The 227,602-nt window shown below is 64.8% G+C and carries 209 protein-coding genes, 9 tRNA genes, 1 other RNA gene and 1 pseudogene (2 of these 220 cut by a window edge); 80 read left to right on the forward strand and 140 right to left on the reverse strand.

Annotation, left to right across the window (positions count from 1 at the left end):
* The 4 genes from ArtHe_RS07390 to ArtHe_RS07410 all read right to left on the reverse strand — a co-directional run.
* Nucleotides 1–544, reverse strand: partial view of an SOS response-associated peptidase gene (locus tag ArtHe_RS07390; protein ID WP_248319423.1) — the 5' portion only. 164 nt of this gene lie to the left of the window's left edge; 544 of the gene's 708 nt are visible here — the first part of the coding sequence; its start codon is at nucleotides 542–544; its stop codon lies off the left edge, out of view.
* Between the two features lie 651 nt (nucleotides 545–1,195).
* Nucleotides 1,196–1,759: a TIGR00645 family protein gene (locus tag ArtHe_RS07400; protein WP_248319425.1), complete on the reverse strand. Its 564-nt coding sequence runs from the start codon at nucleotides 1,757–1,759 to the stop codon at nucleotides 1,196–1,198.
* A 284-nt stretch (nucleotides 1,760–2,043) separates the two neighbouring features.
* The gene (locus ArtHe_RS07405) at nucleotides 2,044–2,433 is read right to left on the reverse strand and encodes a VOC family protein (protein ID WP_248319426.1); all 390 of its coding nucleotides are present in this window, start codon (nucleotides 2,431–2,433) and stop codon (nucleotides 2,044–2,046) included.
* A 62-nt stretch (nucleotides 2,434–2,495) separates the two neighbouring features.
* Nucleotides 2,496–2,645, reverse strand: a complete 150-nt coding sequence (locus ArtHe_RS07410; RefSeq protein WP_157075240.1) for a hypothetical protein — start codon at nucleotides 2,643–2,645, stop codon at nucleotides 2,496–2,498.
* 172 nt (nucleotides 2,646–2,817) lie between these two features.
* On the opposite strand from ArtHe_RS07410, the gene umuD reads away from it, so the two are divergent.
* The 3 genes from umuD (at nucleotide 2,818) to ArtHe_RS07425 (ending at nucleotide 5,381) form a co-directional block, all read left to right on the forward strand.
* Nucleotides 2,818–3,240 carry a translesion error-prone DNA polymerase V autoproteolytic subunit gene (umuD, locus tag ArtHe_RS07415; protein ID WP_248319427.1) on the forward strand — a complete coding sequence of 141 codons (423 nt, stop codon included), beginning with the start codon at nucleotides 2,818–2,820 and terminating at the stop codon, nucleotides 3,238–3,240.
* Nucleotides 3,241–3,412: 172 nt separating this feature from the next.
* Entirely contained in the window at nucleotides 3,413–4,672 is a 1,260-nt protein-coding gene (locus ArtHe_RS07420; protein WP_248319428.1) for a Y-family DNA polymerase, read from the forward strand.
* Nucleotides 4,673–4,958: 286 nt separating this feature from the next.
* A complete protein-coding gene (locus ArtHe_RS07425) occupies nucleotides 4,959–5,381 on the forward strand; it encodes a cupin domain-containing protein (protein ID WP_248319429.1) in 423 nt (140 codons plus the stop codon).
* Between the two features lie 30 nt (nucleotides 5,382–5,411).
* Here the strand turns inward: ArtHe_RS07425 and ArtHe_RS07430 are convergent, their stop codons facing one another.
* The 8 genes from ArtHe_RS07430 to ArtHe_RS07465 all read right to left on the reverse strand — a co-directional run bounded on the left by ArtHe_RS07430 (nucleotide 5,412) and on the right by ArtHe_RS07465 (nucleotide 14,490).
* Nucleotides 5,412–7,001, reverse strand: a complete 1,590-nt coding sequence (locus tag ArtHe_RS07430) for a Na+/H+ antiporter (RefSeq protein ID WP_248319430.1) — start codon at nucleotides 6,999–7,001, stop codon at nucleotides 5,412–5,414.
* 172 nt (nucleotides 7,002–7,173) lie between these two features.
* A complete protein-coding gene (locus tag ArtHe_RS07435) occupies nucleotides 7,174–7,758 on the reverse strand; it encodes a GNAT family N-acetyltransferase (protein WP_248319431.1) in 585 nt (194 codons plus the stop codon).
* 198 nt (nucleotides 7,759–7,956) lie between these two features.
* Nucleotides 7,957–10,029, reverse strand: coding sequence for an HNH endonuclease signature motif containing protein (locus tag ArtHe_RS07440; protein WP_248319432.1), 2,073 nt, complete (start codon nucleotides 10,027–10,029; stop codon nucleotides 7,957–7,959).
* 368 nt (nucleotides 10,030–10,397) lie between these two features.
* Nucleotides 10,398–10,994 (reverse strand): DUF1992 domain-containing protein, encoded by a 597-nt coding sequence (locus ArtHe_RS07445; RefSeq protein WP_248319433.1) that lies wholly within the window; start codon nucleotides 10,992–10,994, stop codon nucleotides 10,398–10,400.
* Nucleotides 10,995–11,165: 171 nt separating this feature from the next.
* The gene (locus ArtHe_RS07450) at nucleotides 11,166–12,155 is read right to left on the reverse strand and encodes an aldo/keto reductase (RefSeq protein WP_248319434.1); all 990 of its coding nucleotides are present in this window, start codon (nucleotides 12,153–12,155) and stop codon (nucleotides 11,166–11,168) included.
* 243 nt (nucleotides 12,156–12,398) lie between these two features.
* Nucleotides 12,399–12,878 (reverse strand): YbaK/EbsC family protein, encoded by a 480-nt coding sequence (locus ArtHe_RS07455; protein WP_248319435.1) that lies wholly within the window; start codon nucleotides 12,876–12,878, stop codon nucleotides 12,399–12,401.
* Nucleotides 12,879–12,976: 98 nt separating this feature from the next.
* Nucleotides 12,977–13,846, reverse strand: coding sequence for an aldo/keto reductase (locus ArtHe_RS07460; RefSeq protein WP_248319436.1), 870 nt, complete (start codon nucleotides 13,844–13,846; stop codon nucleotides 12,977–12,979).
* 110 nt (nucleotides 13,847–13,956) lie between these two features.
* Nucleotides 13,957–14,490, reverse strand: coding sequence for a CGNR zinc finger domain-containing protein (locus ArtHe_RS07465; protein WP_248319437.1), 534 nt, complete (start codon nucleotides 14,488–14,490; stop codon nucleotides 13,957–13,959).
* A gap of 468 nt (nucleotides 14,491–14,958) precedes the next feature.
* On the opposite strand from ArtHe_RS07465, the gene ArtHe_RS07470 reads away from it, so the two are divergent.
* Nucleotides 14,959–15,792 carry an SDR family oxidoreductase gene (locus ArtHe_RS07470; RefSeq protein WP_248319438.1) on the forward strand — a complete coding sequence of 278 codons (834 nt, stop codon included), beginning with the start codon at nucleotides 14,959–14,961 and terminating at the stop codon, nucleotides 15,790–15,792.
* 26 nt (nucleotides 15,793–15,818) lie between these two features.
* Here ArtHe_RS07470 and ArtHe_RS07475 read toward each other — a convergent pair whose 3' ends face one another.
* From ArtHe_RS07475 to ArtHe_RS07500, 6 genes are all read right to left on the reverse strand, one after another.
* Nucleotides 15,819–16,574, reverse strand: a complete 756-nt coding sequence (locus tag ArtHe_RS07475; protein ID WP_248319439.1) for a M15 family metallopeptidase — start codon at nucleotides 16,572–16,574, stop codon at nucleotides 15,819–15,821.
* 86 nt (nucleotides 16,575–16,660) lie between these two features.
* Entirely contained in the window at nucleotides 16,661–17,662 is a 1,002-nt protein-coding gene (locus ArtHe_RS07480) for a hypothetical protein (RefSeq protein WP_248319440.1), read from the reverse strand.
* Nucleotides 17,663–17,728: 66 nt separating this feature from the next.
* The gene (locus ArtHe_RS07485) at nucleotides 17,729–18,802 is read right to left on the reverse strand and encodes a mandelate racemase/muconate lactonizing enzyme family protein (RefSeq protein WP_066297314.1); all 1,074 of its coding nucleotides are present in this window, start codon (nucleotides 18,800–18,802) and stop codon (nucleotides 17,729–17,731) included.
* Nucleotides 18,803–18,826: 24 nt separating this feature from the next.
* A complete protein-coding gene (locus ArtHe_RS07490; RefSeq protein ID WP_248319441.1) occupies nucleotides 18,827–20,545 on the reverse strand; it encodes an iron ABC transporter permease in 1,719 nt (572 codons plus the stop codon).
* Entirely contained in the window at nucleotides 20,542–21,600 is a 1,059-nt protein-coding gene (locus ArtHe_RS07495) for an extracellular solute-binding protein (RefSeq protein ID WP_248319442.1), read from the reverse strand. Before ArtHe_RS07495 ends, ArtHe_RS07490 begins: the two co-directional genes overlap by 4 nt.
* A gap of 25 nt (nucleotides 21,601–21,625) precedes the next feature.
* Nucleotides 21,626–22,765, reverse strand: coding sequence for an ABC transporter ATP-binding protein (locus ArtHe_RS07500; protein ID WP_248319443.1), 1,140 nt, complete (start codon nucleotides 22,763–22,765; stop codon nucleotides 21,626–21,628).
* Nucleotides 22,766–22,892: 127 nt separating this feature from the next.
* Here ArtHe_RS07500 and ArtHe_RS07505 point away from each other — a divergent pair, with 127 nt between their 5' ends.
* Both ArtHe_RS07505 and ArtHe_RS07510 read left to right on the forward strand, forming a co-directional pair.
* Nucleotides 22,893–23,627, forward strand: a complete 735-nt coding sequence (locus ArtHe_RS07505) for an IclR family transcriptional regulator (RefSeq protein ID WP_248319444.1) — start codon at nucleotides 22,893–22,895, stop codon at nucleotides 23,625–23,627.
* Complete coding sequence (locus ArtHe_RS07510) at nucleotides 23,617–24,384, forward strand: hypothetical protein (RefSeq protein WP_282568720.1); 768 nt, start codon at nucleotides 23,617–23,619, stop codon at nucleotides 24,382–24,384. Before ArtHe_RS07505 ends, ArtHe_RS07510 begins: the two co-directional genes overlap by 11 nt.
* Here ArtHe_RS07510 and ArtHe_RS07515 read toward each other — a convergent pair.
* Nucleotides 24,326–24,748 carry a VOC family protein gene (locus tag ArtHe_RS07515; protein ID WP_248319446.1) on the reverse strand — a complete coding sequence of 141 codons (423 nt, stop codon included), beginning with the start codon at nucleotides 24,746–24,748 and terminating at the stop codon, nucleotides 24,326–24,328. The two genes, ArtHe_RS07510 and ArtHe_RS07515, sit on opposite strands and share 59 nt — an antisense overlap.
* A 120-nt stretch (nucleotides 24,749–24,868) precedes the next feature.
* Between ArtHe_RS07515 and ArtHe_RS07520 the strand changes: the two genes are divergently transcribed.
* From ArtHe_RS07520 to arfB, 3 genes are all read left to right on the forward strand, one after another.
* Nucleotides 24,869–25,846, forward strand: a complete 978-nt coding sequence (locus ArtHe_RS07520; protein ID WP_248319447.1) for a WYL domain-containing protein — start codon at nucleotides 24,869–24,871, stop codon at nucleotides 25,844–25,846.
* 9 nt (nucleotides 25,847–25,855) lie between these two features.
* Nucleotides 25,856–26,233, forward strand: coding sequence for a serine/threonine protein phosphatase (locus ArtHe_RS07525; protein ID WP_248319448.1), 378 nt, complete (start codon nucleotides 25,856–25,858; stop codon nucleotides 26,231–26,233).
* 72 nt (nucleotides 26,234–26,305) lie between these two features.
* Entirely contained in the window at nucleotides 26,306–26,728 is a 423-nt protein-coding gene (gene arfB / locus ArtHe_RS07530) for an alternative ribosome rescue aminoacyl-tRNA hydrolase ArfB (protein WP_248319449.1), read from the forward strand.
* On the opposite strand, the gene ArtHe_RS07535 is transcribed toward arfB, so the two are convergent.
* The 5 genes from ArtHe_RS07535 to nrdH all read right to left on the reverse strand — a co-directional run bounded on the left by ArtHe_RS07535 (nucleotide 26,725) and on the right by nrdH (nucleotide 32,336).
* Nucleotides 26,725–28,107 carry an NAD(P)/FAD-dependent oxidoreductase gene (locus ArtHe_RS07535; RefSeq protein WP_248319450.1) on the reverse strand — a complete coding sequence of 461 codons (1,383 nt, stop codon included), beginning with the start codon at nucleotides 28,105–28,107 and terminating at the stop codon, nucleotides 26,725–26,727. The genes arfB and ArtHe_RS07535 overlap by 4 nt on opposite strands.
* 139 nt (nucleotides 28,108–28,246) lie before the next feature.
* On the reverse strand, nucleotides 28,247–29,221 hold the full coding sequence (gene nrdF, locus ArtHe_RS07540; RefSeq protein ID WP_248319451.1) for a class 1b ribonucleoside-diphosphate reductase subunit beta: 975 nt from the start codon (nucleotides 29,219–29,221) through the stop codon (nucleotides 28,247–28,249).
* Nucleotides 29,222–29,265: 44 nt separating this feature from the next.
* On the reverse strand, nucleotides 29,266–31,404 hold the full coding sequence (gene nrdE / locus ArtHe_RS07545) for a class 1b ribonucleoside-diphosphate reductase subunit alpha (RefSeq protein ID WP_248319452.1): 2,139 nt from the start codon (nucleotides 31,402–31,404) through the stop codon (nucleotides 29,266–29,268).
* Nucleotides 31,401–31,922, reverse strand: coding sequence for a class Ib ribonucleoside-diphosphate reductase assembly flavoprotein NrdI (gene nrdI, locus ArtHe_RS07550; RefSeq protein ID WP_248319453.1), 522 nt, complete (start codon nucleotides 31,920–31,922; stop codon nucleotides 31,401–31,403). Before nrdI ends, nrdE begins: the two co-directional genes overlap by 4 nt.
* A 168-nt stretch (nucleotides 31,923–32,090) precedes the next feature.
* Nucleotides 32,091–32,336 carry a glutaredoxin-like protein NrdH gene (gene nrdH, locus ArtHe_RS07555; RefSeq protein ID WP_066297287.1) on the reverse strand — a complete coding sequence of 82 codons (246 nt, stop codon included), beginning with the start codon at nucleotides 32,334–32,336 and terminating at the stop codon, nucleotides 32,091–32,093.
* 359 nt (nucleotides 32,337–32,695) lie between these two features.
* Between nrdH and ArtHe_RS07560 the strand changes: the two genes are divergently transcribed.
* Both ArtHe_RS07560 and ArtHe_RS07565 read left to right on the forward strand, forming a co-directional pair.
* Nucleotides 32,696–33,646, forward strand: a complete 951-nt coding sequence (locus ArtHe_RS07560) for a LysR family transcriptional regulator (protein ID WP_248319454.1) — start codon at nucleotides 32,696–32,698, stop codon at nucleotides 33,644–33,646.
* Between the two features lie 88 nt (nucleotides 33,647–33,734).
* Complete coding sequence (locus ArtHe_RS07565) at nucleotides 33,735–34,829, forward strand: aromatic acid exporter family protein (RefSeq protein ID WP_248319455.1); 1,095 nt, start codon at nucleotides 33,735–33,737, stop codon at nucleotides 34,827–34,829.
* 5 nt (nucleotides 34,830–34,834) lie between these two features.
* Here ArtHe_RS07565 and ArtHe_RS07570 read toward each other — a convergent pair whose 3' ends face one another.
* The 3 genes from ArtHe_RS07570 to ArtHe_RS07580 all read right to left on the reverse strand — a co-directional run bounded on the left by ArtHe_RS07570 (nucleotide 34,835) and on the right by ArtHe_RS07580 (nucleotide 37,656).
* Nucleotides 34,835–35,311 (reverse strand): DUF2975 domain-containing protein, encoded by a 477-nt coding sequence (locus tag ArtHe_RS07570; protein WP_248319456.1) that lies wholly within the window; start codon nucleotides 35,309–35,311, stop codon nucleotides 34,835–34,837.
* Between the two features lie 127 nt (nucleotides 35,312–35,438).
* Complete coding sequence (locus ArtHe_RS07575) at nucleotides 35,439–36,533, reverse strand: phosphatase domain-containing protein (protein ID WP_248319457.1); 1,095 nt, start codon at nucleotides 36,531–36,533, stop codon at nucleotides 35,439–35,441.
* Nucleotides 36,534–36,564: 31 nt separating this feature from the next.
* Nucleotides 36,565–37,656, reverse strand: coding sequence for an acyl-CoA desaturase (locus tag ArtHe_RS07580; protein ID WP_248319458.1), 1,092 nt, complete (start codon nucleotides 37,654–37,656; stop codon nucleotides 36,565–36,567).
* A gap of 289 nt (nucleotides 37,657–37,945) precedes the next feature.
* Between ArtHe_RS07580 and ArtHe_RS07585 the strand changes: the two genes are divergently transcribed.
* The 5 genes from ArtHe_RS07585 (at nucleotide 37,946) to ArtHe_RS07605 (ending at nucleotide 43,320) form a co-directional block, all read left to right on the forward strand.
* Nucleotides 37,946–38,938: a patatin-like phospholipase family protein gene (locus ArtHe_RS07585; protein WP_248319459.1), complete on the forward strand. Its 993-nt coding sequence runs from the start codon at nucleotides 37,946–37,948 to the stop codon at nucleotides 38,936–38,938.
* Nucleotides 38,939–39,024: 86 nt separating this feature from the next.
* The gene (locus ArtHe_RS07590; RefSeq protein WP_248319460.1) at nucleotides 39,025–39,801 is read left to right on the forward strand and encodes a MerR family transcriptional regulator; all 777 of its coding nucleotides are present in this window, start codon (nucleotides 39,025–39,027) and stop codon (nucleotides 39,799–39,801) included.
* 53 nt (nucleotides 39,802–39,854) lie between these two features.
* A complete protein-coding gene (locus tag ArtHe_RS07595; protein ID WP_248319461.1) occupies nucleotides 39,855–41,162 on the forward strand; it encodes an amino acid deaminase/aldolase in 1,308 nt (435 codons plus the stop codon).
* Complete coding sequence (locus ArtHe_RS07600) at nucleotides 41,159–42,493, forward strand: D-arabinono-1,4-lactone oxidase (RefSeq protein ID WP_248319462.1); 1,335 nt, start codon at nucleotides 41,159–41,161, stop codon at nucleotides 42,491–42,493. The genes ArtHe_RS07595 and ArtHe_RS07600 overlap by 4 nt, the downstream gene beginning before the upstream one ends.
* A gap of 119 nt (nucleotides 42,494–42,612) precedes the next feature.
* A complete protein-coding gene (locus ArtHe_RS07605) occupies nucleotides 42,613–43,320 on the forward strand; it encodes a lysoplasmalogenase (RefSeq protein WP_248319463.1) in 708 nt (235 codons plus the stop codon).
* Here the strand turns inward: ArtHe_RS07605 and ArtHe_RS07610 are convergent.
* The 13 genes from ArtHe_RS07610 to ArtHe_RS07670 form a co-directional block, all read right to left on the reverse strand.
* Complete coding sequence (locus ArtHe_RS07610; protein WP_248319464.1) at nucleotides 43,280–44,200, reverse strand: NUDIX hydrolase; 921 nt, start codon at nucleotides 44,198–44,200, stop codon at nucleotides 43,280–43,282. The two genes, ArtHe_RS07605 and ArtHe_RS07610, sit on opposite strands and share 41 nt — an antisense overlap.
* A 146-nt stretch (nucleotides 44,201–44,346) precedes the next feature.
* Nucleotides 44,347–44,422 (reverse strand) — tRNA-Ala (locus ArtHe_RS07615).
* A 69-nt stretch (nucleotides 44,423–44,491) separates the two neighbouring features.
* A tRNA-Ala gene (locus tag ArtHe_RS07620) sits at nucleotides 44,492–44,564 on the reverse strand.
* A 201-nt stretch (nucleotides 44,565–44,765) separates the two neighbouring features.
* Nucleotides 44,766–45,149 carry a ribosome silencing factor gene (gene rsfS / locus ArtHe_RS07625; protein ID WP_066297255.1) on the reverse strand — a complete coding sequence of 128 codons (384 nt, stop codon included), beginning with the start codon at nucleotides 45,147–45,149 and terminating at the stop codon, nucleotides 44,766–44,768.
* Nucleotides 45,150–45,168: 19 nt separating this feature from the next.
* On the reverse strand, nucleotides 45,169–46,719 hold the full coding sequence (locus ArtHe_RS07630; protein ID WP_248319465.1) for a hypothetical protein: 1,551 nt from the start codon (nucleotides 46,717–46,719) through the stop codon (nucleotides 45,169–45,171).
* A gap of 25 nt (nucleotides 46,720–46,744) precedes the next feature.
* The gene (nadD, locus tag ArtHe_RS07635) at nucleotides 46,745–47,410 is read right to left on the reverse strand and encodes a nicotinate-nucleotide adenylyltransferase (protein ID WP_083521434.1); all 666 of its coding nucleotides are present in this window, start codon (nucleotides 47,408–47,410) and stop codon (nucleotides 46,745–46,747) included.
* A gap of 36 nt (nucleotides 47,411–47,446) precedes the next feature.
* Nucleotides 47,447–47,683, reverse strand: a complete 237-nt coding sequence (locus ArtHe_RS07640; RefSeq protein ID WP_248319466.1) for a hypothetical protein — start codon at nucleotides 47,681–47,683, stop codon at nucleotides 47,447–47,449.
* Nucleotides 47,684–47,791: 108 nt separating this feature from the next.
* The gene (locus ArtHe_RS07645; protein ID WP_248319467.1) at nucleotides 47,792–49,129 is read right to left on the reverse strand and encodes a glutamate-5-semialdehyde dehydrogenase; all 1,338 of its coding nucleotides are present in this window, start codon (nucleotides 49,127–49,129) and stop codon (nucleotides 47,792–47,794) included.
* Nucleotides 49,126–50,370 carry a glutamate 5-kinase gene (gene proB / locus ArtHe_RS07650; protein ID WP_083521433.1) on the reverse strand — a complete coding sequence of 415 codons (1,245 nt, stop codon included), beginning with the start codon at nucleotides 50,368–50,370 and terminating at the stop codon, nucleotides 49,126–49,128. Before proB ends, ArtHe_RS07645 begins: the two co-directional genes overlap by 4 nt.
* A 52-nt stretch (nucleotides 50,371–50,422) precedes the next feature.
* The gene (obgE, locus tag ArtHe_RS07655) at nucleotides 50,423–51,994 is read right to left on the reverse strand and encodes a GTPase ObgE (protein ID WP_248319468.1); all 1,572 of its coding nucleotides are present in this window, start codon (nucleotides 51,992–51,994) and stop codon (nucleotides 50,423–50,425) included.
* A gap of 109 nt (nucleotides 51,995–52,103) precedes the next feature.
* Complete coding sequence (gene rpmA, locus ArtHe_RS07660) at nucleotides 52,104–52,361, reverse strand: 50S ribosomal protein L27 (RefSeq protein WP_066297244.1); 258 nt, start codon at nucleotides 52,359–52,361, stop codon at nucleotides 52,104–52,106.
* Nucleotides 52,362–52,455: 94 nt separating this feature from the next.
* Nucleotides 52,456–52,767 (reverse strand): 50S ribosomal protein L21, encoded by a 312-nt coding sequence (rplU, locus tag ArtHe_RS07665; RefSeq protein WP_066297243.1) that lies wholly within the window; start codon nucleotides 52,765–52,767, stop codon nucleotides 52,456–52,458.
* Nucleotides 52,768–53,155: 388 nt separating this feature from the next.
* Nucleotides 53,156–56,563: an Rne/Rng family ribonuclease gene (locus tag ArtHe_RS07670; RefSeq protein ID WP_248319469.1), complete on the reverse strand. Its 3,408-nt coding sequence runs from the start codon at nucleotides 56,561–56,563 to the stop codon at nucleotides 53,156–53,158.
* Nucleotides 56,564–57,053: 490 nt separating this feature from the next.
* Between ArtHe_RS07670 and ArtHe_RS07675 the strand changes: the two genes are divergently transcribed.
* Nucleotides 57,054–57,638 (forward strand): vitamin K epoxide reductase family protein, encoded by a 585-nt coding sequence (locus ArtHe_RS07675; RefSeq protein WP_248319715.1) that lies wholly within the window; start codon nucleotides 57,054–57,056, stop codon nucleotides 57,636–57,638.
* Between the two features lie 12 nt (nucleotides 57,639–57,650).
* Here ArtHe_RS07675 and ArtHe_RS07680 read toward each other — a convergent pair whose 3' ends face one another.
* The 8 genes from ArtHe_RS07680 to ArtHe_RS07715 all read right to left on the reverse strand — a co-directional run bounded on the left by ArtHe_RS07680 (nucleotide 57,651) and on the right by ArtHe_RS07715 (nucleotide 67,270).
* Nucleotides 57,651–58,286, reverse strand: coding sequence for a hypothetical protein (locus tag ArtHe_RS07680; protein ID WP_248319470.1), 636 nt, complete (start codon nucleotides 58,284–58,286; stop codon nucleotides 57,651–57,653).
* A gap of 93 nt (nucleotides 58,287–58,379) precedes the next feature.
* Nucleotides 58,380–58,799 carry a nucleoside-diphosphate kinase gene (gene ndk, locus ArtHe_RS07685; protein WP_066297233.1) on the reverse strand — a complete coding sequence of 140 codons (420 nt, stop codon included), beginning with the start codon at nucleotides 58,797–58,799 and terminating at the stop codon, nucleotides 58,380–58,382.
* 51 nt (nucleotides 58,800–58,850) lie between these two features.
* On the reverse strand, nucleotides 58,851–59,318 hold the full coding sequence (locus tag ArtHe_RS07690) for a DUF4233 domain-containing protein (protein WP_248319471.1): 468 nt from the start codon (nucleotides 59,316–59,318) through the stop codon (nucleotides 58,851–58,853).
* Nucleotides 59,319–59,322: 4 nt separating this feature from the next.
* Nucleotides 59,323–60,702, reverse strand: a complete 1,380-nt coding sequence (locus ArtHe_RS07695; protein WP_248319472.1) for a folylpolyglutamate synthase/dihydrofolate synthase family protein — start codon at nucleotides 60,700–60,702, stop codon at nucleotides 59,323–59,325.
* Nucleotides 60,702–64,010 (reverse strand): isoleucine--tRNA ligase, encoded by a 3,309-nt coding sequence (gene ileS / locus ArtHe_RS07700; protein WP_248319473.1) that lies wholly within the window; start codon nucleotides 64,008–64,010, stop codon nucleotides 60,702–60,704. Before ileS ends, ArtHe_RS07695 begins: the two co-directional genes overlap by 1 nt.
* Nucleotides 64,011–64,351: 341 nt before the next feature.
* Nucleotides 64,352–65,095: an SDR family oxidoreductase gene (locus ArtHe_RS07705; RefSeq protein ID WP_248319474.1), complete on the reverse strand. Its 744-nt coding sequence runs from the start codon at nucleotides 65,093–65,095 to the stop codon at nucleotides 64,352–64,354.
* Between the two features lie 797 nt (nucleotides 65,096–65,892).
* Entirely contained in the window at nucleotides 65,893–66,714 is an 822-nt protein-coding gene (locus ArtHe_RS07710) for a DUF559 domain-containing protein (protein WP_248319475.1), read from the reverse strand.
* Between the two features lie 190 nt (nucleotides 66,715–66,904).
* On the reverse strand, nucleotides 66,905–67,270 hold the full coding sequence (locus tag ArtHe_RS07715; RefSeq protein WP_248319476.1) for a DUF488 family protein: 366 nt from the start codon (nucleotides 67,268–67,270) through the stop codon (nucleotides 66,905–66,907).
* Between the two features lie 108 nt (nucleotides 67,271–67,378).
* On the opposite strand from ArtHe_RS07715, the gene valS reads away from it, so the two are divergent.
* From valS to ArtHe_RS07735, 4 genes are all read left to right on the forward strand, one after another.
* Nucleotides 67,379–69,997: a valine--tRNA ligase gene (gene valS / locus ArtHe_RS07720; protein ID WP_248319477.1), complete on the forward strand. Its 2,619-nt coding sequence runs from the start codon at nucleotides 67,379–67,381 to the stop codon at nucleotides 69,995–69,997.
* A gap of 430 nt (nucleotides 69,998–70,427) precedes the next feature.
* Nucleotides 70,428–71,375, forward strand: coding sequence for a nucleoside hydrolase (locus ArtHe_RS07725; RefSeq protein ID WP_248319478.1), 948 nt, complete (start codon nucleotides 70,428–70,430; stop codon nucleotides 71,373–71,375).
* A complete protein-coding gene (locus ArtHe_RS07730; RefSeq protein WP_248319479.1) occupies nucleotides 71,372–72,802 on the forward strand; it encodes an MFS transporter in 1,431 nt (476 codons plus the stop codon). The genes ArtHe_RS07725 and ArtHe_RS07730 overlap by 4 nt, the downstream gene beginning before the upstream one ends.
* Before the next feature lie 24 nt (nucleotides 72,803–72,826).
* Nucleotides 72,827–73,741: a ribokinase gene (locus tag ArtHe_RS07735; RefSeq protein WP_248319480.1), complete on the forward strand. Its 915-nt coding sequence runs from the start codon at nucleotides 72,827–72,829 to the stop codon at nucleotides 73,739–73,741.
* Between the two features lie 41 nt (nucleotides 73,742–73,782).
* On the opposite strand, the pseudogene ArtHe_RS07740 reads toward ArtHe_RS07735, so the two are convergent.
* From ArtHe_RS07740 to ArtHe_RS07770, 7 genes and pseudogenes are all read right to left on the reverse strand, one after another.
* Nucleotides 73,783–73,984 (reverse strand): annotated as a pseudogene (locus tag ArtHe_RS07740) (LuxR C-terminal-related transcriptional regulator); the annotation flags it as partial.
* Nucleotides 73,985–74,398: 414 nt separating this feature from the next.
* Nucleotides 74,399–75,010, reverse strand: coding sequence for a disulfide bond formation protein DsbA (locus ArtHe_RS07745; RefSeq protein ID WP_246168599.1), 612 nt, complete (start codon nucleotides 75,008–75,010; stop codon nucleotides 74,399–74,401).
* A 46-nt stretch (nucleotides 75,011–75,056) separates the two neighbouring features.
* Nucleotides 75,057–76,349, reverse strand: coding sequence for an ATP-dependent Clp protease ATP-binding subunit ClpX (gene clpX, locus ArtHe_RS07750; RefSeq protein ID WP_066297194.1), 1,293 nt, complete (start codon nucleotides 76,347–76,349; stop codon nucleotides 75,057–75,059).
* Nucleotides 76,350–76,582: 233 nt separating this feature from the next.
* Complete coding sequence (locus ArtHe_RS07755) at nucleotides 76,583–77,254, reverse strand: ATP-dependent Clp protease proteolytic subunit (protein WP_248319481.1); 672 nt, start codon at nucleotides 77,252–77,254, stop codon at nucleotides 76,583–76,585.
* 45 nt (nucleotides 77,255–77,299) lie between these two features.
* Nucleotides 77,300–77,914 (reverse strand): ATP-dependent Clp protease proteolytic subunit, encoded by a 615-nt coding sequence (locus tag ArtHe_RS07760; RefSeq protein ID WP_066297185.1) that lies wholly within the window; start codon nucleotides 77,912–77,914, stop codon nucleotides 77,300–77,302.
* Nucleotides 77,915–78,231: 317 nt separating this feature from the next.
* Nucleotides 78,232–79,590: a trigger factor gene (gene tig, locus ArtHe_RS07765; protein WP_248319482.1), complete on the reverse strand. Its 1,359-nt coding sequence runs from the start codon at nucleotides 79,588–79,590 to the stop codon at nucleotides 78,232–78,234.
* Nucleotides 79,591–79,645: 55 nt separating this feature from the next.
* A tRNA-Pro gene (locus tag ArtHe_RS07770) sits at nucleotides 79,646–79,719 on the reverse strand.
* Between the two features lie 150 nt (nucleotides 79,720–79,869).
* On the opposite strand from ArtHe_RS07770, the gene ArtHe_RS07775 reads away from it, so the two are divergent.
* Nucleotides 79,870–79,943 (forward strand) — tRNA-Gly (locus tag ArtHe_RS07775).
* A 101-nt stretch (nucleotides 79,944–80,044) separates the two neighbouring features.
* On the opposite strand, the gene ArtHe_RS07780 is transcribed toward ArtHe_RS07775, so the two are convergent.
* Together ArtHe_RS07780 and ArtHe_RS07785 are read right to left on the reverse strand one after the other, a co-directional pair.
* Nucleotides 80,045–80,935: a DNA-formamidopyrimidine glycosylase family protein gene (locus tag ArtHe_RS07780; protein ID WP_248319483.1), complete on the reverse strand. Its 891-nt coding sequence runs from the start codon at nucleotides 80,933–80,935 to the stop codon at nucleotides 80,045–80,047.
* Complete coding sequence (locus ArtHe_RS07785) at nucleotides 80,935–81,411, reverse strand: ribose-5-phosphate isomerase (protein ID WP_248319484.1); 477 nt, start codon at nucleotides 81,409–81,411, stop codon at nucleotides 80,935–80,937. The genes ArtHe_RS07780 and ArtHe_RS07785 overlap by 1 nt, the downstream gene beginning before the upstream one ends.
* 221 nt (nucleotides 81,412–81,632) lie before the next feature.
* Here ArtHe_RS07785 and ArtHe_RS07790 point away from each other — a divergent pair, with 221 nt between their 5' ends.
* From ArtHe_RS07790 to ArtHe_RS07810, 5 genes are all read left to right on the forward strand, one after another.
* Entirely contained in the window at nucleotides 81,633–84,563 is a 2,931-nt protein-coding gene (locus ArtHe_RS07790) for a zinc-dependent metalloprotease family protein (protein WP_248319485.1), read from the forward strand.
* Between the two features lie 144 nt (nucleotides 84,564–84,707).
* The gene (gene pepN, locus ArtHe_RS07795; protein WP_248319716.1) at nucleotides 84,708–87,260 is read left to right on the forward strand and encodes an aminopeptidase N; all 2,553 of its coding nucleotides are present in this window, start codon (nucleotides 84,708–84,710) and stop codon (nucleotides 87,258–87,260) included.
* A gap of 72 nt (nucleotides 87,261–87,332) precedes the next feature.
* Nucleotides 87,333–87,800: an OsmC family protein gene (locus ArtHe_RS07800; RefSeq protein ID WP_248319486.1), complete on the forward strand. Its 468-nt coding sequence runs from the start codon at nucleotides 87,333–87,335 to the stop codon at nucleotides 87,798–87,800.
* Between the two features lie 58 nt (nucleotides 87,801–87,858).
* Nucleotides 87,859–88,530, forward strand: coding sequence for a mechanosensitive ion channel domain-containing protein (locus ArtHe_RS07805; protein ID WP_248319487.1), 672 nt, complete (start codon nucleotides 87,859–87,861; stop codon nucleotides 88,528–88,530).
* Nucleotides 88,530–88,976 carry a globin gene (locus ArtHe_RS07810; protein WP_248319488.1) on the forward strand — a complete coding sequence of 149 codons (447 nt, stop codon included), beginning with the start codon at nucleotides 88,530–88,532 and terminating at the stop codon, nucleotides 88,974–88,976. The genes ArtHe_RS07805 and ArtHe_RS07810 overlap by 1 nt, the downstream gene beginning before the upstream one ends.
* 12 nt (nucleotides 88,977–88,988) lie before the next feature.
* Here the strand turns inward: ArtHe_RS07810 and ArtHe_RS07815 are convergent, their stop codons facing one another.
* Nucleotides 88,989–89,657, reverse strand: coding sequence for a hypothetical protein (locus tag ArtHe_RS07815; RefSeq protein WP_248319489.1), 669 nt, complete (start codon nucleotides 89,655–89,657; stop codon nucleotides 88,989–88,991).
* Nucleotides 89,657–90,148 carry a thioesterase family protein gene (locus ArtHe_RS07820; RefSeq protein ID WP_248319490.1) on the reverse strand — a complete coding sequence of 164 codons (492 nt, stop codon included), beginning with the start codon at nucleotides 90,146–90,148 and terminating at the stop codon, nucleotides 89,657–89,659. Before ArtHe_RS07820 ends, ArtHe_RS07815 begins: the two co-directional genes overlap by 1 nt.
* Nucleotides 90,149–90,336: 188 nt before the next feature.
* Between ArtHe_RS07820 and ArtHe_RS07825 the strand changes: the two genes are divergently transcribed.
* Nucleotides 90,337–91,233, forward strand: coding sequence for an acyl-CoA thioesterase II (locus ArtHe_RS07825; RefSeq protein ID WP_248319491.1), 897 nt, complete (start codon nucleotides 90,337–90,339; stop codon nucleotides 91,231–91,233).
* Between the two features lie 97 nt (nucleotides 91,234–91,330).
* Here ArtHe_RS07825 and ettA read toward each other — a convergent pair whose 3' ends face one another.
* From ettA to ArtHe_RS07845, 4 genes are all read right to left on the reverse strand, one after another.
* On the reverse strand, nucleotides 91,331–93,013 hold the full coding sequence (gene ettA / locus ArtHe_RS07830) for an energy-dependent translational throttle protein EttA (protein WP_066297162.1): 1,683 nt from the start codon (nucleotides 93,011–93,013) through the stop codon (nucleotides 91,331–91,333).
* A 221-nt stretch (nucleotides 93,014–93,234) separates the two neighbouring features.
* A complete protein-coding gene (locus ArtHe_RS07835; RefSeq protein ID WP_248319492.1) occupies nucleotides 93,235–93,795 on the reverse strand; it encodes a hypothetical protein in 561 nt (186 codons plus the stop codon).
* Between the two features lie 193 nt (nucleotides 93,796–93,988).
* Nucleotides 93,989–94,534 carry a single-stranded DNA-binding protein gene (ssb, locus tag ArtHe_RS07840; protein ID WP_248319493.1) on the reverse strand — a complete coding sequence of 182 codons (546 nt, stop codon included), beginning with the start codon at nucleotides 94,532–94,534 and terminating at the stop codon, nucleotides 93,989–93,991.
* Between the two features lie 254 nt (nucleotides 94,535–94,788).
* Nucleotides 94,789–94,861, reverse strand: a tRNA-Arg gene (locus ArtHe_RS07845).
* Nucleotides 94,862–95,153: 292 nt separating this feature from the next.
* Between ArtHe_RS07845 and ArtHe_RS07850 the strand changes: the two genes are divergently transcribed.
* The 5 genes from ArtHe_RS07850 (at nucleotide 95,154) to ArtHe_RS07870 (ending at nucleotide 99,045) form a co-directional block, all read left to right on the forward strand.
* Nucleotides 95,154–95,993, forward strand: coding sequence for a DUF4397 domain-containing protein (locus tag ArtHe_RS07850; RefSeq protein ID WP_248319494.1), 840 nt, complete (start codon nucleotides 95,154–95,156; stop codon nucleotides 95,991–95,993).
* Between the two features lie 199 nt (nucleotides 95,994–96,192).
* Nucleotides 96,193–96,900, forward strand: a complete 708-nt coding sequence (locus ArtHe_RS07855; protein WP_248319495.1) for a class F sortase — start codon at nucleotides 96,193–96,195, stop codon at nucleotides 96,898–96,900.
* 59 nt (nucleotides 96,901–96,959) lie between these two features.
* The gene (locus ArtHe_RS07860) at nucleotides 96,960–97,526 is read left to right on the forward strand and encodes a sigma-70 family RNA polymerase sigma factor (protein ID WP_248319496.1); all 567 of its coding nucleotides are present in this window, start codon (nucleotides 96,960–96,962) and stop codon (nucleotides 97,524–97,526) included.
* Entirely contained in the window at nucleotides 97,510–98,220 is a 711-nt protein-coding gene (locus tag ArtHe_RS07865; RefSeq protein WP_248319497.1) for an anti-sigma factor, read from the forward strand. Before ArtHe_RS07860 ends, ArtHe_RS07865 begins: the two co-directional genes overlap by 17 nt.
* A gap of 45 nt (nucleotides 98,221–98,265) precedes the next feature.
* A complete protein-coding gene (locus tag ArtHe_RS07870) occupies nucleotides 98,266–99,045 on the forward strand; it encodes a M50 family metallopeptidase (RefSeq protein ID WP_248319498.1) in 780 nt (259 codons plus the stop codon).
* Nucleotides 99,046–99,057: 12 nt separating this feature from the next.
* Here ArtHe_RS07870 and ArtHe_RS07875 read toward each other — a convergent pair whose 3' ends face one another.
* Nucleotides 99,058–99,546: a DUF3224 domain-containing protein gene (locus tag ArtHe_RS07875; protein WP_248319499.1), complete on the reverse strand. Its 489-nt coding sequence runs from the start codon at nucleotides 99,544–99,546 to the stop codon at nucleotides 99,058–99,060.
* Between the two features lie 120 nt (nucleotides 99,547–99,666).
* On the opposite strand from ArtHe_RS07875, the gene ArtHe_RS07880 reads away from it, so the two are divergent.
* Nucleotides 99,667–100,929 carry a glycosyltransferase 87 family protein gene (locus tag ArtHe_RS07880; protein ID WP_248319500.1) on the forward strand — a complete coding sequence of 421 codons (1,263 nt, stop codon included), beginning with the start codon at nucleotides 99,667–99,669 and terminating at the stop codon, nucleotides 100,927–100,929.
* On the opposite strand, the gene mptB is transcribed toward ArtHe_RS07880, so the two are convergent.
* Nucleotides 100,892–102,430: a polyprenol phosphomannose-dependent alpha 1,6 mannosyltransferase MptB gene (mptB, locus tag ArtHe_RS07885; protein ID WP_066297142.1), complete on the reverse strand. Its 1,539-nt coding sequence runs from the start codon at nucleotides 102,428–102,430 to the stop codon at nucleotides 100,892–100,894. The genes ArtHe_RS07880 and mptB overlap by 38 nt on opposite strands.
* Nucleotides 102,431–102,844: 414 nt before the next feature.
* Here mptB and ArtHe_RS07890 point away from each other — a divergent pair, with 414 nt between their 5' ends.
* The 5 genes from ArtHe_RS07890 (at nucleotide 102,845) to ArtHe_RS07910 (ending at nucleotide 106,133) form a co-directional block, all read left to right on the forward strand.
* Nucleotides 102,845–103,318, forward strand: coding sequence for a hypothetical protein (locus ArtHe_RS07890; RefSeq protein ID WP_248319501.1), 474 nt, complete (start codon nucleotides 102,845–102,847; stop codon nucleotides 103,316–103,318).
* 52 nt (nucleotides 103,319–103,370) lie between these two features.
* Nucleotides 103,371–103,979, forward strand: coding sequence for an oligoribonuclease (gene orn, locus ArtHe_RS07895; RefSeq protein ID WP_083521428.1), 609 nt, complete (start codon nucleotides 103,371–103,373; stop codon nucleotides 103,977–103,979).
* A 150-nt stretch (nucleotides 103,980–104,129) separates the two neighbouring features.
* Nucleotides 104,130–104,202, forward strand: a tRNA-His gene (locus ArtHe_RS07900).
* 151 nt (nucleotides 104,203–104,353) lie between these two features.
* Nucleotides 104,354–105,511: an acyl-CoA dehydrogenase family protein gene (locus ArtHe_RS07905; protein ID WP_248319502.1), complete on the forward strand. Its 1,158-nt coding sequence runs from the start codon at nucleotides 104,354–104,356 to the stop codon at nucleotides 105,509–105,511.
* Nucleotides 105,512–105,560: 49 nt separating this feature from the next.
* A complete protein-coding gene (locus tag ArtHe_RS07910) occupies nucleotides 105,561–106,133 on the forward strand; it encodes a peptide deformylase (RefSeq protein WP_248319503.1) in 573 nt (190 codons plus the stop codon).
* Nucleotides 106,134–106,211: 78 nt separating this feature from the next.
* Here the strand turns inward: ArtHe_RS07910 and ArtHe_RS07915 are convergent, their stop codons facing one another.
* From ArtHe_RS07915 to rnpB, 3 genes are all read right to left on the reverse strand, one after another.
* Nucleotides 106,212–107,678, reverse strand: a complete 1,467-nt coding sequence (locus ArtHe_RS07915; RefSeq protein ID WP_282568721.1) for a glyceraldehyde-3-phosphate dehydrogenase — start codon at nucleotides 107,676–107,678, stop codon at nucleotides 106,212–106,214.
* Between the two features lie 262 nt (nucleotides 107,679–107,940).
* Nucleotides 107,941–109,296, reverse strand: coding sequence for an MFS transporter (locus tag ArtHe_RS07920; protein ID WP_248319504.1), 1,356 nt, complete (start codon nucleotides 109,294–109,296; stop codon nucleotides 107,941–107,943).
* A gap of 207 nt (nucleotides 109,297–109,503) precedes the next feature.
* Nucleotides 109,504–109,884: RNase P RNA component class A (rnpB, locus tag ArtHe_RS07925), an RNA gene on the reverse strand.
* 44 nt (nucleotides 109,885–109,928) lie between these two features.
* On the opposite strand from rnpB, the gene ArtHe_RS07930 reads away from it, so the two are divergent.
* Nucleotides 109,929–110,696, forward strand: a complete 768-nt coding sequence (locus tag ArtHe_RS07930; RefSeq protein WP_248319505.1) for a peroxide stress protein YaaA — start codon at nucleotides 109,929–109,931, stop codon at nucleotides 110,694–110,696.
* On the opposite strand, the gene ArtHe_RS07935 is transcribed toward ArtHe_RS07930, so the two are convergent.
* From ArtHe_RS07935 to ArtHe_RS07945, 3 genes are all read right to left on the reverse strand, one after another.
* Nucleotides 110,693–111,676 (reverse strand): reverse transcriptase-like protein, encoded by a 984-nt coding sequence (locus ArtHe_RS07935; protein WP_248319506.1) that lies wholly within the window; start codon nucleotides 111,674–111,676, stop codon nucleotides 110,693–110,695. The two genes, ArtHe_RS07930 and ArtHe_RS07935, sit on opposite strands and share 4 nt — an antisense overlap.
* A 3-nt stretch (nucleotides 111,677–111,679) precedes the next feature.
* Nucleotides 111,680–112,420 carry a C4-type zinc ribbon domain-containing protein gene (locus tag ArtHe_RS07940; protein WP_066302984.1) on the reverse strand — a complete coding sequence of 247 codons (741 nt, stop codon included), beginning with the start codon at nucleotides 112,418–112,420 and terminating at the stop codon, nucleotides 111,680–111,682.
* A gap of 73 nt (nucleotides 112,421–112,493) precedes the next feature.
* Complete coding sequence (locus ArtHe_RS07945; RefSeq protein WP_083521834.1) at nucleotides 112,494–113,459, reverse strand: Nif3-like dinuclear metal center hexameric protein; 966 nt, start codon at nucleotides 113,457–113,459, stop codon at nucleotides 112,494–112,496.
* Between the two features lie 135 nt (nucleotides 113,460–113,594).
* Between ArtHe_RS07945 and msrA the strand changes: the two genes are divergently transcribed.
* The 3 genes from msrA (at nucleotide 113,595) to epsC (ending at nucleotide 115,765) form a co-directional block, all read left to right on the forward strand.
* Nucleotides 113,595–114,119 carry a peptide-methionine (S)-S-oxide reductase MsrA gene (gene msrA / locus ArtHe_RS07950; protein ID WP_066302986.1) on the forward strand — a complete coding sequence of 175 codons (525 nt, stop codon included), beginning with the start codon at nucleotides 113,595–113,597 and terminating at the stop codon, nucleotides 114,117–114,119.
* An 82-nt stretch (nucleotides 114,120–114,201) separates the two neighbouring features.
* On the forward strand, nucleotides 114,202–115,137 hold the full coding sequence (gene cysK, locus ArtHe_RS07955; protein WP_066302990.1) for a cysteine synthase A: 936 nt from the start codon (nucleotides 114,202–114,204) through the stop codon (nucleotides 115,135–115,137).
* Between the two features lie 43 nt (nucleotides 115,138–115,180).
* Nucleotides 115,181–115,765: a serine O-acetyltransferase EpsC gene (gene epsC, locus ArtHe_RS07960; protein ID WP_066302992.1), complete on the forward strand. Its 585-nt coding sequence runs from the start codon at nucleotides 115,181–115,183 to the stop codon at nucleotides 115,763–115,765.
* Nucleotides 115,766–115,845: 80 nt separating this feature from the next.
* Here epsC and gndA read toward each other — a convergent pair whose 3' ends face one another.
* Together gndA and ArtHe_RS07970 are read right to left on the reverse strand one after the other, a co-directional pair.
* Complete coding sequence (gndA, locus tag ArtHe_RS07965) at nucleotides 115,846–117,282, reverse strand: NADP-dependent phosphogluconate dehydrogenase (protein WP_066302994.1); 1,437 nt, start codon at nucleotides 117,280–117,282, stop codon at nucleotides 115,846–115,848.
* A gap of 175 nt (nucleotides 117,283–117,457) precedes the next feature.
* On the reverse strand, nucleotides 117,458–118,894 hold the full coding sequence (locus ArtHe_RS07970) for a DUF2252 domain-containing protein (RefSeq protein ID WP_248319507.1): 1,437 nt from the start codon (nucleotides 118,892–118,894) through the stop codon (nucleotides 117,458–117,460).
* A 246-nt stretch (nucleotides 118,895–119,140) separates the two neighbouring features.
* Between ArtHe_RS07970 and ArtHe_RS07975 the strand changes: the two genes are divergently transcribed.
* A complete protein-coding gene (locus ArtHe_RS07975; RefSeq protein WP_066302997.1) occupies nucleotides 119,141–120,343 on the forward strand; it encodes a cation:proton antiporter in 1,203 nt (400 codons plus the stop codon).
* A gap of 56 nt (nucleotides 120,344–120,399) precedes the next feature.
* Here the strand turns inward: ArtHe_RS07975 and ArtHe_RS07980 are convergent, their stop codons facing one another.
* The 5 genes from ArtHe_RS07980 to ArtHe_RS08000 form a co-directional block, all read right to left on the reverse strand.
* Nucleotides 120,400–121,266 (reverse strand): serine hydrolase, encoded by an 867-nt coding sequence (locus tag ArtHe_RS07980; RefSeq protein WP_066302998.1) that lies wholly within the window; start codon nucleotides 121,264–121,266, stop codon nucleotides 120,400–120,402.
* A 183-nt stretch (nucleotides 121,267–121,449) separates the two neighbouring features.
* Nucleotides 121,450–121,522: transfer RNA gene (locus ArtHe_RS07985), tRNA-Val, on the reverse strand.
* Nucleotides 121,523–121,606: 84 nt separating this feature from the next.
* The gene (locus ArtHe_RS07990) at nucleotides 121,607–122,569 is read right to left on the reverse strand and encodes an NAD-dependent protein deacetylase (protein ID WP_248319508.1); all 963 of its coding nucleotides are present in this window, start codon (nucleotides 122,567–122,569) and stop codon (nucleotides 121,607–121,609) included.
* On the reverse strand, nucleotides 122,562–123,062 hold the full coding sequence (locus tag ArtHe_RS07995; protein ID WP_248319509.1) for a peroxiredoxin: 501 nt from the start codon (nucleotides 123,060–123,062) through the stop codon (nucleotides 122,562–122,564). The genes ArtHe_RS07990 and ArtHe_RS07995 overlap by 8 nt, the downstream gene beginning before the upstream one ends.
* Before the next feature lie 6 nt (nucleotides 123,063–123,068).
* Nucleotides 123,069–123,488 (reverse strand): DUF3052 domain-containing protein, encoded by a 420-nt coding sequence (locus tag ArtHe_RS08000; protein ID WP_191806754.1) that lies wholly within the window; start codon nucleotides 123,486–123,488, stop codon nucleotides 123,069–123,071.
* Between the two features lie 332 nt (nucleotides 123,489–123,820).
* Between ArtHe_RS08000 and aceE the strand changes: the two genes are divergently transcribed.
* From aceE to fabF, 6 genes are all read left to right on the forward strand, one after another.
* Nucleotides 123,821–126,559 (forward strand): pyruvate dehydrogenase (acetyl-transferring), homodimeric type, encoded by a 2,739-nt coding sequence (aceE, locus tag ArtHe_RS08005; RefSeq protein ID WP_248319510.1) that lies wholly within the window; start codon nucleotides 123,821–123,823, stop codon nucleotides 126,557–126,559.
* 106 nt (nucleotides 126,560–126,665) lie between these two features.
* Nucleotides 126,666–127,898 carry a helix-turn-helix domain-containing protein gene (locus tag ArtHe_RS08010; RefSeq protein ID WP_066303013.1) on the forward strand — a complete coding sequence of 411 codons (1,233 nt, stop codon included), beginning with the start codon at nucleotides 126,666–126,668 and terminating at the stop codon, nucleotides 127,896–127,898.
* Between the two features lie 109 nt (nucleotides 127,899–128,007).
* Nucleotides 128,008–128,964, forward strand: a complete 957-nt coding sequence (locus ArtHe_RS08015; protein ID WP_248319511.1) for an ACP S-malonyltransferase — start codon at nucleotides 128,008–128,010, stop codon at nucleotides 128,962–128,964.
* Entirely contained in the window at nucleotides 128,961–130,022 is a 1,062-nt protein-coding gene (locus ArtHe_RS08020; protein WP_066303017.1) for a beta-ketoacyl-ACP synthase III, read from the forward strand. Before ArtHe_RS08015 ends, ArtHe_RS08020 begins: the two co-directional genes overlap by 4 nt.
* Nucleotides 130,023–130,099: 77 nt before the next feature.
* Entirely contained in the window at nucleotides 130,100–130,345 is a 246-nt protein-coding gene (locus tag ArtHe_RS08025; protein WP_055240832.1) for an acyl carrier protein, read from the forward strand.
* Nucleotides 130,346–130,445: 100 nt separating this feature from the next.
* Complete coding sequence (gene fabF / locus ArtHe_RS08030) at nucleotides 130,446–131,687, forward strand: beta-ketoacyl-ACP synthase II (protein WP_066303019.1); 1,242 nt, start codon at nucleotides 130,446–130,448, stop codon at nucleotides 131,685–131,687.
* A gap of 98 nt (nucleotides 131,688–131,785) precedes the next feature.
* On the opposite strand, the gene ArtHe_RS08035 is transcribed toward fabF, so the two are convergent.
* The 4 genes from ArtHe_RS08035 to ArtHe_RS08050 all read right to left on the reverse strand — a co-directional run bounded on the left by ArtHe_RS08035 (nucleotide 131,786) and on the right by ArtHe_RS08050 (nucleotide 134,329).
* The gene (locus ArtHe_RS08035; protein WP_066303021.1) at nucleotides 131,786–132,094 is read right to left on the reverse strand and encodes a transcriptional regulator; all 309 of its coding nucleotides are present in this window, start codon (nucleotides 132,092–132,094) and stop codon (nucleotides 131,786–131,788) included.
* The gene (locus tag ArtHe_RS08040; protein WP_248319512.1) at nucleotides 132,087–132,554 is read right to left on the reverse strand and encodes a hypothetical protein; all 468 of its coding nucleotides are present in this window, start codon (nucleotides 132,552–132,554) and stop codon (nucleotides 132,087–132,089) included. Before ArtHe_RS08040 ends, ArtHe_RS08035 begins: the two co-directional genes overlap by 8 nt.
* Nucleotides 132,555–132,701: 147 nt before the next feature.
* Complete coding sequence (locus ArtHe_RS08045) at nucleotides 132,702–133,205, reverse strand: DUF3145 domain-containing protein (protein ID WP_066303027.1); 504 nt, start codon at nucleotides 133,203–133,205, stop codon at nucleotides 132,702–132,704.
* Between the two features lie 236 nt (nucleotides 133,206–133,441).
* Nucleotides 133,442–134,329, reverse strand: a complete 888-nt coding sequence (locus tag ArtHe_RS08050; RefSeq protein WP_248319719.1) for a tyrosine recombinase XerC — start codon at nucleotides 134,327–134,329, stop codon at nucleotides 133,442–133,444.
* Nucleotides 134,330–134,791: 462 nt separating this feature from the next.
* Here ArtHe_RS08050 and ArtHe_RS08055 point away from each other — a divergent pair, with 462 nt between their 5' ends.
* From ArtHe_RS08055 to ArtHe_RS08100, 10 genes are all read left to right on the forward strand, one after another.
* Entirely contained in the window at nucleotides 134,792–135,484 is a 693-nt protein-coding gene (locus ArtHe_RS08055; RefSeq protein ID WP_248319513.1) for an FCD domain-containing protein, read from the forward strand.
* 40 nt (nucleotides 135,485–135,524) lie between these two features.
* Nucleotides 135,525–136,784 (forward strand): sugar ABC transporter substrate-binding protein, encoded by a 1,260-nt coding sequence (locus ArtHe_RS08060; protein ID WP_248319514.1) that lies wholly within the window; start codon nucleotides 135,525–135,527, stop codon nucleotides 136,782–136,784.
* Nucleotides 136,785–136,786: 2 nt separating this feature from the next.
* Nucleotides 136,787–137,716, forward strand: a complete 930-nt coding sequence (locus ArtHe_RS08065; protein WP_248319515.1) for a sugar ABC transporter permease — start codon at nucleotides 136,787–136,789, stop codon at nucleotides 137,714–137,716.
* Nucleotides 137,713–138,624, forward strand: a complete 912-nt coding sequence (locus ArtHe_RS08070; protein ID WP_248319516.1) for a carbohydrate ABC transporter permease — start codon at nucleotides 137,713–137,715, stop codon at nucleotides 138,622–138,624. The genes ArtHe_RS08065 and ArtHe_RS08070 overlap by 4 nt, the downstream gene beginning before the upstream one ends.
* 145 nt (nucleotides 138,625–138,769) lie before the next feature.
* Nucleotides 138,770–139,849: a mandelate racemase/muconate lactonizing enzyme family protein gene (locus ArtHe_RS08075; RefSeq protein WP_248319517.1), complete on the forward strand. Its 1,080-nt coding sequence runs from the start codon at nucleotides 138,770–138,772 to the stop codon at nucleotides 139,847–139,849.
* Between the two features lie 108 nt (nucleotides 139,850–139,957).
* Complete coding sequence (locus ArtHe_RS08080; protein WP_248319518.1) at nucleotides 139,958–140,785, forward strand: SDR family oxidoreductase; 828 nt, start codon at nucleotides 139,958–139,960, stop codon at nucleotides 140,783–140,785.
* The gene (locus ArtHe_RS08085) at nucleotides 140,779–141,687 is read left to right on the forward strand and encodes a dihydrodipicolinate synthase family protein (RefSeq protein WP_248319519.1); all 909 of its coding nucleotides are present in this window, start codon (nucleotides 140,779–140,781) and stop codon (nucleotides 141,685–141,687) included. The genes ArtHe_RS08080 and ArtHe_RS08085 overlap by 7 nt, the downstream gene beginning before the upstream one ends.
* On the forward strand, nucleotides 141,684–142,169 hold the full coding sequence (locus ArtHe_RS08090) for a heme-binding protein (RefSeq protein ID WP_248319520.1): 486 nt from the start codon (nucleotides 141,684–141,686) through the stop codon (nucleotides 142,167–142,169). The genes ArtHe_RS08085 and ArtHe_RS08090 overlap by 4 nt, the downstream gene beginning before the upstream one ends.
* Nucleotides 142,170–142,261: 92 nt before the next feature.
* The gene (locus tag ArtHe_RS08095) at nucleotides 142,262–143,899 is read left to right on the forward strand and encodes a fucose isomerase (RefSeq protein WP_248319521.1); all 1,638 of its coding nucleotides are present in this window, start codon (nucleotides 142,262–142,264) and stop codon (nucleotides 143,897–143,899) included.
* Complete coding sequence (locus ArtHe_RS08100) at nucleotides 143,896–145,377, forward strand: FGGY-family carbohydrate kinase (protein WP_248319522.1); 1,482 nt, start codon at nucleotides 143,896–143,898, stop codon at nucleotides 145,375–145,377. The genes ArtHe_RS08095 and ArtHe_RS08100 overlap by 4 nt, the downstream gene beginning before the upstream one ends.
* Before the next feature lie 96 nt (nucleotides 145,378–145,473).
* On the opposite strand, the gene ArtHe_RS08105 is transcribed toward ArtHe_RS08100, so the two are convergent.
* From ArtHe_RS08105 to ArtHe_RS08130, 6 genes are all read right to left on the reverse strand, one after another.
* Nucleotides 145,474–145,998: a methylated-DNA--[protein]-cysteine S-methyltransferase gene (locus ArtHe_RS08105; RefSeq protein WP_248319523.1), complete on the reverse strand. Its 525-nt coding sequence runs from the start codon at nucleotides 145,996–145,998 to the stop codon at nucleotides 145,474–145,476.
* Between the two features lie 42 nt (nucleotides 145,999–146,040).
* Nucleotides 146,041–147,327 (reverse strand): DNA-processing protein DprA, encoded by a 1,287-nt coding sequence (gene dprA, locus ArtHe_RS08110; protein ID WP_248319524.1) that lies wholly within the window; start codon nucleotides 147,325–147,327, stop codon nucleotides 146,041–146,043.
* Entirely contained in the window at nucleotides 147,324–148,871 is a 1,548-nt protein-coding gene (locus ArtHe_RS08115) for a YifB family Mg chelatase-like AAA ATPase (RefSeq protein ID WP_248319525.1), read from the reverse strand. The genes dprA and ArtHe_RS08115 overlap by 4 nt, the downstream gene beginning before the upstream one ends.
* Nucleotides 148,871–149,245 (reverse strand): YraN family protein, encoded by a 375-nt coding sequence (locus ArtHe_RS08120; RefSeq protein WP_248319526.1) that lies wholly within the window; start codon nucleotides 149,243–149,245, stop codon nucleotides 148,871–148,873. The genes ArtHe_RS08115 and ArtHe_RS08120 overlap by 1 nt, the downstream gene beginning before the upstream one ends.
* 207 nt (nucleotides 149,246–149,452) lie before the next feature.
* Complete coding sequence (locus ArtHe_RS08125) at nucleotides 149,453–150,808, reverse strand: SLC13 family permease (RefSeq protein ID WP_248319527.1); 1,356 nt, start codon at nucleotides 150,806–150,808, stop codon at nucleotides 149,453–149,455.
* 63 nt (nucleotides 150,809–150,871) lie between these two features.
* Nucleotides 150,872–152,242 (reverse strand): homoserine dehydrogenase, encoded by a 1,371-nt coding sequence (locus ArtHe_RS08130; RefSeq protein ID WP_248319528.1) that lies wholly within the window; start codon nucleotides 152,240–152,242, stop codon nucleotides 150,872–150,874.
* Between the two features lie 179 nt (nucleotides 152,243–152,421).
* Between ArtHe_RS08130 and otnK the strand changes: the two genes are divergently transcribed.
* The 3 genes from otnK to ArtHe_RS08145 are packed head-to-tail and all read left to right on the forward strand — an operon-like array spanning nucleotide 152,422 to nucleotide 155,116.
* Nucleotides 152,422–153,651 carry a 3-oxo-tetronate kinase gene (gene otnK, locus ArtHe_RS08135; protein ID WP_248319529.1) on the forward strand — a complete coding sequence of 410 codons (1,230 nt, stop codon included), beginning with the start codon at nucleotides 152,422–152,424 and terminating at the stop codon, nucleotides 153,649–153,651.
* A complete protein-coding gene (locus ArtHe_RS08140) occupies nucleotides 153,648–154,295 on the forward strand; it encodes a class II aldolase/adducin family protein (protein ID WP_248319530.1) in 648 nt (215 codons plus the stop codon). Before otnK ends, ArtHe_RS08140 begins: the two co-directional genes overlap by 4 nt.
* A 14-nt stretch (nucleotides 154,296–154,309) precedes the next feature.
* Entirely contained in the window at nucleotides 154,310–155,116 is an 807-nt protein-coding gene (locus ArtHe_RS08145) for a DeoR/GlpR family DNA-binding transcription regulator (RefSeq protein ID WP_248319531.1), read from the forward strand.
* Nucleotides 155,117–155,134: 18 nt separating this feature from the next.
* Here ArtHe_RS08145 and ArtHe_RS08150 read toward each other — a convergent pair whose 3' ends face one another.
* Complete coding sequence (locus tag ArtHe_RS08150; protein WP_248319532.1) at nucleotides 155,135–155,767, reverse strand: 2'-5' RNA ligase family protein; 633 nt, start codon at nucleotides 155,765–155,767, stop codon at nucleotides 155,135–155,137.
* 51 nt (nucleotides 155,768–155,818) lie between these two features.
* Between ArtHe_RS08150 and ArtHe_RS08155 the strand changes: the two genes are divergently transcribed.
* Nucleotides 155,819–156,433: a GNAT family N-acetyltransferase gene (locus tag ArtHe_RS08155; RefSeq protein WP_248319533.1), complete on the forward strand. Its 615-nt coding sequence runs from the start codon at nucleotides 155,819–155,821 to the stop codon at nucleotides 156,431–156,433.
* Here ArtHe_RS08155 and ArtHe_RS08160 read toward each other — a convergent pair.
* The 16 genes from ArtHe_RS08160 to ArtHe_RS08235 form a co-directional block, all read right to left on the reverse strand.
* The gene (locus ArtHe_RS08160; RefSeq protein WP_066303048.1) at nucleotides 156,430–156,753 is read right to left on the reverse strand and encodes a DUF2469 domain-containing protein; all 324 of its coding nucleotides are present in this window, start codon (nucleotides 156,751–156,753) and stop codon (nucleotides 156,430–156,432) included. The genes ArtHe_RS08155 and ArtHe_RS08160 overlap by 4 nt on opposite strands.
* Nucleotides 156,754–156,760: 7 nt before the next feature.
* Nucleotides 156,761–157,432, reverse strand: coding sequence for a ribonuclease HII (locus ArtHe_RS08165; protein WP_066303092.1), 672 nt, complete (start codon nucleotides 157,430–157,432; stop codon nucleotides 156,761–156,763).
* 137 nt (nucleotides 157,433–157,569) lie between these two features.
* On the reverse strand, nucleotides 157,570–158,355 hold the full coding sequence (lepB, locus tag ArtHe_RS08170; protein WP_248319534.1) for a signal peptidase I: 786 nt from the start codon (nucleotides 158,353–158,355) through the stop codon (nucleotides 157,570–157,572).
* 11 nt (nucleotides 158,356–158,366) lie between these two features.
* Complete coding sequence (lepB, locus tag ArtHe_RS08175; protein ID WP_248319720.1) at nucleotides 158,367–159,017, reverse strand: signal peptidase I; 651 nt, start codon at nucleotides 159,015–159,017, stop codon at nucleotides 158,367–158,369.
* Between the two features lie 62 nt (nucleotides 159,018–159,079).
* Entirely contained in the window at nucleotides 159,080–159,439 is a 360-nt protein-coding gene (rplS, locus tag ArtHe_RS08180) for a 50S ribosomal protein L19 (RefSeq protein WP_066303052.1), read from the reverse strand.
* 224 nt (nucleotides 159,440–159,663) lie between these two features.
* Entirely contained in the window at nucleotides 159,664–160,476 is an 813-nt protein-coding gene (trmD, locus tag ArtHe_RS08185) for a tRNA (guanosine(37)-N1)-methyltransferase TrmD (RefSeq protein ID WP_248319535.1), read from the reverse strand.
* Nucleotides 160,477–161,019 (reverse strand): ribosome maturation factor RimM, encoded by a 543-nt coding sequence (gene rimM / locus ArtHe_RS08190; protein WP_248319536.1) that lies wholly within the window; start codon nucleotides 161,017–161,019, stop codon nucleotides 160,477–160,479.
* 120 nt (nucleotides 161,020–161,139) lie between these two features.
* A complete protein-coding gene (locus tag ArtHe_RS08195; RefSeq protein ID WP_066303058.1) occupies nucleotides 161,140–161,382 on the reverse strand; it encodes an RNA-binding protein in 243 nt (80 codons plus the stop codon).
* Between the two features lies 1 nt (nucleotide 161,383).
* Complete coding sequence (gene rpsP, locus ArtHe_RS08200; protein WP_066303060.1) at nucleotides 161,384–161,791, reverse strand: 30S ribosomal protein S16; 408 nt, start codon at nucleotides 161,789–161,791, stop codon at nucleotides 161,384–161,386.
* Nucleotides 161,792–161,985: 194 nt separating this feature from the next.
* Complete coding sequence (locus ArtHe_RS08205) at nucleotides 161,986–162,873, reverse strand: VOC family protein (protein ID WP_248319537.1); 888 nt, start codon at nucleotides 162,871–162,873, stop codon at nucleotides 161,986–161,988.
* Nucleotides 162,874–162,929: 56 nt separating this feature from the next.
* The gene (locus ArtHe_RS08210) at nucleotides 162,930–163,427 is read right to left on the reverse strand and encodes a GNAT family N-acetyltransferase (protein WP_248319538.1); all 498 of its coding nucleotides are present in this window, start codon (nucleotides 163,425–163,427) and stop codon (nucleotides 162,930–162,932) included.
* Nucleotides 163,427–164,140 carry an alpha/beta hydrolase gene (locus ArtHe_RS08215; RefSeq protein ID WP_248319539.1) on the reverse strand — a complete coding sequence of 238 codons (714 nt, stop codon included), beginning with the start codon at nucleotides 164,138–164,140 and terminating at the stop codon, nucleotides 163,427–163,429. Before ArtHe_RS08215 ends, ArtHe_RS08210 begins: the two co-directional genes overlap by 1 nt.
* Before the next feature lie 33 nt (nucleotides 164,141–164,173).
* Nucleotides 164,174–164,722, reverse strand: coding sequence for an NUDIX hydrolase (locus ArtHe_RS08220; RefSeq protein WP_248319540.1), 549 nt, complete (start codon nucleotides 164,720–164,722; stop codon nucleotides 164,174–164,176).
* 97 nt (nucleotides 164,723–164,819) lie between these two features.
* Complete coding sequence (gene ffh / locus ArtHe_RS08225; protein ID WP_066303072.1) at nucleotides 164,820–166,403, reverse strand: signal recognition particle protein; 1,584 nt, start codon at nucleotides 166,401–166,403, stop codon at nucleotides 164,820–164,822.
* Nucleotides 166,404–166,639: 236 nt separating this feature from the next.
* Nucleotides 166,640–166,978 carry a P-II family nitrogen regulator gene (locus ArtHe_RS08230; protein ID WP_066303074.1) on the reverse strand — a complete coding sequence of 113 codons (339 nt, stop codon included), beginning with the start codon at nucleotides 166,976–166,978 and terminating at the stop codon, nucleotides 166,640–166,642.
* Entirely contained in the window at nucleotides 166,975–168,270 is a 1,296-nt protein-coding gene (locus tag ArtHe_RS08235; protein WP_066303075.1) for an ammonium transporter, read from the reverse strand. The genes ArtHe_RS08230 and ArtHe_RS08235 overlap by 4 nt, the downstream gene beginning before the upstream one ends.
* Before the next feature lie 249 nt (nucleotides 168,271–168,519).
* On the opposite strand from ArtHe_RS08235, the gene ArtHe_RS08240 reads away from it, so the two are divergent.
* Complete coding sequence (locus ArtHe_RS08240) at nucleotides 168,520–170,232, forward strand: hypothetical protein (protein ID WP_248319541.1); 1,713 nt, start codon at nucleotides 168,520–168,522, stop codon at nucleotides 170,230–170,232.
* 90 nt (nucleotides 170,233–170,322) lie between these two features.
* On the opposite strand, the gene ftsY is transcribed toward ArtHe_RS08240, so the two are convergent.
* The gene (ftsY, locus tag ArtHe_RS08245; RefSeq protein WP_248319542.1) at nucleotides 170,323–171,519 is read right to left on the reverse strand and encodes a signal recognition particle-docking protein FtsY; all 1,197 of its coding nucleotides are present in this window, start codon (nucleotides 171,517–171,519) and stop codon (nucleotides 170,323–170,325) included.
* A 111-nt stretch (nucleotides 171,520–171,630) separates the two neighbouring features.
* On the opposite strand from ftsY, the gene ArtHe_RS08250 reads away from it, so the two are divergent.
* Both ArtHe_RS08250 and ArtHe_RS08255 read left to right on the forward strand, forming a co-directional pair.
* The gene (locus tag ArtHe_RS08250) at nucleotides 171,631–172,869 is read left to right on the forward strand and encodes an MFS transporter (protein WP_248319543.1); all 1,239 of its coding nucleotides are present in this window, start codon (nucleotides 171,631–171,633) and stop codon (nucleotides 172,867–172,869) included.
* Nucleotides 172,866–173,597 (forward strand): glutamine amidotransferase, encoded by a 732-nt coding sequence (locus ArtHe_RS08255; RefSeq protein WP_248319544.1) that lies wholly within the window; start codon nucleotides 172,866–172,868, stop codon nucleotides 173,595–173,597. The genes ArtHe_RS08250 and ArtHe_RS08255 overlap by 4 nt, the downstream gene beginning before the upstream one ends.
* 46 nt (nucleotides 173,598–173,643) lie before the next feature.
* Here ArtHe_RS08255 and smc read toward each other — a convergent pair whose 3' ends face one another.
* Nucleotides 173,644–177,300: a chromosome segregation protein SMC gene (gene smc / locus ArtHe_RS08260; protein WP_248319545.1), complete on the reverse strand. Its 3,657-nt coding sequence runs from the start codon at nucleotides 177,298–177,300 to the stop codon at nucleotides 173,644–173,646.
* A 212-nt stretch (nucleotides 177,301–177,512) separates the two neighbouring features.
* Here smc and ArtHe_RS08265 point away from each other — a divergent pair, with 212 nt between their 5' ends.
* From ArtHe_RS08265 to ArtHe_RS08285, 5 genes are read left to right on the forward strand one after another with little or no spacing between them, the layout of a single operon-like run.
* Nucleotides 177,513–178,538, forward strand: a complete 1,026-nt coding sequence (locus tag ArtHe_RS08265; protein ID WP_248319546.1) for a 3-oxoacyl-ACP synthase III — start codon at nucleotides 177,513–177,515, stop codon at nucleotides 178,536–178,538.
* A complete protein-coding gene (locus ArtHe_RS08270) occupies nucleotides 178,532–181,183 on the forward strand; it encodes an alpha/beta fold hydrolase (protein WP_248319547.1) in 2,652 nt (883 codons plus the stop codon). Before ArtHe_RS08265 ends, ArtHe_RS08270 begins: the two co-directional genes overlap by 7 nt.
* Nucleotides 181,180–182,202, forward strand: a complete 1,023-nt coding sequence (locus tag ArtHe_RS08275) for an NAD-dependent epimerase/dehydratase family protein (RefSeq protein WP_248319548.1) — start codon at nucleotides 181,180–181,182, stop codon at nucleotides 182,200–182,202. The genes ArtHe_RS08270 and ArtHe_RS08275 overlap by 4 nt, the downstream gene beginning before the upstream one ends.
* Nucleotides 182,203–182,207: 5 nt before the next feature.
* On the forward strand, nucleotides 182,208–183,026 hold the full coding sequence (locus ArtHe_RS08280) for a serine hydrolase domain-containing protein (RefSeq protein WP_349238395.1): 819 nt from the start codon (nucleotides 182,208–182,210) through the stop codon (nucleotides 183,024–183,026).
* A 50-nt stretch (nucleotides 183,027–183,076) separates the two neighbouring features.
* Entirely contained in the window at nucleotides 183,077–183,568 is a 492-nt protein-coding gene (locus ArtHe_RS08285) for a hypothetical protein (protein WP_248319550.1), read from the forward strand.
* A 31-nt stretch (nucleotides 183,569–183,599) separates the two neighbouring features.
* On the opposite strand, the gene mutM is transcribed toward ArtHe_RS08285, so the two are convergent.
* The 4 genes from mutM to ArtHe_RS08305 all read right to left on the reverse strand — a co-directional run bounded on the left by mutM (nucleotide 183,600) and on the right by ArtHe_RS08305 (nucleotide 186,140).
* Nucleotides 183,600–184,565 (reverse strand): bifunctional DNA-formamidopyrimidine glycosylase/DNA-(apurinic or apyrimidinic site) lyase, encoded by a 966-nt coding sequence (gene mutM, locus ArtHe_RS08290; protein ID WP_248319551.1) that lies wholly within the window; start codon nucleotides 184,563–184,565, stop codon nucleotides 183,600–183,602.
* 12 nt (nucleotides 184,566–184,577) lie between these two features.
* Nucleotides 184,578–185,285 carry a ribonuclease III gene (gene rnc / locus ArtHe_RS08295; protein ID WP_066303332.1) on the reverse strand — a complete coding sequence of 236 codons (708 nt, stop codon included), beginning with the start codon at nucleotides 185,283–185,285 and terminating at the stop codon, nucleotides 184,578–184,580.
* Nucleotides 185,286–185,367: 82 nt separating this feature from the next.
* Nucleotides 185,368–185,571 (reverse strand): 50S ribosomal protein L32, encoded by a 204-nt coding sequence (gene rpmF / locus ArtHe_RS08300; protein ID WP_055240805.1) that lies wholly within the window; start codon nucleotides 185,569–185,571, stop codon nucleotides 185,368–185,370.
* A gap of 2 nt (nucleotides 185,572–185,573) precedes the next feature.
* On the reverse strand, nucleotides 185,574–186,140 hold the full coding sequence (locus ArtHe_RS08305; protein ID WP_083521858.1) for a DUF177 domain-containing protein: 567 nt from the start codon (nucleotides 186,138–186,140) through the stop codon (nucleotides 185,574–185,576).
* Nucleotides 186,141–186,365: 225 nt separating this feature from the next.
* Here ArtHe_RS08305 and ArtHe_RS08310 point away from each other — a divergent pair, with 225 nt between their 5' ends.
* Complete coding sequence (locus ArtHe_RS08310) at nucleotides 186,366–186,959, forward strand: YdcF family protein (RefSeq protein ID WP_248319552.1); 594 nt, start codon at nucleotides 186,366–186,368, stop codon at nucleotides 186,957–186,959.
* Nucleotides 186,960–186,989: 30 nt separating this feature from the next.
* Here ArtHe_RS08310 and coaD read toward each other — a convergent pair whose 3' ends face one another.
* A complete protein-coding gene (gene coaD / locus ArtHe_RS08315) occupies nucleotides 186,990–187,463 on the reverse strand; it encodes a pantetheine-phosphate adenylyltransferase (RefSeq protein ID WP_248319553.1) in 474 nt (157 codons plus the stop codon).
* 41 nt (nucleotides 187,464–187,504) lie between these two features.
* Between coaD and ArtHe_RS08320 the strand changes: the two genes are divergently transcribed.
* Complete coding sequence (locus ArtHe_RS08320; protein ID WP_248319554.1) at nucleotides 187,505–188,749, forward strand: aminotransferase class I/II-fold pyridoxal phosphate-dependent enzyme; 1,245 nt, start codon at nucleotides 187,505–187,507, stop codon at nucleotides 188,747–188,749.
* On the forward strand, nucleotides 188,749–189,543 hold the full coding sequence (locus ArtHe_RS08325) for a fused MFS/spermidine synthase (RefSeq protein ID WP_248319555.1): 795 nt from the start codon (nucleotides 188,749–188,751) through the stop codon (nucleotides 189,541–189,543). The genes ArtHe_RS08320 and ArtHe_RS08325 overlap by 1 nt, the downstream gene beginning before the upstream one ends.
* Before the next feature lie 4 nt (nucleotides 189,544–189,547).
* Here the strand turns inward: ArtHe_RS08325 and rsmD are convergent, their stop codons facing one another.
* Genes rsmD through ArtHe_RS08340 form a run of 3 tightly spaced genes read right to left on the reverse strand, consistent with a single transcriptional unit; the run spans nucleotide 189,548 to nucleotide 193,423 of the window.
* On the reverse strand, nucleotides 189,548–190,147 hold the full coding sequence (gene rsmD, locus ArtHe_RS08330) for a 16S rRNA (guanine(966)-N(2))-methyltransferase RsmD (RefSeq protein ID WP_248319556.1): 600 nt from the start codon (nucleotides 190,145–190,147) through the stop codon (nucleotides 189,548–189,550).
* 37 nt (nucleotides 190,148–190,184) lie between these two features.
* Entirely contained in the window at nucleotides 190,185–192,398 is a 2,214-nt protein-coding gene (gene recG, locus ArtHe_RS08335; protein ID WP_248319721.1) for an ATP-dependent DNA helicase RecG, read from the reverse strand.
* A gap of 26 nt (nucleotides 192,399–192,424) precedes the next feature.
* Entirely contained in the window at nucleotides 192,425–193,423 is a 999-nt protein-coding gene (locus ArtHe_RS08340; RefSeq protein ID WP_248319722.1) for a DAK2 domain-containing protein, read from the reverse strand.
* A 530-nt stretch (nucleotides 193,424–193,953) separates the two neighbouring features.
* On the opposite strand from ArtHe_RS08340, the gene wecB reads away from it, so the two are divergent.
* On the forward strand, nucleotides 193,954–195,093 hold the full coding sequence (gene wecB, locus ArtHe_RS08345; RefSeq protein WP_248319557.1) for a UDP-N-acetylglucosamine 2-epimerase (non-hydrolyzing): 1,140 nt from the start codon (nucleotides 193,954–193,956) through the stop codon (nucleotides 195,091–195,093).
* A 119-nt stretch (nucleotides 195,094–195,212) separates the two neighbouring features.
* Here the strand turns inward: wecB and ArtHe_RS08350 are convergent, their stop codons facing one another.
* The 10 genes from ArtHe_RS08350 to ArtHe_RS08395 form a co-directional block, all read right to left on the reverse strand.
* On the reverse strand, nucleotides 195,213–198,092 hold the full coding sequence (locus ArtHe_RS08350; protein ID WP_248319558.1) for a heparinase II/III family protein: 2,880 nt from the start codon (nucleotides 198,090–198,092) through the stop codon (nucleotides 195,213–195,215).
* An 11-nt stretch (nucleotides 198,093–198,103) separates the two neighbouring features.
* On the reverse strand, nucleotides 198,104–200,212 hold the full coding sequence (locus ArtHe_RS08355) for a glycosyltransferase (RefSeq protein WP_248319559.1): 2,109 nt from the start codon (nucleotides 200,210–200,212) through the stop codon (nucleotides 198,104–198,106).
* Nucleotides 200,209–201,459, reverse strand: a complete 1,251-nt coding sequence (gene wecC, locus ArtHe_RS08360; protein ID WP_248319560.1) for a UDP-N-acetyl-D-mannosamine dehydrogenase — start codon at nucleotides 201,457–201,459, stop codon at nucleotides 200,209–200,211. Before wecC ends, ArtHe_RS08355 begins: the two co-directional genes overlap by 4 nt.
* A gap of 11 nt (nucleotides 201,460–201,470) precedes the next feature.
* Nucleotides 201,471–203,375, reverse strand: a complete 1,905-nt coding sequence (locus ArtHe_RS08365; protein ID WP_248319561.1) for a glycosyltransferase — start codon at nucleotides 203,373–203,375, stop codon at nucleotides 201,471–201,473.
* Nucleotides 203,372–204,271, reverse strand: a complete 900-nt coding sequence (locus ArtHe_RS08370; protein ID WP_248319562.1) for an ABC transporter ATP-binding protein — start codon at nucleotides 204,269–204,271, stop codon at nucleotides 203,372–203,374. The genes ArtHe_RS08365 and ArtHe_RS08370 overlap by 4 nt, the downstream gene beginning before the upstream one ends.
* Nucleotides 204,255–205,145: an ABC transporter permease gene (locus ArtHe_RS08375; protein ID WP_248319563.1), complete on the reverse strand. Its 891-nt coding sequence runs from the start codon at nucleotides 205,143–205,145 to the stop codon at nucleotides 204,255–204,257. Before ArtHe_RS08375 ends, ArtHe_RS08370 begins: the two co-directional genes overlap by 17 nt.
* Nucleotides 205,142–206,713, reverse strand: a complete 1,572-nt coding sequence (locus ArtHe_RS08380) for a glycosyltransferase family 4 protein (protein ID WP_248319564.1) — start codon at nucleotides 206,711–206,713, stop codon at nucleotides 205,142–205,144. The genes ArtHe_RS08375 and ArtHe_RS08380 overlap by 4 nt, the downstream gene beginning before the upstream one ends.
* A gap of 170 nt (nucleotides 206,714–206,883) precedes the next feature.
* Complete coding sequence (locus ArtHe_RS08385) at nucleotides 206,884–208,101, reverse strand: glycosyltransferase family 4 protein (RefSeq protein ID WP_248319565.1); 1,218 nt, start codon at nucleotides 208,099–208,101, stop codon at nucleotides 206,884–206,886.
* A 60-nt stretch (nucleotides 208,102–208,161) separates the two neighbouring features.
* A complete protein-coding gene (locus ArtHe_RS08390) occupies nucleotides 208,162–208,635 on the reverse strand; it encodes a hypothetical protein (RefSeq protein WP_248319566.1) in 474 nt (157 codons plus the stop codon).
* Between the two features lie 256 nt (nucleotides 208,636–208,891).
* On the reverse strand, nucleotides 208,892–209,899 hold the full coding sequence (locus tag ArtHe_RS08395) for an LCP family protein (protein WP_248319567.1): 1,008 nt from the start codon (nucleotides 209,897–209,899) through the stop codon (nucleotides 208,892–208,894).
* Nucleotides 209,900–210,001: 102 nt separating this feature from the next.
* Here ArtHe_RS08395 and ArtHe_RS08400 point away from each other — a divergent pair, with 102 nt between their 5' ends.
* Complete coding sequence (locus ArtHe_RS08400; RefSeq protein ID WP_248319568.1) at nucleotides 210,002–210,475, forward strand: DUF3515 family protein; 474 nt, start codon at nucleotides 210,002–210,004, stop codon at nucleotides 210,473–210,475.
* A 98-nt stretch (nucleotides 210,476–210,573) separates the two neighbouring features.
* Here the strand turns inward: ArtHe_RS08400 and ArtHe_RS08405 are convergent, their stop codons facing one another.
* From ArtHe_RS08405 to leuC, 6 genes are all read right to left on the reverse strand, one after another.
* Entirely contained in the window at nucleotides 210,574–211,713 is a 1,140-nt protein-coding gene (locus ArtHe_RS08405; protein WP_248319723.1) for a D-alanine--D-alanine ligase family protein, read from the reverse strand.
* 2 nt (nucleotides 211,714–211,715) lie between these two features.
* Nucleotides 211,716–212,753 carry an NAD(P)H-dependent glycerol-3-phosphate dehydrogenase gene (locus ArtHe_RS08410; protein ID WP_066303383.1) on the reverse strand — a complete coding sequence of 346 codons (1,038 nt, stop codon included), beginning with the start codon at nucleotides 212,751–212,753 and terminating at the stop codon, nucleotides 211,716–211,718.
* Complete coding sequence (locus ArtHe_RS08415; RefSeq protein ID WP_248319569.1) at nucleotides 212,750–213,508, reverse strand: lysophospholipid acyltransferase family protein; 759 nt, start codon at nucleotides 213,506–213,508, stop codon at nucleotides 212,750–212,752. Before ArtHe_RS08415 ends, ArtHe_RS08410 begins: the two co-directional genes overlap by 4 nt.
* Before the next feature lie 10 nt (nucleotides 213,509–213,518).
* The gene (gene murA / locus ArtHe_RS08420; RefSeq protein WP_066303387.1) at nucleotides 213,519–214,844 is read right to left on the reverse strand and encodes a UDP-N-acetylglucosamine 1-carboxyvinyltransferase; all 1,326 of its coding nucleotides are present in this window, start codon (nucleotides 214,842–214,844) and stop codon (nucleotides 213,519–213,521) included.
* 224 nt (nucleotides 214,845–215,068) lie between these two features.
* Nucleotides 215,069–215,668, reverse strand: a complete 600-nt coding sequence (leuD, locus tag ArtHe_RS08425) for a 3-isopropylmalate dehydratase small subunit (protein ID WP_248319570.1) — start codon at nucleotides 215,666–215,668, stop codon at nucleotides 215,069–215,071.
* A gap of 9 nt (nucleotides 215,669–215,677) precedes the next feature.
* A complete protein-coding gene (leuC, locus tag ArtHe_RS08430; protein WP_248319571.1) occupies nucleotides 215,678–217,141 on the reverse strand; it encodes a 3-isopropylmalate dehydratase large subunit in 1,464 nt (487 codons plus the stop codon).
* Between the two features lie 142 nt (nucleotides 217,142–217,283).
* On the opposite strand from leuC, the gene ArtHe_RS08435 reads away from it, so the two are divergent.
* Nucleotides 217,284–218,003 carry an IclR family transcriptional regulator gene (locus tag ArtHe_RS08435; protein ID WP_248319572.1) on the forward strand — a complete coding sequence of 240 codons (720 nt, stop codon included), beginning with the start codon at nucleotides 217,284–217,286 and terminating at the stop codon, nucleotides 218,001–218,003.
* 61 nt (nucleotides 218,004–218,064) lie between these two features.
* Nucleotides 218,065–218,487, forward strand: a complete 423-nt coding sequence (locus tag ArtHe_RS08440) for a potassium channel family protein (protein ID WP_248319573.1) — start codon at nucleotides 218,065–218,067, stop codon at nucleotides 218,485–218,487.
* Between the two features lie 41 nt (nucleotides 218,488–218,528).
* On the opposite strand, the gene ArtHe_RS08445 is transcribed toward ArtHe_RS08440, so the two are convergent.
* Nucleotides 218,529–219,548: a thiamine-phosphate kinase gene (locus ArtHe_RS08445; RefSeq protein WP_248319574.1), complete on the reverse strand. Its 1,020-nt coding sequence runs from the start codon at nucleotides 219,546–219,548 to the stop codon at nucleotides 218,529–218,531.
* 122 nt (nucleotides 219,549–219,670) lie between these two features.
* On the opposite strand from ArtHe_RS08445, the gene ArtHe_RS08450 reads away from it, so the two are divergent.
* Nucleotides 219,671–220,222: a DUF1697 domain-containing protein gene (locus ArtHe_RS08450; protein WP_248319575.1), complete on the forward strand. Its 552-nt coding sequence runs from the start codon at nucleotides 219,671–219,673 to the stop codon at nucleotides 220,220–220,222.
* Here the strand turns inward: ArtHe_RS08450 and ArtHe_RS08455 are convergent.
* From ArtHe_RS08455 to ArtHe_RS08490, 8 genes are all read right to left on the reverse strand, one after another.
* Nucleotides 220,219–222,213: a glycosyltransferase gene (locus ArtHe_RS08455; protein ID WP_248319576.1), complete on the reverse strand. Its 1,995-nt coding sequence runs from the start codon at nucleotides 222,211–222,213 to the stop codon at nucleotides 220,219–220,221. The genes ArtHe_RS08450 and ArtHe_RS08455 overlap by 4 nt on opposite strands.
* A gap of 574 nt (nucleotides 222,214–222,787) precedes the next feature.
* A tRNA-Glu gene (locus tag ArtHe_RS08460) sits at nucleotides 222,788–222,860 on the reverse strand.
* Between the two features lie 124 nt (nucleotides 222,861–222,984).
* Nucleotides 222,985–223,056, reverse strand: a tRNA-Gln gene (locus ArtHe_RS08465).
* Nucleotides 223,057–223,184: 128 nt separating this feature from the next.
* Nucleotides 223,185–223,922, reverse strand: a complete 738-nt coding sequence (locus tag ArtHe_RS08470) for an HAD family hydrolase (RefSeq protein ID WP_248319577.1) — start codon at nucleotides 223,920–223,922, stop codon at nucleotides 223,185–223,187.
* Nucleotides 223,923–223,929: 7 nt separating this feature from the next.
* On the reverse strand, nucleotides 223,930–225,450 hold the full coding sequence (gene gltX, locus ArtHe_RS08475) for a glutamate--tRNA ligase (protein WP_248319578.1): 1,521 nt from the start codon (nucleotides 225,448–225,450) through the stop codon (nucleotides 223,930–223,932).
* Nucleotides 225,451–225,483: 33 nt separating this feature from the next.
* Nucleotides 225,484–226,107 (reverse strand): hypothetical protein, encoded by a 624-nt coding sequence (locus ArtHe_RS08480; protein WP_248319579.1) that lies wholly within the window; start codon nucleotides 226,105–226,107, stop codon nucleotides 225,484–225,486.
* A 24-nt stretch (nucleotides 226,108–226,131) separates the two neighbouring features.
* Nucleotides 226,132–226,905, reverse strand: a complete 774-nt coding sequence (locus ArtHe_RS08485) for a fumarylacetoacetate hydrolase family protein (protein ID WP_066303407.1) — start codon at nucleotides 226,903–226,905, stop codon at nucleotides 226,132–226,134.
* A gap of 87 nt (nucleotides 226,906–226,992) precedes the next feature.
* Nucleotides 226,993–227,602 carry the 3' end of a DUF5979 domain-containing protein gene (locus ArtHe_RS08490; protein WP_248319580.1) on the reverse strand. Its footprint extends 992 nt past the window's final position, so 610 of the gene's 1,602 nt are visible here — the last part of the coding sequence; the start codon falls outside the window, past its right edge — the gene reads right to left on this strand; its stop codon occupies nucleotides 226,993–226,995.

Raw genomic sequence — 227,602 nt, forward strand, 5'->3', positions numbered from 1 at the left:
TATCCGGCGGCACCACCAGCGGGGTCCGGTCATGGATGTGGCCGAGCTCGTCCGCCGCTTTCGTGGTGATGATCGTGACACTGAGCAGCCACTTATGTTCGTGGTCTTCGGGCAGGTTCGGATCAGGCCAGAATTCGTACAGCCCGGCGAACGCCAGCGGGTCCGGAACAGGGGGATGCAGATACGTCGGAACCTTGCCCTCTTCCGTCTTCTCCCATTCGTAGTAGCCGTCGGCGGGCACCAGTGCCCGGCGCTTTACTGCGGCCTTGCGGAACGCGGGTTTTTCCAGAATGGTCTCCCGCCGGGCGTTGATCAGCCGCGCCCCAATCTTCGGGTCCTTCGCCCAGACCGGCACCAGCCCCCACTTTGCAGTCGCCAGGCGCCGCACGGTCCCGTCCGGTCCGCGGCGTTCGGTGATAATCCGCACGTCATCGGTGGGCGCCACGTTCCATGAGGGATTGACGTCTTCCCCCACCACCTGGTCCGCTGCGAAGGCCGACACCAGATCCGACGTCGCCCTGGCCATCACGTATCGTCCGCACATGGCCAACATTGTGCCCCAAAACGCTGCCGGAACACAGCAGCAGAACCTGGCGCCGCCGTCGAACATTATTCGAACATATGTTCTACTAGAAGGATGGATCAGGAGGCTGCCGGACGGTTGGCGGCCCGCTACGCCCGGCGGGCCGAACCCATCGGACTGACGCCCGAAGAACTTGATTTTGACCACAACCCGGTCACCACATCCATGCCCGCAATTCCCGTCCGGGCGTGGATCAGATTCCCGGGCTGCGCAGAGCTGGTGGAAGGCGAAACCTGCACCTGGTCTGCAAAAGCGGTGCAGGTGCTGTGGGAGGACGCCGGTATCCGGCGCTCAACCTGGGTGTGGGCATCTGCAGTATCCCGGCGTCCTGCGGACGGCCGGCGGAGCACCCTTGGCGACCGGACCCCTGTACGGAAGAGTAAAAATTAAGGGGATAGGTATTTCCGGTTCCAGAAAGGCTCAGCGCCCGTGTTCGCACCGTGCACCTGTATCCGGTCTGCCGATCCCCTGTCCGGCCGGATCGGCGTCACCGTCTACGATCCCTTCTGCCTCCAGCGCATACACCGCGTCAAAGGCTCCACTCTCTGTGAGAGCAGTTACGACGCCAGGCGCTGACGCCCCCCTGACTGCATCCCTGGCGGTCCCCCGGTCTCAGCTGTGGCGTGCTGCCGCTGCGGCGTGGGAGGCAATGCTGAGCTTATCGATCCAGGCCAGCGCCATGGCCGAGAGGATAAAGGCAATGTGGATCACGGTCTGCCACAGCAGGACGTCTCCGGCGTGAGCACCGAGCTCCGGATCCTCAAAGTAGGTGCGCGCCTCAACGAAGGACTTCAACAGGTGCACCGAGGAGATCCCGATGATCGCCATTGCCAGTTTCACCTTGAGGATGTTGGCGTTGACTTGGGAGAGCCACTCGGGCTGGTCGGGGTGTCCATCCACGGACAAGCGTGAGACAAAGGTCTCGTAGCCGCCGATGGTGACCATGATGATCAGGTTGGCCACCATCACCACGTCCACCAGACCCAGGACCATCAGCATCATCTCCGCCTCGTTCAGGGTGGTGATGTGCGTGGCCAGGTGCCACAGCTCCCGTATGAAGGTCACAACGTAGAGCAGCTGGGCGACGATCAAGCCGAGATAGAGGGGTGCCTGGAGCCAGCGGCTGGCGAACATCACGGCACCCAGATAGCCGCGGGCGCGGTTGCCGGGGCTCATGCGGCCGGGCATTCCATGCGCTGCCTCGTGCCGGATCGTCTCATGCAGGACTGTCAACTAATACCCTCACTGTTCTCGCTTTTCTCCCCCGCAGGACTGTCGGCGAAAGCCGGTGTGTCGTCACCAACTGGCGCCGTGGGCTGAGTCACATCAGCCGGACACGCAGGGCAGGATTCAGCGACCCCCCGTGAGGGTGATCCCCGGTGGGGCAGTGACCCCCCGGTGGGGCGGTGGGTCCCGGTAAGAGAGCAGGATCCAGTGACCCCCGGCGAGGTGGTGCCCGGTCAGGACTCCATTGCCGCGATCTGCAGGAGGTTGCCGCAGGTATCGGAGAAGACCGCCGTGGTCACCGGGCCCATTTGGACCGGCGGCTGGGTGAATTCCACTCCGAGGCCCAGCAGCCGTTCATACTCCGCCTGGACGTCCTCAACAGTGAAGGAGTTGAACGGAATTCCGTCGCGCACCAGCGCTTCCTTGAACGGCGGCACCGCCGGGTGTCCGCTCGGTTCCAGCAGCAGTTCGACGCCGCCTTCCTCTCCGGGGTTCCCGACGGTGAGCCAACGGGCGCCGCCGGCGGGCTCATCGGCCCGCTTCTCGAAGCCGAGGACCCGGGTATAGAAGTCCAGAGCCTTGGCCTGGTCGTTCACAAAGATGCTTGCCAGAGTGATTTTCATGGCTGTTGCCTTTCTGCACCCCCGCGTCTTGCGGATGGCAGGACACTATCCCGGGACGACCATCAGGACTGCACGTGGTTGCGCCTGTGACGGTGCTCCAGAAGCAGCCTGGCCCCGTTGAGAATCAGCGTTTCCACGGGAACATCCTGTTCCGCGGCCAGTTCTTCCAGCTCCCGCCCAAGTTTCGGCGGAATGTGCACCTCGACATTCATAGGTTAAACGGTATCCCTGACGGAGACCCTCCGGTTACCACACCGCAGCGGGTACCGCAGGCCGGGCGCCTTCGGTTGAGCGCCCCGCACACCCTGGCGATGAGGCCCGGCTTTGGGGCTTCGCAGTGCTAATCTGAGAGGACTCGAAAGTATGTTCTAAGAAAGGCTGCGGATGCCAGTGTTTTCGGGGAATGTTCCCGGCTCCTCGCCGCGCAGCCAGGCGCTGTCCGACGCCGATGCCGCCTCGGGCTTTCCCAGCCCGTCCCGCGATTACTTCGATGGCCGGATCGACCTGAACCGGCACCTGATCCGCGACATCACCTCCACATACATCGTGCGGGTGTCCGGGGACTCCATGACCGGCACTGGAATCAGCGACGGCGACGAACTGATCGTTGACCGTTCCCTCACACCGCGGGACGGCGCCGTCGTCGTCGCCGTCCTCAACGGCGAGCTGGCGGTCCGCCGGCTCCGGCTGGCCGGCCGTGGCATAGTGCTGGCCGCGGAGAATCCCCACTATGAGGACATTCCGGTGCCGGACCCGGCGGAGCTTTCCATCTGGGGCGTTGTGACACGGTGCCTGCACCATGTCTGAGACTGACCTCTCGGACGCGGGCGGCTCCGAGGCAGTGGCGTCACGGCCCGGACTCCGTGCTGACGCCGTTATCAGCTCCGCCCTGCCCGGCCCAGCTCGTGTGCCAGGGCCGGGTCCAGGGCCGGGTCCAGCGCCCACTCCAGTAATACCGCGGCTGCACCGGATAGCCCTGGTGGACGTCAACAGTTTCTACGTCTCCTGCGAGCGCGCGTTCGATCCGGCGCTCGCAGGCATTCCGGTGGTGGTGCTCTCCAACAATGACGGCTGTGTGGTGGCCCGGTCGGACGAAGCCAAGGCGCTGGGCATCAAGACCGGAGAACCGTGGTTCAAGCTGGCCGACGCCGCACCGCGGCTTGGCCTGGTCCAGCGTTCAAGCAACTACGAGCTCTACGGCGATCTCAGCTCCCGGGTCATGGAGCTGCTCGGCCGGTACGCGCTCTGGCAGGAGGTCTACTCCATCGACGAATCGTTCCTGGGCCTGGCCGGCACGGCAGAAGAACTGGATACCCAGGGTGCGGACATCCGCACCGCCGTCGCCCGCCACACCGGCCTGCCGGTCTGCGTGGGCATCGGCACCACCAAAACGCTGGCGAAGTTTGCCAACCGCATCGCCAAGCAGAACAAGCATCTGGGCGGAGTCTGCAACCTGGACACCATGGATCCGGACGTGGTGGAGACCATTATGTCCCGCGTCCCGGTGACCGGGCTCTGGGGCGTGGGAACCAAGCTGGGCAAGCGTCTCCACGCGCTGGGCATCCGCAGCGTCGCGGACCTGAAGGCGGCAGATCCGGCACTGATCCGCAGCCGTTTCTCCGTTACGCTGCAGCGTACCGTCCTGGAACTGAACGGGACCTCCTGCCTGCCGTTGGAGGAAGAGCGCGCAGACCGGCAGCAGCTGATCTTTTCCCGCAGTTTTTCGGCACCGGTGACGACGGCGGCGGAGATGCGGCAGGTGATGAGCATTTACGCCCAGCAGGCAGCGGCCCGGCTGGAACGCGAGGGGCAGCAGGCCCGGGTGCTTACCGCTTATGCCGGAACCTCTCACTTCAGCCAGAAGGCGGCGTCGTTCCCCTCCGTCACGGTGCGGCTGCAAAGCCCCACGTCCGATCCTGTGGTGCTTACCCGGGCCGCTGTCGGCGCGCTGGAGGACTCCATCGTTGAGGGCGTCCCCTACACCAAGGCCGGTGTGATGCTGAGCGGCCTGTCCGACGCCGGTGCGCAACCGGTGTTCGACGAATTCGTCTCCGCCCATGAGCACCGGCATATTGGTGAGCTCCTGGGCAAGGTTGCGGACAAGTACGGTGCCGCCAGCATCGGTTTGGGCCTGGCCGGTCTCTCAAATGCGAAACCGGACTGGACCATGTCCCGGAAGTTCTCCTCCCCCCGATACACCACCGAGTGGGATGAGCTGCCGGTCGTGAAGGCCTGCTGAGCAGTGTGGAACCCGGCGGAGTAACCCTGCGGTGGAACCCTGCCGGGGAACCGGCCTTGGAACCCAGCGGCCCGGATATCGTTTGCCGGCTGGACTGGCGCTGCCCGGCCGCCGCTTGCAGGTCGATTCCGGTTGCTGCCCGGCTCGCGGGTATCAGCCTTTTCCCACTGACCTACCCAGCAGTGTTGTGCAGCCCGGATCCGGCGGCGTAGCGTCTGGAGGAAATCCCATCACCCGGCAGCGGGCCGCGCAGCAGGCGCGGAATCGGCCGTGCAGGAGGACAGTCGTGGAAATCCGACCAGCAAAACCGAGCGTCAAGGGCCCAGACACCATGTTCACCGGAGATGTCTGGTTCGACGTCTTGGCCGAGGGAAGTGAGCCGTCGCGGCTGCGCGTAAACGTGGTGCGTTTCGCCCCGGGGGCACGAACTGCCTGGCACAGCCATCTTTACGGCCAGACACTGCACATTACGGAGGGCCGCGGGCTGGTCCAGTCCCGAAGCGGCGATATTACTCATGTACGCGCCGGGGACACCATCTACACCCCTCCCGGTGAGTGGCATTGGCATGGTGCCGCGCCGGACAGCTTCATGACACATCTGGCCATGTGGGATGCTGCCGGCCCGGGCGACGGTCCGGAGGCTGAGTGGGGCGGCCATGTCACTGACACGGACTACCGGACCACCCCGCAGGCAGATATTCCGAACTGACAATCCCCGGCCGGGTTCTGCGTTTCCTCTCTACTCTTCAACGTCGGGCCTGGTCAGGCGCAGCTCCTCGACGTCGAGCCGCACCTCCAGGAGACGCAGCACCCTGTCGTCGATGACCTTGTCGTCCCGCAGCTGCAGAAGCACGATACGTTTGCGTCCGAGCAGCGCCAGCCGCAGTTCCGAGTCCTGCTGATATCTCCGGACCGCAGGAAGATCGTCCCGCGGGCCGGCTCCGGTTGCGCGCAGGACGTCGAGGTGGTGCCGCTGTTCCCGGGTGATCCGGTCCACGACGTCCCGTTCCGTGCCCAGCTGCGCGGCCAGCCGCGGAATGGCCAGGAGTCCGTCCTCGGTGGCCCGGACTTCGGCGAGCTGGCGCTCCTTCTCCATCGCGGTGTCCTGCGGCAGCCGGGCCCACCGGGCCACGAGAGGCAGCAGCGGGCCCTGAACCGTCAGGGTCACAACAATCACGCCCGCTGTCACAAAGATGATCATCCCGCGGTTTGGAAAAGGGGTTCCTGCAGCGGTGAGGACCGGAACGCCCAGGGCGGCCGCGAGGGAGACAGCACCTCGGAATCCGGCGATACCGCTGACTACCCAGGAGCGGTTGCTGACCTGCCGCAGCCTCTGGGTGGCGACCCTGTTCCGCAGAGGAATGCGGAAGCTGGTGAGGAACAGAAAGGCGAAACGAATCGCGAGGATCACCGCGGAGACGACGGCGACGCCGAGGAGTCCCAGCGCGATTTCTCCTCCGCTGAGGATCCGCACAACAGCGTGCAGTTCAATTCCAATGAGGGCGAACAGTGCCCCGTTAAGCAGGAACGTGGAAAATGACCAGAACGCCCGGGCCTGCCTCCGGGCCAGCGCAGAGTTAATCCGGGGTCCAGCCTGGCTCATCATCAGGCCGCAGACCACCACGGCCAGCACACCCGATCCGCCGAACTCTTCGGCGAGCAGGAAAGCGGAAAACGGCGTCAGGAAGCTGATGACGGTACTCAGCAGTGCGTCGTCGACCCGGCGGCGCAGCCAGATTCCCGCCCAGGCCACCAGGACTCCGGAGGCTATGCCCCCTGCGTAGGACAGGACGAGCAGCCCCGACACAACGAGGGGCGTGTAGTCCCGGTCTCCGGCGACTATTCCCACCGCCACGGCGTACACAACAAGCGCGGTTCCATCGTTAATCAGGCTCTCTGCGCGCAGCAGGGTAACGCTGCGGTGGGGCAGCATTCTCGCCAGGGCTGCGACGGCGGTGGCGTCGGTGGGTGCGACGGCGGCGCCCAGGACCCAGGCCGGCCCCCACGGCATTCCCAATGCGTGGGCGGCAGCGGCCACCCCTGCTGCGGTGAGGACTACCAGGACTGTACTCAACAGGATGATCCGCCGCTGGTGGGTCCGGATTTCCCGGAGCGACGTCGTCAGGCTTTCCCAGTACAGGAGGGCCGGGAGGAAGAGCAGCAGCACAACCTCGGAAGGCAGCTCGACGTTCCGGAAGGCCGGAACGAACCCCAGCAGGACGCCCCAGCCCAGCAGTAGCAGCGGGGCACCTATCCGAAGGTACGGAGCGGCAAGCGAACATACGAGGATTGCTATTCCCAGGCCGACGAGGAGTTCCAGACCGAGCACAGGCGACCTCCCGGTTATTTCATCCGGCCGGAACGGATTGTGTCTTCCGGCGCTTTTTCAGTCTGGCAACCAGGACCGGGTGCGTCGAGGTCTCCGGCCTGCTGCGGTGCTGTTCCCGGTTTACCGGGCCGATAAACCTGACTCCTACAGCTGACCTATGACTACAGCTGGCCTATGAAACGGCGACGGGAACAGGTTCCCGGAGCATGGACCAGACCATTGGGCCGCCGTCGGGCGTCTCCGTCACCGCCCAGACCACGAATCCGTGCCGGCTGTAAAAGGCGAGGTTCCGGTCGGAGGAAGTTTCAAGGGCGATGGAGCGCCCGTGCGCGTCCGCGTGCTGCAGCACCGTTTCCAAGAGTATGGAGCCGAGCCCGCTGCCCTGGATGCCGGGGGCGACGCCGATGGTAGCCAGCGTCCAGGCATCCGGGGGCGGCTGCGGCAGACGGACTTGCAGGCGATGCCCTGCTTCTCCGTGCAGGTCGGACAACTTGCGTTGGAGGCCCGAATCCAGCTCGACGGGTCCTGGCTGAACAAGAACGGCGGCGCAGTCAAACAGGTCGTCGGTCCACACCTCTCCTTGCGGGAGCCCCACATATTCCAGATAGAGGCGCTGGATGGCCGCGAGGCGGGCCTCGTGGCGCTCGCTGTCCACGGTCCAGCGGGTCCAGGGGTAGTTGCCGAAGGCCTCGGCCAGGGTTGCGGCGAGGGCGGTAATCTCGGCCGGAGATGCTTGCGCCAGCCGGCGGATTGCCATGCTGCTCCTTTGTTTGCGTTTGTTTGCGTTTGTTTGCGTTTGTTTGCGTTTGTTTGCGGGGTTCGGGAATGGTCTTCCCGGATCGGGGAAGACTGCTGAGGTTCTGACGGATTCTATACGGACTTCTTCGACGGACTTTTTTGCGGACTACATGGACTGCACGGACTGCATGGACTGCACGGACCACGCGGAGCATGCTCAGAATGGCGGCGGGTCCAGATCGTAAAGTGTCTCATTTATGGCGTGCGCGACGCCCCTCCCGTTAAGGCCATCCACACCGTGTGAGATAGAGCCGTCCACAACCTTCGTTCTGCGCATATCCCTGACGCCATCCACACCGTGTGAGCCAGAGCCGTTCACAACGTTGGCACCGCGCATAACGTTGGGGCCGTCAAAACCTTGTGAGCTGGCCATACCCTGGGCCCGGTCCGTACCGTTTGCCCCCTTCCCGCTCCTAAGCCGGGCATCAGAATCCAGTAAGGTCCAACGCTCACCCGGAGTTTCCCGGGTCCCATAGGCAAGCATGGGCGTGGTGCGGTAGCTGCGGTCCAAAGGCGAAGTCCATTCGATGGTGCCTGCCTTCGGCTGCCGGGCCTTCCAATGTCCGAGTGTCTTGAACCGGTGGTGCTTTGGGCACAGATGTTCCAGGTTTGAGTGCTCGGTGTTGCCGCCGTGAGCCCACGGCCGGGTGTGGTCGATCTGCGAACTCTGCACATTGACGCCGCAGCCGGGAAACCTGCAGGTGCCGTCTCTGGCCTGGAGCCAGCGCTTCAGCCCAGCGGGGATTCGCCGGCGGCGTCCGACTCCGAGAACCTCACCGGTCGCCGGGTCCTGTACCAACGGAGTCCAGCTCAGTGCCTGAGCGATCATTTGCCGGCCGGCTTCCGGGCTCAGCGGGCCGTAGCCGTTGAGCTCCGCCGGTGACTCGTCCAGTCCTGCGAGCGTATCGGCGTTAATCAGGACCATCACCTCCGTCCTCAAACCGTTTCTGCGTGCCCGTCGTGCCTTTGACTTCCGGGGAGTGCGGTCTTTTCGGGGCCTCCCCGCATCATCGGACCGCTGGTCAGCCGCTGCCGGCATCCCAGCAATACCCTGATCTTCGGGTGCCACGGGGGCAAATCCACCCCGAAACGCGTCATTCCCAGATGCGGCATCACGTCCCGGAGCGCCAGGCTCATTCGTCATCGCACCAGGCCCTGCAGTCACCGCTCCGTCCAGGTCTGCCACTCCCCCGGCCGACACCCGTTCTTCAGCCGGCCAGCTGATAGGAATACCCGCATCAAGCAGCAGGGACTGAAGGATGTCAGCCCGGAGCTGGTCCATGGAACGCTTGTCTCCGGCTGACTTCTCGCCGCGGGCCGCAGCAGAGAGGGCCGAGTGGATCGCCAGGCCTTTTTCTGCGGCGAGAAAAGCGGAGATACAGGACATTCCATCTGGCAGGGCCTCAAAACAGACTCGCCGCTTCGCGAAGGCGTCCTTGTGGCGCACGGGGATTGTGCCCGGGAACAGAGATTCCCTAAGCCTGCGGGCCTTCGCTGTGAACCGAGCGGCTGTGATCCCTTCAGCATGCGTGAGCAGATCCCGTTCAAACCGGGCACGCGTGCTGCAGACCGAGCCGGCATCCTGTAGGTCGAGCGGCTCCGCACCTGTGGGATCAGGCGCAGGTTCATCGGGAATCCCGTCAGGTATGCACTGCACCTCGTCCAGGACCACCCTGGCATGCTGGTAACTAATTCTGCCGTCCGAAAGCCTCTGCAGGGTCGCAGTGTGCCCGGTGCAGAGGCTGTTGGATTCGTTGACCAGGCGCATCGCGCTCATATGGGGCAGGTTCAGGATGGCACCAACCTCAGCCGCCGCCAGGCTCTGTGCCCACGCCGGATCCTCCCGGCCGGCGGCTAGGGAGATGTCGCGGGCGAACAGCTCCTCGATCCGGGCCACAACAAGTGCCTGCTGAGCCTGAGCCCAGGAAACCAGGGCACCCAGCCTGGCCAGGGTACTCCCGGCCTCCGCATCCGCCAGAAAACCGGGGTCTTTGAGGGACAACCTGCCGTCAAAACCGTCTGGCAATGCGTCACCGGCTGGGGCCGGGGCTTCACCGTCCGCGCAGAAGACCGAGAGCCCAATGCTGACATCCGAATGCGAACCCGAAGACCCCGGGGCATCAGCGTCGTCCCGGGCATCCCCGGCATCCGGAGTAACCGGAGTGGCCGGAGTAGCCGGCGTATCCGGGGCACCGGCGCTCGATGGCCTGGTCTCCGGAAAGCTGTTCATAGCTCAAGGCTTTCATCCGCCACCGACATTTCGAGCCCTAAAATGGGCGATTTTGGCGCGGCCGGATACGGGACATTTGCGATCAAATACTCGTTCTTTTTGGTGTCGGAAGGACCGGAATCGAGTGGTGTTTTCGGGCGGGATTGAGGCGAGAACCCACCCCTGCTGTCCAGCCAATCGGCGCATGCAACCAGGAGCGGCCGACGGCGTCACGTCGCCCCGTCACCAGCGAGCCCCGCGGCCCCGCATCCCCCGCGGCCCCGCATCCCCGGGCCCCACGCGCCGTCCACAGCGCATGTGCCCCTCCAGCGCACCTGCGCTCCCACGCCACACCCACCCAACCAACCGCCCCGCTTCCGGCCTGCCAGTCAGCTGCGATTCCTTCCGCTTCTCCGCCCCACACGCCGCCACCAAGGCCTCGGCGGTTCCGGCGCCGCTTCCGGAGGTCCTGCCGCAGCCCTGCGTTCCCGCCAGCGCCGGACCTCCGTTTCGACGTCGCGCATTTTAGTTATGACCGGAGGACCACCGAGCAGCTGCCGTCGGGCCTCGACGATGCGGGCATTGAAGTCCTCCACAGCCGCCCGGACCAGGGCTGCGGACGGTTTCGCATCGAGACGGCTGTCCAGTTCGGCGTCCTCAACCCGCAGCAGCAGGGCAGGAGGGCCCAGGCCGCTAAGGTTTTCGCGCTGGATGAGTCCCTTGATCCACCAGTCAGGATCGTGCCCCTCACCCGTTCCGGGCAGAGGCTTGCCCGCATATTGGAGGTTGTCGAACTCGCCTCGCTGCATGGCGTCCCGGATCAGGTAATCCGCCCTGTCCCCCGGGCCGATCATGGCCTTCCTGCGCCGCAGCTGCGCCTCTTCCGGGGTCTCCGCAGCCTCCTGCTGCTCCGGAACCCCGGACGCACGCAACCTTGCGGCCTGCTCCATCCGGCGGCGGTACGCGTCAGCTCCCCGGTTGCCCATCCTGCCCGTTCCTCCATTCCTGCCGCCGGGCTACGCACCTGAATCCGGTGTGCGCCCAACCCACCGGCGGCGGCATTCAAGGTGCGACGGCGCCACCTCACCGAACCGCTCCGGCCCGCCTCAGGCGCCACCTCACCAGCCCGGCAACCGCCGGGACCCGTGCCCCCGGCCTTACTTGTCGATCGTCTTTTCCAGTTCCTCGGGATAGCGCGCACCCTGGACCGGGATCCGCAGAACGGCGTTCTCGATTTCCTGAAGGTCGTGGTCGGAGAGCTCCACCGCTGTTGTCTCCAGGTTCTCTTCCAGCCGCTCCAGTTTCCGTGTCCCCGGAATCGGCACAATCCATGGTTTCTGCGCCAGCAGCCAGGCCAGTGCGATCTGCGCCGGAGCCGCATCCTTCGCCCCCGCGATCCTTTCCAGCTGCTCAACCACCGCCTGGTTCGCTTCCCGGGCGTCGGCCGCGAACCGCGGGAGACGGCCGCGCATGTCTCCGGCAGCGAACTCCGTGGACGGCGTGATCTTGCCGGTGAGGAATCCGCGGCCGAGCGGGCTGAACGGAACGAAGCCGATACCCAGTTCCTGGCAGGCCGGCAGCACACGCCGCTCTGGTTCCCGCCACCAAAGCGAATATTCGCTCTGCACGGCAGTCACCGGCTGCACGGCATTCGCTGCCCGGATGGTTGCCTCTGAAGCCTCGGACAGCCCGAAGTGCTTGACCTTCCCCTCGGTGATCAGGTCTTTCACAGTTCCGGCGACATCCTCAATCGGAACTCCGGGGTCCACCCGGTGCTGATACAGCAGATCGATGGCCTCCACCCCGAGCCGCCGGAGTGAGCCGTCGACGGCCTCACGAATGTGCTTGGGGCGGCTGTCCAGTCCGACCTGGCGCCCGTCGGCGTTGATCTTGAACCCGAACTTGGTGGCAATGGTGACCCGCCCCCGATAGGGCGCCAGCGCCTCGCCCACCAGCTCCTCGTTGCTGTATGGGCCGTAGACCTCCGCCGTGTCGAAGAAAGTCACTCCCCGGTCCACGGCAGTGCGGATGAGGGTGAGGGCAGCTTCGCGGCTGGCTGACGGACCGTAGCCCTGGCTGAAGCCCATGCACCCCAGTCCCAGCTCCGATACCCGCAGCCCAGCCATCCCTAGTTCACGCGCTTTCATCCGTTTCTCCCGTTCGTTGGGTTCCGGCTGTGGCAGGGTCGGGAACGACGGCGGCTGGCTGGCTGGCCGTGGTTCACCGTACCCGGTGGTTTCCTCCACCCTGCGCGCAGGGAGCGGGACCGTCAACCGTTGCCGCCGCACGCCGGTTCACCTGGCCCGCCCGGCTCACCCGTTCCCTGGTTCCCCCGGCTCACCCATTCCCCTGCTCACCCAATCCATCCGGCCCGGCCGGTTGATCCGTAGTCAGTCCACCTGCAGTGTCTGGCCGCCTGTGAGCAGGACCAGCTCGGCAAAGTCCGTCCGGAATACCGTATACGGCGTCCCGGCGGAGACCCAGACGTCCGCATATTGCGCCAGGTCGCGGTCGATCACGGTGAGGACCGGCTCCGGGTGCCCCAGCGGAGCCACCCCGCCAATGGCCTGGCCCGTGGCAGACCGAACCTGCTCGGGTGCGGCCCGTTTGATCTTTGCCCGGCCTAACCGGTCCGCGAGCGCTTCTGTGTCCACCCGGTGGGCGCCGCTGGTGATCACCAGGAGCGGCGCGCCGTCGGCCATAAACACGAGGCTGTTGCCGATGGCGCCCACCTCGCATCCCAGCGCATGGGCGGCTTCAGCGGCAGTCCGCGCCGAGGCATCGAGTTCAATGACGCGGGCAGCGGAGCCTTTGTCCGCGAGAGCCTGCTGCACCCGGGCAGCAGTTGGGGGCAGATGGGATGAGAGCATGCAGTGACCCTAGCAAAGCGGAACACCGCGGTTCGGGAAGCGCCACTCCCTGAAGCTCCGGCGGCCGCCGGCCAGCCTGAGGGACCTCACAAAACGCTTCAGGACCGGGTGATCTCCTGCGGATTGGGGCCTCCGCGGATTCCGGTGTCCAGCGAGGTGATGTCGGAAAGTTCCGGCGGGGTGAGGGAGAAATCGAAAATGTTAATGTTCTCCGCGATCCGCTTTGGGGTGACCGATTTCGGGATAGCGCAGATCCCCAGCTGGACATGCCAGCGCAGGATCACCTGCGCCGGGGTTTTATGATATTTGGCGGCCAGGGCCGTGATCACCGGATCCTGCAGCGGGTCCTTCACCTGCCCGGCATCGGACCAGTACCGGTTGACGCCCCCGATCGGTGACCATGCCTCCGTGAGGATCCCGTGTTCCAGGTTGAAGGCCCGGACTTCGGGCTGGCTGAAGTAGGGATGCACCTGGATCTGGTTTACGGCGGGAACGACGTCGGTGCGGGCCAGCAGTTCGGCCAGCTCCCCGGTATCAAAGTTGCAGACCCCGATCGCCCGCACCCTGCCCTGTTCGTAGAGGGTCTGGAGCGCCTGGTAAGCGGCTACCGTGGCATCGAAATCTGACGGCAGCGGCTGGTGCAGCAGGTACAGGTCCAAATAGTCGAGGCCCAGTCTCGCCAGGCTGGCGTCGAAGGCCCGCAGCGCCGAATCATAGCCGTAGTCATCCACCCACAGTTTGGTGGTGATGAACAGTCCGGCCCGGTCGACGCCGGACTGGCTCAGGGCCGAACCAACCTCCGCCTCATTCTGGTAGGCGGCCGCAGTGTCGATCAGCCGGTATCCGTTGGCCAGGGCGGTCTCCACGGACACGGTGGTCCGGGCGGGCGGGTTGCGGTACACCCCAAAACCCAAGGCGGGGACCTCGGCGTCGTTGTTCAAGGTCAGCATCGGCATTATTCCGGTCATGGCAGGTCTCCGATTCGGCCAGAGCTAGTCCCCCAGTGTCCCGCACGGTCCGCCCGGCTGCACAGGGTCCGGCTCCGACTTCCGCTGCAGGGAACGCAACGGCCGGGCCCCTACGGGTGCAGGGCCCGGTGCCGGCGCACGGCCGCGCGGTTGCCGCACCGCACTGAGCAGTACCGCTGCCGGCCGTTGCGGGTGACATCAACAACCACGTTCCGGCAGGAGTCTCCCGGCGTGAGTCCGGCTTCGCACCGGCGCAGGCGGGTCATTCCACGGGTGGTCAGGTGCAGGGCGGTGCCCACACTGATGACGGCCAGCAGCACCTCGGCCAGTGACTGTCCATCGTCCCGGTAATGCAGATGCCAGCCTTCGCCGTCGTGATCAGTGAGCCGGGGGTACGCTGCGGCGTCCTTCATCAACCCGTTCAGCAGGCTGGCACGTTGGTCCGCGCCGGACGCATCCACGATCTCGAGCCACCGGTCCACGACCGCCCTGACCTCCTGATGGTCCACCGGCGACTCCGAGAAGGCCATCGTCATGCCGAAACTGCGAGTCCTGTCCACAATGCCGCCGCGGGTCAGGGGCCAGTCATTGGCCAGCGACGCCGCCAGCAGCACGGCGTACTCCCCGTAAGGGTTGAGATGCATAACGCCATTACATCATGCTCGGGACATGGAAACGCAGAAACAGCCGGCCAGCCCCGGAATCAGCCAGGAGTGCGAACACGGATGGGCTACGGCATCCCGGCACCGATCATCCCTGGGGACAGTCGCCTACCGAAAATGCGTCCGCTGCGGCGTCTACCGCGTGGAACTCAGCGAGCCCGGTTCCTGGCTGCCTGCGTCCCCGCTCAGCCGTCCTGTGGGGGTGGCGGGGAAAGCCGGGAGCGCGGCGGGAGCCGGTGCGGGAGCCGCGGCTGCCGATGCAAGCGGGTCCGTGGAGGATGTGGCCGCTCGCCGTTGACCCCCCCCGGGCACCCGGCGTCCACTGTTGTGAAGCGCCGCTGCCCGCGCCAGACTGGGCAGATGGCCGGGACCTGGTACTCCGGCCGGCACCCCGTGGGATTCGCGGCGGAGGCTCAGCGCACCCCAACCGTGCAGAGGACTGGAGCGGACATGACAGCGGACGTATTGGCAGTAATCGGAGTAGGCGGCATGGGGCTGGCCGTGGTGCGCCGGTCCGGTGCGGGAAGGAAGGTACTCCTCGCGGACTTCAACGAAGCCCTCCTCGAGGATGCCGTCGATAAGGCACTTGGTGAGGGGTACGACGTCGCTTCCCAGGTTGTGGACGTTTCCTCGCGGGACTCCACAGCGGCGCTGGCAGCCACGGCCCGGGAACTGGGTACGGTTACCGGCGTCGTCCATACTGCCGGGCTCTCCCCCGTGCAGGCTCCGGTGGAAGCCATCTGGAGAGTCGACCTCTACGGCGTCGCCCTGGTGCTGGAGGAATTCGAGAAGGTGATCGCCCGCGGTGGTGCCGGCGTCGTCATCTCCAGCATGTCCGCGTACATGGCGGGTGGCCGGATTCCCCCGGACGCGCTCGCGGACCTCGCCGCGAAACCGGCTGATGACCTGCTCGGGCTGCCGTTCGTCACAGGCATCGACGATCCGGGGTACGCCTACAGTGTGGCCAAACGCGCCAACCAGGCCCGGGTCCAGGCGGAAAGCGTGCGGTGGGGCGGGCGCGGTGCGCGGCTGAACAGCATCAGCCCCGGAGTGATTTCCACTCCGATGGGCCAGCAGGAGCTCGCCGGAGGGTCGGGCGCGCAGATGCGGGCCATGGTCGAAGCCTCCGGAACGGGACGTCTCGGCACACCGGGTGACATCGCCAATGCCGCGGCCTTCCTGCTCAGCAGCGACGCCAGCTTCATCACCGGTATTGACCTGCTGGTCGACGGCGGTGTTGTGGCTGCGCTCGACGCCGGCCGGTGGGGGCGGGAGGCAGGGTAGCTGCGTGGGCTGCCAGGCAGTCGTGCTCAGTAGCCGGGGGCGGGCGGAAGGCCGGCGTGCTCTTCCAGGGTGATGCCGGCGTCGAACAGGTTCTGTGCCAGGCCCGTACCGACATAGCGCAGGTGCCACGGTTCGTAGGTAAACCCTGTGATGTGTTCCGCTCCCTCCGGATAGCGGATGATGAACCCGAACCGGTGGGCATTGGCGGCGGCCCAGGCACCGGCCGGGGTGGTGGCGAAGCAGGCTTTGAGCGAGCAGGCACCGTCGTTGTTGCCAATATCCACTGCCAGCCCGGTCTGGTGTTCGCTGAATCCAGCGCGTGCGGAAATTGCTTCGGCAGCGCTCACCCCATAGCTCTCGGTGTAGGAGTCGTGGAGCAGTCCCTGGGCATCTGCGGCCCGGAAGCCGCTGACGGCGGCTAGGCCGACACCTGCCGCTGCGGCGTCGGCGCTCATCTGGAGGTACGCGGAGGCTGCTTCGGCGCGCAGCGGCACCCCTGCGGTGTCGCCCAGGTCGGCGGGGATGTAGGCGGGGTCCGCCAGCGGGCGGTGTTTGTTCACCACCACGGTGATGCTGTGCGGTGAGTCGTAATCCGGGGCTGCGCTGGCCGTGGCCCCGGTTCCCGGGTCCGGTGCAGCCGCGCTGGACGTGGCGTCCGCGTCCGAGGCAGGGGCGCTGGCGTTGATATCCGGGTCCGGAGCAGACCAGGACAGGTACGCCAGCAGGCACAGGCATACACACGCGATGATGGCGATGTGTGTGTTGACGTGCTGGCGCGGCATGCTTTTCCTCCACCGCAACTTTCCCACAACCGCGCCGTGCGCGTCAGTACCGACGCGGAGGTGGGAAAGCCGGACGGAGCGTCTGCTCAGCTCACGGTGCCCTGGCCCCGCAAGCCCGTATCCGCCGCGGACCGCACGGAAACGGCAGCATCGAGGATTTCTTTTCGCTCTTCGGCGCTGCCTTCCCACGGCTGAACCGCAACCGTGCCGTTCAGGCAGCGAACGGGCAGTGCCACAAAAGTCTCAGGCATCCCTGACAAACCGCCGGTCCAGGCCGCAGCAGGGAAGAGGTCGCCACTGCCCATGGACCGAATGGTGCTCATCGTGCCGAACGACGTCGTCCATCCTGTGCTTCGGCCCGGTTCCAGGCCTGACCAGCGGGCAAACCACCCGTCGACATCCGAACGAATCCGCGTCTGCTGGAGTTCGGAGAGTTCCACCGGCTGCCCGTCGACCCTCAGCCGGCTGAACATCAATACCTGACCGCCGCCGTGTTCACCCAGCACCTGGGCTTCGACCTGTTCAGGCATCACCTGAAGCTCTCTCGCAACCGCGAGCTGAAATCGGACGGAATCGTTGAGGCTGTAGCCCAGGATTCGTTGGGGTTCGATGTCCGTCATCCGATGCAGGCAGTCAGCCATCACATCAACAGGGTTGGAAAGAACCAAGACCACGCCTGCAGACCCCACCAGTGCTTGCACCGCAGGTGCAAGCACACCGAGTAGCTGCAGGTTGGCCGCCAGGAACTCCCTGCGGTCACCGCCTGGGATCTCGGGAGCTGAGGCCGCGAGGATAACCAGGTCAACGGAGCCGACCTCGGATACTTCGGCCGCCGGAACAACGTGCAGCTCCGGACCGCTGACGCCGGCGAGCGCCTGAGCCTCAGCAATGTCGAGGGCATGGGCCCGTGAGAGATTTTCCTTTACATCAACCATGTGCACGATGCGGCTGATCCCCTCGAGGCCAAGCTGGTACACAACACTGGATCCGACCAGCCCCGCCGCACCGATGACCGCTATGGAGTCCGGCCATCGCACGCCTGCCTCCGTGTGCCCCGCTTCATCCGTCAGAACACTGCTGCTCCTCATATGTCCATCCTCTTGATTCGTGTGGCGATGGGCGCTGCGGCCTGGCCTTGCATTGCAGGGGCCCGGCTAGGCAATTTGGTACCGCTCAAAGGTTTCCGCAGTGAACTCAATACCGTGGCCCGGCGCAGTCGGTACCTCGGCCCGGCCCTTGGTCACATTCAGCCGGTTCGTTGTGTATGGCTCCAGGAAGGGAAAGTACTCAACATAGGTTGTGCTGGTGGTCGCGGCGGAGATGTGGACGTTCAGGTCACTCATCAGGTGGGGAGCGAAACCGAGCCCGTGAAGTTCGGCGAGCCGGGCAATCCGCATGATTTCCGTGATGCCTCCAACCATGCACACGTTCGGTTGCAGGATCCGGAATGCCTGGGACCGGACATACGGTACGAATTCCGCTGCGCTGCAATGATGCTCACCGCCGACGATGGGCATGGGGAGCTTCTGCGACAAGATCTCGTGGGCCTGGATGTCGGTGCTGAGAACTGGTTCCTCGAACCAGAAGATGTTCTGATCGGCGAGCTGCTCCCCCAGATACAGGGCAGTGGGCAGGTCCAGGCGCTCATTGGCATCGCACATGATACGGATGTCCGGCCCCACTGCGTCTCGCACCTGCTTCAGCCGGCTGGGGTCCGCTCCGACGTCCAGTCCCACACGGATCTTGACCGCATCGAATCCGTCTTCGACATATCCGACGGATAGCTCGACCAGCTCATCGGTGGAGAGCCGTGTCCCGGCTTTGCCGGACCCGTAGACGGGAACGGAGTCGCTGAGCTGCCCCAGCTCCACCGCCAGGGAGTTCCCGTGCGATTTTGATTTCACATCCCACATCGCAATGTCGATGGCAGCCATCGCGAAGCGGTTGATCCCGTTGCCCATCCGGTGGGTCAGCAGGAAGAACTCGTGCCAGATTTTCTCAACTTCCCTGGCATCACGTCCAATAACCCGGGGCAGCAGCAAGCTGTCCAGCAGCGCCTTGACCGCCACGCCCCCAGCCGTGTCCGTGATGAAGCTGTAGCCCATGCCGGAGTGGGACTCGGTTCGCAGCGTGACACCGATCAGTTCATGGTGAGCGCCTTCGAAATCTGCGCTTGTGCGAATAAATGGAACCCGGAGAATCCAGGAATCGGCACTAATGATCTTCATTTTGACTACCTTTGATTGCGGAAATTAGCCGGATATCTTGACGCCGAAGAGCCTGCGCGCAAGGAGGACCACTCCCAGATTGACCAGCAGCATGACAACAGCAAGCGCTCCCATTACCTGAAACTGGGACTGCGAGGCGAGGTTGTAGAGGATGACGGGAGCAACCTCATTGGCCCCGGTGTACAGGAAGATGGAAACATCGAGTTCCCGGAAGAGGATGACGAAATTGAGGACTCCGACTGACAGGAGCGGTCCCCGCAGAAGAGGGACTGTCACCCTTGTGATGGTCTCTCCCCAGGACGCTCCCAGGCTGCGCGCTGCTTCCTCCGTTTCAACATTGATTTGCTTGAATCCGGCCTGCACGTACGTGAAGGACTGCGGAACAACCCGGATCAGGTAAGCCAGGAACATGATCGTCAACGTCCCGCCCAGCCACCATGGCCCTCCGGAGAACGCGATGATCATCGCGATGCCCAAAATCGCTCCAGGGAAGGCCAGTGGCGCCAGCATCATCGGTTGAACCCCGAACCGCCCTGCCCAGCGTGTACGTTCCAGGAGCCAACCGGCCAGGAAGGCAATGAACAGGCTCAAGACAGTTGCGCCCACGGCGATCCACATGCTGTTGAAGAAGGAGCGGGCAATGCTGTCCTGCTCCAAAAGGGCGGCATAGTTGTCCCAAAGAACAAAGTTCTCCCACGTCAGCGGCAGCCCGATGGCTTTTCGGAACGAAGTGAGGACCAGAACACCAAAGGGGAGGATCACTGAGATTGTGAAAACCGCGAGACCGCCGGCAAAATACGCCCAGCGGGCACTCCCCAGGGTGATCTGCCGCCGCAGTCCGGGTTTACCGCCCACGGTGGTGTAACGCCGCCGTCCGTAGAGTTTCTTTTGCAGATAGACCAGCAGGGCCAGGACGACTATGACGGGCAGCCCGAGGACAGCCGCATATTCGATCCGTGGCGGGAAGCTCATGAGCTGGAACATCGCGGTTGGAATCGTCTGGAATCCGACCGGGCCGCCAAGCAGGGCAACCGGTCCAAATATGGTGAAGGCGCTGATGAACACCAGCAGACTGCCGGAGAAAATCGGTGGCAGGATAAGCGGCAGCGTAATGCGCCTCAGGGTCTGGAGCCGCGAGGCTCCGAGAGACTCCGCCGCCTCCTCCAACCGGGTGTCCATATTGTCCAGCGCGTCTGCGACGGGGAGGAAGATCAATGGATAGAGAAAAAACGCCAGGACAAACACGATTCCCTGGGGACTGAAGATGTTGAATGCCGGCAGGCCCAGTGGCGCGAAGAGGTACTGGTTGATCAAACCGCTCTGAGGTCCGAGGAGGAGGATCCACCCCATGGCTGCGATGAATCCGGGGGCGGCGAAGGTGAGGACTGCTACGGAGCGGAAAAACCCTCTGCCCGGAAGGTCCGTGCGGCTGACAAGGTATGCGAAGGGCACCGCGATGAGCAGTGCAGCCGCCGTTGATCCAAAGGCAATCACAAAAGAGTTGCGGATCGCTTCCCAGATATCACCTCGGGAGAGGACCTCAACATAGTTCTGGACTCCCCGCCCCCCGTCAGGAAGTGCCAGGCTTTGCCAGAAAAGCGCTGTTACCGGGATAACCACCAGGAAAACGACGATTGCGACCCATACCCAGGGGGCGATTTTCTCTGTTTGGACAGTACGCGGGGATACGCCTGGCTGAACCGGCAGCGGCTTCCCCTCGGTAAGCGTGTCAGAGCCATTCATCGAATCGCCTGTTTGAAGCTCTCGATAACGGCTTCACGGTTTTCGGCCAGGTCCTGCTGGTCCACGACGCTGATTCGGTCTTCGGAGATTTCCTCCGCAGTCTTCGGCGCCGGAATCCCCGCCAAGCTCGAGCGGGAGCCGATTTCAAGCTGCGCCGCCTGGAATTCCGGACTCATCGCGAACTGCACCAGCAAGCGGGCAGCCGCAGGGCTGGATGCGGACTCCAGACTGGCCATGTAGGAGGCCATCGCACCGATTTTGCCGCTGGGGTATCCCATTGTCAGAGGTTCACCGGCCAGCTGCGCGGAAGCAATGTCATGTTCAATGCCTGGAATGCCGAAGGACGCTTCACCGGTGGCCACCATTTGCCCCAAGGCGAGGGCCGAGTCGGATGTCAGCACATTGCTCTGCCCCAGTGCCTCAAAGAAGTCCTTGTCGACCTCAGCCATGATCGCGGCGAAAGTCAGCGCAGCGCCGGAGGAACCGGGGTCTGCCACGGCCTTGGTGCCCTCGGCAGCGGCCAGATCCGCCCACGTGCCGGGCGCCTTGGCCGGATCCAGCTTGGCGGAGTTGTACGAATACCCAAGTGCTGCCCAGGTGAACGGATAGTAACTCTCCCCTTCCGTGGACAGCGGACCAATGATGTCAGCTGCATTGGGCACAGCTGCATCGGCCACTGTGCCTTCCTCCGCCCACGCAGACAGCGTCGAGGAATCGTTGAGGCTGACGACGTCGAACGACACGTTGCCGCCTGAGAGCTGCGCCTCCAGCTTTTGCGCGATTTGGCCGGAGTTCTCCCGGATGAACTCCACTTCGATTCCGTATGCGGCCTCAAATTCCTTGGCCAGCAGCTGAGCCTGCGCCTGGGTGTGTCCCCCGGCGCCCAGGCGGACTTTCCCCTCTTCCTGTGCGAGTTGAATCAACTCTTCCTGGCTGGACGGCAAATCGGCGCTGCCGCTTGCTTCACTCGAAGGGGGATTACAGGCGGTTAGCATTCCCATGCTGAGGATGGCGGTTCCCAGCAGGATGCGGGTGGTGAGTTTGTTGTGCGACATGTCCTAAATCCTCTTCGTTGAGTTCTTAAGCGACTGCTCGTGCTGGGAGACCGGTAGTACCGCCGGCCGGTTCGTGTGCCAGGATGCTTAGCTTGTATTCGAGTGCCTCCACCCGGACCCGGGTGCCTGGTTCATGATTCGTCAATTCGCGGTCGAAAATCCTGCATACTTCCTCCACCCCGTCCACGGCGACAAGATAGTGGTTCTCATCCCCCAAAAAGGAACGATTGGTAACGACGCCGTTAGTCTCTCCGCCGTCCGCGCAAATGGAGAGATCGTGGGGCCGGATACACACCTGGACCTGCTCGCCGGCGGTCGGCACGGCGGCCCCGACCGGATGCCCTACCGTGACGCGCTGGCCGGTAATGAGTTCGAGCTCCGCTTCGGTGAAATCACTTCCCAGCACGGTCGCCGGCAGTACATTCGCCGGACCCAGGGACTGTGCCACAAACTTCGAAAGGGGCCGCTGGTACAGCTCCTCAGGCGGACCGATCTGCTGTGACCGGCCGGCACGAAGCGCCACGATTCGATCGGCGAGGCCCAGGGCTTCAGTCCGGTCATGCGTGATGTAGACCATGGTGATGCCTGATTCCTGCTGCAGCCTGCGGATCTCAAGGCGCATATCCTCCCGCAGCCGGGTGTCCAGGTTGGACAACGGCTCGTCCATCAGAAGAACATCTGGATTGATAACAAGCGCACGGGCCAGCGCCACCCGCTGCTGCTGCCCACCCGAGAGCTCGTGCGGATAACGCAGGCCGAGGCCATCGAGCTGGACCTGGGCCAGAGCATTGGCAGCAGACTCAGCCAGTGCTGCCTTGCCGTATTTCCTCGTTTTCCGGGCACCTCTGGTCGTGAGCCCAAAGCAGACATTCTCAGCAACCGTCATGTGAGGCCAGAGGGCGTAGCTCTGGAAAACCACTCCCACTTCCCGGCTGTCCGGCGGGACGGAGACACCAGGCCCGGCCACCAGCCGGTCGCCAATGCGGATGCTGCCCGAGGTCGGGGTCTCAAACCCTGCGATCATCCGCAGGGTGGTGGTCTTCCCGCAGCCGCTGGGGCCCAGTAAAACGACTGATTCTCCACTTTCCACCGTGAGAGACAGATCCTCCACTGCATTCGAGACGCCAAACGATTTGGTCAGGCCTTCAAGTACAAGCTGCGACATTCAAGTCCTCCTTGTGCCACCGTGTGCCATCTGGCGGCACGGTGTGCTACGTTACGGTATGAATGAAGAGTGACTCACAACACAAAGCCCTGTCAACCATCAGTTTTCACGTGGAAAGGAACAACCAATGCAGGTAGTTGCCACGGCGCTGCGCGTACTGGAAGAAGTGATCACGGGGCAGCCGTTGGGTGTCAGTGAACTCGCCCGGCGGACCCGGATGCCGAAAAGCACTGTGCAGCGCGCCCTGCTGACACTGGCCGACGAAGGTTGGATCCAGCCGGATCCAGAAGGGTCCAAAACCTGGATTCAAACACCGAAAATACTGGCATTGGCAAGCAGGGGGCGCGGTGCCGGAATACGTGACATTGCCATGCCGGTCATGAAAAAACTGTTGGAAGCAGTCAATGAAAATGTGCACCTGACAGTTCGACAGAATGATGACGTGGTCGTACTCGATAAAGTCGATTCATCCCATCCTGTACGCGTATTTGATCCTCTGGGAACGACAATTCCGCTCCATGCCAGCGCATCAGGCAAAGCCATTCTTGCCTGGTCAGGAGACGATTCCATCGAAGATTACCTAAATCATCGCCTAGCAACTCATTTTACGGCGGATACGATTACCGACCCTGATTCACTGCGGACCGAACTTGAGCGCATCCGCGAGAGCGGTTACTCCTACAACCGTGGTGAGTGGCGCTCTGAAATCAAGGGAATCGCTGCTCCCATCCATGAAAAGCACGGAACTCCACGGTTTGCTGTCAGCCTGTCTATCCCTGATCACCGCCTGCCGGAAACCAAGGTTCCGGAACTGGCCGCGCTGGTCACAGAAGCTGCAAGGAACATAGCTCATGCGCTCTGATCAACAATGTCCGGCAGGATTACGACGGTCCGTAGGCCTCATCGTGCCTCCAAGGGAAGATGCGGTACCACCGGAAGCATATGATCTTTATCCGGAAGGAATTGATTTTGTGGCCGCCGGCCTGGGACTGGAAGTCATGGGACCGGACGCTTTTGCGGCAGCCTTGGAACGGCTTCCCGATGCAATCGATTCCTTGATCTCGCAGGGCGCTGAAGCAATCTGCCTGATGGGAACTTCCATCAGCTTCTATCTGGGCCCCCAGAAGCATGCGGAGCTGCTGGCCCAGATGCGTTCCCTCGCCGGTGAGGTTCCGGTGTCCACCATGACGGACGCCGTCGTCCATGGACTCAGGAAACGGAACGTGCAAAACATCGTGGTCGCCAGCGCCTACACTCCCCCGGTGTCAACGGCCCTTGTGGAGTATCTGCGGGGCGAGGGCTTCCGGGTTCTGGCTGATAAACACCTGCAGATCAGTGAGATTGCAGACCTCGGTTCTGTGGATACCAAGGCACTGCAGGTACTGGGAGCAGAACTCTTCCGCTCCCAGCCCGGCAGCGACGGATTGCTGATTTCCTGCGGTGGCCTGCGGACGGCAGCTGCCACCTACGCGCTGGAGAGGCTGTTCCACAAGCCTGTCGTCTCCAGTGCAGTGGAGGGATGCCATCATGCAGTGGCCCTGCTGCCCCGCTTACGTCAGCTCAAGCGGCCCATTCCACCGCGACGTCGAGCACCCAGACCACTCCGAAGGGATCCCTGAGCATGCCGTACAGCGGGGCAAAGCCGGAGGGGCCGAGGTCTTCGACGATGGCCGATCCTGCGGAGAGCCTGCTCCACAGTTCGGTGATTTCGTCGGCTGAATCTCCACGCACGGAAACGTAGACGGATTTCTCTCCCTGGTCATAGGAGGTGCCCGCCGGCACGTCATAGGCCATGATCTGGAAGCCGTCCGCGCCGATGACCTGGCCGAACTTGATCTGCTGCGCCTCCTCGGGTGAGCCCACGGCGTGTGCGTCCTGGTTGGTGATGAGGACCAGCTGTCCGCCAAACACGGAGTGGTAAAACTCGAGCGCCTTGCCGGCGCTGCCGCGGAAGTTGAGATGCGGGGTGGTTGATACAGACATGACTGCTCCTTGGCTGAGGTGCACCTCTGAGGTGCGGTATACCCGGGTTTTCCGGGTAAGCACCACTCTCACAGGAGTAGAGGTCAGCTTTTGTCCTCTACTGGACCTACGATCAGAAACATGACCACAACCTCCCGGCTCCTTCATCTGCTTTCCCTGCTGCAGACACGGCGGGACTGGCCCGGCGAGGTTCTTGCAGGCCGGCTGGAGGTCAGCCACCGGACCATCCGCCGCGACGTCGACCGGCTGCGGGACATGGGCTACCGCATCCGCGCGGTCAAAGGACCGGACGGCGGCTACCGCCTGGAGGCAGGCTCTGAGCTGCCGCCCCTGCTGTTCGACGACGACCAGGCCCTCGCTCTCGCCGTTGCACTGCAGACCGCAGCCGTCAGCGGGGCGGGGATCGAAGAGGCAGCGCTGCGCGCCCTGACCACCGTGCGGCAGGTTCTTCCTGCGCGGCTGCGCCACCGCCTTGATGCCCTTGAGTTCACGGCGATTCCCGCAGGACGCACGGCGCCGGTGGCACCCGATGTGCTCCTAGCCCTGTCCGGCGCTGTCCGCGCGCGGGAAGTCCTGCGCTTCGACTACAGCACAGCACCGGCGGAGGCTGCGGACACCTCCGCCCCTGTCCGCCGGGTCGAACCGCATCACCTGGTCACGGTCCGGGCGCACTGGTACCTGGTGGCGTGGGATCTGGAACGTGAAGACTGGCGGATCTTCCGGGCCGACCGGGTGCTCCCCCGGACACCGTCCGGTCCGCGCTTCACCCCGCGGGAACTTCCTGGCGGGGATGTGCAGCAGTTCGTGTCAGCCCGGTTCAAGGGCTCGGATCAGGCACATGCGTGGCCCTGCAGCGGCAGCGTGCTGCTGGACCTGCCGGCCGTGGAGGTGCTGCCCTTCGCCGGCGGCGGCGTGGTCGAAGATCTCGGCTCCGGCCGATGCCGGCTGACCGCGGGGTCCTGGTCCTGGGTCTCGCTGGCAGCATCGTTCGGACGGTTCGACACCGCTATCGAGGCGGTCAGCCCGCCGCAGCTCACGGCGGCGTTCGAAACGCTTGCTGCGCGGTTCGCCGCTGCGGCAGCGGCCCCAACAGGTTAGGGTCCTGCTATGTCCAAACCCCTGCCGGAAGAGAACACCTTCGACCATCTGCGGCCGCTCGACGGCGAGCACGTGGGATACATCCACATGGCACCGGAGGGCGGCTTTGTCCCTTACGACCTGCTGCACCGGCAGCGGGCCGAGCCCATGGAACTGGAGGACGCCGAGGCCCTGCTGGATGAGCTCGGACTGCGGATGTTCACCGGGAACTGGTGGCTCGACGTCGACGGCGAACGCTTGCAGGTCCTCATCCAGGAGGTGCGGCGGGACCGGGTGCACGTCGCGCCGTCGCTGGCCGGAGCCATCGCCAAGTCGGCGGACATGCGGGCTACAGTGGAGCTTCTGCTGCCGACGGACCGGCTGCACCAGGAGGAGGGACCCTGCTGATACGGCTCAGCCGGCGTCGCTGAGCTCGTCGTAGCGGCCACCGGCCCAGCACTTTCATGCGACGCTGGAACCATGGATCTATTGGTATCGCCGGAGCTGACGATTCCCGCCAAGGAACTTGAGTGGCGGTTCTCCCGTTCCTCCGGTCCAGGGGGCCAGCACGTCAACACCACGGACAGCCGTGTTGCCCTGTCCTGGAACGTGGCGGACTCAGGGGCGCTGTCGGAAAACCAGCGCGCCAAACTGTTCCAGCGCCTCAAACACCGCATGATTTCCGGGACACTGGTTGTGACCGCGTCCGAACAGCGCTCCCAGCTGCGCAACCGGGAGACCGCCCTGGTCAGGCTCGCCGAATTGGTGGCTGACGGGCTCGCGCCCGCGCCGGCCACGCGCCGCCGGACCAAACCTACGCGGGGCTCCAACTTCCGGCGCCTTGACGCGAAGAAGCAGCGGTCAGCAACAAAGCAGCAACGGCAGAAGCCCTCGAGGGACTAGTAAGCCGGCGGCTCTTCGTCCTGCGTGTTGGGCTGGTAGGGCATCGTCTTTCCAAGGATGCGCTCAGCGGCACGGTGCCCTGAACACAGGGCAGCGTTGACTGTGGCGGGGTCCGCCTCCCAGGTTGCTTCTCCCGCCAGATGCAGCACTGAGTCGATGGGCGTTGCCATGCGGCTGTGATCCTCGCCGGTGCACCCCCGCATCATGTACGCGTAGGCGCCGCCGGCCCAAACATCACCCTGCCAATCGGTGATCCTGGCGTGTACCGGATTCTGCGTCCGAGATCCGTAAATGCCCCGCAGGGAGGCCATGACCGAGTCCACCACGCGTTCGTCTGACCACCCCCGGATTTCCTGCGCACATTCTCCTGCCGCGAACGTCAGCAGCGTCGGCTCGCCGTGGACGCCGGTGAGGTCGTACCAGGTATGCCACCACTTCGCGGCGTCGCCCTGGCGGCGGATCGCATACACGCCGTCGTCCCAGAAGCGCTCGGGAAAGCGCAGGAAGATCTTCTCGAAGGCGTTCATCCGGAAACGGGAGACCGCGCCGGTGACCACCTCAGGCAGCGGCGGGTCGAACGTGATGCGCCCCGACTGCAGGACACCGATCGGGACGGTGACCACAGCCTGCGCCGCGGTGAAGACGCCCTGGTTCGTCTCCACAACGACGCCGGAGTCGACCCCCGCGGCTCCCGCCCGGGCGACCCGGGTCACCACGTGTTCAAGCCGCACATCGATCCCGGCTGCAAGCTTCGACGCCAGCGAATCGTAGCCCTCCGGGAAAACCACCTCGTCGCCGATGATGACTTCGTCTTCCAGTCCGTGCGCGTCCAGCAGGCGGGAGTCGGCTCCGTACTGCTCCTCGCTGCGGTGGTCCAGGTACTCCACGATCCGCGCCGCGCGTTCGGCTTCCCAGCCCTCGGCTGCCACCGTTTCCCCGACGGCGGTGCGCGCCGCGTCAGCATAGCTGGCACCCGGGTCCAGGGCCTCGATCACTTTGGCCAGCCGCACCTCCACGCGGTGGGCGTCGGCGATGAACTGCTCTGCAGCGGCGCCGGACAGGCGGGTTCCATCCGGACCGTAGTAGGCGATGGGCCGTCCGCCCGCCTGGTAGCTGCCAACGGTGAACTCAACATCAGGCATACCGAAGAAGCGCGTCAGCTGATGCAGCGGTCCGCCGTCGATCCCGTGAATCCAGGAGGCACCGAGGTCAGTGACGCGGCCGTCGGCGCGCTCGGTGTGCAGGCGGCCTCCGATCCGGTTCCGTGCCTCCAGCACCACGACGCTCTGCCCCGCGCCGGCGAGCACCCGGGCAGCGCTGAGCCCCGACACGCCTGCCCCCACAACGATGGTGTCGAATTGCCCCCTGCGTAAATCCACGTTCAACCCGCTTTTCAGATGATGGGAAATCCTCTCGATGCTCACACTAGTGGACGCATGCGAAAGACCCGGACCCGCGAAATTCCGCGGGTCCGGGCCTTTGTCCAGGTTTCTTAGCTGGCTCTTCGGAAAGAGACGTTTAGAAGTCCCAGTCGTCGTCTTCCGTGTTCACGGCCTTGCCGATCACGTAGGAAGAGCCCGAGCCGGAGAAGAAGTCGTGGTTCTCGTCAGCGTTCGGCGACAGAGCCGACAGGATCGCCGGGTTCACATCCGTCAGGGTGGACGGGAACATGGCTTCGTAGCCCAGGTTCATCAGCGCCTTGTTGGCGTTGTAGTGCAGGAACTTCTTGACGTCCTCAGCCAGCCCGACGCCGTCGTACAGGTCATGCGTGTACTGGACTTCGTTCTCGTACAGCTCGTACAGCAGCTCGTACGTGTAGTCCTTCAGCTCCGCACGGCGCTCCTCGGAGGCACCCTCCAGGTTGCGCTGGAACTTGTAGCCGATGTAGTAGCCGTGCACAGCCTCGTCACGGATGATCAGGCGGATCAGGTCAGCCGTGTTTGTGAGCTTGGCCCGGGAAGACCAGTACATCGGCAGGTAGAAGCCGGAGTAGAACAGGAAGGATTCCAGCAGGGTGGAGGCCACCTTGCGCTTCTGGGGATCATCACCGCGGTAATACTTGGTGATGATCTGCGCCTTCTTCTGCAGGTTCTCGTTCTCGGTGGACCAGCGGAACGCCTCGTCGATCTCCTTGGTGGAGGCCAGCGTGGAGAAGATCGATGAGTAGCTCTTGGCGTGCACCGACTCCATAAACGCGATGTTGGTGTAGACGGCTTCCTCATGCGGGGTGAGGGCATCCGGAATCAGCGAGACGGCACCAACGGTGGCCTGCACGGTGTCCAGCAGCGTCAGGCCGGTGAATACACGCATGGTGAGCTGCTGCTCTTCCGGCGTCAGCGTGTTCCAGGACTGGACGTCGTTGGACAGCGGCACCTTCTCCGGCAGCCAGAAGTTGTTGACCAGGCGGTTCCAGACTTCTACGTCCTTATCGTCCTGGATGCGGTTCCAGTTGATCGCCTGCACGTGGTCGATCAGCTTAAGCTTCTCGGTCATTGAAATCCTTGTCTTGAACTCTTGGAGTAATTGAGGGGAAGCGCCTACAGCATGCAGGAGACGCAGCCCTCAACTTCGGTGCCTTCCAGGGCGAGCTGGCGCAGGCGGATGTAGTAGATGGTCTTGATGCCCTTGCGCCAGGCGTAGATCTGCGCCTTGTTGATGTCACGCGTGGTGGCGGTGTCCTTGAAGAACAGCGTCAGGGACAGGCCCTGGTCCACGTGCTGCGTGGCAGCGGCATAGGTGTCGATGATCTTCTCGTAACCGATTTCGTACGCATCCTGGTAGTACTCCAGGTTGTCGTTCGTCAGGTACGGAGCCGGGTAGTACACGCGGCCCAGCTTGCCTTCCTTGCGGATCTCGATCTTCGACGCCACCGGGTGGATGGAGGAGGTGGAGTTGTTGATGTAGGAGATCGAACCGGTCGGCGGCACAGCCTGCAGGTTCTGGTTGTAGATACCGTGCGCCATGACCGATTCACGCAGCGCGGCCCAGTCCTCCTGGGTCGGGATGGTGACGTTCTCGAACAGCTCGCGGACACGGCCGGTCTGCGGAACCCATTCCTGGTTCACGTACTTGTCGAAGAACTCACCACTGGCGTACTTGGACTTCTCGAAGCCGGCAAAGGTACGACCGGTCTCGATGGCCAGCAGGTTCGAGGCCCGCACGGCGTGGTACACAACCGTGTAGAAGTAGATGTTCGTGAAGTCGATGCCCTCTTCTGAACCGTAATGCACCCGCTCACGGGCCAGGTAGCCGTGCAGGTTCATCTGGCCCAGGCCAATGGCGTGTGACTGGTCGTTGCCCCGGGCGATGGACGGAACCGAGCCGATGTGGCTCATGTCCGAGACCGCGGTCAGGGTCCGGATGGCGGTCTCAATGGTCCGGCCGAAGTCCGGCGAGTCCATGGTCTTCGCGATGTTCAGCGAACCCAGGTTGCAGGAGATGTCCTTGCCGGTCTCATCGTAGGAGAGATCGTCGTGGTACGTGGTGGGCTGGGAAACCTGGAGGATCTCCGAGCACAGGTTGGACATGATGATCTTGCCGTCAATCGGGTTTTCCCGGTTCACGGTGTCCTCGAACATGATGTACGGGTAACCGGATTCGAACTGGATCTCGGCGAGGGTCTGGAAGAACTCGCGGGCCTTGATCTTGGTCTTCTTGATCCGGGAATCGTCGACCATCTCGTAGTACTTCTCGGTGACCGAGACGTCGGAGAACGGCATGCCGTAGACCTTTTCGACGTCGTACGGGGAGAACAGGTACATGTCCTCGTCCCGCTTGGCCAGTTCGAAGGTGATGTCCGGAATAACGACGCCGAGGGAGAGGGTCTTGATGCGGATCTTCTCGTCAGCGTTTTCCCGCTTGGTGTCCAGGAACCGGTTGATGTCCGGGTGGTGGGCGTGCAGGTACACGGCACCGGCACCCTGGCGGGCACCGAGCTGGTTGGCGTAGGAGAAGGAATCCTCGAGGAGCTTCATCACGGGGATAACGCCGGAGGATTGGTTCTCGATCTGCTTGATCGGCGCGCCGACCTCGCGGATGTTCGTCAGGGCGAAGGCGACGCCGCCGCCGCGCTTGGAGAGCTGCAGGGCGGAGTTGATGGACCGGCCGATCGACTCCATGTTGTCTTCGATGCGAAGCAGGAAGCAGGAGACCAGCTCGCCGCGCTGCTTCTTGCCTGCGTTCAGGAAGGTGGGAGTGGCCGGCTGGAAGCGGCCCTCGATGATTTCATCCACGATCTGCTCGGCCAGCTGCTCGTTGCCGCGGGCCAGGTGCAGGGCGACCATGCAGACGCGGTCTTCGTAGCGCTCCAGGTACCGCTTGCCGTCGAAGGTCTTCAGTGTGTACGAGGTGTAGAACTTGAACGCACCGAGGAAGGTCTCGAAGCGGAACTTCTTCTTGTAGGCGCGCTGGTAGAGCTCGCGGATGAAGTTCATCGTGTACTGGTCCAGCGTCTCGCGCTCGTAGTACTCGTTCTTGACCAGGTAATCCAGCTTCTCTTCCAGGTCATGGAAGAACACGGTGTTGTTATTCACGTGCTGGAGGAAGTACTGGCGTGCAGCCGCACGGTCGGCGTCGAACTGGATTTCACCGTTCTTGCCGTAGAGGTTCAGCATGGCGTTGAGCTCGTGATAGCCCAGGCCCTTATAGGCTTCCGGCAGCTCCTTGGAGTCCGTCATGCCGGCTTCTGCGACTGATGTGTCCAAAACTCTTCCAATCCTTGGTTTACAGTGGCGACGTCCTCGGACGTGCCCATGAGTTCAAATCGATAAAGCACGGGGACCTGGCATTTGACCGAAACGATGTCCGCCGCCAGGCAGTAGTTTTCCCCGAAATTCGTGTTGCCCGCGCCGATGACGCCGCGGATGAGGGCCCTGTTGCCCTCGACGTTCAGAAACTTAATGACCTGCTTGGGCACCGCACCCTTGGCGGCGGCTCCGGGCTGGGCTGCCGTACCGCCGTACGTTGGCAGCACCAGGACGAACGGTCGGCGCGCCAGCAGGGTGGGTTCGCCGGTGTGCAGCGGAATCCGGCCAGCCTCCCGCGCGAGCTTCTCCACGAAACGTCCGGTGTAGCCCGAGGCCGAGGTGAAGAACACGAGATCTGCGTGCGTCACCGGGTTGGATTCGGCAGCCGGATGCCGCTGCCGGGTGCCGCCAGCGGCCCCGGCTGTCAGCATCGCGATTCCCAAAGTCATTGCGTCCTGCTTCTCTGCTGCGGTTTCTGTACTGCTGATTTATCTGTGCTGCTGTTTATACGTACTGCTGTAGCTCTTGTACTGCTGCAACTCTTGTCCTGCCGTGCTGCTGTACGTCCCTGCAGTACGTCCCTGCTGCGGCTTCCCCGCCGCGGCGGTCAGTCCTGTTTAAGCGACTGAAGTTACGCTGGCCTGGGCCAGTTCCTCGATCTTGTCGGGGCGGAAGCCGGACCAGGAGTCCTGCTCGGTGATGACCACGGGGGCCTGCATAAAGCCGAGTGCCCGGACGCGCTCAAGAGCTTCCGGATCCTGTGACATGTCCACACTCTGGTAGGCGATGCCCTTCTTGTCCAAGGCGCGGTATGTTGCGTTGCACTGAACGCACGAAGGCTTGGTGTAAACCGTGACGGTCATGGTGGTCTCCCCTTGATGATGCATGATGATGCCTTTGAAGTCTGTTCCTTGATACTACATCCGGCCACTACATCTAGTGCGCTGCCATGGGTCCCACCCCTAGATGATGTATTACAAGTATGTCATTCCACACGCCGTTCGTCCACAGTTTCTGCACAGGGGCGACCCCTTGATTTACGTGGTTTTCCGCTCCGCTGACGGGGTTTCTCCACAGCCTGTGGAGAGTGGATGCACAGGCTGTGGGGCCGGCTTAAAGATTGCGTGTCGCCTGCCGTGGGCGTGTCGCCCGTAGTAGCTGCTACCACTAGATATGGTGGTCGACGGCGGTCCAGGGTACCAAGGAGAGGGTGTAAGGCATCGTGGTCAATCCGATCCACCTCAAAACGCTCCTGGAAGTCATCCGTTCCGGATCCTTTGCGGCCGCAGCGGTGCACCTGGGCTACACGCCCTCTGCCGTGTCCCAGCAAATGTCCGCCTTGGAACGCGAAACCGGCACCACTCTCTTTGCACGCTCAGCCCGGGCCGCCGTACCCACCGAAGCCGCCGTGGTGATGTCCCGCCATGCGGCGAAGGTGCTGACCGACCTGGATGCCCTCCTCGCCGCCGCGGCGAGGGCCGAAGCCGGCACGGAGCACGAACTGCGCCTGGGGATCTTCCCCAGCCTCGCCACCTTCGCCCTTCCCCGCTTGGTGGGCTCCCCCGACTGGCGGGACCTCGGCATCAACCTCAAGATCTTCGTGGCGGAACCGGGCCAGACCATACAGGGCCTGCGCTCAGGCGGTGAGCTCGACGTCGCACTGGTCTTCCAGGTCGGGCAGGGCGGACTTGCCTGGCCCGCCACCGTTACCCGGCAGTGGCTGGGCGACGATAACTTCCGGGTCGTCCTGCCCGCCCAGTGGGGCATCCGGCCAGGCGCCAAGGTCACTGCCGAGCAGCTCTCCGATATGCCCTGGATCATGCATCATCCCGGCACTCCGGATGCCCTGGTGATCGAGCGGCTGTTCGCCAGCTGCAGCCTGCATCCCCGGGTTGCAGCCTACTGTGACGACTTTAACGCGAGCCTCGAGATGGCCGCGGCGGGAATCGGGGCCGCCCTGGTACCGGAGCTCGCCATGCTGAACCGGCAGGACGGCGTCGTTGTCCTGGATGTCCCGGAGATCCGGCTGGCCCGCAGTATCTTCGCGCTGCTCATCAACGACCGCCAGCTCCCCCGGACCAGGGTCTTCCTGGACCGGCTCGCCGAAGTCCTGCAGGGGATCAGCATCTCCCCCGGCCAGGCAGGCCCCGGCCGCAGCTCACCGCCTGCCTAAGCCTGGTGTTCCCGGTGCGGCCGGACCGGTGCTGTGGGGCAGGTCCCATAAATCGACGCCCCCCGGCGCAGCAGGCCATACTTGCCAAATGGCCCCGCTCGGAAAGTCCCTCCCCAAACCGTCGTTCGCGGCCGTGTCGAACCGGCTGACCGGCATGCTGCGCTACACCCGGCTCCAGCTGGCGCTCAAAGCAGCACTGGCAGTGGGGATCGCCTGGACCATCGCCCCGCTGGTCCCCGGGGTGGCATCCCAGTACCCCTATTACGCCCCTCTGGGTGCACTGGTGAGCATGTATCCCACCATTTCCGGCTCGGCGCGCGCCGGGTTCCAGACCCTGATCGGGCTGGCCACGGGAATCGGACTGGCGCTGGTCGCGCTGCTGTTCGGCGGGCCAACCGTTTGGACGATCGCACTCATTGTGGGTGTGGGGGTTCTGCTCGCCGGCATTCCGCGGCTCGGCGCCGGCCGGGACTATCTGCCGGTCGCAGCTTTGTTCGTCCTCGTGCTGGGCGGTGACGATCCGGACGGCTATTCCTATGGCTACGGGGTCCAAATGTGCGTAGGCGTGCTCGTGGGTCTGATCGTGAACGCTGTGGTGTTCCCGCCGCTGCACCTGAACGGTGCCGTGGACGGCCTCGCGTCGCTGCGCCTGAACCTCGCGAAGCAGCTGCGGGAGATGGGTATGGCAGTTGGGGAAAGCTGGCCGCCGGAACACGAGGACTGGTCCAACCGGCGCACCGAACTGATCACCTTCAGCCGCGAAGTGCGTGAGGCAGTACAGCTGGCAGACTCCAGCCGCCACGGCAACCTGCGGAGGCGGCGCCACCAGCGGGATCTCAGTGCCGATTTCCGCGCGCTGCGTGCCATGGAACGCGTCACCCTGTATGTGGAGGACATGACAGAGGTCCTGGCCACCGCAATCTGGCAGACACCGGAGGACACACCGGTTCCCGGAGCCGTCGCGGATGCGTTGGAACGGGCCATGCTTGCCAGTGCGGAAGCGGTCGAGACCTGGGACGCCGATACGGATGAGTATTCGGAGGCGGTGGAGGCGGTGCAGGAGCTGGTGCGGCAGATGAACAGTTCAGCTTCACCGGACTCGCCCATCGATGCCACGGCGTCCCTCGCCATGAGTCTCCGCCGGATCATGCGCACCATCCGCACCGAGGAAGATCAGCCCTAGAACCCTCAGGGCCGGACGCCGCCGGCCCTGCCCGGGGTCCGCCTTGCGGTCCCACCTGACGGGTCCAGCCGCCCGCGGAGGTTGACCGCCAGCACCGTCAGCGCGGCGCCGGTGACGACGGCGGCCCCCAGGGCAAACAGGGTGGCGGGATTCCCTTCGTGCACCACAAAGAACAGATGCCAGGCCAGCAGGACGGCCAGGAGGGTTGCCGCTCCGCAGGCGGCGGCCAGCACGGAGGCGCAGGCAACCGCCCGGCGGGTATTGCCCTGAGCAGTCAGCCCGGCCAGGAGCCAGGCGGCGCCCGCAGCGATCTGAACACAGGCGAACCCGCTGATCACCACCGCAGCGTACGGCCGCAGCAGGTACGCATACTCCGGGAACGACACAGCCAGGTCCCCGCCCACCGCCGGCACGAGGACGGTCTGGGCTACGAGAATCAGCAGGAAGGTCAGGATCAGCAGGACCCGGAGCTGCACACGCACCGTTCGGGTCAGGGATGCAGTTCGATTCGGAAATGCCGTTTGAATTCGGGAACCCGATTGATTCATGGATCGAGTATCGGCGCTTAGCTATCGTTTTTCAATAGCTCAATCGAGGAGAATGCTGAGGCTAGCCCGCGTCGGGCAGCAGACCAAGCTCCGAAAGCTGCCGGGACATCCCGGCACCGTCCGGTGCGTAGATCCACGGAATGTCCCGGGGCTGTTCGCCGCCGCGGCCCGCCGAACGGCCGCCGGCCAGCACAGCCTCACCCGGTGAGAGTTCCCGGATAGCAACGGCCCGCACGTTCTCCGGGTGGCTCCGGCTGAAGGCTGCATAGATCTGCTCGTCGTGCTGCCCGTTGTCCCCAATCAAGAGCCAGCTGATCTCGGGAAACTCAACGGCCAGCCGTTCGAGCTGGGTGCGCTTGTGCTCCGGGCCGCTGCGGAACCAGCGGTCCCGTGTCGGCCCCCAGTCGGTGAGCAGGAGCGGGCCCGCCGGATACAGGTTGCGGGTAATAAAGCGGGTGAGGGCCGGCGCGACGTTCCAGGCCCCGGTGGAAAGGTAGAACACCGGGTTGCCTTCGTTTTCCCGCGCCAGCCGGTCCATCATCACGGCCATCCCGGGAGTGGGTGTGCGTGCGTGCTCATCCAGCACAAAGGTGTTCCACGCTGCGAGCAGCGGCCGCGGCAGTGCTGTCACCATGATGGTGTCATCAATATCCGAGATGACTCCGGTGCGGGCTCCGGGGTCCACGATGAAAACCGGTGAGACCGCCGCAGCGGCCTCCGGTTCCGCCTCAGGACGCAGCGTTACGGTGGTCCAGCCCGGAGCCAGGGACGCGGGCAGCACAACATCGATCACGCCGCCGCGGTCTGCCGTCACCAGATGCTTTTCGGTGCCGACTTCGATGCGCACGACGGCGTCATTGACCGGAGGGCTGGTGAAGTTGCGCCAGCCGCGTACGCCGTCGCGCAGCGCCTTGGCGGATTCACCGCTGCGGGCTGCGAGTTTTCCCGGCTTGGCGAGGACCACCCGGCCCAGGACCCGCACCCAGGAGGTGGATCCGTAACCGGTAAAGGAAAGCACCGTCTGGACTCCCCCGCGTTTGCGGGCTGCTTCCATCCGGTAGGCATGCAGCCGGTCCTCAAGCCGGGCACCGATATGGATCGCCTGGTCCTTGGTCCGCTGGACTGCGGGGAGGCCTGGGAGAGGAGTCGAAGACATAATTCCAGTCTGTCAGATGCTCAAGCCGGGGCTACCGGTACTGGGACCGGACAGGGCAGTCGAACGGGTCCCTTGCAGCCAGCCCAACCCGGTTCAGGTAGCGCACCACGATGCCGTAGGACTCGGTGAGGGTGGCTTCCGTGTAAGGAATCTTGTGCTTGGCGCAGTGTTCCTTGACGATCTCGCTGGCCCGCGCCAGATGCGGGCGGGGCATGCTCGGGAAAAGGTGGTGTTCCACCTGGTAGTTCAGCCCACCCATGAAGGTGTTCATGCCGCGGCCGGTGACGTTGCGGGAGGTCAGGACCTGCCGGCTCAGGAAGTCCACCTTTGAATCCCGCGGAATCAGCGGCATGCCCTTGTGGTTGGGTGCGAAGGACGCGCCCATGTACACCCCAAAAACGCCCAGCTGAACGCCGAGGAAGGCGAATGCCATTCCGACGGGGAGGAAGAAGAACACGGCGCCGACATAGAGGCCCAGGCGCAGGAACACCAAGGTGATCTCGGTGTAGCGGCCCTTGACCTTGTTCTTGGAGAACAGGTGCCGGATCGACGTCGCGTGCAGGTTCACGCCTTCAAGGAGCAGCAGGGGGAAAAACAGCCAGCCCTGCCGGCGGGTCAGCCAGGCCATCAGGCCTGTCCGCGTCTCTGCCTGCTCGACCTGGAAGGAAATGGTGTCCATCTCGATGTCCGGATCCTTGCCAACCGTATTGGGGTTGGCGTGGTGCCGGTTGTGCTTGTTCATCCACCACTGGTAGCTGATACCGACGACGGCGTTGGCCAGGAACCGGCCGGCACGGTCGTTAGCAGGACCGGACTCGAACACCTGGCGGTGTGAGGCTTCGTGGGTGATGAACGCAATCTGGGTAAACAGGATACCCAGCGCGGCTGCGATCAGCAGCTGGAACCAGCTTTCACCGATCAGGAAGAAGCCGGTGCCCGCGGCAATGAGCCCGGCGCAGAGGAAGGCGAAGGTGGTGATGTAGAAGGCCCGGCGCCGCTTCAGCAGTCCCTCATCCCGGATAATTTTCAGCAGCGCCGAGTAGCTGCTGGTGACCGGGTTGTCCCGGTTCCTGGGGGTACGGCCCGTGTTACCGGCCGAGCGGGACTGTGCAGCAATGCTCATAGTGCCTCTGGAGGTCTTCGACTTCCCAGCCGCGAAGTAGAGCATGTGCTCTGCAGATGTGACCAGCCTAACCCGACTTGCTGGCAAAAGCCTGAGCGGCACCTCCGGGGCGCGGCCGGTGCTGCTATGTGACGCCGCCCGGCGGGCCCCGTGGGTTCCGGATGAACCTGACAGCTCCGGATAGGCCGGGGTTCCGCCCGCTGCAGCTCCGTCCGGGTTGACCGGTCCGGTATCCGGGCGGAGCATTGCTGGCAGAACCGGTCCGCAACGCCAGCGCCCAGGAGCAGCCGTGATCCGAGTCCTGTCCATCGACGGCGGAGGAATCCGCGGCATCATTCCTGCGACCTGGCTGATGAAGCTCGAAGAACTGACCGGCAGGCATACTGCCGACCTCTTTGACATCATGGTGGGCACCTCCACCGGGGGCATCCTGGCTCTGGGCCTCGCCTGCCCTGCCCAGGGCAAAACCCCGCACACCGCGGCGGCGGTACGCAGCCTCTATGTTGATCACGGTGCGGAAATATTCTCCGGCCATGGACGCCGCCTGGACACAGGTGCGGCGGGACAGGCTTCCGCGGAGCCGCAGCGGGCGGCGCGGTATTCCTCTGAGCCGCTGCGCCGGTACCTGGACCAGTATTTCAGTGACCGGAGGCTCTCCCAGGCCCTGAAGCCGGTTGCGGTGGTGACGGTGGACCTGGCCCACTTTGCCGGCCTGTTGTTCAGCGGCGGCGGGCTGGGCCAGCATCCGCTCGGCGACGCACGGATGTCGCTGGCGGCCCTGGCGACGTCCTCCGCGCCTACGTATTTCGAACCGGTGCGCCATGCCGGACCGGACGGCGTCGACCGCCTCCTGGTGGACGGAGGGTTGGCGGCCAACGATCCGGCGTTCGTGGCACTGGCACTGGCCCTGGTGCAGCAGCGGCGCGCCGGCGGAAATGAGGAGATCCTCCTGGTCTCCCTGGGCACCGGCCTCCAGGCCGGCGGTGGTTCACTGGAAGCGGGCTCGCTGGCACAGCTGGCCCATCCCGAACAGCTGGCGGCCCTGGAACCTGTGGTCGAATCGCTGTACGGCGCACCCGGACTGCTCACCCGCCACCTGCTCGCCGCCGCCCTCGGTGCCGGATATGTCCGGATACAAACCCGGCTGCTCCCCGGCGTGGACCATGCCCTGGACAATGCCGGTCCGGACAACATCCGCGGGCTGCTGGAAACCGCTGATGCCCTGCTGGCGGCAGACGGGCCGCGGCTCCAGGAACTCGCCGCAAAGCTGACAGTGGGCTAAGACGTGTCCGGGCGGACCGTGGGCGGACCGTAGTTCGGACCGTGATTGATTGACATTGACGCAGCGTCAACCTTTAGCGTGGAAGCGTGAACCCACAGGAACCCCGTGAATGGTCCGTGCAGGAGGTTGCCCGGCTGGCCGGTACAACCAGCCGGACCCTGCGTCATTACGACGCCGTTGGCCTCCTGCCGCCGTCGCGCCTTGGCTCCAACGGCTACCGGTACTACGACCAGGACGCCCTTGTCCGGCTGCAGCGGATTCTGCTTCTGCGCGGGATGGGGCTGGGCCTGGACGGCATTGCCGGTGTCCTGGAACGGGAAGGGGACGCAGCCGCCGCGCTGCGCACCCACCTGGCGTGGCTCAGGAATGACAGGGAACGGCTGGGGCGGCAGATTGCCTCCGTGCAGCGGACCATCACAGCACTTGAAGAAGGGCAGGACATCATGGCGGACAAAGCGTTCGATGGCTTTGACCATACGGAGTACAAGGACGAAGTTGAACAGAAATGGGGCAAGGAGGCGTATGCCCGCTCGAACGAGTGGTGGCGGAACATGAGCGACGGCGAGCGCACCGGCTGGCGGGCGGGGACGGAGGCGCTGGGACAGGCCTGGACCGAAGCGGCAGCTCAGGGCACGGACCCCACCGGGCCTGCTGCCAAGGGGCTGGCGGCCCGCCACATCGACTGGTTGAAGAGCGTTCCCGGCGCTCCGACAGATCCGGCAAACCTGTCCGGATATGTGCGAGGGCTGGCGGACATGTACGTGGCTGACCCCCGGTTTGCTGCCAACTACGGCGGAGCCGACGGAGCGGCCTTCGTCCGCGCGGCACTGCTGGCCTATCTGGAAGGGGGCTTGAAGAGCTAGGCTCTCCGGTCCGGTTCCGGGCGCAGCGGCTTACGCATGGCTAGTATCCATGCATGAGACTCACTGACCCGGTGCCCGAACCGGGCGCGGCCGGCACCCCGGAACGCGGAACCGGCGCCCGGCGCCCTGCCCTTGATCTCGGCATACCGCCCAGCGCGGAACCCTGGCGCAACCCGGCCGTCTACTGGCCCTCACTGAGCGGTGCCGTGGCGCACCTGGATGCGCCGGCCGCGGTACTGGGCCTGGAGGCCCTGCGGTTTAATGCCCACGACCTGCTCCGGCGCGCCGGCGGTATCCCGCTCCGCGTGGCCAGTAAGTCCATCCGGGTCCGGGCCGTGCTGGATGCGCTGCTCGAGCTGCCGGGATTCCAGGGCATTTTTGCCTTCACCCTGCCCGAAGCCCTGTGGCTGGCAGAGCGCTGCAGCGACGTCGTCGTCGGGTATCCCACCGCCGACCGGAAGGCACTGGCACAGCTGCTCTCCGATGAGCGGCTGGCCGCCCGGGTCACGCTGATGGTCGACGACGAAGCCCAGCTGGACCTGATTGATTCCCTGGCATCCCCGGGGCAGCGGCCCCCGGTGCGCGTCTGCCTGGACGCGGATGCCTCCTGGCAGGCACCGGTGCTCGGTTTCATCGGCACCCGCCGCTCTCCCCTGCACACCCCGGACCAGGCACTTGGGCTGGCCCGCCGTGTCCTCGACCGTCCGGGATTCACCCTGGTGGGCTTGATGATGTACGAGGGACAGGTCGCCGGCGTTGGGGATGCGGTTCCCGGCGCCCTGCCGGCCAACCAGCTGATGCGCTGGATCCAGGGCCGGTCCATGGTTGAACTGACGGAGCGCCGCGGATCGATCGTCCACGGGCTGAGGCAGCTGGCCGACCTGGAATTTGTCAACGGCGGCGGCACCGGATCCATCGAGGCAACGGGCCGGGATCCTTCGGTCACGGAGATTACGGTTGGCTCAGGACTGTTCGCCGGGCACCTGTTTGATGCCTACCGGGCCTTCTCCCCCGCCCCCGCTGCCGCCGTCGCACTGGATGTGGTGCGCCGCCCCAACCGGAACACTGCCACCGTCCTGGGCGGCGGCTGGATCGCCTCCGGCCCGCCCGGCGCCAGCCGCGTTCCCCAGGTGGCCTGGCCGCCGGGCCTGAAGCTGCTGCCCCGGGAGGGCGCCGGCGAAGTACAGACACCGCTCACCGGCCGTGCAGCAGGAGATCTCGCCGTCGGAGACCGGGTCTGGCTCCGGCACGCCAAGAGCGGCGAGCTGTCCGAGCGGGTCAACCAATTCCAGGTGGTCCACGACGGCGCTGTGGTTGCCGCGCTGCCCACCTACCGCGGCGAGGGAAAGGCATTTCTGTGAACCGGCAGGTCAAAATCCCACACCAAACCCACCAACGGCAGCAGTGGCGGAACTGGGGCCGGACCGTCAGCGTCCGTCCGGAACGCATCGAGGCCCCTGCCTCCGTCCCGGATCTGCAGCGGGCCGTGGCAGCTGCGGGGGCAGCCGGACAGCGGGTCAAGGCTGTCGGCGCCGGGCACAGTTTCACCGGCATCGCCGAAGCTCCCGGTCTCCTGCTGGATCTGGCCCGGCTGCAGGGCCTGCTCGGTGTGGACACGGCCCGCGGCCAGGTCCGGCTGCTGGCAGGAACCCGCCTGCATCGGATTCCGGGACTCCTGGCACCGTATGGCCTGGCGATGCCGAACCTCGGTGACATTGACCGCCAGTCCATTGCCGGGGCGATCTCCACCGGGACCCACGGCACCGGTGCCGCGTTCGGCGGCCTGGCCACGCAGGTGGCGGGCCTGACCCTGGTGCAGCCCGACGGCGGTCTGCTCACCCTGGAAGCCGGGGACCCGCTGCTGCCGGCAGCTGCCCTAAGCCTCGGCGCGCTCGGCATCATCACCGAGGTGACCCTGCAGTGCGTTCCTGCCTTCGTGCTGCGCGCGGAAGAACGGTCCGAAGCCCTGGCCGGGGTCTTCGAAAACCTGACCGGCCGGGTCAAGGGAACCGATCACTTCGAGTTCTACTGGTTTCCCCACACCGACCGAGCAGCGACCAAGTCCAATACCCGGCTGCCAGGCACTGCGGAGCGGAATCCGCTTCCCGCATTTGGCCGCTGGATCGATGAATCCCTGCTCTCCAACACGCTGTACCGGGTGACCTGCGCCGCCGGCACCGCCGCTCCCGCACTGGTTCCCCCGGTCAACCGGGCAGCGGCCCGGCTGCTTGGCGGCAGGAGCTATGCCGACCTGTCACCGGCGGTCTTCACCCAGCGGCGCACGGTGCGCTTCCGGGAAATGGAATACGCCGTGCCGGCAGATCTGCTGCCCTCCGCGTTCGAGGCGCTGCAGGGACTCATCCAGGCACACCGCTGGCGGATTTCCTTCCCGGTGGAGGTGCGCTGGGCCGCCGCTGACGACCGCTGGCTCTCCACTGCTTACGGCCGGGACACCGCCTACATCGCCGTGCACCGGTACCACCGCGAGGATCCGGCCGAGTACTTCGACGCGGTGGAGGAAGTGATGCTCGCACATGAGGGCCGGCCGCACTGGGGCAAGCTGCACGGCCTCGGTGCAGCAGTCCTGGAGCCGCGTTATCCCCGCTTTGGGGATTTCCTGGCCCTGCGGGACCGGCTCGATCCCGACCGGATGTTTGCCAATCCCTACCTGGACCGGGTGCTGGGTACCTAAGCGTCCGCCCGTTCCCGCCGCTGCTGCGGGCCGTCCGGCCGCAGGACCGCCGAGGCGTCGCACCCTGCCCTGCCCTGCACGCCGTACGATGAGCCGATGCCCGGCCCGAAGGAGAGTCCGTGACCACTGAATCAATTGCTGCCCGGACAGCAGCCCTGCCCCGCAGCTGGTGGTGGGGGTTCATTCCGTTCGCTGCGCTCTCCGCCGTCCATGTGGGTGCGCGCCTGGCCGAGGCTGACGCCGTTGCCGGACCAACAAAACTCGTGCTGATGCCGCTGCTGGCCGCAGCGGCCGTTTGGGCACTGCGCGGACAGGGCTGGCGGCAGGCACCAGCCGTCCTGCTGCTGGCCGCGCTCTTCTGCTCCTGGATCGGCGACGGCGCCGGGGCTTTCTTCCCGCAGGCCCCTGAACTTCCGGTGATGCTCGCTTCCTTCGGCATCGCCCATCTCTGCTACATCCGGCTGCTGTGGAGATACGCCGCCGTACGGCCATTCCCGCGCTGGGCGCTGGTTTTTCCGCTGTGGTGGGTGCTGATGCTCCTGGTTCTCTGGCCTGCGCTGGGGCCCCTCGCTTCCGCGGTGGTGGTGTACGGACTCGTGCTGGGCGGGACGGCGGCAACGGCCGCCCGCTGCAACCCCGTCATCGCCGCGGGCGGTATCCTCTTCCTGGCCTCGGACACCGTGCTGGCCCTGCGAATCTTCCTTCCGGACGCCATGCCCGCCTGGACCAGCGCACTGGTGATGCTCACCTACTGCGCCGGCCAGGGCCTGATCGTTGCCGGTCTTCTCAGTAGCCGAGCTCGTCCCGGAGCCTACCGGAACCAATAACCGCGGCACCGGCGCTGCGGCTTCGGTCCGCGAGCTCCCGGTCGCTCGTGGCCACCGTGACCCGGTATCCCCCGGCAGCCAGCTGCTCGGCAGCTGCTGCCACGGCGTCATCCCCGGAGCCGCCGGACCGGATAACCCTGACGGGGCCGGCAGGGTTCGGCGCAGCAGTGTCCGGAACGGACCGGGCCTGGCCCTCCAGTACAACCACCAGTTCGGGATACCAGGTATCTTCCGGAAGACCGAGCAGCGATGCCGGCAGCCCGCGGACCGAGGCAGCGGCAACGGCGTCCAGCAGCCGGGCCGCAGCTCCCGCCCGGTCCTTCCACCAGCCGTCCGGCACCGAGCCGATGACGTTCGCCGCGTCAACAACGACGGCGGGGCGGACCTGGAGCAGCGGCCGCAGCCGGAGCCAGGATTCCGCGAACCCGGGGTGCAGGGGCAGCCCGGCAACGTCGTCGGGCATCACCCAGGCGAGCTCATGGCTTTCGGGATCGCTGATGACGGCTTCAAACGGCTCGGTGACGTCTCCGACGATCGTGGCGTAGGACCAGACACCGAGGTCCAGCACGCTCATCAGCCGGGGCCGGATGGCTGATTCCGGAACACCGGCTTCCTCGGCAGACTCCCGGAGGGCCGCAGCCAGTGCCGGCTCATGCTCATGCCGCGCGCCGCCCGGGAGCGCCCAGGTGTCGCCGTGGTGGCTCCAGGAGACCCGGTGCTGCAGCAGGATCCCCCGCGCCGGGTCGAACGCGAGCAGGCCGGCAGCACCGAAGCGCCCCCAGTAACGCTCGCCGGATTCCGCGACCACCCAGGCATCGCCTGGGTCCCGCGGACCATGCGGACGGCGGGGCTCTCCTTCGGCAGGTTGTTCAATCCTCACGCGCCCACCTTTTCACATCCCGGTGCCTGGTGGCCGCGCGGCACACGGCCCTGCGTCAGGACTACAAAAAACCCGGCACCAAGACAACAAAAAACCTGCCCCGCAGATGCGGAACAGGTTTTACGTTGGTGATGCTGACTTTGAATTGGTGGAGCTGAGGGGACTCGAACCCCTGACCCCCTGCATGCCATGCAGGTGCGCTACCAGCTGCGCCACAGCCCCAATTCAGTTGTTGTTTCCACTGGATTTTTCGATCCAACCCTAAACCACGGCTGCCCGTAGGTTTATCGGTGGAGCTGAGGGGACTCGAACCCCTGACCCCCTGCATGCCATGCAGGTGCGCTACCAGCTGCGCCACAGCCCCGAACTACTGTCATTGACAGCATATTTCAGTGTATTTCTCTGGTTTTCCCTGTTGTTTCGGTTCCGGTTTCCTGCGCCCGGGCCGAAGCAACTCCTCTACTTTAGTACAGAAGCGCGGCAGTGCAAAATCAAACTACACCGTTGATATTCGCGCTGTGGGAGGGGCAGGGCCAGGACGCCCCCGCCCCCCCACAAAACAACGTTATCCGGCGTCGGTAGCAGGCTCTTCGGGAAGCTGCAGGTCAACCGCGGGGCAGTCCTTCCACAGGCGCTCCAGGGCGTAGAACACCCGGTCCTCCTCATGCTGGACGTGCACCACAACCGTGGCGTAGTCCAGCAGGACCCAGCGGCCCTCGCTGCGGCCTTCGCGGCGCACCGGCTTCAGGCCCGACTTAGCGAGTTCTTCTTCCACACCGTCAACAATGGCGTTGACCTGGCGTTCATTCGACGCGGACGCGATGAGGAAAACGTCGGTGATGGCCAGCCGTTCGCTCACGTCGATCGCGACGATGTCATCCGCCAGCTTGGCCGATGCGGCCCTGGCCGCAGTCCGGGCGATATCTATGGATGATTCGGTGGCGCTCAACGTGTCTCCTTGTGTGGTATCAGCTGCCAAGGCCGCCGACGATCAGTATTATTCCGAGGATGAGGGCCGACAGGCCCACACCCACAATTCCCAGGGATACGGCTCGTATCCTCCGGCTGCGGCCGAGGCCCGCAGTCATAACATCCAGGGGGTCCAGTCCGAACGCGCTTCGCGCACCGATCGGCTTGGCACCTTGGTCGGCCTCCAGCGGGGCGTTCACCAGCGCGTCGGCGCGTGCCAGGATCCTGGAATGCCGGACATCCGCTGGCTCCTGGCTCCGTGCCGGCGCGCCGCCCGGGCGGTGCTCCTTCGCCTGCTGCCGGACGGAGGCCTTCCTGCCTGCACCCGTCGCCTGCGGTGCAGCAGGATTCGACGGTACAGCAGAATTCATGGGTGCAGCGGGGTTCGACGACGTGACAACCGGCACGTGGGACGTGGCCGGCCGTTTCATGACCGGCCGTTCCAGGCCTGGGACCTCTACGAACTCGAGCGGGGTAACCATGGCCAGGTTGTGGGCGGTGGTTGGGTCCGACTGGGGCGAGCGGCGCTGCTCGTTTTCCTGGGCCAGGCGCTGGATGTTCTGGGTCCTGCGGTTGAGGACGGCGGCCCGTTCGGCCAGTGCCCGCTGCTGTGCCAGCAGTTCCAGGTCAACAGCGTGCGGATCGGCCCGCTGCAGGGCTTCCATGGCTGCCACCTGGTTGCGGGCCTGGTGCTTCAGCGCTTCCCGTGCCGCCAGGGCCTGTTCCACGGACATGTCCGCGATGTCGGCGTTGGGTTCCGGGGTGGAAACCGGGCGCTTTTCAGGACCAGCGGAGCGCTGGACGTCCGGAGACGGGGTCTCAGGTGACGGCTGAACCTCAGGGGATGGCTGAACTCCAGGGGATGACTGGACTTCAGGCGACGGCTTGCCGCCCGGCGTTCTGCGCGCATCCGCCCGGCCATCGGAACCGGCGGGTGCCTGTGCCGGCGCCTGGCCCTGAACAGACGGGGACGCCTGAACTGAAGGGGAAGCCTGAACTGGGGACGCTTGAACTGATGGTGCGCGGTTCGGGGCCGGAGTTACCGGCTGGATGACGGGGGCAGGCTGTTCCTCCGCTGCCCGGCGCCGGCGTTCCCTGCGGCTCGCTCCCTGGGGTGCGGGTTCGGTGGTTCGGCTGGGCGCCGCGGCCGGGCCGGAGCGGCGGCCGGAACCGGGGGCGGGGGTCTGCGCCTGCGCCTGCGGAGTCTTGGCGGGCGCTTCTGCCGCAGCGGCCCGCCCGGAGGACTGGGCCCGGACCGGAGCGGATGCGTCCTGTTCCGGTTCCTTCTCCTGCTGTCCGCTGCCGGCCTTTTCCCGGGCAGCCTGCTGGGCCTGCTGCTGGGCTATCCGCAGCTGGCGGCGGGTGGGCGGATTGGCGCTTGACTCTTCAGGACGTTTCGGGCTGTCGGTGAGCGCCTTGTAGGTACGAAGGGCTTCCCGGTCCCGTGCCCGCTGCTGGGACTCCCGTTCCTGGTGCCCCGCATCCGCCGTCGAGCCGGCCGCGCGGCGGCTGCGTCGAGGTGCGTCTGCGGACTCTGGACCGTTAGTCATTTCCTACCCATCCGGTGTTGATCGCTCAGGCTACTGGTTCAGTCGTGGCAGCCGGAACCTGCTGCTGTGAAGGTGTGTACAAGTTGTGCTTGGCGATGTACTGCACCACCCCGTCCGGTACCAGGTACCAGACCGGCTCGGATGCTGCGACCCGCTGGCGGCAGTCGGTCGAGGAGATCGCCATCGCCGGGACCTCCAGGAGCTTGATGTCATCCCGGCCCATGTTCTGCAGTTCATGCCCCGGCCGGGTCACGCCCACAAAGTGGGCCAGCGTCCACAGTTCCTGCACGTCCTTCCACGAAAGGATCTGCGCCAGTGCGTCCGCTCCGGTGATGAAGAACAGTTCGGCGTCCGGACGCGCTCGGCGCAGATCCCTAAGCGTATCAATTGTGTAGGTGGGGCCCGGGCGGTCGATATCCACCCGGCTGACTTTGAAGCGCGGGTTCGAAGCAGTCGCGATAACAGTCATCAGATACCGGTGCTCGGCCGGCGTGACCGTTTGGGCGGACTTATGCCACGGTTCGCCGGTGGGCACGAAGACCACTTCATCAAGGTCGAATACAGACGCCACTTCACTCGCAGCCACCAGGTGACCGTGGTGGATGGGGTCAAACGTGCCGCCCATAACGCCAAGGCGATAAGGGCGGTTCCCGTTCGCTGTGCCGTCTGCGGTGTCGATGCGTGCGTTCATGCGTGCGGTTCCAGCGGCTCCACCTGAGGCGGAAGCCTACTTGGCGATACCCTGGCCGTGATCGTGCTTGTTAGGGTGCTGACGCTGCGGATCCACGTGCTCAGGCGCTGCTTCGTGACGGTGTCCCAGGCTGGTGAATGCCATGGTGGCGAACATCAGGACCATGAAAATGCCAAAAATGACGGCACCGTAAACGAGTGCAGGGGTGCCCTCGGCGTGTTCTTCAGCAACTTCGGCCGCCATCATTGCAGCACTGGAAAGCTGGATCAGCATGAATCTCCCTAAATCAACCGCCGGAGAACCCGGCAGAGCAACGTTTCTAGATCAATGGTACGCGTCTGTGGCCCGAACAACGCAGTTCGGACCCGGGGGTGAAGGGGGTTAGCCCCGCACCTGCCCCTCGCCCTGGATGATCCATTTGGTGGTCGTCAATTCCTTCAGGCCCATCGGACCCCGCGCATGCATCTTCTGGGTGGAGATGCCTACCTCTGCGCCAAGGCCGAGTTCACCGCCGTCGGTAAAGCGGGTGGAGGCATTGACGATCACGGCAGCGGAGTCGATTTCGGCAATGAAGCGCTCTGCGTTGGCGAGGTCGTTGGTGATGATGGCCTCGGTGTGGCCGGTGCTCCAGCGGCGGATGTGCTCCAGCGCTTCATCCATGGAGTCCACCATCGCCACGGCCAGATCCAGATCCATGTACTCGCGGCCCCAGTCCTCGTCCGTGGCAGCCGTGGCCGTTACGCCGTCAGGCAGGATTTCCCGGATCCGTTCGTCGGCGTGCAGCCGCACCCCGGAAGCCGCCAGGGCGGCCAGGACGTCGCGGGCAGCTTTGCCGCCGCTGTGCACCAGCAGGGTTTCCACCGTGTTGCACACACTCGGCCGCTGCGTCTTGGCATTCAGCAGGATGTCGATGGCCATCTCTTCGGGCGCGGTCTCGTCCAGGAAGATGTGGACGTTTCCCTCGCCGGTCTCAATAACCGGCACGGCGGCGTTGGTTACCACATTCTGGATCAGTGCCCGGCCGCCGCGGGGAATCAGGACGTCCACGCGCCCGCGGGCCTTCATGAGGACGTTAGCGCCCGCCCGGCCGTAGCCGTCGATGGTCTGGACAGCGTCGGAAGGCAGCCCCACAGTTTCCAGGGCATCCCGGATCAGATCAACCAGAACGGTGTTGGTCGAAGCGGCGGCGCTGCCGCCGCGGAGGACCACCGCGTTTCCGCTCTTGAGTGCCAATCCCGCGATATCCACGGTCACGTTCGGCCGGGCCTCATAAATGGCACCCACCACACCCAGGGGAACATGGATCTGCCGCAGGCGCAGCCCGTTGGGCAGGGTCTGTCCGCGGGCAACCGAACCCACGGGATCCGGCAGGCCGGCCAGGTTCCGCAGCGCGTCGGCCAGCCCCTCAATGCGTTCCGGGGTCAGTGTCAGCCGGTCCAGCAGTGCTTCAGATGTGCCGTTGTCCCGGCCACGCTGAACATCCTCCGCGTTCGCCGCCAGTACGACGTCGCGCTTGGCGACGACGTCCTGGGCGATCTGCTCCAGGGCAAGATCCTTCCAAGCGCGGTTGGCGCGGGCCATCCGCCGGGCGGCGGTCCTGGCCCGGTCGGCAATGCGGTGCACCCCGGCTTCGACTTCCTCCGGGGTGGGCGTATCGCTCCCGTTGCGGCCGGCGGATGTGGCGGACGTGCTCACGGAAGTGGTGTTCACAGCGGTCATGCTCCCAGTGTAGCGGCGGCCCCGCGGGCCTGCCCGGTCCGTGACGCTGCGGGTGCCGTCCCTGCTCCAGCGGAGCGGGGCTGCAGGATGACCAGGTCATTAACGTGCACCACTGAACGTTCATATCCGTGGCCCAGTTCGCGGGCCAGCTCACGGGTGGAGCGGCCCAGCATTTGAGGCAGTTCATCGGAGGCATAGTTGGTCAGCCCGTGGGCGAGGACGCGTCCGGAGGTATCGCGCAGCGCCACCGGGTCCCCGGGCTCAAAGTGCCCTTCCACGGCAACAATGCCAGCGGGCAGCAGCGACCGGCGCCGCTCCCCCACGGCCCGGGCCGCGCCGTCGTCGAGCACCAGGCTGCCCTGGATCCTGGCGAGGTGGGCCAGCCAGAGCAGGCGGATCGGCTGGCGGACGCCGCGCGTGGCGAACCAGGTGCCCACGTCCTCTCCAGCCAGTGCCGCGGCGGCATTTTCCGTGGAGGTGACCAGGGCCGGGATGCCCGACTGCGCGGCAATGGTGGCCGCCTCGACTTTGGTGACCATGCCGCCGGTGCCGACGCCTGCTTTGCCGACCTTGCCGATCCGGACGTCTTCAAGATCCTTCAGACCGGTCACTTCCGGAATGCGCCGCGCGCCGGCAGCCGGCGGGCCGTCGTAGAGCGCATCGACGTCGGAAAGCAGGATCAGGGCGTCGGCTTTGACCAGGTGGGCAACGAGGGCTGCCAGCCTGTCATTGTCGCCGAAGCGGATTTCGTGGCTGGCGACGGTGTCATTTTCGTTGACGATGGGTACCACGCCGAAGTTCAGCAGCCGCTCCATGGCCCGGTGGGCGTTGGCGTGGTGGGTCCGGCGCATCAGGTCTTCCACAGTGAGCAGGACCTGGCTTACCGTCACGCCGTGGGCTCCGAACGCCTGGGTGTACCGGGCCATCAGCAGCCCCTGGCCCACGCTGGCGGCGGCCTGCTGGGTCGACAGCTGGGCCGGCCGCTTGGACAGGCCCAGCGGCGCGAGGCCTGCAGAGATGGCGCCGGAGGACACCAGGATAACTTCGGTTCCCTGCCGGCGCCGCGCGGCCAGGACGTCGGCAAGGGAATTCAGGGCCTCATCCGAGATGCCGCCGGCAACGGACGTCAGCGATGAGGAGCCAACCTTCACGACGATGCGGCGGGCGCGGGCGAGGCCCGCCCGCGACTTCAGCGGCCGTTTGGGGGCGGGAGGGATCTGTGCTTCGGTTTCTTCACTCATGACGGATCTACCCTATGTCCAAGTCCGCTCCCGCTCCGCTTCCGTTAAGGGATTAGTCCTCTTCGGCTGCCGGCGGAGCCGAGTGCTTGTAGTTCACCAACTCGGTCCAGATTCCGGCCTTGCGCTCGGCTTCCAGCTCTGCGCGGGCCGCTGCGCGGGCGTCCTTGCGCTTCTGGTGGTCTTCCCGCTTTTCGTTACGGGTCGGCCGGGCGAACTCTTCGATGCGGATGTCGGAACCGCGCGGCGAGGCAGCAAGCAGTTCAGCGCCGCCGATCATCGTCGGTTCCCAATCGAACACCACACCGTCGCCTTCGCCGATGACCACTGCGTCGCCGGGCTTGGCACCGGCCTTGAACAGCTGGTCCTCGATTCCCAGCTTCGCCAGGCGGTCGGCCAGGTAGCCCACGGCCTCGTCGTTGGTGAAGTCCGTCTGCTGGACCCAGCGCACCGGCTTGTCACCGATGACGCGGAACAGCGGTTCCAGGTTGCGCTCTTCGCGGCGGATGGTGAATCCACCCTTGCCGTTGACGGACCGGGGCCGCACAACCGGAGGTGCGATCCGCGGCGGAGCAGTCTCCACGGCCTTGCGGGCCTCGGAAACAATGGCCGCCATGGCGAATCCAAGTTCGCGCAGACCCTCATGGCTGGAGGCCGAGACCTCGAAGACCCGATAGCCGCGCTTCTCAAGTTCCGGCCGGACGAATTCGGCCATGTCGCGCCCGTCAGGGACGTCAACCTTGTTCAGGGCCACCAGGCGCGGACGCTGGTTCAGGGGTACCACGTCGCCGTCGGCGCCCGCGTAGCTCATGTCAACTTCGTACTTTTCCAGCTCGGCCTCAATGATGTCGAGGTCGCTGAGCGGATCACGGTCGGTTTCCAGGGCGGCGCAGTCCAGGACATGGACCAGGGCGGCGCAGCGCTCGACGTGGCGCAGGAAGTGGTGGCCGAGGCCCTTGCCCTCCGAAGCACCTTCGATAAGCCCCGGAACGTCGGCCACGGTGAAACGGACGTCGCCCGCCTGCACCACGCCGAGGTTGGGGATGAGGGTGGTGAAGGGGTAGTCGGCAATCTTCGGCCGGGCAGCTGACATGGCCGCAATCAGGGAGGACTTGCCGGCGGAGGGGAACCCGACGAGCGCAATGTCGGCAATGGACTTGAGCTCCAGGACAATGTCCCGCTCGTCTCCCGGGGTGCCGAGCAGCGCAAAGCCGGGGGCCTTGCGCTTCTGCGAGGAGAGCGAGGAGTTACCCAGCCCGCCCTGGCCACCGGCGGCAGCCACGTATTCGGCGCCCATGCCCACAAGGTCGGCCAGGACTTCGCCGTCCTTGGACTTGACCACGGTCCCTTCCGGAACCGAGAGGACGAGGGTCTCCCCCGTCTTGCCTGCGCGCCAGTCACCCATACCGGGGCCGCCGTTGCCGGCGTGGCGGTGCGGGGCGTGGTGGTAGTCCAGAAGGGTTGTAGTCTGTCCGTCCACGCGCAGGATGACGTCGCCGCCGTCCCCGCCGTTCCCGCCGTCGGGACCACCCAGCGGTTTGAACTTCTCGCGCTTTACGGACACACACCCATGGCCGCCGGCACCGCCCGAAACATGCAGTACAACACGGTCTATAAAGCTGGCCATGGTTCTCCTTGTTGAAAAATTTGGATCAAGCCAAGTCTACTCGGCTTAAAAAAGACGGTGGGGCGGGCCATCATGGCCCGCCCCACCGGAAAAGCTGTTTAGCCGGAAATTACTCGGCTGCTGCGACGATGTTCACAACGCGGCGTCCACGACGGCTGCCGAACTCGACAGCTCCAGCCTCAAGGGCGAACAGAGTGTCGTCTCCGCCGCGGCCAACGCCTGCGCCGGGGTGGAAGTGGGTGCCACGCTGGCGGACGATGATTTCGCCTGCCTTGACAACCTGGCCGCCGAAGCGCTTCACGCCGAGGTACTGTGCGTTGGAGTCGCGGCCGTTGCGAGTAGAGCTCGCACCTTTCTTATGTGCCATTTTCTAATCCTGCCTTTGCTCTGACTGATCTTGATGCCTAAGGTGCGGGCAATCCCGCGGTTCCGGCTCCAGTGATGGAACCGGCACGTAGGAATCAGGAGTTGATGGAGGTGACCTTGACCTTGGTCAGCGAGGAGCGGTAGCCCTGACGCTTCTTGTAACCGGTCTTGTTCTTGAACTTCTGGATAACAATCTTCGGACCCCGGAAGTTCTCGATAACTTCTGCCGTAACCGTAACCTTTGCCAGGTCCGCAGCGGCAGAGGTGACCTTGTCGCCATCAACCAATAGCAGGGCAGGCAGCTCAAAAGTGCTGCCGGCTCCACCGGGGACGCGGTCCAGGGTTACGAGGTCTCCAACGGAAACCTTTTCTTGGCGGCCGCCAGCGCGGACAATCGCGTACACCACTTGGGAACTCACTTCTCTCGACGTTTAATACTTGGATGCGCACTACCCCGGACCAGATATGTGTCCGGCTTGCGCCATGCAGTCACGCCCTTTACCGAAGAATGGCTTCGAAGGCGTCCGCACCGAAGTTCAAGGCTACGCTAAGGGACCCATTCGCTGCAAATGCACGGTTGTCTCCAGCGTGCCATCCAACCTCGGGAATCATCGGACGTCACTGCGCTGGGACTACTTTATAACACTTCCGCGCTGTTGCGCTGCACCGGCGCCCATCTGCCGGACAGAGCTGCCCAGAGACGCCCAGAGACGGCAGCAGGCTGCCGTCCGGTCCGGACGGCAGCCTGCTGCACTGGTCTTCAGTTCCGGGCCCAAGGCCGGAACTGAGCCTGCCTTACAGGTCGGAAGCCGGAACCCCGACTCCGAGGATCACCGGGACGGCAGCTTCGGTGCGCGGTTTGGCGGGCACCTGGGCGGAGACCGCCGTCGTGCTCCCCTGGGCAGCGGGTTCCGCGGTCTCTGCCTTGATGATTTGTGCGTCCGCGGAGCCCTGCGGGCTGCGCGCGGCGCGGCGCCGCCGCGGACGCTGCGGGGCCTCTCCGCCGCCGGGAGCGGCCGCAGCGGCCGGACCTGCAGCGGATGTCGTTCTGGCACTGTCCTGCGGCTCTGAACCGGCTGCAGCCTGCTTCCCAGCATCCGTTTCGCCGGACGCCACCGGAGAAACATCGTTGAATGCCTCCGTCAGGCTTTCCAGGGTCAGCTGGACCTCCTGGCGGACCGGGCGGCGGCGCTCCCTGCGGGGAACAACTACCGTCTCCCCCTGGATCCGGAGGATGGCACCGGCCTCTTCGGGTACGTCGTCGTGAGGCTCCTTGATGAGGGGCTTCTCTTCCGGCGCAGCGGGAGCGTCCTTGGCAGCAGCAGGAGCAGCCCCGGCTTCCGGAGTTCCTTCGGCGTCGTGCGCTGCGGCCGTGGCCGCGGCGATGGTGGCCAGCGCAGCCCGGGCTGCCTCCGCCTTCGCGGCGCGCTCAGCGTCCTCCGGCTGCGGCTCGTCAACCTTGGCCGGCTCAGCCGGTGCAGCTGCCTGCGGCTGCGGTGCCTGGTTCTGGTTCCGGTTGCGGCGCTTGCGCTCCCCGCGGGACTGCTTCTCCTGCTTGAGGTGCTGCTGGTGGTTGTCGTCAGAGACGGCATGCCCGGAGTGGCTGGTGCTGCGGCGGTGTTCCACGGGAATGTCATGGGTGATGACGCCGCGGCCGTCGCAGTGTTCACAGTTCTCGCCGAAGACCTCGAGCAGGCCGGTGCCCATCCGCTTACGGGTCATCTGGACCAGGCCCAGCGACGTCACCTCGGCAACCTGGTGCTTGGTGCGGTCGCGCCCCAGGCACTCGACCAGGCGCCGGAGCACGAGGTCACGGTTGGCTTCGAGCACCATGTCGATGAAGTCGATGACGATGATGCCGCCAATGTCCCGCAGGCGCAGCTGGCGGACAACTTCCTCCGCGGCCTCCAGGTTGTTCTTGGTGACAGTCTCTTCGAGGTTGCCGCCGCTGCCGGTGAACTTACCGGTGTTCACGTCCACCACGGTCATGGCTTCGGTGCGGTCGATGACCAGGGAGCCGCCGGAGGGCAGGAAGACCTTGCGGTCCAGTGCCTTGGCGATCTGCTCGTCGATGCGGCTGGCGGCGAAGATGTCCTCGTCCTTGGTCCACTTTTCCAGGCGGCCCACCAGGTCCGGAGCCACGTAGGTCACGTAGGCCTCGATGGTGTCCCATGCCTCCTCGCCGGAGACGATCAGCTTGGAGAAGTCCTCATTGAAGACGTCGCGGACCACCTTGATGGTCAGGTCCGGCTCACCGTAGAGCAGTTCCGGCGGGAGCGTCTTGGTGGACTTGGCCTTGGCCTCGATGTTCTCCCACTGCGCCCGGAGCCGGTTGATGTCGTTCATCAGCTCTTCTTCGGACGCGCCTTCGGCAGCGGTGCGGACGATGACGCCGGCGTTCTGCGGCAGGTGGTCCTTAAGGATCTTCTTGAGGCGGTTGCGTTCGACGTCGGGCAGCTTGCGCGAGATGCCGGTCATGGAGCCGCCCGGTACGTAGACCAGGTAGCGGCCGGGAAGCGAGATCTGGCTCGTGAGGCGGGCACCCTTGTGGCCGACCGGGTCCTTGGTGACCTGGACCAGCACGGAGTCACCGGACTTCAGGGCCAGCTCGATGCGGCGCGGCTGTCCATCCAGGCCGGCAGCGTCCCAGTTGACTTCACCGGCGTACAGGACGGCGTTGCGGCCGCGTCCGATGTCAACGAAGGCTGCTTCCATGCTGGGGAGCACGTTCTGCACCTTGCCGACGTACACGTTCCCGATCAGCGAGTCCTGCTGGGTGTTGGAGACGAAGTGCTCGGCGAGGACACCGTCCTCAAGGACACCGATCTGGATCCTGTCATCGCGCTGGCGGACGATCATCTGGCGGTCCACGGATTCGCGGCGGGCCAGGAACTCGGCCTCGGTGATCACGTGGCGGCGGCGGCCGGACTCGCGCGATTCGCGGCGGCGCTGCTTCTTGGCCTCCAGGCGGGTGGAGCCCTTGACACTGGTGACGCGGTCATTGACCGGCGGTTCAGCGTGAGCACGCGGGGCCCGCACACGGGTCACGGTGTTGGGCGGATCGTCGTCCGAGCCGCCGGTCAGTTCGAGGTCGGCATCTCCGCGGCGGCGACGGCGGCGGCGGCGGGAGGTTACGCCTTCTGCGTTGTCATCAGCCGTGGCAGTTTCGCTGCCTTCTTCGCCCTCGGTGCCGGCTTCATTTTCGGGCTTTGAGCGTCCCCGGCTGCGGCGCCGGCTCCGGCGGGAACGCCCACCATCCCGGCTTTCGTCGGTTTCGTCGGAGGAGTCCTCGGTATCCGAGTCCGTCCTGGCCTCCACCACGGGCTTGACGGCAGTGAGATCCGGGGCGTGGAAAAGCACCGACGTCGCGGATTCGGGGATTGCAAAGGGATTCAGCGCTGAGGAAGTCTCCTCCACCGCAGGGGCGGGCTCGCCTGCCGCAGCCTCAACCGGCGCTGCCGCTGTTTCGTCATCGTCCGGCGCTTCAGCCGGTGCCGGAGTTTCCTCGGTTTTGGCTGCTGCGGCGGGAGCCTCCGCCTTGCCCGGCTGGCCCGCTTTGGCCGTGGAACGGCGGCGGGTGCGCGGGGCGGCCTTGGCCGGGGCTTCCGCCGGATCTGCTGCCTCAGGGGCCGGGGTGTCAGAGCCCGGCGTGGTTTCAGAGTCCGGCGTTGCAGCGCCTGCTTCGCCGGCTGCAGGTGCTGCATCCAGGGCAGGTGCATCCGGCGCTGCGGCTGCGGGGGCATCGGCGCCAGCAGTGGCCACGGCCTTCTTTACGGGTGTGCGACGGCGCCGGACGGCCTTTGCGGGGGCCGGTGCGGTTTCTGCCGCATCAGCTGCCGCTGCTTCGACCGGTACGGCTTCCACTGCTTCAGCTGCGGCGGCTGGTGCTTCGGCACCGGTGGCACCGGTGTCTGCAGCGGCCGGCGAAGTTTCCGCAGCCGGCTTGCGCCGGGGTGCGCGGGTCCGTTTGGGTTTTTCCACCGGTTCCGGCGAGGAAGTATCCGCAGCGGGCGGATCAGCGGGAGTCTCCGGCTCGGTCACGGAAGCCGCGGCGGGCTTCCGCCTGGTCCGGGTGGCCCGCTTGACGGGCGCTTTCGCAGCAGGCTCCCCTGCTGCACCGGGAGCCGCAGCAACCGTTTCCGGCACCGCTTCGGCCGCCGGGGCGGCTTCTACTGCTTCTTCTGTTGTGCGTTCAGTATTCATATAAAGCTATGCTCCGGCCCCCGCGGCACTGGCCACATTCCAATGCCCGGAGGGCAATGTATCGGCTGTGCGGGGGCATCGCAGCCTGCGCCAGCCGGAAGTCGTCTAAATGTCATTCGAGGTCGCACCATCGTGAGGGCACGGCATCACTCGCAAGACCAGCGGCGCTTTTCCTGCTACCTGCTCGGAACGGCTATACGTTTGGGCTGTGGTAGGGCTGATCGGCGGATTCCCCTGCCCCATCCGGATTGATGGGTATTTCCTACCTGGGAAGCATCGCCGACAGCACCGGAAGCCTGTCGCTGGACCGTTGACGGAATGTGGTTCCGCCACCAGCCACAGCCATTATCTCACACGGAGGTCAAATCCGGACCTTTACACGGCATAGAATCGGACCACCGACACCTGTCCAAAGGAGCAACGCGTGCCTTCCAGCGCCACTCGCCCGCCCGCCCGAGACCAGGCCGCTTACCGCGGCGATGAGTCCGGCTTGGCCCGTTCCGTCCGCCAGCGCCCGTACGCGCTGCTGCTGCTCATCACATCCCTGGTGGGCTGGGCGGCGTCGGGCATCCTGGTGCTTGAACGGCTGCGGGTCTACGCCGACTCCAACTATGTCACGAGCTGCGACATCAGCCCCTGGGTCTCCTGCGGGACCGTTTTCCAGACCTGGCAGGCCGCTCTCTTCGGCTTCCCCAACCCGCTGATCGGCATCGTTGCCTTTGCGGTGACTACCACGGTGGCCATGTCAATGCTGGCCGGCGCGCAGTTCTCCCGCTGGTACTGGGTGGCAGTCCAAGCCGGCGTAACCGTAGGGATGGGCTTCGTGGTCTGGCTCTGGAGCCAGGCCCTCTTCGATATCTACGTCCTGTGCCTCTACTGCATCGTTGTCTGGACGGCGATGATCCCGCTGTTCGTCTTTACGACGGTGCGGAACCTCGCCCACGGCGTCATTCCGGCCCCCAAAGGCTTGGTCAACTTTGTCTCGGAGTGGGCGTGGGTCATCACTGCCCTGCTCTGGGTTTCCGTGGCGGCCTCGATCTTCTTCCGCTTTATGAATGCGTTCCTGGGCGGTTAAGCGCTTCCTGCCCTATCCGAGCGGCAGTGCCCAGCCCAGCACCACGGGTTCCCGCTGCCCTTTCCAGAGAGCGGCCAGGGAGGGAGGCGGCGCTGCCCGTCCCCCAAGGTCAAGGAGACGCACCACGGACAGTTCCCAGTCCCCCTGACGAAGCGTGGACGTTACCCAGCCCCCGGGTTCATGGTCGGGTGCTTCCACCAGTTCTTCGCCGTCCGGCATTCCGCTGCCCACCAGTTCCACGGTGGGTGCCAGTTCGCTGCCCACCCCGTCTTCCTCGACGTACAGCGGAGCCTGGTCCCTGCCGTCAATGACCGCAGCGGCGAATTCCTGCGTATAGACAGGATCTCCGCAGGCGTCGTAGACCCAGCGCCGGCCGAGGACTGAATGTTCCATGGTCCCGACCAGGAAGTCGTCGGCACCGGCCAGCGGGGCTCCCCGGTAGGTCAGGGGGACCTGGACGGTGTGGGAACCTGCCCGCACCAGATGCGTTTCGATGCCGATCTGGCCGGCCGGGTCGTCGAAACGGTATGCCCCCAGGGGCTCGGCTTCCACCGGACCGTCCTCCGGAAACCACGAGGCTTTCGGCAGCCATTGGGAGATGAGTTCCATTTTTCCGGGGCGCAGCTCGGCGCTGTAGATACGTGCCATGAAGCAAAGCCTAGGCCACAGGTGCGGCAAAGACACAGGAAGCCGGCACCCTTTGCGGGTGCCGGCTTCCTGCCGTCTTGCGCTGGATCCGGACTAGTTGCCGAACCAGATACCAATCTCGCGTTCTGCGGACTCTGCCGAGTCAGAACCGTGGACCAGGTTCTGCTGGACCTTCGTGCCCCAGTCCCGGCCGAAGTCGCCGCGGATGGTTCCCGGAGCGGCAGTGGTCGGTTCGGTGGTGCCGGCCAGGGAGCGGAAGCCCTCGATGACCCGCTGGCCTTCGAAGACCGCCGCCACGATCGGACCACTGAGCATAAACTCCACCAGCGGTTCGTAGAACGGCTTCCCGACGTGCTCTTCGTAGTGCGCCTCGAGCAGTTCCCGGGTGGCGTCCATCTTCTTCAACTCGGCCAGGGTGTAGCCCTTGGCCTCGACGCGGGCCAGGATGGCGCCGGTCAGATTCCGCTTAACGCCGTCTGGCTTGATCAGGACGAGTGTGCGCTCGGTGCTCACGCTTGGTATCTCCTTGAAGTTGGGGTTGGTCGGTGTTGCCTGCTCATAAGCCTAACTGCTGGCTTCGCCGGGTTCCTGCCCGGCGGTTTCTCCGCCGTGGCTGGCATCCCACTCGGCCTGCTCCCGGTCACGCTGCCGGTTTTCCCGGTCCAGACGCGCTCCGGTACGCAGCGCGTACCACCAGGTGCCGGCAAAGAGCGCACCGACCAGGAACATCATCGGTTCCAGGAACCCGGTGGCAATGATGGCCAGCTGCAGGATCCAGCCGATCCACGGGCCTGCCGGCTTGGACAGGAAAGCACAGGCAGCCACCAGCGCCGCGGCCAGCAGGATGCCCCCGGCCAGGATGGCCACGGGCGCCACCCGGTCCCGCTGCAGGCCGAAAACCGCCAGGGTGCCAAAGAGCACCACAAAGGCTTCCAGGCTCAGGACGGTGGACGCAAACATCACGCGGATGGACCGGCGCTTTTTGGGCATACCGGGACGCCATTCGCGCTGGGCCTTGGTCATTCGTGCCATGTGCTTACTTTCCGAGAAGGGTGCGCGCTTCCGCGACCACCGTGATGGAACCGATGATGAGCACGCCGCCGGCGAGGTCGTTGTTCTCCTCCGCCTTGGCAACAGCCCACTCGATCGCGTTGTCGAGGGCGGGCTCCACCTGGATGTCCGCGTCGGCGAAACCGGCGTCAACCGCGTCCTGGACGAGTTCCTCCGCAGGGATGGCCCGGGGCGAGCTGGACTGCGTCAGGCAGATGCCCGTGACAATGTCCCCCAGCGTTTCCCTGAGCTCGGTGAGGATTCCCACGGAATCTTTCTCCGCCAGAACGCCGGCAACAATGACCAGTGAGGAGAGGTTGAAAGACTCCAGCACCGCCTGGGCGCTGGCTTTTGCCCCGGCGGGATTGTGGGCGGCGTCCACAATGATGGTCGGCGCAGTGCGCACCACTTCCAGGCGCCCGGGAGACGTCACCGTCTGGAAGCCCGTGCGCAGGAGTTCAACATCGAGTTCCTTGGTTCCGCCGCCAATGAAGGCTTCCAAAGCCGCGACGGCGAGGGCGGCGTTCTCCGCCTGGTGCGCCCCGTGCAGCGGGACCAGCAGTTCCTCGTAACGGCCCGCCAGTCCGTTGATGGTCACCATCTGACCGCCTACGGCCATGGTCCGGGACTCGACGCCGAACTCCACCCCCTCAAAGCGGAACGGCACGCCCACCTCGTTGGCCTTCTCGAGCAGGACCTGGGCGGCCTCCACCGGCTGGGCCGCACTGATCAGGAAGCCGTTCTCCTTGATGATTCCCGCTTTTTCCAGTGCGATGTCAGCGACGTCGTCACCGAGCAGCTCAGTGTGGTCGAGGGAAATCGGGGTAACCACTGAGACCTGGCCGTCCCCGACGTTGGTCGCGTCGGTAATACCGCCCAGCCCAACTTCGATCACGGCCACGTCAACGGGTTCGTCGGCGAAAACGGCGAACGCCAGAATGGTCACGCACTCGAAGTACGTCAGCCGGGGCTCCCCGGCGGCGTCCAGCTCGGCGTCGACCATCTGCAGATACGGGTGGATTTCGTCCCAGATCCGCACGAAGGTCTCGTCCGTTACGGGTTCACCGTCAATGCTGATGCGTTCGGTGACTTTGCGCAGATGCGGGCTTGTATAGCGCCCGGTGCGCAGCCCGTAGGCCTGCAGCCCGCCCTCGATCAGCCGCGCCGTCGACGTTTTGCCGTTGGTGCCGGTGATGTGGATGATCGGGAAAGCCTTGTTCGGCTCGCCCAGGAGCTCCATGGCACGGAACAGAGGAGCCATGCGCGGCTCCATCTTGTTCTCCGGTGCCCGGCTGAGCAGCTCCGCATAAACGCTCTCGACGGAGAACCCGTCGATGGACCCCGAGGGGCTGTCCGCGTTGTTCATTAGATTTTCTCCACGGTTACATCGAAGGATTCGTCGCCGCCGCGGCTTGCGGCGGTGAGCACCAGGTCATCGGTCAGGGTTTCGGCCTTGATGAGGTCCGCATTGGCTTCCAGCGCTGCGGCCTCTTCGGCGCCGGTGGACACCGTGGTGCGGATCCGGTCGCTGATGTGCAGGCCTGCATCGCGGCGGGCCTGCTGGATCGCGCGGATCGCGTCCCGGGCGGTGCCTTCGGCAGCAAGCTCGGGAGTCACCTCGGTGTTCAGCACCAGGAAGCCGCCGCCGGGCAGGACTGCCACAGCCTTGGAGGATTCACCGTCGCCGGACTCCACCACGGTTTCCAGGGTGTATTCGTGCGGTTCCAGGGCCAGTCCCCCGGCGGTGACAGCGCCGTCGTCGGCCACCGACCAGTCGCCGGACTTGGCTGCCTTGATGGCTGTCTGCACGTTCTTGCCCAGGCGCGGACCGGCGGCCCGGGCGTTGACCACCAGTTTCTGCGTGATGCCGAACTCGGACGGGTCTGCTGCGCCGGCGTCGATCAGCCGGACCGACTTCAGGTTGAGCTCGTCGGCGATGATGGCCGCAAAGTGGCCTTCCAGCTTTTCAGCGTCCGGCGCCACAACCGTCATACCGGAGAGCGGCAGGCGGACGCGGAGGTTGGCGCCCTTGCGCAGCGACGAGCCAACTGAAGCGATCTTGCGGGTGAGGTCCATACGGGCCACCAGGTCCGCATCCCGCGGGAATGCTCCGGCTTCGGGCCAGTCGGTCAGGTGCACGGAACGCCCGCCGGTCAGGCCGCGCCAGATCTCCTCCGAGACCAGCGGCAGCAGCGGCGCAGCCACCCGGCAGACGCTTTCGAGGCAGGTGTAGAGCACATCGAAGGCCTGGGTGTCTTCGTCAAAGAACCGGCTGCGGCTGCGGCGGACGTACCAGTTGGTCAGCGTGTCCATGTAAGCGCGCAGCATCTCGCAGGCGACGGACACGTCATAGGTGTCCAGCGCCGTCGTCATATTCCGGATGAGGTCACCGGTGGCGGCCAGCATGTACTGGTCCAGGGGTTCGGTGGACTCGTGGCGCAGCGTCGCCTCGTAACCGGCGCCGTTGTTGGCAGCGTTGGTGTAGAGGGTAAAGAAGTGCCAGACGTTCCAGAGCGGGAGGATGACCTGCCGGACGCCGTCGCGGATCCCCTGCTCGGTGACGACCAGGTTACCGCCGCGAAGGATCGGGGAAGCCATCAGGAACCAGCGCATGGCGTCGGAGCCGTCGCGGTCCAGCACCTCGGAGACATCCGGGTAGTTCTGCAGCGACTTGGACATTTTCTGCCCGTCGGAGCCGAGGACGATGCCGTGGCTGATGACGTTGCGGAACGCCGGGCGGTCAAAGAGCGCCGTAGCCAGCACGTGCAGCGTGTAGAACCAGCCGCGGGTCTGGCCGATGTACTCCACAATGAAGTCGCCGGGGTTGTGGTGCTCGAACCAGTCCGCGTTTTCATGCGGGTAGTGCACCTGGGCGTAGGGCATAGAGCCGGAGTCGAACCAGACGTCCAGGACGTCCTCCACGCGGCGCATGGTGGACTGGCCCTCTTCCGGGGTGCGGGGATCATCCGGGTTCGGGCGGGTCAGTTCATCGATGAACGGGCGGTGCAGGTCCGGCTGGCCTTCCTTGTTCAGGGGCAGCCGGCCGAAGTCCGCCTCCATCTCCGCCAGGGAGCCGTAGACGTCGGTGCGCGGGTAGTTGGGGTCATCCGAAACCCACACCGGGATGGGGCTGCCCCAGTAGCGGTTGCGGCTGATCGACCAGTCGCGGGCGTTTTCCAGCCACTTGCCGAACTGCCCGTCCTTGACGTTCTCCGGGATCCAGTTGATCTCCTGGTTCAGCTCGACCATACGGTCCTTGATCTTGGTGACCTCCACGAACCAGGAGGAGACCGCCTTGTAGATCAGCGGGTTCCGGCAGCGCCAGCAGTGCGGGTAGCTGTGCTCGTAGCTGGCCTGGCGCAGCAGCCGGCCTTCGGCCTTGAGTTCGCGGGTGATCGGCTTGTTCGCATCAAAGACCTGCAGGCCGGCGATCTCGGACAGCGGGCCTTCGCCGAACATGGGCAGGAACTTGCCGCCCTCGTCCACGGAGAGGATCACCGGGATGCCGTTGGCTTCGCAGATCTTCTGGTCATCTTCGCCGTAGGCCGGAGCCTGGTGGACGATGCCGGTGCCGTCGGTGGTGGTGACGTAATCGGCCACCACCACGCGCCAGGCGTTGGCGGTGCCCCACTTCTCAGCATCGGTGTAGTAGTCCCACAGCGGCTGGTAGCGCAGCCCTTCGAGTTCCTTGCCGGTGTGCACGGAGGTGACGGAGGCGCGGGCGGAATCGGCGTCGTCGTACCCCAGGTCCTTGGCGTAGGAAGCGACCAGGTCCTCGGCGAGGAGGAAGCGGGCTTCGCCTGCCGTTTCCTGATCCAGCATCGTGCCGTTGGGGCCGGCGGGGACGACGGCGTAGCGGACGTCCGGTCCGACGGCGAGGGCCATGTTGGTGGGCAGCGTCCACGGCGTGGTGGTCCAGGCGATGGCGTTGACGCCCTCAAGCTCCGCGGAGAGCACGTTGTCTCCGGCGAGCAGCGGGAACGTTGCCGTGACCGTCTGGTCCTGGCGCATCTTGTAGACGTCGTCGTCCATGCGCAGCTCGTGGTTGGAGAGCGGCGTCTCGTCCTTCCAGCAGTACGGGAGCACCCGGAAACCGCTGTAGGTCAGGCCCTTTTCATGCAGGGTCTTGAAGGCCCAGATGACCGACTCCATGTACTCGACGTTGAGCGTCTTGTAGTCGTTGTTGAAGTCCACCCAGCGGGCCTGGCGGGTGACGTAGTCCTGCCACTCGCCGGCGTACTTCATGACCGAGGCGCGGCAGGCATCGTTGAACTTGTCGATGCCCATCTTCTCGATCTGCACCTTGTCGCTCATGCCCAGCTGCTTCATGGCTTCCAGCTCGGCCGGCAGGCCGTGCGTGTCCCAGCCGAAGCGGCGCTCCACGCGGTGTCCGCGCTGGGTCTGGTAGCGGGCCACCAGGTCCTTGACGTAGCCGGTGAGCAGGTGTCCGTAGTGCGGCAGGCCGTTGGCGAAGGGCGGACCGTCGTAGAAGACGAACTCGTTGGAGCCGTCCTTCCCGGCGGGCCGGGCGTCAATGGAGGCCTGGAACGTGCCGTCCTTGTCCCAGTACTTCAGAACCCGTTCTTCGAGTTCCGGAAACTTCGGTGAGGACGCTGCAGCTTCGGCGGCATCGCCGGTGGAGGCCTTGGGGTAGATCTGTGGCATATTCGTCATCCTGGTAGCGGCAAGTAAATCTGGCTCGTGTAAAACAGGATGCGAGGGCGAGTCTCCGTCTTTGGCTGACGCCGGAGGAAACCGCGGTACCACCTCGCTTGCCGCCGTCGTGCGCCTGTGGATCTGGTGTGTTCCTGGTGCGCGCCGGCTGCCGCTCGTTGACTGCTGTGACGGGCTTACCCGTCCGGTTCTACTGGGTGCCGCCCCGTCCGTGAGACAGGGTGGCGCTTTTCTTCCGGAAGCTCACCGGTGATAGCCGGGTCTAAGCTGCTTGGGCCAGTTTAGGCCACCCCCGGGGCGGATGTCGAAGCCACCTCGGGCGGGATGGCGCGGGACTTCCGCTAGCGGCGGATCACCTTGTGCTGCGCTGCCTGGGCGACGGGACGGATCACGACCTGGTCCAGGTTGACGTGATGCGGAGCATTGAGGGCATACGCCATCACGTCTGCGACGTCCTCGGCCGTGAGCGGCTTGCTGACTCCGGCGTAGATCTTTGCGGCGGCCGCTGCGTCACCGAGGCGGTTCACGGCGAATTCCTCGGTCTTCACCATTCCCGGCAGGATCTCGATCACCCGCACGTTGTGTTCCGCTTCCTCGAGCCGCAGCGCCTGGGCCATGGCCTCTTCGCCCGCCTTTGCGGCGCAGTACCCGGCTCCGCCTTCATAGGCGGCGAGCGCCGCAGTGGAGGTCAGCATCAGGATCGAACCGCGGCCGTTTTCCCGGAGTGAGGGCAGGAACACCTGGGTCACGTACAGCGTGCCAAGAACATTAACGTTGTACATGCGGGTCCAGTCTTCGGGATTGCCGTCAGCGACGGAGTCCATGCCGAAAGCGCCTCCGGCGTTGTTGACCAGGGCATCCACTCCTCCGCCGGCAAGGACTGTCCGGGCCATCGCGTCCACGGAGGCCTTGTCCGTGATGTCGCAGGTAACCGTCTGCGCGCCGGTCTCTTCCGCCAGCTCCCGGAGCCGGTCCTCCCGCCGGGCCACGGCGACGACGTCCCAGCCCGTGTTCCGCAGCGCGCGCACTGCCGCTGCACCAATTCCCGAGCTGGCTCCGGTTACGACCACGCGCTTTTTCGTCATGGCGCCACCCTATCGGCTCCCCTTTCGTGGTCTGAATCAGGAGTCGTGCTGTTGCGCAGGGGCGTGGGGCTGGGGTGGCGGCGTGGGGTGGCGGGCAGTGCTGGGTGGCTGGGGCGGGGTGGCGGGGCGGGCAGTGCTGGGCGGCTGGGGTGGCGGGCAGTGCTGGGTGGCTGGGGTGGCGTGGCGGGGCAGTGCACTGGTGATCGGTGGTTGGCGGCCTGTTGTGGATGGCGGCGGCCGCCCAGTTTCCACCGACGTTACGGGAGTGACGGAAGGGTCGGTCGGGCCGGCCGGGCCGGACTTCGGGAGAGTCCGCGACACGCGTTCCCACTCTAGGTAGCCTCCTGTGGCAAATGAGGTCACACCCGTCACTCCAGGCAACAAACGGTGGGAACCAGTGTCGCCCGGCGATCGTCGTGGCAGAGTCAGGCGGTCGTCGAGACGTGCCCCCATCCTGAGAGGGTCACCATGCGAAGGGGTAGTAACGGGTCCGGCCGGAGCGAGAGGAGTAGTGACCGCCGGTTCGGCCGGAACGGGAGCGCTGGCCCGGCCGTCGGACCGGGCCAGCGGTCAGGTGCTGGGCCGGGGGCAGCCGGGCCCGTCCGCGCCGCCGTGATCGGATTCTGAGAGAGTCCGCGACACCCGTTCCCACTCTAGGTAGCCTCCTGTGGCAAATGAGGTCACACCCGTCACTCCAGGCAACAAACAGTGGGAACCAGTGTCGCCCGGACATCCTGGACGTGGTCCGGTGCCGGGTCAGCCGGAAGCACCGCTGCCCTCCGTCCCACGGCCCCGCGCTACTTAGGACTTCCGGCCCTTAGCGCCGTCCGGACCAGGTGCAGGAATCGGTCAGGCGAGTAGAGCACAAGCTCCGCGGTGACCCGCAAGGTCTCATATCCCGACGACGTCGCCGCGTTCCAGCGGCTACGGTCCCGGCGGTACTGTTCCCGGCTGCTGTGGAAGCTATAGCCGTCTATTTCCAGGATCAGCCGCCCCTCGACCAGGAAGTCCACACGGCCGATGCCCGGCAGGAATACTTCAGGCTCAGCAGTTAGGCCCGTGGTCCGTAGCCAGTATTCAGCGCAGACTTCCAACGGAGAGGACGCATTTCCCCTTACCTGCTCCAGCAGACCCCTGATCTTCCAATCCTTGGGCCCGCGGAAAGCCTCCCTTAACTCGCCCAACCTCACCTGTCTCCCGGCGAGCGCCGACTCGGTGATAACCAGGGCCTCAATGGGCGGCAGGCAACGAAGGGCTGCCACTACCACCTGCTGCCGGGGAGCAATGAGGCGAACGGCAAGTCTCGGCCCCCGGTGGGCCACCATGCCGGCGATACCTCTTCCGCTGTCGACGCAGACGTGAAGTCTGTCCGGGCGTTTCAAGACCCACCATCCAAGCACATCCGCCGCAGACACACAGGTCAGCGAAACACCCGCCCGGGCCGCAGATAACAGCTCCTCTGGCGCCCCCTTCACGGCAAACGTTCCCCGGCCGGCGTAACGGATAGCGCCCGAGTGCACCGCACGCTGGACCTCTGCACGCTTGAAGCCGTTTGCAGCGAAGACTTTATGGCGGATGACGCCGTGATGCGCCCGGACAAACGCCTCGACTCGGTCCATACGGAACACCTTCAGTCAGCTCTGAATAACCGTTCCGAGGTGAATCCCGACTGTGAATAAGTCCGCTGCCCCGCTGGCCGGTGGAGGAATAGACGGCTGGGAAACCGCGCGGACCCCCGCCTCAGCGCGGACACCCCACCCCCGGCCCACCCCAGTCCAAGCCCCGTTACACGCCCCTCCCCCCAGCCCGCTACTCCCCCAACCTCCCCAGCACATAGTCCCGAAGCACCGCTGCCTCGTTCTGCTGCTCATTCCGCGCAGCGAAGAGCAGAACGGTATCCGGCCGGGACCGGCACTCCGCAGCGAAAGAACCAGCCGCCGGATTCTCCGACAGCTCCTGCAGATAGCGCTCGCTAAACCCTTGCCAGCGTTCCGGCCGGTGCCCAAACCACCGGCGCAGACCGGTGCTGGGCGCCACGTCCTTCAGCCAGTCGTCCAGCTGGGCACGTTCCTTCGATACCCCGCGCGGCCAGAGCCGGTCCACCAGGACCCGGAAACCGCCGTCGGGCTCCGCATAGATCCGCCGGATCCGGACGGTGGGAGTTTCTGCCTCCATAAGCCGGATGCTAATCCCCACTCAGCCGCAAAGGAAGCCCGCCCAGCAGGGTCCACAACGGCCGACACAGATGCTGAACCAAAGGCCGCACATGGGACAATAGGGAGCATGGCTGAAAATACCCCGGGCACAGACACGCCCGCACCCGTCACCGTTTCCGTTCCTGACAAGCCCGCCCTGGAGGGGCTGGAAGAGTCCCTGAGCCGCCGCTGGCGGGAAGAGGGAACCTACGCCTTCAACCCGGACACGGTCCGGGAAGAGGTCTACTCGATCGACACTCCCCCGCCGACGGCGTCCGGCTCGCTGCACGTGGGACACATGTTCTCCTACACGCAGACCGACGTGCTGGCCCGCTACCAGCGGATGAAGGGCAAGAACGTCTTCTACCCGATGGGCTGGGATGACAACGGCCTGCCCACCGAGCGCCGCGTGCAGAACTATTACGGTGTCCGCTGCGACCCGACCAGGCCGTACGATCCGGACTACCAGCCGCCGGCCACCGCGCCGAAGAACCAGCGCGACTTCGACGTCGTCTCCCGCCGCAACTTCATCGAACTCTGCGAAGAACTGGCAGTCGAAGACGAAAAGGTCTTCGAGAACCTCTTCAGCACGCTGGGCCTCTCCGTGGACTGGAACCGGACCTACCGGACCATCGATGACCATTCCCGTGCCGTCAGCCAGCGTGCCTTCCTTGAGAATCTGAAGGCCGGCGACGCCTACATGGCCGAAGCCCCGACGCTCTGGGACGTTACCTTCCGCACCGCCGTCGCTCAGGCTGAGCTCGAGGACCGCGAGCAGCCCGGCGCGTACCACCGGATCAGCTTCCACGCCCCCGACGGCGAGAAGATCCTGATCGAAACCACCCGCCCGGAACTGCTGCCCGCCTGCGTGGCGCTGGTGGCACACCCCGACGACGAGCGCTACCAGCGCCTGTTCGGCACCACGGTGAAGTCCCCGCTCTTCGACGTTGAGGTTGAGGTTAAGGCCCACCCGCTGGCGAAGCCGGACAAGGGCTCGGGCATCGCCATGATCTGTACTTTCGGCGACCTGACCGACGTGACGTGGTGGCGCGAGCTGAACCTTCCCACCCGCGCCGTGATCGGCCGTGACGGCCGGATCCTGGCCGACACCCCGGACTGGATCGAGACTCCGTCGGCCAAGGAAAACTACGCTGCCCTCGCCGGCAAGACCGTCTTCAGCGCCAAGGAAACCGCGGTTGAGCTGCTGCGCGCCAGCGGTGACCTGGACGGCGAGCCGAAGAAGATCACCCACCCGGTGAACTTCTTTGAAAAGGGCGACAAGCCGCTTGAGGTTGTCACGAGCCGCCAGTGGTACATCCGCAACGGCGGCCGCGACGCTGACCGCCGGGAACGGCTGATTGCCCGCGGCAAGGAAATCGACTTCCACCCGGCCTTTATGCGCTCCCGCTACGAAAACTGGATTGAAGGCCTGAACGGTGACTGGCTGGTCTCCCGCCAGCGGTTCTTCGGCGTTCCGGTCCCGGTCTGGTACCCGCTGGATGCCTCCGGCAACCCGGACTACGACAACCCGATCCTGCCGGCGTTCGAGTCCCTTCCGGCCGATCCGGCCGCGGACCCTGCACCGGGCTACGAGGAGTCCCAGCGCAATCAGCCCGGCGGATTCATCGGCGACGCCGATGTGCTGGACACCTGGGCCACCTCCTCCCTGACCCCGCAGATCGTGGGCGGCTGGGGTGTTGATGAGGATCTCTTCGCCAAGGTCTTCCCGTTCGATCTGCGCCCGCAGGGCCACGACATCATCCGGACCTGGCTGTTCTCCTCCGTGGTCCGCGCCGATGCGCTGCAGCACGCCGCCCCCTGGAAGCACGCCGCGATCTCCGGCTGGATCCTGGACCCGGACCGCAAGAAGATGTCCAAGTCCAAGGGCAACGTGGTGGTCCCCACCGATGTGCTCAACGACTACGGGTCCGACGCCGTCCGGTACTGGGCTGCCTCAGCCAAGCTCGGTGCGGACACCGCGTATGAGATTGCCCAGATGAAGATTGGCCGCCGCCTGGCCATCAAGCTGCTCAACGCCTCCAAGTTCGTGCTGAACCTGGGTGCCACCGAGGCCAACGTGGTCACCGGTGACACCTCCGTGATCACGAACCCGCTGGACAAGTCGCTGCTCATCCAGCTGGTGGACGTCATCAACAACGCCACCAAGGCGTTCGAGAGCTACGACTACGCGCGGGCCCTGCAGATCACCGAGTCCTTCTTCTGGTCCTTCACCGATGACTACGTGGAGCTGATCAAGGACCGCGCCTACGGAGCTTCCGGGGACGCCGAGCAGGCCTCCGTCCTCGCAACACTCGCGACGACGCTGGACTCCCTGCTGCGCCTGTTTGCCCCCTTCCTTCCCTTCGCAACCGAGGAGGTCTGGAGCTGGTGGCGTGCCGGTTCCGTGCACCGCGCTGCCTGGCCGTCTGCTGACGGCCTGGCCGGTGGGGCAGCCGGCGCGGACGCAGCTATCCTCGGAACCGTTGCCCAGGCCCTGGGCGGCATCCGGAAGGCGAAGTCCGAAGCCAAGGTCAAACAGCGCACCGAGGTGCTGACCGCCACGGTGACGGCATCCGCACCGCAGGTGGAACGCCTCCGGGCAGGGCTGCCGGACCTCCTGGCTGCGGGCAATGTCCGCAACCTGGACCTGGTGGCCGGCGACGGCGAACTTACCGTCAGCGGCGTCGAGCTGGCTCCCGCGGAATAACACCAGCACCCGAACGCAAAAACACCCGGCCGGAGAAATCCGGCCGGGTGTTTTTGCGCTCCGGCCCGCGGTTCACCGGCCGCATACGCAGCTGAGACCGGGCCTGAAAAACCGGTTCGTACGGCCTGCAGCGCACAGGTTAAGCATCCTCCGGCCCGGAGGCAAATCGGCGGGCGCCCCGGAGAAGCACCGCGAAATACGGCACAGGAAACGTCGCTATCTTTAAGACAGTGCCCGCCCCTACAGGGGCCAGTGCCGCCCTTCGAACCGTCTTCCGGCCCCGCCTGATCCCGTTCCGCTTGTGCTGCACTCCGCCGTGGCCCGGCCCGTATCCGCACCGCTGCGAACCACGAACCGGACAGCCAGGACGGGGCACTGCACCACGGGATCCACGGTCCCCCAGCTGGAACCTCAACGAAGCGGAGAAGTTATGCCCACCAAAATCATCCTGGACTGCGACCCCGGTCATGATGATGCGGTCGCCCTGCTGCTGGCACACGGCAGCCCGGAGATCGAGCTCCTGGCGGTGACCACCGTCGTCGGAAACCAGACCCTGGAAAAGGTGACCCGCAACGCGCTGGCAATTGCCCGTGTCGCAAATATCACAGGTGTCCCCTTCGCGGCAGGCAGCCCGCGTCCGCTGGTGCGGACGATCGAAAACGCTCCGGACATCCACGGCGAATCCGGGATGGACGGTCCCGAACTGCCCGAACCGGCCATCGAGCTGGATCCGCGGCACGCCGTCGACCTGATCATCGACACCGTGATGGCCCACGAACCCGGCACCGTCACGCTGGTGCCCACCGGCGGGCTGACCAACATCGCGCTGGCCGTGCGCAAGGAACCGCGCATCGCCGAACGCGTGAAGGAAGTTGTCCTCATGGGCGGCGGCTACCACGTGGGCAACTGGTCCGCGGTGGCCGAGTTCAACATCATCATCGACCCCGAGGCCGCGCACATCGTTTTCAACGAAAAGTGGCCGCTGACCATGGTCGGCCTGGACCTGACCCATCAGGCGCTGGCCACGGACGAGGTAGCCGGCCGCATCGCCGCCGTTGGCACCAAGCCCGCGAAGTTCGTCGGTGAGCTCCTGGAGTTCTTCGGCAAGACCTACAAGGACGCGCAGGGCTTCGACTTCCCGCCGGTCCACGACCCGTGCGCCGTGGCCTACGTGATCGACCCCTCCGTTATGACCACCCGGCGCGTTCCCCTGGACGTGGAGCTGACCGGCACCCTGACCCTGGGCATGACGGTGGCGGACTTCCGTGCCCCGGCGCCCGATGACTGCACCACCTCCGTCGCCGTCGACCTGGACCACCAGAAGTTCTGGGACCTGATCGTGGACGCGCTGGATCGGATTGGCGAGGTAGACCTGTGAGCAAAACATCCCAGCGCCGCGTGAACGTGGCAGTGCTGATGACAGCACTGCTGGCCGCCTGCGTAGCCTTCCAGCTGAACGCTTCCATGCTGTCCCCCGCCCTGGTCACCATCGAGGAAGAGCTGAACACCACCTCGGCCGCAGTTGGCCTGAGCCAGACGGCGTTCTTCACCTCCGCGGCATTGTTCTCCCTGTTCCTCCCCCGGCTCGGTGACATCATCGGCCGCAAGAAGGTCCTCGGCGGGATGCTCGTGATCCTCACCATCGGTTCAGTGGTTGCCGCCCTGGCACCGAGCATCGAAGTCCTGTTTATCGCCCGCCTGATCCAGGGCGTGTCCGGTCCGGTGGTTCCGCTGGCACTGATCATGCTGCGGGTGGAAATCCGCGAACCGAAGCTCTACGGCACCCTCATGGGCGTTATCACCGCCGTCAACGGCGGCATCGCCGGAGTTGACGCCCTGGCCGGCGGCTACCTGGCGCAGAACCACGGCTTCGCCTCGGTCTTCTGGGCCATGGCGGCGGTCGGTGCCATCGCATCGGTACTGCTGCTGGCGCTGGCTCCGGAGTCCACCGCAGAGAAGAAGGAAAAGATGGACTGGGTGGGTGTGGTTCCCCTGGTCATCTCCGTTGGCACCCTGCTCACCGCCTTCAACGAGGCCGGCAAGCTCGCAGCGGCCAACTGGCCGCTCGTCACCGGGCTCATCGTTATCGCCGTCATCGCCTTTGCGGTCTTCTGGAAGGTGGAGAACCGCAGCGACCATCCGCTGGTGGCCACCCATCTGCTCAAGCAGCGCTCCACCTGGTCGCTGCTGCTGACGACGCTGCTGACCATGACCGGCGTGTTTGCCGTGATGAACGGCATCATTCCCGCACTCGCACAGGACGGCGCCATGGGCTTCGGCATGGGCGCCGAAGAGTCCGCGTGGTGGACACTGACCCCGTACGCCATCGCCGGACTGGTGATGGGTCCGATCGCCGGCCGCCTCGCCGCTACCTGGGGCTACGGCAAGGTACTCCGGATCGGCATGATCGGATCCGTGATCGCCCTGGCGCTGATGCTCCTGGTGGTCGGCAGCGACTCGAAGCTCGGGCTGCTGGGCGTGTCCCTGCTGGTCGGCATCACCTACGCCGGCATTGGCAACATCATGCTCAACGGCCTGGGCATTGTGCTCTCCCCCAAGGAGAACCCCGGCTTCCTGCCGGGCCTGAACGCCGGCGCCTTCAACCTCGGTGCAGGACTGAGCTTTGCGGTGATCTACGCGGTCAAGACGGCGACCACCGCTGCGGACGGCTCCGGCACCGAAGGCTACTACGGCGGTATTATTACCGGTCTGGTGATTCTGGTGCTGGCCCTGGCCGCGTCCTTCCTGATTCCGAAACCGGTCGACGCTGAAGTTCACGCCGAGACCGCCACCGCCACCCGCTGATCCCCTCAAAGGAGAGTCCTGCGCATGTCCGCCGGAAAAGTTGTAGTTGTTGGCTCGCTGAACGCTGACCTCACTGTCCGCACTGAGCGTTTCCCCTCCCCGGGCGAAACGCTGGGCGGCTCTGAGCTGGTTATTGTCCCTGGCGGCAAGAGCGCCAATCAGGCGGCCGCAGCGGCCATCCTGGGCGCCAAGGTCCGGCTTTTCGGTGCGGTCGGGGCCGACGGGCACGGCGACCTGCTGCTGAAAGCGGCTGCCGAGGCCGGTGTTGATGCCTCGCGGGTTCTGCGGCGCCCGGACACGGCCACGGGCACAGCCATGATCGTGGTGGACGCCGCCGGGGAAAACACCATCATTGTTTCCCCCGGCGCCAACGGCACGCTCAGCGGGGCCGATCTGCCGGCCGGCTTGTTCGACGACGCGGCCGTGCTCTGCCTGAGCCTGGAGGTGCCGCTGGAAACGGTGGCCGCCGCAGCGAAGGCAGGGCATCAGGCGGGCGCCGCCGTCCTGCTGAACCTCTCGCCGTACCGTGAGGTTCCCGCCGAATTGCTGGCGCTCACCGATGTGCTGCTGGTCAACGCGCATGAGGCCGCCCAGGTCTCCGGCGTGGCTGATCCTGCCGCTGACTGGGAAGCCGTCATCGAGGCCTTCGCCGGCCTGGGTGTTAGCCGCGCCGTCATCACACTGGGCGGGGACGGCGCCGTCGTTCTGGACGGCACAGCTGCCGGTGAAGACCGTATTGTGCAGATAGCTCCCGTCCGGGTGAGCGCGGTGGACACCACAGGCTGCGGCGACGCGTTCACGGCGGCCACCGCCGCCCGGCTCGCGGCCGGCGACCCGCTGCCCGCGGCTGCCGGGTTTGCCGCCAAGGCCGGTGCGCTGGCGGCGACGCTTCCGGGCGCGCAGTCCTCCTACCCGGCACTGGCTGCCCTCGCCGGCTAGCCCCGCCTGCGGACAGTGCAGGCTTTACGCCGGGAGGGATATCAGCGCATACCCTCCCGGCGGATGGCGGTGGAGATCGCGGCTGCCCGGCTCTCCACTCCCAGCTATGCGTAAATGTGGGCCAGATGGGTCTTCACCGTGGCCTCTGAGATAGACAGGCGCCGGCTCTGCACCGCGCCCCCGCACCGCCGCAAAGATCTCTTCCGGAGACGCGACCTTGAGCAGGTATCCCATGGGTCCGGCAGCGCCGTCGTCATGGAAATCCAGCGTGAAAGTTTCCGGCAGGAAACCCCGGGTGACGGTGGCGCTGGCCGCAGAGGTGTGCAGCGGCGTATTGGCGGCAGCACTCTGGACCATCCGCAGCAGGGCATGCCGGACGACGGCACCAATTTCCCGCGGTTCACCGCGGATCGTCATCAACGCCGTGTGTGCCGGTGAGCCACGTCAACAACCTGGGCTGGACAGCACTGCAGGAAGCCGTGCTGCTCAACAGCGGCGGTCCCCGCCCTGCAGGACATCCTCAGCCAGCTCCTGGCAGCCGGAGCCGATCCAGGTATCCGTGATCCCCAGGGCCGGACGGCGCTGGAGAACGCGGAACGGCTGGGATTCACTCAGCTGGCGGAGATCATCCGGGCGGAAACCCGCCCGGCCCAGTGACTAGTTGAAGGCGGGGTCCTCGGTGCGGCTGCGCTTGATTTCGAAGAAATGCGGGTTGGAAGCCAGCAGCAGGGCGCCGTCGAACATCTTGCCTGCCTCTTCCCCGCGCGGGATGCGGGTGAGGACCGGGCCGAAGAACGCGGTGCCGTTGAACGCCACCACGGGCGTTCCGACGTCGTCGCCCACCTTGTCGATGGCTTCCTGGTGGGAAGCGCGAAGCTGGGTATCGTACGTATCGCTGGCAGCAAAGCGGGCCAGGTCCGCGGGAAGTTCCACTTCAGCCAGGGACTTAGAGATCACTTCGTCGAAGTCTTTGATGCCCTGGTCGTGGATCCGGGTACCCATGGCATCGTAGAGCTTCTTGATGTATTCCGATCCGTGCAGCTCAGCGGCCGCGATGATCACGCGCACCGGACCCCAGGCCCGGTCGATGCGTTCCCGGTAGGCTTCCGGAAGCTCGCGGCCCTCGTTGAGGACCGACAGGCTCATCACGTGCCATTCGGTCTGCACATCCCGGACCTTCTCCACCTCGCCCATCCAGCGGGACGTGATCCAGGCGAAGGGACAGGTCGGGTCGAACCAAAAGTCGGCTGTCGCGGTATTTTCGGGCACGTGGACACTCCTAGGCATGGTCGTACTGGGGTTGGTGCTGTGATCGCTAGGCGGACTTGTTGCGCCGCTTGGCGATGACATCGTGCGAAATCAGGGTGGGATCGGCTTTCTCCGTCACGGCTTCGCGGCTGATCACCACGCGGGCGATGTCCTCGCGGCTCGGGAGGTCGAACATAACCGGCAGGAGCACCTCTTCGAGGATCGCCCGCAGGCCGCGGGCACCGGTGCCCCGCTCGAGCGCCTGGTCCGCGATGGCTTCCAGCGCTTCGGTGTCGAAGGCAAGTTCGATACCGTCCAGCTGGAACATCTTCTGGAACTGCTTGACCAGGGAGTTTTTGGGTTCCGTAAGGATTTGGATCAGCGCGGTACGGTCCAGGTTGGACACGGTGGTGATCACCGGCAGCCGGCCGATGAATTCAGGAATCAGCCCAAATTTCAGCAGGTCCTCGGGCATAACATCCGCGTAGGAATCGGTACCCTTGCTGGTCTCGTTCAGGGGTGCGCCGAAGCCGATCCCCTTCCGTCCGGAGCGCGAGCCAATGATCTCTTCCAGTCCCGCAAAGGCTCCGGCGACGATGAAGAGGACGTTGGTGGTGTCAATCTGGATGAATTCCTGGTGCGGATGCTTCCGGCCGCCCTGCGGCGGAACGGAGGCCACGGTGCCTTCCAGGATTTTCAGCAGCGCCTGCTGCACGCCTTCACCGGAGACATCCCGCGTGATGGAGGGGTTTTCGCTCTTCCGCGAGATCTTGTCGATCTCGTCGATGTAGATGATCCCCTGCTCGGCCTTCTTGACGTCGTAGTCGGCGGCCTGAATGAGCTTGAGCAGGATGTTCTCGACGTCCTCGCCAACATAACCGGCTTCGGTCAGGGCGGTCGCATCGGCGACGGCAAACGGCACATTCAGGCGGCGTGCCAGAGTCTGGGCCAGGTACGTCTTGCCGCAGCCGGTCGGACCAATCAGCAGGATGTTGGACTTGCCAATTTCGACGTCTTCGGTGCCGACGGTATCCGCCAGGCTGCCTGGACCGCGGCTGGCATGGCCAGACTGAATGCGCTTGTAGTGGTTGTACACGGCGACGGCGAGGGAACGCTTGGCCGGTTCCTGGCCAATAACGTACTCCTGCAGCGAGTCAAAGATCTCGCGGGGCTTGGGCAGGACAAACGAATCGCCCTCGGCTACTTCAGAGAGCTCTTCCTCGATGATCTCATTGCAAAGTTCGATGCACTCATCGCAGATGTAGACGCCGGGGCCGGCTATGAGCTTGCGCACCTGCTTCTGGCTCTTTCCGCAGAAAGAGCACTTGAGCAGATCTGCGCTCTCACCAATGCGAGCCATAATTCTGTCCCCTTTAGATGGTCCTTCGTCAGCGGTTTAGGTATCGGTGCAAATACGTGCCGGAAGGAAAAGCGTGCCAGTCACCATGATCCACTCTAGGACACTTGGGTGCGGTAATCAGCAACCAGAAGCCCGTGGTGCGGATTTTCCGCTCCACGGGCTTCCTGGCGCCGACGGGGCCGGTACCGCACCGCCGTCGGCTCAGCCGGCAGGCGGTGCGGCAGCAAACCCCATCAGGCCTTGTTGATTGCGGGGGTCTTGATCTTGCGGGAGTCGAGGACCTGGTCGATCAGGCCGTACTCCAGGGCACCCGCCGCGGTGAGGATCTTGTCGCGCTCAATGTCCCGGTTCACTTCCTCAGAGGACTTGTTGGAGTGCAGTGCCAGGGTATCCTCCAGCCAGGTACGCATCCGCATGACTTCTGCGGCCTGGATTTCCAGGTCCGATGCCTGCCCGCGTTCGCCGCCGCCAAGCGCCGGCTGGTGGATGAGCACACGGGCGTTGGGAAGGGCGAGCCGCTTGCCGGGGGTGCCGGCAGCGAGCAGCACGGCGGCAGCGCTGGCTGCCTGGCCGAGGCAGACCGTCTGGATCTCCGGGCGGATGTACTGCATGGTGTCGTAGATGGCCGTCATGGCCGTGAACGATCCGCCGGGAGAGTTGATGTACAGGGTGATGTCCCGGTCCGGATCCGTGGATTCCAGGACCAGGAGCTGGGCCATAACGTCATCTGCCGACGCGTCGTCAACCTGGACGCCGAGGAAGATGATGCGGTCCTCAAAGAGCTTGGTGTAAGGGTCCTGGCGCTTGAAGCCGTAAGGCGTGCGCTCTTCGAACTGAGGCAGGACATAGCGGCTGGACGGCATCTGCGTTGCCATGCTGCCCGGGGTTCCGAAATTGTGATTCATTGCTTTACTCCTGAAGTCTGTGGTGCGCTGGCCGGCCGCGGGTGGTTATTCCTGCTCGCCATCCAGGTCCTGGTTGGTTCCGCCGCCGCCGGTGACGCCGCCGGCGTGGGCAGAGATCTTGTCGAAGAAGCCGTAGGCGAGGCCCTCTTCAGCGGTGAACCACTTGTCGCGGTCATTGTCCTTCAGGATCGTCTCGACGCTCTGTCCGGTCTGCTCTGCAGTCAGCTCGGCCATAACCTGCTTCATGTGCAGGATCAGCTCAGCCTGGATGCGGATGTCAGACGCGGTGCCGCCGATGCCGCCGGACGGCTGGTGCATCAGGATGCGGGCGTGCGGGGTGGCGTAACGCTTGCCCTTGGTGCCGGAGGACAGCAGGAACTGTCCCATCGAGGCGGCCAGGCCGGTGGCAACGGTCACGACGTCGTTCGGAATGAACTGCATCGTGTCGTAGATGGCCATACCGGCGGTCACGGAGCCGCCGGGAGAGTTGATGTAGAGATAGATATCCTTCTCGGGATCCTCCGCGGAGAGGAGCAGGAGCTGGGAGCAGATCGCGTTGGCGTTGTCGTCCCGGACTTCCGAGCCGAGCCAGATGATCCGTTCCTTCAGCAGCCGGTTGTAGATGTAGTCATCCCGGCTGGCCGGGTCCACAGTAGCCATAGTGGGTGTGCTGGGTGCATTTGCCATACTGAGTGACCTCTCGCTCTGGCGGTAAACGGGTCCGCTTCGCACCGGACCGGCCTCCGCCGTTTATCTCTCCTTGGACACTAACCTCTCCAACGCGGCTTTTGCTCCCGTTACGTGCGCTGTTCGCTGACGGCGCACGGTGGGCGGCGCGGCTGGTGGACCGCAACGGCACGGCTCCGGCCTGCGGGTTAAGCAGCCGGAGGGGTAAAGCACGGACCCGGTTAAAGCAGGAAGCGCCGCAGCCCAAAGGCTGCGGCGCTTCGTGTCCGGACAAGCCGGGCGGGAAAAGGCTAGGCCTTATCCCCGGTGCTCTCTTCTGCTGCTTCGTCGCTGGACTCGGCAGCTGCTTCTTCGCCTTCCGGGCGGACGAATGCGCTGAGATCGACCTCGGCACCGGTGGTGTCGGTGACCTTGGCCAGTTCCAGGACCTTTGCGAGGGCCTTGCGGCGGCGGACTTCGCCAACCATCATCGGAACCTGTCCGCCCTGGTCGATCAGCTGGGCGAACTGGTTCGGATCCATGCCGTACTGGCTGGCCATGGAGACGATGTAGTCGATGAGCTCGTTCTGGTTGACCCCGACCTCTTCCTTGTCCGCCACGGCGTCAAGGATGATTTCGTTCTTGAACGCCTGCTCGGTGTTGGTGCGGATCTCGGCGCGGTGTTCTTCCGTGTCGTGATCCTCGCCTGCAGCGTGCTCGGTGTCAGAGTTGAAGTGCTGCTCAAGCTGCTCTTCGATGACGGATTCCGGAACCGGAACCTCAACCATTTCCAGGAGCTTCTCCAGGACCTTGTCGCGGGCTTCCACGCCCTGCTCCATGACCTTGGACTCGGCCGCGCGCTTGGCCAGGTCTTCGCGGAGTTCAGCGATGGTGTCGAATTCGCTGGCAAGCTGGGCGAAATCGTCGTTGGCCTCGGGCAGCTCGCGCTCCTTGACGGCCTTGACCGTAACGGTCACCTCGGCGTCGGATCCTGCGTGCTCGCCGCCGGCAAGCTTGGTGTTGAACGTTGCGGACTCGTCCGTGGACAGGCCGGTAACTGCTTCGTCCATGCCTTCAAGCATGGTTCCTGCGCCAACCTGGTAGGACAGATCTGCGGCCGAATCGACCTCTTCACCGTCAACCTTGGCGACCAGGTCCATGGTGAGGAAATCGTTGTCTGCGGCCGGGCGGTCGACGGACTTCAGTGTGCCGAAGCGGCCACGCAGCTCGTCCAGTGCCTTCTCGATGTCCGCGTCGCCGGCTTCTGCAGCCTCGACGGTGACCTCAATGCCGGCGTAATCCGGGAGCTCGATTTCGGGGCGGATATCCAGCTCGACGTTGAAGACCAGCTGACCTTCGTTGGAGGTCGGATCCGGCACTTCGCTGATTTCCACCTCAGGGCGGCTGAGCGGGCGAATGCCCGTTTCCTGGACCGCTGCCTGGTAGAAGCCGTTGAGGCCCTCATTGATGGCGGTTTCCAGGACATAGCCACGGCCAACGCGCTGATCGATGAGCTGGTTGGGGACCTTGCCCTTGCGGAAGCCCGGGACCTGCACCTGGGTGGCGATGGTCTTGTAGGCCTCGTCGATGCTCGGCTTCAGTTCCTCAAGCGGAACTTCGACGTTGAGCTTTACCCGCGTGGGTGTGAGGTTTTCTACAGCGCTCTTCACAGCGTTAGTTCTCCTGAGGGGTCTGGGGTTGATCTGCACCGTCGTTTATACAGAGTCGGGGTGACAGGATTTGAACCTGCGACTTCCTGCTCCCAAAGCAGGCGCTCTTCCAAGCTGAGCTACACCCCGTCAGTGCACCTGACAGCCTACCGGCATTGCAAGTCCGATGCACAATTCCGGGATGCCGAACCCCTGTTGAACGCCTGATCCCGGTGGGGACACCACCGATTATTCATCCGCCGAAAAGCCGTGCTAAGGTAAATTCTGCCTTACGGCGCCGGGGATGTAGCTCAATGGTAGAGCCTCAGTCTTCCAAACTGATTACGCGGGTTCGATTCCCGTCATCCCCTCCATCAGAAAATCCCTTCAAAACGGTCCCTGTCCCTCCCCGCGAGCAACTGCCCGCAGGAGGAACAGGGACTTTTTTGTGCGTCGTTTTTGTGCATCCTGACGCCTATTCCTGCTGGCAGGCCGGACACCAATAGAGTTTCCGGGCAGCCATCTCCGTCATGGCAACCTCGCTGCCGCAGATCCGGCACGGAAGACCCTGGCGTTTGTAGACATAGTGCGCCTCCCCCGTGGGAACGGGCACGCCACGGTCGCCGCGGTGCTCCTGGCGCGTCGTAACAATTCGACCTGCAGCCACGCCGTCGCCCATGACAGACACGACGTCGTTCCAGAGTTCCAGCGCCTGTTCGCTGCACAGCGCTTTCCCCGTCCGCCATGGGGAAAGCCGCTGGCGGAAAAGAACTTCTGCGCGGTAGACATTGCCAACCCCGGCCAGCACTTCCTGGTTCATAAGCAGCAGGCCAACGGGTGAGGCCCGTGTGGTCAGACGCCGCACGAATTCCTCCGGATCGGTGTTCGGCTGCAGCGGATCCGGCCCCAGCTTCGCCAAGGCAGTCCGCTGCTCCCCGGGTGTAATGACCTCGCACGCCGTCGGACCGCGGAGATCGGCCCACCCGTGTTCGGAGACCAGACGCACCCGGACCGCTCCCTTGGGCGGCGGCGGGCCGGCGTAAGTTCCGCCGCCGCCGTCGTCGTCAGCCAGCTCCCGCTCCCCCACCCTGCGCGGGGCACCGATGCTGGAGGCACCGCGGAAAGTCTCGTCCCCGCCGAAGTCGAACGCTCCGTAGAGCCCCAGATGGATCCGCAGGAACAGTTCATTGTCGAATTCCAGGAACAGCTGCTTGCCGTGGGCGGCGGCTGCCACCAGGGTCTGCCCATCCAGCCGGGCGGCGCCAGCGGCGAACCTGCCCTGGGGGCTGGAGACAGAAAGCCGCTGCCCGGCAAACACCGAGGTGAATTGCCGGGCGAGGCGGTGGATGGAGTGGCCTTCGGGCATCAGCTGGCGGCGATGCTGCCGGTGACTTCATACTCGGCAATCTGCGCGATGCGGCGGATGTGCCGCTCAGCATCGCTGAAAGGCTCTTCCAGGAACGCGTCAATGATCTCCGTTGCCTCCGCCAGGGAATGCTGGCGGCCGCCCACCGCCACGACGTTGGCATCGTTGTGCTGGCGTGCCAGGCGGGCTGTGTCCAGGTTCCAGGCCAGCGCCGCACGGACACCGCGGACCTTGTTCGCGGCGATCTGCTCGCCGTTGCCCGAACCGCCCAGGACGATACCCAGCGCGCTGACCCCCGATTCCTGGTCCACGATGACGGCTGCGGCGGCATTAATGCAGAACGCCGGGTAATCGTCCTCGGCATCGTATTCCTGTGGCCCGTGGTCTACGACGTCGTAGCCCTTGGCGGCGAGGTGCTCCTGCAGGTGTGCTGAAAGCTCGAGCCCGGCATGGTCGGTTGCGATGTGGACGCGCATTGGTTTCCGTTCATTGGAAGGTGGAAGGACTGCCACGTCAAGCCTAACTTTTTTGGCGCTGCCACTCCCAAACCGGTAACGCTGACGCGATGGCGGCCGATAGCAGAGAGTGCAGGCGGTTTCGCTGGGACATGGGATCCACCCGGCAGCTCCGGTCAACGGAGAGTCCCGGCAGGACCGCAGCCCCGGAACCGGAGTCGACACGCTATGCAAGGACCGCCATGAAAACCGGAAAACTCGCCCTTCTTGCGGCACTGATGTCCGCGCTGACGCTGGGCGGCCTGGCCGCGCCTGCTGCCGCGCTGGCACCGACAGTTCAGGCGACGGACCCGGCTGGAGAAGCCCTCTCTGAGACAACCGGGCCCGCGGACCCAAGCCAACCGGCACCCGTATCCGAAACGCCTGCTTCGGTTCCAGGAGCGTCTGGGGTGCCCGGCGAAGCCGTCCTGCCCTCAATGGAGGCCTCCATTCCTCCGGCCGGGGTGGCTGAAACGGCGGAGAGCGCCGGTGAGCCCGTGGATGACGGCTACGAATACGTTCCGGTAGGTGAAGGCCATGTCGTCCCGGGCCCGGACTCGCCCCTGATCACCGAAGCAGATGGAAGTGTTCGGCCGGCTGTCGAGACGACGGAAGAGCATGCGTCTTCCGCCCGAAGCGTGGATGGTCCGGCCAGCATGCTCTCGGCCGCGGCCAGAGCCGGAAACATCAAGGTAACGCTTGTCCGGGCGACAGTGCATGGCAACGGCAGCCTGGTGGACCTGAATGCGGCTCGAAACTCCATTTCCAGTGCCAATGCCTACTGGCGGACCATGTCCAGCAACCGGCTCTCCATGTCGATCGTCTCCGAGAAGGTGCATTACAGCGCCTCCGCATACGCAAGCGACGACTACGCCACGATGATGAACAAAATCGCACGCGAGCTGAAGTGGGTGGATAGCCCCTACACCGCCTTGGTGGTGTTCGTGCCGACTGCGGATCTTAACTCCGGCGGCTACGGCGGTATCCTCGGCGGCGGGTGGACGACCGGTGGTACCGCGGGCCGGATTCTGATGCCCGCGCCGTCGTCGTTCACTAACAACGTTGTCACGCACGAGGTAGGCCACGTCCTGGGGCTGCTGCACGCCAACAGCCTGCAATGCACCAACGGCCGGTCAGACGTCAGCCGGGCCGCGAACGGGCGGTGGAGCGATGGAGCCTGCAGCAGCCGCGAATACGGCGACACCACGGATCTGATGGGTTCGGCCCAATACAACCAGCCGGTGATCAACTCCTACTTCTGGGATGTAGGCAAGTTTGGCAACGGAAACGAAATCCTGAACGCCGGCCGGATCACCGGCTCGAAGACCTATACGCTCCGGCCCTGGGGCGGATCCAGCGTCAACCGCGCGGTGAAGTTCACCGATCCCGCATCCGGTGAGGTGTACTACTTGGAGCTGCGCCAGCCGGCTGGATACGATCAGCACCTCGAGTGGGGACCTGCCGGCAACCGCGGCGTCAAAATCGTCAAGGCGGACGCCGTCAACACCTGGTCGGTCTTTTCCCTCATCATTCCTCCCTCTACCCGGCCGTTCGCTGGTTACTACAACAACAACCACACGTGGCAGGCGGGTCAGACCTTCACGACGCACGCTGGAACCGAAGTACGGATCAATTCAGTCAGCGCGTCGTCGGCCTCCATCACCATCATTGGAGATGCCGCCGAGGGAGCTATCGCTGATGCCCGTGCGTCCAACCCGGCACTGGGCGCGGCCACTTCCCCGGTAGTCCGCGGGATAAAGGACTCGGGCGCCTATCAGAACTTCCAGGGGGGAGCCATCCTCTGGAGCAAAGCGACCGGAGCCCAGGTCTCCCTTAATGGTGCCTTCCGCGATGCCTACCAGAGTTACGGCTTCGAAACCGGTGCCCTCGGCTACCCCACCAGCGGCGAAGTCAGCATTCCCGGCGGCGGCAAATTCCAGGACTTCCAAGGCGGAGCCATCCTCTGGACCAAAACCACCGGAGCCCAGGTCTCCCTCAAAGGACCCATCCGCGACGCCTACCAAAAACAAGGCTTCGAAGCCGGCGCCCTGAAATACCCCACCAGCGGCGAAGTCAACATCCCCGGCGGCGGCAAATTCCAGGACTTCCAAGGCGGAGCCATCCTCTGGACCAAAACCACCGGAGCCCAGGTCTCCCTCAAAGGACCCATCCGCGACGCCTACCAAAAACAAGGCTTCGAAGCCGGCGCCCTGAAATACCCCACCAGCGGCGAAGTCAACATCCCCGGCGGCGGCAAATTCCAGGACTTCCAAGGCGGAGCCATCCTCTGGACCAAAACCACCGGAGCCCAGGTCTCCCTCAAAGGACCCATCCGCGACGCCTACCAAAAACAAGGCTTCGAAGCCGGCGCCCTGAAATACCCCACCAGCGGCGAAGTCAACATCCCCGGCGGCGGCAAATTCCAGGACTTCCAAGGCGGAGCCATCCTCTGGACCAAAACCACCGGAGCCCAGGTCTCCCTCAAAGGACCCATCCGCGACGCCTACCAAAAACAAGGCTTCGAAGCCGGCGCCCTGAAATACCCCACCAGCGGCGAAGTCAACATCCCCGGCGGCGGCAAATTCCAGGACTTCCAAGGCGGAGCCATCCTCTGGACCAAAACCACCGGAGCCCAGGTCTCCCTCAAAGGACCCATCCGCGACGCCTACCAAAAACAAGGCTTCGAAGCCGGCGCCCTGAAATACCCCACCAGCGGCGAAGTCAACATCCCCGGCGGCGGCAAATTCCAGGACTTCCAAGGCGGAGCCATCCTCTGGACCAAAACCACCGGAGCCCAGGTCTCCCTCAAAGGACCCATCCGCGACGCCTACCAAAAACAAGGCTTCGAAGCCGGCGCCCTGAAATACCCCACCAGCGGCGAAGTCAACATCCCCGGCGGCGGCAAATTCCAGGACTTCCAGGGCGGAGCCATCCTCTGGACCAAAACCACCGGAGCCCAGGTTTCAAAGAACGGGCCTATCCGCACCGCGTACCAAAACCAGGGATTCGAAGCCGGACGTCTCGGCTATCCAACCAGCGGTGAGTATAAATCGGCTGGAAATACTGTCCAGGACTTTCAGGGCGGCCGCATTAGCCTGAGTTCCAATGGCAAGGTCACCGTCAGTTATAAGTAGCCCGGGGAGCCGGCCCCCTATCCGCTCCTACTTGGCAGAATGGCGCAAAGTGCGAGAATGTTGCAGTTATTCACTTGACGCCGTGCGGTTCTGAACGGACCGCCGGCTGCACTCTCCACTTCGAAAGGCTCTACCTTGCCAGGTATGAATCTCACCCGCACTGAAGCGCGTGAACGGGCAGAACTGATCGATGTCGAGTCATACGACATCAACCTCGATCTGACCCGCGGCGACGAAGTCTTCGGAAGCACCACCGTGGTGCGGTTCTCGGCGGCCCAGGGCGCCTCCACTTTTATCGACGCTGTCACGGCGAACATCCACCGGATCACGCTCAACGGCGTCGGCCTGGATCCTCAAAAGGTGTCCGACGGCGTGCGCATCCAGCTGCCCAACCTGGCCGCTGCCAACGAGCTCGTGGTGGAAGCCGACGCGTCCTACATGAACACCGGCGAAGGGCTGCACCGCTTCGTGGACCCGGTGGATAGCGAGGTTTACCTCTATTCACAGTTCGAGGTCCCGGATTCGCGGCGCGTCTTCGCCGTCTTCGAGCAGCCCGACCTCAAGGCCAGCTTCCGGTTCACCGTCACCGCCCCCGCGCACTGGGATGTCATCTCCAACTCCCCCACACCGGAACCGGTTGCCGCCGACGCCGCCGACACCGAGCACCCGCGTGCCACCTGGTCCTTCGAGCCGACTCCGCGGATTTCTTCCTACATCACCGCGCTGATCGCCGGCCCGTACCAGTCCGTCCGGTCCGAACTCACCAGTTCCGACGGCCGCACCATCCCGCTGGGCGTGTTCGCCCGCCGTTCCCTGATGGAATACCTCGACGCGGAGAACATCTTCGAACTCACCCGGCAGGGCTTCGCGTTCTACGAGGCGCAGTTCGGCACGCCGTACCCCTTCGAGAAGTACGACCAGCTGTTTGTGCCGGAGTTCAACGCCGGAGCCATGGAGAACGCCGGGGCTGTCACCTTCCTGGAAAGCTACGTCTTCCGCTCCCGCGTGCCGGATGCCACGGTGGAGCGGCGCGCCATCACGATCCTCCACGAACTGGCCCATATGTGGTTCGGAGACCTGGTCACGATGCGCTGGTGGAACGACCTCTGGCTGAATGAATCTTTCGCCGAGTTCATGTCCGCCCTTGCCGCTGCCGAAGCAACCGAGTTCAAGCAGGCGTGGACCACGTTCGCGTCCATGGAGAAGGCCTGGGCTTACCGCCAGGACCAGCTGCCCACGACCCATCCGATCGTCGCAGAGATCCGCGACCTGGAAGATGTCCTGGTTAATTTCGACGGCATCACCTACGCCAAGGGCGCCTCCGTCCTGAAGCAGCTGGTGGCCTGGGTGGGCCAGGACAAATTCATGCAGGGAGTGCGGGAGTACTTCGGGAAGCATGCCTGGGCCAATACCGAGCTCGCGGACCTCCTCTCCGAGCTTGAGGCAGCCAGCGGCCGTGACCTGGGCGAGTGGTCCGCCAAGTGGCTGGAAACGGCCGGGGTCAACACCCTGCGTCCGGAGCTGGAAGTAAACGACGACGGCGTCATCATGTCCTTCGCGGTCCGCCAGACCGCCGTCGCTGACTACCCCACCCTGCGCCCGCACCGCCTGGCCATTGGGTTCTATGACGCGGATGAAGATGGAAAGCTGCGCCGCAGCCACCGCATTGAACTGGACGTCGACGGCGAACTCACCGACGTGCCGGAACTGTCCGGACGCGCCCGCCCGGACCTGCTGCTGCTGAACGACGACGACCTGGCCTACGCCAAGATCCGCCTCGACGACGCCTCCTGGCGGCTGGCTACCCGCAGGCTCCGCGACATTGCGGATTCCCTGCCGCGCACCCTGGTGTGGGCCTCCGCGTGGGATGCTGCGCGCGACGGTGAAATCCCCGCCCGCAACTATGTGGAACTGGTCCTGCAGAACATCGCCTCCGAATCGGATTCCTCTGTGGTGCAGGTGCTGCTGCGGCAGCTGGCGACCACGCTAACGTTCTATGTGGCACCGGAGGACCGGCAGCCGATGACCGCTGCCGCAGCGGACAGCCTGTGGGACCTCAGCCGCGAAGCTGCCCCCGGATCCGATTCGCAGCTCCAGTTCGTCAAGGCTTTCGCTTCCCACGCTGAATCTCCGGAGCAGCTGGACACGGTGGCAGCGCTCCTCTCCGGCGATCTCACCCTGGACGGGCTGGAAGTCGATTCCGACCTGCGCTGGGAGCTGCTCACGGCCCTGGTGGCCGGAGGACGGATGGCGGAACCCGATATCACCGCCGAGCTGGAACGCGATGCCACTGCCACGGGCCAGCTGGCAGCGGCCGGTGCCCGCGCGGCCCTGCCGAGCGCTGATGCGAAGGCGGCGGCCTGGGACACGATTGTGGTCCGCTCCGATCTGCCCAACGCAGCCCAGCGCGCAGCGATCGGCGGGTTCAGCCGGGTCCATGACACATCCCTCCTGGAGCCCTATGCGGACCGGTACTTCGGGGCCCTCCGTGAGGTGTGGGCCTCCCGCACCCACGAGATCGCGCAGCAGATCGTCGTCGGACTCTACCCGTCCCGCCTGACCACCCAGGAAACGGTGGACCGCACCGACGCGTTCCTGGACTCCCTCGGGGATGAAGCGCCGGCCCTTCGCAGGCTGCTGCTCGAAAACCGCGACGGCGTTGTCCGCGCGTTGAAGGCGCAGGCCGCAGACCGCTAGGATCCTCTGCCCGTTGTCCTGGTGCCGCGGCTGCCTGTCCCGGCCAGGGGCCCCGCACGGTAGTTTGGAGCTGTGAATCTCTCTGAACACCGCTACGGTGTCTCCCTGGAATGGACCGGCAACCGCGGCACCGGCACGCAGACCTACCGCGGCTACGGGCGCGACCATGTGCTGCGGGCTGCGGGGCTGCCCGACCTGGCCGGGACCGCGGACCCGACCTTCCACGGTGACCGGGACCGGTGGAACCCGGAGCAGCTGCTGCTCTCGGCGCTTTCCCAATGCCATCTGCTTTCCTACCTGCACGTGGCGGTGAAGCACGGAATCAGCGTTGTGTCTTACGAGGACGACGCGGAGGGAACGCTGCGGCTGAACCGTGACGGCAGCGGCGAGTTCACATCCGTGCTGCTGCGGCCCCGGGTCCGCATCGCATCGGGTGACCCGGAGCTGGCGAATACCCTGCACGAGGAAGCGAACCGTGTGTGTTTCATCGCCCGCAGCGTAAACTTCCCCGTCCGGCACGAAGGCTCGATCCAGGCCTGATGCCAGCGGGTAATCTGGGAGTGGACCCCTCCCCGACTGCAAAGGACAACCCATACCCGTGCGCTTTCCGGCAACTACAGACACTGCAACCATCGAGATGACCGAATTCGATTTCTCCGGACTCCTCGAAGCCGGGATCATCGTCCTGGCCGGACTCGTGGCCTGGCTGGTCGCCCGCTACCTGATTTCCAAGGTCGTGGAGCGGGCGCAGAAGGGATCGGCGCTGTTCCGCACGGGCCGTCTCCGCTGGGCCCAGCCGGTGATGCGGAACCTCGATAACAAGCGGAGGGTACAGCGGGCTGACACCATCGGCGCCCTGCTGCGCAGTTCGGTCACGGTAGGTATCTGGACCGTCGTCATCATCATGGTTCTCGATGCCGTCGGTATCAACATCGCTCCGCTGCTGGCCAGCGTGGGTATTGTCGGCATCGCCCTCGGCTTCGGGGCGCGTGAACTCATCCGCGACGCTCTTGCCGGCTTCTTCATCACCATCGAAGACCAGTACGGGATCGGGGATGTCATCGAAGTCGGGGACACCACCGGAACCGTCCAGTCAGTGGGAATCCGTATCACCCGGATCGTGGATGAGCGCGGCGTCATCTGGTACATCCGCAATGGCGAGTTCGCCAAGGTGGGCAACCGTTCGCAGGGACGGTTCGTGGAACCGGATGCTGCCGCAGAACCCGTTGCTGGTGCTACAGCCGCGATGGCCAAGGAAGAAGAGAAGTAATGACCGAACAACCCCAGCGCCCGGCTTCCCTGCCCTTAACCGCAGCGAACCCCGGCACCGGCTTCAGCACGCCGGCCTATAACTTCTACGAGGCCGTCGGAGGCCATGACACGTTCGTGAAACTGGTGGACGTCTTCTACGCGGGTGTAGCGGAGGATCCGCTGATGCGGCCCATGTACCCCGAGGAGGATCTTGGGCCGGCGAAAGAGCGGCTGCTGATGTTCCTGGAACAGTACTGGGGCGGGCCCAAGACCTACGGCGAGCAGCGCGGGCATCCCCGGCTGCGGATGCGGCACATGCCGTTCCAGGTAACACCGGCTGCCCGGGATGCGTGGCTGCGGCACATGCGCGCCGCCGTCGATTCGCTGGAGCTTGCTCCCCTGCATGAGGCGACGCTTTGGGACTATCTGGACCGCGCCGCGCACTCCATGGTCAACTCCGCGTAGCCGGTTGCCCGCCTAGAACAGGAGCGACGGCGGACGCACCAGTACATGGCCACGGTCGGTGGAGAGCCGCAGCCACCGGCCGTTGCTGAACAGGGCCGCAGCGGCGCCCCCGGCAGGATCCGGAAGGAAACCCAGAGTCAAGGCCGCAAAAGCCGCGCCTGCGGGCAGCGCCGCTCCGAGACCGGGGATTGGTTCGCTCCACACCGGCCCCCGGACACTGCTCACGACGGCGGCTCCGGGCTGCCCGGGCATCCGCGCTGCCACTTCCCTGATCCCCCGGTGCGCTGTCTGCTCCAGCAGGGCCGCGGGAACGTCTGCCTCCCGCTGCCAGCCGCTCCGCGGAGCGGCGATTCCAGCCCAGCTTTCGGAAACCGTCATGGGCGGCACAGGCAGCCGGATATCATCGTCCTCCATCCGTGCCAGACGATCTGCCACTGCCGCCAGGGCCACCGTGGTGTCCAGCGCTGCCGCTTCAGCCAGCGGCATGGCGCGCATACCAAGGATGGTGGGCATGTCCTCACCCAGGATCCGCGGGCGCAGCACGCAGACATATGCAGCCAGAGTGTTGCCCACCGCCTGCAGCCGGATCGCGCCGTCATCGGCACTGCGTGCCCTGGTCACAAAGTTCTTCAAATCTGCGCGGACCTGCGGGTCGCCCAGCAGGAGGTTCTGCGCCTGCATCAGTTCACCGCCTCAGCCGCTGCTGTGCGGCGAAAGGGGACCGGACCGCCCCGCCAGTCTTCCAGGATCTGGCGTTGCCGGGTGGAGAGAGCCAAAGGGGCTCCGGTTTCCCGGCTGACCATCACCATGGCGGCCTCTGCGACGGCAAAAACCGTGCCGGTGTCCGTTTCGGCGTCGGACAGGCGGAAGCCATATGTGAGGCTTGATTCACCGACCCTGCTGACCCAGATCTCGATCCACACCAGCTCCTGCCGATAGGTCAGCGGCGTGCGGTATTCGATTTCCTGCCGTACCACCAGCGTCACCCCGGCCTCCGCCGTCACCGACCGGAAGGTCTCCGGCCCGCTGTTCGTCCCGTCGCCCGGCAGCGGAAGAAGCGACAGCCGGACCCTGGCTTCCTCAAGGAACTGAACATACCGGACATTGTTGACGTGACCATTGGAGTCCTCGTCGCCAAAGCGCAGCTGGATGGGAAAGCGGTGGATAGCCATGGCATCCATCCTCTCAGGTAGGTTCCGGCTAGCACGAAAGCTTGGTTCTGCGGCGGCGCGCACATTCGGTCCCTACGGCACCGAATGTTGGGCCTTGCGTGCAGGTACGTCTAATCTCAAAGATGGTCCCCGTGCCGGGACCGGAACTTTTACCGCCTGAGAACACTGCCTTCAAGGAGCAATAACCCATGGCATCAGCCGAGAATTTTGATCCGACTGCCGCGCTGATCGAGCTTCTGGATCTGAGCAATGCGGGCGGGGCAAAAACCGACGAGGATATCTTCGTTGGCGGTTCCCAGCACGAGCCGCGCAAGCGGGTCTTCGGCGGGCAGGTCCTTGGCCAGTCGCTGGTGGCCGCCGCGCGGACAGTTCCGGCCGACCGGCTCATGCATTCCATGCACGGCTATTTCCTCCGTCCGGGTGACACCGAAGTGCCGATCACTTTCGGAGTGGAGCGGCTCCGGGATGGCCGGTCCTTCTCGGCCCGCCGCACCCACGCCTACCAGAACGGCGTGCCCATCCTTTCCCTGATTGCCTCCTTCCAGGTGCCGGACGGCGGGCTCGACCATCAGGAGCCCATGCCCGAGGGGGTCCCCGACCCCGAGAGCCTGCCTACAACTGCGGACCTGCTGGCGTCTTTCGACCATCCGGTAGCCAAGGCCTGGTCCTACTACCGTCCGATGGACATCCGCCATGTGGATAAGCCCGTGTACTTCGAGACCGACCCTGAGCGGACGGCCCGCAACGCGGTCTGGATGAAGACCTTTGGCCCCATGCCCGATGACCAGAACCTGCACCGTGCTGCCCTGGCCTATGCCACCGACTACACGATCCTTGAGCCCGTCCTCCGCCGCCACGGCGTTTCCTGGGCCACCCGCGGCATGTCGGTAGCAAGCCTGGACCATGCCATGTGGTGGCACCGCCCGGTGCGCGTTGATGAATGGATGCTCTACGTCCAGGAGTCCCCCAGCGCTTCCGGCGCCCGCGGGCTGTCCACGGGCAGGATCTTCAACCGCGCAGGCCAGCTCGTGGCCACCATCGCCCAGGAAGGCATGATCCGGCTGCCGGACCCCGCCGGAGCCTGAGCCTTTCGACCGGTAAACGTAAAACGCCCCCGTCATTGACGGGGGCGTTTTACGTGGCTGCCTGCCCATTAGTGCCTCAGGCGGGCAGCGTATCGGCTCAGTCGCGGGTCAGGCGGCGGTGCGTCACGCGGTGCGGCTTGGCTGCATCGGCGCCGAGCCGTTCCACCTTGTTCTCCTCGTAGGACTCAAAGTTGCCTTCGAACCAGTACCAGTTGCCGGGATTCTCATCGGTGCCTTCCCAGGCAAGGATGTGGGTTGCCACCCGGTCCAGGAACCAGCGGTCGTGCGATACGACGACGGCGCAGCCCGGGAACTCCAGGAGCGCGTTCTCCAGGCTGGAGAGCGTTTCGACGTCGAGGTCGTTAGTGGGCTCATCGAGCAGGAGCAGGTTTCCGCCCTGCTTCAGGGTCATGGCCAGGTTCAGGCGGTTACGCTCACCACCGGAGAGCACACCCGCCTTCTTCTGCTGGTCCGGTCCTTTGAACCCGAAGGCGGAGACGTAGGCGCGGGACGGCATTTCGACCTGTCCGACCTGAATCCAGTCGTGTCCGTCGGAAACGACCTCCCACAGGCTCTTTTCCGGATCGATTCCGCCGCGTGACTGATCCACATAGGAAATCTTGACGGAGTCACCGATCTTGAGCTCACCGCCGTCGAGCTCTTCCATACCAACGATCGTCTTGAAGAGCGTGGACTTACCCACACCGTTCGGGCCGATCACGCCAACAATGCCGTTGCGCGGCAACGAGAAGGACAGGCCGTCAATCAGCTTGCGGTCGCCGAAACCCTTTTGCAGGTTTTTGGCCTCCAGCACCAGCGAACCCAGGCGCGGGCCCGGCGGGATCTGAATCTCCTCGAAGTCCAGCTTGCGGGTGCGGTCGGCTTCCGCTGCCATTTCTTCGTAGCGGGCCAGGCGGGCCTTGGACTTGGTCTGGCGGCCCTTGGCGTTGGAGCGGACCCAGTCCAGTTCCTCCGTGAGGCGCTTGGCCAGCTTCTGGTCTTTTTTGCCCTGCACTTCGAGGCGCGCGCGCTTCTTCTCCAAGTAGGTGGAGTAGTTACCCTCGTACGGGTAGAGGTGACCGCGGTCCACTTCGGCGATCCACTGGGCCACGTGGTCCAGGAAGTACCGGTCGTGGGTCACAGCCAGGACGGCGCCATGGTAGGCGGACAGGTGCTGCTCGAGCCAAAGCACGCTCTCCGCGTCCAGGTGGTTGGTGGGCTCATCGAGGAGCAGGAGGTCAGGCTTCTGCAGCAGAAGCTTGCAGAGCGCGACCCGGCGCCGCTCACCACCGGAAAGGAGGGTAACGTCGGCGTCGGCCGGCGGGCACCGCAGGGCATCCATGGCCTGTTCGAGCTGGGAATCAATGTCCCAGGCATCGGCAGCGTCAATGGCTTCCTGCAGCTTGCCCATTTCCTCCAGCAGGCTGTCGAAGTCCGCATCGGGCTCCGACATTGCCTCGGAAATTTCGTTGAAACGCTGGATCTTGGCGTAGATCTCGCCAACGCCCTCCTGGACGTTGCCGAGTACGGTCTTTTCCTCATTCAGCGGTGGTTCCTGGAGCAGGATGCCCACGGAGTATCCAGCACTGAGCCGGGCCTCACCATTGGAAGGGGTATCCAGTCCGGCCATGATCTTGAGGATGGTGGACTTACCGGCACCGTTAGGCCCCACCACACCGATCTTGGCGCCGGGGTAGAAGGACATGCTTACGTCGTCGAGAATAACTTTGTCGCCAACGGCCTTTCGGGCCTTGGTCATCGTGTAGATAAATTCCGCCATGCTCTCAGGCTAGTGTGTCGGTGCCACTAAGTGCCATTTGATGCACAGCCCGGCCGGTGCCCGGGAACCCCGGAACGGTGGAGCAGTCTGTTTTCTGTGTCCATCCGGCCGGAATCCCGGCGCTAACCCGCCGCAGCCCGGCTCTGTCTCTGCCCGGTACTGTCTCTGCCCCGACGTATCCCTGCCCGGCCCTACGTATCCTTGCCCGGCCCGATCTGTCGCTACCGGTCGTCTCCAAGGAGGCACTGCCCGCTTGAAAGCGCCGGCGCCACCGTCACTGTGACGTTTCCACTGCGGACTTCGCCCAGGACGCATTCCCCGCCCACCGGGGCCCCGGCAACGATGGAGTCCACGGCGAGACCGGTGGGGGTGATGTCCTGCGAGACGTCGACGGCGTCCAGGCTGAACCCTGCAGCGGCGTAGGCCTCCCGCACGGCGTTCCGGGAGGGAGAAGGGGTCTGTGCGGCGAGGGCCTCGAGCTCCGACTGCACAGCATCGGCTTCCGGAATTCTGACCGGAGCCGCACCGGTTCCTGCGCTGCTGCTGGATTCTGCCGGTGCCTGCTGCTGACCTTCCGCGGCCGGCCCTGCAGCCCCGCATCCGGACAGTCCCAGCACCAGACAGGCCAGCGCAGCCACGCCGGTGTACAGCGGCAGCTGCCTGGAGGTCCGGCTCCCCGAAGGAACCCGGGACTCCGAAGAAATCCGGGCCTCCGAAGAAAACCTGTTCAGGGGCGTCCTTCCCGCAAGCCCGGACTCGGCTCCCTGCTTCTGTGCATTCACCCCGTCATTCTGCCATGCACCGGGTTGCTCTGTGCCAATGACGTGTGGCCAGTGAGGTGTGTCAGTGACGTGTGCCAAGGAGAACTGATGACGTGAGCCAATGAGATGTGCCTTTAGGGCCCATCAGCGGGTGCGGGGCTGTGATGCGCCGAGACCGGCTGGGCTGGCTGAGGGCTGGGGCTGGGGCTGGGACTTAGTAAGCGGGCGCTGGCTCACTCCCCTCAGTTTCGACGGTGTCCGGGCTGAACCCAAGGCTGCCTTCGAGGCCCGGCCCAAACTCCTCGGTCCCCGTTGCCAGCAGTTCCCCGGTTTCCGGATCCACATCGCCAGGCATGTCGCCTGCGCTGTCCCCGGAGACATCCCGGAGGGGCGGCGCGGCGCTGACGTTCCGGCGGAAATTCGCGGTGCCCCACATCAAGTCGTGCCCTACCGAATCTGCGTCGATATCGACGGATGTACCGCTGCGTCCGCCTTCGGTGGCCCACTGCCGGACCCGGAGCCTGCCGGTAACGATGACGCGGTCCCCTTTGTGGATGCTCACGCCGGCGTTGGTGGCAAGTTGACGGAACATCGAGACCGAATACCAGTTCGTGTGCCCGTCAACCCAGAGGCTGGCCTCCCGGTCGAATCGCCTCTCGGTGGTGCACATCCGGAAGCCCGCGATCGCCAGGCCGCTTTCTGCCGTGGTGGTCCGGACCTCCGTCGCAACAAAACCGCGGAGGGTAATGGTGTCAGTCATGGGCTTCCCCTTCTGCTGCTGTCGGCGCCGGTACCGAACGCCGGAATGATTCCGGCGCGGTTGGCCGGTTCAGCCAGTGTGCCGGGATACGAGATCCGCAGTGGCAGCAGCGGCCGGACTGTGGATGCAGCTGAGCCGGCAGCCCCCACCGCACGGCTGGGGAGGACAGGTGGCAGCAAGGCGGCCTGATTCCCTGTCCGGTTAAGAGCAGAACCCTCCAGCCGCGGCGTCGCCGGGCTGAAGGCTTCAGAAGGTGCCCCCGGCGCGACTCGAACGCGCAACCTACGGATTAGAAGGCCGTTGCTCTATCCATTGAGCTACGAGGGCAGACCAATCGATGATACTACGCGTCTCCCGGCCCGGGCCGCAGCACTTCAGGCGCGGAAGAAGCCTTCTGTCCCCTGCCGCACGGAAAGGCACCAAAGGATCTCCCCGATCCGGATGCAGCAGGGGTGCACTGTGCTGAACCCCGGCCGTATCCGCTGCCGCCAACGCGGGGCAGACTCCGCGCCGAAAATATTTCGATGCTGCTGCATCCAAATACACATCACCGGAAGTAAAGGAGATGTAGGCCACAACAAAGCCGGTCCTCGAACCGGCAAAACCAGAGGAGAAAGCCATGCGCAGGACCGCCACACTATTCGCCGCAGCAGGACTGGCAGCCGGAGCAGGACTCGCCGCGGCTCCCGCAGCGTCAGCTGCGGATGACGCCCAGCTCTCAGTTTTCCACGCGGTTCCCGGCACCACCGTGGACGTGTACGTCAACGGCGCCCTGACCCTTGACGACTTCACTCCGGGCTCCATGGCCGGACCCCTGCCCCTGCCGGCCGGAAGCTATGAGCTGGCGATTACCGCAGCAGATGCCACAGACGCTTCCGCTCCCATCATCGGCCCGGTTTCCGCCAACCTCACAGCCGGCGGCAATTTCACCGCCGTCGCCAATCTGAGTGCGGACGGCACCCCAACAGCGAATGTGTACACCAACGACACGTCCACCATCTCCGCAGGCAAGGCCCACCTGACTGTCCGCCACGTCGCGGCCGCTCCTGCGGTCGATGTCCTGGCTAACGGCACCCCGGTGATCACCAACCTCGCCAACCCCGGGGAGAAGACTCTCCCAGTCGACGCCGGAACAATCTCGGCTTCCGTGGCGGCCGCGGGAACCACTGAGCCGGTGATCGGCCCGGCCGATCTCACGCTTCCCGAAGGCGTCCAAACGATCGTCTACGCGTGGGGATCCCTGGAGGAAGGCAATCTGGCGCTTGCCACGCAGACTATTGCCGGCATGGAAAGCGCCCCCAGCGCTGTGCCCGGAGCGCTTGCCGCAGAGACTGCCCCCGACGGAACGGTGTTCGCTGCCGCGGGTGGCCTGACCCTCATGGCATTGGCCGGAAGCGCTGTGCTGGTCCGCCGGCGCAACGCAGCCAAGGCAGCGGCAACCGGGACCGTCTCCCGCTGATACCGGCTGCTCCCCCGCGCCAGGCCGGCTAAGCCTGAAAAATCATGCGGGGTCTGAAGAGCATGAAAGGTCCGGAAGGTGCGGTGCAGCCCTCCCGCTGCACCGCACCTTGCGGCGCTCCGTTCGGAAGAAGGTCCGCCCGGCGAAGATCCGCAGCGCAACCCCAAACCCCAAACCCCAAACAGGACAGGACAGGTAAATGCATCAACCAGGAAGCGCCCGCCGATACCTCGCCGCCGCGCTGCTGGCGGCCGGGACGGTGGGATTGGGAGCCTGCGGCCCGGCACCGACCACGGGCAGCCCAGCGGCGCCCGCTGAAACTTCCACGGGCAGTCCGGCAGCATCCACCGCGGTCCCCACCACCCCGGCAGCAGCATCCACCGCTGCTCCGGGCAGCGCGCCAGGAGCCGGGCCGGCCGATATACCGATCCGCCAGGCCACTCCCGAAGCAGTGGAGTCCCTGGCGCAGCCGGTACGGGTGCAGGTTGCCGGAACCGGAATCGATCTTGAGGTAGTGCCCACCGGAGTGGAGGACAACGGTGCCATGACCATCCCGGATAACCATTACCAGGCCGGCTGGTACCGCTACGGCCCCGGGCCCGGGTCCCCGGCCGGATCCGTTGTCCTGGCGGCCCACGTGGATTCACGGACAGAGGCCCTGCCCATTGCGGGGCTGAAGGATGTCCCGGCGGGAACCCAGGTGACAGTGACGCTGGAAGACGGATCCGCCGTCGTCTACCAGACCGAAAAGGTCGAGAACATCGCCAAACGCTCACTCGACGGACACCGTCTCTTTGACCGCGCAGGGAGCCCGCTCCTGAAGCTGGTGACCTGTGGCGGCAGGTGGCTCGACACGGAAGACGACTATGAAGATAACGTTGTACTCACGGCTGCGCCGCTATCATAGGGACATTCCGCAGTACCTCCAGCACTGTAAAGCTGGCCAACGGCAGGAGAACGTCCCAGATGTCATCCGGTGCCACCGAGGGGGGCGACGTCCTCGACGGGGCTTTCGCCGCTGGTGAGGAGGCCGCACTCGCAGAGGCGTACCGCCGCTTCGCGCCGCTGATCCGCACCATGGCGCTTCGGCGTCTGCTGGATCCATCAGCAGCGGACGATGCGGTGCAGGAGGTTTTCATCCGTGCCTGGCGCTACCGGGAGAGCTATTCGCCGGACCGGTCAACCCTGGCGGCCTGGCTGGTTGGAATCTCCCGGAATGTCGCCGTGAGCATGACTGCGTCGCGGATCCGGGAAGATGACGTGCTGGAGGGCGCAGCTGCCCGGGACCAGCGCACCCCACACCTCGTGCCGGACCCGGAGAGCGTCGCGGACAAAGTAGTGCTCGACGCCGAACTCACCCGGCTGGGCGAGCCGCAGCACTCCATCCTCCGACTGGCCTTCCACGAAGACCTGACCCATCAGCAAATATCGGAGCGGCTCAAATTGCCCCTGGGAACCGTTAAGAGCCATATCCGCCGGGGACTCATCCAGCTGCGGCAACGATTGGAGGTCAGCGATGCACCTGCACGATGATGCATTGGCTCTCCTCGCGCTTGGTGAGGAGCCGACGGCGGAGGAGGCCGCCCATTTGGACGGCTGCGCCCGCTGCCAGGCCGAGGTACGGTCCTACGGCCGGGTTGTCCGCGCCGGGCGCAGCAGCGAAACACTCGACGGCTCGGTGCCGCCCCCGGAGGTCTGGGAAAACATCCATGCCGCCCTTGGCCTCGGACCGGAATTGCGCCGGGACCCACTGGCCGGCAGCCAGCCGGAGCAGCCGGTTTCCCTGGACAGTAAACGCCGCAGCCGCGCTGCCCGGTGGGTGGCCGCAGCCGCTGCCGCCGTCCTGATCGCCGGGGCGGCTACTTGGGGAATTGTCCGCAGCCAGGCGCCGCAGCCGGAAGTCCTAGCCTCCACAGTGCTGGAACCGCTGCCCTCCTACAGCGATGAAGGCACGGCAACCGTTGATCAGCTGCCCGACGGTGAGCGTGAACTCCTGGTCACGGCAAGCAGCAGCCAGGCAGAGGGCTACCGCGAAGTCTGGCTGATCTCGCCGGACATCACCTCCATGGTGAGCCTGGGCACCATGGAAGGGCGCGAGGCGCGGTTCCGCATCCCTGCCGGCCTGGACCTGTCTGCCTACCCGATTGTTGACATCTCGGATGAGCCGCTTGACGGCAATCCCGCCCATTCAGGTAATTCGATTCTTCGCGGCCAGCTGGAGCTCTGACAGTTATTCCAGAACCACACCACGGGCAAATACCAGGGAGCGCACTTGACTAGGGTCCTGCTTCCCGCGGTGACCGGCACCAGCACGTCCGGCGGGGACCCGGGCTGGCCCGCGGAATTGTGGTCCCGGATCAGCGGCGGCTTTATGCGGACCGAGGGCCTGGAAGCATCGCCATGGATCCTCCTGGGCCTGGCAGCGGCAGCCGCGGTCCTTGCCGTCCCACGGGCAACCTGGCGGTGGTTCGGCCTGTATGTCACCTTCGTCCACGAACTTGGGCATGCCTTCGCAGCGCTCAGCGCCGGGCACCGCATCTCCGGAATCGAACTGCGCTTCGATCACTCCGGACAGATGCGCAGCCTCGGCCGTGGAGGTTTCGGTGCGGTGTGGGCGGGTTTCTGGGGCTACCCCGTGCCCGCGGTCACGGGGCTGGCTCTGATTTGGGCCGCGAGCCAGGGATGGGCGACGGCGGCACTGTCCCTGGGCGTCCTGGTCCTCGCCGCAGCGCTGCTGTTCATCCGCAACCTGCAGGGTCTGGCCATTGCCGGCGGCTGCGCCGCCGCCGCCGTGCTGCTGGTTTGGTTCGTTCCCGCGGGACTGGTGGCCTACGCCGTCGTCACGCTCGGCATCGCCCTGGTCACCGGCGCAGTCCGGGATTGGATAAACCTCCTGAACGTCCACACCCGGCGGCGGCATGCACTGTCCTCGTCGGACGCCTGGATCCTCGCACAGCGCACTGGTATTCCCGGCGGACTCTGGCTCACGGCCTTCGCACTGGTTATTGCCGCCAGCGCGGCGGGATCGTTGTGGCTGCTGGCGTCCTTGTAAGCGCTTTCCTGCCTAACGGGATTCTGCCGCGGAACCGGATTCGGCTGTGCCTTCGAAGCCGGCGTCGTGCTGCCCGTGCGCAGGTGCCGGACTTCCCGGGAAAGTCACGCGGAGTTCCAGCCGGTGCTGGCCGTCCTCTGCCTGGGTGAAGATGGCCTTTCCGGAGATTCCGGCCAGCCCCCCGGTACCCGACCCCGGAATGATGTGCCCGGAAGATGCTGTCGCTTCCCCTTCGGCCAGGCCCCAGTGCTGAATGACCATGGTGCCTTCGCGGCCTTCCACACTGCCGGCGAAAACCTCACTGCCGACGTAGCCGGCGCCGGCGGCATTGCCGGCAAGGAGCAGGTCGGCAACGCTGGTGCCGGAGATGGCGCCCTCAAAGATTTTCACCGCCCGCACGGTCGAGAGTTCGCTGTTGGTTCCCTCCACAACATAGGGCGTGGGCTCCCATGATGAGACGTCGAAATCGGCAGTGATCGAGTGTTCTGTTCCGTCGGACATATCTTCAGTATCCCGTGTCCGGGCACCAATTGCATGCCCGTGTCGTGCCGACGGTACCCTTGTCGCTGGGGCGCCGCCGTTCGGGGGCCCCGAAATTACCCTGAAGGAGAGCCCCTACGCATGTCATCCACACCGGTATCCGCTGAGCCCCGGTACATGCGTACCTCCTTCCTGTGGATCAGTTTCGGCGTCCTTCACCTGCTCTTCTTCGCACTGCTCAGCCCCCTGATTTTCACCGGTGAAGTCCTCAGCGATATCCAGTTCTACCGGCAGTGGGCGTTCGAGGGCCTCGACGGCGGTCAGTGGCAGGGAATCAGCACAGCGTGGGTTTATCCGATTGGCGCACTGGCACCCATGCTCCTGGCAGCGGTCTTCGGCTACGGGGCCTATCAGTTCGCCTGGTTCCTGATTTTCGCCGGACTGAATGCGGCGGCCCTAGCAGTGCTGACCGGCAAGCGCACCCGTCAGCGGTTTGCGGCCGCCTACTGGTGGATGGGGATCACAGCGCTGCTCGGCCCCGTAGCGGTGGGCCGGGTCGACGGGCTGACCGTGCCCCTGGTGATCATTGGCATGCTGCTGCTGGCCAAGCGCCCGGTAGCCGCGTCGGCACTGCTGGCAGCCGCCACCTGGATCAAGGTGTGGCCGGCCGCCGTCATCCTCGCCGTCCTGGCTGTCTCACGCCGGCGCCTCACCGTCCTGGTGACAGGTGCCGCTGTGTCCGCGGCCGTCGCAGTGGTGGTGGCCGCCTCCGGCGGCCTGCGCTATCTGCTCAGTTTCGTCGGTGCCCAGGGCGACCGCGGCATGCAGCTCGAGGCGCCGTTCACGACCCCCGGACTGTGGCAGGCCATCCTGGGCCGTTCCGGTGCCTACATTTTTGAAGACACCGTCATCAACACGCGTGAGGTGCGCGGGGCCTGGGGCGAACCCGTCGCTGCCCTGATGACTCCCCTGCTCGCGGTGGCGGCCGTCGCCGTCGTCGTTCTGCTGCTTTGGGCGCATCGCCGCGGGGCCGACGCCGGTTCACTGCTCGCCGCCGGCTCCCTGGCCCTTGTCGGCGCGTTTATCGTCTTCAACAAGGTCGGCTCGCCGCAGTTCATGCTGTGGCTCGGCGCCGTCACCGCCGTCGGCGTTGCGTGGGAGGGACGCTCCTGGCGTCTCCCGGCCCTGATGATGATTCCGGTGGCAGCGCTCACGACCTTGGTCTACCCCATGTTCTACGCGGCACTGTATGACGATCTGAACGCCGGCGTCGCCGCGATGCTCACGGTACGGAACCTGCTGGTGATGGCCCTGTTCGTCTGGGCGGTCATCCGCATCGTTCAGCTGGCCCGCAACGGGCGGCTGGTCAGTGAATCCGCAGCTCTCCCGGAGCAGGCTCCGTAAGTTTCTTGCGGAACAGGACCTTCGTCTTCGGGTCAAGGAAGATCAGGTAGAGGGCGAAGGCCACGGCCGTGACGGCTGCGATCTGGCGGGCGGCGCTGAGGCTGAATTCGAAGTACGGCCAGATGTCGAGCTGGTCGCTGATCGCGTAAACCATAAAGAACGAGACGAAGAGATACAGCGTCTTGACCTGCCAGTCATTGCGGATGCCGGTCACCGCGAAGAGCGGGATCAGCCAGACCACGTACCAGGACTGGATCATCGGCGCGAGCATCACGATCGCGGCAAACGCCAGGGCAAGCCGGCGCACCAGGCGGCTGTAATCACCCACGAACATCAGCCAGAAGACGACGGCGAAGGACGCCAGGCGCCCAAGCGTGTGCACAACGTCGGCGAAGGACCATCCAGGCAGCCCGACGGCGTTGCCGAGCGTGGCCACCACGAGCCCCAGGAAACCGACCGGCGCGTACCAGATCCATACGCTGCCGGGCGTGCTCAGGGCGCCCACCCAGCCGAACCCAAGTCCGTTGACAACGCCCAGGACCGCCAGCAGTCCCAGTGAGAGTCCTGCCGTGAGGAACCAGAACAGGAACTTCCGGGGCCAGGACGCGCCCTTGCCGGCCCACATCAAGCCGATGAACGGCAGGAAGATGAGGGTGATGGGCTTAATACCGATGGAGAGCGTGACCAGCAGGATGCCGCGGATGGCCCGTTTCGTGGCTGCGTAATACAGGCCTGCCAGTGCCAGACCGATCATCAGGGCATCGTTGTGGATGCTGGCAATGAAGTTGGTCAGGAACAGCGGATTGGCTGCCGTCAGCCACAGCGCCCGGTTGGGGTTGATGCCGTGCAGTTCGGCGAGCTTGGGCACGTAGTAGACGCACATCGCCACGCCGATCAGCGCGATCAGCCGGAACAGGAGGATGGAGAACTCCGTCTGTCCGCCGGTGATGCGCACAACGATCTCCTCCAGCCAGAGGAAGATCGGGCCGTACGGGGTGGGGCTCTGAGCCCACAGATCGTCCGCTCCCAGCTGCAGGTAGTTTGAAATCTGCGAATAGCCGTCTTTATACGGATTGAGGCCGCTGACCATCACCAGGCCCTGGGCAATGTAGGCAAAAACGTCGCGGCTGAACAGCGGCAGAGCCAGTGCCATCGGGGCACCCCACGCCACGATCGCCTTCAAGACGAAGGGCCTGGATTCCGGACCCCAGTTGCCGATCCGCTGGCCGAACCGCAGCCAGGAACGGACCAGGAGCATACCGCCGACGGCGAGCAGGAACACGGACAGGACGGCGCCGACCGGTTCGAAGCGCAGCCACATGATGAAGCTGGCACGGCGCAGTTCGTAGGAGGAGAGGGACAGCCATCCGACGCCGAGGGACCCGGCGAGCATCAGCATCGAACCAATGAAGCCTTGGAGAATCGCGACGTTGGGATGGTCAGCTTTCGCGTTCTCCGGTTTGGGAGACGAAGGCTCGGTCGCAGGGACCTGGGCGGTCATCGTGGGTCATTCCAATCTCTGTGGTGGTGCAGCTATCCCAACGAACAGGTGCGTCAGTTCAGAGCACGCGACGCCGCAGATCCGCTTTGGTGGAATGGACCGCCAGCGGTGCACGGCGGCTTCGTCAGTAGGCCAAATATTAGCATCGAGTCCCAGCCGCTCCTGGGACGCTGCGGCGTGCTTGGCCGGTAGTGGGGCGCGGCTCACATACACTGGGGACGTTGAGTCGGACGAGACAAGGCGGTAAAGGCTGTGGGGCGCCACCGGGCAGAACCTGTAGGGAAGCGTAGGGATCACCGCGCCCCGAAACCGCCGGGCGGCCGTTCCAGACCCCGCCGCAATCCTGAACTGCTGGGCTGGGGCCTGTTTCTCACCGGAACGAGCGCTGTCTGCCTGCTGTGGGCCGAGGTGCCGGTGGCCCTGGCCGCCGGATTGACTGTCCTGCTCCTGGCTGCCTTCGTTGCCGCCTGGTATCTCTCCGCGGGCAGCAGCAGCACGACGGCGGCGCCCGCCGCTGCCGGCCCCGCCCGGACCACTGCCACTCCCCCCAGCGCTGCCGCCCCCAACGCGGCTCAGCCGGTTCCGGAGCAGGGCTCCGAAGACCTGCAAGCCGTGCCCTCTCCCGTGTCCCGGGCGGATGCCAAAACCGCCGCTGCCGCGCCGGCCATTCCTCCGGCCCCCGAAGCGGTGCAGGAATTCCTGCGAATCCCCCATGCCCGGCCGGTCCCTGCCGCCGCTGAGGGTACGAGCCGCTGGACGCGCACGTTCGGGCCGCCGGAAACCGGTTCCCTGCCCCTGCAGCCGTACGTTCCCGCCCGCCGATCCACTATCCAGACCGCGGACCCTGAGGGGCAGGACCGCCGCCAGCGGAGCCACTCCAGCCACTAGTCCGCCGGCCTGGCCCACTGGACGCCCGGCAGGGCAGGGGTACATTTGTCTCGTGCCAATAACTAATGAACGTATTGTGTGGATCGACTGTGAGATGACCGGCCTGGACATCAGCGCCGACGCCCTTATCGAGGTCGCAGTCCTGGTGACCGACTCAGAACTGAATGTCCTCGGCGACGGCGTGGACGTCGTCATCAAGCCCGACGAGGCGGCGCTGGAGCAGATGGGTGACTTTGTCCGCCAAATGCACACCACGTCCAAGCTTCTCGATGAGCTCCCCCACGGGATGACGCTCGCAGAAGCTGAGGCTGAGGTCATCGAGTACATCACCAAGTGGGTGCCGGAGCCGAAGAAGGCTCAGCTGGCCGGGAACTCGGTGGGCACGGACCGGATGTTCCTGGCCCGCGATATGCCCGAGGTCATCGACTACCTGCATTACCGGATCATCGACGTCTCCACCATCAAGGAACTGGCCCGGCGCTGGTATCCGCGAGCCTATTTCCAGGCCCCGGCGAAAAACGGGGGCCACCGCGCACTGGGCGACATCAAGGATTCCATCAACGAGCTGCGCTACTACCGCGCCGCAGTGTTTGTTCCGGCCCCCGGCCCGGACTCGGCCGCCGCGAAAAAGATCGCCGCGGAAGTGACCCGAACTGCCTAAAAAGGTTAGGTGCGTCACATTTCCGGCGCAGAGGGGCACTTGTGTCAGGAGCACCCAAAAAACCGTGTAAGCTTGTATCCGCTGCCTCAGATAAATGAGTTCACAAACTCCACTCGCCTGGAATTTGTGAATGATATCTGAGTGCACATGGTGGGTATAGCTCAGTTGGCAGAGCGCCTGGTTGTGGTCCAGGAGGTCGCGGGTTCAACCCCCGTTACTCACCCAGATGAGGCTGGCTTCCAGCTTCGAAAGGCCGCCTCGGATATGTCCGGGGCGGCCTTTCTACGTATTCATACTTCTGCCCGCACCGCCGGGCAGTCCCCCGGTACCGGATGGCACCCGCCCCGGACGGGATTACCTGAGGAGGCACCGTCGTGGAACGCAGGCTTTTTGACGAGGACCACGAGTTGTTCCGTGACCTGGCCCGCGAATTCAACGCCCGCGAGATCGCTCCGGACTACGCCGTCTGGGATGCCGGCCACATGATGCCGCGCAGGATGTGGAAGGCAGCGGGCGAACAGGGCCTGCTGGGCCTTGCGGTGCCGGAAGAGTTCGGCGGCGCGGGAATGCCCGATTACCGGTACCGGGTGGTCCTGGACGAGGAGTTCGCCCGGGCGAACCACCTGGCCGTCGCACTGGCCTTCCACCTCCATGACGACCTTGTGCTCCCGCACCTGCTGGCCTACGGCTCCGAGGATCTCAAGGAACGCTGGCTGCCCCAGATGGTCAGCGGGGACAAGGTCACCTCCGTGGCGTGGACAGAGCCGGGGGCGGGCAGCGACCTGCGCGGCATCCGAACCAAGGCGGTCCGGACTTCCGACGGCGACTGGCTGCTCAGCGGCCAGAAGACCTTCATCGGCAACGGCATCAGCGGCGACGCTGCCCTGGTGCTTGCCCGCACCGACGGCAGCACCGGGCGGGGCGGACGCCGGTCTTTCAGCATGTTTATGGTCGAGAAGACCGAGGGTTACACCACCGGCCGCCAGCTGGACAAGATGGGGGTGAAGGCCTCGGATACCGCGGAGCTTTACTTCGACAGCGTCCGCGTCCCTGCCGGGAACCTCGTTGGTGAGGAAGGCAAGGGACTGGAGTACGCCGCCGGCCAGCTGCCCCAGGGCCGCCTGGCCATCGCCGTCGCGTCCTCCGCAGTGGCCCGGACCGTTTATGAAGCAACTCTGCAGTACACGGCAGAGCGCAGTGCCTTTGGGGAACGGATTGCCGATTTCCAGAACAGCCGGTTTGTCCTGGCCGACATCCTGACCGAGGTGGAGGTGACCGAAGCGTATGTGGATTCAGCGGTCCGGGCGTTCAACGAGGGCACGCTGGACGCGGTTTCGGCCGCCAAGGCCAAACTTTGGGCCAGCGAACGGGCCAAGTCCATCACCGACCGCTGCCTGCAGCTGCACGGCGGCTACGGTTACATCATGGAGTACCCGGTGGCCCAGGCTTTCCTCGCTGCCCGCCTGCTGACCATCTTCGGCGGTACCTCAGAAATCATGCGCGAAGTCATCGGCCGCAGCGTTACGGCCTGACACACCCGCCCGCCACCGCAGACCCCTCGCAGAAAGAGCCTCAAAACCAATGACCGTCCGTCCGATCGTTATTCACGGAGAGCCGGTGCTGCACCGCAGGGCCGCCGAAGTCCAGGACTTCAACGAGGAGCTGCGCACCCTGGTGGCAGACATGTACGAAACCATGGATGCGTCCAACGGCGTCGGCCTCGCGGCCCCGCAGGTGGGTGTTGGCCTGCGCCTTTTTACCTTTGACTACCCGAACGACGACGACGCCCCTGACCGCGGGGTCGTCATCAATCCGGTGCTGGTCACGTCCAAGGTTCCGGGTTCTGCTCCGGATCCGGAGGAGGATGTCGAGGGCTGCCTGTCCGTTCCCGGCGAGAATTTCCCCCTGCAGCGTGCTGACTGGGTGCGGATAAGCGGCAAGGATGAGAACGGCAAGCCCGTGCAGTTCGAGGCCACCGACTGGTTTGCCCGGGTCCTGCAGCACGAGTACGACCATCTGGATGGAAAGCTCTACGTGGACCGCCTCAATGAGCGCTGGGGGCGCAAGGCGCGCAAGGTTCTCAAAGCGAACGGCTGGGGTGTTCCGGGTCTGACCTGGATGCCCGGGGTTGATCCGGACCCGTTCGGTCACTAATCCACCATTTTGTAAACATAAAAGCAGTGCCCTTCCGGATTCCCGGGAGGGCACTGCTTTTGTGTGCAGCGATCTGGACTAGACCGTGGCGACCAGTTCCTCGGCGCGGGGGAAAGCCGGCGGGTTCACATGCGCCATTTCTTCCAGCACACGGATGACCTGGCAGCTGTAGCCGTATTCGTTGTCGTACCAGACATACAGGATGGCGTTCTTACCGTTGGAGATAGTGGCAAGCCCGTCGACGATACCGGCACGCTTGGAGCCGACAAAATCGCTGGAAACGACCTCGGGAGAGTCGATGTAGTCGATCTGCTTGTGCAGTTCCGAATTCAGCGACGTCTCGCGCAGGAAGGTGTTCAGCTCATCCTTGGTGGTCTCGGTGTCCATGTTGACGTTCAGGATGGCCATGGAAACATTCGGGGTGGGCACCCGGATGGCGTTGCCGCTGAGCTTGCCGGCGAGCTCAGGCAGGGCCTTGGCAACTGCCTTGGCTGCGCCGGTTTCGGTGATGACCATATTCAGGGCGGCGGAACGTCCGCGCCGGTCACCCTTGTGGAAGTTGTCGATCAGGTTCTGGTCATTGGTGAACGAGTGCACCGTTTCCACGTGCCCGTTCACGATCCCGTACTTCTCGTTGAGCACCTTCAGCACCGGGGTGATGGCGTTGGTGGTGCAGGACGCCGCGGAGAGAATCGTGTCCTCATCGGTGATGCCCTGGTGGTTGATGCCATGAACGATGTTCTTCAGGTCGCCCTTGCCCGGGGCAGTCAGCAGGACCCGCGCGGCGCCCGTGGCGGCCAGGTGCTGGGCCAGCCCTTCTTCGTCGCGCCAGCGGCCGGTGTTGTCGACCACAATGGCGTTGTTGATCCCGTAGGCCGTGTAGTCCACGGTGGCTGGATCGTTGGAGTAGATGACCTGGATCAGGGTGCCATTGGCGAGGATGGTGTTGTTTTCCTCGTCAACCGTGATGGTGCCGGGGAAGGCCCCGTGCACGGAGTCACGGCGCAGCAGGCTCGCCCGCTTGACCAGGTCGTTTTCGGCACCCTTGCGGACCACGATGGCTCGCAGCCGCAGGCCCTGTCCCCCGCCTTCGTGGTCGATCAGGATACGGGCCAGGAGGCGTCCGATGCGTCCGAAGCCATAGAGGACGACGTCGGTGCTGGTCCGCTCGTCGGCGCCGCGCTTGCCTGCCACATCCGCAAGCTCCGAGCGCAGGAAGTCCAGCAGGGAGCTGCCGTTTCCTTCGCGCTGATATTTTGCGTTCATCCTGGCCAGGTCCACGGAGGCTGCACCCAGTTCCAGCTCGGTCAGTGCCTGCAGGATCGGCAGGGTCTCGGCAATGGGCAGCTCAGCGTCGTCGATCTGCCGGGCGAAGCGGTGCGCCTTCAGAATGTCGATAACGGAGCGGTTGACCAGCGGGCGGCCGTGGACCGAGGTAACAACGCTGTTCTCCCGGTAGAGCCGGCCAATGAGAGGGATCATGGCTTCTGCCATCGCCTCCCTGTCCATCCACGCATCCAGGCAGGTATCGGACTTCTGGCTCACAGATCTTCACATCCTTTGTCTCAGCCGGCACTGCTTTGTACCGGTTGGTAAGGCCGGCAGCGCACGCGCCGCCGGCAAGCCCTTTGCAGGGCCGGGTCTACGTAGTTCGCCGCAGTGAAACAGGCGGCAGACAATAACTAAGTGTATTAGGCCACAGCGGGGCTTCCTGAACGCGGCAGGAGATGTTTATCACAAGCAGGGCTGCTGAAGACGGCATTCATGTTCCGTGCAGGACCGCTGCCGGTGCCGGCAGCTGCCCTGGCTATTTTTCCAGCAGCGCTTCCGTGCCCTTGGTTCGCTCCGCTTCATTTCCCGCGTGCTGCGGAGCAGTTGGGAAGGCTTCCGGACGGGCAGTTTTGCCCGCCCCTTCCGGTGTGGTTTCGGCTGGTTCCGGTCCGGGATCCAGGTCCTCCAGATGCCGGACTCCCCGCAGGGGGCCCGCCGCAGCGACCAGCGGCGCCACGAGTGCGATGGCAATTCCTGTCACGATGCCGCCCCGTACTCCCACCGTGCTGGCCAGCACTCCGGCTACCAGTGATGCCACGGCAAGCATCCCCCAGCTCACCATGCGGGTGGCCGATCCCAGCCGTCCCATCATGTCCGGCGGGCAGACACGCTGCCGGAAGCTTGTGGAGACCACAATGTTCATGGAGATGGCCAGCCCGGTCAGGAACAGCCCGAAGAAGCCAGGCAGCATCCCCCACCCCGGCGTCATCAACAGCAGCGAGGCATACCCGGCCACAGCGGGAAACATGGAATAGCGCCAGACAACGCCTGAGCCGAAGCGGTCGGTCAGCCACTTCACGGTTAGCCCGCCCAGCGTTCCGCCGAGAGCGGTGGCAGCCATGAGGAACCCCAGCCAGGTCCCGTTCTGGCCCAGCGTGCGGACGACAAGAAGGACCAGAAGCGAGACAACGATATTGCCGCCAAGATTCCACAGGGCTGCCACCAGCAGGAGGACACGCAGGGGCGTGGTGCTCAACGTGTAGCGCAGGCCTGAGCCCATCTCCCGCCAGATGCGCCGTTTCCCGAAGGCTGCCGGGGGTGTCTGCTCGTCCACCTTCAGCCGCAGGATCGCCGCGAACGAAGCAATCGAGGCGGCAACCTGCACCAGGAGTGAGTTGGACGCGCCGACGGCGGTGGTCAGCCACCCGCCGAGTCCGCGCCCTACGGCGTCGGCTGAGGCCCCGGAACCCGTCATCAGGCCGTTTCCCTCAATCAGTTCTTCCCGCTCCACCGCCCGCGGGATAAGCGCAGCCTCAGCAAGCGTGAAGTACACGGCTGCCAGCCCGGTCAGGAAGGACACCACGAACAGCTGGGGCGTTGACAGCACTCCCAGCCAGTAAGCCACAGGGAGGGTTGCCAGCAGCAGGACCCGGAGCACCAGTGAGATGAGGATGACGGGACGCCGGCGGTGCCTGTCCACGATCACGCCAACGGGCAGCCCGAACAGCAGCCAGGGCAGGAACACCATGCCGGATAGGGCCGCTACGGCAAAGTCACTGGCCCCCAGCTCGACAGCGGCAATGATGGGAAGGGCGATCGCCGTGACGGATCCCCCGAGGATTCCCACGGTCGAGGAAAGCCACAGGGCCCGGAAATTAGCATTGCGGAGCACCAGGTGCTTTCTCGGTGCCGGGTTCGAGACCATTGCCACAGAATAGCCGAGGCCCATGCCAATGCATGACACGGCATGCCCGTGTGGAAAAGTCAGGCAAAATACCGGCGAAACAGGCAACCTGGGTTGTGCGCGGAGCCCGCCGGGCTAAATAATAATCGGCCGGCAACTCACGCGGTACAAATTGTGCAGTACTGCTGGCCGGTGGGGACGGGCTGGCCGATAAGCCGGGTTTTGTGCCTGCCGGCTGTTTCCAGCCGGAAGGTGGCAACCATCCATCTGGGGGCACCGTTGCCGGTACCCTCTAGCGGCCTACCCGGATACTCAGGCGGGCAGCCCTCAAACGCATCCTGTATGGCCTTGCTCCGGGTGGGGTTTACCTAGCTGTCCCGGTCACCCGGGACACTGGTGGTCTCTTACACCACCGTTTCACCCTTACCCGCGGATCAACGCGGGCGGTCTCTTCTCTGTGGCACTTGCCTGCGGGTTTCCCCGAGTGGGCGTTACCCACCACCCTGCCCTGCGGAGCCCGGACTTTCCTCGCCAGGTCCGGCAGCACCGTCCTGACGCGATTGCCTGGCCAACCCGTCCTTCGGTCAATGGTACCCGGCAGCGGAACGTACGATTAATCAGTGCTGATTCTGCTGCCGCCCTCTGAAGGCAAAACACGCCCCGCCGACGGCCCCGTCCTGGACCCTGGGCTGCTCCGCTTCCCGGAACTCACCGATGCCAGGAAGCTCACATTCTCCGCCCTGATGGAGGCCAGTGCCTCCCCCCAGGCGCTGCAGGTCCTGGGGGTCGGCGCCACCCTGGCCGCGGAGGTGGAGCGGAACGCCGCCCTCGACAGCGAGCCCTGCGCTCCGGCCCACCAGGTCTATTCCGGTGTCCTCTACGACGCGCTTGGCTACGGTTCGCTGACGGCCAGCCAGCGCCGACGCGCGGATGACGCCGTTTTGGTGATGTCAGCGCTGTGGGGTGCCATCGGTTTCTCCGATCCGATTCCGGCCTACCGGCTGTCCATGGGAACGAATCTGCCAGGCGTCGGGCGGCTGGCTGCCTTCTGGAAAGCCGTGCAGACGGAACCGCTGGATGACTACGCGGCCGGACACCTGATCGTGGACTGCCGCTCCAGCACCTATGCCGCGGCGTGGCGGCCGGACCCGGCCATCACAGCGGCTGTTAACGTCTTCCAGATCCGCGGCGGTGAACGGAAAGTAGTGTCCCATTTTGCCAAGCACACGCGCGGGGAAATTGCCCGGCATCTGCTGACGCGCGGCGAAGCGGCGCCCGCCACCGTCGGGGAACTGCGTGAGGCGGCCGCCGAGAAGTGGGAAACCGAGCTTGTCCCGGCATCCGGCCGCAAACCGCATCAGCTGAACCTGATCCTCCCCGAGGGCTAGGGGCGGTCCGCCACCAGCTCGACTTCAAAGCCGTCGGCGTTTTCGAGGTACGCCGCATAGTGGTCCGGACCCCCGGCGTGTGGATGCCTGTCGCTGAAGAGCAGCTTCCAGCCGTGGGTTGCCGCCCGGCGGGCCAGCAGATCGACGTCGGCCGGCGAGCCCGCGCCGAAAGCCAGGTGATTCAGCCCGGGCCGGCGCCGTTCATGGTCGGCAGGGAGGACGTCAGGACCTGCCTCGATCACGATGTAACCGCTGAGGCCCTGCCAGCTGGCCCCGGTGGCCCATGAATCGCGCCTGGCGAACCCAAGCCGCTCCAGCAGCCAACCCAGGCTGGCTTCGGCCCGGGCGAAGTCCCTGACCCAGATCTCCGTGTGGTGCAGCCGGCCGGTTGCGCCGGCCGGAGCGGCCGGCTCCTGGCCGGCGGTCGTCTCTTCTGCAGCAGCACCGGTTACGGCAGCAGTGGAAGCCCCCTTGGATGCGGCCTTCCCTTTGAGCTCCCGCTGTTTCCAGGGAACCCCCGCCATTCCGGCATCCATTGCTTCATTGGAAAGCCGGTCCGCGTCCTTGTTAATCTCGCGCGGGATCCACTGGTACTTGACCCTTCGGGGGTCAACGGTGGACCGGGCCTGCGCTGCGAGCCGCTGCATGTCCTCGTGCTTGATCTTCCAGCGGCCGCTCATCTGCTCGACTACGAGCTTTGAGTCCATTTTCGCCAGAATCCAGGCGTTCGGATCAATTTCGTGCGCCAGTTCCAGGGCAGCGATCAGCCCTGAATACTCTGCGACGTTGTTGGAGACGATGCCCAGGTACTGGGCCTTTTCTGCGAGGATCTCGCCAGTCTCGGGATCCCGGACGAGCGCCCCGTAGCCTGCGTGGCCCGGATTCCCGCGGGAACCGCCGTCGGCCTCCACAATCAGGGTTCGCCGTGCGGCGGCCGGTGTGTCGTGGACAGGGGTGTCCGAAGGATCAAACAGCGTCACGGATTAGCTGCCCCACTCGGCCGAACGGACCAGGATGCACCCCGAGTCCGGGCAGAACACCACATCGTCCTCAGCAGCCTTGCGGATGTCCGCGAGGTCACCCGGGCTCAGCTGCATGCCGGAACCTTCGGAGGTCCCGTGGAACAGCCTGGCCGCGCCGATGCCGTGGCGGGAAAGGGTTCGTTCGTAAACAGCCAGAAGATCCGGGGCAAACCGTCCTGCGAGCTCCGTGCGCTGGCGCTGCGTCTCGGCGCGTTCGGCGCTGATTTCGGCCAGCTCGGTGTCCCGTTTCGCTTCGAGGGCAGCCAGCTCTGCTTCCGCGGCACCCGCTTCGGCGCGGCGCTCCGCCTCGACACCCTTGACCGCTTCCAGGCGCTCCATGATTTCCAGCTCGGTGTCTTCAAGGTCAGACCGGCGGCGGGACAGCGACTCGATCTCGCTCTGCAGCGCGGTCAGTTCCTTGGAGCCGCCCGAGCCGCTGTCGAGATGCTTCTGGTCGCGTTCCAGCCGGGCCGTCACCGAAGCCACATCAGCCTCTGCGCGGGTGAGCTCACGCTCGATGTCCGCACTTTCCGTGGCTGCGGCACCCAGGGCTGTCCGGGCAGCAGCTGCCTTCGCAGCGAGGGCCGCGAGGTCCGGGTTCTCACGTACTGAGCGGGCGCGGGTGTCCAGCTGCTTCATCCTGCTGTCCAATGCCTGCAGGTCCAGCAGCCTCAACTGCTCCGCCGGTGATGCTTTTGCCACCAAATACCTCCACTTAATCCGCTTGCCTGACTGGTGCGGCTCTCCTAGCCTATGCCACCGGCGGCCCGGTTCCTCAGCCGGGGGTCAGCACAAAGTCCCACGGGTCGGTGTTCCGGGAGCTCACCCGGATCTCTACCTCGAATCCCTGGTCCGTGAGGACGTTTTCCAGCGCGGACGCGGCCGGAGTGAGCCACAGCCACTCGCTGCCGAAATGGGACACATCAATGAGGTAGGGCCGGCCGTTGACGGCGGCCTCCCGGGCCTCGGAAGCGGGATGATGGCGCAGGTCAGCCGTTACATACACATCCGCGTGCTGGGCCCGGACAGCGTCGAAGAGGCTGTCGCCGGCACCGCCGCAGACCGCTACCCGGTGGACAAGCCCCTGGGGATCGCCGGCAACCCGGACGCCGCCGGCGACAGCGGGCATAATGCTGAAGACCAGCTCGGCGAAATCAGCGAGCTTCATCACCTCCGGCAGGTTGCCCACCCGTCCGATGCCTTCTTCGGGAAGCCCGTTGGCAGCCGGCGCCAGGGGAACCGTGTCCTGGAGGCCAAAGGCATCGGCCAGCACATCCGACACTCCCCCGACGGCGCTGTCTCCGTTGGTATGGGCTGTCACCAGGGCGCAGCCGCTTTCGATCAGGCGGTGCACGGCCTCGCCCTTAAAGCTGGTGCCTGCCACCGAATTGACCGGTTTCAGCAGCAGGGGGTGATGGGTCACCAGGAGGTCCGCACCCCATTCCAGGGCCTCGTCGATCACCTCATGGGTCGGGTCGACGGCGAAGAGTATCCGCTGCACCGTCCGGGAAGGACGGCCCAGGACCATACCGACGGCGTCCCAGTCCTCGGCGAGGGATTCCGGCCACAGTTCCTCCACAGCCACCAGCACGTCACCGACTGTGGGCTGCGCGAGGCCGCCGCTCTCCAGACTGCCCTGGCCCTCTGAACTGTCGTGTCCGTCCTGGTCCGCCGGGATTTCCGGGTTGTCCGTCTGCGGATCGCTGTTGCCGTCGTGCTCGCCGTCGCGTGGGATTTCCATAGGTATAAGTTCTACCCCACCAGCGGTGCATCCACGCAGAGGAAACCGGCCCCGGGAAGTGCCGGGTTCTAAGAAGAACGCCCCCGGTTTACTCAGACGGGAATCTTTGGCATCCCCGTCGTCTTATATAAAGGCATGAAGACGTATGTTCTAGGCGGAGGCTGCTTTTGGTGCCTCGACGCCATTTATCAGAAGACCCGCGGCGTGGAGAGCGTCGTTTCGGGCTACACCGGCGGTTTTACCGCCCACCCCGATTATGAGAGCGTCTGTTCCGGCATGACGGGGCACGCCGAAGTCGTGGCCGTGACCTTCGACGAGGAAATTGTTCCCGCTGAAGTGATCCTCGACATGTTCTTCATTTCCCACGATCCGACCACCCTGAACCGCCAGGGATACGACGTCGGCACCCAGTACCGCTCGTCGATGTTCTACCGGACAGAGGAAGAGCGGGAGGAGATGGAGAAGGCCCTGCAGCGGGCACAGGCGAACTGGAGCGATCCGATTGTCACGGAAATCACGCGGCTTCCCACCTTCCACCGGGCTGAGGAAACCCACCAGAACTTCTACGCCAAGCATCCTGAGCAGGGGTACTGCCAGGTGATCATCAATCCGAAGCTGGCAAAGGCCCGGAAATATTACGCCGAATGGCTTGACAACTAATCATGATGATGCGTGGCGATACGCTGGAAGAAACAGAGTTCCGCAACCGGTTCACAGGCCTTACGAACAGAGGAAAAGTCACATGGCACGAATCTACGATGATGTAACCCAGCTGGTCGGCGGGACTCCCCTGGTCCGCCTGAACCGCCTCGCCGAGGGCCTCCCCGGTGACGTTGCGGTCAAGCTTGAGTTCTACAACCCCGCCAATTCCGTCAAGGACCGGATTGGCGTGGCGATTGTCGACGCCGCCGAAAAGGCCGGCGCGCTGCGTCCGGGCGGCACCATCGTGGAGGGCACCTCCGGCAACACCGGAATCGCCCTGGCCATGGTCGGCGCCGCACGCGGCTACAAGGTCATCCTGACCATGCCTGAGACCATGTCGACGGAACGCCGGGTAATGCTGCGTGCCTATGGTGCGGAAATCGTCCTCACACCGGGTGCAGACGGCATGCGCGGCGCCGTGGATAAAGCCAAGGAAATCGTGGCCACCACAGACAACGCGATCTGGGCGCAGCAGTTCGCCAACCCGGCCAACGTGGAGATCCACCGGGCCACCACCGCCGAGGAGATCTGGGAAGACACCGATGGCAAGGTGGACATTTTCGTGGCGGGAGTCGGCACCGGCGGTACTGTCACCGGCGTTGGCCAGGTCTTGAAGAAGCGGAAGCCGGAAGTGCAGATCGTCGCGGTTGAGCCGAAGGACTCCGCCATCCTCAACGGCGGTTCGCCCGGTCCGCACAAGATCCAGGGCATCGGCGCCAACTTCGTGCCTGAAATCCTGGACACCGAGATTTATGACGAGGTCTTCGATGCCTCCATCGAGGACTCCGTGGCGACCGCCCGGGCGCTGGGAACCCAGGAGGGTATTCTGGGCGGCATCTCCTCCGGCGCGATCGTCTGGGCAGCACTTGAGTTGGCCAAGCGGCCGGAGAACGCCGGTAAGCTGATCGTGGCTGTTGTCTGTGACTTCGGCGAACGCTACATCTCCACGGTTCTCTACGACGACATCCGCGGCTAGCCAGCCCGCCCCCCGGGCGGAAAATCCAAGCAGAAAGTCCCACGTGAGCCTCCTGTCACGACTGCGTGAAGACCTCGACGCCGCCGCGTCCCACGACCCGGCGGCGCGGGGCCCGCTCGAGAACATCGTTGTCTATTCCGGACTGCATGCCATCTGGATGCACCGGCTGACCCACAAGATGTGGGCAAACCCCGCTCTCCGCTTCCCTGCGCGGGCACTGTCCCAGATCACCCGCTTTGCCACCGGCATCGAAATCCATCCGGGGGCGACCATCGGCAGGCGTTTCTTCATCGACCACGGCATGGGCGTCGTTATTGGCGAGACCGCTGAGATCGGTGACGACGTGATGCTCTATCACGGGGTAACCCTGGGCGGGCGTTCACTGGCAAAGGTCAAGCGGCATCCCACGCTGTGCAACGGAGTGGTGGTGGGCGCCGGGGCAAAGGTCCTGGGCCCGGTCACCATCGGCGCCAACAGCGCTGTGGGGGCCAACGCCGTCGTCGTCAAGGACGCCCCGGCGGATTCGATCATCACGGGCATCCCGGCCACCTGGCGCCACCGCGATGCCAAGATGACCCAGCCGGCCGTGGATCCCGCCGAGTACGTCGACCCGGCTATCTATATCTAGCCGGATCCAGCAGCAGCCCAGTCAGACAAAAGGCCGGCCGCCCCTTTCGGGGCGGCCGGCCTTTTGTCTGCATGAATTATCTAGTGAGTGTCCACCGCTTCGATTTCTGAGTGGTCACCGCTCCACAGCGTGTGGAACGTGCCCTCGGCGTCGACCCGGTTGTAGGTGTGCGCGCCGAAGAGGTCGCGCAGGCCCTGGGTCAGGGCAGCGGGCAGGCGCTTGCGGCGCAGGCCGTCATAGTAGGCCAGCGACGAGGAGAAGACCGGAACCGGAATCCCCAGCTGCACTGCAACCGAGACCACCCGTCGCCAGGCCGGAAGGGCTGCTGCGATGGACTCGGCGAAGGCCGGGGCCAGCAGCAGGTTGGCAGGTGCCTGGTTACCCGCGTATGCCTTCATAATGTCGTCCAGCAGCTCCGCACGGATGATGCAGCCCGCGCGCCACAGGGAGGCGATCTCGTCCAGCTTCAGATCCCAGCCGTACGTCTTGGCAGCACCGGTGAGCATGTCCAGACCCTGGGCGTAGCTGACCAGCTTGGATGCGTACAGCGCCTGGCGCACGTCTTCGACAAAGGTTTCCGGCAGCTCGACGGCCTGTTCCTCGCCGGCGAGGATGCCCTGAGCCTCTTCGCGCTGGCTGCGCTGGGACGAAAGGGCGCGGGCGAACACGGATTCGGCGATCGCCGACACCGGGGAGCCGAGATCCAGGCCGGAGACGACGGTCCAGCGGCCGGTGCCCTTCTGTCCCGCGGAGTCCACCACAACGTCAACGAACGGCTTGCCGGTCTTGGCATCCGTATGGGCCAGGACTTCGGCGGTGATCTCGATGAGGAAGGAGCTCAGCTGGCCCTTGTTCCATTCGGTGAAGATCTCTGCCTGCTCGGCCGGTTCGATGCCCGCAGCGGAGCGCAGCAGGTCGTAGGCTTCGCCAATAACCTGCATGTCGGCGTATTCGATGCCGTTGTGGACCATCTTCACGAAGTGGCCCGCCCCATCGGTACCGACCCAGGTGCAGCACGGTTCACCGTTGTACTTGGCGGAGATTTTCTCCAGCATGGGACCGAGGGAATCGTAGGATTCACGCGAGCCGCCGGGCATGATCGAGGGGCCGAGCAGCGCCCCTTCCTCGCCGCCGGAAACGCCGACGCCCACGAAGTGAAGGTCCTTTTCCGCCAGGGCGGCTTCGCGGCGGCGCGTGTCTTCGTAGTGCGAGTTGCCGGCGTCAATGACGATGTCGCCTGCTTCCAGGAGCGGGACCAGCTGGTCGATGACCGAGTCAACAGGCGCTCCGGCCTTCACCATGATCAGCACGCGGCGCGGCTTCTCCAGCGAATCGACGAGTTCCTGCAGCGTCTCCGTGCGGATAAAGTCGCCTTCATCGCCGTGGGCGGAGAGCAGGGCATCCGTCTTTTCCACTGACCGGTTGTGCAGGGCCACCGTGTAGCCGTTGCGGGCCAGGTTGCGGGCGAGGTTGGCCCCCATAACGGCCAGGCCGGTCACACCTATCTGTGCGCTCAAAGTTCACTCCAAGGATTCTTTAGGTGCCGCTTGCCGCAGCACGGTGTCGGCGCACCGATCGCGCCGTCTTCAGGCTCCAGCCTATTCTCCCGGAGGCTGCCCCCGCCACACGGGGGTGTGCGACGCGCGACACGTCCGCCGTCAGCCGCAGCTTTCCGGTCCCGGCCGCCCGTGGCTAGACCCCTTCGACCGCCGGCAGGCGACCGGAACGCACCGCCTTCGCGAAGGCCTGGTAGTCGGCTTCATTTTGATCGGCGTACCGTTCACAGAAGTCCGTGACGGCGTTGTCGAACTTCTCGCTTTTGCCAAGGTAGGCAGCGATTGCGATCGGATCCCCCGCCCTGGCATGGGCCCTGGCCAAAGTCCAGCCACAGATGCGGGCGTAAAACTCCATCCCGAGGGGTTTCATCGCCTCCACGACGACGGCGCCCTTCATATCCCTGAGCTGACGCCAGTACAGGTACCGGTTGTCCTGCACTCCTTTTGTCCAGCCCAGGAAAATATCGCTGGCGGCCTGCATCCGCCGCTGGCCCTGCACCACCCGCTCACCCGGCTGGCGGTATTTGCTTTTCGGCAGGTGGTCCTCGAGGACGGAGCGCGTCGCTTCCTTCACTTGGAGGAACAAGGGGTCCTCCGAATCGCGGCCCTGAAGCAAGACGATGAAGGCCCGGGTGCCGACGCTGCCGACACCCACCACCTTGCGGGCGACGTCTACCGTTTCGAAGCGCTCGAGGAGCAGCCGCCTGTCGTCCGGCAGGCTGGCCCGGTAGGACCGGAGCTGCTCCCGGGCCGCCTCCTGCATCTCCTCCGGGGACAAGCCCAGGGAATCGCCAAGCTCGCGGACGGGGATCAGGATCGGCGGCTGGCTGGCGATCCTGTATTTACCGTCCACCCGCTCGGCCAGCTTGGACAGCGCCTGCAGGCTGTCCCGGGAACGTGCCTTCCGGGCGGCCTTCTCTGCGTTCTTTTCCGCTCGTTTCGCAGCTTTTTTCTCTGCCTTGCCCTTGCTGGTCTCCCCCGCCAGCTGGATAGCCGACAGAACATCCGCCTCCGCCAGACGCGCGTACCAGACGTCCATAACGCCCATCTGGGCGAAGCCGTGCATCGCTTCGCGGTAAGCCTGCGCCGCCGCAAGGGTGACCGTGTGTGCTGCCTCGCTCGTGAAGGCGTTGTTCCTGGCCGCGATGGTGAAACTCGCTGACATCCGCAGCAGGTCGTACTCGAAGGGTCCAGGGAGTGTCTCGTCAAAGTCGTTGAGGTCGAAAACCAGGATCCGCTCCGGCGAACCGAACACTCCGAAGTTGGACAGGTGGGCGTCGCCGCACAGCTGGGTGGTCAGGCCGGCCCTCGGCACGTCTTTGAGGTCAGCGGCCATGATCTTGGCCGCTCCGCGGTAGAAAGTAAACGGAGAGGCAAGCATCCTGCCGTGGCGCACCGGCACGAGGTCCGGCTCGCGGGTGCGGTTCTGCTCCTCGATGAGCGAGACGGGGTCCGGGCGCCCGGGCGCGGGGGCCCATCCCCTGAGGGCGGAGAGCGGTGCCGCGTTCCGGCAGTCCTTGCCGGCTGCCACCCGTTCCGTGACGCTTGGGTGCTTGACCTTGGTTCTGACCATGATCGGCGACCTCTCCATGTCAGCTTGCTGCACCACCGGGCCCGTGCGTTCCAGGGGGGCAGTGCCCGGCCCTCGAGGTCTAAAGAATATCGGATCGACTTCCCCGGACGGGATGGTCTGTGCCGCTTTGGCCTTCCCTGAACCCGTTCCCGCCCCTCATCTTCCTGGCCGCACCGCCTGCCCGGAGCCGCACTATCGACGGCTCCGGCACGGTCTCGTAGGTTGAAACCGGACGGGGAGGAACAGATGATCGCGTTACTGCTCGCAGCCATAGTACTGATAACGGTCAGTGCTTTCTCGGGGCCGCTTGCCCGGCGCGGCGTGACCTCTGCCATGGCTTTCCTGCTGGCTGGACTGATCCTCGGTGCGGCATTGGACGGCTCGCTCGGATTAGGCCTGGAAAACGCCGCAGTTCTGGGGGTAGCTGAGCTGGCCCTGGTCTTCCTCCTCTTTACCGACGCTGCCCGTGTTGACCTTGGATTACTCCGCCGGAGCATCGGATGGCCGGGACGGTTGCTGACGATTGGGCTCCCGTTGACCCTCCTCCTCGGATTCGGTGCCGGGCTGCTGATTTTTCCCGGCCTCCCCCTGGCCAGTGCCTTCCTGCTCTCCGCCATGCTCTGCGCAACTGACGCTGCGCTCGGTCACCGGGTTGTCGAAGACCCCGCGGTACCAGGAAAGGTGCGCCAGGCGCTGAATGTGGAAAGCGGGCTGAACGATGGAATCGCGGTCCCGTTCTTCCTGGTATCCCTCGACATCTCGATGTCCGCACTGGAGGGGGGCGTGCGGTCGGCTGTGGTGGTTGCCATCACGGAGCAGATCGGCTGGGGAATGCTGGCCGGCGTCGTGATGGGGGGAGCAGGCGGATATATATTGCGGGTAGCCTCCAGTCGAGCGTGGTTCCAGCAGGAGTGGCGCCAGCCGGGAACACTGGCGGTTGCTGTGGGCGCCTATGCGGCGGCGGTTTCGCTGGGAGGCAGCGCATTCCTCGCCGCCTTCGTGGCAGGCCTGGCCTATCGCCTGGTCAAGGGCTCCGCGAACGTTGACACGAGTTACTTCACGGGCGAGGTAGGCAGCACATTGGCCGCGGCGACCTGGATGATTTTCGGCGCGGTGGCGGTCCTGACCGCACTCCCGCACATCACCTGGCAAGTCCTTGCCTACGCCCTGCTAAGCCTGACGGTCGTGCGGATGCTGCCGGTCGCCGTCGCTATGATCGGCAGCGGCGCACAGTGGCAGACCAAGGCGTTCATGGGGTGGTTCGGGCCCCGCGGACTGGCCTCCGTGGTGTTTGCCCTGCTGGCCTTCGAGCGGGGACCTCCAGCGGCCACCACGCTGCTCACGACGGTGGTCGTGACTGTCGGGCTGAGTGTGTTCGCACATGGACTGTCGGCAAAACCGCTGATTGCTGCCTACCAGCGCTGGGCTGCGGCGAGCCCCGGAAAATAGTGCCCGCTCCGGAGAATAGGCCCGCACCCGGTGCACCTTTCCCGCCGCCACTTGGGTTAGCCGGAGCTTTCCAGTTCCCACCGGTTGACGATCGCGGCGGCGCCTTCAAGGACCGAGATGCCTTCGTCGAGGGTTTCCGTGCCGGCGGTCAGCACGACGATGCTGTACTCCGTGGTGCCACCGACCACGAAACCTGAGCTGCCCACGTTCCAGTCAAGGAAGTCATCCTGCAGCCAGCCGTTCTTCAACCCCACTTCGGCCGTGGGATTGAGGATGCCTGCGGTAATTCCCCAAGCCTGTTCCGGCGAGACGTTTTCCAGGAGGCTGGCTGCGTAATCCTGCAGGTCGGGGCGGATCCAGTCGACGCCGAGAGCCACCGCCGTGGCTATGCGCAGCTGGTCTTCGGCGGTCGTTTCGTTCGCACCCCAGATGTCTGTCGCTTCCGTCCCGGTGACCCCCAGCAGCCCGTACGTCCGCTGGAGTTCCTCCGCCCCGCCGATACCGGAGTAGAGCTCGTCGGTGGCAGCGTTATCACTCTGGCCGATCATCAGTTCTGCCAGCAACTGCTCCGTCTCGGTCAGGCCGCGTTCCTCTTCCGTGGCCTGCCGCAGGAGGGTCAGCAGGATCGGCACTTTAACCAGGCTGGCCTCGAGGTACCGGCCCTCGGCGTTGTAGGACCAGGCGTGGCCGGAATCGTACTCGTAGATGGCAACGGAGATGGCGATACCGGTCTCCGCGGCATAGCTGTCGAGCTCGGCCCGCAGCGCCAGCTCCGGTTCCTCGGTGGCCGACGGCGTTTCAGTGCTGCCGGGCAGCGTCACCGTCTGCGCTTCGGGTTCGCCGGTGCATCCGGAGACGGCCGTGACCAGCATTCCTGCTGCCAGCAGGAATGCCAGAAAAGGCTTCAGGAAGGCAGTGCGCAAAATGATTGTTTCTTTCAGGTTCCAGTGGGACGGCGATGCACAAAGTGCACCTGTTCCTTGGTAGCAGTGGAGTCTTTGAGTTGGATGTGCGCCCTCTGTCCGGCTGCTCAGAATCGTTGGTGCCCCCGGGGCCGGGCACGAAAAAACCCGCCTGCAGTTGTTACCGCAGGCGGGTTTAGCCGGTGGGTCCTACCGGGATCGAACCGATGACATCCACGGTGTAAACGTGGCGCTCTACCAGCTGAGCTAAAGACCCGACGTGACCCGTTATGCCAGCTGGGAAAACCCGGCCAGCGCCGCATCACGAGGAATTACATTACCGGAAAGCTGCACCAAACGCCTAATCCGAGTGGCGCCCGGGGTGGTGCGGCGCGTCGGAGCCTGCATCCGGCAGGGTGCGGGCAAGGTACTGGAGTGCGGTACCGACCCCCATGTCGATTTTCAGGTCCGCCAGTGCATCTCCGCGGGTCTGTCCGCGGTTGATGATTACCACCGGTTTGCCTTCCTTGGCTGCGTGCCGGACAAACCGAAGCCCGCTCATCACTGTCAGGGAGGACCCGGCAACCAGCAGCGCGCCGGCGTCGTCCACTGCAGCGTAGGCGAGCCGGACACGCTCCTTGGGCACGTTTTCTCCGAAGTACACGAAATCGGGTTTGAGCATGCCGTCGCAGACCGGGCAGTCCGCGACCGTGAAGTCTCCGGTGTCGGAGACTTCCGCGTCGGCGTCCGGAGCGATTTCACCTTCCCCGGCAACCCGGTCCAGGTACCCGGGGTTCAGCCGTTCCAGCAGCCTGGCTATCCCCTCCCGCGTGTACACGGATCCGCAGGACAGGCACAGCACCCGGTCGTACCGGCCGTGCAGGTCAATGACGCGGACACTTCCGGCGTCGCTGTGGAGCCGGTCCACGTTCTGGGTGATCACCCCGGTCAGCAGGCCGCGCTCTTCCAGATGCACCACCGCTTCGTGGCCGGCGTTGGGCACGGCATGCCGCAGGTGGTGCCAGCCGATGTGGTTGCGGGCCCAGTAACGCTGGCGCAGCACGGGGTCACCAACGAACTGCTGGTACGTCATGGGGTTGCGCGGCGGCGCGTCTGGACCGCGGTAGTCCGGGATACCCGAGTCAGTGCTCAGGCCGGCTCCGGTTAGCAGCGCCATCCGGCGTCCGGCCAGGAGTTCGACGGCGGCGTCCAGCTCCCGGCGCTCGGCTTCCGTTGGTTCCGCCGAGGCTTCAGCTGCCTCCCGGGCCGCGAATCCGGTCAGGCCGGTACCGGGGTCCGTCGGCGTTGTCGGGGGTTCAGTCATTCCGGGATCCACCGGCCACTGAGATGCCTTCGAGTGCCAGAAGGTAGTCATCCGGGTCGCGCGGAGTATTGATCGAGGAGCGCAGAATGTGCTGGACCGTCCCCTCCGGGCCGATAAAGAAACTGGACCTCGTTGCCAGCCCGCGGCGTTCGTCAAATACCCCGTACCGGCGGGCCACCGCCCCGTGCGGCCAGAAGTCCGAAAGCAGGTCGAAGGACCAGCCCTGTCCCATGGCCCAGGCGCGCAGGGAGTACTTGGCATCGCAGGAGACTGCCAGCAGAGCAGCTCCAGCATCAGCAAAAGCGGGTTGGAGCTTCGCGAGGCTGGACAGCTCGCCGGAGCAGACCCGGGAAAACGCGAACGGGTAAAAAACGAGGACGACGGAACGTCCCGCTAACCCGTCAAGGCTGATCTGCTCCCCATATTGGTTGGGAAGGTCAAAGCCCGGGGCAGGGTCCCCGATGCCGGGGCCCCCAACCGTTTCGGGTGCCAATGCGGTCTATTTCTTCCTGCGGCTCACCAGGCGGGTGGCCGCCCAGTCCTGGCAGACCCCCGGAGAGGTTGTCACATGCAGCCCGGCGGTGGGTGCTGCCTCTTCGATATCCGCCGGGGGAACGTACCCGTTCCGGCCCGACTTCGGTGTCAGGACCCAGACGACACCGCCGTCATCGAGCGTGGTCAGCGAATCGACCAGCGCATCTACCAGATCCCCGTCATCGGCACGCCACCACAGAATCACGCCGTCGACCACGTCGTGGTCGTCTTCTGTAAGGAGTTCTCCGCCGACTAAGTCCTCGAGGTCCTCCCGCAGATCAAAGTCGACGTCGTCGTCGTAGCCGAATTCCTGAATCAGGTCACCGTCTTTAAAACCCATTCTCTCCGCCACGTTGCTCTCCGTGACGGCATCGGCCTCGCTCACTTCACTCCTCCTGGTTGACTGCATAAATACAAGGGAATCACATCTTCGCTCGAACTGCCCTTTCCCTGACATAAGGGAACACCTTTTAACCGGAAGCTTCAAGGGCCGCCGGCGATGCGCAGAGCGGAATCCAGCGGGCCGAAAGCGGCGCTGCAGAAGCCTTTCCGCCGTGGGCGGCCGTCCGGACCGCACCGGAGGCGAGGATCACCCGGAAGGCTACGCAAGGGTTCCGCGCCGGTCTACAGTGAAGAAGAGGACCAAGGACGGGCCCGAAACCGTCCACCGCAGCACAGCACCAATGTCCAGACGTAATCTGTGCATAGGAGAGTTTCGTGGCCGCAGACGATAAAACGGACATCCTCAGCGGGCTTACCGGCCAGCTGCCTGACAGTGATCCCGAAGAAACCGCGGAGTGGATCGAGTCGCTCGACGACCTGGTCCGGAGCGAAGGCACCGAACGGGCGCAGTTCATCATGCGTTCACTCCTCCAGCGGGCGGGTGCGCACTCCATCGGTGTCCCCATGGTGACCACCACCGACTACGTCAACACGATCCCGGCGGACCAGGAACCCGAGTTCCCCGGCGACGAGGACATCGAGCGCCGCTTTCGGGCGTGGATGCGCTGGAACGCGGCAGTAATGGTGCACCGGGCGCAGCGCCCCGGAGTCGGCGTCGGCGGCCACATCTCCACGTTCGCCGGTGCCGCGACCCTGTATGAGGTGGGCATGAACCACTTCTTCCGTGGCAAGGACCATCCGGGCCGGGGAGACCAGATCTATTTCCAGGGGCACGCTGCCCCTGGCATGTATGCCCGGGCGTTCCTCGAGGGCCGGCTGTCCGAGGAGGATATGGACGGGTTCCGGCAGGAGAAGTCCCGCGAGGGACACGCCCTGTCCTCCTACCCGCATCCCCGGTCCATGCCGGAGTTCTGGGAGTTCCCCACCGTGTCCATGGGCATCGGCCCGATGAACGCGATCTACCAGGCCCAGCTGAACCGGTACCTGGACAACCGCGGCATGAAGGACACCTCCGACCAGCATGTCTGGGCGTTCCTGGGCGACGGCGAAATGGACGAGCCCGAATCCCGGGGCCTGCTGCACGTGGCCGCGAATGACAAGCTGGACAACCTCACGTTCGTGGTGAACTGCAACCTGCAGCGCCTCGATGGCCCGGTGCGCGGCAACGGCAAGATCATGCAGGAACTCGAAGCGTTCTTCCGGGGCGCGGGCTGGAACGTGGTGAAGGTCGTCTGGGGCCGCGAGTGGGATCCGCTGCTCGAGCAGGACACCGACGGCGCCCTGGTGGACATCATGAACTCCACCGTCGACGGCGATTACCAGACCTACAAGGCCGAGTCCGGCGGATTTATCCGGGACCACTTTTTTGGCAAGTCCCCGCAGACCAAGGCGATGGTTTCAGGACTGTCCGACGACGAGATCTGGAACCTCAAGCGCGGCGGGCACGATTACCGCAAGGTCTATGCGGCGTACCAGGCGGCCATGGAGTTCAAGGGCAAGCCCACGGTGATCCTGGCGCACACGGTGAAGGGTTACGGCCTCGGCCCGCACTTCGAAGCCCGCAACGCGACGCACCAGATGAAGAAGCTGACCCTGGATGATCTCAAGCTGTTCCGCGACTACCTGCGGATTCCCATTACGGATGATCAGCTGGAGGCCGACCCCTACCGGCCGCCGTATTACAACCCGGGCCCGCAGTCTCCGGAGATCCGGTACATGCTGGACCGCAGGCGGGAACTGGGCGGATTCCTGCCCGAGCGGCGAACGGACTATAAGCCCATCCATCTGCCCGGCGAAAAGTCCTACGAAGTGGCCAACCGCGGCTCGGGCAAACAGCTGGCGGCCACCACCATGGCCTTCGTCCGGCTGCTCAAGGACCTGATGCGGGACAAGGAATTCGGGATGCGTATTGTTCCGGTCATCCCTGATGAGGCCCGGACCTTCGGTATGGACTCCTTCTTCCCGACCGCCAAAATTTACAATCCCCAGGGACAGAACTACCTCTCCGTGGACCGGGATCTGATGCTGGCGTACAAGGAGTCCCCGCAGGGGCAGATCGTGCATGTGGGAATCAACGAGGCCGGTTCCATCGCCGCGTTCACCGCTGCCGGCACGGCCTACGCCACCCAGGGAGTTCCCCTCATCCCGGTGTACGTGTTCTATTCGATGTTCGGGTTCCAGCGCACCGGCGACTACCTCTGGGCAGCGGCTGACCAGATGGCCCGCGGCTTCCTGATCTCCGCAACCGCAGGCCGCACCACTCTGACGGGTGAGGGCCTGCAGCACGCCGACGGCCACTCTCCGATCCTGGCTTCCACCAACCCTGCGGTGAAGACCTACGATCCCGCCTACGGCTACGAGATCGGGCATATCGTGCGCCACGGCCTCGACGAAATGTACGGTCCTGACTCTGCGGATCCGAACGTGATTTACAACATCATGGCCTACAACGAGCCGATCCTGCAGCCAAAAGCTCCGGAAGAGCTCGACGTCGAAGGCGTCATCGGGGGGATCTACCTGCTCTCCCCCGCCAGCATTGACGGACCGCGCACACAGCTTCTAGCCTCCGGCGTCGCAGTTCCCTGGGCCATGGAAGCGCAGCAGCTGCTGGCGGATGACTGGGGTGTCTCCGCGGACGTCTGGTCGGTGACCTCCTGGAACGAACTGCGCCGCGACGGGCTCGCTGCGGAGGAGGAAGCCTTCCTGCATCCGGACGCCGAGCCCAGGGTGCCGTTCGTAACGCAGCAGATGTCCGGGGCCACCGGGCCGATCGTCGCGTCCACGGACTATATGAAGGCCGTTCCGGACCAGATCCGCCAGTTCCTGCCGAATGAGTTCGCGACCCTCGGAGCAGACGGCTTCGGTTTTGCCGACACCCGGGCCGCGGCCCGCCGGTACTTCAAGATCGACAGCCACTCGATGGTGGTCCGTGCCCTGGAGATGCTGGCCCGGCGCGGTGAGGTGGATTCCGCGGCACCGAAGCAGGCAATCGGCAGGTACCACCTGTACGACGTCACGAAGGGCACCAGCGGCAACGCCGGCGGCGACGCCTAGCTTCCTGCTGCACTGCCGGGCATCGCCCGGCTCCTGTGCAGCAGGCTGAGAGTTGTAGCCTTCACACAAAATGGAGGTTGACTGTCTGACGTCGTAAGCTCAAGACATGCCAGTTCCCCCCTCTGCACGCAATGCCTCCGCTGGGCCGGATGAGAGCGGCGCTGACCCGGTGGTCCTGGAACGGCTCAAGGCGAACATCGGCAAACTGTCCACTTCCACCATGAAGCAGCTCGATGTGTCCCTCCCGTGGTACCGGGGACTGCGCCCGGATGAACGCTCGGCACTGGGCATGGTGGCCCAAAAAGGTATCGCATCGTTCGTCAACTGGTATGAGCGCCCCGCCTCGCCGGCATGGGTCCTCAGCGACGTTTTTGGCACTGCACCCACTGAACTGACCCGGGCAATCAGCCTGCAGAAGGCACTCGCCCTCATCCGCGTGGTTGTGCAGGTCGTCGAAGACCGGGTTCCGGAGCTGGCCGCCGGCTCGGCGCAGGGCCCGCTGCGTGAGGCTGTCCTGCGGTACTCCCGCGAAGTCGCCTTCGCGGCTGCCGACGTGTATGCCCGGGCCGCGGAAACCCGCGGCGCCTGGGACACCCGGCTTGAAGCCCTGGTGGTGGACGCCATCCTTCGCGGCGAAAGCTCCGATGCCCTGCGTTCCCGTATCGCGGCAGTGGGCTGGACGTCGACGGCGGGAGTCACCGTGATCGTCGGCAGTTCCCCTGCAGACCAGAACCCAACCTTCGTGAATGAACTGCGGCGCGTGGCCGGGCGGCTCGCGGAAGACATCCTGGTTGGCATCCAAGGGGACCGGCTGATCCTGGTCCTGGGCGGGCTGTCGGACAAATCCGGGTCCTACACCCGGCTGGCGGACCTTTTCGGACCCGGACCTGTTGTCTACGGTCCGCCCGCAGACTCCCTGGTGGAGGCCGGTCCTTCCGCCCAGGCAGCTTTCGCCGGCCTGACCGCCGCCCGCGCCTGGCCAGCCGCCCCGCGCCCGGTCTCGGCTGACGACCTCTGGCCCGAACGGGTGATGTCCGGCGACGAATCGGCGCGCAAAGCCCTGGTGCGCAGCATCTACCGCCCTCTGCTGGCCGCCTCGAACGGACTGGCCGAAACACTGTCCGCCTACCTCTCCCTTGGCCATTCACTCGAGGCCACGGCCCGCGAACTCTTCGTCCATGCGAATACCGTCCGCTACCGTCTGCGGCGCGTCTGCGACATCACCGGCTGGGACCCGATGCTGCCCAGGGAAGCATTCGTCCTGCAGACCGCGTTGGTGGTCGGACGGCTTTCGCCCACCGGAAAGGCGGCTCCTGAGCGGCCGTCACCACGCAGTTGACCATGCTTGCCAGCACCGGCTGCCCTTGTAGACTTCCTACAATGCCCTTCGGTGAGCTTGGTTCACCTAAACACCCGGGAAATCCGGCCGACTTTGGAAAGCTTGATACGTGCTAGCAATCGTCTGCCCCGGCCAGGGGTCACAAACGCCAGGCTTCCTTTCTCCGTGGCTTGAACTGCCAGGAGTACGGGAGCACCTTGAAGCCCTCTCCGCCGTAGCCGGATTGGATCTCATCGCCCATGGCACCGTTTCCGACGAGGAGACCATCAAGGACACCGCCGTTGCCCAGCCGCTGATCGTGGCTGCCGGCCTGGTGGCAGCGCGCCAGCTCCTGGACACGGAGGCACTCACCGCAGCCACCGTCGTCGCCGGCCATTCCGTCGGCGAGATCACGGCCGCAGCCGTCTCCGGCGCACTGCCGGAAGACGATGCCATTGTTTTTGTCCGCGAACGGGCCAACGCCATGGCCAGGGCCGCAGCAGCCCAGCCCACCGGGATGAGCGCCGTCCTCGGCGGCGACCCCGAAGAGGTGGCCCGCGTCCTGGCGGAAGCCGGCCTCACAGCTGCCAACGCCAACGGCGGCGGTCAGGTCGTTGCCGCCGGAACGCTGGAGCAGCTGAAGGCGCTGGCTGAGAATCCGCCGGCGAAGGCCCGCGTTATTCCGCTCAAGGTCGCCGGAGCCTTCCACACCTCGCATATGGCACCTGCTGTGAGCGTGCTCGAAGCACTGCGCCCGTCCCTCTCGCCGGCCGACCCGCGCCCCACGCTTCTTTCAAACTACGACGGCGCCGCCGTTGTGGGCGGCGGTTCCAACCTTGACAGCCTCATCGCACAGGTATCCCGTCCGGTGCGCTGGGATCTGTGCATGGAAACCATGACTTCCGCCGGAGTCACCGGCATCCTGGAGCTGCCGCCGGCCGGTACCCTGACCGGACTGGCCAAGCGGGGCATGCGCGGGGTTCCTTCGCTTGCCCTGAAAACCCCCGAAGACCTCGCCGCAGCCCGGGAATTCGTGGCTGAGCACTCCGGCGCCGCAGCAGTTACGACACAAGAAGGTAATGCGTGAGCACGCCCACCCTGAAGCAGTCCCCCGTTCACGAGTTCAGCCGGATCCACGGGATCGGGGCATTCCGGCCCGATGTGATCGTCAGCAACGACGACGTCTGCCAGTGGATTGACTCCTCCGATGAGTGGATCCGGCAGCGCACTGGAATTGTCACCCGGCACCGGGCGGACAAGGGAACCTCCGTCGTGGACATGGCCGAGTTCGCCGGGCGTGAAGCCCTGGAGAAGGCCGGCATCGATGGTTCGGCCCTGGGCGCGGTCATCGTCTCCACCGTGACCCACCCTTTCGCCACCCCCTCCGCCGCCGCACAGGTCGCCGACAGGCTCGGAGCCACCCCGGCACCGGCCTACGACGTCTCCGCAGCCTGCGCCGGCTACTGCTACGGCATTGCCCAGGCAGACGCCCTCGTCCGCTCCGGCGCCGCCGAGTACGTCCTGGTAGTCGGTGTGGAGAAGCTGTCGGACTTCATCGACAACACCGAGCGCACCATTTCCTTCCTGCTCGGCGACGGCGCGGGAGCCGTCGTCGTCGGTCCCTCCGACACTCCGGGCATTGGCCCTTCGGTCTGGGGATCGGACGGAAGCAAGTCCGGCGCCATCGGCATGACCCATTCCATGCTGGAAGTCCGTGAACTGTCCCTGGCTGCGGAATCCGATGGAACGCTTCCCGCATCCGTCCTCGCCGAGCGCGAAACCAAGCTTTGGCCCACCCTGCGCCAGGACGGCCAGACCGTCTTCCGCTGGGCTGTCTGGGAAATGGCAAAGGCCGCCCAGCAGGCCCTGGACGCCGCCGGCATCACTGCAGCCGACCTTTCCGCGTTTGTCCCGCACCAGGCGAACATGCGGATCATCGATGAAATGGCCAAGCAGCTCAAGCTCCCCGAATCCGTGGTCATCGCCCGGGATATTGCCGATGCGGGGAACACCTCAGCGGCATCCATCCCCCTGGCGACGCACCGCCTGCTCACCGAACACCCCGAGCTCAGCGGAAAACTGTCCCTGCAGATTGGGTTCGGCGCCGGACTGGTCTTCGGCGCACAGGTAGTAGTCCTCCCCTAGTTTCCAAGCCACACCGCCCTTGGCGGTTGGAAAACCCAGACCGGTCCAGCACCGGCATCACAGAAAAAGGAGCCCCCATGGCTAGCAACGAAGAAATCCTGGCCGGCCTCGCCGAGATCGTCAACGAGGAAACCGGCCTGGCCCCCGAGGCCGTCGAGCTCGACAAGTCCTTCACGGATGACCTGGACATCGACTCCATCTCGATGATGACCATCGTGGTCAACGCCGAGGAAAAGTTCGGTGTGCGTATCCCCGACGAAGAGGTCAAGAACCTCAAGACCGTTGGCGACGCCGTCGACTTCATCTCCAACGCCCAGGCGTAGTTCGTGGAGGGCGGCCGCTGCCGGTGCGGCGGCCGCCCTTTGCAGCAACCCGCCGCCGCGCCCAGGCGGGCGCACCACCAATTTTCCGAGAGAGTGAATCATGGCCCGCAAAGTAGTCATTACCGGCCTCGGCGCAACAACGCCGATCGGCGGAGATGTCCCGACCATGTGGAAGAACGCACTGAAGGGTGTCTCCGGTGCCCGCACACTGGAAGACGACTGGGTCGAGCAGTACAGCCTGCCCGTCACCTTCGCGGCGCGCGTGTCCACCCCGGCCACTGAGGTCCTCTCCCGGGTTGAAGCAAAGCGGATGGACCCCTCAACGCAGTTTGCCGTCGTCGCCTCCCGTGAGGCGTGGGCCGACTCCGGGCTCGCGGAATCCGACGTCGACCACGACCGGCTTGCCGTGTCCTTCGCCACCGGGATCGGCGGCGTCTGGACCCTGCTCGATGCCTGGGACACCCTGCGGGAAAAGGGACCCCGGCGTGTGCTGCCGATGACGGTTCCCATGCTGATGCCCAATGGCCCGGCCGCTGCCGTCAGCCTTGACCTGGGTGCCCGTGCCGGCGCCCACACCCCCGTTTCTGCCTGCGCCTCCGGCACCGAGTCCCTGCATCAGGGCCTTGAACTGATCCGGTCCGGCAAGGCCGACATCGTTGTCTGCGGCGGTGCGGAAGCGGCCATCCACCCGATGCCGCTGGCTTCCTTCGCCTCCATGCAGGCACTCTCCAAGCGCAATGACGACCCCGAGCGCGCTTCCCGCCCCTACGACAAAGACCGCGACGGCTTTGTCATGGGCGAAGGCGCCGGTGCCCTGGTGCTTGAGGCCGAGGAACATGCTCTGGCCCGCGGCGCGCGGATTTACGCTGAACTGGCTGGAACCGCAGTTACCGCCGATGCGTACCACATCACGGCCCCGGACCCCGAGGGCCTGGGCGCCACGCGTGCGCTCAAAGCAGCGCTCTTTGACGCCCGTGCCCATGCCGAAGACGTGGTGCACGTCAACGCGCATGCAACGTCAACGCCCGTCGGAGACAAGCCCGAGTACACGGCACTGAAGAGCGCACTGGGCGCGCACGTGGACAACGTAGCGGTCTCAGCGACCAAGTCCCAGACCGGGCATCTGCTTGGCGCTTCCGGCGCCGTCGAGGCAGTGATGACAGCGATGGCCGTCTACACCCGGCAGGCCCCGGCCACCATCAACCTCGACAACCAGGATCCGGAGATCCCGCTCGACGTTGTCACGTCAGCCCGCAACCTGCCCACTGGCGACATCGTGGTGCTGAACAACTCCTTCGGCTTCGGCGGACACAACGCCGTCGTCGCCCTGCGGAATCACTAACGCAGCAGCCTAAAGGCCGGGATCCCGAACGGGGTCCCGGCCTTTAGTTTTAAGCGCAGGACGTGCCGTGGTTTCGTCAGGGGCAGCGGCCTGGCCGCCTACTGTCCGGCCGTGCCGGCGATCTGTTGAAGTGCCCGAACATGCGCTTCAAAGGCAGACCGCCCTGCCCGGGAGAGGGAGAGCCACATGACCCGGCGGGCATCTCCCCGGTCTGCCTTCGCTGCCTTGTCAGCTAGGACATAACCGGACTCCGCCAGGGTTTTCACGTGTTTGGACAGGGTGGCATCAGAAACGTCCAGGGCAGTTCGCAGCACGCCAAAGTCGAGCCGGTCGACAGGATGGAGGAGCCCGCAGATCCGCAGCCGAAGCGGTGCGTGGATGACCTCGTCGAAGCGCGGCTCATCCATGGCGCAGTTTCGCGGCTGCGGACCGGTAGGCGACGGCAGCCAGCCAGGTTGTGACGCCAAACGCGGCGGCGCTGGTGAAGAGGACCGCCCAGGGCAGGCCCAGGGACACGAATCCCAGGGAGGTGCTGAACAGAATCAGGCAGACGGCGGCGATTCCGGCCACGGCCAACGCTGCGCGGAATCCCATGCTCCGGAAGCGGATCCCCGTATTCCGCTGGACCAGGTATATGAGGGCCAAGACTATAACCAGCATCATCACCCCGGATGACGGCGGTTCGTAGCCCTGGCCGGGTGATGCCGTGGCAGCCGCTCCAACCCACCACGCAGCAACGGCTCCAAAACCGGCCAGGAGCGGCCAGGGAACGCGAATGCTCTCTGCCAGCCGTTCCCGGTCCGCTCCCAGTTCGGTCAGGGCACTGGCTGCTTCGGCGCGCGTCGGCCGCTGAAATTCACTTTCCATGCTGGAAAGACTAAGTAACACTTTCCGAAACGGCAAGTCATTTCCGGAATGTTGCGTCAGCTTCATCCGGCGGGCAGGCGGCAGCACATCCGGTCGATGACGTCCACGGGAGGCCGTTCGGCGGCGTCGGCGTGCTGGGGAAAATGGTCAGCCGACCTGGTGCAGCCAGCGGACAGGAGCTCCGTCGGCAGCATGGCGGAACGGTTCAAGTTCATCGTCCCAGGCCTCGCCCAGTGCGAGGGAAAGCTCGTGGTAAACGGCAGCGGGATCGCCTGCACCGTTTTCATAGGCATACCGGATGCGGTCTTCGGAAACCATAATGTTCCCGTGCACATCCGTGGTGGCATGGAAGATTCCCAGCTCAGGAGTGTGGGACCAGCGGCTGCCGTCGGCGCCCGCGCTGGCTTCTTCCGTGACCTCATAGCGGAGGTGTGCCCAGCCACGCAGCGCGGAGGCAAGCAGCGATCCGGTCCCCTGTGGACCGGACCAGGCAAGTTCTGCGCGGACCATCCCGGGTGCGGCGGGCTGCGGAGCCCATTCAAAGTCCGTCCGCTTCTCAACGACGGAGCCGATGGCCCACTCGATATGAGGGCACAACGCAGAAGGGGCTGAGTGCACGAACAATACGCCGTGCGCCATCACAACAGTCATTCCATCCTCCGTAGCTGTAGGTGCGTCTTCCCCAACGACCTGCATAGCGGGACGGAATTCTGCCTGTGTGCCCTGAAACTTTCGCAGTCCTGTGGCATCGCCGGACTACTCGGTGTGAGACCTAGCATCATTGTGCCGTATGTTACGCAATTACGCCAATGAAACTACTTGGTTGTTAGTCGAATTTTGCTGCACTGCCCAGATTTCCACTCCGGTGCTCAACCGCGCTGCCGAGCTCATGCGCGTGGGTGGGCCTGCTGGTAGCTCCGGCGGAGCCGGTCAACGGACACATGGGTGTAAAGCTGGGTCGTGGCAAGGCTGCTGTGCCCCAGGATCTCCTGGACGCTGCGCAGGTCGGCGCCGCCATCCAAGAGGTGTGTCGCGGCACTGTGCCGCAGGGCATGGGGACCGCTGGCCGAGGTGTCCCCGAGGGACTCGAACAGCGCGGAGGTGACGGACCGGACCTGGCGTGGATCGATCCGGCGTCCGCGCTGGCCTAGGAACAATGCCGGCCCGCTGTCCGGACCGGCGAAGTCGGACCGCCCCCGTCGGAGCCAGTCGTCCACCGCCAGCGCGGCCGGGAGTCCGTAGGGAACTGTCCGCTCCTTATTGCCCTTACCGAGGACCTTCAGGGTGCGCCGGTCCAGATCCAGATCGTCAACGTCCAGCCCGGCAAGCTCCCCCACGCGGATGCCGGTGGCATAAAGCAGTTCCACCAGCGCCCGGTCGCGGAGGGCCAGTGCTCCGCCTTCCGCGGCCGCCACCGCGAGTGTTTCAAAGAGGATCTCCAGCTGCGCCGGACGCAGCACTCCGGGCAGGGTCTTGGTCCGCTTCGGCGCCTTGAGCCGGAGTGCGGGGTCTGCCTGGATCTTTTCCTCCCGCAGGGCCCATCCGGTGAAGGACCGTGCGGTCGCGGCCCGGCGTGCCAGGGTGGCCCGTGCGAGCCCGGCTTCGTTGAGCGTGCCCAGCCAGCCGCGCAGCAGGTGCAGGTCTATTTCGGCCAGCGTGGTGAGGCCGAGCCCGGCCGCGTAGTCCAGTAGACCGGCAATGTCACCTTCGTAGGCGCGGACCGTATGTTCGGAGCGGGCCCGTTCGGCGGAGAGATAGCTGCAGAAAGACTCCAGGGCCTGGCTGAATTCAGCCGGCCGGGCAGCTGCGGACCGGCCGGCTGCGGATCGGGCCCGGCCGGGGTCCGCCGCGTTGCTGGAAACCTTGCCCTGGATTCCTACGGCGGCTTTGGCTGCTCCCCCAGTCCGTGGTGCTGCTCCGGTGTTACTCACCGTCCCACCTTCCCCGCTTTACCGGCCAGCTTCAAGCAGGCACACCGGCTCCCGAACAGAGGAGCTGCCGCGGCGGCAGGCGGGTACTGCCACGGCGAACAGAGCTGGCCCTTATCGAACTGGATTACCTTTTTGTCGGACAAGTTTGGGTGCTGCAGCACCAACTTGTCCGACGTTAGACCTTCTCGGAACGTAATAGACCCTTTTTCATTGCGGAACGTCGGACTGAATGCTGTGCTTAGCATCACTAAAAGGAACCGGAACTTCGAGTCTTGTCGGACAAGTTCCCCTCAATGGAGAGAAGTCATGGCGTCTCTGGAAGATCATCAAGTCCGCATGGTCCGGCTGCTGCGCGACCTTGGCGTCCAGCCGGGGGATCCGCTTCCAACTGAACCGCAGCTGGCCCTAAAACTGAACATGAGCCGCCAGTCAGTGCGTGAAGTGCTGTGTGCCCTGCAGGCCCTGGGATTCGTCGAAGCACGCCAGGGCGCCAGGCGCCGGATGAGGGGCTTTGACCCCGCCGTGTTTGGCCAACATATCGGCATGACGCTCCCCTACGATCACGACAGCCTCCTCGAGATTCTGGAAATGCGTCAAGCCTTGGAAACCCAGTTCTTTCCGGCGGCTTTCCAGACAATCAGTGCACGCCGCCTGAAGCAGCTGCGCAGTCTCACCGACGCCATGAGAGGGCGTGCAGAAGAGGGCAAGACCTTCCTGGATGAAGACGAGCAGTTTCACGCCATGCTCTACGAAGGCCTGGAAAACCGCACCCTCAGCGGGATTCTCAGTGGGTTCTGGCACTTCTTCAAAACAGCAAGTTCAACAATCACGACCGGTAAGGACCTCCCTCACACCGCTGCCCTGCATGCGGTGATCGTCGATGCCATCGAGACCGGAGATCCCCAACTGGCCGCCCATCGCCTGGACATCCATTTCTTCGATGTCCGAAACCGGTTGGCCCACCTTGCAGAGCAGGACATCAAGGCCAGCCCGCGCTAGTCAGCTATCCCCCCTCCCCCCAATATAAGGAGACCTCGCAATGGAGCGTCGCACTTTCCTCAAGGCCGCCGCGGCCGGTTCCCTGGCACTCACCCTGCCATCGCTGGCAGCCTGCAGTTCATCATCTTCCGCGGACCAGGCCGGTGGAGACCTTGAGTACTGGCTTTGGCAGGATGACGCCACCGATCAGACGTGGCAGCAGCTCGCCGGGCAGTTCAACGGTCTCAACACCGGCTTTAAAGTCAACCTGCAGATCATCCCGCTGGCCCAGTACCAGGACAAACTGCTGACGGCGCTCAGCAGCGGAGGCGGGCCGGACGCCTGCCGATTCAAGGATTGGTGGCTCGGTCAGTTTGTTGGGCAGAAAGCCATCGCATCCCTTGACGACATGGTCAGCAACTGGGACGGACAGGACGATGTTCTGGCCGAGCTGTATGCCACGGGCAAAGTCCCGGGCAGCGACAGCCTGTACATGCTGCCCCACCAGTTCGTCACGCTGTACATGTATTACCGCAAGAGCTTCTTCAAGGAGGCGGGCCTGGATGCTCCCCGTACGCATGAGGACGTGCTCCGGGCCGCCGAGAAGCTGACAGACGCATCGAAGAGCCGGTTCGGCATCGATGTCCGTGGCGGCGCAGGCGGCCAGGACCAATGGGCAGCCTGGATGTTCTCAGGTGGGGCACGCATGGTCGACGAGGCCGGCAACGTCGTTCTGGACGATCCGGCCGCCATCTCGGTCAACCAGCAGTACCTGGACCTGCAGACGAAATTGAACGCAGCTCCCCCCGGTTCAACGACTGCCGCCTTTGCCCAGGTGATCGCTAACTTCCAGGGCGGTCAAACCGGAATGCTGATCCACCACACCGGATCGCTGAGTGCACTGCGCTCAGGGCTCGGCGATGACCTCGGCGTAATCCCAATGCCGTCAAAAGACCCGGCAGACGCACGCACCCTGGGATCCATGAGCGGCAACGTCGTTCTGCAATCCTCCAAGAAGCAGCAGCAGGCCTTCGAATGGATCTCCTGGCTCGCCACGAAGGAACCCATGGTGAAGATCAGCACGTCCAAGCAGGGCCAGCTTCCGGTGTTGAAGTCTGCCGCCGAGGATCCGTTCTTCAGCAGCGACGAGGCCTACCGGGTCGCCATCGCAGCTCAGGCAGGGGCACTGAGCTGGCCTGCAGTCAAGGGTACGGCCGCCGTGGCCAACCAAACATGGAGCCCTGCCATCCAGGGCGCTTTCCTGAACCAGTCCACCAGTGAGCAGATGATGAAGAAGCTCGCTGAAGATCTGAGGCGCTGACCATGTTAGCGACCACCGCAAGGCCGGCTGCCCCGCCGGCTGTGCGCCGCAGACGCCAAAAGTTCCAGCAGAAGGTGGAGCCGTTCATTTATCTGGCTCCCACGTTGATTCTTCTCGGCGTATTCGTCCTCTACCCGGTGCTCAGCTCACTGTGGCTGTCCCTCAACGAAGCCGGAATTCTAGGCGGCATCACCGGCTTCGTTGGGTTCTCCAATTACCTGGAGATCTTCACCGGCGAGAAATTCGGTCATTACGCCCTGACTTCGGCGGCGTGGACTTTCGGCGCCGTCGGGCTGCAGCTTGTTCTCGGTATGTGCGGTGCGCTCCTATTGAACCAGCGGATTCCCCTTCGCGGAGCCGTCCGCGGCCTGGTCATGATCCCCTGGGCCACCCCCAGTGTTCTGGTTGCCTTGATCTGGCTCTGGCTGCTGGACCCCAACCACGGGCTAATCAACTCCGCGCTCCTCAACCTGGGCATCATTCAGTCACCCATCACCTGGCTGAGCAGCCCTGAAACAGCATTGCCGACGCTGATCATGGTCGATGTCTGGCAGGGTGTACCTTTCTTCGCGGTCATGATCCTCGCCGCACTCCAGGGAGTCTCCGCGGAACTCAAGGAATCTGCCCGCATGGACGGATGCGGGCCGTGGGGAGTCTTCTGGAACGTCGTCGCACCCAAAATCCTTCCAACTATTCTGATCACCACGATTCTGCGGATCATCTGGACCGCCAACTACGTCGATCTCGCCTTCATCCTCACCGGAGGCGGGCCGGCGGAAGCGACAACCACGCTGCCCCTGCAGGCGTACCTGACGGCTTACAAGTCCGGTGATTTCGGCACCGGCGCCGCCTACGCCGTCATCCAAGCTGTCGTGCTCATGGTCTTCATCGTGATCTACGTCCGCCTGTCCGCGAAGGGAGAGGAAAAGTGAGCGCAGCAACTGTGCACCCGCCGGCGGAGAAATACCGCAGCACACCGCCTGTCCAGGGCACCAGGTCCAGGCGGCCATCCGCGCGTAAAAGCGTAGGCAAGGGATTCGTCATAGCTGCAGTCGGTGTCTGGCTCGTCCTGGTCCTGGGGCCTTACGTGGTTATGCTGCTGACCTCGTTGACACCCCAGCAGGAACTGCTGGCTCCTGGATCCCAGGTCTTCCCTGAGAACCCCACTCTCGATGCCTACAAAGACCTCGCGGCAGGAACACCCTTCTTCCAGTTCCTGGGGAACAGCGCCATGGTCGCGTTTGGAACCGTCGTCGTCTCCCTGCTGGCTGCCACAACAACCGCCATCAGTTTGTCCCGTTTCCGGTTCCGTGGCCGCCAGACCGTCCTGACCTCGCTCCTGATCGCCCAGCTGTTCCCAGCGGTGCTGCTGGTGATTCCGCTCCAGGGAGAGCTGCGGCAGTTTGGCCTGCTCGATACCATCCCGGGGCTGATCCTCATCAACACCACCTTCGCCACGCCCTTCGCTGTGTGGCTGTTGAAGGGATTCCTTGATTCCCTGCCGGCTTCACTGGATGAAGCCGCCCGCATCGACGGGTGCAGCGCCTTCCAGATGGTCAGGCACATTCTGCTTCCGCTGATGAAGCCGGGCCTGACAGCAGCAGGCACGTACATCTTCATCTTCTCCTGGAACGAATTCCTCTATGCGCTGACCTTCACCCAGTCCAACCAGACGCACACCGTCCCTGTAGGCCTGCATCTGTTTATCGGTGAATACCAGATCAGATGGGATCTCCTCACCGCAGGGGGCGTGGTTGCCGCGATCCCCGTGCTCCTCGGCTTCATGCTCGTCCAGCGGAACCTGATCGAAGGACTCACAGCCGGAGCAGTGAAGGGCTGACCCCCAGGACGGTACCCACCCCCGACAGCACCCAGGGCAGACCGGCCCTTCCAGGCCAGGCGGCCGGACCGGCAGCCCAACCAAACCAGCAGACCAGAACGGACTCACAATGAAAATCGAAAATATTGACGTAAAACTTTGCCGCATGAAGCTCCCCAAGGGCGATTGGGGCGACCAGATCAACTTCGTCACGCACATCGAGATAATCCTGGTCGACGTCACCACCGACACGGGCCTGACGGGCACCGGCTTCAGCCACACTTCCGGGGTGGGTGGCGCAACCATAGTCTCGATGCTCTCCGAAGTCGCCCCCATCCTCATCGGCCAGGAAGTCTCCCCCCGCGCCCTCTGGGACAAGGCCTGGAAGTACCTCCGGTTCAACGGCACCGGCGGCATTACTACCCTTGCACTGGCCGGACTGGACATCGCGTATTGGGACATCATGGGCAAGACAGCCAACATGTCCCTGGCAGATATGCTGGGCCGCTGCCGCGACAAGACACCCCTGTATGGCAGCGGCATCAACCTGCACCTGTCCATCGAAGAAGTTATCGACCAGGTCCAGGGCTGGAAGGCCGACGGTTTCGCCGCCGGAAAGGTCAAGGTCGGAAAACCGGACCTGGAAGAGGACGTGTACCGTCTCGCCAAGCTCCGTGAGGCGGTCGGCCCGTACCCGCTGATGATTGACGCAAACCAGGGGTGGACACTTCCCCAGGCGGTCCAGGCGTTCAAACGATTCGAACAATTCAACCTGACCTGGATTGAAGAGCCGCTGCCCGTGGATGACATCATCGGCCACAAACGGCTGCGCGAGCTCGCCGACGGCCCCATCGGCCTCGGCGAGAATCTGTACACCGTCCAGCAGTTCAACCACTACTTCTCCAGCAACACGTGTGACTTCGTCCAGGCCGACATCGGCCGCGTGGGCGGCATCACCCCGTACATGGACATTGCGGCGATGGCACGGGCCTGGAACCTGCCCATGGCACCGCACTTCATCATGGAACTCAGCGCCACCGTCCTGTGCTCCGTTCCCAACATCTACCTCGCCGAATACACCGACGGCGGAACCCTCACGGATCTCGGAGTGCTGCAGCCAGGAACAGGCGAGCTCCGCAACGGGCACTACACCCCGTCCAGCACTCCGGGCCATGGTTTGGCCTTCAACCGGGAAAAGCTCGCCGCAAATGAGGTTGCCATCCCGGCACTGACCGGCGGTCTTTAGCACCAGCCTGCGAGCGCAGGCCTCACCGGGTTGCTCCCCACTTGATGTCCAACGCATGCCGACCGGGGTGCCGAAGGACCAGATACACGAAATAGGAACGATACAAAGATGAATGACCAGTTGTTCTCAGTTGAAGAGAAGATCGTCGTAGTGACCGGCGGCCTCGGGCAGATCGGAGCCGAATTCGTTCAGGAGCTCCACGGACGCGGCGCCAGGGTGGCCGTATTCGCCCGGGACGTATCAGAGGCCAAGGTCAAGGAAGTCTTTGAGGACATCCACGGAAGCGACCGGCTCGCTTTCTTCTCTGTCGACATCACGAAAAAGCCCACGATCGAGGAAGCCCTCGATTCCCTGGAGTCGCTGTGGGGCGTACCTGACGCCCTCATCAACAACGCCGGCCTGGACACACAGCCAAGCGCCCCGCCGGAAGTGTCCGGCCCGTTTGAAGAATTCCCGGTCGAAATTTTCCGTGAAGTCGTTGACGTCAACCTGACCGGAACGTTCCTCATGGTGCAGGCCGTCGGAAGCCGTATGCGCCGGGCCGGAAAGGGAGGATCGATCGTCAACGTGGGTTCCATCTACGGAATGGTCTCCCCCGTCCAGGACATTTACGCCTACCGCGGGGAGGAGACCGGTGTCCCCTTCGTGAAGCCGGTGGCCTACAGTGCCGCCAAATCGGGCATCTACAACCTCACCCGGTACTGTGCCACGTATTGGGGACGGCACGGAATCAGGGTCAACACCCTCACGCCCTCCGGAGTGGGCCGGGAAACGCAGGATGCCAAGTTCCAGGCCAACTACACCAGCCGGATGCCAATCGGCAGGATGGCCGAGGCCTCCGAATACAACGGCTCCGTTGTCTTCCTCATCTCCCAGGCATCGACGTACATGACCGGCGCCAATCTCATCGTTGATGGGGGGTGGACTGCATGGTAGCCAGTCAGGACTACTCACGGTTTGAACGGATCTTCTCCGCACTTGTCTCACCGATGCGTGCCGACGAGTCGATTGACTTTGCCACGTTGTCTAAACTCGTGGAATTTCAGCTGGGCCGGGGCGTGGAAGGGTTCTACTGCTGCGGTTCCTCCGGCGAGGGCCTCCTGCTGACTCTTGATGAGCGGGCCGAGATTGTCCGCACCGTGGTGCAGACGGCAGCCGGCCGGGCACCGGTCATCGCCCATGTAGGAACGATACGCACCGCGGACGCCATTGCACTGGCAAAGGACGCCGAAGCGGCCGGAGCTGATGCCGTCTCGCTGATCCCGCCCTACTACTACCGCTTCACGGCCGAGGAAATCCTCGGGTATTACAACCGGGTCATGGAAGCGACAAGCCTGCCCGTCATCATCTACAACATCCCGCAGTTCACGCAGGTCCAGTTCGACAAGACTCTTGCCGGCCCCCTCCTGGACCAGGAGCAGGTCCTGGGAGTGAAGCACACCGCGCATGACCTGTACTCACTCGAACGCATGACAGCCGCCTATCCGGAGAAGGTCTTCTTCAACGGTTTTGACGAGATCTATCTCTCCAGCCTGGCGGCCGGGGCGAGAGCCACCATTGGAACAACCGTGAACGTTCAGCCCGAGTTGTTCCTCCGCACCAGGGCGCTGTTTGAGACCGGCGATCTGCCGGGCGCCCGGATTGTTCAAGAGCAGATCAACAACACGGTTGAGGAGCTTGTCAGCCAAGGCGTCTTCAGGGCAGCGAAGTACCTCGCCGGCGACGGCGTGCTCGAATGCGGCAATCTGCGTGAACCGTTCGAGCCGCTGAATGATGTCCAGCGCAAGGAACTGGACCGTCTGCTTGCCGGCATCCACGAAACTGCGGCACAGCTGTGAATGCCGGCGTCAGCGCAGGCCAGGGAGGAGCCGGCATATTCCAAAGGCCAACCCTGAGCCATGAGTCAGCCAGCAGCATTCTGCAGGCCGTCCTCGGCCGCACCCACCAGCAGGACGGAATCCCGGTTGGGGTCGCCTGCGCCATAGTCGGCAGTTTCGGAGAACTCATCGCCTTTGGCGCACAGGACTCCTGTGGTGCGCTCCCGCGGAAACTGGCCGCCCGCAAGGCCTACACCGCCCTGATTCTCAGGCGGCCGACCGCCGAGGTAAAGGAGGCGGCCGCTGCCGGACAGATCGATTTGGACAGGCTCAATGATCCGGAACTGACACCCACACTGGGGGGCGCTCCCCTGTTCATCAACGGCGTGATCGTCGGAGCCATCGGCATCAGCGGCCTGCCTCCCTCCGGCGATGCCGCTGTCGCTGAAAAAGCGGCGGCGGAATTCAACGCCACCGTCACGGAGCCTGCGGCGTCCCACTGATGCACTGAAAGCCGGTTTCCAAGGTGCCACCGGCTGCCGGACCTCTTGGAAACCGGCTTTCAGCCCCCTTCCCAGACCTACAGGAGCAACAAATGTCCGCTTATACCGTGCCTTCAACACCGAAGAAACCTGTCACTGAGCCGAACACCGCCTATCTGATCGCCAGCGGCGACCTGCGCGAGTCGGCAAACGCCGCTGGGTGGCCAGTGCAGCAGGAGCTGGAAAAGCACCTGACAGCTGCCTTTGAGGAGCTGGGGTGGGAGGTGAAACGGGCAAACGACGTCGACCCCGCTCTGGGCCACGGTTTCATCCGCAGCCAGCGCATGGGTCTGGAGGTGTTTCGGAACATCCCCGAGGATGCACCGCTGGTTGTCGCCGAAGCAGTCTGGCAGTACAGCCATCACGTCCTGGCCGGGCTGCGGACCCACCGTGGACCAATCCTCACCGTAGCGAACTTCGCCCCCGACTGGCCCGGGCTGGTCGGCCTTCTCGGCCTCAACGCGGGCATGACCAAGATGGGTCTGCGCTACTCGACCCTCTGGAGCGTGGATTTCGAGGACCAGTGGTTCAAGGACGGCATCCGCAGCTGGGTGGAGACCGGCAATGTCCCCCATGACAACTCCCATGTCCGGCCGCTCCCTCAGCTGGCCGAGAGCCCCGAGAAGCAGCTTGGAGAAGCCCTGGCCCAGGAACTGTTGAGGGACAAGGCCATCATCGGTGTCTTCGATGAGGGGTGCATGGGAATGTACAACGCGATCATCGATGATGAGCTGCTCAACCCGATCGGCATTTACAAGGAACGCCTTTCCCAGAGCGCTCTTTGGGCCGAAATGCTCACGGTCGACGACGGGGAAGCCGACGCTGTGGGTGACTGGCTCCTGGAAAAGGGAATGACGTTCCGGCTCGGCAGCGATGAAGCAACGGAACTGACGCAGCACCAGTTGAGGTGGCAGTACAAGATGTACATCGCGGCTCTGCGCCTCAGCGATGACTTCGGCCTGGACGCCGTCGGAATCCAGTACCAGCAAGGACTCAAAGACCTCTGCCCGGCCAGCGACCTGGTCGAAGGGCTGCTGAACAACGTTGAGCGCCCGCCGGTAACCTCACGCGACGGTTCCCGCATCCTGTGGGAGGGCCAGGCGCTTCCACATTTCAACGAAGCCGACGAAGGTGTTGCCGTGGATGCCTTGGCAACGAACCGGGTGTGGACCGCCATGGGACTGGACCCGGCGACCACGCTGCACGACGTCCGCTGGGGCGAGGACTTCGACGGTCAGTTCGTCTGGGTGTACGAAATCTCCGGATCGGTTCCCCCTTCCCATCTCGGTGGCTACCACAATGCCGAGGGCTGGCGTCAGGGGCATGTGTTCTTCCCCGCGGGCGGCAGCACGATCAACGGTGTGTCAAAGCCGGGCGAAATCGTTTGGTCCCGGTTGTTCATTGCCGACGGCGAGCTCAACCTGGACATTGGCCGTGCCAGCGTCGTTGAACTCCCCGAGGAAGAAACCCGGCGCCGAAAGAAATCAACGAACCCCGAATGGCCGATCGCGCACGTCGTGCTCCACGGTGTGGACCGAAACCAGTTCATGAGCCGGCACAAAGCTAACCACGCGCAGGTTGTCTACGCGCCTGACGCGGAAACAGCCGATAAAGGCCTCCTGGCCAAGGCTGCCCTGTTCGCCGGCCTGGGAGTCCGGGTCCACCTCTGCGGAACTGTCAACGTGCCATGACAGCAGCGGTAATAGGTGTCGATATTGGCACCTCCAGCAGCAAGGGCGTGCTGGTAAGCGGCGACGGAACCATCCTGGCCACCGCTGTACGCACCCACGAGGTGTCACGTCCCCGCCCCGGCTGGGTGGAAATGGGCGCCGATGAATGGTGGGAGGAATTCTCCTCGATCGCCAAGGAGCTCACCTCGGATACGGATGCTGACATCCGCGCAGTTGGGGTCAGCGGCATGGGTCCCTGCGTGCTCGTCACCGACGACAGCGGGATTCCCCTGCGTCCGGCCATTCTGTACGGAGTCGACACCCGCGCCACCGCCGAGATCGAGGCCCTCAGCCAGCAGCTGAGCGCCTCCGCGATCCTGGAACGGAGCGGTTCCGCGCTCTCTTCCCAGGCTGTCGGGCCGAAGCTGGCGTGGCTGGCCGGCAACGAGCCAGAGGTGATGGAACGGGCACGCCGTCTGTTCATGCCCAGTTCGTGGCTCGTGTGGAAACTCAGTGGGCAGTATGTCCTGGACCATCACTCCGCCAGCCAGTGCACGCCGCTCTACGACACCACCGCCCAGAGCTGGTACCGGCCGTGGGCGGACCTGATTGCACCAGGCATCGAACTTCCGCCGCTGCTTTGGGCGAATGAGACCGCGGGGACGATCACCGCGGACGCGTCAGTCGAGACTGGCCTGCCGGCAGGGATTCCCGTCATCGCAGGGACCATTGATGCCTGGACCGAGGCCGTGAGTGTTGGGGCACAGAACCCCGGCGATCTGATGCTCATGTACGGCACAACGATGTTCCTGGTGGCGACCACAGAGGAAAGAGTCACTGTACCCAACCTCTGGAGCACTGCCGGTGTTTACCCGGGTACCCGTAACCTCGCCGGAGGCATGGTGACATCCGGTGCGATAACGGGCTGGCTCCGTGGTCTGTTCGGAGCGCCGGATTTTGCCGATCTGCTGACGGAGGCCCGCGGCTCGGGTCCGGGGGCCGGCGGCCTGCTGATGCTGCCGTACTTTGCCGGTGAACGCACCCCCGTCATGGATCCGGCTGCACGGGGAATCATCGCCGGTTTGACGCTGTCGCACACACGCGGGGATCTGTACCGTGCAGCTTTGGAGGCGACGGCCTTCGGAGTGAGGCACAACGTCGAAGCCATGGTGTCCGCCGGCGCAAGGCCCAAACGCATCGTCGCTGCAGGTGGAGGTACACAAGGAGGCCTGTGGGCACAGATCGTCTCCGACGTCACCGGCCTGGCCCAGGTCATCCCGTCCATCACGATCGGGGCCAGCTACGGGGCCGCCCTCCTGGCAGCAGCCAGCGTCACTGACGTCAGTATCGACGGCTGGAACCCGCCAGCACACACAGTCGTCCCCAACTCGTCTTTGGAAGACACCTACAACGAGCGCTACCAGTTGTACCGCGCCCTCTATCCGGCAACCCGGGAGATCTCCCACGTCCTGGCAGCGGCGGGCGGGGTTAACGGCTGACCCTGGAACTGTGCCGGCTTGCAGCACACGGATGGCCGCAGACCTTCCCGCTTTCCGAACAATTCCAGGAGCGGAATCAGGAAAGGCTTCTGGGCTTTAGGCAGGCACACCGGCTCCCGAACACTGCTGGCGGAGGGCTTCATTTCCGGGACTTGCCTCCAAGGCGAGGAGGACACGTTTGGCGTCCACCCCGCCGGAGTATCCCGTCAGGGCTCCTCGGGTGCCGACCACCCTGTGGGTGGGTACCAGGATGTTCAGGGCGTTGCGGGACAGCGCGGCGCCGACGCTGCGAGCCTTGGCAGCATCGCCGAGTTCCAGGGCCAGCTGCTTGTAGCTGCGGGTCTGACCGTAAGGGATGGAGCTGACCGCCGCCCACACCTGCTGTTGGAAGGGCGTCCCGGGCTGGCTGGCCGGCAGGTCCAGGCAGCACCGCCTGCCTTCGAAGTACTCCTCGAGCTGACGTTCAACCGCCTCGAAACCGTTCTCGGCCGATAGCCCGTAGCGGGCGGCTCCCGGCGCGGCAGGATCAGGGGCCGCCGGCTCCACTGCGGTAAGCACGGCGTCTTCGGCCACGAGGGTGAGGATGCCCAGGGGCGAGGTGATGACTTTATAGGTCCGCATGATGCTGTCCTTTGGTTGTTCGAGAAATGACCTGTCGTTGGATCAGTTGGTGCTGCGCTTGGCCCGTTGCCATAAGCCGGTGCCTGAGCGCCGGGCCAGGCCTTCGAGTTCAAGGCGGCCCAGGCCGGCCCGCACCGCCGGGAGCCCCAGGCCAGCGACCGTGGCCAGCTTCTCCACCGCTGAGCCGGTTCGCAGCGGCAAGGCGTCCAGCAGCAGAATGTCCTCGGCTGCCAGGCCGTCGTGGTCGGCCCGTTCAGAAGTGCCGGATTTTGACCATGCTTTACCGGGCTGGGCTTCACCGGGCCGTGCTTCACCGTGACCCGCTGGCTCCGGGGACGGCAGGCCGAAGGGATCGGAGAGTTCCGCTATCTCGGCGGCGTCGGTCACGCAGACGGCGCTGCCGTCGCGCAGCAGCCGATGGCAGCCCGCCGAATTTGCGGAGTACACCGGTCCCGGAACAGCCCCAACTCCCCGCCCCAGGCCGGCTGCATGGTGGGCAGTATTCAGGGCCCCTGAACGCCAGCGCGCTTCCACCACGACGGTTGATGCGCTGAGAGCCGCGATGAGCCGGTTCCGCTGCAGGAATCTCCAGCGCGTGGGCGCGGATCCAGGTGGAACTTCACTGAGGACAAGCCCCCGGTCCGCCACAGCCCGGAGCAGGTCCTCGTTGCCCGCCGGGTAGAAGCGGTCTATCCCGCCGGCCAGCACGGCGATGGTCGGAATCCAGGACTGCTCCCCTGGCGACGGCCCGCCTCCGCCGGCCACGGCGAGCGCGGACCGATGGGCCTGCGCATCGATCCCGTAGGCGCCCCCGGAGATCACTGTCCGGCCGCGCTGCACCAGTCCGGCGGACAGGTCTCCGGTGATGGACAGCCCGTACGCCGTGGCGTCCCGGGAACCAACCACGGCGACGCACCGGGCTGACGGCGGGACGGCGGCGCTGCCCCTCACCCAGAGGCAGAACGGCATCCCGAGTCCCAGCTCGTACAGCGACTCCGGCCAGCGCTGATCCTCCGGCACCAGCAAGGCTCCGCCGAACCGGGAGACCGTGCTCAGATCGCGTTCCGGCGCCAGGTCAGCTACCCGCGGACGCCAGCGTTCCAGTGCCTCGTTCAGCGTCAGTTCCGAACCACGGATGCCGTTCTCCTCCAGGATGGCGCTGATCCCCCGGCGGTCTGCAGCACCGGGCTTTTGCCGGCCGGACGCGATCCGCACTGCGGCTTCGGGCCCCGCAGCCATCACAAGCGCCTGGCCAACGGTGTCGGACGGTTCGATGAGGCGGGACAGGGCCGCCCGTGCCAGGAGAATCCCGGGCCCAGGCCGGCTCATGCTGCCACCGCCCGCTGCCGGAAGCTCAGCGCCTGACCAATGTCGTCGGCGTCAGGCGCATCATGTCCGGACAGATCGGCAATGGACCAGGCCACCCGCAGCACCCGGTCGTATCCGCGGGCGGTAAGGGACTGACGGTCCATGGCGCGGTCAAGGGCTTTGGTGGCTGTGCCCGCCGGCTTCAGCACACCGCGCAGCACCTGCCCGGGGACCTCCGCGTTGGTCGCGCAGCCCCACGGGCTGAGCCGTTCCCGCTGGCGCTGCCTTGCCCGGACCACCCGCCGGGCAACGTCCGCCGTTGTCTCCGCACCGCCCGCCGCGGCGAACTCCGGCAGCGAAACGCGGCGGATCTCGAGCTGCAGGTCTACCCGGTCCAGCAGCGGACCGGAGAGCCGGCCGAAGTAGCGGCGCCGCTGCTGTGCGCTGCAGGTGCAGTCGATGCCCTTTCCGCTGGCCAGGCCGCAGGGACAGGGGTTGGCAGCCAGGACCAGCTGGAAGCGTGCCGGGTACACCGCTGTACCTGCTGCCCGGTGCAGTACCAGCGTGCCGCTCTCCAGTGGTTGGCGCAGGGCATCCAGGACCCGTGCCTCGTATTCGGGTGCTTCGTCCAGGAAGAGCACACCGCGGTGCGCGCGGGAGGCGGCTCCGGGGCGCGGAATACCTGCCCCTCCTCCGATCACGGCCGCGGCAGTGGCGGTATGGTGCGGACTCTCGAAAGGCGGGCGGCGGATCAGCCCGGTGCAGGGTCCGCCCCGGACATCGAGTGAATGAATGGCCGTGACCTCCATGGCCGCCGTGTCACCCAAATCCGGGAGCAGACCGGGCAGCCGTTCGGCCAGCATGGTCTTGCCGGCTCCGGGCGGACCGGTCATCAGCAGGTGATGCGCCCCGGCTGCGGCAACTTCCAGGGCGAAGCGGGCCTCGGACTGGCCGGCGATGTCCGCAAGGTCGGGGACGCTTTGCCCGGCTCCGGCCGTATTCTCCTGCTGACCTGTCTTTGCCGCGGGAGTGACGGGAGGAAAAACGAGATGATCAGGATCTGCCCCGAACCGCTGGGCGACAGCGGCCAGGGACGCGAACCCGCCCACCCGGGCAGACGGAACCAGCGAGGCTTCAGCATTATTGGCTTCCGCCACCACTATCTCCTGGAACCCGGCCTCGACCGCCGCCATAACCGAGGGCAGGATGCCTCGCAGCGGACGCAGTCTCCCATCCAGTCCCAGTTCGGCCAGGAACACGGTCCTGCCGGTGCTCCGCACGTCGCCTGCTGCCGCCAACGCCGCCATAACGATCGCCAGGTCGAAGCCGGAGCCGCGCTTGTGGACATCTGCCGGCATGAGATTCACCGTGATTTTGCGCCGGCTCAACGGAAGCCCGGAGTTTTTTGCTGCGGACTTTACCCGGTCGCGTGACTCATTCAGGGACGCGTCGGGAAGACCCAGCAGAATAAAGGCGGGAAGGTTCTGGCCGATGTCCGCCTCTACCTCGACGATTCTTCCCTCCAAGCCCGTCAGACCTACCCCATAAGTGCGGCCCAGCCCCATCAGCCGATTCCCTTCAGATGTTCGATGACGGGGTCTGCACTTCCTGCCGGGCCGCCGGAGGGCGGCAGCAGTACGGAGACAGCATCCACCCGCCAGTCTTTGGCCGCGGCCGGGTGGGCCCGGGTCCAGGCAGCCGCAAGCACATACAGCCGGGCCAGTTTCGCGGAGCTGACCGCTTCGAACGGGTGCCCAAAGTTCAGGGAGGACCGGGTCTTGACCTCCACCACAACCAGCGTGGCGCCGTCCCTCACCACGAGATCGATTTCCCCCTGCGGACAGCGCCAGTTCCGTTCGACAATGTCGTATCCCGCGGCAGCCAGATGGTCCGCAGCAAGGCCTTCACCGGTCCGGCCCACAATGTCTTTGGCTCTCATGCGCCCAGCCTGCACCGGGATCAGCGCCGGGCGGCGGGATGCGGCGCGGATGTGGACAAGCGCGCGCCGCTGGCACGGGTGTGCAGGATAAGTCCGGACTGGTCAGGGAAAGTGATGGCGCAGGACACACAGAGGGCGGGCGCCTGCGTGCCGCAGCGCCCGCCCTTTGCGGTTTGTCCATCCTGGTTCGGACCAGGGTTGTTAGGCCTAGGCCCAGAGGAAGGGAACCACGAGGACTCCGAGGGTGAGGACCGGCCCAATGATGACCATCGACAGACCCCAGATGGTCAGGTGCTTGTTCACCGTGGAGCGGTGTTCCTCCACGGTCGAGGCAACAATCGTCGCGCCGGTTGTTCCAAACGGAGCACAGTCCACCAGCGACGCCGAGATGGCCAGCGCGTAGATGAAACCGGTCATCTCCAGGCCGCCGCCGGGAATCAGCAGCGGAACCGCAAGCGGGATCAGCGCACCGATGATGCCGATGGTGGAAGCGAAGGCCGACACCAGGGCTGCGATGACGCAGATCACGAACGCCGCGAGCAGCGGCTGGCTCACCGAGCGGGCTGCCTCGCCGAGCTGGTCGATGGCGCCGAGGCGGGTCAGGACCGCCACGTAGGTGATGATGCCGCCGAGCAGCAGGGTGGTGCTCCAGTCGATGCGGGCGATGGCCTTGCGGCCTACGCCCGGATCCACCAGGGAGAGGATGACGGCGATCGTCAGCGCCACCACCCCGAGGTTCACGTCGACGTCGAGCTGGTTGAGGGTGAAGAAACCGCCCACCAGGACGAAGATGGAGGCGATGACGAGCATCTGCATGGGTTCCAGTTTCGGACGCGCTGCAGCCTTCACCTTGGCATCGGCCCGGTTGAGCACCAGGGTGCCCCCGCCGGAGCTGCGGGCACCCCCCGAGGACGGGCCTTCGCCGGTGCCGCCGCTGCGGCCGGCAGAGCCGGCGCGGGTGCGGGCAATGAGTTCGCGTCCGCCGAACATAAAGAAGGCCACCAGGACAACAAGGGCGTTCACGCCGATGGAGAGGCCGAACATGAGCGCAGCGTTGTAGGGGACGTTGGCTTCGGAAGCTACGGTCTGCACGGTGATGCCGACGATGCTGGTGGGTGCCAGCGCACCGCCGACGATCGCCGAGCTCATGGCGATGCCCATCATGGTGGAGTTGATCCTGTGGCTGTGCGCCAGGGTCATCGCAATGGGGACGACGGCGAAGGCAGCGTGGGAGGTGCCCATGCAGGCAACCGCCGTTGCAATGGCCCACAGGCCCCAGGGCAGCAGGGCCACGCGGTCCCCGATGAGGTCCAGGGACCGGTCCACCAGCCACTTGATGGTGCCGGTTTCATGCGCCAGCCCGAAGAGATAGGTGATGCCCACCAGGATGATCAGGGCGTCCACGGGGAAGCCGCCGAGGACGTCCTTCAAGCTCTCGCCGACGACGCCGATGCCAATGATGAAGGCGGCCACCAGGGCCAGTGCACCCATGTGCACGTTACGGACAGAGGAGATGGTGAAAACTGCCGCGAGCCCGATGAGGGCAATAATCTCGGGGCTCATGCCGTGCGCTCAAAGGGGACGAGCCCTCGGCAGGGGGCGGGGGAAGTAAAGAACGTCATTGATTTACTCCGATCGGTTGGTTCGTCCGCGGGAGGCTCCCGCGAGGTACAAGGTCAGGGCTCCGGCGTCCACGCCTTCGACGTCGGCAAAGCCGATCAGGCTGCCCTGGGCAACCGGGCGGATCAGCCGGGCGCCGTCGAGCAGGTAGAACGGGGAGGCGGCGGGGTCGGAAGCGATCATCACGGGTGCAACCGAGTCAATTTCGTGGTGGTGTCCGGCTACGGCCAGATCGGTTCCGGCCGGCAGGTCGCACAGGGCGCGGCCGGCGAGGATCATGCCCGGCACTGCCGGAGGAGCCTCCACCAGGTCGACGGCGGCATGCACCGTGAGCGGTGTCTCCACACCCATGTAGTGGTACGGCCAGTAGATGCAGGCGTACCTGCCGTCGCGGCTGACGACGTGGCCCTTGCCCCGGAGGATTTCCCAGGTGGCAGGATCGCCGGTGCGGACGATGGCGAAGACGCCGCCGGCGAAGCTCGCCTCACCCGGCAGCCGGAGGGCGGAGAAAACGTCCACCACACCGTCGTTCGCCAGGATGCCGCCGTCTTCGCGTGCGGCGTAGATGTCGGCAAGTTCATTGATCCGGGCCACGGGGTAATGCATGGCCTCCACATCGGCCATCATGCCGGTGCGCATGGCGACAACCGTCATTTCGCACGAATCGGCAGCTGCTGCCCGCTTGAGCGGGCTGACCGCTTCGGCCCGCTTGCCCAGGGTGGCGGTGATACTGCTTCCAAGCTCCAGCAGCCCGGTCAGCTGCGGGGCTTCGATGCTTTCGCCTGCCTGGCTCACGCGGCCGGTCGCGGGGTCGAACTGCAGGTCGTACTCCCCCGCCTTGCCGATCGCCACGATGTCCAGCCCGACGGCGCTGACCCAGTCAACCAGGCGCAGCAGGTTGGCCGGCTGGTCACCGTCGCCCGGGATATAGCTGAGCCCCTTCTCCGCTGCGCGCGCGCTGAGTTCGACGCCGACAACGGTGTCCACCTCTTTGCTGACCATCACCACATGGGTGTTGTTCTCCAGTGCTGCCTCGGCATAGGCGGCGCCGGCACCAACCCGGCCGCAGGCCTCAACCAGGACGTCGATGCCTGCCCAGTCGAGGGCGTCAACGGACCCGATCAGCGCAATGCGGCCGCTCGCAATAATTTCCGCGGTCTGTGCCGGGCCGCTGGACGCGGCGGCTCGGGATGCGGGGATGCCCAGTTCTTCGAGCATGGCCAGCACGCCGGCGGCATCCGGATCCACCAGAACCGCGGGCAGGATTTCGGGGGTGCAGGCAAGCTGGGCAAGGAACGTACGCCCGTAGCCGCCGTTTGCCCCGGTGAGGGCTACGCGGATGGGAGCTCGTCGTCGAGCGCGGTGAGGGAGAATCACGGTGGCATCCAAATCTTCGTGAGCACCGCTCGACCTTCGAACGTGCCGGGAATCACTGTGACACACAATTCTAATTTCGTACAACAAATTACCAATGCTTAACAACCGTTCACAGCGCGGTGTTACAGTCGAGTCCGATAACTGCCGCCTCACCGGCTGGTTCGGAAAGGAACACACAAGTGCTTGGAATCATCGCTGACGACTTCACTGGCGCCACGGATATAGCCACCATGCTCCGGCGCTCGGGCCACCGGGTGGCCGTCGTCATCGAGGACGGAACGCCCGCCGCCGGGGAACTGGCCGGCCTCGACGCCGTCGTTATTGCCTTGAAGAGCCGGTCCGAACCGAAGGAGGCCGCGGTGGCCGCCTCGCTGGACGCGCTCCGCCGGCTGCGCGCTTGGGGTGCTGCCCGCTTCTATGTGAAGTACTGCTCCACCTTTGATTCCACCACCGAGGGAAACATCGGGCCGGTGCTCGACGCCGTCGCGGATGAACTCGGTGCGCCGCGGTGCGTTGTGGTGCCTTCGCTTCCGGCCAACGGACGCACTGTCTACAACGGTCACCTCTTTGTGAACGGCGTACTCCTCGAAAACTCCTCCATGCGGCACCACCCCCTGACGCCCATGACCCGCTCGCGCCTGACAGAGCTGCTGGGCCCGCAGACGCCGCACACGGTCAGCGAAGTTGCCCGGCCGGTGGTCCGGAGCGGAGCCGCGGGGCTCCGCGCAGCGATCGACGCCGCCGAGGGCCGCTACGTGGTGGTTGACGCCATCGATGATGAGGATCTGGGAATCATCGCCGCCGCGGTTTCGGGGCATGTGCTGGTCTCCGGCGGTTCCGGGCTGGCTCTCGGCATGACCGGCCCCGGCGCGGCCGGTGCGTCCTGGGCGCCACCGCGCCGAGGGCGGGGAGGCGTCCTGTGCGGGAGCGTCTCCAGCACCACCCTGGCCCAGGTTGCACACGCCGCACGCACCCAGCCGGTGCGGCAGATTGATATCCGCGCCGCCATCGCCGATCCCGGAGCGGCGGCCGCCGACCTGGCTGCCTGGTTCCTGGCGCAGGCACCGGATTCCACCCCCGTGGTGTGCGCGGCCCGGAGCCGTGAAGACGTCCACACCCTGGTAGACGGCGTGGAGAGCGCACCCGTCATCGAGCACGTGCTGACTCAGGTTGCCGTTCACCTCACGGCAGACCCTGCCGTTTCCGCGCTCATCGTCGCGGGCGGCGAAACCAGCGGAGCCGTCGTGCGCGGATTGGGCATCCAATCCCTGCAGATCGGCCCCGAGCTCGCGCCGGGGGTGTGCTGGTCGACGGCGGAGGCCGGCGGACGCCCGTTTGCCCTGGCCCTCAAGAGTGGCAACTTCGGCGGACATGACCTTTTCGTTTCGGCCTGGGAGCGCCTGGCATGAGAATCCATCACCAACTCATCACCGCCGGACGGCGGCTCGTCGACATGGGGCTGAGCCCGGGCGCCACCGGCAACCTGAGCCTGCGGGACGGAGACAGCTTCCTCATCACCGGTACCGGCGCCTCCCTGGGGCACCTGACCGAAGCTGATCTTGCCAGGGTCTCGCTCACCGGCGTCCACCTCGGCGGTGCCCCCGCTTCAAAGGAAACGCCGCTGCACGCCGGTTTCTACCAGCGGGGCGAAGAACACCAGGCGATTGTCCACCTGCACTCTCCGCAGGCCGTCGCCCTCTCCTGCCGGACCCCCTGGTCTGATCTGAACGCCGTTCCGCCGCTCACTCCGTACTTCGTGATGCGGGTGGGACAGAGCCCCCTGCTGCCCTACCGGCATCCCGGCGACACGGCGCTCGGCGAGGACATCCGGTGCGCGCGTGGCCCCTTCCGTGCAGCACTGCTGGCCAACCACGGATCCGTGGTCTCAGGCAAAGACCTGGACGACGCCGTCGAACGGGCCGCCGAACTCGAGGAAGCGTGCCGGATTGCCCTCCTGACCGAGAACTCCCCGCGCCGTGAACTCACGCCGCTCCAGATCCGCGAGCTCGCTGAACGGTGGAACAGTCCCTGGACGGATTCTCCGGTAGATTGAACCGGGAGGCACCAATGGCAAAGTCGATATCCCTGATTCCGGAGCAGCGCAGGCAGCAGATTCTCCAGCACCTGCGCGCCCAAAGAGTGCTCAGCTACCGGGAAATCACCGAGTTGCTCGGCGTCAGCCACATGACAGCCCGCCGCGACGTCGCCGCTCTCGCCGAGGCGGGAGACGTTGAAGTGACGCAGGGCGGCGTCCTCGCCGTCAGCAGGCTTCTGGAGGAACCGAGCCGTTCCGTGAAGGAAGCAGCCGATCTGCCGGCCAAAGCCGCGATTGCCAGCCATGCTGCGGAGCTGGTGGCCGATTCCATGACTGTTTACCTGGACGCCGGCACCACCGTCCAGGCCATGTGCCCGTACCTGCAGGACCGCCGGAACCTCACCGTCGTCTCCAACGACCTGGCCACGGCCGCAGCCTTCCTCGAGTTTCCGGGCGTTGAGCTCATCTGTGTTGGCGGGAGGGTGGACCGGGACAACAAGTCGATGATCGGCCGCCTCGCCACCCTTACGCTGGCCGAGCTGTCCCTGGACATCGCATTTCTATCCTCCAGTTCCTGGGACGTCCAGCACGGGATCACGACGCCGGTGGAGGCCAAGGTGGATCCGAAGCGCGCCGCCATGGCATCCGCCGAAAAGACGGTGCTGCTGGCGGACAGCAGCAAGTTCGGGCGCTACGCAAAATACCGGGTCCTGGCTCTGGAAGAACTTGACCTCATCATCAGCGACTCCGGTCTCAGCGAAAGCGCCGTATGCCAGATCCAGGAGCGCGGCGTCGAGGTCGTGCGGGAAAGCCTCCTGCCCGCCGCAGCCCTCCGCTAGGCGACCCTCAGATCCGGGTCAGCTCCGGTACAGCACCGGCGTCGCCCGCAGCCGGACAGGTTCCAGGTTCAGCAGCGGCGGCGGCCCGCTGAAGCCGTGGAACCCGTGCAGCAAGCTGACATGCGGATGCAGCCGCGCCGCGAACGCCAGGGCCGGATCGCCCGCAGCATAGCCCGCCGGGTCCGTCACCGCGCACTCCGCTAGGAACTCCAGCAGCAGCGAATAGAGCACGGCGTGAAGAGTTTGGAGCCCGGCCGAGGCGGCGTACTCCACCGCCAGGGTGGAACCGTCCCTCCCGAAGCCCGCCAGTCCGCGGGGCTCAAGGACAAATTCGCCCTCCGGCAGGGCCTCCGCAGTGGCCGTCAGGTACCGGCCCAGCGCCCGGGCATAAACGTCCGGTTCGACGCCGGTGGCTGTGGTGAGACGGGAGAAGGCGTCGTCAGCCCGTCCGAAATGGATCAGGGTCAGGTGCAGCCGGTCGGCGGAGACCCGCCGGGTCCCCGGCGCGAGTTCCCGGACCGCTGACTGCAGGCGGCGCAGTTCCGCCAGCCCGGCGCCGTCGGGCTTCAGCTGCGCATAGATGCGCACGCCGGAGAGTGCGTCAGGAAGTGCCGGAGCTCGAGGCTCTGGATCGGGCAGTGAAGAAGCCACGAACGCAGTCTATGATGCCGCCGGTGCCCGCGGGCGCGGTACCTTGGAAAAATGGTGCTGGAAATCCCGCGGCTGCAGGACGAATCGCTTCTGCTGCGGCCCCATGTGGAAGCGGATGCTGACGCTGTGCTGCAGCGGTCCAGGGATCCCCTGACTGTCGAATGGACCACGGTGCCGCTGGATTACAGCCGGGAGATGGCGCTGAACTATGTCTTCGCCGTCGGGGTGCCGCAGGAGGACAAGATTGCCTGGGCCCTGGAGCAGGACGGCAGGTACGCGGGCAGCATCGACCTGCGCTGGCAGGGCGCAGGGACCGGGGGCCTGGGGTTCGTGACAGCACCGGAGTTCCGCGGCCAGGGGCTGATGAGCCGGGCGGTGCGCCTGGCCGTCGCCTATGCCTTCGATTCCCTCGGGTGGGAGCGGGTCAACTGGACCTCCAACGTCGGGAACATCGGCAGCTACAAACCTGTCTGGCGCAGCGGTTTTCCGCTGCCGGTGACGGTCCCCCGGATGCTCGCCCACCGCGGGGAGATGGTCGATGCCTGGTTTTCCGAGCTGGACGCGGCCGCGCCGCGGACACCCAGGATCCTGTGGTCTGACTGTCTCCGGCTGCTTCCGGTGGTTCCCCAGGCCACACCCCCGGACAGTGCGTCCCGGCAGCCCTAGTTCAGGTCGTCCGGTTTGGGCAGCGTGAGATCGTCGTTGCGGGTCAGTTCCTCGACGTTGACGTCCTTGAACGTAATCACCCGCACGCTTTTGACGAACCGTGCCGAGCGGTAGACATCCCAGACCCATGCGTCCTGCAGTGTGAGGTCGAAGTAGATTTCGCCATCGGCCGAGCGTGCCTGCAGATCCACATGGTTCGCCAGGTAGAAGCGCCGTTCGGTCTCGACGACGTAGCTGAACAGCCCCACGACGTCGCGGTATTCGCGGTAGAGCTGCAGCTCCATATCCGTCTCGTAGTTCTCAAGATCCTCTGCGCTCATGCCACCATCATCCCCCAAGCGGGCCCGCAGCGGGCCCATCGTCATCGGATCGCGCCGAACCCAGCCGCCAGGAGAGGCGGTGCAGCGGTGAGGGACCGAGCAGATCGATGGCCGCCCGGTGCGCCCCGGTGGCGTAACCCTTGTTGATCTCCCAGCCGTACTGCGGATGCAGTGCAGCGTATTCGGTCATAAGTGCGTCGCGTTCCACCTTGGCCAGGACCGAGGCTGCTGCCACGCTGAGGCAGGTCATATCCGCTTTGATCCGGGTGTGGACAGGGGCCAGGCAGGCAGACTCATCCTCCTCCTCGACGTCGTCGAACAGGCTGGCCTGGACCGCCGGTGAAAGCCAGTTGTGGTTGCCGTCCAGGAGGACGACGTCGGGAGTCAGTGTTCCGCGGACCTGGGTCCAGGCGCGCGTCCCGGCCAGGCGCAGCGCGCCCATCAGCCCGAGCAGATCGATTTCCGCGGCGCTGGCATGGCCTACGCCCCAGGCAGGGCACCACTTCTTGATCAGCGGCACCAGGGTTTCGCGGTCGGCGGCGGAAAGCAGTTTGCTGTCCTTCACACCCTTGAGCGAGCGGACGGAGTCCAGCTGCACCGCCACCAGGCCAACGCTGACGGGCCCTGCCAGCGCACCGCGTCCCACCTCGTCGCATCCGGCGAGGACCCGGTGTCCCAGTGCGGCGAACGTGCGCTCGAAACGGAGGGTTGGCGCTTTCGTCCCGGCGGTCTTTGGCCGCGCCGCACGAGGGGCACTCGGCCCGGCGGCCGCGGTGGCGCCTGCCGGAGCACGCCGTTTTGCCTGGAGCTCAGCGGTCACGGTGCAACCGCGGCTCCGGCCGGATCGGGCACATTCTCAAAGACTTCGGGATAGCTGCCAATGAAGCCGGCCCGGCCCAGCGGCCAGGCGATGACGGATGACTTGCCCTCAATGTCGGAAATGTCGATGAACCCGCCGTTTTCACCGTTCTGGTGTTCGCGGGAGTCGGCCGAGGCATTGCGGTGGTCACCCATCACCCACACCTTGCCTTCCGGAACCACCACGTCGAACGGAGTCTCGGAGGGAAGTGCTCCGGGGTAGAGGTACGGCTCGTCGATGGCCTCGCCGTTGATCGTGATTTTGCCGTCCGCGTTACAGCACACCACGTGGTCGCCGGGCATGCCGATAACCCGCTTGACCAGGTGCTGTTCGGACTCGTCCGGGAGCAGGCCGACGAAGGTCAGGGCGTCCTGGATGAAGTTCCCGCCGCCGTTTTGTGTGGGCGGCAGCCACGCCTGGGTGTCCTTGAAGACAATAACGTCGCCGCGTTCCAGGTCAAAGGGCTCCGGGACCAGCAGGTTCACGAAGATCCTGTCGTCAATCTCCAGGGTTTCCTCCATTGATCCCGAGGGGATGAAGAACGCCCGGAAGAGGAAGGTCTTGATCAGGAAGGACAGCAGCAGTGCGATGACAATGATCGTTGCAACCTCGCGCAGCCACGCGCCGAACCCCCGGTTCTTACTGCCCTTGCCGTCCTGCCCGGCAGAATGGGCGGCGTGGGAGCGCGCTTCGCCGGAGGCCGCGTTCCCGTCCTGGGGATCGTCCGGGAAGTCCTGCGCCATGTGCTGTCCTCTTATTCCGCTGAATTCCATACAGAATCCAACTCTAGCCGTTGAATCTCTGTGCTTCTTTCGAATGGCCATAGGATTTGCTGGGCGCGGCCAATCACCCGTTCCTCCGGGATGAGCCCGCCGCCGGGTGCCCCCAGCAGGGACCGGGAGTCAGCTGACTCCGAGCGGTGGTCCCCCATAAGCCACAGCCTGCCTTCGGGCACCACCACATCGAACGTCTGTTCGCTGGCAGCATCCCCCGGGTAGAGATATGGCTCGTCAACCGGTTGGCCGTTCACTGTGATCCGGGAATCCCCGTCGGTGCAGCAGGCAATCCGGTCTCCCGCGACGCCGATGACCCGCTTGACGTAGACGGTGTCACTGCCGGTGAGCCCAAGCCACTGCCCGGCCTGCTTCACGGCCTGTGTCAGGGCCGGATCTGAACTGTGCAGGGGCGCCAGGGAACCGCGGCCGTCAAAAACGACGATGTCTCCGCGCTGGATTTCGCCGGTGCGGTACTCGATGCGGGAGACCAGAACCCGGTCCCCCGGTTCCAGCAGCGGCTCCATGGAGCCCGAGGGAATGTAGTAGACGTCAACAACGAAAGCGCGGACCAGGCCGCCCAGCACGACGGCGGCGGCAAGGGCACAGAGCACGAAACGCCAGCCCGCAATGGACCGGCGTTTCGTGTGCTTCCGGGGCGGGGCCCCGGCTGCGGATGTGTCAGACAAGAAAATTACTTGGCGGGACGGAAGTCGCGCTTTTCCTTGATCTTGGCAGCCTTGCCGCGCAGGTCGCGCATGTAGTACAGCTTGGCACGGCGGACGTCACCGCGGGTGACGATCTCGACCTTGTCGAGGACCGGGGAGTGCACCGGGAAGGTACGCTCCACGCCGACACCGAAGCTGACCTTGCGGACCGTGAAGGTCTCGCGGAGGCCGTCGCCCTGGCGCTTCATAACGAAGCCCTGGAAGACCTGAACACGGGTGTTCTTGCCTTCAACGATGTTTACGTGAACCTTGACCGTGTCACCGGCGCGGAACTCGGGGATGTCTGAACGCAGCGAAGCTGCATCAACAGAATCTAGGATGTGCATTGTTTATCACTCCTGGTGAACGCCACAGGTCATTCACTTTGGTCACGGCGGCAAGGATGTGCCCGTAGGCACACAAATACCGCCGAAGCTAAAGAAACCGGCTGTCCGGGAATCGGCTGCCGGTGTGTCTCGCTGTTAGCCTCGCTCCCCCTGTGGCAGGTGCGGACCCAGATGACACAACTATCCATTCTGCCACACCCCGGCAGAGCCGACCAACCACTGGACTACCGGGGCAGCACAGCCTCCGCCGTCACGGTCCAGCCCAGTGCCGCCAGTGCCGCGCGGTCTGCCTTGTCCAGCGTGGCCGGGTCCAGCTTCGCAATCAGGTCCGGCCGGCGTTCGGCGGTGCGCCGCAGCTGCTCGTCGCGCCGGAACCGCGCGATCTTCGCGTGGTTGCCGCTGAGCAGGACTTCCGGGATAGGCCGGTCCCGCCATAGGGAGGGCTTGGTGTAGACCGGGTACTCGAGCAGGCCGTCGGAGTGAGATTCCTCCACCAGCGACTCCGGATTGCCGACGACGCCGGGCACCAGGCGGCCGATAGCCTCCACCATGGCCAGCACGGCAACCTCTCCCCCGTTCAGTACGTAGTCGCCCAGACTCATGGGGCGGACATCGAAATGTTCGCCGGCCCATTCCAGGACCCGTTCGTCGATGCCTTCGTACCGGCCGCAGGCGAAGACCAGCTGCTGCTTCTCTGCCAGCTCGTAGGCAGTGGCCTGGGTAAACACTTCCCCTGCAGGCGAGGGAACGATCAGTGTGGGCCGTCCCCCGCCGCCGGCCAGCCCGCCGCCCGGCTCTCCTGCCGGGCCACCGCTGAGGGCCGTGGACAGCGCCTCGGCCCACGGTTCGGGCTTCATGACCATCCCGGCCCCGCCGCCGTAGGGGGTGTCGTCCACGGTGCGGTGCCGGTCGGTGGTGAAACCGCGCAGGTCCTGGACCCGCACATCGAGCAGCCCGTCCTGCCGCGCCTTCCCGATCAGGGACAGGTCCAGTGCGGCGAGGTACTCCGGGAAAATCGAGAAGACGTCAATACGCACTTAGCGCCCAGCCCCGCCCTTGTCTGCCTCCGGCAGGTTCAGCTCAAACAGCCCGGCCGGCGGCGTCAGAAGCACATAACCGTCTTCGGTGTTCACTTCCGGGACGATGGCTTCCACGAACGGAACCAGGACCTCACGCCCCGCAGTGTCCTCAATGATCAGCAGGTCCTGCACCGTCAGGGTGCGCAGCGCGGTGACGGTACCAACGACGTCGTTTCCCACCTTTGCTTTCAGGCCCACCAGTTCGTGCTCGTACCAGCCTTCGCCTTCGTCGCCGGCGTCGGCTTCATCCGTGTCGATGAACAGCTTGACGCCGCGCAGCTCCTCGGCTCCGTTGCGGTCTTCAACCTCTTCGAAGCCCAACAGCAGGATGTCCTTGTTCCAGCGTGCGCTGATCACCGTCAGCGGCCCCTTGGCCGCCGGTTCAACGGTGAGGACAGCACCGGGGACAAACCGGTCCTCAGGTGCATCGGTCAGCACCTGGACGGTCACTTCACCCCGAATGCCGTGAGGCTTGCCGATTCGTGCCACCTGCAACTGCATGGATTCTCCTTGGATCGAAAGGCCCGGCCAAAAGGGGCCGGTGCCGAAAAAACATCCGGCCCCTTCACCATTATCTGGTGCCGGGGCCGGATGCTAAGAACTGCTTGAATTGCTGGTGCGTCAGCGGCGGCGGTCTGTGTCGACGACGTCGACACGGACCTGGTCGCTGCCGGCCAGGGCGGACATCACCGTGCGCAGAGCGCGGGCGGTTCGGCCCTGGCGGCCGATGACCCGGCCGAGATCTTCCTGGTGAACACGGACCTCGAGGGTTTCCCCGCGGCGGTTGTTCTTGGCGGAAACCTTGACATCCTCAGGGGAGTCAACGATTCCACGGACGAGGTGCTCCAGCGCTTCAGCCAGCAATCTACTCAGCCTCAGCCTCAGTGGAAGCGGCTGCGGCCTCTTCCTTCTTGGCCTTCGGGGTGATTGCCTCGGGGACGATCACTGACTTCTTTTCGGGAGCCACGAAGGCTTCCTTCGGAGCCTTGGTACGCAGGGTACCTTCCTGGCCTTCGATGTTCTTGAACTTCTGCCAGTCACCGGTGATCTTCAGCAGTGCTGCGACCTGCTCGGTCGGCTGGGCGCCGACGCCGAGCCAGTACTGCGCACGGTCGGACTTGATGTCGATGTACGACGGTTCCTCGGTCGGACGGTACAGTCCGATTTCCTCGATGGCACGGCCATCGCGCTTGGCACGGGAATCCATGACAACAACGCGGTAGTGTGCTGAGAACTTCTTGCCAAGGCGCTTAAGGCGAATCTTTACGGCCACTTTTGTGGTCACTCCTGATCTGAAATGGGGCGAACCCGTACTTCTGCTCCCGTGGGGCGGGCCATAACGTTGGGGTTCAAAAGGACAAGATACTGCACGGAGAGAGGGGCCGCGCAGATCGAGTACCTGTCCATTGTGCCAGACGGGACCATCTTTCGCGACTCGCGGGACCGCCGGGCCCGCCTGGCGCCCGGTTAGGCCGCCGCAATCCGGATGCGGTTGCGCCAGGGATCCTCGAAGCGCAGTTCGGCGCCGGTGTGGTGGCTGCCGATTCCGGCGGATTTCAGCCGGTCAGCGAGGGCCCCGACGTCGTCCTGGCCGGGCACGGTGATGAGCACCTCGCCAAGTCCCAGGGTGTCGCGCCGGGGGCCGGCACCCCTGCTGTTCCAAACGTTCATGGCCATGTGGTGGTGGTATCCGCCGGCCGAGACAAAAAGTGCCTGGCCGTGGAAATCTGCGGTCCGCTCGAATCCGAGGGTGTCGACGTAGAACGCGGCGGCAGTGGCGGTGTCCCCTACCTGCAGGTGCACGTGGCCGACGCCGGCTCCGGCCTCCGACACTCCGTCGACGGCCGCCTGGGAGAGATGCTTCCGGAAGTAGTCCTGGGGCGGCAGCGCCAGGGAGGCCATCCTGACGGTCCTGCCGTTCACATCCTGGTCCCAGTCCCAGCTTTCACGCGGACGGTCCCAGTAGAGTTCAATGCCGTTCCCTTCCGGGTCGGTGAAGTAGAAGGCTTCACTGACCAGATGGTCGGCGCTGCCAACGTAGGCTGCCGGGTCGTACTGCGCGGCCAGTGCCACAGTGGCGGCGAGGTCCGCCTGGGTTCCAAAAAGGACCGCGGTGTGGAACAGGCCTGCCTCCCCGCGCGCCGCGACCTGCAGCCCCGCGGCGGGCGCCAGATGCACCACGGGAACCGTGCCGCGTCCGAGGAAAAGTCCGCCGTCGGCTTCTGCGACCACCTCAAGCCCGAGAGCGCCCTGATAGTAGGCGGCCATGGTGGGCAGATCCCCCACCTTGAGCATGACCGTCCCCATGGACAGGTCAGCCGGCAAAAGGTCCGCAGAATTTACTTGAAGGTTCATGCAATCAATATTACTTGAAGCTTCAGGTAATTCCAAGTGGCCGGACCCTTCCGAAGTCAGAAGCGGACGCGCATGGCTACCCGGCGCCCGGCCTCGTCCAATCCCAGCTCCGCCTCGTGCAGGCGCAGCTGGGCGAGCTCCCCCTGCGGTTCAATGACTTCAAATCCACAGCTGCGGTAGAACGGCGCGTTAAAGGGCACATCCGCAAAGGTGCAGAGGGTCATTCCCGGATAGCCGTGGGTCTGTGCCCACTCAAGGGCAGCGCTGACAAGCAGCCGCCCAAGGCCCGCGCCGGCGGCGGCGGGGCGGACAGACAGCTGCTCCAGATGGGCGAACCCTTCCACCTCCTCAATCCTGGCGAATCCCGCTATCGGTTCGCCGATCACCAGGACCTGCCGGGCGGCCGCGAGTTCCGCCGTACCGGCCGGTGGAGGCAGTCGGTGCAGTTCGCTGCCGCGCACGCCGGGCGCTGAGGCAAGCAGGGTATCCGAGGCTGCCTCAAGCGCTGGAAGGACGGCAAGATCGGCCTCCGTTGCCGTTCTGAGCGCAGGCATCAGCCGGCCGCTGCCGCTGTGGCTGGCTGACTGCGGCGGAGGAATTCAGTGATGGCGTCCTGCCCCGGTTCGGTGTCCTGCGGCCGGTGGTTGCCTCCGACCACCCGGTGTTCGGCGCCGGTGGAGGCAAGGAAACCCGCAACTTCTTCATACAACGGTTCCCACTCCCCGGTCAGGACGAGGGTGGGGACGCCCGGAACTATCTCCAGCGGCGCTTCCCAGGGTGGTGACTGCATCCGCTGCCGGGCTGCAGCATGCGGATCTCCCCCGGGGGCACGGGCAGCGTCAGCGGAAAACACCAGGCGGCGGTATTCGGCAGCATAGTCGCCGTCGCTCAGGTGCCGGGCGTTGCCGAAAAGCGCTGCCAGATGGCTCCGGTGTGCCGAGGTCGCCGGCAGGTCGCGGGTCAGGGAAAATACGGCAGGCTCACACAGGGTGAGGGACCAGACGCGGTCCGGTGCCTCAACCGCAGCCATCATGGCGGAAATAGCGCCTTCGGCATGCGCGACGACGTGGCCGCCGGCACCGAGCGCGGCCAGGACCGCACCGGCGTCGGCCCGGTGATCGGTGGGTGCCGGAGGCAGGTCCGGCCGGTAGCCGTGACGGCGCAGGAACAGGCAGTCATACCTTCCGGCCAGGGCATGCTGCCGGGGCCAGGCCGCGGCGCCAACGCGGCCGGCACCGTGCACAAAGACAACGCGTTGCTGAGCCATCCAAACAGCGTATCGCCGCAGGGGCAACGCGGCTTAACCCAGCAGGTGGGACACTTCCGGCAGGCGCGGCATCATGGCCGGCGCTTCCGCCCGGTGGGAGATTGCCGCAGAGACCGGCTGCCCATCCACCAGTTCTGCCACGTCCTGCAGTTCCAAGGCGCCCAGCCCGGCAGCCAGACGGGCCACCTCCGGCGGTTCGAGCAGGAGCACGCAGTCGGCCACGGAAAGAAACCGGGCCTGCACGGAGCCGCCCGCGGCACGGAACTCACGGGTGTCAGCAGCGACCGAGCCGCCGTCATAGACAAACGCCAGCGCTCCGTCAGCAGGTGCCGGCGCCACGGAACAGTCAAAAACAAGCATCCTTCCGGATGTGACCCGGTCTCCGAGGACCGCAGATGCCTGCCGGGCCGCAGCGGACCTCGGGTCCTCGCCGGCTTTGACCACACCGCCGGGCAGTACCCAGGGGCCGTCGCCGTCCCGCACCACCAGGACAGCGCCGGAACCGTCGCGGATCAGCACCGAGCTGTCTATCCTGCGGCGGAAGACGCTGCCGTAGAAGCGTGTGAGTCCCTGTCCTGCCAAGCTGGCCTCCGCACCGGATAGTTACCGCGTGAATTCGCAGAAGCCTATCCGGTGCCGGGTCAATTGCCAGCGCCTTTGCAGGCAGCTGCCGGGTGTTTTACTTCCCGAGGAACTTCTCGAAGCCCTTGGGCAGGTTCAGCGACGAGGGATCGAAGTCGTCGCCCTGCTGGCCGAAGGCCGCACCGGACGGCAGTGATTTGCGGGCACCGGCACGCCGGGCCTCCGCCTCGGCGAGTTCCTGGGCGGCCTTGGCCGGGTTGCCGGAGCGGGCCTTTTTCTTACCCTTGGCCGCCTGCTGCTTTTTGCGTCCGCCGCTGAAACCACCCGGGCCGGCCACTCCGGGCATACCGGGGATGCCTCCGCCGGCAGCCATCTTCTTCATCATCTTCTGGGCCTGGGCGAAGCGCTCCAGCAGGCCGTTGACTTCGGAGACGTGGACACCGGAACCACGGGCAATCCGGGCGCGCCGGGAGCCATTGATGATCTTCGGGGCGACCCGCTCATGCGGGGTCATGGAGCGGACGATTGCTTCCACCCGGTCGATTTCGCGCTCGTCGAAGTTCTCCAGCTGCTCACGCATGCCGGCTGCGCCGGGCATCATCATCAGCATCTTCTTCATCGAACCCATGTTGCGCAGCTGCTGCATCTGGGCCAGGAAGTCGTCGAGGGTGAAGTCCTCCTGATCGGCGAATTTCTTCGCCATGCGGGCGGCTTCGTCCTTGTCCCAGGACTTCTCCGCCTGCTCGATGAGCGTGAGGATGTCGCCCATGTCCAGGATGCGGCTGGCCATGCGGTCCGGGTGGAAGACCTCGAAGTCCTTCAGGCCTTCACCGGTGGACGCGAACATCACGGGTTTGCCGGTAATCGAGGCCACGGACAGCGCGGCACCGCCGCGGGCATCGCCGTCGAGCTTTGTCAGGACCACGCCGGTGAAGTTCACGCCCTCGTTGAACGCCTGTGCGGTGGCGACGGCGTCCTGCCCGATCATCGCGTCGATGACGAAGAGGACTTCGTCCGGAGTGATCGCCGCGCGGATGTCTGCTGCCTGCTGCATCAGTTCCGCGTCAACGCCCAGGCGTCCGGCGGTGTCCACAATAACGATGTCGTGCAGCTTGGTCCGGGCTTCTTCGACACCCTGGCGGGCGACGGCAACCGGATCCCCGGTTGCTGCCTCGAACTCGGAGCTCACGCCGGGGTGCGGTGCGTAGACCGGAACGCCGGCGCGTTCGCCGTTGACCTGCAGCTGCTTCACGGCGTTGGGACGCTGGAGGTCGGCGGCGACCAGCAGCGGGCTGTGGCCCTGGTCCTTGAGGTAGCGGGACAGCTTGCCGGCCAGCGTCGTCTTACCGGCACCCTGAAGGCCAGCGAGCATGATGACGGTTGGGGGGTTCTTCGCGAAGGTGAGGCGGCGGGTCTGTCCGCCCAGGATGCCAACGAGTTCCTCGTTGACGATCTTGACGACCTGCTGGCCCGGGTTCAGGGCCTGGGACACCTCGGAGCCGAGGGCACGTTCCTTGACCGAAGCGGTGAAACTGCGGACCACGGGGACGGCGACGTCGGCGTCCAGGAGCGCACGGCGGATTTCCCGCACTGTGGCATCAACGTCGGCCTCGCTCAGCCTCCCCTTGCCACGCAGGTTCTTGAACGTGGAAGTCAACCGGTCAGACAGTGAATTGAACACGCGCTGCGCACTTCTTTCATCGGGTAGTTCGCCATGTTTGCCAGGCCCAGCTGTTAAGGGTACCAAGCGCCGGTGGGTATTTGCCGCTGGGTTCCCATCTGGCCCCCGGCGGCAGGAAGGGTTCCGGCACACCGCGGGCCTCCATGGTCATCTTCCTGCAAATGCAGGAACCGCCCGGCTGGATGGCAGCCGGGCGGTTCCTTTACTGAGATTACTGAGATGCCCTGGGGTGAAAACTAAAGCGCGGAGTCGCCCCGCTCACCGGTGCGGACGCGCAGCGCCTCCTCGACGTTGGTGACCCACACCTTGCCGTCGCCGGCACGGCCGGTGTTGGCGGTGGAAACCAGGACGTCCACGATGTCATTGACCCATTCGTTGGCGGCCAGAACCTCAACCCGGATCTTGGGCAGCAGGTCCACGGTGTATTCAGCGCCGCGGTAGACCTCGGTGTGGCCCCTCTGCCGGCCGTAGCCGTTGGCCTGGCTGACCGTCAGTCCCTGGACGCCGTAGCTTTCCAGTGCGCCGCGGATTGAGTCGAACTTCTCCGGCCGGACGATTGCGGTTACGAGTTTCATGAGTTGACGCTCTCCTTGGTGGCTGCGGGTGCGGTTTCGGCGACCGGGCGGAACGAGCCGCCTACGCCTACTCCGCCGAGTTCGTAGGCGGTCTCAGCGTGTTCGCTGAGGTCTACGCCGTTGAGTTCCTGTTCCTCGGAGACCCGGAAGCCGATGGTCTTGTGGATCGCCAGGCCGATGATCAGGGTCATCACGGCCGAGAAGATGATTGCCACCACTGTCGCCACGATCTGGGCGCCCAGCTGGGCCAATCCGCCGCCGTAGAACAGGCCGCCGCCAACGCCGTCGACCGGCAGGGCGATGAAGCCCAGGGCCACGGTTCCGATCAGTCCGGCGACTAGGTGGACACCCACAACATCCAGGGAATCGTCATAGCCGAGCTTGTACTTCAGTCCGACGGCGAGCGCCGAGACGATGCCGGCCACCAGGCCGAGCCCGAGTGCTCCGACCGGGCTGACGCTGGCACAGGCGGGGGTGATGGCCACCAGGCCGGCCACGATGCCCGAGGCTGCGCCCAGGGAGGTGGGGCGGCCGTCGCGGATGCGTTCGGTGATCAGCCAGCCGACCATGGCGGCTGCAGGTGCTGCGAGGGTGTTGACCCAGATCAGGCCGGCTTCCTCCGCAGTCCCGGCGGCACCGCCGTTGAAACCGAACCAGCCGAACCACAGCAGGGCAGCGCCGAGCATCACAAACGGAATATTGTGCGGGCGGTGGCTGGGATCGGTTCCGAAGCCGCGGCGCTTGCCGATGATCAGGGCCAGGACCAGGGCCGCGACACCGGCGTTGATGTGCACGACCGTGCCGCCGGCGAAGTCAATGGCTTCCCCGACCACCGAGCCGATGGCGCCTTCGGCCCCGAGCAGGCCGCCGCCCCAGACCATAAAGGCCAGCGGGCAGTAGACCAGGGTGACCCAGACCGGCACGAAGACGGCCCAGGCGCTGAACTTCGCGCGGTCTGCGATGGCACCGCTGATCAGGGCGACGGTGATGATGGCGAACGTTGCCCCGAACCCGGCGCTGATCATGTCCTCGGTGCCAATCAGGTCCTCAAGGCCGAAGGACGCGAAGGGGCTGCCGAAGAGGCCCGCGACGCCCTCGCCGCCCGTCATCGAGAACCCCCAGAGCACCCAGACGACGCCGACCAGCCCGATCGATACGAAGCTCATCATCATCATGTTCAGTGCCGCTTTGGCGCGGGTCATGCCGCCGTAAAAGAATGCCACTCCGGGGGTCATGAGCAGCACCAGGGCCGCCGATACCATCACCCAGACGTGACCTGCTGACAGATCCATCTCCACGTCCTTCCACGTTCCGCGGGCATCTCCCGCACAGAGAACTCTGCCGGGGCGAGGTTTCGGCATTCGGCCGGATCTATTGCCGGCAGATTACAAAGCGGGCTGCCGGGTAAAAGGGCAGTGACGGACAGGTTTCCGGGAGATTTCCCGACGCCGGATCCGGGCCGGTGCGGCGTCCCGGGGCTTGTGTGCAGGCCACGGCTAGGATGTTCCCTGAGTCTCACTACCCCCGGAGGAATATCCCCCATGCCTGACAACCCGCCCTTGCCCGGACGGACTTCGACCCCTGGAGAAGACAACCAGGACCTGCCCAGCCGCCGGCACCAAAGGCCAGCCCGCCCAAGCAGGGGGAAGTGGATAGCCGCCGGAACCGCGGCGGTCCTCCTGGCCGCAGCAGGAATCAGCATTCCGCTGCTCCTCAATGATTCGGCGGCACCGGCCCTCGTGGAGCCCGAGACCACAGCCGTGGCCGAGGAAACCCCGCTCCCGCCGGAACCCGCGTTCGCCTACTACAGCCAGATCGGCCCGCCCGAGGGATCTCCCCTGACTGCAGTGGAGCCGCTGGCCCTGACAGTGGGCGAAACCACGACCGGAACATCGCTGCCCGCCGGGCTGGTTGGGCTCTCCCTGGAAGCCACGGACCTGGCCGATCCGGCCATGTCCGGTGACAACGCCGAGATGGTGCAGTCCCTCAGCGGGCTGGGTAATCCGCTGCTGCGTTTCGGCGGCAATGCCGTGGACAGGCGCTTCTTCTGGACCTCGGCCAACGAACCGGTCCCGGGCAACCTCACCGGGGACAAAGCCCATCCCGTCCGGGCTGTGACCCCCGCGGATCTGGAGCGGGTCAATACCCTTCTGGTTGCGCTGGATGCCACCATCAACCTGACCGTGGACCTGGGCAACTACGATCCAGCACGTGCTGCGGACATGACCGCCCATGCCTCCCGCATCTTCGGTGAGCGGCTCGTGGGCGTCACCGTTGGCAACGAGCCCAACGGGTACGCGGGCAACGGACTGCGTGAGCCCGACTGGACCGTCGAGGATTACCTCACCGAGCTGAAGGCCTACGCACAGGCAATGTACGACGCCGCACCGGACGTCAAGATTGTTGGCCCCGGCGTGTACTCCCAGTCATGGTGGGAGCCCTTCGCAAAGGTCGAACTGCCGCAGGAAAAGATCTTCTCCTTCCACCACTATCCGCTGTCCAGCTGTGATGCGGCGAAGGACCCGGGAGGGGCGCCCGTCCTGGCGAACCTGATGAGCCAGAACATCCATGACCATGCCGACCGGTACCGCGGCGCTGCCCTGGACCCTGCCAACGCAGCCGGCCTGGAAACCTGGATCACCGAGACCGGCGTTTCTGCGTGCCCCGGCTCGAATGAGACCACGAAGACCCATGCATCGGCACTCTGGGCCGCCGACTACGCCATCAGCGGCGCCCAGCTGGGCGTCAGCCGCCTGAGCTTCCACAGTTCACTCATCACGTGCACGGGCGGACCGCCCATGTCCGCCATCTGCACCGGCGGGCAGTACCTGCAGCCCGACGGAACCGTGGATGAGCGGGCAAACTTCTTCGGTCTGTCAATGATCGCCGAGATGCAGCCCGGCGACTTCCTGAAGGTCGAGGAGGCCGGCGGCGGCATCAGCCACTCCTACGCCGTGCACCACGCCGACGGCAGTATCAGCGTGGTCCTGGTCAATGCCAATAATCCGGAAACCGATGCGCAGATGAGCGTCAGCCTGAAGCTGCCCGCCCGTCCGCTCACCGCCGCGATGACCCAGCTGACGGGTTCCTCCTTCGCCTCCGAGGACAGCACCCTGATCGACGGCCAGCGCGCCGAGGCGGTGCCGGTCAGCGAGCGGCTCACCCTCCCCGGATTTGCCTACGGTTCCGAAACCCAGGAGTTCGTCCTGACCGCCGGCACGGTAACCATCCTGAACTTCACGTTCCAGGATTAGTTCAAGCAGTAGCCGGGTCCCGGCGCCCACGGCACGTAAAAAGCTCCCCGCGCCGAACCGGTGCGGGGAGCTTTATACGTTACGGGGCGCTCAGGAGAGCAGCGCGTCCACGAATTCCTCGGCGTCGAACGGTGCCAGGTCATCCGGGCCTTCGCCCAGTCCCACCAGCTTGACCGGCACCCCGAGGGTGCGCTGGATGGCGACGACGATCCCGCCCTTGGCGGTTCCGTCCAGCTTGGTCAGCACAATGCCGGTGATGTTAACGACCTCGGCGAAGACCTTCGCCTGGGTCAGCCCGTTCTGGCCGGTGGTGGCGTCCAGGACCAGGAGGACCTCGTCCACCTCGGTCTGCTTTTCAATCACGCGCTTGACCTTGCCAAGCTCGTCCATCAGACCCACCTTGTTCTGCAGGCGCCCGGCGGTGTCGATCAGGACGGTGTCCACTTCGCCGTCGATTCCGGCCTTCACGGCTTCAAAGGCAACGGACGCGGGGTCGGCGCCGTCGACGTCGGAGCGCACGGTGGGCACGCCCACGCGCTGACCCCAGGTGGCCAGCTGTTCGGCCGCTGCGGCACGGAAGGTATCCGCAGCCCCCAGAATCACGTCCTTATCCTCGGCGACAAGCACTCGGGCCAGCTTGCCGACCGTGGTGGTCTTGCCGACGCCGTTGACACCGACCACCATCACGATGGAGGGCTTGTCCGCATGCCGGTCCACGGCCAGGGAGCGGTCCATCGTGGGGTCCACCAGCTTGATCAGCTCTTCGCGCAGCATGGCGCGGACCTCTTGGGGGTCACGGCTGCCGGAAATCCGGACGCGTTCGCGCAGGGCGTCCACCAGTTCCATGGTGGGTTCGGTACCGAGGTCTGCCAGCAGCAGGGTCTCCTCGATTTCCTCCCAGACGTCCTCGTCGATCTTGTCGCTGGAAAGCAGCGCCAGCAGGGCCTTACCCAGGGCGTTGTTGGACTTTGAGAGCCGGGCCCGCAGCCGGGCCAGCCGGCCCTGAACGGGTTCGGGGGTCTCCAGCGCCGGGGCGTGGGGCTCGGCCGGAGCTTCCTCGAGGTCCCGCAGGTCGTCGGGGACGGTGACGGCGGTATCCGTCCCGGGCTCGGCCGTTCCGGGACGATCCAGGACGGCGGTGCTGCCGCCGGGCTGGTCGTCGGCGTCGCGGGTCGTGGGGTATGTGCCCTTGGGCATGCGGCGGGTGCGCACCAGCAGCGCCGCGACCGAGCCGATCACGGCAAGCCCGATGACCACATAGATCACTATCGAAAGAGTCTCATTCACGCTTTCCAGCATGTCATACGCCACAGCTGCGGGGCACCCGCAGCTGTGGGTGCACGCACCGCCGCCCCCACCGGGCGGAACCGCCGGGGACTCTGCGAGAATCAGAACATCATGGTGCGTTCTCCCCGGATTCCGATCCCCCGCGAAATCAAAGTCCTTATCGCTGCTGCGTTCCTCATCGCCCTGGGCTTCGGCCTGGTGGCGCCGGTCCTGCCGCAATTTGCCCAGAGCTTCAATGTGGGCGTGGCCGCGTCCTCGGTGGTTGTCAGTGCCTTCGCCTTTACCCGGCTGGTCTTCGCCCCGGCGGGCGGAGCCCTGCTGGAGAAACTCGGCGAGCGCCCGGTCTACGTGATGGGGCTGCTGATCGTGGCCCTCTCCACCGCGGCGTGCGCGTTTGCCGAAAACTACTGGCAGCTGCTGATCTTCCGCGGCCTGGGCGGCATCGGCTCCACCATGTTCACGATTTCGGCGATGGCCCTGATCATCCGCCTGGCCCCGCCTGCCATCCGGGGACGGATCTCGGGAGCGTATGCCTCGTCCTTCCTGCTCGGCAACATCGGCGGACCGCTGCTGGGCGGGCTGCTGGCCGGCTTCGGGCTCCGGGTGCCGTTCCTGGTCTACGCGGCAGCGCTGCTGATCACCGCCGTCCTGGTGGCGTTCCTGCTCCGGGACGCCAAGGGCACCAGGCCAGACCCGGACGCCGCTCCGGCTCCCGCCAACCTGACTGTCCGCGAGGCCCTCTCCGATTCCGCGTACCGGGCCGCCCTGGTCTCCAGCTTCGCCAACGGCTGGTCCTCCTTCGGCGTCCGGAACTCACTGCTGCCGCTGTTCGCGGCAGCAGTGCTGTCCGCCGGCCCGGAAATCGCCGGCATCTCCCTGACCGCCTTCGCCGCCGGCACTGCCCTTGCCCTGACCTTCTCCGGCCGGCTGGCGGACAGCTGGGGGCGTAAACCACTGGTCATCACGGGCCTGGCCATCAATGCAGCAGCCACTGCCGCGATCGGTTTCTCCGGTTCCGTGGCGGTTTTCCTGATCGTCTCCGGGATTGCCGGAATCGGCACCGGCCTGCTGAACCCCGCGCAGCAGGCGGCGGTGGCCGACGTCGTTGGCTCCGGCCGCAGCGGCGGCAAGGTCCTGGCCACCTTCCAGATGTCCTCCGATACCGGTGCCATCATTGGGCCCATCCTCGCCGGCGTGCTGGCCGACCGGCTCGGGTATACCTGGGCCTTCGCGGTGACAGGCGCGATCGCTGCCGTGGCGCTGCTCGTCTGGCTTGGTGCCCGCGAATCCCTGGCACCGCAGATGCGGGTGAAGCGGACCCGCGGAACGCCAACTACCATCGAGGAATGAAGCCCTTCCTGCTGCTGGCCTCGCGCGCCGAAGACGGTGCCGCCGAGGAGGAGTATGAGTCCTATCTGAGATTCGGCGGCCTGCTCCCCGCCCAGCTTCACCGGGTCCGGGTGGAAGCCGCTCCCCTGCCGGCGATCGACCTGGACCGCTACAGCGGGATCATTGTGGGCGGCAGTCCCTTCAACTCCTCCGACCCGGAGGAAACCAAATCTTCCCTGCAGCTGCGCGTGGAGAAGGAGCTCGGGGCCCTGCTGGACACTGTGGTGGCCCGGGACTTCCCGTTCCTCGGCGCATGCTATGGAGTTGGCACGCTGGGCCGCCACCAGGGCGCCGTCGTTGACCGGCAGTTTGGTGAGGCCATGGCGGCGGTCCCCGTGACCCTCACTGCCGAGGGCCGCCGGGACCCGCTGCTGGAGGGCCTCCCCGGCACCTTTGCTGCGTTTGTCGGCCACAAGGAAGCCGTTTCCAAACTCCCGGCGCACGCCGTCAACCTGGCCGGCTCCCCCGGCTGCCCGGTGCAGATGTTCCGGGTCCGTTCGAACCTGTATGCCACGCAGTTCCATCCCGAGCTGGACGTGGCCGGCCTGCTGACCCGCATTTCGGTTTACCGCAATGCCGGGTATTTTCCGCCGGAAGAAGCCGATGCCGTGATGGACTCGATCCGTTTCCAGGAAGTCACCGACCCTCCGCTGATCCTGCGGAACTTCACCGCCCGCTACGCGCGCTAGCCTCAGCGGGACAGCCAGCCGCGTCCCGCAGGTCACCGGGACCGGGTCAGACGGCCGCCTTGTCCAGCCGCTGGCTGATCACCGCCGAGACGCCGTCGCCGCGCATCGATACCCCGTACAGCGCATCGGCCACCTCCATGGTGCGCTTCTGGTGCGTGATGACGATCAGCTGGCTGGATTCGCGCAGCTCTTCGAAGATGGTGATCAGCCGGCCCAGGTTGGTGTCATCCAGCGCCGCCTCGACTTCGTCCATCACGTAGAAGGGCGAGGGCCGTGCCTTGAAGATCGCCACCAGCAGCGCGACGGCGGTCAGCGACCGTTCGCCGCCGGAGAGCAGTGAGAGCCGCTTGATCTTCTTGCCGGCCGGACGCGCCTCCACCTCGATCCCGGTGGTGAGCATGTCCCCGGGGTCCGTGAGCACCAGCCGTCCCTCGCCACCCGGGAACAGCCGGCCAAAGACCCGCTCGAATTGAACGGCCGTGTCCTGGAAGGCCGCGGTGAAGACCTCTTCCACCCGCTGGTCCACTTCCCGGATGATGTCCAGCAGGTCCTTGCGGGTGGCTTTCAGGTCCTCGAGCTGGGTGCTGAGGAACTGGTGGCGTTCCTCGAGCGCCGCGAATTCTTCCAGCGCCAGCGGGTTGACCTTGCCCAGCGAGCTCAGGTCCCGTTCGGCCCGTTTGAGCCGTTTCTCCTGCTCGGCACGGTTGTAGGGGACGCCCTCCGTGAGCGGGTTGCCGTCCTCGTCCACGGGAACGTGGAGGGCGGCCCATTTACCCGCCGCTTCGCTGGCCTCCACCGGCACCGGAACCGGCTGATCCGGTCCGTACTCCGCGACCAGGTGGTCGGCGGTGATGCCGAGTTCCTCCACGGCCCGGGTTTCCAGTGCTTCGATCCGCAGCCGTTTCTCGGCGCGGAGCAGTTCCTCCCGGTGAACCGAGTCGGTGAGTTTGGCCAGTTCAGCGGTGGCTTCGGCCCTGGCCGCCCGTACGGCAGCCAGTTCGGTGTCCCATTCGGCCCGCACGGCTTCTGCCTCATCGCGTTCCGCTGCGGCAGCTTCCAGGGAAGCGTCTGCCCAGCGCCGGACGGCCGCTGCGGCTTCGGCAACGGCTGCCGCACGCGCTGCCTGCGCGGCACGTTCCCGGGCACGGACGGCTGCGGCGGCCCGGGCCCGGCGTTCGGCGGCCGCCGCCCGCTCCAGGGACTCCGCCCGTCCGGCGACGGCCTTCAGCCGCTCCTGGGCCGAGCGGAGGGACAACCGGGCGTCCATCTCTGCCTGCCGGGCCTGGGCGGCGGCGAGCGCCAGGGCGTCCCGCCTGTCTGTGGAAGGCTCCCCGGCATCGTCAGGGCTCTCCTGCGCCGCGGCGAGCCGTTCCGTCACCGCGGCCAGCTGTTCCTGTTCCCGGGCCAGATTCGCCTCGGCGGCTCCGGCCAGGTGGGAGAGCCGTTCCGCTTCCCCGGCCGCTGAGCGCAGCAGGGATCCCAGCGAACCCAGCCGTTCCCCCACGGCCGCCAGCCGGGCATCGGAGTCATGCAGTTCCGCGAGCGCCGCATCAACCAGTGCCTGCGCCGCCTTCCGTTCGCCGTCGGCACCGGCGATCGCGAACCGGGCTGCCTCAGCACGGGCCGTTGCTTCAGCCAGCCGCGCCTCCGTTTCCTCCACGGCGGCCTGGATCTCGATCAGCCCGGGAGCACTGGTTGACCCTCCCCGGGCGCTGAAGGCGGAAAGCACGTCGCCGCCGGTGGTCACAGCGGTCATCCCGGGCGCGGCCGTCAGCAAGGCAGCGGCGTCCGCCAGCGAGGGAACCACGACGACGCCGCGCAGCAGGGCGCGCAGGGCAGCCCCCGTCCCGGAGGCGGCCTCGACCACGTCCACGGCGCGGACACAGCCGGCAGGCATCTCCGGCAGGTCCGTTGCCGGTTCAGTCCCCGGCTCTGACGACCCCGGGCCGGCGTTGTCCAGGCCAGCGTTGTCCAGGCCGGCAGGAGCGGCCGTTCCGGCGAAGACCAGCGAAACCTGGCCGGCTCCGGATTCCCTGAGCAGGGCGAGCGCGGCGAGCGCGGGTTCGGTGCCCCGGACGGCCAGGGCCTCCGCGGCCGGGCCCAGAGCGGCGCTGACCGCCCGCTCATAACCGGGACGCACACTCAGCAGATCGGCCAGGGGCGCCAGGATCCCGTCGATCCCGGCTTCCAGCAGCGCCTGGGACCCGTCCCTGCGGTCCAGTCCCACGGCCAGCGCATCCCGCCGGGCGGTCAGCGTCTCCCTGGCGCGGACGGCTTCACGTTCCTGGCCCTGCAGTTCCGCCAGCCGTTCCTCCGCTGCTTCGAGCCGGGCAACGGCTTCTTCATAGCGGGCGTCCAGGCCCTCTTCACCGGCTTCGGCGCCGGCTGCCTGGTTTTCCAGGGCGGTGAATTCCGCTTCCGCGCTCCGGCGGCGCTCCTCCCCCTGGCTGATGGAGGCCCGCAGCCGGCCCAGCTCCGCTTCTGCTGCTTCCACCCGGGAACGGGCGGCAGCCACGGAACCGGCGAGGCGTGCCAGTCCCTCCCTCCGGTCCGCGGCAGCGCGCAGGAGGGAGGCCAGACGGCGTTCTTCGGCCGCAGCTTCCTCCTCCGCTGCGGACCGGATTTCCACGGCGTCCTCGAGCGCGCCCTCCCGGTCTTCGGCCTCGGCCTCCAGATCGGCGGCTTCGGCGCGGATCCGTTCCGCCTGTGCCTGCAGTTTCTCCGGGTCGCGTCCGGGGTCCGGGGCCGCGTCGGTGGAGCCCAGCAGGCGCTGGCGTTCCTGGGCGAGCACCTGCAGCGAGTTCAGCCTTTCCCGGGTGGAAGAAAGCAGGTACCAGGCGTCCCGTGCGGCGTTCACACGGGGAGTAGCCACGGCCGCCAGCCGTTCCAGTTCGGCCAGCCGTGCCCCCTGGACCTGGACGGCCTGCTCCACCTCCCGGCGCCGTTCCTTCAGCGCTGCTTCGGCGGCAGTGTCCCGCTCGACGGCGGTGGACAGGGTCACCAGGTCATCGGCCAGCAGACGGGCGCGGGCGTCCCGCACGTCCAGCTGGACCTGCCGTGCCCGCCGGGCAACGGCGGCCTGCTTGCCCAGCGGCCCCAGCTGCCGGCGCAGTTCCGCGGTCAGGTCGGTCAGCCGGGCCAGGTTGGCCTGCATGGCATCCAGCTTGCGGACGGTCTTTTCGCGGCGCCGGCGGTGCTTGAGGATCCCGGCGGCCTCTTCGATAAAGCCGCGGCGGTCCTCCGCTGAGGCGTGCAGCACCTTGTCCAGCTGGCCCTGCCCGACGATCACGTGCATTTCCCGGCCCAGGCCGGAGTCGGAGAGCAGCTCCTGGATGTCCAGCAGCCGGCAGGCCGCTCCGTTGATGGCGTATTCGGAACCGCCGGCGCGGAAGAGGGTGCGGGAGATGGTGACTTCGGAGTACTCGATGGGCAGGGCGCCGTCGGAGTTATCGATGGTCAGGGAAACCTGCGCACGCCCCAGCGGGGGGCGGCCCGACGTGCCTGCGAAGATGACGTCCTCCATCTTGCCGCCGCGCAGGGTCTTCGCACCCTGCTCCCCCATCACCCAGGCCAGGGCGTCCACCACGTTGGATTTGCCCGAGCCGTTCGGACCGACAACAGCGGTCACCCCCGGCTCGAACTCAAAGGTGGTGGCCGATGCAAAGGATTTGAAGCCCCGCATCGTCAGTGTTTTTAAGTGCACTGGCCTCTGTCTCTCGTTTGTGGAAGATTCCCTAAAGCCACCGCTTCCCCCACACTTAACCGCAGTACTCGCAGAGCGTAATCCGGGCTTTCGCGCTTTCCAGGCCCGGCAGGAAAGTAGGCTTCTAGAAGAATCATATGGTTCGGCGGCGCCGTTTCGGGTTACAACCAGGCCCGGACCGCGATCTTTTGGCAGCAGACAAGGCAGGCATTTTGAGCGGGAACTTCAACTTCCACCACACCAACACCGCACTCCTGAGCGTGAAGAGCGTAGAGGCGCCCGTCGTTGTCAGCTCACCGGAATTCGATGAGCGGCTCTCTCCCTCCCTGAAACGGCTGCGCCTGTCCAAAGGCCTGCTGGAGCGGGTGGCAGGGGTCAGCGAGCGCCGATGGTGGGCTCCTGGCACCACCTTCGAAGACGGCGCCATCGAAGCCGGTGCAAAGGCCATGGCCGAGGCCGGGGTGGAGCCGGCGCAGATCGGGCTGCTGATCAACACCTCCGTGACGCGCAAGAACCTGGAGCCGTCCGTCGCCGTCAAGATCCACCACCACCTCGGCCTCCCCTCCTCCGCCCTCAACTTCGATCTGGCCAATGCCTGCCTGGGATTTGTGAATGGCATCACCATGGCCTCCAACATGATCGAGTCCGGGCAGATCGACTACGCGCTGATCGTTGCCGGAGAAGATTCCCAGGGCGTCCAGGAAGCGACGTTCGGGCGGCTGAACCGGGAGGACTCCACCCGGCAGGACTACCTGCGGGAATTTGCCACACTGACCCTGGGCAGCGGCGCCGCAGCCGCCGTGATCGGCCGCGCCGCGGACCATCCCGGTTCGCACCGGATCCTGGGCGGGGTGTCCCGGGCCGGAACCGAGCACCACGAACTGTGCGTCGGCGGCGAAGGCGGTATGTACACCGACACCAAGGGCCTGCTCGACGGCGGACTGGAGCTGGTGGTCACCGCCTGGCACGAAGCCCAGGCGAACGGTTGGGACTGGCAGGGCATGGACCGGTACGTCACCCACCAGGTCTCCAATTCCTACACGAACGCGATCATCAAGGCAGTGGACCTGGACCGGGAGCGGGTGCCGATCACCTTCCCGCGTTGGGGCAACGTGGGGCCGGCCTCCCTGCCCATGACCCTGGCGCAGGAAGCCAGGACCCTAACCCCCGGGGACCGTGTCCTGTGTATGGGCGTTGGTTCGGGCCTGAACACCACCATGATGGAAATCGCGTGGTAGCTGAACTCTGGCCCGGTGTTCCGGCCGCCTGGTCCCGCTATGTCCAGGTTCCCTCCACCGCCGCCGTCGACCGTCCCGGAGCCCAGCACAAGTGGCACGTCCTGGACAACGCCCCGGACCTCAGGTCCCGGGGCGTTGAGCCTGCCGGCACCCTGCTCTGCGTGCACGGCAACCCCACCTGGTCCTACCTCTGGCGGACGCTGGCCGCTGCCGGCAGCACCTCCGAACGTCCCTGGCGCGTCATCGCCGTTGACCAGCTGGACATGGGCTACTCGGCCCGCACCGGCACGTTCCGGCGGCTCGCCGACCGGATCAGCGATCTGTCCGACCTCACCGCGGCATTGGCACTGGACGGCCCGGTGGTCACGGTGGGCCACGACTGGGGCGGCATCATCTCCCTGGGTTGGGCACTGCAGCACCGCCGGAACCTGGCGGGCGTTGTCCTGACCAACACCGCCGTACACCCCGCCGGCTTCTCGCTCCCGCCGGCCCTCCGGCTCGCGCTCCATCCCGCAGTGCATGGCTGGGGCACTGTCAGCACCGATGCCTTTCTCCGGGTCACCCATGCCCTGGCCCAGCCGGCGCTGGCTCCGGAGGTCCGCCGCGCCTTCGCCGCGCCGTACCGCGGTTCCGCGCGGCGCAGCGGCGTCGGGAACTTCGTGGCGGATATTCCCGCGGATGAGACCCATCCCAGCTACCGGGCCCTGACCCGCGTCGCCGAAGGAATCCGCGGGCTGAAGGTCCCCGTCCTGGCGCTCTGGGGCCCCAAGGACCCGGTCTTCTCCGACCGTTATCTGCGGGACCTGATCACCAGGCTGCCGCACGCGGACGTCCACCGGTTCGAAGGCGCAGGCCACCTGCTGCCCGAAGACCGGGACATCGCCGCTCCGGTGTTCAGCTGGCTGGAGCAAAAGGTCAGCGCCCCCAGCCCGGCGGCAGGAGCCACCGCAGAATCCTCCGCAGGAGCCGGTGCCGGGCAGGCCCCCTTCCGGCCCATGCTTGCGGAACTGGATGAGCGCTCCGGTGATGACTCCCCCGCCGTCGTGGACATGGCTCCGGCCACCGGCGGCACCGCAGCCGTTCCAACAACCCTGTCCTGGAAGCAGCTCGGCGCCCGGGTGGACGCCCTCGCCGCAGGGCTCACCGGGATCGGCGTCCGCCCGGGGAACCGGGTGAACCTGCTGGTGCCTCCGGGCATCGAGCTGACCTCGCTGATTTACGCCTGCCTGCGGGTAGGCGCCGTGGTGGTGGTGGCCGACGCCGGCCTGGGCACCGCCGGGCTGAGCCGGGCCATCAAGGGCGCAGGCCCGCAGTTCATCGTCGGAATTGAACGGGCAATCACCGGGGCCAGGCTGTTCGGCTGGCCCGGACAGCGCATCCTGGCCGGCGAAGCGGCGCCCCTCCGGCGCAGGCTGCTGGGCGTGGAGCACACGGTTTCCGAGCTGGTCGAGGCTGGCACCGGCAAACCGGTTCCGGACCACCGCACGGACCCCGATGCCGACGCCGCCGTCCTCTTCACTTCCGGTTCCACCGGACCGGCGAAGGGCGCCGTCTACACGCACCGCCGGCTCGCCGCGATGCGGGACACCCTGAAAGCGACCTATGACCTGCGGGCCGGTTCCGCCCTGGTGGCCGGGTTCGCACCGTTCGCACTGCTGGGACCGGCACTCGGCGCCACCTCGGTGACCCCGGACATGGACGTCACGGCGCCGCGCACCCTGAGCGCCCGCGCGCTGGCGGACGCAGCGGCCGCCGTCGGCGCCACCACCGTTTTCGCCTCACCGGCCGCCCTGGCCAACGTGCTGGCGACGGCGGAGGAGCTCAGCGACGCGCAGCGGGCCGCCCTCGCCGGCGTGGACCTGCTGCTCTCCGCCGGGGCGCCCATCCCGGAAGCGCTGCTGAGCCGGGTTCAGCTGCTGGTGCCGCAGGCAGCCCTGCACACCCCGTACGGCATGACCGAGGCCCTCCCGGTCACCGACATCAGCCTGGAGCAGATCCGCAAGGCCGGCACCGGCAACGGTGTCTGCGTCGGGACCGCCGTCGCAGGGGCACGGGTGGCCATCGCACCGCTCGCCGCGGACGGCTCCGCCGGAACCGGGCTCTCCGACGCACCGGGCGTTACCGGGGAAATCCTGGTCAGCGCCCCGCATGTGAAGGACCGGTATGACCGGCTCTGGATCACCGAGGAGCACAGTTCCTCGGTGCCCGGCTGGCACCGGACCGGAGACGTTGGGCATTTCGACGCCGACGGCCGCCTCTGGGTCGAAGGCCGGCTGGGCCACGTCCTCACCACACCCGCCGGGCCGGTCACACCGGTCGCGGCGGAGCAGGCTGCCGAGAGCGTGCCCGCAGTGCGGCTGGCCGCACTGGTCGGCGTCGGCCCCGCCGGAACGCAGGTGCCGGCGGCGGTCATTGAACCCGCCGGCGGCACCCGAAGGGCAGGCCCGGCCGATCAGGAGACGGCAGCGGCCGTCCGGGACGCCGTCGCCGCGGCCTGCGGGCTGGATCTCGCAGCGGTGCTGGTTCTGCCGCAGATGCCCACCGACATCCGGCACAATTCCAAGATCGACCGCGCCGCCCTGGGGACCTGGGCCGCGCAGGTCCTGGCCGGCGGCCGGATCAGCGCACCGGGAGCCCGCCGATGAGCCGGCGCATCCTCGTCACCGGTGCCAGCGGCCTGCTCGGCGGCGCCGTGGCACAGCTGCTTGCCGGCCGCGGGCATCAGGTCCGCACCTTCCAGCGCCGGCCGGCAGCCGGCTCCGGACTGGAATCGGTGGCCGGCTCCGTGACCGACCCTGCCGCCGTGGCACGGGCAGTGGAGGGAATGGACGCCGTCGTGCATCTGGCGGCCAAAGTGTCCTTCACCGGTGCGTGGTCCGAGTTCGAGGCAACCAACATCGAGGGCACCCGCAATATCCTCTCCGCCGCCCGCGCCGCGGGGGTCCGGGACCTGGTCTTCGTTTCTTCCCCGTCCGTGGCGCACTTCGGCGAACCGATTGCCGGTGCCGGCGCGGGTCAGGCCGATCCGGACCAGGCCCGCGGCAACTATGCCCGGTCCAAGGCCGCGGCGGAACTGCTGGCCCTCGCCGCCGATTCCACGGAATTCCGGGTCACGGCGATCCGCCCGCACGTCGTCTGGGGTCCCGGCGATACCCAGCTGGTGGAACGCGTGATCGACCGGGCGCGCTCCGGCCGGCTGCCGCTGCTCGACGGCGGAGCGGCCCTCATCGACACCACCTACGTGGATAACGCTGCTGCGGCGATCGTCCGCGGACTGGAACGGATGGAGCACGCCCACGGCCAGGCGCTGGTGGTCACGAACGGCCAGCCCCGCACCGTCGGTGAGCTGATGTCCGGTATCTGTGCCGCCGGCGGCGTCCGGGCACCGGGCTTCAGTGTCCCGGGCTGGGTGGCGCGCGGAGCGGGGAGCATCATCGAGAAGGCCTGGCTGGCGGCAGGCGCACGCGGCCTGGTCCACGATGAGCCGCCGATGACCCGGTTCCTGGCCGAGCAGCTCTCCACCTCCCACTGGTTCGACCAGCGGCACACCCGCGAGGTGCTGGACTGGACTCCCGAGGTCTCCATCGACGAAGGAATGCGCCGCCTGGCCGGCCACTACGGCGGCACGGCAGGACACCCCCGGACGGCGGGCACCATAGGATGACAGGGATGAAAAGCACAGCACTGATCCAGGACTGGCCCGCCGAGCACGCCGCAGCGGCGGTCATCGCCGCAGACGGCACCGTACTGGGAGCCGACGGCGAGCAGCGCCGGCGCTTTCCGCTGGCGTCGGTGACCAAGCTGCTCACGGCGTATGCCTTCCAGGTTGCGCTCGAAGAAGAAGCGGTTGCCCTGGATGATCCCGCCGGCCCGCCCGGTTCCACGGTTTCCCATCTGCTGGCCCATACCGGCGGTTACGACTTTGGCGACCGCACCGTCCGGTATGAACCCGGTACACGGCGGCTGTACTCCAACGCCGGCTTCGAAGTCCTGGCCGAGGCGCTGGAGGAGGCCACCGGAATAGCGTTCGCTGACTATCTCCGCGAAGCTGTCCTGGCGCCCCTGGGCATGGCGGACACCACGCTGGAGGGTTCCCCCGCAGCCGGTGCCGTTTCCACCGCAGAGGACCTGATCCGGTTCGCCGCGGAGCTGCAGGCGCCCCGGCTGATCACGCCCGGGTCGCTGGCCGCAGCAACCACCGTCGCTTATCCGGGGCTCGCCGGGGTCCTGCCCGGCTTCGGCCGGCAGAAGGAGAACGACTGGGGGCTGGGATTCGAAATCCGGGACAGCAAGTCCCCGCACTGGACCGGCAGCACCAATTCGCCGCGCACGTTCGGGCACTTCGGGCAGTCGGGGACGTTCCTGTGGGTCGATCCCGATCTGCAGGCAGCCGCCGTCGTCCTGACGGACCGGGATTTCGGTCCCTGGGCAGCGGAAGCCTGGCCGGTCTTCAACGACGCGCTGGTTGCTGAGCTGCGCCGGAACTAACGCCCCGGCACTGCTGAGAACCCCGGCGGCGCACGCTACAGTGTGCTCGCATGGAAGCCCCGCTGGAAGCCTGGAGTGAGTTCAACGTCGCCATGCTGGGCGGCACTGCGGCGCTGGTGGGGCTGCTCATCGTGGCGATGTCGGTGAACATCAAGGATATTCTCGCCGCGGAACCACTGCCGTCCCGAGCCGCAGCGGCCGTCGCCACGCTCACGCTGGCGCTGGTGGTGTGTGCCCTCGGGCTGATGCCTGGCCAGCCGCTCTGGGCCTACGGCGCCGAGACGGCGGTGGGCACCGCCATCCTGGCCGTTGTGGTGGTCCGGGCAGTCCGCTCGGTGTACCGCAGCCCGGGCACTCCCCGCGGAACACGGTTCCCTAAAGCTCTGCTGCTCCTGGCTCCGGTTGCCACCTATGCGGCGGGCGCGGTCCTGCTTCTGGCGGGCGACGGCGCCGGGCTGGCCTGGCTGGGGGCCGGGGCGGTCCTCGGCGTGATCGCCGGGGCGGCCTTCGCCTGGGTGGTCCTCATCGAGGTCCTGCGCTGAGCCTGTTGCCGGGCGTCAGGCGTCAGGGAGGTTACCAGCGTCCGTTGCGGGGCCTGGGCTGGCAGACCGGGCAGCTGTAGGAGGACCGGTTCATGAAGGAATCCCGGCGGATGAGCGTGGTGCGGCCAGCTTCGGCGCAGCGCAGGCAGGGTTCACCTTCCCGGCCGTAGGCGTTCAGTGACCGGGCAAAGTACCCCGATGCCCCGTTGACGTTGACGTAGAGCGAATCGAAGCTGGTGCCGCCCGCGGCCAGTGCGCGGGTCATGACGTCCCGGGCAGCGTCGACCAGACGCAGAGCGTCGGCACGGCGCATCGTGTCCGTGGGCCGGGCGAAGTGGATTTTCGCGCTCCACAGCGCTTCATCGGCGTAGATGTTGCCTACGCCGGAAATCAGTCCCTGGTCCAGCAGCGCCCGTTTGACGCCGGTGCGGCGGGAACGCAGCCTGCGGTAGAACTCGTCGAAGGAGAAGAACGGGTCCAGCGGATCCCGGGCGATGTGTGCGGCTTCTGACGGGAGCAGCGCCATTCCGGTTTCGGAAAGCCCGCCCGGCGCACCATCCGGTGTCGGCAGCAGATCGGCGAGGAACATCCCGCCGAAAATCCGCTGGTCCACAAACCTCAGTTCCGCGGGCATGGGTGATCCGTCGTCGTCCGAAGCAGGGCTGAGGGTCAGCCGGATCTTGAGGTGTTTCTCATCCGGCAGAGCGGGATCCTCCATCAGGAGCTGCCCGCTCATGCCCAGATGCGCCATCAGGGCGAAGGGAGGCGCGGCGCCGGATTCATCGCCGGTCTCGACCAGCGGCATCCAGAGGAACTTACCGCGCCGGACAACGTCCAGCACGCGGGCGCCTTCCAGGTTCCCGCGGAGGTCGTCCGGTCCCGGAGCATGACGCCGGACGGAGCGCGGGTCCAGGACTTCTGCGGCTTCAATGCTCCGTCCGCGGACCCACCGGGCCAGGCCGCGGCGTACTACCTCGACTTCGGGGAGTTCGGGCATGGGGCGGGCCGGCTAGGCAGTGGGGGTGACCGGACGCATGCCGGTATCGTTCAGCCGGCGGCAGGTGTCGGCAGCGGCTTCCTGCTCGGCGTCCTTCTTGGAACGGCCGTTGCCGGTGCCGTAGGCCTGGCCGCCGATGTGGAGGACTGCCACGAAGCTGCGGGAATGGTCCGGACCGGTGCCGGTCACCCGATATTCGATGTCGCCGAGTTTCCGGGCGGCAGCGATTTCCTGGATGCTGGTTTTCCAGTCGGTCCCGGCGCCCAGGGCGTCCGCGTCATGCAGCAGCGGCCCAATCAGGCGCATCACCATGGCGCGGGCCGTCTCAATCCCGTGACAGAGGTACACCGCGCCGATCAGGGCTTCGGTGGTGTCGGCCAGGATGGAGGATTTGTCCTTGCCGTTGGTCAGCTTCTCACCCTGCCCCAGCAGGATGAAGTCGCCCAGCTGCAGCTGGCGGGCCACCGAGGCAAGGGCCTTGGTACTCACGACGGCGGAGCGGCGCTTGGCCAGCTCGCCCTCGGAAAGGTCAGGGTTGTCCCGGTAGAGCGCGTCGGTGACGGAGAACCCGAGGATCGAATCCCCAAGGAACTCGAGGCGTTCGTTGGTCGGGATGCCGCCGTGTTCGTAGGCGTAGGACCTGTGTGTGAGCGCAAGACGAAGCGTCCCGGCATCGATATCGACGCCGAGACGCTTCAGAAGCTCTTCAGTATTCTTCACGTGCTGAGATCGCCCCGAAAAGCAGTGTGCCCCTTCATCGGCTGTCCTCAGAGGACAGACGGCAAAGGGGTAAACACTGGTCTTAGACGTCCGCTACCTTGCGGCCCTTGTATTCAAGGAACAGCGCAGTGCCTGCGGAGTCGGTTACGACCTTGGCCTGATGGGGCAGGCTGTAGGTTACGCGGCCGTTCTCAACGGTCTTCACCAGGTTGGGCGCAGTTGCCTTCCACTGGGACCGGCGTGCACGCGTATTCGAGCGGGACATTTTCCGCTTGGGAACAGCCACGACTAACTCTCTTCTCTCTCGTCTGACTCTGTACTTTTTGCCGCTTCGTTGTCAGCGGCGGTGCCAGTCAACCCGGCGAGGGCTGCCCAGCGAGGATCCACGACTTCATGGTGGTGACCCGGATCCTCCTCAAGGCGCACCCCGCAATCGGGGCAAAGACCTTCGCAGTCTTCCCGGCACACCGGCTGGAACGGCAGGGTGGTGACCACTGCGTCCCGCAAAACCGGTTCAAGATCGATGACATCTCGCTCGATCCGGCGTTGCTCTTCTTCCTCTTCTTCTTCGAAGGACTCAGTGTCCTCGTAGTAGAAGAGTTCCTGCACATCGACGTCCTGGTCGTACGCGATGGGCGTCAGGCACCGTCCGCATTCGCCCCGTACTGGGACAACCGCGGTTCCGGATACCAAAATCCCTTCGTGCACGGCCTCAAACCGCAGATCGAGCTCAATGTCCGATCCAACGGGTACGCCGATCAGCGCAACACCGAAGTCTTTCGGTGCCGGCAGATGCTCATGCATTGTCCGCATGGTTCCCGGGCTGCGCCCGAGATCCTTGACATTGACTGCCAAGGGGGAACTCGGATGTGACCGCGATGAAACGCTAATGAGAACTCCTGTAGAACATAGACCGACATATCATCTTAGCCTGACCGGACGGAATCTCTCAAACCGGCCCGCCGGTGGGCGCTTCGGGCGGACCCGGCGCCTGCCTTACCGGCTGCTCAACCAGTTTAGCCGCACCAGGGCCCGACGGCGGATTCCGGCGCACGGGCGGCTCTCACCTACGCTTGCGGTGTGTCAATTGTTCTCCTCCCCGCCGCAGCCCGGCGCGTGCTTGCCCGGATCGGGGCGGCGGTCCTGTGCACCCTGCTGGTGTGGCTGCTGGTGAGCGCCAACCTCTTCCTGTATCCCCAGGCCGCCAAAGATCCCGCCAGGGAGACGATCAGTGCGGACGCGATCGTGGTGCTGGCCGGAGCCGCCACCGAGCGGCTCCCGGTCGGGCAGCAGCTGCTGCGGGACGGGTACGCTCCCGTCCTCGTGCTCTCCACCACCGATACACCCGGCAACGCGAACACGGACTTTGTCTGTGAATACACCACCAACCCGGCGATCGAGTGCTTCACGCCCGCTCCGCTCTCAACCCGCGCCGAGGCCCGCTCGATAGCCCGGCTGGCAGCGGATAACGGCTGGGACGAGATCATCGTGGTGACCTCCAAGTACCACGTGGTGCGGGCCGAGGCCAACATCAGCCAGTGCTCCACCGCCCACACCACCATGGTCGCGTCGGAACCTTCAATGAGCCCCTGGCGCTGGGCCGGACGCTTTGTGGAGGAGACCGGCGGCCTGCTGGCAGCCTTCCTGCGCCCGGCATGCGGCACCGCTATTTGATCTGGAACATATGTGAACAGCTGAGAACAGCTAGCGCAGCGCGTCCATTCGCTTCAGGACGGCGCTCGGCACGAATTCGGTGATGTCCCCGCCCAGTGCCGCAACTTCCTTGATCAGGCTCGAGGACAGGTGCGTATAGGAGTTATCGGCCGCGAGGAACACGGTTTCGACGCCGGTGAGGTGCCGGTTCATCACCGCCATCGGAAGTTCGTACTGGTAGTCCTGCACCGAGCGCAGACCCTTCACAATCGCATTGGCTCCATGCTCGCGGCAGAAATCCGCCAGCAGCCCGTGCCCCATGGGCAGCACCGACACCCCCGCCAGGGAGCCGAGGGTTTCGGCTGCGATCTCCAGCCGCTCGTCTTCGGAAAAGCGGTACTTCTTGGAGTAGTTCGTGGAAACAGCCACGATCACTTCGTCGAAGAGATTCGCCGCCCGGGCAATCACTTCCAGGTGGCCATTGTGGATCGGGTCAAAGGAACCGGGGCATACTGCGCGTCGCATAAGTCGAATCTACCGGCTCGGTGCGGGTAATACTTGAAGGCATGACTTCAACACCCCGCGCACAACCCCTCCGTGACTCCAGGGACGGAGCCCCGGCCCCCTGGCAGCGAACAGCCGCAGGCGCCAACCTGCTCGGCGCGGACGGAAACCTTGGGGTGACGATCTTCGAGGAGATCACCGTGCTGGCCGGCAGGCACGAAGCGATCAACCTGGGCCAGGGCTTTCCGGATGAGGACGGTCCGGCGGAGATCCGCAACTCCGCCCGCAAGGCCATCCTGGCCGGCGCCAACCAGTACGCCCCGGGACAGGGGCTTCCCGTGCTGCGGGAGGCTGTCGCCGAGCATCAGGAACGCTTCTACGGGCTGAACCTGGACCCGGCGACCGAGATCATTGTGACCACGGGCGCCACCGAAGCCATCGCCTCGGCATTGCTGGCGCTGACCGGGCCGGGCGATGAGGTGCTGACGTTTGAACCGTTCTACGACTCCTACGGCGCCGTTATCGGCCTGAGCGGCGCCACCCACACCACCGCTCCCCTGCTGGCACCGGACTTCATGCCCGACTTGGACGCCCTGGAAGCAGCGTTCACCGACCGCACCCGCGTGGTCCTGGTGAACAATCCGCACAATCCCACCGGCGCGGTCTTCCCGGAACCGGTCCTGCAGCGGATCGTGGACCTCGCCATCCGGCACGACGCCGTGATCGTCACCGATGAGGTGTACGAGCACCTCACGTTCGGCCCCCGGCACATCCCCGTGGCGACCCTGCCCGGAGCCGCGGACCGGACCCTCACCATCTCCTCGGCCGGCAAGACGTTCTCCCTGACGGGCTGGAAGATCGGCTGGCTGAGCGGGCCCGCTGAGCTGGTGGCCGCCGTCCGCACCGTCAAGAGCTTCCTGACTTACAGCTCCGGGGCGCCCTTCCAGGCCGCCATTGCCGCAGGCCTGCGGATGGAGGATTCCTTCTTTACCGACGCCGCCGGGACCCTGCGCGCCAAGCGCAACGTGCTCTCTGCGGGGCTGCGGGCCGCCGGGCTGGACGTCTTTACACCGCAGGGAACCTACTTCGTGAACGCCGACGTCGCTCCCCTGGGTGTCACCGATGCCACTGACCTGGCCCGGCGGCTGCCGGAGCTGGTGGGTGTTGCGGCCATTCCGGTGGCCATGTTCTGCCACCCGGAGGGAGCTGAACGGACCCGTACGCTGCTGCGGTTCGCGTTCTGCAAACGGTTCGATGTGCTGCAGGAAGCAGCGGAACGCATTGCGCGCCTCGGGGAGGTGCTCTAGTGGCCCTCCGCCCGCCGCCGCGCCTGCTGCGCGGCATCGGCGCGCACGCCGAGCTGGACGAAGACGCGTTCACCGGGGGCGCCTGGATCCTGTCCATCGGCGGTGCCCAGCAGTCGCATGTGAACCTGGCACAGCCGCAGGAGATCTTCTATGAGTATCTCCGCCGGATCGGCAACGCCGTGGACCTCGCCGCTCCGGCCGGCCAGCCGCTGCGGACCCTGCATCTGGGTGCCGGCGCGCTGACGCTCGCCCGGTATGTCCAGGCCACCCGGCCCGGTTCGGAGCAGGCCGCCGTCGAGCTGGAACGCGAGCTCCTGGACTATGTGCTGGCGTACCTGCCGCTGCCCGAAGGGACCCGGCTGCAGACCATCATCGGAGACGCACGCGCCGAGCTCGAACGGTTCGAGCCGGCGTCTTTCGATGTGATCGTCCTGGATGTTTTCGCCGGCGCCGATGCTCCGGAACACCTGGCGGCGCCGGACTACTACGCCGAGCTGCTCGCGCTGCTCTCCCCCGCCGGTGTGCTGCTGGTCAACGTGGGTGATGATCCGCCGCTGGCCTTTGCCCGCCGGCAGGCGGCCGCCATGCAGGACGTCTTCGGCGCTGCCGGCGGCGACGTTGCCGCCCTGGGCGACGCCGGTATGTTCACCGGCCGCCATCCGGGAAACATCGTCCTGGCCGGAACCCCGTTCCGCTGGCCGCAGGAGTGGACCACGGCGCTGCTGGCGGCCGGGCCGCATCCGGCTGCGGTGCTCACCGGGGCGGAGCTGGACTCCTTCGCCTCGGGGCGCTGAACCGTCAGTTTTCGGCTGGGTTGGGCTGCGCGTCCGGCTCCGCCGGCTCGGCGAACCAGAGGGTTGTTTCGCCGTAGGCGCGTTCGCTGAAGCGCTCCAGGCCGTCCGGCCATACGGGTTCGGGTGAGCGGGTGGAGCGTTCCACCACCACGACGGCGCCGGGCGCGAGGTGCGCGGTGAGGGCCTGCAGCACACCGGCCAGTCCGTCTTCGTCCAGGTCATATGGCGGGTCGATAAACACCAGGTCCCAGGCCAGGCCCTCGGGCACCCGGAGCAGGTAGGTCTCGGCCTTGGCCCGGTGCACCCGCACCCGCTCCTTGCCCAGCACCCGGTTCACCAGTGCGGCGTTGGCGCGGCAGACCCCCGCAGCTTTCTCCGCCAGCTCCACCAGGTCAACGCGGTCAGCTCCGCGGCTGGCGCTTTCGACGCCGAGGGAGCCGGATCCGGCGAACAGGTCCAGGACGTAGGCGCCGGAGAGAATTTCATAGGATTCCAGCCGGGAGAAGAGCGCTTCCTTGACCCGGTCCGTGGTGGGCCGGGTTCCTGATCCCGGAACGCTGGACAGGGTGGATCCGCCGGCGGCCCCGGCAATAATGCGGCTCATGCTTCCACTTTAGCCAGCCGCCGGACCAGGCCCGGCATCAGCCCCGTTCCAGGAAGGCTTCCTTTTCCGGGTTCAGGTAGGCCTCGATTGCTTCGTTGAGGCCGGGGTATTCGAGCAGGTCAGGATCCCCGGCAACAAGTTCCTGCGCATCGGTCCGTGCCTTTTCGATGACTTTTTCGTCCTGGATGGCGCGGAGCAGCTTAAGGGTGGAGCGTCCGCCGGACTGGGAGGCGCCGAGGATGTCCCCTTCCCGGCGAAGTTCCAGGTCCCGGCGGGAGAGTTCGAATCCGTCCGTTGTCGCTGCGACGGCGTCCAGCCGCTCACGGCTCGGATGTCCTGGTTCAAGGTTGGTCACGAGCAGGCAGGTGCCGGGCAGTCCGCCACGCCCAACGCGTCCGCGCAGCTGGTGGAGCTGGGACATGCCGAACCGTTCGGCGTCGAGGATCACCATCATGGTGGCGTTATGCACGTCCACGCCCACTTCGATCACGGTCGTGGAGACCAGCAGATCGGTCTCCCCGCGGTTGAAGGCGTCCATGGCCGCGGACTTGTCCGCCGGATCCATCCGGCCGTGCAGCACCGCGATCCGGGTGCCTGCCAGCACCGGCAGCTCCTGCAGGCGTTCCACGGTGTCCACCACGGAGGCCAGTGGCCGCTGGCTGCGCTGGGAGGCGGGTTCCCCGGCGGGTTCCTCGATGAGGGCCAGCTCGGTGCCGGGTTCCTCTTCGCGGTCCCCGATTTTGGGGCAGACCACGTAGACCTGCCGGCCGGCGTCGATCTCCTCGCGGGCCCGGGCCCAGATGCGCGGCCCCCAGGCGGGCTTCTCCGCCAGCGGGGCCAGATGGGTGGAAATCGGTGCGCGGCCGGCGGGAAGCTCCGCCAGGGTGGAAACATCCAGATCACCGAAGACCGTCATGGCCACGGTCCGCGGGATCGGCGTCGCCGTCATCACCAGCAGGTGCGGGGTGCTGTGCCGGCCCTTGGTCCGCAGCAGATCCCGCTGTTCGACGCCGAAGCGGTGCTGCTCGTCCACCACAACCAGGCCGAGGTCCGCGAACTGCACGTGCTCCGAGAGCAGGGCGTGGGTGCCGATCACAATCCCGGCACTGCCGCTGGCGGCTTCCAGGAGCGCTGCCTTGCGCTGGGCGGCACCCATGGACCCGGTCAGGAGCGTCACGCGCGTGCCGTTCTCGCTGCCGCCGAGCAGTCCGCCTTCGGCCAGCGGACCCAGGGTCCGGGTGATCGAGGCGTGGTGCTGGGCGGCGAGGACTTCGGTGGGCGCCAGCAGCGCTGCCTGCCCGCCGGCGTCGATCACCTGGAGCATGGCGCGCAGGGCCACCAGCGTTTTGCCGGAACCGACCTCGCCCTGGAGCAGGCGGTTCATCGGGTGTGCCTTCGCAAGATCAGCCGCCAGTTCCGCACCCACCTGTTCCTGGCCGGCGGTGAGCGTGAAAGGCAGAGCCGCATCAAAGGCTTCAAGCAGTCCGCCCTGGACCGGCGGCCGGGCGGTGGCGTCCTGCTGGGCGGTGAAGGCGTGCCGGCGTGCCAGGGCCGTCTGCAGCACCAGGGCCTCCTGGTAGCGGAAGCGGTGGCGTGCCTTGTACGCCTCCTGGATATCCGCGGGGCGGTGGATGGCCTCGTACGCTGCTGCCAGGCCCATAAGGCCCTCCCGGCGGCGGATGGCCTCGGGGAGCGGATCGCGCAGCCGCTCGGCCTGCAGGCTGTCCAGCAGCAGGTCGATGGTTTTCTTGATGTCCCAGCTGGTCAGTTTGGCGGTGGCCGGATACACCGGAATGGGCCGTTTGGCTTCCTCCTCGTCATCGGCGTCGTCGGCCAGCAGCACATAGTTCGGGTTCGTGAGCGTCAGCTGGCCCTTGTAGACGCCGACCTTGCCGGAGAACATGGCGCGGGCACCCACCTGCAGGTCCTTCTGCGCCTGGTAGCCATTGAAGAAGGTCAGGTGCAGCAGCCCCAGAGACCCGCCGGCGTCGTCTGTGACGGTGATCTCGAGGATCATTCCCTTCCGGGTCTGCATCCGCCGCGCGTTGTTGCTCTGCACCCGGGCGACCAGCGTGACTTCCTCATCGAAGGGGATCTCGGCAATCGGCGTGAGTTCACCGCGTTCGAGGTAGCGGCGCGGAACGTGCAGCAGCAGCTCCCCCACTGTGGAGATCCCAAGCTGCTGCTGGATTTTGTCAGCGGAGCGTTTACCAATCCGGCGGTCGAGCGGGTAGTCGAGTTCGCCGGGAATCCTGTCCGGCATGTCCTGCATGGACCTCAGGCTTCGCGGGCCAAGCCGCCGCTGGCGGCGGTGTCCCCCGGGACCGGGACCTGCGGAATTTCGGTTGTCTGGTGCCCGTTGGCGGACAGCTCGGTGATCGTGACGTTGGTCGGTTCGCCCACCGTGCGCAGCAGTTCCAGCACAGCTCCGGCATCCGGGGTGTGGACGTGGACCCGCCAGCGGTAGCCATCCCCCACCGGGCTGACGGCGCTCATGATCACGGACTCCCCCAGCTCATCCAGCGAGAGCCGCATCGTGGCGGCGTCGAGCGGGCTGAGCGTGATGGTGCACATAACCTCCACGCCTTCGAGCTGCGGCTGCCTGCTGTGGATGTGCGGGTCCTGGACGTCGTACCCGTGCAGTCCGTCGAGCAGCTCGCGCTGCAGTTCCTCGCCCAGGGCTGCGGCGCGCAGGGCATCCAGCACCAGCAGGAATCCGACACCGCCGGCGTCGACCACCCGGGCATCGGTCAGGGTCTGCAGCTGCTCTTCAGTGCGCACGACGGCGGCCAGGGCCGCTGTCATCATGGCGCGGAGGGTTTCGGCCAGGCCGGCGTTGGAGTCATCGCCGATCTGGGCGGCTTCCACCCGGGAAGCGCCCCGGGCAGCCTCTTCCAGGACGGACAGCATCGTCCCGGGAACGGGATCGCTGAGTACGGACCAGGAGCGCAGCTGCGCACGGTCCAGGGCTCTCGCCAGCTGCGGCGCGGACAGCCTGGTGCTGCCCTGCAGCGGCTCTGCCATTGCGGTGAGGAAAACGGAGAGCAGGGTGCCCGAGTTTCCGCGGGCCTGTTCCATGGCGGAGCGGCCCGCAGTCGAGAGCAGTTCGCCGATGTCCTGGGTCTCCAGCTCCGCCGCCGCAGCGGAGGCTGCGCGCATGGTCAGGTAGAGGTTGGTTCCGGTATCGCCGTCGGCTACCGGGAAGATATTGATGGCGTTCAGCCGGTCGCTGTGGTTCCCCAGGGAGACCTCGGCCTTGCTCAACCATCGCTTCAGCGCTTGCGCATTGGCGGTGATCTTAGTCTGCAAAGTAATCCCGTTCCGTGCTGTTGCTCATACGTGGACTCCGGTTCGTGCCAGCTTCTGCGTGCGTAACCTTACTGGTCATCATTGACCCGTAAAGCAGCCTGTCCAGTGAGAAGCGTACCGCAGGGCCCTGACAGCACCGATAAGCTTCGGGGATTTTGTGGGAAAGTGGAGCACATGGGCAAACGGCTTTACACGGACGTAGCGGCTGCGCGGCATATGAGTTCGGGGACACGAAAAGTGGATCCCGGCGAGCCTTCAGTTCGGCTTGCGGGCACGGTAAAACCCGAGCGGGCCAGCTCCTACCGGAAAAAACGCGCCGTCGCCATCGCGCTGTCGACTGTAGTGGCAGTTTCGGTTCCGGCACTTATCACTCTCTTAGTGCTTTTTGGCTAAGCAGAAAAGTACCCTGGGTGCAACAGTAATTTGGCAATGGGCTAGGATGACTTGACACGCTGACAGTCTCACTTTTTAAGTCTCAAGTCTTATGGGGTAATGCTTTGCCACTCGTTATGCCTATCTACGGAACTCGACCCGAAGCCATCAAAATGGCACCGATCGTTGCTGAACTCCAGGAATCCACCACCCTGAATCACTTCACAACAGTGACAGGGCAGCACCGCTCGATGCTGGACCAGGTCAACGGACTGTTCGGAATCGTCCCTGACCACGATCTCAATATTTTTGCTCCTGGCCAGACCTTGAATGGGATCCTCACGCGAACGATTGACGGATTGGACAAACTCTTCAGCGTCAACCGGCCTGACGCAGTTATCGTTCAGGGCGACACGACCACCTCCACTGCAGGTGCCATCGCAGCCTTCTACCACAGCATTCCTGTGGTGCATGTTGAAGCAGGGCTTCGCAGCGGAGATCTTTTTTCTCCCTTTCCGGAGGAAGCCAATCGGAAAATGACCTCGCAGATCGCCAGCCTGCACCTGGCTCCGACCACGACCAGCCGGGCCAACCTCCTCGCGGAGAATATTCCCGCCGCCGATATTGCCGTCACCGGCAACACCGTCATTGATGCCCTGTTCATGACCGTCGACAAGAAGGTTCCTTTCACGGATCCGCAGCTTGAGAAGCTGGCCGAAGAGGACGCCCGCATTCTTCTCGTGACAACTCACCGCCGCGAGAATCAGGGCGAAGCAATGCGCGGCGTGGGCCGGGCGTTGGCTCGAATCGCCGATGCAGAACCCGACCTGACGCTTGTGGTTCCGCTGCACAAGAACCCGGCGGTCCGCGCGGCCGTTGTCCCGTTCATCGATGGCAAGAAGAACGTCATCGTGGTGGAGCCACTCGCCTACGGCGAGTTCACGCGGATGCTCTCCATGGCGCACGTTGTGCTCACTGACTCCGGCGGAGTCCAGGAGGAAGCCCCCAGCCTCGGAAAACCCGTCCTGGTGATGCGTGAAAACACCGAGCGTCCGGAAGCCGTCGTCGCCGGCACGGTCAAGCTGATCGGCACCGACGAGAACCGCATTGTCGCGGAAGTCGATCAGCTGCTGAACGATCGCGTGCACTTCGACTCCATGGCCAATGCCGTGAACCCGTACGGGGATGGCAAGGCAGCCTCGCGTACTGTGGCGGCTATCGAGGAACTCCTTGGGGTCGGGTCGCGGATCGCGGACTTCGTCTAAGGTGCGGTAGAGCCGCCGAAAGGGCAGTGTCCGCGAGCGGACACTGCCCTTTCTCTATATTTGTCGAATAGATCGGCTTCAAACCCACACGGTGGGTAATAGAATCTCGATCAAAAGGACTATTCCGCTACGCGTGAGACAGCCTGTTTCCAGAACTCCTCATACAGTTCTGGGGTTGCTGACTTATGACCCTTTCCCCAATCAACATCAATAAATTCCACATGCTGAGAGCCTGCATCCTGACGAGATTGCAACAAATGTTTAAAAGGCTTCATATGGTTCTCCACATGATAGGAATCTTTCACGTTTTGAACGTAGACAATCTTTGGCAGAACGTCCAGACCACAATATCGTTCGAGCACGGACAGTCGGGATTCCGACCCTTTATCCTCATCGAAGGTTGCGGCTACAGCCCGTTTTGCTGGCGCAGCGTAGTATCGTTGTACAGAAGTTTGTGGATTCAACGCGAGGACCACGGAATCAGGTAAGTATGATCCGACTTGCAAGGCTGCAAATCCACCACCCGAGCTGCCCGCTAAGACAACATTTTTAATTCCAAGCGATATTCTTATTTCCTCGATGCACGCCGCCATATGCTGGTGGAGATTATTTTCTTTACGCCCCAAGTACCACCCCAGCGTCAAGTCAGAGTCAAGATCCAAGGTTGGGTCCTGGAAAATTGCAAAACTTGATCCCCGCTGTCGCTCAGATGTCAGCCCCTGAAACAACGGCAGCGAGGTCCTTGTCCTATCAACCGCGCCATGGAAGCGAACCGACAAGATATCTCCCGTCCCCCTGGAAACTGCGATCGGAAGAGTGAGCCCACCCACTTCACTTATGAGTATGGCTCCCTTAGATCCACCCCTATCCACTTCGGAGATCCCGGACACTAGTGGCATCTTGTAGGTCCCTGAAATCGGACCGGCCCCAGCCCAGAGCGTCAATGGCTCCCGCCGCATCCCCAATGACTCACTGGATATCTGGCCGTCAAAAGTGAGATCCTGACCAGCTAGGTCGAGAATGGCAGCCCTCCGCCCGCCATCAGGGCCCGACTTCTCGGCACGAATCTGCATCTGCAGCAACCGCTCCAAGCCCATAAGACGAGCCTGCCGCTCATTGTCCGATTTGCGTATCCAGCATCGGAGTTCACCCCAGTACTCAACGCTATAGTTTTCAGGCTCAGCGGGCGCTAGATTTTCCGTCGATTGAAGTTCCCCTTGTACTAGCCCCAGTACTTCATCCAAAGGCGTGCCCCGCTTGTCCGCCCCGGCCTCCGGTCGCCCGTTAAGACCCATAATCAATTGGGCATTGTCGGGCCCTACCTCAACAACGTAATGCTGTCGCCCACTGCGGACGTTTACAAATAAGTGTGGACGGTCCACGTCCATAGAGGTGAAATTGACTCCTTCTGAATGGCTACTTGCCCCGATGACAGCAACCATTCGAAAATATTTCCCCTGGCGGCTTGCGGAGACCACATTTGTGGCTTCCTTTTTCATCCATTCGGTGGCCACCCATCCGTCCAAGGGCTCTTCTGATCCCCTGACAACACTTACTTTAGGTGTTGTTCCCCGCCATTGAATCGATGCCACACCAGAATCACGAGCCAGCGCAAAACCCCATCGGGTGCGCTCCAGAGTGGTGCGTGGGTCCAGATGCCATCGTTGGTGTGCAGTTACTGGACTGTCACTTCTGACGGTATCTATGACGATCACAAAGTCGCCACCACGGGAGTAGACGACTCTCCGCTTCAGGCTGACTCCCTGATAGCCATTATCGACAAACTCAAAATCTTCCAACTCGGAGGTTAACTTGGAGCGAGTAAGCTCAACCATACTATTCGGATCATATGGTCGATCATCTATATCTATAACATTATGTCCACGTCGAGACATGCAATAGTCTCGCATCTCATCCTGGACATAAGCATACTTTCCCGCATCTATCAGCCACGGATGACCGTTGGCGTGAACGGTTAGCGACCCACCGTCTTGGTGTCCGTGAACGCGTGATGCGGACCCGAAAGACAGGGAATAAAAAAACTCGTCGCTAAAATCTCGTTCGAACTGACCCCACCCACTTCTTCCGAACACATAGCCACCGTCGTAAATTTTCGTATTTTCGACTGGAGGTGTTCCTGAAGCCCCTTTTGACAGGACAAACTCGATTTCAGGCGATCGAAGCCCCGAGGGGCCCCCGGTGTCGATATCTCCAATTCGTTCGAATTGAAGGTTGGGCTTAGTCGCGTAAGCCAACTCTTCCAGAGCAAGCGTCAGGCGCTCAGCGTCTTGGGGGCGGGCAATTCCTTCGAGATCAAATCTTTTGAAAGCAGTTTCCCACCATATGTAGTTATTCTTATGGTATCCGATACTTCCTTCCGCATTGACGCCTTGCTCGTCGTAATTATCTCTGAACAATTGCATCATGCGCTTCTCTGCAAGTGTGACCCATTCGGTTTTGCGCAGTACCAGGCCACAGACCAACAGGCCTTGATGTTGATGGAGTGCATGATTTGAATGACCGAGGTGCCGTTCATCCTCAATCCAATACCCGTGTTGAAGAATGGCGTCAACAAGCCATTTTTCATCATCTGTTCCGGCCACTAGTGGAAGACCGAAACAAAGTTCCAACGCACGTATGCCGTCCATCATGTTCGACCATGCGTATTTTGATTTGCTCGCTCCCGGCTTATTCGACTCGATCCAGGACCGCACCGTCTTGATCCAGAATTCTTTGGCTCGCTGATCTCTATTGTTCAGAGCCACGCGACGCACGGGGTCGAGCCATCTGAGCATATGAAGTTGCGCAACCCAATTCCGTTGACAGAAGGGATCCTCATCCCAAACTATTTGCTCAGGTATTTGCCATGCAGGATGTGGCGCTAAGGTGAGCTTCCCGCGAATTAGGTCGGCCGAAACAGTTTTGTCCGTGCTGACTGCATTAAAATAACTACCAAAAGCTTGGCGTCGTGCGGCATCATAATCTATGTCAAAGTGCACCGGCGTTCCGTTCAGTCGGAGGACAATTTGTTGTAGACGTTGGTCACCGACGTCGCAAGATGACTCCAGTCCCGTTCGGCACGAACCCAGGCCAGACCTTGGGCTGCAAGTGCCTCCCGCAGTGACGTGTCATCCAGAAGTCTTTCGAGAATCCGCTGAAGGTCCTGAGCATCTCCCTTTTGGTGGAGGAGTCCGGTAACACCGTCCTGAACAATCTCGGAGAGTGCAGCAACGTTTGAGGCTACTACCGCTTTCCCCATGGCCATGGCCTCAAACGGTTTCAGGGGGGAGACCATTTCACAGACTGCCAGCGGTAGCCGGGGAAAGGGTGCGATGTCGACGATCGAGTAGTATTTCTCCACTTCCTCGTGGGGGACCCTGCCAGTAAACGTGACTACGTCTTGAAGGGCATAGTCAACGGAGAGTCCCCGGAAACGCTCAAGCTCCGCACCGTCCCCAACGATCAGAACATGGAAGTCGCTGCGTGTCTGTTTCAAAACCCGTGCTGCTTCCAAGAGAATTTCAAGGCCTTCGTAGTCAAGAATCGACCCGATGTAGCCAATCACGGTTTTTCCCTCTAGTCCAAGGGTGGAGGCCAGCGCCGCGTCCTTCTGCAAGGGACGAAAACGCCCTGTATCCACACCGTTCGGAACCACGGAGATCTTGGCTTCCTCGACGCCACGCCTCACCAGCTCATCCTTTAGGGCGTTCGTGATGGTTAAGACCTGCGTGGCGCCCCGGGCTGCATCGGCTTCCATGCGGGCAATCATCCGGTACATTCCGCTGCCAACCCAATCAGGGTTTCTCGATCCCCGGGTAACTTCCCACAGCCCACGCACCTCGTATACCGAAGGTATCCCCAGCCGGTTTGCAGCAACGACAGTGGCAAGGCCATTCCAGTGATTCGACGCCGCATGCATAACGGCTGGCTTGGCCTCCATAGCGAACGATTCCAGTGCGTCGGCGTAGCGCTGGACATAATCAAACAGGGGTTTTTTCCGTTCCACGCCGGGTTGGGTGCTCAGGTGGGCGTAAACGACCTCATCGACCGTATGATGTGTTTCGATCGGTCCCATGTCCGCCCTGCCGGGCATATCGTACGGATAGCCGAGCCTCGTTACGCCCTGGACGTTGAACCCGCTCCTATTCAGCTGTGAAAGCAGTCCGTGGGTGCGTGTGGCGTATCCCGCCGAATGGAAGGGAAGGGAATTGTGCAGGGTATAGAGCACCTTGCGTGGAATAGGTTCATAACGGCGGTGCCTGGAAACCGGCGGCAAAGGGAAGCCTCTGCGAATCAGCATGTAGTTGCTGAGTTCCCGGGACTCATCAAATTCGGCCAGCTGCTTGGCTACCCACGCATCCTGAGGCTTGATTCGCTGCATAACCTGCAGGAGAGGCACGGCTGCTTCGGGACGGTGTCCGGCCAAAGCCCGGCGTGCCGCGCGTCTTAGCGCGTGCGCCGGCACGGCAGCGTCATCCATCGCGTTCAGAATCTTGACTGCGCTTGTGTAGCGCCCCCTGGCCAGTAACACGGAGGCATAGGCAGTCTCATGTTCTGGAGCGACGGCCCACGGGGCCTCATGCACGGTGTCACCTCGCTCCAGGGTGATCGCGATTTTGGCCGCAGCCGTGCCCAGCGATGCGCCTCCCTTGTTGGCAATTGCGGCAACGGCTTGGGAGCGTCCATGGGGGATGAGGAAATCCAACGAGCCAAAGGTATCCACGCCCGGCCGGTTGACGGCCATCGCCAACCGGTCGAGGGCGACACCAACGTCGGCTTTCCGCCTCCCGTTGTGCGCGATCAAGCTCAAGGAGATGAAATACTCCAAAGCCATCAGGTGTGCCGGATCCCGGTACAGTGTCTGGGCCAAGGCTTCCAGCCCCGCATCTGGGCGTTCGGTGTCCAAGAGGACACGGGCGTATCCGTACCAGAGATCTGCGCTGTCAGGGAATTTGGCCACGGCCTCCCTGTGCAGCTCCAAGCTGGATTCTGCTCCCTGCTCCGTTTTTGCCAGGGAAATCTGACGCTTGAGAAAAGCTATCTGTTTATTGCGTTTGTGGGCGATAACCCCTCGTATTTTCCGTGTGCCTTCGCGGCGGGTTCCTGTGTTGCTGCTCACGCTTTGGAAGCCTCCAACATGCCCTTCGTGTCGATAACATCGAGCGAGCTCAGATCCATCTCGTCCAAGACCCTAAAAGCGTCATGGTCTACAAGCAGCAGAAGCACCTGGGACCCGTTGACGGCTTCCTCCAGCGACATCAGTTCCAGGTTGGCCTGACTGAGCGCGGACGGCAGCGAGTTCACGTGCGGCTCCACTACCTTGATCGAAACCCCAGGTAGGCGCTCACCGATGGTCTTCACAATCCCCACGGCCGGAGACTCACGCAGATCGTCAATGTTTGCCTTGAACGCGAGGCCCAAGGCGGCTACGGACGTCGCGCCTGAGGCCTTCACTGCATCAACGACCCGTTTAATAACGTAGTCCGGCTTGGCATCGTTCACCATGCGCGCGGTTCGGATCATCCGTGCTTCCTCCGGGACCGCCGAAACGATGAACCACGGGTCTACCGCGATGCAGTGTCCTCCAACGCCCGGCCCGGGCTGGAGGATGTTGACCCGCGGGTGGTAGTTGGCCAGACGAATAAGCTCCCAGACGTTAATGTCCAGTTTCTCGCTGATGACGGAAAGCTCGTTTGCGAATGCGATATTCACGTCACGGTATGAATTCTCAACCAGCTTGGCCATCTCCGCAGTGGTGGCATCGGTTACGTGAATATCGCCCTGGCAGAAGCTTGAATACAGTTCCTTTGCACGCTCTGCCGCTGCCCTGGTCGTTCCGCCAACAATGCGGTCGTTTGTGACGAGCTCCACCATGATGCGTCCGGGCAGCACACGTTCAGGGCAGTGGGCCAGAAGCACCGACCCTTCGTCATCGCCGTAGGAAAGGTCTGGGCGCAGAGACTCGATGACTTCGCCCATCCGCTTGGTAGCGCCTGGAGGCGATGTCGATTCCAGAATGAGCAGTTCCCCGCCCTGCAGCTGGGGTGCTATCCCTTTGGCGGCTGCCTCAATGTATGAGAGATCGGCGCTCTTATCGGAGTTGAACGGAGTGGGGACGGCAATAATGTAGGCGTCAGCCACAGGAGTCTCGGTGCTGGCTGTGAGGCTGCCGGCGCTCACGGCCTTTTCGAGGTACTCAGCCAGGTCCGGTTCCACGAACGGCACTTCGCCACGGTTGACCGCAGCGATCGTATTGACGTTGACGTCAACCCCGGTCACCTGCAGCCCGTTCGTCGCAAGAATCGTGGCCGTCGGCAGACCGATATATCCTAGACCGATAACTGCAACTGATTTTATGGTTTTCATTCTAAATTCCCCTATATTACTATCTGGCGTTCAGGAGTGCCAAAAAACTTGACGTCTCCCGATGCAATCAATTCGGCGTCAGATACCCGCCATGTATGATCTGTATTTCCTCTGTATTGAGCGTAATTGAACCGGTCAGCCGAATATATCCGGCCGCCGGCAGCTCCAACCCTGCTCAAGAATTCGCTATCCTCACCACTACGCAGCGGCTCAAAGGGCGTATATTCAAACACTTTCCGCAGGCCGGTGATCGTTGGCCCCATAACAGAATGTGTAAACTTGTGCTCACGTTCTCCGAACCGCAGGAGCGTCGTGTCATTGCTGGCAACGTACATATAATGCGCCTGCTTGCCGACGATGTCTGCGCCAGAATAATTAAGCGCGTAAAGCAAGTCGGAAAGATAATTGGGCGCATAGAAATCGTCGTCATCCAGTTTGGATAGGACTTCCCCGGAAGACGCCGCGACACAGTAGTTCAGACACTCCCCCAATGGCACGGATTCCGGCTGGTGCAGTCGGACGAGGTTGCCTACTCCATATTGACTAGCGAACCTGCTGGCTTGTGCGGGGTCGATCGTAAAACCGTGGGACAAGAGAACGAGCTCCACGTCCACATCTTTCATCGAACCTACGGTTCTGAAAACATGCTCCAGCTGATGGGGCCTGATAGTCGATACCAGCAGGGAAACGGTCGGCAGCTTGGGAACCGGGACCTTCGTCTCAGGAAGGCACGCCCCGGCTATCTGGCTAACCCGATGTGCGTAGGTGTGCCCTTGCCAGATTTTCCGCTGCGCCACATGCAGCTGGCGCTCCGACAACACCGGGTTGCGCAGCAGCGCTTTGATGGTAGCTCGGGCCTGGTCCTGATCGGGGACGATGTATTGTTCGGAGGGATCCCACATTTCGGCAAGTGCGCGGCTCGGAGTGCTCACTACGGTGGAGCCGGCCGCAGTTATCTCGAAAATGCGGCGTGCACACATACTCGGAGAATCGACAACTGAGTTGACGTTCAGGAAGATTTTGTAAGCCTTGTACGCAGTGAGCATCTGGATATAGGTCAGTGTGCCAACCACTCGCTCATTAAACGGTTCGGGGAACTGATAGTTCTTGTCCGTGGCAGAGTGACGGGAGAAGATCTCTAGGCCGTTTTCCATTTGGGCATCCACGGAGATTGCTGCCCCGAGAAGCATCTCCAATTGCTGACGGCGTTCGGGATACTTGTGGGCAAAGTACATTCCCGCAAATGCTATGTCTCTTTCGTGCCAGCCGGACCGGGGACGGATCGGGTTATGGATAGCCGGTTGCGCCCCGAATTGAAGCACGTCTATCCGGTCGTGGCCTAGGTCCGCCTTGTAAGCATCTAACCTGTCCGAGTCACTCGTAAAAACATAGTCGAAGAGCTTCGCTGACTCCAGGAAATCCGCATAGTGCGGCGGATCTTCCTTGTTCCAGAATACCGTTGGAATACCAATGTTGCGGCAGTGTTCCAGCAGCGCGCGCAGCTCGGGCTTTGGGCCACTGTTGCCCACCAACTGATACTGCCATTCACCTCCGTTGCCGTTCCATGCCGACTCGACAAACAGCAAGTCCGGCAGGACCTCCGAAAGTTCCGCTCGCCAGCCGGCTTTTGATAGTTCTACCTGATGCCATTCGAATCCGAAGGCCATGCGCGAGAAATCATCCAGAATCACAGCAGCGGTGATTCCGCGGTTTTGACTCCGGGGGGAAGGGATGTCGAAGTCCGGAAAACTGACCTTGTTTCCCTGTCCCAGACCGAAAAAGTTCCGGAACCGCTTGCGCGGGCGGGCCTGCAGACCGGTGTGTTCCGGGATACTTCGTCGCTGGAACTCGGCCAGAGCCGCAAAACCACCATTTTTCAGATGCCAAATGGCACGTCGTAGCTGTGTTGGCGTCATGCTTTGGTGCTCTTCCGTCGTCCGGGAACTCTCGGAATAACCCGGGCTGGCTGCAGGTCCCTTAGCATCCGGCGTTTAATGAGGTCAGCCCCTCGAGTGTCTCCTTCGGCAAGGAACTTTGTATAACGGCGGTACCATTTCAATCCTTCTTTGGGCACCCCGTCATAGAGGAGAACGCCCTTATCCAACCAGATAATGCGCGTGCATAATTCCTGCACTGTTGACAAGCTGTGGCTGACCAAGAATACGCATCCCGCCTGCTTCCGAAGCTCGTCCATACGCCGCTTCGTCCTGCCCCGGAACTCATCATCGCCGGTGTTAAGGGCCTCATCCAGAATAAGAATCTCAGGATTGATGGAGGCAGCGATTGCAAACCGGAGTCGGGCGGACATACCCGAGGAGTAGGAGCGCATCGGAAGATTAATCGCGCTTTCCAAGCCAGCAAGACTCAGGATGCCATCATATTTTGTACTGATTTCTTCGTGCGTCATCCCCATTGCCAGGCATCCCAGCACCACGTTGTCGCGGCCGGAAAGGTCTGGGACCAAAGCAGCGGACACGCCCAGCATGACAGGCGTCGATGAGGCATAGACGGAACCCTGCGTGGGCGCCATCTTTCCACACACGAGCTTCATGAGAGTGCTCTTGCCGGACCCGTTGAGACCAATGACTCCGATGGATTCACCGTGCTCAGCAACAAGGGTCAAGGGTTTAAGTGCGTGCACTTCCGTGGGCGAATCCTCCAACGCCGCGGCCCGTTGATGCATGCCCCTGAAGAACCGTGAAAGGCCCCCCTTCCTACCGCCCTTTGGCCCAAGTTGGTAGACCATGGAGACGTTGTCGACGACGACTGCCGGCGAGTTGATAAGCCGCACACTGTCAGTCATTTCGACCATAGGTCTCCTCCCCTCTCCAGAAACAGATGATGCCCATGGCCAGCGCTCCGAATGCCCACGCTGCCAAGGCTGCCCAGCTCTGCCATGGCGGAGTTTCCGCATACAGAAGGCTGCTTCTGACTATCGAAAGGAGAAGATACAGAGGGTTAAGCTCAACTGCGGATTTGATCAGCGGCCAACTCGAGTAACGGTCGATGGAGAACATCACACAGGAAGCGAATAGCCAAAAACGCATCAGGAAAGAGATGACGTGGACCAAGTCATTAAATCGCGCCACCAAGGGAGCTAAGAGGAAACCAACTCCGAGGTTGAAGATTAGCTGAAGCGCAAGGGCGGGCACCAGCAGTAGCCAACGCCAGGTTATTTCCTCGACAGGCGGAATCAGCGAGATCAGAAGCAACATGGCGAGCAACACAGGGATGTTCGCGATGAACTCACGCACGTTAACGGAAAGCACCAAGGTGGCGCGCGGGAAGTTGAACGCCTGAATTACGTTCTGGTTCGTTCTGATCACCTTGGAACCGTTAACGATTGATCGGGTGCTTATCTGGAACAGGAATACCCCAATAACAAGATACCCGATGAAGTTCTCGATGCCCCGGCTCGCACCCAGTAGAACACCAAAGATCAGAAAGTACCCGAGGCCGTTCAGCAAGGGGTTGAGCAGAAGCCATGCACTCCCCAAGCGATCCTGCCGGTTTCCGCTCTGCACCCTAGCCCGGGAATCGTAGAGAACGAAGTGGCGGTAATTCCACGTAGAGATCAGGTAGTCAAAGAACTGGGGTTTGGCTCCTACTCTAGCCAAGGGCTTCAGATCGACCGAAAGTTGGGTTTTGCCTTGGTCCACGGCGGGTTCAGTTTTAGCCACCGTCATAGTTTTGCCTCAATCTTTTTGTATAGCCTCGCAGTCGATTCCGACAGAGTTCCCCACGTTCTTGTGTCCAGCACACGGCGGCGTCCGGCCATGCCCATTTTCATAGCGAGCTGCGCGTCGACCACCAGATTGGCTAGGACTCTGGCTAAGGCGTCTGTTTGACCCGCGGGAACAGAAAAGCCGTCCGTACCATCTCTGACAACCTCATGAAGCGCCGGCAGATCGCTGAATACTACGGGGCGTCCTGAGGCCAGGGCTTCGACGGGTTTCAGCGGCGTCACCATCCGGGTCACGGGGAAGTCTTTTCGCGGCACGACGAAAACGTCGAGTGCCTGGTGGTACAAATGAGCCTGCTCCCTCGGGATCCTCCCCGGGAAGAGCACCCGCTTCTCCAGCCCGAGTTCCACTGCCAGGCGCTTCAGCGGCGGTCCGGCCGCTCCATCTCCGACGATGAGGCAACGCAGATCGGGGTGCTGCGGAGCCAGAAGGGAAAATGCACGGAGCAGATCGTCCAGGCCCTCATAGTCCACAAGACTGCTGACGGTCCCGACGAAGGTCCCGTTTATTGGAAGTCCCAACCGCCGGCGGGCTTCCGCGGGGGCGGCCGGTTCGTTCATGAACTCCCCGCCCACTGCGTTGGGGAGCAGAACAGTGTCCTGGAGTGGTACACCTGCCTTTATGATTCGCTTCTGCATGGCTTCCCCAAGGGTCGCCACTGCGCCTGCTGACTTCATAACCTCGGCTTCACGCGCACTGAACTTGTTGTAACGCTCGCTCTGCTTCGCGTCATCATCACGGCTCGAGGCCCAAGTATCAGCCAGCTGCCCGCGCACCTCGTAGACCCATGGGATCCCCAGAGATTCGGCGACTGCCCGGACCGCGAGACCGTTGACGAAGTGCGTGGTGGTATGGAGTACTGCCGGCTGAACTTTGAGCGCCAATTTGAGCAGTTCCTCTGCTTGGAGCTGAAGCCTTGCTGCCAGTCCCCGCGGAAGCGTGGCCGGCAGGTGCCTGTGATACGTGACGCCGTCAATTAAGTCGGTCTTGCCGGCATCGAGCCTGCCAACCTGGACCGGGTATCCGATCCGCGTTGCGGCGTGGACCACCCAGCCCAGATCAGTCTGTGCCTTCAGAAGCGAATGCGAACGCTGAGCGTAGCCACTGCCGGTATAGGGCAGCGAGTTTGTCAGCAGGTGCAGCACGGTCTGAGGCTGGGGCACATACCCTGGGATGGCGGGTAATTCCGGCACCCAGCCATCAAAAACGCTCAGCTCGCTGGCCAGCCGGGTCCGCAAACGCCGTTCGGCACGGCTCGCGCTGGCGTAGGTCAGCACCCGTACCGCCTCCGACATGTCCCCCCGGTACCAGCAAAGCCGGGCCAAGGTGCCGGCACGGCCACGGGTAGACGCCGGCACCAACGCCAGCAGTTGTTCCGCAAGGCCAGGCAGACCAGCCGACGTCGCCACATCGGCCAGGCGGCTTGCAGCGCAGCCACGAGCACCACCCTCGATGGCCAAGGTAAGGAGTTTTTCGGCGTCGGCTTTCCGTCCCTGAATCACAGCAGCCATCGCTGGCAGGAGCATCCCCGGCGCCGTCGCGGCTGCTGCCGCGAGTGGACGGACAAGCGCATCTGGCAGCCGCCGGGAAAGCTGTAGTGCCAAAACCGCCGGGTCATCCCCAAGATGCTCACATATGGTTGTGGCAGCTAGTCCGGCGTTCCGGACAAAATTCGTTGGTTTCATCGGTCGGTAGTACCCGCTGTGACTGCTTTCAGGAGTTCGGCATATGTTCTCGCCAAAGTGTCCACATGAGCGTTGCTCTCCACCCAGTCCCGGCCCGAGGTCCCGGTCAGCAGGCGGGAGCGGTCCGCAGCCAGTTCCTTCCATAACTGCGCGATGGCTTCCGGATTGGATGCCACGACGTCGCCCGCCTGCGATTCTTCGATAATCTGTTTCGCCTCGCCCAGCACGATTCCGGTGACATGACGTCCAACAGCCAGAACCTCGTAAGTCTTGGAGGGAATCGTCGTCTCGAAGGACTTCCAATCATCGCGCAGGGACACGATGCATGTGTCGGAGCCTCGGTAGTAGGCCATAACCTCTGCGGCGCCTTGGGCCGGCGGATGGAACTTAACGGGTGCGCCGAGTGCCTTTGCCAAGGCGATCAGTTGCCGCCTCCGCACACCGTGCCCCACCATCGTCAGATGCACTGCGTCTCCGGCCAGCGCTGCAGCCTGGATCACGGTCTCAAGACGCTGGCTCTCGCCATGATTTCCAAGATAGAGCACTTGCAGCCGCTCGGCATGGGCGGGAGGCGGGGGAAGAAATTCTCTGGCAGCGGTGTCGATACCGTTACTGATCGTCGCAACGGCGGTGACGCCCCGGTCCCGGAGCGTCTGCGCGAAACCGTAGGTCACGGTGACCACCAGGTCCGCCCGCTCCTGGATCGCAACAATCACCCGTTCGGCTAAGCTCTTCGCGCTGCCCTGAACGATTCGGGCATCCCGGGCTATATCCGGCCAGGCATCGCGCATATCGGCAACGAATGGAACGCCGCGCAGTTTGGCGACCATGTATCCTGCACCAAGGATCGGCAAGGACGGAACTGTGGCGATCACGACGTCGGGCTTGCAGCCCAAGAGTCCAGCGGCCACGCTTCCTGCAGCGGAAAAACACTGGTCCGCGAAACGGCCAAGGCGGGTCGTGGGGTGCCAAAGATAGGGGGCCCTTCGGATTCGCTCACCGTGAGGGCCGTTATCGCAGCGAAAGGCCCGCCCAGCCACACTCCGTGGCATCGTCCGGCGTCCGGCGGGAGCGTGCGCTATGGGGGCAACCACGTCGACATTCCAGCCAATTTCCCGAAATGTCCGGATTATCTGGGTCCATCGGCGCTGGGGCGGGCTGTGCTCCGGTGAATAGGAGTGCGTCAGCAGAAGTACCCGCACAATTTCCCCCATTTTCTTGCTTGCGCCTCATGAGGACGCTGGTAAAGCAATCGTTAGTCTACCGAAATATATTTACTGAGTGTCCCCATGGTTGGGGCCCGGTCCACGCAGCTTCACGTAGTAGAGTGTTCCGGCTCCCACGAGCAGCAAAATGACGGCGGTCCGGGTCAGCCAATGCGTGCTCCAATCAACCCCGTCCCTTGCACTGGTTTTAGCTGCCTCAAGGCTGGCCTGCGCCGCAGTGGGGGACGGCGAGGGAGTCGTTGTTACCGCGGCTTCAGGCTTGGCTTCTGACTTCGTGGTCGGTGAGGGATCCGGTGACGCGGTCTCATCCGGCGAGTCGAAGATGCTGACCACGTCGCCGGTTGCAGGATCCCAGCGCAGATCCGTATACAACCAGGTCCGGCCATCGACGAGGTTTCCGGTTCCCGGCTCAACGAGGTAGCCCGTGGCGGGATGAATCAGATAGCCGCTGGAACGCTCGATCTGGAAACCCGTGACTGGATCAATCAGTGCCTGCTCGGGAACGGCTGGCACCGTGGGCACAGCGGCGGGATCACTGGGCGCAGTCTGAATCGGAGGGCCTGCTGTGCCAGGAGTTTCACTGGGCGCGGTATCAGGGGTAGGTCCCGGGGTGTTCGCCGGTGGCTCCGCAGGACTAGTCGCCCCTGGATCCGGATTTTCGATTTCCGGCACTGGTGTCAGCGTCTCGTCTCCGAATGCTGGCGCAACCGGCATCGATATTATGAGCAATCCCGCGATTGCCACACGGCGTAACCACTGGCCTACATTGCCGGTCATGCTAGTTGTTCTCCCCATTTAAACCGTCAGCATAAGCGGTCATCTTATCGTTTTTTAGCGCATTGGAGATTTCGGCGATCGCTGTCTCGTCTTTGATGACGATTGATTGCCCGTCCGCGGACGTACCAACGCCCAGGTTCGGCAGGGTGAACATGTGGATGTCGGAGCCGCGGACACCGCGTAGTTCAAAGGCCAGCCGTCCTGCAGCGGCAGCATCGAGGGACTCGTCCACACTCAGGAACGGTGAAATTTCGGCAACCGCATCATTGATCCTGAGCGGATTAGAGAGCGTTTCCGCGGACAGGAACCGGTTCATCAGCCCGGCCACGAAAGCCTGCTGGTTCTTTACCCGCTGGTAGTCCCCGTCGGGAAACGCGTACCGCTCCCGCACGAATTTCAAGGCGGAATCTCCCTGGAGCGTGATCGGACCCGCGGCGAAATATTCACCATCATCACCCGAGGACTGGAACGGAACCTGATTTTCGATTTCCACCCCGTCAAGCGCCGTCGTCAGGCCCTTGAATCCCTCAAAGTCGATCACAGCCACATGGTCGATCGGGACATCGAAGAGAGTTTGTACCGTCTCCACCATCAACGGAACACCACCGAAGGCCATGGCGGCATTGATTTTGTGCTCACCGTAGCCGGGGATGTCCGTCCAGGTGTCACGCATGATCGACATGACATAAACACCTGAACGGTCCTCCGGCAGATGCACAAGCATCATGGTGTCGGAGCGCGCGTCCACGCCCGGGTCCCGTGTGTCGCTGCCGATCAGCAGAAGGTTCTGTGAGGTTCCGGCGGCCGGCGCCTTCTCCGGACTGGAGTCCGGGAGAGCGTTGGCGATCGTGTGGCTTTCCGTGTTGAAGGTCCGGGCCAGGTTCCAGAGGTAGCCGCCCGCAGCCAGGGCCGCCACCAGGATCAGGGAGAGCAGCACAAACATGGTGGTCCGGACAGGATGCCGTTCCCTTACCGGGTCGGTCGGAGAATCGGCGAAGATGTCGGTCACATTGGTCCTAGGTTCCAGTCGGGCTGCTGCGGTCCGAGCTTACCGCGCAGCCGCGGCAGCTCCGATTCCAGCTGGAACCGGCGCGCCGGATACCCTAGAAGCATGAAGTTCTTTCCGGCAGCCATTTCGGCCGGCACCCTTGTCCTTGCCGCCGCACTCACCGGCTGCACCCCCGTCGCCGACGTTGATGCCGCCCCGGATGCCGCCAACCCGGATTGCGCACCTGTGATGGTGGCTGTCCCGGAAGATCTGGCGGGGGTCCAGCAGCGGGAGACCAGCAGCCAGGCCACAGCCGCCTGGGGCAGTCCGTCCCAGATCATCCTGCGCTGCGGTGTGCCGGTGCCCGGCCCCACGACTGATGCGTGTGCCACGGTCAACGGTGTGGACTGGGTACTGCGCGAGGAAGGCAGCCTCTGGACTGCCACTACCTACGGCCGCGATCCTGCCGTTGAAGTCCTGTTCGACACCAACCAGGTTGCGTCTTCCACCGTCCTGGTGGAACTGGAAAACGCCGTCTCGCGCATCGAGCAGACGCGCGAATGCCTCAGCACCAAGGACGTCGAGCTGCCCGGTTAGATTCCGGCACTCACCGCGTTGACGGAGGCCGGTCCGGCGCCTGGCAGCCACCGCTCAACAGCCACCGCCTGCTGCAACCGCTGCCGGTCCGGCTGCGGCTAACGAAGGCCTGTGCGACGCTCCAGGGCCAGGGTGATCAGCTCATCGATCAGTTCCGTGTAGGGCAGGCCGGATTTGGCCCACATCTGCGGGTACATGCTGATCGGGGTGAACCCGGGCATGGTGTTGATCTCATTGATCACGAGCTCGCCGTCCGGCGTATAGAAAAAGTCGACGCGGGAGAGCCCCTCCGCGCCCACGGCATCGAACGCCACCGCAGCCAGTTCACGGACCCTGGAGGTCACGTCGTCCGGGAGGTCCGCAGGGCAGCTGAGATCCGCAGCAGCGCCGTCAACGTACTTGGCTTCAAAGTCGTACCACTCGTGGCCGCCGTCGAGCACGGCGACTTCTCCGGGCTGACTGGTCCGCGGGTCCTCATGACCGCGTCCCTGCAGGACCGCCACTTCAATCTCCCGGCCGGTGATACCCGCCTCAACAACCACCTTCGGATCGTGCTCACGGGCAGTTTCAATGGCCGCGCGCAGCTCCGTTTGATGGGTGACGCGGGTGATTCCCATGGAGGAACCGGCACGGGCAGGCTTCACAAAGAGCGGGAACTGCAGGCCGGCGGCGCGTGCCAGGCAGGCTTCGCTGTCCTGGTTCCACTGCCGGTCGGTGATGACCTCATAGGGGCCCACCGATAGGCCGGCGGCCTCAAACACCACCTTCATGTAGTGCTTATCCATCCCCACGGCGGAGGCCAGCACGCCGGCGCCCACATAGCGGATGTCCGCCATCTCCAGCAGGCCCTGCAGCGTCCCGTCCTCTCCGAAGGGTCCGTGCAGGAGCGGGAGCACAACGTCGATCCGGCCCAGCGTGCGCGGCAATCCGCCCGGCGCATGGGACACCAGTTCACGGGAACTTCCCCGTGTCGAGAGGACCACGGACTCTTCGCCGGGCTCCACTTCGGGCAGCGTTTCGGCGCGGAGGGACCATTGTGCGGGATCAGCGGAGACGAGGGTCCACTGGCCGTTGCGTGCAATCCCGATCGGGACGACGTCGTACTTGGAGTGGTCGATCGCCTCGAGCACGCCAGCGGCGGTCACACAGCTGACGGAGTGTTCGCTGGACCGTCCGCCGAAAAGCACCGCTACCCGCGGCCGGGTGCCAGCATTGGCAGCGGGAGTTATGGGTTCCATCGTCACGGGGCGTGCACACCTTCGGCTTTGAGTTCGCGGGCCAGCAGACGCGGGCCAAGATCGTCTACGGATATGGTGCCCTGCAGCACTGCAACCACGTTCTCCGTAATAGGCATGTATACGCCCAGCTGGAGGGCCCGGTCCAGCACGGCCTGCGCTGATTTGATGCCTTCGGCCGTCTGCTGCATGGTCGCGGTGACCTCGTCCAGGGACAGGCCCTGTGCCAGCAGGCGCCCTGCGGTGTGGTTCCGGGACAGGGAAGATGAACAGGTGGCGATGAGGTCTCCCATGCCGGAGAGCCCAAACAGGGTTTCAGTCTTACCGCCCAGGGCAACGGCCAGGCGCGTGGTCTCAGCGAGCCCGCGGGTCATCACGGAGGCCTTGGTGTTGTCCCCCATTTGCTTGCCTTCGCAGATCCCCACGGCGAGGGCAATAACGTTCTTCACGATCCCGCCGATTTCCGTGCCGACCACGTCGGTGTTGGTGTACGGCCGGAAGTAGGGCGCGGTGCAGGCGGAGGCGATCCAGCCCGCGGTTGCGAGGTCCGAGCAGGCGACGACGGAGGCCGTGGGTTCCTCGCGGGCAATTTCCATGGCCAGGTTCGGCCCCGAAAGGACGGCGATCCTCTCCTCCGGCACGTCCAGCTCTTCGGAGATGACCTGGCTCATCCGTGCATCCGTACCGATCTCGAGGCCCTTCATGAGCGAGAGGATGACGGCGTTCTCCGGGACGAGGTCCTTGAATTCCCGCAGCTGCGCCCGCAGGGTCTGCGCGGGGACTGCCAGCACCACCAGCTGGGCACCCGCCAGGACAACGGCAGCGTCATCGCTGGCGCGCAGGTTCACCGGGAGGGCGATATCCCCCAGGTAGCGGGTGTTGCGGTGCGTGCTGTTGATCTCCTCCGCCGCATCGGCACGGCGTGCCCAGACGCGGACGTCCGTACCGCGGGAGGCACCGGCGTCCGCGGCGATCTTCGCGAACGTGGTCCCCCAGCTTCCAGCTCCGAGGACCGCTACGGCTGTGGGGTGCGGGGCCTTCACTTTGTTTTCTCCGTTTCGCCGTCATAACCGCGTCCGACGGAATTCTGTCCCTTCGCGGCCGGGTCCCAGCGTTCGGCCGGGGCCTTCTCGCCGCGGAGGGACGCAACCAGGTCCGTCAGCTCTGTCATGATCCGCTCCGTAGCTTCATCGAGCACTGTCTTGGTCAGCGGCACACCACGCAGATCGGAGAGGTCCACCGGACGGCCCACCAGCACACGAACCCGCTTGCGCGGAAAGAGATGCAGCATTTTGCCGTACCGCGGCAGCACATCCTGCGCGCCCCACTGCGCGACCGGGAGAACCGGAGCGCCGGTCTGCAACGCCAGGCGTGCCGCCCCCGTCCGGCCTTTCATCGGCCACAGATCCGGATCCCGGGTGAGCGTGCCTTCCGGATAAACGATCAGCGCGCCGTCGGCGTCGATCACAGACTGCGCACCCGCCAGCGACGCGGCCGCACCGGCGCCGCCCCGGGTCACCGGAACCTGCTTGGTGGCCCGCAGCGCCGGGCCGAGGACCGGAACCTTAAAGAGGGACGCCTTGGCCAGATACCGCGGCAGGATGCCCTGGCTGTAAAAGAAGTGGCCCACCACCAGCGGATCGATCTCGGTCACATGGTTGGCACAGGCAATAAAACCCTTGCCTTTGGGCAGGTTTTCCATACCCTCCCAGCGCCGTCCCATCATCAGGTTCATCGCTGGACGGACCACCGAAGCCAGGATGGTAAACGTGATGCGTGACTTTGCTGATTCGCCCATGGTGGAGAGCCTACTTCCCTCCGGCGACATCAAAGTCCGCGCCGAGGCCTTCCAGCTTGTCGAGGAAGTGCTCGTAACCGCGGTTGATGAGCTCGACGCCGGTCACGCGGGAGGTGCCCTCGGCCGCCAGTGCGGCAATCAGGTGGCTGAAGCCGCCGCGGAGGTCCGGAATGTCGATCTCAGCGCCCTTGAGCTTCACCGGGCCGGAGATGACCGCCGAGTGCAGGAAGTTGCGCTGCCCGAAACGGCAGGGGATGCTGCCCAGGCATTCGCGGTGCACCTGGATGTTGGCGCCCATGCGGATCAGTGCGTCGGTGAAGCCGAACCGGTTTTCATACACAGTTTCATGCACAATCGACACGCCTTCAGCCTGGCTGAGGGCAACCACCACCGGCTGCTGCCAGTCGGTCATAAAGCCGGGGTGAACGTCGGTCTCAAGGACCAGCGGGTTCAGGCTGCCGCCGGGATGGTAGAACCGGATGCCGTCGTCGTCGACGTCGAACGCACCGCCGATTTTGCGGTAGATGTTGAGGAACGCCGTCAGATCCTGCTGATTGGCGCCTTCAACGTAAATGTCGCCCTTGGTGACCAGCGCTGCCGAGGCCCAGGAAGCGGCCTCGTTGCGGTCCGGCAGAGCCCGGTGGTTATACCCCGTCAGCTCGGGGACGCCTTCGATGCGGATCACGCGGTCCGTCTGGACGGTGATGATCGCGCCCATTTTCTGCAGGACGGCAATAAGGTCAAGGATTTCGGGTTCGACGGCGGCACCGCTGAGTTCGGTGATGCCCTCGGCACGCACGGCGGTCAGCAGCACCTGTTCGGTGGCGCCGACACTCGGGTACGGCAGGTCCAGTTTGGCGCCCCGCAGGCCCTTGGGCGCGGAAATGGCGATGCCGCCGGGACGCTTTTCCACCAGGGCACCAAAGTTGCGAAGCATCTGCAGGTGGTAGTCGATGGGGCGGTCGCCGATTTTGCAGCCGCCCAAGTCCGGTATGAACGCTTCGCCGATGCTGTGCATCAGCGGGCCGCACAACAGGATGGGGATGCGGGAATCGCCGGCGTGGGCATCGATGTCCCGCGATGCGGCCGTCTTGGCGTTCTGCGGGTCCATCAGCAGGTCACCCGTGACCGGGTCCTTGGTCACTTCAACGCCGTGCAGCTTCAGCAGCGATGTCACGACGTCGACGTCCTTGATTTCGGGGACGTTCCGCAGCAGCGACGGGCTGTTGCCCAGCAGAGCTGCCACCATGGCTTTGGGTACGAGGTTCTTAGCCCCGCGAACCGGTACTTTTCCTGTGAGCGGTACCCCACCACGGATGGTTAGAACGGAACCCATGAACACCTGTTTCTTTCGTCTGGATTGCCCCCACGGCCACTAGAGACTGCTTCCTAATCATAGGAGCAAGCACCCCCTTTCCCTAAATAACCCGGCCGCCGGAGACCGTGCCGGAGGCCAAAAGCCGGGGCTCGGCTGCGGCGGAATGCCAATGGGCCTCCCCTTGCGGGAAGGCCCATCAGTTACCTGCAGTCTGTGCCGCCGGGCTGATGCCGGCCGGCCGGCTAGGTGCGGACCGGAAGCGTGGCCGGTTTGAAGGACGGACGGAGGGTTTCAAACGCCGTGATGTCGGCTTCATGCCGCAGGGTCAGCCCGATGTCGTCGAGGCCTTCCAGCAGCCGCCACCGGGTGTAATCGTCAATCTGGAAGGGGGCGGTGACGCTGCCGCAGACCACGGTCCGCGCTTGGAGGTCAACGGTCACTTCGGTGCCCGGCGAGTTTTCCAGAACCTTCCAGATAAGCTCAATGTCGTCCTGGGCGACCTGCGCCGCCACCAGTCCCTGCTTGCCGGAGTTGCCCCGGAAAATGTCCGCGAAGCGGGAGGACAGAACGGCCCGGAAACCATAGTCCTTCAGCGCCCACACCGCGTGCTCGCGGGAGGAACCGGTGCCAAAGTCGGGACCGGCCACCAGGACGGAGCCGGCGCTGTACGGTTCCCGGTTCAGGATGAAGTCAGGGTTCTTCCGCCATCCGGCGAAGAGGGCGTCTTCGAAGCCGGTGCGGGTGATCCGCTTGAGGTACACAGCGGGGATGATCTGGTCAGTGTCCACATCGCTCTGGCGCAGCGGAACACCGATGCCGGTGTGCGTGGTGATCTTTTCCATGGTCTTCTCCTAGGCTGCAGCGGTGGCGGTGGTACCGGCGGCCGCGCCGGGCAGGGGGTCAAGGTCCGACGGCGAACTCAGCGTTCCGCGGACGGCCGTCGCGGCGGCCACGACCGGAGAGACGAGGTGGGTGCGTCCGCCCTTACCCTGGCGTCCTTCAAAGTTGCGGTTGGAGGTGGAGGCGCAGCGCTCCCCCGGCTCCAGCTGGTCCGGGTTCATGCCCAGGCACATGGAGCAGCCGGCAAAACGCCATTCGGCGCCGAAGTCCTTGAACACCTGGTCCAGGCCCTCGGCCTCGGCTTCGAGGCGGACCCGGGCTGAACCGGGCACCACCATCATGCGGATGTTCGGGTCCTTCTGCCGTCCGCGGATGATGTCCGCCGCAATGCGCAGGTCCTCGATCCGGCTGTTGGTGCAGGAGCCGAGGAACACGGTGTCCACCCGGATCTCCTTCATGGGTGTGCCGGGCTGCAGGTCCATATAGTCCAGGGCACGCTCGGCAGCTGCCTTGGCGTTCTCATCACCGAAGTCCTCGGGCGAAGGGACCGCGCCGGAAAGCGAAATCCCCTGCCCGGGGTTGGTTCCCCAGGTGACAAACGGCTCGAGTTCATCCGCGTCGAGGAACACCTCGGCGTCGAACTCCGCATCCGGGTCGGTGACCAGGGATTTCCAGTGCTCGACGGCGGCGTCCCAGTCCGCGCCCTGCGGCGCGTGCGGCTTGCCTTTGAGATAGGCGAATGTCGTTTCGTCCGGCGCAACCATGCCGGCACGGGCACCGGCTTCGATGGACATGTTGCAGATGGTCATGCGCGCTTCCATGGACAGCGAACGGATGGCCGATCCGCGGTATTCCAGGACATAGCCCTGGCCGCCGCCGGTGCCGATCTTCGCGATAACCGCCAGGATGATGTCCTTGGACGTAACCCCCGGACGCAGGGTGCCTTCCACATTGATGGCCATGGTCTTGAACGGCTTCAGGGACAGCGTCTGTGTGGCCATCACGTGCTCGACCTCTGAGGTGCCGATGCCCATGGCCAGGGCTCCGAAGGCACCGTGGGTGGAGGTGTGCGAATCTCCGCACACCACCGTGAGCCCGGGCTGGGTCAGGCCCAGCTGCGGCCCGACCACGTGCACGATTCCCTGCTCCGCGTCGCCCAGCGGGTGCAGCCGCACACCGAACTCGGCGCAGTTGGCCCGCAGGGTTTCAATCTGCGTCCGGCTCACCGGATCGGCGATCGGCTTGTCGATCGCCAGCGTAGGCGTGTTGTGGTCCTCGGTGGCGATGGTCAGGTCCGGGCGCCGCAGCTTCCGGCCGGCGAGGCGCAGTCCTTCGAAGGCCTGCGGCGAGGTCACCTCATGGACGAGGTGGAGGTCGATGTAGAGAAGGTCCGGTGCACCGTCCTCGCCCTTGGCGACCACATGGCCGTCCCACACCTTCTCCGCGAGCGTTCTGCCCGCTGCATGCTCTCCCATGACCATGTGCTCCTCGCTGATGTAGCTCCGCCGGACAGTGCGCCCGGGCCGGAATCCTGATGGAATTAAGAGAAGCAGCACCCCGCCCGCGGCGCCAGTTTTCCCACTTGCATCTCAGATACTGAGACGGCAGTATCATCCTATGGACAATTCTAGCGGCGTCGGAGTCATCGACAAGGCCGCCATGGTACTTGACGCGCTCGAGGCCGGACCCACATCACTCGCCCAGCTGGTTGCCGCCACCGGACTGGCCCGGCCGACAGTGCACCGCCTTGCGCTGGCGCTCGTGCACCACCGGCTCGTGGGCCGGGACATTCAGGGGCGGTTCGTCCTGGGCAGCCGGCTCGTGGAGCTCGCTTCCGCTGCAGGTGAGGACCGGCTGATCGCCTCCGCCGGCCCGGTCCTGCTGGCCCTGCGCGACGCAACGGGCGAGAGTTCCCAGGTCTTCCGGCGCCAGGGTGAATGGCGGGTCTGTGTGGCCTCGGCCGAACGTCCCATCGGCCTGCGGGACACGATTCCCGTTGGCACCCAGCTCTCCATGAAGGCGGGCTCTGCCGCCCAGGTCCTCCTGGCCTGGGAGGACCATGACAGGCTCCTGGAAGGGCTGCAGCACGCAAGGTTTACGCCAACTGTCCTCGCCGGGGTCCGGCGCCGCGGGTGGGCGCAGAGCCTTGGCGAACGCGAGCCGGGCGTTGCCTCGGTGTCGGCGCCGGTCCGCGGACCTTCGGGCCGTGTCATCGCCGCCATCTCCATCTCCGGCCCGATCGAACGGCTGACCCGTCAGCCGGGCCGCATTCATGCCGAAGTGGTCAGCCGGGCTGCCGGGCAGCTCACCGAGGCTCTGCGGGCCAACTCCGAGTAGCCGGACTAACCCCAGGGTGCCCGGCAGCCTATCCTGAAACCCTCTGGTTCTAGGAGCGGCGATGAAACGGGTACGTGTTCTCTGGCATATCATCCGCATTACCGGAGCCGATGTGTTTGTTTTCGGCTTCCTGATCGTCTACGGCAGCGCCGCCTTGATACTGCCGCGCTTTGAACCGGGGATACCAACTGTCGGTGATTCACTCTGGTATCTCTTCGTGTCCTTTACGACCATCGGTTTTGGCGACTTCGTTGCCGTTACGCTGATTGGGCGGCTCATCACTGTTTTTGTTGCCCTTTACGGGATTCTCGTCGTTGCGCTGGCCACCGGTGTGATCGTCGGCTTTTACAACGAGCTGCTCCGGGCCCGGACCAAGGACAGCCTGCGGGAGTTCATCAGCGAGCTGGAGCAGCTGCCGGACCTCACTAAGGAGCAGCTGGCCGACCTGGCTGCCCGGGTCAAGGAACGCCACATCCTGGGCTAGCCCGGAGCTCCGCTGCCTGCGCTTCGGGTAGTGCCCCCGGATCACCCTGCGAAATGGTCCCAGCCTGCGGCCGACGGCACCTTTCCGTCGACAGTCACGGCGCCCGCGCCGATCCCGGTTTCACGTCCCGCCTGCATCACGGAGCCGATCCGCCGGAAACCCCGCGGCAACGACTCGCCTGGCGTGAATGCCGCCAACAGTCCGTGGTCCTCTCCCCCGCCCAGGACCCAATCCATGGGGTTCCTCCCAAGCCTCCGGGCAACCTCTTGCAGCTGATCGGCCTCGTGCAGCAGTGCAGCGGAATTCAGATCAATGCGGAGACCGGAAGCGGAGGCCAGCCGGCCGGCGTCGCGCACCACACCGTCGGAAATGTCCATCATGGCATGTGCTCCCGCTTTGGCGGCCGCCGGACCGGCGGCCAGGGGCGGGCACGGCCTCGACTGGGCTGCCGCTAGTGCCCGCTCAGCGGCATCCAGCGATCCGTAGCCGAGCGGGCTATCCAGCAGCGCCAGGCCGGCTGCCGCATGCCCCAGCACACCGCAGACCGCCACGACGTCGCCGGGCCGGGATCCTGAGCGCAGCACAGGGTCCCTGCCGCGCAGGTCACCGGTGACCGCTGCCGTCACCACCAGGATTTCGCCGCGGCCCAAGTCTCCACCGGCCACCACGCAGTCCTCGGCTCCGAGCGCCCGCAGGGCTGCCGACAGCCCGTCCGCCAGGCCTTCGACCCAGGTCAGCCTGGTGTCCGGCGGCAGAGTCAGGCTAACCACCAGCGACGTGGGGACTGCACCCATCGCATTGATGTCGGAGAGATTCTGCGCCGCGCACTTCCACCCGACGTCGTACCCCGTGGTCCGGTAGCCGCCAGGCCATTCCAAGCGGAAATCCTGGTCCTGGACCAGGGTGTCAATCGAGATCGCTGCCCGTCCGTCCGGGGCAGCCAGCAGCGCTGCGTCGTCGCCGGGTCCCAGAAGCGCTTTCCCGGAACCCAGCCGGGGAAAAATCCGGGCCAGCAGCTCCGCTTCGCTCAGCTCGCCTGCATACCGGGGATACTCTGCCACTGTCTGGGTCCTTTGTCTTCGGCTGTATTTGCCGGCCTGTGCGGATCCGGCCGGGTCTGGTCCTGGTGCGCCGCGTCCAGATTTGCCATGTTTCGGGAGTGCCGGCCGGTACGCTCGCCTGCATGAAGACAGACCAGCTGACCACCTACGCCATCCTACTTCGCGGGGTGAACGTAGGCGGAGTGACCGTAAAGATGGAGGCCCTCCGCGGAACCCTTTCCCGGCTGCCCGTCCGGGGTGTCCGGACTGTGCTGGCCAGCGGGAACGCCGTGGTGGCGTCGGCGCTGTCTGCTGCGGAGCTCAAGGCAGCAGCGGAAGGTGCCCTGCGCGAGGACTTCGGCTACGAGGCCTGGGTGGTTGTTGTGTCACTGGACCGGCTGCGTGAGCTGGCTGCCGCAGTACCCTATCCGGCGGATGATCCCACGACACACGCCTATGTGACCTTCGGGTCGGATACCGGGATTCTCTCCGAGCTCTTCGACGCGGCCGCCGAAGCAGGGGCTGAACAGATCCGTATTGGGCCGGAAGCCACTGCCTGGCCCTGTCCTAAGGGTGCGACGCTGGATTCCCCGCTCGCGCAGATCAGTTCAAAACCGAGATACAAATCCAACACGACGACTAGGAACCTTCGGACTCTACACAAGATAATCAGCTCTGCGGAGCAGGCCGCCTAAATCCGAAGACCCAGCTGTTCATACACTTTTAGATACTCACCCGCGTTGCTGTTCCAACTCCGCTGGCTGCGTACCCACTCAGCCCCTCGCTGGGCCAGGGCTTGACGCCGTTCAGGGTCATTCACTAAACCGGTCAAAACTTTCGCAAGGTTTTCCGCATCTCCCGCCCTGAAAAGTTCAGCCGCACCGCTGTCTTCAGCAATTTCCCGCAATGCTTCCACATCCGACATAACAACGGTACGGCCCGTGCTGAATGCTTCAAAAGGCTTGAGGGGAGTCACGAGCTGGCATACAGCAGCCGGCCTACGCGGAACGACAAATATATCAATGACACTGTAATAGCGCAGGACATCTGCATGAGGAACCCGGCCTACGAAGACGACTTCTGTCATCCCGGAATCAGCCGCTTGTTTCACCAGTTCCGGCAGAACGGGGCCGTCGCCCACAATTATCAACTTCAAGGGAAGATTAACCGAATCACTAAGAACACGGAAGGCTTCAATTAGAGTTCCAATACCCTCATATTCGACGATGGACGAGATGTATCCAATAGTCACACAGCCGTCCACCCCAAGCTCGTCCGTCAAGGACTTATCTCTACCAAGAATTGGAAACTCAACGGCACTAACAGCATTTGGCACCAGCGCAATTCGGTCACCCCGAACTCCGTCCTCAGATATTCGTTTTTTCATGACCCGCGCCAATGTAAAAACCATCCTGGCGCGACTTCTCGCCTCTTCCTCCCGCTCTTTCCTGAGCACATATGCTTCAGGGAGCCCCCAGCGGGCTTCCACATCCACCCAGTTCATGCCGAAACGCTGTTCGACTCGAGACAGCCATGATTCTTCCCAGAATCCCCTGCTCTCATAAACTACTGGTATTCCAAAAAAGTCCCCGACAGCCTGTGCAGAGATGGCATTGAAAAAGTCCGAATGTGCATGCAGCACTGAGGGGCGGATCTCCCTGACCAGAGAGACGAGGCCGGCGATGTTCTCGTCGAGCCATTGCTCCAAAATCACGGTGTTTCGGCGGTTTCCAGGAATTGTGTAATACGAGATACCATCAATGATCTCGAGAGCCTGCACTGAAGTGAGCGGGGGTTCTCCTGATTGAGAAACGACAGATACGCGGAGGCCGGCGTCTCGCTGTGCCAGCGCGGTGTAATGAGTTCGCAGCGTATATCCGGTCTGCACACCGGGGAGAGCCTTCCCCACGACATGCAGTACGTGATTCCGGTCCGGCTCAAGCGTTTCATGCGCATGCCCCAGTTTTGGTTCGTACCGGCCTCGAAATACTTCAAGCTCGTTTCGGCGCCGAGCCAGTGCATCTCGATCACTTTCGGACTTCGTGAGTGCCACCACACCTTCGAATACGTGAAGACTCTTTTCCAGATATCCGATACTGCGGAGGCCATTCGCAAGTTTCCTCCGTGCAGAGAGGGACAAAACGTCGAAGGCATCATAAGTGGATAACAGCCAGTACGTTGTCAGATCATCGTACTGGTCAAATCTTTTTGACATGATCTTGAGTTCGTCACGGGTGAAAATATCGACACAAGATCCTACTTGGACTGCCATCCTTAGGAGTTGGTGAAGAACTTCTTCGCGTCGGCTCAGATCTTTATCGATACGAGCTGTGAGCTGTTGGAAGTTCTCCTGAAGACGAAGAATATCGTTTTTATTTCCGTGCAGTGCCGAAGATACTCTTTGAACTATTTTCTCTTCTGCTTCAGTCGCAATGGAATCACGCACCTGCCGCATAGATACACGCAGGAACCGCCTAATGCTGTAAACGACAGCAATATTCACCGCTCCTACAGCACAAATAACAGCAAATCCAATAAGCACTGGAACCGTAACGCTCGAGAGGCGCCAATTCAACGAAACGAAAAACGTGCCGGCAACGAAGGCGGTCAACCCAAAAACGAATGAGAGTATAAATAATAAGACTATCCGTCTATCCGACAGGATTTCAAACTGAACTTTTGACATATAACTCTCTAATCGTTCCGTCTTTTTCCTCGAAGCTTGGGGCAACCCAGCCCGTGCCCCGGTTGTTCTGGCCAGATTTTTCGGCGCTGGGCAGGTGCTCGAAGGGCTGGATAGCGCCAGTTCTATGTGTGCCACTTCCTGGTTTGCCAAGCCGAAGGATCGACACGCATGCCATCCTGAGGCGCATCTGCGACCGCCTACCGTGGGTGAACATTCTTGAGAGCGGGGAGTCTAGGGACCGTCCAGCCATCTTCTGACGTCCGCAGGAACGCTGACCGCGGGCAAAATACTTAGATTCATGCCCCCCTGCGCAATTTCTGGAAGGGCCATAAGAGCCCATTCCCCTGCTGTGGGCGATCCGCACGTCATCCGGGCCTGGAGCCTCGGTGGTCTCGGTTAGGTGAGGACTGGCCGTGCTCCAGTGCCAGTGTTTCCCTGCTTGGGCCTGGTGATCCTGTGCCGAGATGGTTAGGGAAAGAAAGGTGCTAGGGATATTCCTCGCTCGTTCTGCGGTCTCCATGGTACGAGAGACAAAAATGGCCTTGGACTGATGTCCAAGACCATTTCTCATATGTGACCCCAGCGGGATTCGAACCCGCGTTACCGCCGTGAGAGGGCAGCGTACTAGGCCGCTATACGATGGGGCCGTGTACAGTGCTTGAAGCTAAGACGCTTCCGCACTTCCTAGTCGATCCTACGGAACGACCTGAAGAGTATTTCATACTCTTCCCGTGGAGACCAAATCGGGCCTAAACCCATCATTGATTACCGCTGGGATACCAGGACTCGAACCTAGAATGTCGGTACCAGAAACCGATGTGTTGCCAATTACACCATATCCCAATGCGCTTATCCGGGCTGCTTCGGAAGCTTCAACTCCCTGTGCAACCCCTCAGCACGAGAAATAACTATACACGGGTTTCGAGGGAAGTACAAAACGGGCCGGCCTACCTCGCTGCACCTGCCCTCAGTCACTTCTTGGAGCCCAGACACAGCGCGGGCACTGCCTTTAACGAATCGATGACCCGGAGGCCGGAGTGCTCCTCCCGCACGGGGACGTCGCCGCTGCGCTCAAGCCAGATCCCCCGCAGGCCGGCATTCTGCGCCCCAACAGCGTCCACCACGGGGTTGTCCCCCACATAGAGTGTCTGGGCCGGATCGGTTCCGAGCAGGCGCACGCCCTCAAGGAAGATCGCCGGATCCGGTTTCGCGGCACCCACGGTATCTATGCCCACCAGGAGCTCAACCCGCTGCAGCCCAGCGGCATCAAGCTTGGCCCGCTGGTAGTCATGCACGTTGTTGCTCACCGCGCCGTAGGGAATGCCAAGCGCATCCAACTCGTCCAGCACCGCAGTGACGTCGTCGAACGCCCGAAAGTGCTGAGGCAGCACCTGCTCGTACGCGGCGTTCCAGGCCTCCTCGGCGGCGTCGTCGAAGGCCGGCAGTCCGTGGGCTTGCTGCGCGTGTGCCACCCGCAGCAGCCGCTGCCGAGTAAAGCTGAGCTCCCCGGTCAGATACTTGTCGTAGTAGCCAAGGGGATCAGCGGCGTAGAGGTGCTGGTAGGCAGCCCAATCCTGTTCCGTGAAGTGCGCCAGGTCCGGGGCGCTGATGGCACGGAGTGTGCTGCCCATGGCGGCGCGGAGGTCCACAAGGGTCTCGTCGATATCAAAGAGCACACCGGTGGACGCTCCGCCCCGCAAATCACCCATGTTCGGCTCAGGCCTCCGCAGCGCGGAACGCGCGGATGCGTGCCAGCGACGAGTCCTTGCCCAGGATCACCATGGACTCGAACAGCGGCGGCGAGATCCGGCGGCCGGAAACGGCGGTGCGGACCGGGCCAAAGGCGAGGCGCGGCTTGATGCCCATGTCTTCCACGAGCGCCTGGCGCAGGGCAGCCTGAATGTTCTCGGCGGTCCAGTCCTCGACCGGTTCCAGCGCAGCGAGAGTGGCATCGAGCACCTCGCCGAGGTTCGCCGGCAGGCCCTTCCGTGCGTCATCCGCCACATCAATGGCATCGTCGGCTTTGAAGAGGAACCCGAGCATGTCCGGTGCCTCCCCCAGCAGGGTAATGCGTTCCTGGACCAGCGGCGCTGCCTCGGTGAGGATTTCCTCCTGCCGCGGCGTCAGCGTTTCCTCCACCAGTCCTGCGTGCTGCAGGTACGGCACCAGGCGGTTCCGGAAGTCGGAAGCCTCCAGCATGCGCACATGCGTGCCGTTGATGGCCTCGGCCTTCTTCAGGTCAAAGCGGGCCGGGTTGGAGAGAACGTCGTGGATATCGAAATTCTTGATCAGTTCATCCACGCCGAAGATGTCCTCGTCAGCGGACAGCGACCAGCCCAGGAGCGAGAGGTAGTTCAGCAGGCCCTCGGGGATGAACCCGCGTTCGCGGTGGAGGAAGAGGCTGGACTCGGGATCGCGCTTGGAGAGCTTCTTGTTGCCGGCCCCCATAACGTACGGCAGGTGCCCGAACAGCGGCATGTACTCCGCCACTCCAACGTCGATCAGCGCCCGGTACAGGGCAATCTGGCGCGGTGTGGAGGAGAGCAGGTCTTCGCCGCGCAGTACATGGGTGATACCCATCAGCGCGTCGTCCACTGGGTTGACCAGAGTGTAGAGCGGCGCACCGTTGGCGCGGACCACCACGAAGTCGGGAACGGTGCCGGCCTTGAAGGTGATTTCGCCGCGGACCATGTCGGTGAACGTGATGTCCTCGTCCGGCATCCGCACGCGCAGCACGGGCTCGCGGCCTTCGGCCTTGAACGCCGCAATCTGCTCTTCGGTCAGGCTGCGGTCGAAGTTGTCGTACCCCAGTTTGATGTCCCGGCCGGCAGCACGGTGACGGGCCTCGATTTCCTCCGGAGTGGAGTAGGACTCGTACAGGTGCCCGGCATCCTTGAGCTTGCGGATGACCTCCTGGTAGATCTCCCCGCGCTGCGACTGCCGGTACGGTGCGTGCGGGCCGCCAACTTCAACGCCTTCATCCCAGGTGATGCCCAGCCAGCCCAGCGCATCGAGCAGCTGATGGTAGCTTTCTTCGCTGTCCCGGGCTGCGTCGGTGTCCTCGATGCGGAACACCATGGTGCCGCCGGTGTGCTTGGCGTAGGCCCAGTTGAACAGGGCGGTACGGACCAGCCCGACGTGCGGGGTACCCGTGGGAGACGGGCAGAAGCGCACGCGCACCGGCGTGCTGTCGTTGACGGTGGGAAGATCGGCAAGGGAAGAAGGCTCTGTAGTCATGATTCCCCCAGTTTAGTCGCTGCGGGCAAACCCTTATCCGGCGGCGGCCCGAAGCAGCAGGAAAACCCCGCCACCCACCAGCGCTCCAGCCGCGGCAGATGCGAGCAGCCGGCGTCGACCCGCGTTAACCAGCAGCAGCGCCACGGCGCAGGCTGCACCCAACCCTGCTGCCACAGCCAGACCAGGAAGCCCGGGGATGGCTGATGCCGCCAGGACAGGCAGAATAACGACGCCGGCGCCCAGGCTCAGCGCCGGCCAGTCCGGCCGCCGCGTCCGGGGCAGCAGCAGGGTAACGGTGTAGGAGGCAATCATCGCGAAGACGACGGCGGCCAGCTCCCGCGGACCGTCGAGCCAAAGGATGAGGCGCAGGAGCATAAAGCACAGCGCGCCGGCACCCAGGATCACTGGCCCGGCACCGGCGCGCGCGATGGAATGGCGCAGGTCGCCCCTCCGGTCGAGCGTCCGCACAAGCACCCAGGGAAAAACAATAACCAGCAGCACGGTGCCGGCGCCCCAAAACCAGGGCGCCGCCGTCGTACCGGTTCCAGTCCCTGCCGCCGTGCCGGCACCGGTGAACGGCGCCAGCATCAGGGCGGCTGCCCAGACTATTCCGGGCGCCAGGGAAGCGCCGCGGAGCTGGGCAGGTGCCGCCATCATTCCCCCAGAAGCGCCGGGCGCAGATTAGGCCCGGACGATATTCGCCAGCGTACCGATGCCCTCGACCTGCACTTCAATGCGCTGGCCTTCAGTGATGAGGCCGACGCCGGCAGGGGTTCCGGTCAGGATGACATCGCCCGGCAGCAGCGTGAAGGCTTGGGAAACATAGGCTACGAGTTCCTTGACGCCCCAGATCATCTGGTCGGTGTTGCCGTTCTGGACCTGCTCGCCGTCCAGGAACGCGCGCACCGCGAGGTTGTCCGTGTCCAGTTCGGTCTCGATCCACGGACCGATGGGGCAGGAGGTGTCGAAGCCCTTGGCCCGCGCCCACTGGTCGTCGGTTCGCTGGGCGTCGCGGGCGGTCAGGTCGTTGGCGCAGGTGTAGCCGAAAACGACTTCGTCGACCCGGTCCAGCGGAACGTCCTTGCAGATGCGGCCAATAACAACGGCCAGCTCCGCCTCGTAGGAAACCTCTTCGGAGAAGGAGGGCAGCACGATCGGATCGTTCGGCCCAATCACGGAGGTGTTGGGCTTGAGGAACATCAGGGGCGCCGGAGGAACGTCATTGCCCATTTCAGCGACATGATCGGCGTAATTCCGGCCGATGCCCACCACTTTGCTGCGCGGGATAATCGGCGCGAGGAGCCGCACGTCCTCCAGCTTGTGCCGCTCCCCCGTGAGCTGCACGCCGGAGAAGAAGGGATCACCCTTAATAACCGCAATTTCTTCGAAACCTTCTTCGCCGTCGACGACGCCGAAAGCAGGGTCACTGTCCTGGATAAACCGAGCAATACGCATGTTTCCAAGCGTAGTCGAGAAAGGTGCCCGGGAATGCGCTGCTGCCGGCGGTCCGGCCGGCAGCAGCGCATTCGGGAACGGCGTCCTCTACTGATTGCGGCGCCGCAGAGCGGATCCGAGGACCAGCAGCGTGCCCGTCAGGAGGATCCCGCCTCCCATCAGGGCCATTTCAGTGGTGAGTGCCGCTCCGGTCTGGGGCAGCTTTGCCTGTCCCCGCCCCGTGAAGGTGTTGACTGCTTCAAGCGAAACACTTTCTCCCCCCATGACAGTCACTGGGTCCGGCAGGTCGACGGTCACCAGGACGGCACTGTTCTGGCCCGATTCTTCCTCGCGGATGAAACACGTTGAGCCCGCAGGAATGTCCGGGTAGGACCGGCTGACCGCAGCTGTGCTGCCTGCGGGAATCAGGATCGTGTCCCTCACTGTGCCGTCGCAGATAACGCTCAGGACTACACGGTCCTGAAGGCCCGCTGCGGCCCCGGCAAGGCTCTTGGTCACGATCAGCTGGCCGTAAATGAACTGGACATCGTTGACCAGTTCGGCAACCGCGGTATTCCCTGATGTGATTTGAACAGTGATTGTTTCGCCGGCGGTGACAGTCACAACCTCATTCGCACCTGTGACTTCCTCGCTAACCGTGCACAGAGCACCATCAGCAATTCCTTCAAAGGCTTGGGTATATACGCCAGCAGGAGTC

The organism is Arthrobacter sp. Helios (assembly GCF_023167125.1).
Classification (GTDB): domain Bacteria; phylum Actinomycetota; class Actinomycetes; order Actinomycetales; family Micrococcaceae; genus Arthrobacter_B; species Arthrobacter_B luteolus.

Bases quoted from the DNA above. Each gene is read 5' to 3' on its own strand.
- ArtHe_RS07400 (WP_248319425.1), bottom strand. From the start codon at position 1,759: ATGAGCCCCGGCAACCGCGCCCGCGGCTATCTGGGTGCCGTGATGTTC.
- ArtHe_RS07405 (WP_248319426.1), bottom strand. From the start codon at position 2,433: ATGAAAATCACTCTGGCAAGCATCTTTGTGAACGACCAGGCCAAGGCT.
- ArtHe_RS07410 (WP_157075240.1), bottom strand. From the start codon at position 2,645: ATGAATGTCGAGGTGCACATTCCGCCGAAACTTGGGCGGGAGCTGGAA.
- umuD (WP_248319427.1), top strand. From the start codon at position 2,818: ATGCCAGTGTTTTCGGGGAATGTTCCCGGCTCCTCGCCGCGCAGCCAG.
- ArtHe_RS07435 (WP_248319431.1), bottom strand. From the start codon at position 7,758: ATGGCAATCCGCCGGCTGGCGCAAGCATCTCCGGCCGAGATTACCGCC.
- ArtHe_RS07440 (WP_248319432.1), bottom strand. From the start codon at position 10,029: ATGAACAGCTTTCCGGAGACCAGGCCATCGAGCGCCGGTGCCCCGGAT.
- ArtHe_RS07445 (WP_248319433.1), bottom strand. From the start codon at position 10,994: ATGGGCAACCGGGGAGCTGACGCGTACCGCCGCCGGATGGAGCAGGCC.
- ArtHe_RS07450 (WP_248319434.1), bottom strand. From the start codon at position 12,155: ATGAAAGCGCGTGAACTAGGGATGGCTGGGCTGCGGGTATCGGAGCTG.
- ArtHe_RS07455 (WP_248319435.1), bottom strand. From the start codon at position 12,878: ATGCTCTCATCCCATCTGCCCCCAACTGCTGCCCGGGTGCAGCAGGCT.
- ArtHe_RS07460 (WP_248319436.1), bottom strand. From the start codon at position 13,846: ATGACCGGAATAATGCCGATGCTGACCTTGAACAACGACGCCGAGGTC.
- ArtHe_RS07465 (WP_248319437.1), bottom strand. From the start codon at position 14,490: ATGCATCTCAACCCTTACGGGGAGTACGCCGTGCTGCTGGCGGCGTCG.
- ArtHe_RS07470 (WP_248319438.1), top strand. From the start codon at position 14,959: ATGACAGCGGACGTATTGGCAGTAATCGGAGTAGGCGGCATGGGGCTG.
- ArtHe_RS07475 (WP_248319439.1), bottom strand. From the start codon at position 16,574: ATGCCGCGCCAGCACGTCAACACACACATCGCCATCATCGCGTGTGTA.
- ArtHe_RS07480 (WP_248319440.1), bottom strand. From the start codon at position 17,662: ATGAGGAGCAGCAGTGTTCTGACGGATGAAGCGGGGCACACGGAGGCA.
- ArtHe_RS07485 (WP_066297314.1), bottom strand. From the start codon at position 18,802: ATGAAGATCATTAGTGCCGATTCCTGGATTCTCCGGGTTCCATTTATT.
- ArtHe_RS07490 (WP_248319441.1), bottom strand. From the start codon at position 20,545: ATGAATGGCTCTGACACGCTTACCGAGGGGAAGCCGCTGCCGGTTCAG.
- ArtHe_RS07495 (WP_248319442.1), bottom strand. From the start codon at position 21,600: ATGTCGCACAACAAACTCACCACCCGCATCCTGCTGGGAACCGCCATC.
- ArtHe_RS07500 (WP_248319443.1), bottom strand. From the start codon at position 22,765: ATGTCGCAGCTTGTACTTGAAGGCCTGACCAAATCGTTTGGCGTCTCG.
- ArtHe_RS07505 (WP_248319444.1), top strand. From the start codon at position 22,893: ATGCAGGTAGTTGCCACGGCGCTGCGCGTACTGGAAGAAGTGATCACG.
- ArtHe_RS07510 (WP_282568720.1), top strand. From the start codon at position 23,617: ATGCGCTCTGATCAACAATGTCCGGCAGGATTACGACGGTCCGTAGGC.
- ArtHe_RS07515 (WP_248319446.1), bottom strand. From the start codon at position 24,748: ATGTCTGTATCAACCACCCCGCATCTCAACTTCCGCGGCAGCGCCGGC.
- ArtHe_RS07520 (WP_248319447.1), top strand. From the start codon at position 24,869: ATGACCACAACCTCCCGGCTCCTTCATCTGCTTTCCCTGCTGCAGACA.
- ArtHe_RS07525 (WP_248319448.1), top strand. From the start codon at position 25,856: ATGTCCAAACCCCTGCCGGAAGAGAACACCTTCGACCATCTGCGGCCG.
- arfB (WP_248319449.1), top strand. From the start codon at position 26,306: ATGGATCTATTGGTATCGCCGGAGCTGACGATTCCCGCCAAGGAACTT.
- nrdF (WP_248319451.1), bottom strand. From the start codon at position 29,221: ATGACCGAGAAGCTTAAGCTGATCGACCACGTGCAGGCGATCAACTGG.
- nrdE (WP_248319452.1), bottom strand. From the start codon at position 31,404: ATGACGGACTCCAAGGAGCTGCCGGAAGCCTATAAGGGCCTGGGCTAT.
- nrdI (WP_248319453.1), bottom strand. From the start codon at position 31,922: ATGACTTTGGGAATCGCGATGCTGACAGCCGGGGCCGCTGGCGGCACC.
- nrdH (WP_066297287.1), bottom strand. From the start codon at position 32,336: ATGACCGTCACGGTTTACACCAAGCCTTCGTGCGTTCAGTGCAACGCA.
- ArtHe_RS07565 (WP_248319455.1), top strand. From the start codon at position 33,735: ATGGCCCCGCTCGGAAAGTCCCTCCCCAAACCGTCGTTCGCGGCCGTG.
- ArtHe_RS07575 (WP_248319457.1), bottom strand. From the start codon at position 36,533: ATGTCTTCGACTCCTCTCCCAGGCCTCCCCGCAGTCCAGCGGACCAAG.
- ArtHe_RS07580 (WP_248319458.1), bottom strand. From the start codon at position 37,656: ATGAGCATTGCTGCACAGTCCCGCTCGGCCGGTAACACGGGCCGTACC.
- ArtHe_RS07595 (WP_248319461.1), top strand. From the start codon at position 39,855: ATGAGACTCACTGACCCGGTGCCCGAACCGGGCGCGGCCGGCACCCCG.
- ArtHe_RS07630 (WP_248319465.1), bottom strand. From the start codon at position 46,719: ATGACTAACGGTCCAGAGTCCGCAGACGCACCTCGACGCAGCCGCCGC.
- nadD (WP_083521434.1), bottom strand. From the start codon at position 47,410: ATGAACGCACGCATCGACACCGCAGACGGCACAGCGAACGGGAACCGC.
- ArtHe_RS07640 (WP_248319466.1), bottom strand. From the start codon at position 47,683: ATGCTGATCCAGCTTTCCAGTGCTGCAATGATGGCGGCCGAAGTTGCT.
- ArtHe_RS07645 (WP_248319467.1), bottom strand. From the start codon at position 49,129: ATGACCGCTGTGAACACCACTTCCGTGAGCACGTCCGCCACATCCGCC.
- proB (WP_083521433.1), bottom strand. From the start codon at position 50,370: ATGAGTGAAGAAACCGAAGCACAGATCCCTCCCGCCCCCAAACGGCCG.
- obgE (WP_248319468.1), bottom strand. From the start codon at position 51,994: ATGGCCAGCTTTATAGACCGTGTTGTACTGCATGTTTCGGGCGGTGCC.
- rpmA (WP_066297244.1), bottom strand. From the start codon at position 52,361: ATGGCACATAAGAAAGGTGCGAGCTCTACTCGCAACGGCCGCGACTCC.
- ArtHe_RS07670 (WP_248319469.1), bottom strand. From the start codon at position 56,563: ATGAATACTGAACGCACAACAGAAGAAGCAGTAGAAGCCGCCCCGGCG.
- ArtHe_RS07680 (WP_248319470.1), bottom strand. From the start codon at position 58,286: ATGGCACGTATCTACAGCGCCGAGCTGCGCCCCGGAAAAATGGAACTC.
- ArtHe_RS07690 (WP_248319471.1), bottom strand. From the start codon at position 59,318: ATGGCACGAATGACCAAGGCCCAGCGCGAATGGCGTCCCGGTATGCCC.
- ArtHe_RS07695 (WP_248319472.1), bottom strand. From the start codon at position 60,702: ATGAACAACGCGGACAGCCCCTCGGGGTCCATCGACGGGTTCTCCGTC.
- ileS (WP_248319473.1), bottom strand. From the start codon at position 64,010: ATGACGAATATGCCACAGATCTACCCCAAGGCCTCCACCGGCGATGCC.
- ArtHe_RS07705 (WP_248319474.1), bottom strand. From the start codon at position 65,095: ATGACGAAAAAGCGCGTGGTCGTAACCGGAGCCAGCTCGGGAATTGGT.
- ArtHe_RS07710 (WP_248319475.1), bottom strand. From the start codon at position 66,714: ATGGACCGAGTCGAGGCGTTTGTCCGGGCGCATCACGGCGTCATCCGC.
- ArtHe_RS07715 (WP_248319476.1), bottom strand. From the start codon at position 67,270: ATGGAGGCAGAAACTCCCACCGTCCGGATCCGGCGGATCTATGCGGAG.
- valS (WP_248319477.1), top strand. From the start codon at position 67,379: ATGGCTGAAAATACCCCGGGCACAGACACGCCCGCACCCGTCACCGTT.
- ArtHe_RS07725 (WP_248319478.1), top strand. From the start codon at position 70,428: ATGCCCACCAAAATCATCCTGGACTGCGACCCCGGTCATGATGATGCG.
- ArtHe_RS07735 (WP_248319480.1), top strand. From the start codon at position 72,827: ATGTCCGCCGGAAAAGTTGTAGTTGTTGGCTCGCTGAACGCTGACCTC.
- clpX (WP_066297194.1), bottom strand. From the start codon at position 76,349: ATGGCTCGCATTGGTGAGAGCGCAGATCTGCTCAAGTGCTCTTTCTGC.
- ArtHe_RS07755 (WP_248319481.1), bottom strand. From the start codon at position 77,254: ATGAATCACAATTTCGGAACCCCGGGCAGCATGGCAACGCAGATGCCG.
- ArtHe_RS07760 (WP_066297185.1), bottom strand. From the start codon at position 77,914: ATGGCTACTGTGGACCCGGCCAGCCGGGATGACTACATCTACAACCGG.
- ArtHe_RS07780 (WP_248319483.1), bottom strand. From the start codon at position 80,935: ATGCCCGAAGGCCACTCCATCCACCGCCTCGCCCGGCAATTCACCTCG.
- ArtHe_RS07785 (WP_248319484.1), bottom strand. From the start codon at position 81,411: ATGCGCGTCCACATCGCAACCGACCATGCCGGGCTCGAGCTTTCAGCA.
- ArtHe_RS07790 (WP_248319485.1), top strand. From the start codon at position 81,633: ATGAAAACCGGAAAACTCGCCCTTCTTGCGGCACTGATGTCCGCGCTG.
- pepN (WP_248319716.1), top strand. From the start codon at position 84,708: ATGAATCTCACCCGCACTGAAGCGCGTGAACGGGCAGAACTGATCGAT.
- ArtHe_RS07810 (WP_248319488.1), top strand. From the start codon at position 88,530: ATGACCGAACAACCCCAGCGCCCGGCTTCCCTGCCCTTAACCGCAGCG.
- ArtHe_RS07815 (WP_248319489.1), bottom strand. From the start codon at position 89,657: ATGCAGGCGCAGAACCTCCTGCTGGGCGACCCGCAGGTCCGCGCAGAT.
- ArtHe_RS07820 (WP_248319490.1), bottom strand. From the start codon at position 90,148: ATGGCTATCCACCGCTTTCCCATCCAGCTGCGCTTTGGCGACGAGGAC.
- ArtHe_RS07825 (WP_248319491.1), top strand. From the start codon at position 90,337: ATGGCATCAGCCGAGAATTTTGATCCGACTGCCGCGCTGATCGAGCTT.
- ettA (WP_066297162.1), bottom strand. From the start codon at position 93,013: ATGGCGGAATTTATCTACACGATGACCAAGGCCCGAAAGGCCGTTGGC.
- ssb (WP_248319493.1), bottom strand. From the start codon at position 94,534: ATGACTGACACCATTACCCTCCGCGGTTTTGTTGCGACGGAGGTCCGG.
- ArtHe_RS07850 (WP_248319494.1), top strand. From the start codon at position 95,154: ATGCGCAGGACCGCCACACTATTCGCCGCAGCAGGACTGGCAGCCGGA.
- ArtHe_RS07855 (WP_248319495.1), top strand. From the start codon at position 96,193: ATGCATCAACCAGGAAGCGCCCGCCGATACCTCGCCGCCGCGCTGCTG.
- ArtHe_RS07860 (WP_248319496.1), top strand. From the start codon at position 96,960: ATGTCATCCGGTGCCACCGAGGGGGGCGACGTCCTCGACGGGGCTTTC.
- ArtHe_RS07865 (WP_248319497.1), top strand. From the start codon at position 97,510: ATGCACCTGCACGATGATGCATTGGCTCTCCTCGCGCTTGGTGAGGAG.
- ArtHe_RS07875 (WP_248319499.1), bottom strand. From the start codon at position 99,546: ATGTCCGACGGAACAGAACACTCGATCACTGCCGATTTCGACGTCTCA.
- ArtHe_RS07880 (WP_248319500.1), top strand. From the start codon at position 99,667: ATGTCATCCACACCGGTATCCGCTGAGCCCCGGTACATGCGTACCTCC.
- mptB (WP_066297142.1), bottom strand. From the start codon at position 102,430: ATGACCGCCCAGGTCCCTGCGACCGAGCCTTCGTCTCCCAAACCGGAG.
- ArtHe_RS07910 (WP_248319503.1), top strand. From the start codon at position 105,561: ATGACCGTCCGTCCGATCGTTATTCACGGAGAGCCGGTGCTGCACCGC.
- ArtHe_RS07945 (WP_083521834.1), bottom strand. From the start codon at position 113,459: ATGGAAATCCCACGCGACGGCGAGCACGACGGCAACAGCGATCCGCAG.
- msrA (WP_066302986.1), top strand. From the start codon at position 113,595: ATGAAGACGTATGTTCTAGGCGGAGGCTGCTTTTGGTGCCTCGACGCC.
- cysK (WP_066302990.1), top strand. From the start codon at position 114,202: ATGGCACGAATCTACGATGATGTAACCCAGCTGGTCGGCGGGACTCCC.
- ArtHe_RS07970 (WP_248319507.1), bottom strand. From the start codon at position 118,894: ATGGTCAGAACCAAGGTCAAGCACCCAAGCGTCACGGAACGGGTGGCA.
- ArtHe_RS07975 (WP_066302997.1), top strand. From the start codon at position 119,141: ATGATCGCGTTACTGCTCGCAGCCATAGTACTGATAACGGTCAGTGCT.
- ArtHe_RS07990 (WP_248319508.1), bottom strand. From the start codon at position 122,569: ATGACTGAACCCCCGACAACGCCGACGGACCCCGGTACCGGCCTGACC.
- ArtHe_RS08010 (WP_066303013.1), top strand. From the start codon at position 126,666: ATGCCAGTTCCCCCCTCTGCACGCAATGCCTCCGCTGGGCCGGATGAG.
- ArtHe_RS08025 (WP_055240832.1), top strand. From the start codon at position 130,100: ATGGCTAGCAACGAAGAAATCCTGGCCGGCCTCGCCGAGATCGTCAAC.
- fabF (WP_066303019.1), top strand. From the start codon at position 130,446: ATGGCCCGCAAAGTAGTCATTACCGGCCTCGGCGCAACAACGCCGATC.
- ArtHe_RS08035 (WP_066303021.1), bottom strand. From the start codon at position 132,094: ATGGATGAGCCGCGCTTCGACGAGGTCATCCACGCACCGCTTCGGCTG.
- ArtHe_RS08040 (WP_248319512.1), bottom strand. From the start codon at position 132,554: ATGGAAAGTGAATTTCAGCGGCCGACGCGCGCCGAAGCAGCCAGTGCC.
- ArtHe_RS08045 (WP_066303027.1), bottom strand. From the start codon at position 133,205: ATGACTGTTGTGATGGCGCACGGCGTATTGTTCGTGCACTCAGCCCCT.
- ArtHe_RS08055 (WP_248319513.1), top strand. From the start codon at position 134,792: ATGGCGTCTCTGGAAGATCATCAAGTCCGCATGGTCCGGCTGCTGCGC.
- ArtHe_RS08060 (WP_248319514.1), top strand. From the start codon at position 135,525: ATGGAGCGTCGCACTTTCCTCAAGGCCGCCGCGGCCGGTTCCCTGGCA.
- ArtHe_RS08065 (WP_248319515.1), top strand. From the start codon at position 136,787: ATGTTAGCGACCACCGCAAGGCCGGCTGCCCCGCCGGCTGTGCGCCGC.
- ArtHe_RS08075 (WP_248319517.1), top strand. From the start codon at position 138,770: ATGAAGCTCCCCAAGGGCGATTGGGGCGACCAGATCAACTTCGTCACG.
- ArtHe_RS08080 (WP_248319518.1), top strand. From the start codon at position 139,958: ATGAATGACCAGTTGTTCTCAGTTGAAGAGAAGATCGTCGTAGTGACC.
- ArtHe_RS08085 (WP_248319519.1), top strand. From the start codon at position 140,779: ATGGTAGCCAGTCAGGACTACTCACGGTTTGAACGGATCTTCTCCGCA.
- ArtHe_RS08095 (WP_248319521.1), top strand. From the start codon at position 142,262: ATGTCCGCTTATACCGTGCCTTCAACACCGAAGAAACCTGTCACTGAG.
- ArtHe_RS08100 (WP_248319522.1), top strand. From the start codon at position 143,896: ATGACAGCAGCGGTAATAGGTGTCGATATTGGCACCTCCAGCAGCAAG.
- ArtHe_RS08105 (WP_248319523.1), bottom strand. From the start codon at position 145,998: ATGCGGACCTATAAAGTCATCACCTCGCCCCTGGGCATCCTCACCCTC.
- dprA (WP_248319524.1), bottom strand. From the start codon at position 147,327: ATGAGCCGGCCTGGGCCCGGGATTCTCCTGGCACGGGCGGCCCTGTCC.
- ArtHe_RS08115 (WP_248319525.1), bottom strand. From the start codon at position 148,871: ATGGGGCTGGGCCGCACTTATGGGGTAGGTCTGACGGGCTTGGAGGGA.
- ArtHe_RS08120 (WP_248319526.1), bottom strand. From the start codon at position 149,245: ATGAGAGCCAAAGACATTGTGGGCCGGACCGGTGAAGGCCTTGCTGCG.
- ArtHe_RS08125 (WP_248319527.1), bottom strand. From the start codon at position 150,808: ATGAGCCCCGAGATTATTGCCCTCATCGGGCTCGCGGCAGTTTTCACC.
- ArtHe_RS08140 (WP_248319530.1), top strand. From the start codon at position 153,648: ATGAGAATCCATCACCAACTCATCACCGCCGGACGGCGGCTCGTCGAC.
- ArtHe_RS08145 (WP_248319531.1), top strand. From the start codon at position 154,310: ATGGCAAAGTCGATATCCCTGATTCCGGAGCAGCGCAGGCAGCAGATT.
- ArtHe_RS08155 (WP_248319533.1), top strand. From the start codon at position 155,819: ATGGTGCTGGAAATCCCGCGGCTGCAGGACGAATCGCTTCTGCTGCGG.
- ArtHe_RS08160 (WP_066303048.1), bottom strand. From the start codon at position 156,753: ATGAGCGCAGAGGATCTTGAGAACTACGAGACGGATATGGAGCTGCAG.
- lepB (WP_248319534.1), bottom strand. From the start codon at position 158,355: ATGGCGCAGGACTTCCCGGACGATCCCCAGGACGGGAACGCGGCCTCC.
- rplS (WP_066303052.1), bottom strand. From the start codon at position 159,439: ATGCACATCCTAGATTCTGTTGATGCAGCTTCGCTGCGTTCAGACATC.
- rimM (WP_248319536.1), bottom strand. From the start codon at position 161,019: ATGCAGTTGCAGGTGGCACGAATCGGCAAGCCTCACGGCATTCGGGGT.
- ArtHe_RS08205 (WP_248319537.1), bottom strand. From the start codon at position 162,873: ATGAACCTTCAAGTAAATTCTGCGGACCTTTTGCCGGCTGACCTGTCC.
- ArtHe_RS08210 (WP_248319538.1), bottom strand. From the start codon at position 163,427: ATGCCTGCGCTCAGAACGGCAACGGAGGCCGATCTTGCCGTCCTTCCA.
- ArtHe_RS08215 (WP_248319539.1), bottom strand. From the start codon at position 164,140: ATGGCTCAGCAACGCGTTGTCTTTGTGCACGGTGCCGGCCGCGTTGGC.
- ArtHe_RS08230 (WP_066303074.1), bottom strand. From the start codon at position 166,978: ATGAAACTCGTAACCGCAATCGTCCGGCCGGAGAAGTTCGACTCAATC.
- ArtHe_RS08235 (WP_066303075.1), bottom strand. From the start codon at position 168,270: ATGGATCTGTCAGCAGGTCACGTCTGGGTGATGGTATCGGCGGCCCTG.
- ArtHe_RS08240 (WP_248319541.1), top strand. From the start codon at position 168,520: ATGCCTGACAACCCGCCCTTGCCCGGACGGACTTCGACCCCTGGAGAA.
- ArtHe_RS08250 (WP_248319543.1), top strand. From the start codon at position 171,631: ATGGTGCGTTCTCCCCGGATTCCGATCCCCCGCGAAATCAAAGTCCTT.
- ArtHe_RS08255 (WP_248319544.1), top strand. From the start codon at position 172,866: ATGAAGCCCTTCCTGCTGCTGGCCTCGCGCGCCGAAGACGGTGCCGCC.
- ArtHe_RS08275 (WP_248319548.1), top strand. From the start codon at position 181,180: ATGAGCCGGCGCATCCTCGTCACCGGTGCCAGCGGCCTGCTCGGCGGC.
- ArtHe_RS08280 (WP_349238395.1), top strand. From the start codon at position 182,208: ATGAAAAGCACAGCACTGATCCAGGACTGGCCCGCCGAGCACGCCGCA.
- ArtHe_RS08285 (WP_248319550.1), top strand. From the start codon at position 183,077: ATGGAAGCCCCGCTGGAAGCCTGGAGTGAGTTCAACGTCGCCATGCTG.
- mutM (WP_248319551.1), bottom strand. From the start codon at position 184,565: ATGCCCGAACTCCCCGAAGTCGAGGTAGTACGCCGCGGCCTGGCCCGG.
- coaD (WP_248319553.1), bottom strand. From the start codon at position 187,463: ATGCGACGCGCAGTATGCCCCGGTTCCTTTGACCCGATCCACAATGGC.
- ArtHe_RS08320 (WP_248319554.1), top strand. From the start codon at position 187,505: ATGACTTCAACACCCCGCGCACAACCCCTCCGTGACTCCAGGGACGGA.
- rsmD (WP_248319556.1), bottom strand. From the start codon at position 190,147: ATGAGCCGCATTATTGCCGGGGCCGCCGGCGGATCCACCCTGTCCAGC.
- wecC (WP_248319560.1), bottom strand. From the start codon at position 201,459: ATGAAAACCATAAAATCAGTTGCAGTTATCGGTCTAGGATATATCGGT.
- ArtHe_RS08365 (WP_248319561.1), bottom strand. From the start codon at position 203,375: ATGACGCCAACACAGCTACGACGTGCCATTTGGCATCTGAAAAATGGT.
- ArtHe_RS08370 (WP_248319562.1), bottom strand. From the start codon at position 204,271: ATGGTCGAAATGACTGACAGTGTGCGGCTTATCAACTCGCCGGCAGTC.
- ArtHe_RS08375 (WP_248319563.1), bottom strand. From the start codon at position 205,145: ATGACGGTGGCTAAAACTGAACCCGCCGTGGACCAAGGCAAAACCCAA.
- ArtHe_RS08380 (WP_248319564.1), bottom strand. From the start codon at position 206,713: ATGGCTGCTGTGATTCAGGGACGGAAAGCCGACGCCGAAAAACTCCTT.
- ArtHe_RS08385 (WP_248319565.1), bottom strand. From the start codon at position 208,101: ATGGGGGAAATTGTGCGGGTACTTCTGCTGACGCACTCCTATTCACCG.
- ArtHe_RS08400 (WP_248319568.1), top strand. From the start codon at position 210,002: ATGAAGTTCTTTCCGGCAGCCATTTCGGCCGGCACCCTTGTCCTTGCC.
- ArtHe_RS08405 (WP_248319723.1), bottom strand. From the start codon at position 211,713: ATGGAACCCATAACTCCCGCTGCCAATGCTGGCACCCGGCCGCGGGTA.
- ArtHe_RS08415 (WP_248319569.1), bottom strand. From the start codon at position 213,508: ATGGGCGAATCAGCAAAGTCACGCATCACGTTTACCATCCTGGCTTCG.
- murA (WP_066303387.1), bottom strand. From the start codon at position 214,844: ATGGGTTCCGTTCTAACCATCCGTGGTGGGGTACCGCTCACAGGAAAA.
- leuD (WP_248319570.1), bottom strand. From the start codon at position 215,668: ATGGAAAAGATCACCACGCACACCGGCATCGGTGTTCCGCTGCGCCAG.
- leuC (WP_248319571.1), bottom strand. From the start codon at position 217,141: ATGGGAGAGCATGCAGCGGGCAGAACGCTCGCGGAGAAGGTGTGGGAC.
- ArtHe_RS08435 (WP_248319572.1), top strand. From the start codon at position 217,284: ATGGACAATTCTAGCGGCGTCGGAGTCATCGACAAGGCCGCCATGGTA.
- ArtHe_RS08440 (WP_248319573.1), top strand. From the start codon at position 218,065: ATGAAACGGGTACGTGTTCTCTGGCATATCATCCGCATTACCGGAGCC.
- ArtHe_RS08450 (WP_248319575.1), top strand. From the start codon at position 219,671: ATGAAGACAGACCAGCTGACCACCTACGCCATCCTACTTCGCGGGGTG.
- ArtHe_RS08455 (WP_248319576.1), bottom strand. From the start codon at position 222,213: ATGTCAAAAGTTCAGTTTGAAATCCTGTCGGATAGACGGATAGTCTTA.
- ArtHe_RS08470 (WP_248319577.1), bottom strand. From the start codon at position 223,922: ATGGGTGATTTGCGGGGCGGAGCGTCCACCGGTGTGCTCTTTGATATC.
- gltX (WP_248319578.1), bottom strand. From the start codon at position 225,450: ATGACTACAGAGCCTTCTTCCCTTGCCGATCTTCCCACCGTCAACGAC.
- ArtHe_RS08480 (WP_248319579.1), bottom strand. From the start codon at position 226,107: ATGATGGCGGCACCTGCCCAGCTCCGCGGCGCTTCCCTGGCGCCCGGA.
- ArtHe_RS08485 (WP_066303407.1), bottom strand. From the start codon at position 226,905: ATGCGTATTGCTCGGTTTATCCAGGACAGTGACCCTGCTTTCGGCGTC.